This window comes from Xanthomonas sp. NCPPB 2933 (genome assembly GCF_056725225.1).
Map to the genome: position 1 here is coordinate 4,541,006 of NZ_CM161518.1, position 229,212 is coordinate 4,770,217.

Annotated in this window: 204 protein-coding genes, 2 other RNA genes and 3 pseudogenes (1 of these 209 running past the window's edge); 95 read left to right on the forward strand and 114 right to left on the reverse strand. The window is 63.2% G+C overall.

What is annotated here, in order from left to right:
• Positions 1-1,012, reverse strand: partial view of a threonine/serine exporter family protein gene (locus tag AC1PLU_RS19100; RefSeq protein WP_043888908.1) — the 5' portion only. 248 nt of this gene lie to the left of the window's left edge; the window shows 1,012 of its 1,260 coding nt (coding positions 1-1,012); the start codon lies at positions 1,010-1,012; its stop codon lies off the left edge, out of view.
• A gap of 49 nt (positions 1,013-1,061) precedes the next feature.
• On the opposite strand from AC1PLU_RS19100, the gene AC1PLU_RS19105 reads away from it, so the two are divergent.
• The 4 genes from AC1PLU_RS19105 to AC1PLU_RS19120 all read left to right on the forward strand — a co-directional run bounded on the left by AC1PLU_RS19105 (position 1,062) and on the right by AC1PLU_RS19120 (position 4,789).
• Complete coding sequence (locus AC1PLU_RS19105; RefSeq protein ID WP_183086899.1) at positions 1,062-2,291, forward strand: MlaE family ABC transporter permease; 1,230 nt, start codon at positions 1,062-1,064, stop codon at positions 2,289-2,291.
• A gap of 85 nt (positions 2,292-2,376) precedes the next feature.
• On the forward strand, positions 2,377-3,219 hold the full coding sequence (locus tag AC1PLU_RS19110) for an ABC transporter ATP-binding protein (RefSeq protein WP_481093560.1): 843 nt from the start codon (positions 2,377-2,379) through the stop codon (positions 3,217-3,219).
• A gap of 2 nt (positions 3,220-3,221) precedes the next feature.
• Positions 3,222-4,148, forward strand: a complete 927-nt coding sequence (locus tag AC1PLU_RS19115; RefSeq protein ID WP_023902524.1) for an MlaD family protein — start codon at positions 3,222-3,224, stop codon at positions 4,146-4,148.
• Entirely contained in the window at positions 4,145-4,789 is a 645-nt protein-coding gene (locus AC1PLU_RS19120) for an ABC-type transport auxiliary lipoprotein family protein (RefSeq protein ID WP_023902523.1), read from the forward strand. The genes AC1PLU_RS19115 and AC1PLU_RS19120 overlap by 4 nt, the downstream gene beginning before the upstream one ends.
• Before the next feature lie 22 nt (positions 4,790-4,811).
• Here AC1PLU_RS19120 and AC1PLU_RS19125 read toward each other — a convergent pair.
• Both AC1PLU_RS19125 and AC1PLU_RS19130 read right to left on the reverse strand, forming a co-directional pair.
• Positions 4,812-4,878, reverse strand: a non-coding RNA gene (locus AC1PLU_RS19125) — sX9 sRNA.
• Positions 4,879-5,405: 527 nt separating this feature from the next.
• On the reverse strand, positions 5,406-6,005 hold the full coding sequence (locus AC1PLU_RS19130) for an alpha-ketoglutarate-dependent dioxygenase AlkB family protein (protein WP_481093561.1): 600 nt from the start codon (positions 6,003-6,005) through the stop codon (positions 5,406-5,408).
• A 126-nt stretch (positions 6,006-6,131) separates the two neighbouring features.
• Between AC1PLU_RS19130 and AC1PLU_RS19135 the strand changes: the two genes are divergently transcribed.
• A complete protein-coding gene (locus AC1PLU_RS19135) occupies positions 6,132-7,781 on the forward strand; it encodes an electron transfer flavoprotein-ubiquinone oxidoreductase (RefSeq protein ID WP_481093562.1) in 1,650 nt (549 codons plus the stop codon).
• Between the two features lie 109 nt (positions 7,782-7,890).
• Positions 7,891-10,626, forward strand: coding sequence for a rhamnan synthesis F family protein (locus tag AC1PLU_RS19140; protein WP_481108557.1), 2,736 nt, complete (start codon positions 7,891-7,893; stop codon positions 10,624-10,626).
• A 23-nt stretch (positions 10,627-10,649) separates the two neighbouring features.
• On the opposite strand, the gene AC1PLU_RS19145 is transcribed toward AC1PLU_RS19140, so the two are convergent.
• Together AC1PLU_RS19145 and AC1PLU_RS19150 are read right to left on the reverse strand one after the other, a co-directional pair.
• Complete coding sequence (locus AC1PLU_RS19145) at positions 10,650-11,288, reverse strand: CoA transferase subunit B (protein WP_176341599.1); 639 nt, start codon at positions 11,286-11,288, stop codon at positions 10,650-10,652.
• Positions 11,288-12,019 carry a CoA transferase subunit A gene (locus tag AC1PLU_RS19150; RefSeq protein ID WP_481093563.1) on the reverse strand — a complete coding sequence of 244 codons (732 nt, stop codon included), beginning with the start codon at positions 12,017-12,019 and terminating at the stop codon, positions 11,288-11,290. The genes AC1PLU_RS19145 and AC1PLU_RS19150 overlap by 1 nt, the downstream gene beginning before the upstream one ends.
• Positions 12,020-12,153: 134 nt before the next feature.
• On the opposite strand from AC1PLU_RS19150, the gene AC1PLU_RS19155 reads away from it, so the two are divergent.
• Together AC1PLU_RS19155 and AC1PLU_RS19160 are read left to right on the forward strand one after the other, a co-directional pair.
• A complete protein-coding gene (locus AC1PLU_RS19155; protein WP_481093564.1) occupies positions 12,154-13,500 on the forward strand; it encodes a phosphohexomutase domain-containing protein in 1,347 nt (448 codons plus the stop codon).
• 45 nt (positions 13,501-13,545) lie between these two features.
• Entirely contained in the window at positions 13,546-14,949 is a 1,404-nt protein-coding gene (locus AC1PLU_RS19160) for a mannose-1-phosphate guanylyltransferase/mannose-6-phosphate isomerase (protein WP_006449670.1), read from the forward strand.
• Positions 14,950-15,063: 114 nt separating this feature from the next.
• Here AC1PLU_RS19160 and rfbD read toward each other — a convergent pair whose 3' ends face one another.
• The 4 genes from rfbD to rfbB are packed head-to-tail and all read right to left on the reverse strand — an operon-like array spanning position 15,064 to position 18,521.
• Complete coding sequence (gene rfbD, locus AC1PLU_RS19165; protein WP_481093565.1) at positions 15,064-15,972, reverse strand: dTDP-4-dehydrorhamnose reductase; 909 nt, start codon at positions 15,970-15,972, stop codon at positions 15,064-15,066.
• A complete protein-coding gene (gene rfbC, locus AC1PLU_RS19170; protein ID WP_176341604.1) occupies positions 15,969-16,526 on the reverse strand; it encodes a dTDP-4-dehydrorhamnose 3,5-epimerase in 558 nt (185 codons plus the stop codon). The genes rfbD and rfbC overlap by 4 nt, the downstream gene beginning before the upstream one ends.
• Complete coding sequence (gene rfbA / locus AC1PLU_RS19175; protein WP_481093566.1) at positions 16,523-17,410, reverse strand: glucose-1-phosphate thymidylyltransferase RfbA; 888 nt, start codon at positions 17,408-17,410, stop codon at positions 16,523-16,525. The genes rfbC and rfbA overlap by 4 nt, the downstream gene beginning before the upstream one ends.
• A gap of 55 nt (positions 17,411-17,465) precedes the next feature.
• Positions 17,466-18,521 (reverse strand): dTDP-glucose 4,6-dehydratase, encoded by a 1,056-nt coding sequence (gene rfbB / locus AC1PLU_RS19180; RefSeq protein WP_481093567.1) that lies wholly within the window; start codon positions 18,519-18,521, stop codon positions 17,466-17,468.
• A gap of 229 nt (positions 18,522-18,750) precedes the next feature.
• Here rfbB and AC1PLU_RS19185 point away from each other — a divergent pair, with 229 nt between their 5' ends.
• The 7 genes from AC1PLU_RS19185 (at position 18,751) to AC1PLU_RS19215 (ending at position 25,530) form a co-directional block, all read left to right on the forward strand.
• Positions 18,751-19,497, forward strand: a complete 747-nt coding sequence (locus AC1PLU_RS19185; protein ID WP_481106982.1) for an electron transfer flavoprotein subunit beta/FixA family protein — start codon at positions 18,751-18,753, stop codon at positions 19,495-19,497.
• On the forward strand, positions 19,497-20,441 hold the full coding sequence (locus AC1PLU_RS19190; RefSeq protein ID WP_481106983.1) for an electron transfer flavoprotein subunit alpha/FixB family protein: 945 nt from the start codon (positions 19,497-19,499) through the stop codon (positions 20,439-20,441). The genes AC1PLU_RS19185 and AC1PLU_RS19190 overlap by 1 nt, the downstream gene beginning before the upstream one ends.
• A 209-nt stretch (positions 20,442-20,650) precedes the next feature.
• Positions 20,651-21,349 carry an NAD-dependent epimerase/dehydratase family protein gene (locus AC1PLU_RS19195; RefSeq protein ID WP_023902511.1) on the forward strand — a complete coding sequence of 233 codons (699 nt, stop codon included), beginning with the start codon at positions 20,651-20,653 and terminating at the stop codon, positions 21,347-21,349.
• Positions 21,339-22,289, forward strand: a complete 951-nt coding sequence (locus AC1PLU_RS19200) for a glycosyltransferase family 2 protein (RefSeq protein WP_481106984.1) — start codon at positions 21,339-21,341, stop codon at positions 22,287-22,289. The genes AC1PLU_RS19195 and AC1PLU_RS19200 overlap by 11 nt, the downstream gene beginning before the upstream one ends.
• Positions 22,286-22,702 (forward strand): GtrA family protein, encoded by a 417-nt coding sequence (locus AC1PLU_RS19205; protein WP_481106985.1) that lies wholly within the window; start codon positions 22,286-22,288, stop codon positions 22,700-22,702. The genes AC1PLU_RS19200 and AC1PLU_RS19205 overlap by 4 nt, the downstream gene beginning before the upstream one ends.
• A gap of 40 nt (positions 22,703-22,742) precedes the next feature.
• Positions 22,743-24,926 carry a hypothetical protein gene (locus tag AC1PLU_RS19210; protein ID WP_481106986.1) on the forward strand — a complete coding sequence of 728 codons (2,184 nt, stop codon included), beginning with the start codon at positions 22,743-22,745 and terminating at the stop codon, positions 24,924-24,926.
• A gap of 46 nt (positions 24,927-24,972) precedes the next feature.
• Positions 24,973-25,530 carry a hypothetical protein gene (locus AC1PLU_RS19215; protein ID WP_481106987.1) on the forward strand — a complete coding sequence of 186 codons (558 nt, stop codon included), beginning with the start codon at positions 24,973-24,975 and terminating at the stop codon, positions 25,528-25,530.
• A gap of 293 nt (positions 25,531-25,823) precedes the next feature.
• Here the strand turns inward: AC1PLU_RS19215 and AC1PLU_RS19220 are convergent, their stop codons facing one another.
• The 14 genes from AC1PLU_RS19220 to AC1PLU_RS19285 form a co-directional block, all read right to left on the reverse strand.
• On the reverse strand, positions 25,824-26,765 hold the full coding sequence (locus AC1PLU_RS19220; RefSeq protein ID WP_481106988.1) for an NAD-dependent epimerase/dehydratase family protein: 942 nt from the start codon (positions 26,763-26,765) through the stop codon (positions 25,824-25,826).
• The gene (gene gmd / locus AC1PLU_RS19225; RefSeq protein ID WP_002814017.1) at positions 26,749-27,783 is read right to left on the reverse strand and encodes a GDP-mannose 4,6-dehydratase; all 1,035 of its coding nucleotides are present in this window, start codon (positions 27,781-27,783) and stop codon (positions 26,749-26,751) included. Before gmd ends, AC1PLU_RS19220 begins: the two co-directional genes overlap by 17 nt.
• A gap of 75 nt (positions 27,784-27,858) precedes the next feature.
• Positions 27,859-28,503, reverse strand: a complete 645-nt coding sequence (locus AC1PLU_RS19230; RefSeq protein ID WP_023902506.1) for a hypothetical protein — start codon at positions 28,501-28,503, stop codon at positions 27,859-27,861.
• Positions 28,500-30,251, reverse strand: coding sequence for a glycosyltransferase (locus AC1PLU_RS19235; RefSeq protein WP_023902505.1), 1,752 nt, complete (start codon positions 30,249-30,251; stop codon positions 28,500-28,502). The genes AC1PLU_RS19230 and AC1PLU_RS19235 overlap by 4 nt, the downstream gene beginning before the upstream one ends.
• 20 nt (positions 30,252-30,271) lie before the next feature.
• A complete protein-coding gene (locus AC1PLU_RS19240) occupies positions 30,272-31,333 on the reverse strand; it encodes a glycosyltransferase family 4 protein (protein WP_481106989.1) in 1,062 nt (353 codons plus the stop codon).
• Positions 31,334-31,390: 57 nt separating this feature from the next.
• Positions 31,391-33,778 (reverse strand): methyltransferase domain-containing protein, encoded by a 2,388-nt coding sequence (locus tag AC1PLU_RS19245; protein WP_481106990.1) that lies wholly within the window; start codon positions 33,776-33,778, stop codon positions 31,391-31,393.
• Positions 33,779-33,818: 40 nt separating this feature from the next.
• Entirely contained in the window at positions 33,819-35,105 is a 1,287-nt protein-coding gene (locus AC1PLU_RS19250) for an ABC transporter ATP-binding protein (protein WP_023902502.1), read from the reverse strand.
• A complete protein-coding gene (locus AC1PLU_RS19255) occupies positions 35,102-35,887 on the reverse strand; it encodes an ABC transporter permease (protein WP_023902501.1) in 786 nt (261 codons plus the stop codon). The genes AC1PLU_RS19250 and AC1PLU_RS19255 overlap by 4 nt, the downstream gene beginning before the upstream one ends.
• Before the next feature lie 99 nt (positions 35,888-35,986).
• Complete coding sequence (locus AC1PLU_RS19260; RefSeq protein ID WP_481106991.1) at positions 35,987-37,369, reverse strand: glycosyltransferase family 4 protein; 1,383 nt, start codon at positions 37,367-37,369, stop codon at positions 35,987-35,989.
• Positions 37,366-38,565 (reverse strand): cystathionine gamma-synthase, encoded by a 1,200-nt coding sequence (locus AC1PLU_RS19265; RefSeq protein WP_481106992.1) that lies wholly within the window; start codon positions 38,563-38,565, stop codon positions 37,366-37,368. The genes AC1PLU_RS19260 and AC1PLU_RS19265 overlap by 4 nt, the downstream gene beginning before the upstream one ends.
• Before the next feature lie 101 nt (positions 38,566-38,666).
• On the reverse strand, positions 38,667-40,037 hold the full coding sequence (locus AC1PLU_RS19270; RefSeq protein WP_074056614.1) for a pyridoxal-phosphate dependent enzyme: 1,371 nt from the start codon (positions 40,035-40,037) through the stop codon (positions 38,667-38,669).
• A gap of 218 nt (positions 40,038-40,255) precedes the next feature.
• On the reverse strand, positions 40,256-40,474 hold the full coding sequence (locus AC1PLU_RS19275; RefSeq protein WP_002814034.1) for an HP1242/YdcH family protein: 219 nt from the start codon (positions 40,472-40,474) through the stop codon (positions 40,256-40,258).
• A gap of 336 nt (positions 40,475-40,810) precedes the next feature.
• The gene (locus AC1PLU_RS19280; RefSeq protein WP_481106993.1) at positions 40,811-41,701 is read right to left on the reverse strand and encodes an OmpA family protein; all 891 of its coding nucleotides are present in this window, start codon (positions 41,699-41,701) and stop codon (positions 40,811-40,813) included.
• Positions 41,698-42,081: a DUF4398 domain-containing protein gene (locus AC1PLU_RS19285; RefSeq protein WP_006449646.1), complete on the reverse strand. Its 384-nt coding sequence runs from the start codon at positions 42,079-42,081 to the stop codon at positions 41,698-41,700. Before AC1PLU_RS19285 ends, AC1PLU_RS19280 begins: the two co-directional genes overlap by 4 nt.
• A 98-nt stretch (positions 42,082-42,179) precedes the next feature.
• Here AC1PLU_RS19285 and AC1PLU_RS19290 point away from each other — a divergent pair, with 98 nt between their 5' ends.
• Positions 42,180-43,313, forward strand: a complete 1,134-nt coding sequence (locus AC1PLU_RS19290) for a PilT/PilU family type 4a pilus ATPase (protein WP_006449645.1) — start codon at positions 42,180-42,182, stop codon at positions 43,311-43,313.
• A 522-nt stretch (positions 43,314-43,835) separates the two neighbouring features.
• On the opposite strand, the gene maiA is transcribed toward AC1PLU_RS19290, so the two are convergent.
• Complete coding sequence (gene maiA, locus AC1PLU_RS19295; RefSeq protein ID WP_481106994.1) at positions 43,836-44,498, reverse strand: maleylacetoacetate isomerase; 663 nt, start codon at positions 44,496-44,498, stop codon at positions 43,836-43,838.
• Between the two features lie 55 nt (positions 44,499-44,553).
• On the reverse strand, positions 44,554-45,612 hold the full coding sequence (locus AC1PLU_RS19300) for a fumarylacetoacetate hydrolase family protein (RefSeq protein WP_183086956.1): 1,059 nt from the start codon (positions 45,610-45,612) through the stop codon (positions 44,554-44,556).
• Positions 45,613-45,920: 308 nt separating this feature from the next.
• On the opposite strand from AC1PLU_RS19300, the gene AC1PLU_RS19305 reads away from it, so the two are divergent.
• Positions 45,921-47,309, forward strand: coding sequence for a DEAD/DEAH box helicase (locus AC1PLU_RS19305; protein ID WP_006450465.1), 1,389 nt, complete (start codon positions 45,921-45,923; stop codon positions 47,307-47,309).
• 186 nt (positions 47,310-47,495) lie between these two features.
• On the opposite strand, the gene AC1PLU_RS19310 is transcribed toward AC1PLU_RS19305, so the two are convergent.
• Entirely contained in the window at positions 47,496-49,781 is a 2,286-nt protein-coding gene (locus tag AC1PLU_RS19310; protein ID WP_481106995.1) for a transferrin receptor-like dimerization domain-containing protein, read from the reverse strand.
• Between the two features lie 111 nt (positions 49,782-49,892).
• The gene (locus AC1PLU_RS19315; RefSeq protein WP_481106996.1) at positions 49,893-52,526 is read right to left on the reverse strand and encodes a TonB-dependent receptor; all 2,634 of its coding nucleotides are present in this window, start codon (positions 52,524-52,526) and stop codon (positions 49,893-49,895) included.
• Between the two features lie 265 nt (positions 52,527-52,791).
• Here AC1PLU_RS19315 and queD point away from each other — a divergent pair, with 265 nt between their 5' ends.
• Both queD and AC1PLU_RS19325 read left to right on the forward strand, forming a co-directional pair.
• Positions 52,792-53,145, forward strand: coding sequence for a 6-carboxytetrahydropterin synthase QueD (gene queD / locus AC1PLU_RS19320; RefSeq protein ID WP_043888904.1), 354 nt, complete (start codon positions 52,792-52,794; stop codon positions 53,143-53,145).
• A gap of 193 nt (positions 53,146-53,338) precedes the next feature.
• Positions 53,339-53,701, forward strand: coding sequence for a phasin family protein (locus AC1PLU_RS19325; RefSeq protein ID WP_481093579.1), 363 nt, complete (start codon positions 53,339-53,341; stop codon positions 53,699-53,701).
• Between the two features lie 200 nt (positions 53,702-53,901).
• On the opposite strand, the gene AC1PLU_RS19330 is transcribed toward AC1PLU_RS19325, so the two are convergent.
• The 3 genes from AC1PLU_RS19330 to bioD form a co-directional block, all read right to left on the reverse strand.
• Positions 53,902-54,438, reverse strand: coding sequence for a VapC50 family PIN domain-containing toxin (locus tag AC1PLU_RS19330; RefSeq protein WP_481106997.1), 537 nt, complete (start codon positions 54,436-54,438; stop codon positions 53,902-53,904).
• 35 nt (positions 54,439-54,473) lie between these two features.
• Complete coding sequence (locus tag AC1PLU_RS19335) at positions 54,474-54,941, reverse strand: helix-turn-helix domain-containing protein (protein WP_168957174.1); 468 nt, start codon at positions 54,939-54,941, stop codon at positions 54,474-54,476.
• Positions 54,942-55,079: 138 nt separating this feature from the next.
• Positions 55,080-55,754, reverse strand: coding sequence for a dethiobiotin synthase (gene bioD / locus AC1PLU_RS19340; protein WP_481106998.1), 675 nt, complete (start codon positions 55,752-55,754; stop codon positions 55,080-55,082).
• A 117-nt stretch (positions 55,755-55,871) separates the two neighbouring features.
• Between bioD and AC1PLU_RS19345 the strand changes: the two genes are divergently transcribed.
• Positions 55,872-56,354, forward strand: coding sequence for a GAF domain-containing protein (locus AC1PLU_RS19345; RefSeq protein ID WP_024938377.1), 483 nt, complete (start codon positions 55,872-55,874; stop codon positions 56,352-56,354).
• Complete coding sequence (locus tag AC1PLU_RS19350) at positions 56,351-56,743, forward strand: TfoX/Sxy family DNA transformation protein (protein WP_176341622.1); 393 nt, start codon at positions 56,351-56,353, stop codon at positions 56,741-56,743. The genes AC1PLU_RS19345 and AC1PLU_RS19350 overlap by 4 nt, the downstream gene beginning before the upstream one ends.
• Before the next feature lie 117 nt (positions 56,744-56,860).
• Here AC1PLU_RS19350 and AC1PLU_RS19355 read toward each other — a convergent pair whose 3' ends face one another.
• The 4 genes from AC1PLU_RS19355 to dinB all read right to left on the reverse strand — a co-directional run bounded on the left by AC1PLU_RS19355 (position 56,861) and on the right by dinB (position 62,205).
• A complete protein-coding gene (locus AC1PLU_RS19355) occupies positions 56,861-57,769 on the reverse strand; it encodes an alpha/beta hydrolase (protein ID WP_176341666.1) in 909 nt (302 codons plus the stop codon).
• A 96-nt stretch (positions 57,770-57,865) separates the two neighbouring features.
• Positions 57,866-60,082, reverse strand: a complete 2,217-nt coding sequence (locus AC1PLU_RS19360) for a TonB-dependent siderophore receptor (RefSeq protein ID WP_481108558.1) — start codon at positions 60,080-60,082, stop codon at positions 57,866-57,868.
• Positions 60,083-60,314: 232 nt separating this feature from the next.
• On the reverse strand, positions 60,315-60,965 hold the full coding sequence (locus tag AC1PLU_RS19365) for a phosphoglycolate phosphatase (protein ID WP_481106999.1): 651 nt from the start codon (positions 60,963-60,965) through the stop codon (positions 60,315-60,317).
• Between the two features lie 160 nt (positions 60,966-61,125).
• Positions 61,126-62,205 (reverse strand): DNA polymerase IV, encoded by a 1,080-nt coding sequence (gene dinB, locus AC1PLU_RS19370; protein WP_115039703.1) that lies wholly within the window; start codon positions 62,203-62,205, stop codon positions 61,126-61,128.
• Positions 62,206-62,410: 205 nt separating this feature from the next.
• Between dinB and fabA the strand changes: the two genes are divergently transcribed.
• The 3 genes from fabA to AC1PLU_RS19385 all read left to right on the forward strand — a co-directional run bounded on the left by fabA (position 62,411) and on the right by AC1PLU_RS19385 (position 64,867).
• Positions 62,411-62,926, forward strand: coding sequence for a 3-hydroxyacyl-[acyl-carrier-protein] dehydratase FabA (fabA, locus tag AC1PLU_RS19375; RefSeq protein ID WP_006450453.1), 516 nt, complete (start codon positions 62,411-62,413; stop codon positions 62,924-62,926).
• Positions 62,926-64,134: a beta-ketoacyl-ACP synthase I gene (gene fabB / locus AC1PLU_RS19380; protein ID WP_104549312.1), complete on the forward strand. Its 1,209-nt coding sequence runs from the start codon at positions 62,926-62,928 to the stop codon at positions 64,132-64,134. Before fabA ends, fabB begins: the two co-directional genes overlap by 1 nt.
• 277 nt (positions 64,135-64,411) lie before the next feature.
• Entirely contained in the window at positions 64,412-64,867 is a 456-nt protein-coding gene (locus tag AC1PLU_RS19385; RefSeq protein ID WP_481093585.1) for a GIY-YIG nuclease family protein, read from the forward strand.
• Between the two features lie 181 nt (positions 64,868-65,048).
• Here AC1PLU_RS19385 and AC1PLU_RS19390 read toward each other — a convergent pair whose 3' ends face one another.
• Together AC1PLU_RS19390 and AC1PLU_RS19395 are read right to left on the reverse strand one after the other, a co-directional pair.
• Complete coding sequence (locus AC1PLU_RS19390) at positions 65,049-67,073, reverse strand: M3 family metallopeptidase (protein ID WP_481093586.1); 2,025 nt, start codon at positions 67,071-67,073, stop codon at positions 65,049-65,051.
• Positions 67,074-67,188: 115 nt separating this feature from the next.
• Complete coding sequence (locus tag AC1PLU_RS19395) at positions 67,189-68,292, reverse strand: PLP-dependent cysteine synthase family protein (RefSeq protein WP_115039700.1); 1,104 nt, start codon at positions 68,290-68,292, stop codon at positions 67,189-67,191.
• A gap of 133 nt (positions 68,293-68,425) precedes the next feature.
• Here AC1PLU_RS19395 and AC1PLU_RS19400 point away from each other — a divergent pair, with 133 nt between their 5' ends.
• From AC1PLU_RS19400 to AC1PLU_RS19425, 6 genes are all read left to right on the forward strand, one after another.
• On the forward strand, positions 68,426-68,827 hold the full coding sequence (locus tag AC1PLU_RS19400; protein ID WP_268212814.1) for a CopL family metal-binding regulatory protein: 402 nt from the start codon (positions 68,426-68,428) through the stop codon (positions 68,825-68,827).
• Positions 68,828-68,909: 82 nt separating this feature from the next.
• Positions 68,910-70,745, forward strand: a complete 1,836-nt coding sequence (locus AC1PLU_RS19405) for a copper resistance system multicopper oxidase (RefSeq protein WP_481093631.1) — start codon at positions 68,910-68,912, stop codon at positions 70,743-70,745.
• A gap of 218 nt (positions 70,746-70,963) precedes the next feature.
• Positions 70,964-72,043, forward strand: coding sequence for a copper resistance protein B (locus AC1PLU_RS19410; protein WP_481093632.1), 1,080 nt, complete (start codon positions 70,964-70,966; stop codon positions 72,041-72,043).
• 233 nt (positions 72,044-72,276) lie between these two features.
• Positions 72,277-72,801 (forward strand): lactoylglutathione lyase, encoded by a 525-nt coding sequence (gene gloA / locus AC1PLU_RS19415; protein WP_481093587.1) that lies wholly within the window; start codon positions 72,277-72,279, stop codon positions 72,799-72,801.
• A 346-nt stretch (positions 72,802-73,147) separates the two neighbouring features.
• A complete protein-coding gene (locus AC1PLU_RS19420) occupies positions 73,148-73,906 on the forward strand; it encodes a hypothetical protein (protein WP_104550615.1) in 759 nt (252 codons plus the stop codon).
• Between the two features lie 106 nt (positions 73,907-74,012).
• The gene (locus AC1PLU_RS19425; protein WP_481093588.1) at positions 74,013-75,878 is read left to right on the forward strand and encodes an XVIPCD domain-containing protein; all 1,866 of its coding nucleotides are present in this window, start codon (positions 74,013-74,015) and stop codon (positions 75,876-75,878) included.
• Between the two features lie 135 nt (positions 75,879-76,013).
• On the opposite strand, the gene AC1PLU_RS19430 is transcribed toward AC1PLU_RS19425, so the two are convergent.
• The 3 genes from AC1PLU_RS19430 to AC1PLU_RS19440 all read right to left on the reverse strand — a co-directional run bounded on the left by AC1PLU_RS19430 (position 76,014) and on the right by AC1PLU_RS19440 (position 79,418).
• The gene (locus AC1PLU_RS19430) at positions 76,014-77,171 is read right to left on the reverse strand and encodes a hypothetical protein (RefSeq protein ID WP_481107000.1); all 1,158 of its coding nucleotides are present in this window, start codon (positions 77,169-77,171) and stop codon (positions 76,014-76,016) included.
• 229 nt (positions 77,172-77,400) lie between these two features.
• Positions 77,401-77,874: a hypothetical protein gene (locus AC1PLU_RS19435; protein ID WP_481093590.1), complete on the reverse strand. Its 474-nt coding sequence runs from the start codon at positions 77,872-77,874 to the stop codon at positions 77,401-77,403.
• Between the two features lie 1,373 nt (positions 77,875-79,247).
• The gene (locus AC1PLU_RS19440; RefSeq protein ID WP_481107001.1) at positions 79,248-79,418 is read right to left on the reverse strand and encodes a hypothetical protein; all 171 of its coding nucleotides are present in this window, start codon (positions 79,416-79,418) and stop codon (positions 79,248-79,250) included.
• Between the two features lie 19 nt (positions 79,419-79,437).
• On the opposite strand from AC1PLU_RS19440, the gene AC1PLU_RS19445 reads away from it, so the two are divergent.
• On the forward strand, positions 79,438-80,883 hold the full coding sequence (locus tag AC1PLU_RS19445; RefSeq protein ID WP_481107002.1) for a hypothetical protein: 1,446 nt from the start codon (positions 79,438-79,440) through the stop codon (positions 80,881-80,883).
• Positions 80,884-81,255: 372 nt separating this feature from the next.
• On the opposite strand, the gene AC1PLU_RS19450 is transcribed toward AC1PLU_RS19445, so the two are convergent.
• Positions 81,256-81,939, reverse strand: coding sequence for a hypothetical protein (locus AC1PLU_RS19450; RefSeq protein ID WP_481107003.1), 684 nt, complete (start codon positions 81,937-81,939; stop codon positions 81,256-81,258).
• A 90-nt stretch (positions 81,940-82,029) separates the two neighbouring features.
• Here AC1PLU_RS19450 and AC1PLU_RS19455 point away from each other — a divergent pair, with 90 nt between their 5' ends.
• A complete protein-coding gene (locus AC1PLU_RS19455; protein ID WP_481107004.1) occupies positions 82,030-82,665 on the forward strand; it encodes a Crp/Fnr family transcriptional regulator in 636 nt (211 codons plus the stop codon).
• A 275-nt stretch (positions 82,666-82,940) separates the two neighbouring features.
• Here the strand turns inward: AC1PLU_RS19455 and glmS are convergent, their stop codons facing one another.
• Entirely contained in the window at positions 82,941-84,770 is a 1,830-nt protein-coding gene (gene glmS / locus AC1PLU_RS19460; RefSeq protein ID WP_481108559.1) for a glutamine--fructose-6-phosphate transaminase (isomerizing), read from the reverse strand.
• A gap of 204 nt (positions 84,771-84,974) precedes the next feature.
• On the opposite strand from glmS, the gene AC1PLU_RS19465 reads away from it, so the two are divergent.
• From AC1PLU_RS19465 to AC1PLU_RS19490, 6 genes are all read left to right on the forward strand, one after another.
• Positions 84,975-86,246, forward strand: a complete 1,272-nt coding sequence (locus AC1PLU_RS19465; RefSeq protein WP_481107005.1) for an efflux RND transporter periplasmic adaptor subunit — start codon at positions 84,975-84,977, stop codon at positions 86,244-86,246.
• Between the two features lie 80 nt (positions 86,247-86,326).
• Positions 86,327-87,046, forward strand: coding sequence for an ABC transporter ATP-binding protein (locus AC1PLU_RS19470; protein WP_481107006.1), 720 nt, complete (start codon positions 86,327-86,329; stop codon positions 87,044-87,046).
• Between the two features lie 11 nt (positions 87,047-87,057).
• A complete protein-coding gene (locus AC1PLU_RS19475) occupies positions 87,058-88,359 on the forward strand; it encodes an ABC transporter permease (protein ID WP_115039691.1) in 1,302 nt (433 codons plus the stop codon).
• A 65-nt stretch (positions 88,360-88,424) separates the two neighbouring features.
• Positions 88,425-89,633, forward strand: coding sequence for an FtsX-like permease family protein (locus AC1PLU_RS19480; protein WP_115039690.1), 1,209 nt, complete (start codon positions 88,425-88,427; stop codon positions 89,631-89,633).
• Positions 89,634-90,118: 485 nt separating this feature from the next.
• Positions 90,119-91,462, forward strand: coding sequence for a sigma-54-dependent transcriptional regulator (locus tag AC1PLU_RS19485; RefSeq protein WP_115039689.1), 1,344 nt, complete (start codon positions 90,119-90,121; stop codon positions 91,460-91,462).
• 8 nt (positions 91,463-91,470) lie between these two features.
• A complete protein-coding gene (locus AC1PLU_RS19490) occupies positions 91,471-92,823 on the forward strand; it encodes a sensor histidine kinase (protein ID WP_481107007.1) in 1,353 nt (450 codons plus the stop codon).
• Positions 92,824-92,864: 41 nt separating this feature from the next.
• On the opposite strand, the gene AC1PLU_RS19495 is transcribed toward AC1PLU_RS19490, so the two are convergent.
• A complete protein-coding gene (locus tag AC1PLU_RS19495) occupies positions 92,865-93,830 on the reverse strand; it encodes a right-handed parallel beta-helix repeat-containing protein (protein ID WP_481107008.1) in 966 nt (321 codons plus the stop codon).
• A gap of 109 nt (positions 93,831-93,939) precedes the next feature.
• Positions 93,940-95,304 (reverse strand): bifunctional UDP-N-acetylglucosamine diphosphorylase/glucosamine-1-phosphate N-acetyltransferase GlmU, encoded by a 1,365-nt coding sequence (glmU, locus tag AC1PLU_RS19500; RefSeq protein WP_481107009.1) that lies wholly within the window; start codon positions 95,302-95,304, stop codon positions 93,940-93,942.
• A gap of 144 nt (positions 95,305-95,448) precedes the next feature.
• Here glmU and AC1PLU_RS19505 point away from each other — a divergent pair, with 144 nt between their 5' ends.
• Positions 95,449-95,832 (forward strand): GtrA family protein, encoded by a 384-nt coding sequence (locus AC1PLU_RS19505; protein WP_481107010.1) that lies wholly within the window; start codon positions 95,449-95,451, stop codon positions 95,830-95,832.
• A gap of 188 nt (positions 95,833-96,020) precedes the next feature.
• Here the strand turns inward: AC1PLU_RS19505 and AC1PLU_RS19510 are convergent, their stop codons facing one another.
• The 10 genes from AC1PLU_RS19510 to AC1PLU_RS19555 all read right to left on the reverse strand — a co-directional run bounded on the left by AC1PLU_RS19510 (position 96,021) and on the right by AC1PLU_RS19555 (position 104,261).
• Positions 96,021-96,590: a chorismate mutase gene (locus AC1PLU_RS19510; protein WP_481107011.1), complete on the reverse strand. Its 570-nt coding sequence runs from the start codon at positions 96,588-96,590 to the stop codon at positions 96,021-96,023.
• Between the two features lie 233 nt (positions 96,591-96,823).
• The gene (locus AC1PLU_RS19515) at positions 96,824-97,246 is read right to left on the reverse strand and encodes a F0F1 ATP synthase subunit epsilon (RefSeq protein WP_006450428.1); all 423 of its coding nucleotides are present in this window, start codon (positions 97,244-97,246) and stop codon (positions 96,824-96,826) included.
• Between the two features lie 134 nt (positions 97,247-97,380).
• Positions 97,381-98,787 (reverse strand): F0F1 ATP synthase subunit beta, encoded by a 1,407-nt coding sequence (atpD, locus tag AC1PLU_RS19520; protein WP_006450427.1) that lies wholly within the window; start codon positions 98,785-98,787, stop codon positions 97,381-97,383.
• Positions 98,788-98,931: 144 nt separating this feature from the next.
• Entirely contained in the window at positions 98,932-99,795 is an 864-nt protein-coding gene (gene atpG / locus AC1PLU_RS19525) for a F0F1 ATP synthase subunit gamma (RefSeq protein WP_006450426.1), read from the reverse strand.
• A 189-nt stretch (positions 99,796-99,984) separates the two neighbouring features.
• On the reverse strand, positions 99,985-101,532 hold the full coding sequence (atpA, locus tag AC1PLU_RS19530) for a F0F1 ATP synthase subunit alpha (RefSeq protein WP_055824757.1): 1,548 nt from the start codon (positions 101,530-101,532) through the stop codon (positions 99,985-99,987).
• A 47-nt stretch (positions 101,533-101,579) separates the two neighbouring features.
• The gene (locus tag AC1PLU_RS19535) at positions 101,580-102,107 is read right to left on the reverse strand and encodes a F0F1 ATP synthase subunit delta (protein ID WP_006450424.1); all 528 of its coding nucleotides are present in this window, start codon (positions 102,105-102,107) and stop codon (positions 101,580-101,582) included.
• Positions 102,108-102,110: 3 nt separating this feature from the next.
• Positions 102,111-102,581 (reverse strand): F0F1 ATP synthase subunit B, encoded by a 471-nt coding sequence (locus AC1PLU_RS19540; RefSeq protein WP_006450423.1) that lies wholly within the window; start codon positions 102,579-102,581, stop codon positions 102,111-102,113.
• A gap of 113 nt (positions 102,582-102,694) precedes the next feature.
• Positions 102,695-102,997 carry a F0F1 ATP synthase subunit C gene (gene atpE / locus AC1PLU_RS19545; RefSeq protein WP_002814105.1) on the reverse strand — a complete coding sequence of 101 codons (303 nt, stop codon included), beginning with the start codon at positions 102,995-102,997 and terminating at the stop codon, positions 102,695-102,697.
• A 72-nt stretch (positions 102,998-103,069) separates the two neighbouring features.
• Positions 103,070-103,870: a F0F1 ATP synthase subunit A gene (gene atpB, locus AC1PLU_RS19550; RefSeq protein WP_006450422.1), complete on the reverse strand. Its 801-nt coding sequence runs from the start codon at positions 103,868-103,870 to the stop codon at positions 103,070-103,072.
• Positions 103,871-103,895: 25 nt separating this feature from the next.
• Positions 103,896-104,261: a hypothetical protein gene (locus tag AC1PLU_RS19555; RefSeq protein WP_481107012.1), complete on the reverse strand. Its 366-nt coding sequence runs from the start codon at positions 104,259-104,261 to the stop codon at positions 103,896-103,898.
• 529 nt (positions 104,262-104,790) lie between these two features.
• Here AC1PLU_RS19555 and AC1PLU_RS19560 point away from each other — a divergent pair.
• Positions 104,791-105,603 carry a hypothetical protein gene (locus AC1PLU_RS19560; RefSeq protein ID WP_481107013.1) on the forward strand — a complete coding sequence of 271 codons (813 nt, stop codon included), beginning with the start codon at positions 104,791-104,793 and terminating at the stop codon, positions 105,601-105,603.
• A 284-nt stretch (positions 105,604-105,887) separates the two neighbouring features.
• Here AC1PLU_RS19560 and lpdA read toward each other — a convergent pair whose 3' ends face one another.
• The 5 genes from lpdA to AC1PLU_RS19585 all read right to left on the reverse strand — a co-directional run bounded on the left by lpdA (position 105,888) and on the right by AC1PLU_RS19585 (position 111,858).
• The gene (gene lpdA, locus AC1PLU_RS19565; RefSeq protein ID WP_481107014.1) at positions 105,888-107,720 is read right to left on the reverse strand and encodes a dihydrolipoyl dehydrogenase; all 1,833 of its coding nucleotides are present in this window, start codon (positions 107,718-107,720) and stop codon (positions 105,888-105,890) included.
• A gap of 16 nt (positions 107,721-107,736) precedes the next feature.
• Positions 107,737-108,384 carry a hypothetical protein gene (locus AC1PLU_RS19570; RefSeq protein WP_481107015.1) on the reverse strand — a complete coding sequence of 216 codons (648 nt, stop codon included), beginning with the start codon at positions 108,382-108,384 and terminating at the stop codon, positions 107,737-107,739.
• Entirely contained in the window at positions 108,381-110,159 is a 1,779-nt protein-coding gene (locus AC1PLU_RS19575) for a dihydrolipoyllysine-residue acetyltransferase (protein ID WP_481107016.1), read from the reverse strand. Before AC1PLU_RS19575 ends, AC1PLU_RS19570 begins: the two co-directional genes overlap by 4 nt.
• Before the next feature lie 128 nt (positions 110,160-110,287).
• Positions 110,288-111,046 carry a DUF2884 family protein gene (locus AC1PLU_RS19580; protein ID WP_481107017.1) on the reverse strand — a complete coding sequence of 253 codons (759 nt, stop codon included), beginning with the start codon at positions 111,044-111,046 and terminating at the stop codon, positions 110,288-110,290.
• Positions 111,047-111,297: 251 nt separating this feature from the next.
• Positions 111,298-111,858 carry a DNA-deoxyinosine glycosylase gene (locus tag AC1PLU_RS19585; protein ID WP_481107018.1) on the reverse strand — a complete coding sequence of 187 codons (561 nt, stop codon included), beginning with the start codon at positions 111,856-111,858 and terminating at the stop codon, positions 111,298-111,300.
• A 141-nt stretch (positions 111,859-111,999) separates the two neighbouring features.
• Here AC1PLU_RS19585 and AC1PLU_RS19590 point away from each other — a divergent pair, with 141 nt between their 5' ends.
• Complete coding sequence (locus AC1PLU_RS19590; RefSeq protein WP_006450414.1) at positions 112,000-112,671, forward strand: OmpW/AlkL family protein; 672 nt, start codon at positions 112,000-112,002, stop codon at positions 112,669-112,671.
• 237 nt (positions 112,672-112,908) lie between these two features.
• Here the strand turns inward: AC1PLU_RS19590 and AC1PLU_RS19595 are convergent, their stop codons facing one another.
• The 5 genes from AC1PLU_RS19595 to AC1PLU_RS19615 all read right to left on the reverse strand — a co-directional run bounded on the left by AC1PLU_RS19595 (position 112,909) and on the right by AC1PLU_RS19615 (position 117,327).
• The gene (locus AC1PLU_RS19595) at positions 112,909-113,466 is read right to left on the reverse strand and encodes a CcdC protein domain-containing protein (protein ID WP_006450413.1); all 558 of its coding nucleotides are present in this window, start codon (positions 113,464-113,466) and stop codon (positions 112,909-112,911) included.
• A 162-nt stretch (positions 113,467-113,628) separates the two neighbouring features.
• On the reverse strand, positions 113,629-114,432 hold the full coding sequence (locus AC1PLU_RS19600) for a MetQ/NlpA family ABC transporter substrate-binding protein (protein WP_006450412.1): 804 nt from the start codon (positions 114,430-114,432) through the stop codon (positions 113,629-113,631).
• A 136-nt stretch (positions 114,433-114,568) separates the two neighbouring features.
• Positions 114,569-115,264: a methionine ABC transporter permease gene (locus AC1PLU_RS19605; protein ID WP_168957210.1), complete on the reverse strand. Its 696-nt coding sequence runs from the start codon at positions 115,262-115,264 to the stop codon at positions 114,569-114,571.
• A complete protein-coding gene (locus tag AC1PLU_RS19610; protein ID WP_023902439.1) occupies positions 115,261-116,268 on the reverse strand; it encodes a methionine ABC transporter ATP-binding protein in 1,008 nt (335 codons plus the stop codon). Before AC1PLU_RS19610 ends, AC1PLU_RS19605 begins: the two co-directional genes overlap by 4 nt.
• 162 nt (positions 116,269-116,430) lie before the next feature.
• The gene (locus AC1PLU_RS19615; protein WP_481107019.1) at positions 116,431-117,327 is read right to left on the reverse strand and encodes a DMT family transporter; all 897 of its coding nucleotides are present in this window, start codon (positions 117,325-117,327) and stop codon (positions 116,431-116,433) included.
• Between the two features lie 107 nt (positions 117,328-117,434).
• Here AC1PLU_RS19615 and AC1PLU_RS19620 point away from each other — a divergent pair, with 107 nt between their 5' ends.
• The 4 genes from AC1PLU_RS19620 (at position 117,435) to AC1PLU_RS19635 (ending at position 120,392) form a co-directional block, all read left to right on the forward strand.
• Positions 117,435-117,920 carry a YajQ family cyclic di-GMP-binding protein gene (locus AC1PLU_RS19620; RefSeq protein ID WP_481107020.1) on the forward strand — a complete coding sequence of 162 codons (486 nt, stop codon included), beginning with the start codon at positions 117,435-117,437 and terminating at the stop codon, positions 117,918-117,920.
• Between the two features lie 148 nt (positions 117,921-118,068).
• Complete coding sequence (locus AC1PLU_RS19625) at positions 118,069-118,755, forward strand: alpha/beta hydrolase (protein WP_481107021.1); 687 nt, start codon at positions 118,069-118,071, stop codon at positions 118,753-118,755.
• Positions 118,756-118,903: 148 nt separating this feature from the next.
• On the forward strand, positions 118,904-119,464 hold the full coding sequence (locus tag AC1PLU_RS19630) for a DUF1415 domain-containing protein (RefSeq protein ID WP_006450406.1): 561 nt from the start codon (positions 118,904-118,906) through the stop codon (positions 119,462-119,464).
• 121 nt (positions 119,465-119,585) lie between these two features.
• Positions 119,586-120,392: an SDR family oxidoreductase gene (locus AC1PLU_RS19635; RefSeq protein WP_481107022.1), complete on the forward strand. Its 807-nt coding sequence runs from the start codon at positions 119,586-119,588 to the stop codon at positions 120,390-120,392.
• 138 nt (positions 120,393-120,530) lie between these two features.
• On the opposite strand, the gene AC1PLU_RS19640 is transcribed toward AC1PLU_RS19635, so the two are convergent.
• Both AC1PLU_RS19640 and AC1PLU_RS19645 read right to left on the reverse strand, forming a co-directional pair.
• Positions 120,531-121,244 (reverse strand): pseudouridine synthase, encoded by a 714-nt coding sequence (locus AC1PLU_RS19640; RefSeq protein WP_481107023.1) that lies wholly within the window; start codon positions 121,242-121,244, stop codon positions 120,531-120,533.
• Positions 121,241-122,308 (reverse strand): class I SAM-dependent methyltransferase, encoded by a 1,068-nt coding sequence (locus AC1PLU_RS19645; RefSeq protein WP_481107024.1) that lies wholly within the window; start codon positions 122,306-122,308, stop codon positions 121,241-121,243. Before AC1PLU_RS19645 ends, AC1PLU_RS19640 begins: the two co-directional genes overlap by 4 nt.
• Positions 122,309-123,158: 850 nt before the next feature.
• Here AC1PLU_RS19645 and AC1PLU_RS19650 point away from each other — a divergent pair.
• Positions 123,159-123,419, forward strand: a complete 261-nt coding sequence (locus AC1PLU_RS19650; RefSeq protein WP_006452568.1) for a hypothetical protein — start codon at positions 123,159-123,161, stop codon at positions 123,417-123,419.
• Positions 123,420-123,521: 102 nt separating this feature from the next.
• On the opposite strand, the gene AC1PLU_RS19655 is transcribed toward AC1PLU_RS19650, so the two are convergent.
• From AC1PLU_RS19655 to AC1PLU_RS19675, 5 genes are all read right to left on the reverse strand, one after another.
• Complete coding sequence (locus tag AC1PLU_RS19655; protein ID WP_481107025.1) at positions 123,522-124,859, reverse strand: PQQ-dependent sugar dehydrogenase; 1,338 nt, start codon at positions 124,857-124,859, stop codon at positions 123,522-123,524.
• 89 nt (positions 124,860-124,948) lie between these two features.
• A complete protein-coding gene (locus tag AC1PLU_RS19660; protein ID WP_115039670.1) occupies positions 124,949-125,257 on the reverse strand; it encodes a DUF3247 family protein in 309 nt (102 codons plus the stop codon).
• Positions 125,258-125,383: 126 nt separating this feature from the next.
• Complete coding sequence (locus AC1PLU_RS19665; protein ID WP_481107026.1) at positions 125,384-127,417, reverse strand: PAS domain-containing hybrid sensor histidine kinase/response regulator; 2,034 nt, start codon at positions 127,415-127,417, stop codon at positions 125,384-125,386.
• A gap of 107 nt (positions 127,418-127,524) precedes the next feature.
• Positions 127,525-127,815, reverse strand: coding sequence for a hypothetical protein (locus AC1PLU_RS19670; RefSeq protein WP_229009863.1), 291 nt, complete (start codon positions 127,813-127,815; stop codon positions 127,525-127,527).
• Positions 127,802-128,248 (reverse strand): hypothetical protein, encoded by a 447-nt coding sequence (locus tag AC1PLU_RS19675; RefSeq protein ID WP_043888894.1) that lies wholly within the window; start codon positions 128,246-128,248, stop codon positions 127,802-127,804. Before AC1PLU_RS19675 ends, AC1PLU_RS19670 begins: the two co-directional genes overlap by 14 nt.
• Positions 128,249-128,495: 247 nt before the next feature.
• Here AC1PLU_RS19675 and AC1PLU_RS19680 point away from each other — a divergent pair, with 247 nt between their 5' ends.
• Positions 128,496-129,071 (forward strand): DUF3016 domain-containing protein, encoded by a 576-nt coding sequence (locus AC1PLU_RS19680; RefSeq protein ID WP_006452574.1) that lies wholly within the window; start codon positions 128,496-128,498, stop codon positions 129,069-129,071.
• A 228-nt stretch (positions 129,072-129,299) separates the two neighbouring features.
• Here AC1PLU_RS19680 and alr read toward each other — a convergent pair whose 3' ends face one another.
• Complete coding sequence (gene alr, locus AC1PLU_RS19685) at positions 129,300-130,400, reverse strand: alanine racemase (protein WP_481107027.1); 1,101 nt, start codon at positions 130,398-130,400, stop codon at positions 129,300-129,302.
• Positions 130,400-131,689 carry a D-amino acid dehydrogenase gene (locus AC1PLU_RS19690; protein WP_016903445.1) on the reverse strand — a complete coding sequence of 430 codons (1,290 nt, stop codon included), beginning with the start codon at positions 131,687-131,689 and terminating at the stop codon, positions 130,400-130,402. The genes alr and AC1PLU_RS19690 overlap by 1 nt, the downstream gene beginning before the upstream one ends.
• Before the next feature lie 149 nt (positions 131,690-131,838).
• Between AC1PLU_RS19690 and AC1PLU_RS19695 the strand changes: the two genes are divergently transcribed.
• The gene (locus AC1PLU_RS19695) at positions 131,839-132,318 is read left to right on the forward strand and encodes an Lrp/AsnC ligand binding domain-containing protein (RefSeq protein ID WP_115039666.1); all 480 of its coding nucleotides are present in this window, start codon (positions 131,839-131,841) and stop codon (positions 132,316-132,318) included.
• Positions 132,319-132,431: 113 nt separating this feature from the next.
• Here AC1PLU_RS19695 and AC1PLU_RS19700 read toward each other — a convergent pair whose 3' ends face one another.
• Entirely contained in the window at positions 132,432-132,863 is a 432-nt protein-coding gene (locus tag AC1PLU_RS19700; RefSeq protein ID WP_481107028.1) for a hypothetical protein, read from the reverse strand.
• Positions 132,864-133,229: 366 nt separating this feature from the next.
• Here AC1PLU_RS19700 and msrB point away from each other — a divergent pair, with 366 nt between their 5' ends.
• The 6 genes from msrB to AC1PLU_RS19730 all read left to right on the forward strand — a co-directional run bounded on the left by msrB (position 133,230) and on the right by AC1PLU_RS19730 (position 137,681).
• Positions 133,230-133,694 carry a peptide-methionine (R)-S-oxide reductase MsrB gene (gene msrB / locus AC1PLU_RS19705; RefSeq protein ID WP_115039664.1) on the forward strand — a complete coding sequence of 155 codons (465 nt, stop codon included), beginning with the start codon at positions 133,230-133,232 and terminating at the stop codon, positions 133,692-133,694.
• Positions 133,695-133,794: 100 nt separating this feature from the next.
• A non-coding RNA gene (locus tag AC1PLU_RS19710) (sX9 sRNA) lies at positions 133,795-133,866 on the forward strand.
• 428 nt (positions 133,867-134,294) lie between these two features.
• Positions 134,295-135,149 (forward strand): flagellar motor stator protein MotA, encoded by an 855-nt coding sequence (motA, locus tag AC1PLU_RS19715; RefSeq protein ID WP_006452580.1) that lies wholly within the window; start codon positions 134,295-134,297, stop codon positions 135,147-135,149.
• A gap of 10 nt (positions 135,150-135,159) precedes the next feature.
• On the forward strand, positions 135,160-136,380 hold the full coding sequence (motB, locus tag AC1PLU_RS19720) for a flagellar motor protein MotB (protein ID WP_481107029.1): 1,221 nt from the start codon (positions 135,160-135,162) through the stop codon (positions 136,378-136,380).
• 423 nt (positions 136,381-136,803) lie between these two features.
• Positions 136,804-137,388, forward strand: a complete 585-nt coding sequence (locus AC1PLU_RS19725) for a hypothetical protein (protein WP_481107030.1) — start codon at positions 136,804-136,806, stop codon at positions 137,386-137,388.
• 8 nt (positions 137,389-137,396) lie between these two features.
• A complete protein-coding gene (locus AC1PLU_RS19730) occupies positions 137,397-137,681 on the forward strand; it encodes a DUF4031 domain-containing protein (protein WP_481093616.1) in 285 nt (94 codons plus the stop codon).
• A gap of 412 nt (positions 137,682-138,093) precedes the next feature.
• Here AC1PLU_RS19730 and AC1PLU_RS19735 read toward each other — a convergent pair whose 3' ends face one another.
• Complete coding sequence (locus tag AC1PLU_RS19735; protein WP_481107031.1) at positions 138,094-138,645, reverse strand: DUF6630 family protein; 552 nt, start codon at positions 138,643-138,645, stop codon at positions 138,094-138,096.
• A gap of 164 nt (positions 138,646-138,809) precedes the next feature.
• On the opposite strand from AC1PLU_RS19735, the gene AC1PLU_RS19740 reads away from it, so the two are divergent.
• The gene (locus AC1PLU_RS19740; RefSeq protein ID WP_481107032.1) at positions 138,810-139,076 is read left to right on the forward strand and encodes a DUF3297 family protein; all 267 of its coding nucleotides are present in this window, start codon (positions 138,810-138,812) and stop codon (positions 139,074-139,076) included.
• Positions 139,077-139,676: 600 nt separating this feature from the next.
• Here AC1PLU_RS19740 and AC1PLU_RS19745 read toward each other — a convergent pair.
• The 4 genes from AC1PLU_RS19745 to AC1PLU_RS19760 form a co-directional block, all read right to left on the reverse strand.
• The gene (locus AC1PLU_RS19745) at positions 139,677-140,438 is read right to left on the reverse strand and encodes an ABC transporter permease (protein WP_481107033.1); all 762 of its coding nucleotides are present in this window, start codon (positions 140,436-140,438) and stop codon (positions 139,677-139,679) included.
• The gene (locus AC1PLU_RS19750) at positions 140,435-141,379 is read right to left on the reverse strand and encodes an ABC transporter ATP-binding protein (protein ID WP_023905293.1); all 945 of its coding nucleotides are present in this window, start codon (positions 141,377-141,379) and stop codon (positions 140,435-140,437) included. The genes AC1PLU_RS19745 and AC1PLU_RS19750 overlap by 4 nt, the downstream gene beginning before the upstream one ends.
• 302 nt (positions 141,380-141,681) lie before the next feature.
• Positions 141,682-143,319, reverse strand: coding sequence for a Na+/H+ antiporter (locus AC1PLU_RS19755; RefSeq protein ID WP_043889481.1), 1,638 nt, complete (start codon positions 143,317-143,319; stop codon positions 141,682-141,684).
• 311 nt (positions 143,320-143,630) lie between these two features.
• Positions 143,631-144,284 carry a hypothetical protein gene (locus tag AC1PLU_RS19760; protein ID WP_481107034.1) on the reverse strand — a complete coding sequence of 218 codons (654 nt, stop codon included), beginning with the start codon at positions 144,282-144,284 and terminating at the stop codon, positions 143,631-143,633.
• Between the two features lie 398 nt (positions 144,285-144,682).
• On the opposite strand from AC1PLU_RS19760, the gene AC1PLU_RS19765 reads away from it, so the two are divergent.
• Positions 144,683-145,240, forward strand: a complete 558-nt coding sequence (locus AC1PLU_RS19765; protein WP_023905297.1) for a fasciclin domain-containing protein — start codon at positions 144,683-144,685, stop codon at positions 145,238-145,240.
• 328 nt (positions 145,241-145,568) lie between these two features.
• Here the strand turns inward: AC1PLU_RS19765 and AC1PLU_RS19770 are convergent, their stop codons facing one another.
• From AC1PLU_RS19770 to AC1PLU_RS19785, 4 genes are all read right to left on the reverse strand, one after another.
• On the reverse strand, positions 145,569-147,008 hold the full coding sequence (locus AC1PLU_RS19770; protein ID WP_481107035.1) for a UdgX family uracil-DNA binding protein: 1,440 nt from the start codon (positions 147,006-147,008) through the stop codon (positions 145,569-145,571).
• A 510-nt stretch (positions 147,009-147,518) separates the two neighbouring features.
• A complete protein-coding gene (locus AC1PLU_RS19775; protein ID WP_023905300.1) occupies positions 147,519-148,763 on the reverse strand; it encodes a putative DNA modification/repair radical SAM protein in 1,245 nt (414 codons plus the stop codon).
• Positions 148,764-149,077: 314 nt separating this feature from the next.
• Positions 149,078-149,896 (reverse strand): DODA-type extradiol aromatic ring-opening family dioxygenase, encoded by an 819-nt coding sequence (locus AC1PLU_RS19780; protein WP_481095433.1) that lies wholly within the window; start codon positions 149,894-149,896, stop codon positions 149,078-149,080.
• Between the two features lie 32 nt (positions 149,897-149,928).
• Entirely contained in the window at positions 149,929-150,339 is a 411-nt protein-coding gene (locus AC1PLU_RS19785) for a DoxX family protein (RefSeq protein ID WP_481095432.1), read from the reverse strand.
• 106 nt (positions 150,340-150,445) lie between these two features.
• On the opposite strand from AC1PLU_RS19785, the gene AC1PLU_RS19790 reads away from it, so the two are divergent.
• The 5 genes from AC1PLU_RS19790 (at position 150,446) to AC1PLU_RS19810 (ending at position 156,252) form a co-directional block, all read left to right on the forward strand.
• Positions 150,446-151,381 carry a LysR family transcriptional regulator gene (locus AC1PLU_RS19790; RefSeq protein WP_481095431.1) on the forward strand — a complete coding sequence of 312 codons (936 nt, stop codon included), beginning with the start codon at positions 150,446-150,448 and terminating at the stop codon, positions 151,379-151,381.
• A 54-nt stretch (positions 151,382-151,435) separates the two neighbouring features.
• Positions 151,436-152,005, forward strand: coding sequence for a flavodoxin family protein (locus AC1PLU_RS19795; RefSeq protein WP_481095430.1), 570 nt, complete (start codon positions 151,436-151,438; stop codon positions 152,003-152,005).
• 224 nt (positions 152,006-152,229) lie between these two features.
• Positions 152,230-153,225, forward strand: a complete 996-nt coding sequence (locus AC1PLU_RS19800; RefSeq protein WP_481107036.1) for an aldo/keto reductase — start codon at positions 152,230-152,232, stop codon at positions 153,223-153,225.
• 114 nt (positions 153,226-153,339) lie between these two features.
• Positions 153,340-154,035: a glycosyltransferase gene (locus AC1PLU_RS19805; RefSeq protein WP_023905307.1), complete on the forward strand. Its 696-nt coding sequence runs from the start codon at positions 153,340-153,342 to the stop codon at positions 154,033-154,035.
• A gap of 147 nt (positions 154,036-154,182) precedes the next feature.
• Positions 154,183-156,252, forward strand: a complete 2,070-nt coding sequence (locus tag AC1PLU_RS19810) for a M13 family metallopeptidase (RefSeq protein WP_481095439.1) — start codon at positions 154,183-154,185, stop codon at positions 156,250-156,252.
• Between the two features lie 286 nt (positions 156,253-156,538).
• Here the strand turns inward: AC1PLU_RS19810 and AC1PLU_RS19815 are convergent, their stop codons facing one another.
• Positions 156,539-157,468: an oxygenase MpaB family protein gene (locus tag AC1PLU_RS19815; RefSeq protein ID WP_481095429.1), complete on the reverse strand. Its 930-nt coding sequence runs from the start codon at positions 157,466-157,468 to the stop codon at positions 156,539-156,541.
• 312 nt (positions 157,469-157,780) lie between these two features.
• On the opposite strand from AC1PLU_RS19815, the gene AC1PLU_RS19820 reads away from it, so the two are divergent.
• Positions 157,781-158,473, forward strand: coding sequence for a hypothetical protein (locus AC1PLU_RS19820; RefSeq protein ID WP_176340294.1), 693 nt, complete (start codon positions 157,781-157,783; stop codon positions 158,471-158,473).
• 299 nt (positions 158,474-158,772) lie between these two features.
• Here AC1PLU_RS19820 and AC1PLU_RS19825 read toward each other — a convergent pair whose 3' ends face one another.
• The 4 genes from AC1PLU_RS19825 to AC1PLU_RS19840 form a co-directional block, all read right to left on the reverse strand.
• Entirely contained in the window at positions 158,773-160,368 is a 1,596-nt protein-coding gene (locus AC1PLU_RS19825; RefSeq protein ID WP_104552020.1) for an APC family permease, read from the reverse strand.
• Positions 160,369-160,474: 106 nt separating this feature from the next.
• Positions 160,475-160,846 (reverse strand): hypothetical protein, encoded by a 372-nt coding sequence (locus tag AC1PLU_RS19830; RefSeq protein WP_481095428.1) that lies wholly within the window; start codon positions 160,844-160,846, stop codon positions 160,475-160,477.
• A 103-nt stretch (positions 160,847-160,949) separates the two neighbouring features.
• Positions 160,950-161,726 carry a LytR/AlgR family response regulator transcription factor gene (locus AC1PLU_RS19835; RefSeq protein ID WP_481095427.1) on the reverse strand — a complete coding sequence of 259 codons (777 nt, stop codon included), beginning with the start codon at positions 161,724-161,726 and terminating at the stop codon, positions 160,950-160,952.
• Complete coding sequence (locus tag AC1PLU_RS19840; RefSeq protein ID WP_481095426.1) at positions 161,723-163,018, reverse strand: sensor histidine kinase; 1,296 nt, start codon at positions 163,016-163,018, stop codon at positions 161,723-161,725. The genes AC1PLU_RS19835 and AC1PLU_RS19840 overlap by 4 nt, the downstream gene beginning before the upstream one ends.
• A gap of 317 nt (positions 163,019-163,335) precedes the next feature.
• Between AC1PLU_RS19840 and AC1PLU_RS19845 the strand changes: the two genes are divergently transcribed.
• A complete protein-coding gene (locus AC1PLU_RS19845; RefSeq protein WP_481107037.1) occupies positions 163,336-164,550 on the forward strand; it encodes an FAD-dependent oxidoreductase in 1,215 nt (404 codons plus the stop codon).
• Between the two features lie 22 nt (positions 164,551-164,572).
• Here AC1PLU_RS19845 and AC1PLU_RS19850 read toward each other — a convergent pair whose 3' ends face one another.
• A complete protein-coding gene (locus AC1PLU_RS19850) occupies positions 164,573-164,767 on the reverse strand; it encodes a hypothetical protein (RefSeq protein ID WP_481107038.1) in 195 nt (64 codons plus the stop codon).
• A gap of 337 nt (positions 164,768-165,104) precedes the next feature.
• Here AC1PLU_RS19850 and AC1PLU_RS19855 point away from each other — a divergent pair, with 337 nt between their 5' ends.
• Together AC1PLU_RS19855 and AC1PLU_RS19860 are read left to right on the forward strand one after the other, a co-directional pair.
• The gene (locus tag AC1PLU_RS19855; RefSeq protein ID WP_074058568.1) at positions 165,105-165,611 is read left to right on the forward strand and encodes a YciE/YciF ferroxidase family protein; all 507 of its coding nucleotides are present in this window, start codon (positions 165,105-165,107) and stop codon (positions 165,609-165,611) included.
• Positions 165,612-165,747: 136 nt separating this feature from the next.
• Positions 165,748-166,647 (forward strand): manganese catalase family protein, encoded by a 900-nt coding sequence (locus AC1PLU_RS19860; RefSeq protein ID WP_168957244.1) that lies wholly within the window; start codon positions 165,748-165,750, stop codon positions 166,645-166,647.
• Between the two features lie 509 nt (positions 166,648-167,156).
• Here the strand turns inward: AC1PLU_RS19860 and AC1PLU_RS19865 are convergent.
• Positions 167,157-167,729: a hypothetical protein gene (locus tag AC1PLU_RS19865; protein WP_481095424.1), complete on the reverse strand. Its 573-nt coding sequence runs from the start codon at positions 167,727-167,729 to the stop codon at positions 167,157-167,159.
• A 346-nt stretch (positions 167,730-168,075) separates the two neighbouring features.
• Here AC1PLU_RS19865 and AC1PLU_RS19870 point away from each other — a divergent pair, with 346 nt between their 5' ends.
• The gene (locus tag AC1PLU_RS19870; RefSeq protein WP_115039640.1) at positions 168,076-168,459 is read left to right on the forward strand and encodes a response regulator; all 384 of its coding nucleotides are present in this window, start codon (positions 168,076-168,078) and stop codon (positions 168,457-168,459) included.
• A 33-nt stretch (positions 168,460-168,492) separates the two neighbouring features.
• Here the strand turns inward: AC1PLU_RS19870 and AC1PLU_RS19875 are convergent, their stop codons facing one another.
• The 4 genes from AC1PLU_RS19875 to AC1PLU_RS19890 all read right to left on the reverse strand — a co-directional run bounded on the left by AC1PLU_RS19875 (position 168,493) and on the right by AC1PLU_RS19890 (position 171,533).
• Entirely contained in the window at positions 168,493-168,720 is a 228-nt protein-coding gene (locus AC1PLU_RS19875; protein WP_170118522.1) for a hypothetical protein, read from the reverse strand.
• A complete protein-coding gene (locus AC1PLU_RS19880; RefSeq protein WP_115039639.1) occupies positions 168,720-170,000 on the reverse strand; it encodes a sigma-54-dependent transcriptional regulator in 1,281 nt (426 codons plus the stop codon). Before AC1PLU_RS19880 ends, AC1PLU_RS19875 begins: the two co-directional genes overlap by 1 nt.
• Before the next feature lie 564 nt (positions 170,001-170,564).
• A complete protein-coding gene (locus AC1PLU_RS19885; protein ID WP_481107039.1) occupies positions 170,565-170,750 on the reverse strand; it encodes a hypothetical protein in 186 nt (61 codons plus the stop codon).
• A 141-nt stretch (positions 170,751-170,891) separates the two neighbouring features.
• Positions 170,892-171,533: a DUF6766 family protein gene (locus AC1PLU_RS19890; RefSeq protein WP_481107040.1), complete on the reverse strand. Its 642-nt coding sequence runs from the start codon at positions 171,531-171,533 to the stop codon at positions 170,892-170,894.
• 220 nt (positions 171,534-171,753) lie between these two features.
• On the opposite strand from AC1PLU_RS19890, the gene AC1PLU_RS19895 reads away from it, so the two are divergent.
• From AC1PLU_RS19895 to AC1PLU_RS19920, 6 genes are all read left to right on the forward strand, one after another.
• Positions 171,754-172,620, forward strand: coding sequence for an SDR family oxidoreductase (locus AC1PLU_RS19895; RefSeq protein ID WP_481107041.1), 867 nt, complete (start codon positions 171,754-171,756; stop codon positions 172,618-172,620).
• Positions 172,621-173,693: 1,073 nt separating this feature from the next.
• Positions 173,694-174,863 (forward strand): UDP-glucose 4-epimerase GalE, encoded by a 1,170-nt coding sequence (gene galE, locus AC1PLU_RS19900; RefSeq protein WP_481107042.1) that lies wholly within the window; start codon positions 173,694-173,696, stop codon positions 174,861-174,863.
• 39 nt (positions 174,864-174,902) lie between these two features.
• Entirely contained in the window at positions 174,903-176,087 is a 1,185-nt protein-coding gene (locus AC1PLU_RS19905; protein ID WP_481107043.1) for a glycosyltransferase family 1 protein, read from the forward strand.
• Positions 176,084-177,271, forward strand: a complete 1,188-nt coding sequence (gene glf, locus AC1PLU_RS19910) for a UDP-galactopyranose mutase (RefSeq protein WP_481108560.1) — start codon at positions 176,084-176,086, stop codon at positions 177,269-177,271. The genes AC1PLU_RS19905 and glf overlap by 4 nt, the downstream gene beginning before the upstream one ends.
• A 92-nt stretch (positions 177,272-177,363) precedes the next feature.
• Positions 177,364-178,515 carry a glycoside hydrolase family 1 protein gene (locus AC1PLU_RS19915; protein ID WP_481107044.1) on the forward strand — a complete coding sequence of 384 codons (1,152 nt, stop codon included), beginning with the start codon at positions 177,364-177,366 and terminating at the stop codon, positions 178,513-178,515.
• 26 nt (positions 178,516-178,541) lie between these two features.
• Positions 178,542-180,293 carry an ABC transporter ATP-binding protein gene (locus AC1PLU_RS19920; protein WP_481108561.1) on the forward strand — a complete coding sequence of 584 codons (1,752 nt, stop codon included), beginning with the start codon at positions 178,542-178,544 and terminating at the stop codon, positions 180,291-180,293.
• Between the two features lie 825 nt (positions 180,294-181,118).
• Here AC1PLU_RS19920 and AC1PLU_RS19925 read toward each other — a convergent pair.
• A complete protein-coding gene (locus AC1PLU_RS19925) occupies positions 181,119-181,763 on the reverse strand; it encodes a DUF4142 domain-containing protein (protein WP_481108562.1) in 645 nt (214 codons plus the stop codon).
• Between the two features lie 282 nt (positions 181,764-182,045).
• On the opposite strand from AC1PLU_RS19925, the gene AC1PLU_RS19930 reads away from it, so the two are divergent.
• The gene (locus tag AC1PLU_RS19930) at positions 182,046-183,209 is read left to right on the forward strand and encodes a zinc-dependent alcohol dehydrogenase (RefSeq protein WP_180315605.1); all 1,164 of its coding nucleotides are present in this window, start codon (positions 182,046-182,048) and stop codon (positions 183,207-183,209) included.
• Positions 183,210-183,287: 78 nt separating this feature from the next.
• Here the strand turns inward: AC1PLU_RS19930 and AC1PLU_RS19935 are convergent, their stop codons facing one another.
• Positions 183,288-183,455, reverse strand: a complete 168-nt coding sequence (locus tag AC1PLU_RS19935) for a hypothetical protein (RefSeq protein WP_481107045.1) — start codon at positions 183,453-183,455, stop codon at positions 183,288-183,290.
• 323 nt (positions 183,456-183,778) lie between these two features.
• Between AC1PLU_RS19935 and AC1PLU_RS19940 the strand changes: the two genes are divergently transcribed.
• Positions 183,779-184,030 (forward strand): YkgJ family cysteine cluster protein, encoded by a 252-nt coding sequence (locus tag AC1PLU_RS19940; RefSeq protein WP_006449501.1) that lies wholly within the window; start codon positions 183,779-183,781, stop codon positions 184,028-184,030.
• 9 nt (positions 184,031-184,039) lie between these two features.
• On the forward strand, positions 184,040-184,312 hold the full coding sequence (locus tag AC1PLU_RS19945) for a hypothetical protein (protein WP_317062322.1): 273 nt from the start codon (positions 184,040-184,042) through the stop codon (positions 184,310-184,312).
• Between the two features lie 181 nt (positions 184,313-184,493).
• On the opposite strand, the gene AC1PLU_RS19950 is transcribed toward AC1PLU_RS19945, so the two are convergent.
• A complete protein-coding gene (locus tag AC1PLU_RS19950) occupies positions 184,494-184,706 on the reverse strand; it encodes a hypothetical protein (protein WP_023905335.1) in 213 nt (70 codons plus the stop codon).
• Between the two features lie 280 nt (positions 184,707-184,986).
• A complete protein-coding gene (locus AC1PLU_RS19955; RefSeq protein ID WP_115039631.1) occupies positions 184,987-185,898 on the reverse strand; it encodes a LysR family transcriptional regulator in 912 nt (303 codons plus the stop codon).
• A 103-nt stretch (positions 185,899-186,001) separates the two neighbouring features.
• Here AC1PLU_RS19955 and AC1PLU_RS19960 point away from each other — a divergent pair, with 103 nt between their 5' ends.
• From AC1PLU_RS19960 to AC1PLU_RS19980, 5 genes are all read left to right on the forward strand, one after another.
• Entirely contained in the window at positions 186,002-187,201 is a 1,200-nt protein-coding gene (locus tag AC1PLU_RS19960; RefSeq protein WP_481095414.1) for an MFS transporter, read from the forward strand.
• A 284-nt stretch (positions 187,202-187,485) separates the two neighbouring features.
• Positions 187,486-188,223: a DUF3348 domain-containing protein gene (locus tag AC1PLU_RS19965; RefSeq protein WP_481107046.1), complete on the forward strand. Its 738-nt coding sequence runs from the start codon at positions 187,486-187,488 to the stop codon at positions 188,221-188,223.
• Between the two features lie 10 nt (positions 188,224-188,233).
• Complete coding sequence (locus tag AC1PLU_RS19970) at positions 188,234-190,915, forward strand: DUF802 domain-containing protein (RefSeq protein ID WP_481107047.1); 2,682 nt, start codon at positions 188,234-188,236, stop codon at positions 190,913-190,915.
• Positions 190,912-191,586, forward strand: a complete 675-nt coding sequence (locus tag AC1PLU_RS19975) for an OmpA family protein (RefSeq protein ID WP_481107048.1) — start codon at positions 190,912-190,914, stop codon at positions 191,584-191,586. The genes AC1PLU_RS19970 and AC1PLU_RS19975 overlap by 4 nt, the downstream gene beginning before the upstream one ends.
• Positions 191,583-192,233, forward strand: coding sequence for a DUF2894 domain-containing protein (locus tag AC1PLU_RS19980; protein WP_481107049.1), 651 nt, complete (start codon positions 191,583-191,585; stop codon positions 192,231-192,233). The genes AC1PLU_RS19975 and AC1PLU_RS19980 overlap by 4 nt, the downstream gene beginning before the upstream one ends.
• Before the next feature lie 83 nt (positions 192,234-192,316).
• Here AC1PLU_RS19980 and AC1PLU_RS19985 read toward each other — a convergent pair whose 3' ends face one another.
• From AC1PLU_RS19985 to AC1PLU_RS20000, 4 genes are all read right to left on the reverse strand, one after another.
• The gene (locus AC1PLU_RS19985; RefSeq protein WP_481107050.1) at positions 192,317-194,467 is read right to left on the reverse strand and encodes a TonB-dependent siderophore receptor; all 2,151 of its coding nucleotides are present in this window, start codon (positions 194,465-194,467) and stop codon (positions 192,317-192,319) included.
• Between the two features lie 86 nt (positions 194,468-194,553).
• Positions 194,554-195,822 (reverse strand): DUF3526 domain-containing protein, encoded by a 1,269-nt coding sequence (locus tag AC1PLU_RS19990; RefSeq protein ID WP_481107051.1) that lies wholly within the window; start codon positions 195,820-195,822, stop codon positions 194,554-194,556.
• The gene (locus tag AC1PLU_RS19995) at positions 195,822-197,258 is read right to left on the reverse strand and encodes an ABC transporter permease (RefSeq protein ID WP_481107052.1); all 1,437 of its coding nucleotides are present in this window, start codon (positions 197,256-197,258) and stop codon (positions 195,822-195,824) included. Before AC1PLU_RS19995 ends, AC1PLU_RS19990 begins: the two co-directional genes overlap by 1 nt.
• Before the next feature lie 10 nt (positions 197,259-197,268).
• Positions 197,269-198,009, reverse strand: coding sequence for an ABC transporter ATP-binding protein (locus tag AC1PLU_RS20000; RefSeq protein WP_481107053.1), 741 nt, complete (start codon positions 198,007-198,009; stop codon positions 197,269-197,271).
• A gap of 226 nt (positions 198,010-198,235) precedes the next feature.
• Between AC1PLU_RS20000 and AC1PLU_RS20005 the strand changes: the two genes are divergently transcribed.
• A complete protein-coding gene (locus AC1PLU_RS20005; protein WP_481107054.1) occupies positions 198,236-199,972 on the forward strand; it encodes a M14 family metallopeptidase in 1,737 nt (578 codons plus the stop codon).
• 70 nt (positions 199,973-200,042) lie between these two features.
• On the opposite strand, the gene AC1PLU_RS20010 is transcribed toward AC1PLU_RS20005, so the two are convergent.
• The gene (locus AC1PLU_RS20010) at positions 200,043-200,969 is read right to left on the reverse strand and encodes a LysR family transcriptional regulator (protein ID WP_481107055.1); all 927 of its coding nucleotides are present in this window, start codon (positions 200,967-200,969) and stop codon (positions 200,043-200,045) included.
• Positions 200,970-201,096: 127 nt separating this feature from the next.
• Here AC1PLU_RS20010 and AC1PLU_RS20015 point away from each other — a divergent pair.
• From AC1PLU_RS20015 to AC1PLU_RS20035, 5 genes and pseudogenes are all read left to right on the forward strand, one after another.
• Positions 201,097-201,497, forward strand: a pseudogene (locus tag AC1PLU_RS20015) (Rid family hydrolase).
• 523 nt (positions 201,498-202,020) lie between these two features.
• Positions 202,021-203,190 carry a hypothetical protein gene (locus AC1PLU_RS20020; protein WP_176340267.1) on the forward strand — a complete coding sequence of 390 codons (1,170 nt, stop codon included), beginning with the start codon at positions 202,021-202,023 and terminating at the stop codon, positions 203,188-203,190.
• A gap of 10 nt (positions 203,191-203,200) precedes the next feature.
• On the forward strand, positions 203,201-203,629 hold the full coding sequence (locus tag AC1PLU_RS20025; protein WP_481107056.1) for a type 2 periplasmic-binding domain-containing protein: 429 nt from the start codon (positions 203,201-203,203) through the stop codon (positions 203,627-203,629).
• Positions 203,626-205,758 carry a methyl-accepting chemotaxis protein gene (locus tag AC1PLU_RS20030; protein ID WP_481107057.1) on the forward strand — a complete coding sequence of 711 codons (2,133 nt, stop codon included), beginning with the start codon at positions 203,626-203,628 and terminating at the stop codon, positions 205,756-205,758. The genes AC1PLU_RS20025 and AC1PLU_RS20030 overlap by 4 nt, the downstream gene beginning before the upstream one ends.
• Before the next feature lie 589 nt (positions 205,759-206,347).
• Entirely contained in the window at positions 206,348-207,085 is a 738-nt protein-coding gene (locus tag AC1PLU_RS20035; RefSeq protein ID WP_481107058.1) for a DNA/RNA non-specific endonuclease, read from the forward strand.
• A gap of 132 nt (positions 207,086-207,217) precedes the next feature.
• Here the strand turns inward: AC1PLU_RS20035 and AC1PLU_RS20040 are convergent, their stop codons facing one another.
• Complete coding sequence (locus tag AC1PLU_RS20040; RefSeq protein ID WP_268212892.1) at positions 207,218-207,448, reverse strand: DUF1653 domain-containing protein; 231 nt, start codon at positions 207,446-207,448, stop codon at positions 207,218-207,220.
• Positions 207,449-207,576: 128 nt separating this feature from the next.
• Entirely contained in the window at positions 207,577-207,771 is a 195-nt protein-coding gene (locus AC1PLU_RS20045) for a hypothetical protein (protein WP_481107059.1), read from the reverse strand.
• A gap of 192 nt (positions 207,772-207,963) precedes the next feature.
• Between AC1PLU_RS20045 and AC1PLU_RS20050 the strand changes: the two genes are divergently transcribed.
• On the forward strand, positions 207,964-208,209 hold the full coding sequence (locus AC1PLU_RS20050) for a hypothetical protein (protein WP_481107060.1): 246 nt from the start codon (positions 207,964-207,966) through the stop codon (positions 208,207-208,209).
• Here the strand turns inward: AC1PLU_RS20050 and AC1PLU_RS20055 are convergent.
• The gene (locus AC1PLU_RS20055) at positions 208,162-209,640 is read right to left on the reverse strand and encodes a SulP family inorganic anion transporter (RefSeq protein WP_481107061.1); all 1,479 of its coding nucleotides are present in this window, start codon (positions 209,638-209,640) and stop codon (positions 208,162-208,164) included. The genes AC1PLU_RS20050 and AC1PLU_RS20055 overlap by 48 nt on opposite strands.
• A gap of 239 nt (positions 209,641-209,879) precedes the next feature.
• On the opposite strand from AC1PLU_RS20055, the gene AC1PLU_RS20060 reads away from it, so the two are divergent.
• Entirely contained in the window at positions 209,880-210,413 is a 534-nt protein-coding gene (locus AC1PLU_RS20060) for a hypothetical protein (RefSeq protein WP_481107062.1), read from the forward strand.
• 55 nt (positions 210,414-210,468) lie between these two features.
• On the opposite strand, the gene map is transcribed toward AC1PLU_RS20060, so the two are convergent.
• Both map and AC1PLU_RS20070 read right to left on the reverse strand, forming a co-directional pair.
• The gene (gene map / locus AC1PLU_RS20065) at positions 210,469-211,245 is read right to left on the reverse strand and encodes a type I methionyl aminopeptidase (protein ID WP_481107063.1); all 777 of its coding nucleotides are present in this window, start codon (positions 211,243-211,245) and stop codon (positions 210,469-210,471) included.
• Positions 211,242-211,454 (reverse strand): ParD-like family protein, encoded by a 213-nt coding sequence (locus tag AC1PLU_RS20070; protein ID WP_023905360.1) that lies wholly within the window; start codon positions 211,452-211,454, stop codon positions 211,242-211,244. Before AC1PLU_RS20070 ends, map begins: the two co-directional genes overlap by 4 nt.
• Before the next feature lie 272 nt (positions 211,455-211,726).
• Here AC1PLU_RS20070 and AC1PLU_RS20075 point away from each other — a divergent pair, with 272 nt between their 5' ends.
• Positions 211,727-212,797: an acyltransferase family protein gene (locus tag AC1PLU_RS20075; RefSeq protein WP_481107064.1), complete on the forward strand. Its 1,071-nt coding sequence runs from the start codon at positions 211,727-211,729 to the stop codon at positions 212,795-212,797.
• A 95-nt stretch (positions 212,798-212,892) separates the two neighbouring features.
• Here AC1PLU_RS20075 and AC1PLU_RS20080 read toward each other — a convergent pair whose 3' ends face one another.
• The 3 genes from AC1PLU_RS20080 to AC1PLU_RS20090 form a co-directional block, all read right to left on the reverse strand.
• Positions 212,893-213,906, reverse strand: a complete 1,014-nt coding sequence (locus AC1PLU_RS20080) for a GlxA family transcriptional regulator (protein WP_481107065.1) — start codon at positions 213,904-213,906, stop codon at positions 212,893-212,895.
• 15 nt (positions 213,907-213,921) lie between these two features.
• Complete coding sequence (locus tag AC1PLU_RS20085; protein ID WP_481107066.1) at positions 213,922-215,034, reverse strand: DJ-1/PfpI family protein; 1,113 nt, start codon at positions 215,032-215,034, stop codon at positions 213,922-213,924.
• A gap of 148 nt (positions 215,035-215,182) precedes the next feature.
• A complete protein-coding gene (locus AC1PLU_RS20090) occupies positions 215,183-216,319 on the reverse strand; it encodes an MFS transporter (protein WP_430544177.1) in 1,137 nt (378 codons plus the stop codon).
• Positions 216,320-216,615: 296 nt separating this feature from the next.
• Between AC1PLU_RS20090 and AC1PLU_RS20095 the strand changes: the two genes are divergently transcribed.
• Positions 216,616-217,227 (forward strand): TetR/AcrR family transcriptional regulator, encoded by a 612-nt coding sequence (locus tag AC1PLU_RS20095; RefSeq protein WP_481107067.1) that lies wholly within the window; start codon positions 216,616-216,618, stop codon positions 217,225-217,227.
• A gap of 191 nt (positions 217,228-217,418) precedes the next feature.
• Here the strand turns inward: AC1PLU_RS20095 and AC1PLU_RS20100 are convergent, their stop codons facing one another.
• A complete protein-coding gene (locus tag AC1PLU_RS20100; protein ID WP_481107068.1) occupies positions 217,419-218,330 on the reverse strand; it encodes a LysR family transcriptional regulator in 912 nt (303 codons plus the stop codon).
• Between the two features lie 23 nt (positions 218,331-218,353).
• Between AC1PLU_RS20100 and AC1PLU_RS20105 the strand changes: the two are divergent.
• A pseudogene (locus AC1PLU_RS20105) lies at positions 218,354-218,587 on the forward strand (methyl-accepting chemotaxis protein); the annotation flags it as partial.
• A gap of 79 nt (positions 218,588-218,666) precedes the next feature.
• A protein-coding gene (locus AC1PLU_RS20110; protein WP_481107069.1) for an IS3 family transposase occupies positions 218,667-219,790 on the forward strand; the annotation gives its coding sequence in 2 pieces (ribosomal slippage) (positions 218,667-218,928 and positions 218,928-219,790; 1,125 coding nt in all).
• A 457-nt stretch (positions 219,791-220,247) separates the two neighbouring features.
• Here the strand turns inward: AC1PLU_RS20110 and AC1PLU_RS20115 are convergent.
• The 3 genes and pseudogenes from AC1PLU_RS20115 to AC1PLU_RS20125 form a co-directional block, all read right to left on the reverse strand.
• A pseudogene (locus tag AC1PLU_RS20115) lies at positions 220,248-220,595 on the reverse strand (integrase core domain-containing protein); the annotation flags it as partial.
• Between the two features lie 195 nt (positions 220,596-220,790).
• Complete coding sequence (locus tag AC1PLU_RS20120) at positions 220,791-222,326, reverse strand: S41 family peptidase (protein WP_481107070.1); 1,536 nt, start codon at positions 222,324-222,326, stop codon at positions 220,791-220,793.
• Positions 222,327-222,512: 186 nt separating this feature from the next.
• Entirely contained in the window at positions 222,513-223,259 is a 747-nt protein-coding gene (locus AC1PLU_RS20125) for a glucose 1-dehydrogenase (protein WP_039522454.1), read from the reverse strand.
• Between the two features lie 83 nt (positions 223,260-223,342).
• Between AC1PLU_RS20125 and AC1PLU_RS20130 the strand changes: the two genes are divergently transcribed.
• From AC1PLU_RS20130 to AC1PLU_RS20140, 3 genes are all read left to right on the forward strand, one after another.
• Positions 223,343-223,738, forward strand: a complete 396-nt coding sequence (locus AC1PLU_RS20130) for an ArsR/SmtB family transcription factor (RefSeq protein ID WP_481107071.1) — start codon at positions 223,343-223,345, stop codon at positions 223,736-223,738.
• A gap of 733 nt (positions 223,739-224,471) precedes the next feature.
• Positions 224,472-225,866 (forward strand): D-serine/D-alanine/glycine transporter, encoded by a 1,395-nt coding sequence (cycA, locus tag AC1PLU_RS20135; protein WP_039518603.1) that lies wholly within the window; start codon positions 224,472-224,474, stop codon positions 225,864-225,866.
• 485 nt (positions 225,867-226,351) lie between these two features.
• A complete protein-coding gene (locus tag AC1PLU_RS20140) occupies positions 226,352-229,018 on the forward strand; it encodes a M1 family metallopeptidase (protein ID WP_481107072.1) in 2,667 nt (888 codons plus the stop codon).
• Positions 229,019-229,212 lie beyond the last annotated feature (194 nt).

Genomic DNA, 229,212 nt, shown 5'->3' on the forward strand with positions numbered 1-229,212 from the left:
TGGCCGAGGCGAATACGCCGGCCGGGCCGCCCCAGGCATGCCCCGCATAACGCGCAATGACATAACCGGACATGGCTGCGGCCATGATCCAGGGATAATCGCGTCGACTGGCTTTGAACAACACTGCAAACGCATAAGCGGCCACCAGCAGCGAAGCCCATTCCACCCAACTGGCCTGCGGACGCACCGCGGCGAGCTGTGGCTGCAAGCCGACCAGCTGCGTCAGCGTCACGGCGATCACCGCACCGACGGTGAGCTTGAGCACCGTGGTCACCGCGCCGGCCAGGCGCGCGGTTCCTGAGACCCAGTGCTGGCTGGCCAGCTCGTTGAAGGCATTGGTCAGCGACATGCCGGGCAGCAGCACCACCAGCGAGGCGATGATCACCGTATTGAGATTCAACGGGCCAAGCAGCGAGCCGACCACCGTCGCCACCACCCCGGCCAGCAAGCCGGCCAATGCTTCTCCGGCCTCTTTGGTGGCCGGGCGTTTATCGGTGTATTGGGTCAGCAGCCCGATCGACATACCGATCGCGCCAGCGGTGGCGATATCCAGCCAGGGCAATTTCCACAGCCCGGCCACGCCGGCTGCAGCCAGCCCGAAGGCCAGCACCTGCATGGTCTTGCCACGCCGGTCGACCTCGCGGTCCAGCCGGCGCAGCGCTGTGTGCCCCTGCGCGATGCTCATGCGTCCATTGGCCACGCTGTCGGCGATGTAATCGGCCACGCTGAGTTTGTACAGATCGTTCTCGCCCGGGGCCAGCCGGATCACCCGGGTGATGTCGCTGGAGCCGATCGACTTGGTCGGGTCGCTGAAGCTCAAGATAATCCCGGTGGGATTGGACCAGGGCTCGCAGTCCAGCCCCAGCTTCTGCGACAGCCCGACCACCGCGGCCTCCAGCCGCTGCGCGGTGGTGCCGTAGGTATGCAGGCGCCCGGCGATTTCCGAAACGAAGGCGACGCGCTGCGCGTAGGTGGCGCTGGCGGACGGTTGGACAAGGGTGGCGGCGGACATGCGTAGCGGGTCGGATCGGAGAAACGCCGTCTGGCGAGGCCGCCAGTGTATGCCGCAGTGCGCGTGGCCGGCGCCCCGATCGCCCACGCCGGAGCCGCAGGTGCGAAGCGTCCCCAACATTCGCTCACGCCGGGCGCGGTATGCTGGCGCCACGGACAGGCCACCCATGATCAAACCGCAACCTCCACGCATCGAACAAGACTCGCAGGATCACGCACAGGTCCGCCTTGCCGGCAGTTGGGTCCTGGCGACCGCATTGCCGCAGGCAGAACTGCTGCAGGCCGTGCCCGATGGCATTCGTCGCATCGACGCGCGCGGCATCGCGCAACTGGATTCGGCCGGCGTGCTGCAGTTGCTGCGCTTCGCCAGCCGCATGGGCTTGAAGGAAGACGCGATCGATTTCCGCGATGAGCACCAGGCCCTGGTGTGCACCATCGAAGAACTCAACGACGAGCGCCCCAAACCCAAGCGTGATTACGGCTTTGTCGCCGCGCTGGACCGTCTGGGCCGCACCACGCATGGCGTGGGCCAGGGCATTCTGGAGCTGAACAGCTTTCTGGGCGAGAACCTGGTCAAGATCGCGCGGCTGATCCACGAGCCGCGCCGCTTCCGCCTGACCTCCACCGTGCACCACATGGAACAGGTCGGCCTGGATGCGGTGCCGTTGGTGGTGCTGCTGTCGTACCTGGTGGGCGCGGTGATCGCGTTCCTGGGCTCGACCATCCTGCGCGACTTCGGCGCAGAAATTTATGTGGTGGAGCTGGTCTCCATCGCCTTCCTGCGCGAATTCGCGGTGCTGCTGACCGCGATTGTCCTGGCCGGGCGTACCGCCAGCGCCTTTACCGCGCAGATCGGTGCAATGAAATCGCGCGAGGAAGTGGATGCCATCCGCACCCTGGGCCTGGACCCGATCGACCTGCTGGTGATCCCACGCCTGCTGGCGCTGATCTTCACCCTGCCGCTGCTGACCTTCATCGCGATGATCGCCGGCCTGGCCGGTGGTGTGACGGTGGGCGCGTTCGATCTGGATATTCCGCCGCAGATGTACCTGGCGCGCATGCACGACACCATCCAGTTGCGGCATTTCCTGGTCGGGCTGTCGAAGGCGCCGCTGTTTGCGCTGGTGATCGGCCTGATCGGCTGTCTGGAAGGCTTGAAGGTCAGCGGCACCGCGCAGTCGGTTGGCGAGCGCACCACCTCCTCGGTGGTGCAGACGATTTCCTTGGTCATCATCCTCGACGCGATTGCCGCGCTGTGGTTCATGAAGATGGGGTGGTGATGAGACCGGGATTCAACATTCGGGATTCGCGATTCGTGCAAGGCACAAGCGCAGCTGGCGCTTTGACACTCGGGAGAGCCGTGCTGTGACCAATCCCGAATCCCCACTCCCCAATCCCGGCACAGAGACCGACGCCGACGACGACCAGTTGGCGATCTCGGTGCGCGGGCTGACCAATCGCTTCGGCAGCCAGGTCGTGCACGAGGAGCTGGATCTGGACGTGCGTCGCGGCGAGATCCTGGGCGTGGTCGGCGGCTCGGGCACCGGCAAGTCGGTACTGATGCGCAGCATCCTGGGCCTGCGCGAGCCGGACGCCGGCAGCATCCAGGTGCTGGGGGCGGATGCGCGCTCGGGCCGTTTCGCCGACCGCCAGCACATCACCCGCAATACCGGGGTGCTGTTTCAGGACGGCGCGCTGTTCTCGTCGATGACCGTCGGCGAGAACGTGCAGGTGCCGTTGAAAGAGCATCACGGCGAGTTCCCGGAGCGCTGGTATTTCGAACTGGCACTGCTGAAGATCAAGCTCGCTGGCCTGCCGGCCGATGCGTTGGACAAGCTGCCTTCGCAATTGTCCGGCGGCATGCGCAAGCGCGCCGGCCTGGCGCGCGCGTTGGCGCTGGACCCGCCGCTGCTGTTTCTGGACGAGCCCACCGCTGGCCTGGACCCGATCGGTGCGGCCGCCTTCGACCGTTTGATCCGGACCTTGCAGCAGGCGCTGGGCCTGACCGTGTTCCTGATCACCCACGACCTGGATACGCTGTACGCCATCTGCGACCGCATCGCGGTGCTGGCCGATCGCAAGGTGATCGCCAACGCACCGCTGGCCGAAGTCGAACAGCTCGACCACCCCTGGATCCAGGAATACTTCCACGGCCCCCGCGCGCGCGCCGCGCGCGCAGCCAAGACCGACTCCACCGAGACCGCCTGAGCATGGAAACCAAAGCCAATTACGTCCTGATCGGCGCCTTCACCATCGTGGCAGGCCTGGCCTTGCTGCTGTTCGGGCTGTGGGCGGCCAAATATTCCTCCGACCGCACCTGGCAGCAGTACCGGGTGGTGTTTCGCGAGGCAGTGACCGGCCTGACGGTCGGCAGCCCGGTGCAATACAACGGCATCGCGGTCGGCTCCATCACCGAGCTGACGCTGGCGCCGAACGACCCGCGCCAGGTCGTGGCGCACGTGCGGGTGAACTCCACCACGCCGATCAAGAGCGATACGCGCGCCAAGCTGGCCATCACCAGCCTGACCGGCCCGTCGATCATCCAGCTCTCCGGCGGCACGCCCGAAGCACCGTCGCTGACCACCATCGACAAGAGCGACGCGCCGATCATCCAGACCACGCCCTCGGCGCTGCAGAACATCACCGACACCGCCAACCGCATCGTCGAGCGCATGGACCAGATGCTCTCGGACAAGAACGTGGCCAGCATCACCGCCACCTTGCAGAACCTGGAAAAGATCAGCGGCGGCATCGCCGATCGCGACGAAGGCATGCAGGCGCTGATCGTCAGCGCGCGCGATGCCGCACGCAATCTGGACACCACCCTGACCACCACCAACGGCACCATCAAGCGGCTGGACCAGAACCTGGTGCAGCAGCTGCCGGGCATCCTGGCCAAGCTAGACGCCACGCTGGTCAAGCTGGATTCGGCTGCCGGCAACGCCGACAACATCCTTGGCGAGAACCGCGCGGCCATCAATAGTTTCGCCAACGATGGCCTCGGCCAGCTCGGACCGACACTGACCGAATTGCGCGGCCTGATCCGCGACCTGCGCCGGGTCAGCGACAAACTGGACAACAACCCTGCGCGCTACCTGCTCGGCCGCGACGCACCCAAGGAGTTCGAACCGAAATGACTGCCATGCGCCTGTTGCGTCCCTTGTTGTGCGTCTCGTTGCTGGCGCTGGGCGGCTGCTCGCTGCTGACCGGCGGCGACCAGAAACCGGCCACGATCTACGCGCCCACCGTGCGGATCACGCCGAACCCGTCCTGGCCGCAAGTCAGCTGGCAACTCTCGGTTGCCAAGCCCAGCGCCGCGCGTGTGATCGACAGCCCGCGCATCAACGTGCGCCCCACCCCGGGTGAGTTGCAGGTCTATCACGGCGCCGGCTGGGCACAGCCGGCCACCGACATGCTGGAAGACAGCGTGGTGCGCGCGTTCGAAGACTCCGGCAAGATCGCGGCGGTCGCCCGCATCGGCACCGGCATCCGCTCCGACTACAAGCTGGTCATCGACCTGCGCCGCTTCGAGTCGGACTATGCGGGCCAATCGCTGCCCTCGGCCACCATCGAACTCAACGCCAAACTGCTGCACGCCGCCGATCAGCGCGTGGTGGCCTCGCGTACCTTCCTGGTTGCACGCCCGTCCACGGGTACCGACACCGCGACGGTCGCCGCAGCCTTCGAGCAGGCGATGACGCAGGTCACCACCGAGCTGGTGGGCTGGACCTTGATCACCGGTCAACAGGACAGCCAGAACCTGCCGCGTTCGTTGTAAGCGGAAGCGACAGACCTGGAGCGCCTAACAAAACGCAGCGAGCTGTCGTCAGGTGGGCGCGCAGAAACCGGAGTGTATGAGTGGTACATGCCGATTCCGAGCACCGGCCGCGCCCGCCTGGTGGCTGTCGCAGAGCGGCTGATCTGTGGCCTGGCTGCAGGGCCCTTGCCCACCCACCATCGCGGGACACGCTGCAAGTACGTCCTTGTAAGCTCTTACGCGTAAGGTCCCGCGACGGTGGGCGGGCAAGGACCAATCGAGATGGTCGGTGTGCACGGTTGCAAGCAGTGCGTGACGTGCTTCTAATTGACCAGCTATCGTGTTCTGCGAACTATGCCCGCAAGCCAACGCAAGTCGCGAGATGACCGGCTTTCATCCAGCTACCGACAAACTCTCTGGTCCGGCGTCCTCGCCGATTGCGGGACCGTGTGGCGGCATGAATGCCGCCACCGAGCCTACATGGACGTACTTGCGGCGTGTCCCGTAAGCGGTGAGGCACCGCGCCCTCGACCGACCCAGCGTTTGACCTGGCTTCTGACTGCACCCAACAAGATCCAGCCAACGAAACCACTGCGCTCCCCGCCGGCCGAGCGCTCGCTACGTTTGTTAGCCGCTCTTATCGCTGGGACACGCGCATCGCAATCTGCCGAAAGGTCAGATTGATGCGCTCGCCGACTGGCTTTACGGTGCGCGGCAAGGCGTGCTTGTAATGGCGCTGGGTATCGCCGCCCATCAGCAGCAGATCGCCGTGGCCCAGCTCCAGCGTCTGCTTCAACGCCGCATCGTCGCGATGCTTGAACGCAAACCGCCGCGTGCCGCCCAGGCTCACTGAGGCGATCAGCGGCTGCGCCCCCAGCTCCGGTTCGTCGTCGCTGTGCCAGCCCATCGCATCGTTGCCGCTACGGTAGCGGTTGACCAACACGCTGTTGAACGGATGCCCGGTTTCATCCTGCAGGCGCGTGCGCACTGGCTGCAGCGCGTCCAGCCACGGCTGCGGCGCAAATCGGGTGCCCGAATAGCGATAACTCGCCTCCGCATCGCCGATCCAGCTACTCAAGCGTGGCGAATCCACCAGACGCCCGAACATCCGGATGCGGTGCACTTCCCACCGCACATCCTGCAAGAGCGCCTGCATCAGCACATCGGCCTGCGCCGCCTGTAACCAGCCGCGACACCAGGCGATCTCCGCTTGCGGCAGTGCAACCCGAATCTTCATGCGGCAAACGCTAGCACGCGTCCGCTGAGCGGTGCCGCGCGGTACGGATGAATCGATCCGATTTGCCGCCGTCACATCGAATCCCGGAAAATGCGCGTTAGCCATCGAGCCAACGGGAGCGGAGCAATGTCGGAAGCGGGAGTCGGCGCACATGCGTCAGAGACGGTCGAGCGCGACGTGATGGAGTACGACGTCGTCACCGTCGGCGCCGGTCCGGCCGGGCTGGCATTTGCGATCCGGCTCAAGCAGCTCGATCCGAACATCAGCGTGTGCGTGATCGAAAAATCCAGCACCATCGGCGCCCATATCCTCTCCGGTGCGGTGATCGAACCGGGTCCGCTGGATGCCTTGCTGCCCGGCTGGCGCGACAACCCGCCGCCGATTTGCGTGGCCGCCACCGACGACGAATTCTGGTTCCTCGGCAAGGACAGTGCACGCAAGTTCCCGGTGGTGCCGCCGGGCATGCGCAACCACGGCAACTTCATCGTCAGCTTAGGGGCGATGTGCGCCTGGCTGGCGCCGCAGGCCGAAGCGCTGGGCGTGGAAATCTACCCAGGCTTTGCCGCCGCCGAAACCCTGCACGACGCCAACGACCAGGTCATCGGCGTGCGCATTGGCGACATGGGCGTGGCCAAGGATGGATCGCACAAGCCCGGTTACACCGCCGGCATCGACATCCGCGCCAAGGTGACCGTGCTGGCCGAAGGCGCCCGCGGCCATCTGACCAAGCGCCTGCTCAAACGCTTCGACCTCACTGCCGACGCCGACCCACAGGGCTATTCGATCGGCATCAAGGAACTGTGGCAGGTACCGGAAGGACGCGTCAGCCCCGGCAAGATCGTGCACACGCTCGGCTGGCCGGCCGACAACCGCACCTATGGCGGCAGCTTCCTATATCACCTGGACAACAATCAGATCGCACTCGGCTATGTCAGCGGCCTGGACTATAGCGACCCCAAATACCAGCCGTGGGAAGCCTTCCAGCAATGGAAGAACCACGCGCTGATCAAGTCGTTGCTGGAAGGCGGCAGCATTCTTTCGGCCGGCGCACGCGCGATCGTCACCGGCGGCTGGCAATCGCTGCCAAAAGTGGACATGCCGGGCGCATTACTGATCGGCGACACCGCCGGCCTGCTCAACGTGCCCAAGATCAAGGGCACTCATCAGGCGATCCGCAGCGGCATGCTGGCCGCCGAACATCTGGTGCAATCGCAACTGGCCCCGCTAGGCTTCGACGCAAAACTGCGCGCCTCCGATGCGATGGCCGAGTTGAAAGAAGTGCGCAATATCAAGCCTGGTTTCAAGAAAGGCCTATGGTTCGGCCTGCTCAACGCGGCTTGGGAGACCGCGCTTAAGGGCGCGTCGCCCTGGACGCTGAAAAACAAGCCCGACTGGTCGGCACTGCACAAGATTGGCGAGTACGAGCAACCCAAGCGCGACTACGGCACGCGCGAACTCGCACCACGCGATCGTCTGCAGGCGGTCTACTTTGCCGCCACCGAACACGACGAAGACCAGCCCGTGCATCTGAAGGTGCTCGACACCGACATCTGCGCCACCCGCTGCGTGCAGGAGTACGACAACCCCTGCACGCGCTTCTGCCCGGCCAACGTCTACGAAATGGTCGCAGATACCAATAGCCCCTCCGGCAAGCGCCTGCAGATCAACGCCGCCAACTGCGTGCACTGCAAGACCTGCGACATCAAGGACCCCTACGAGATCATCACCTGGGTCACCCCGGAGGGTGGTTCCGGGCCGAACTACCAGAATCTATGAGCAACGACTGGCATGCCGCGTGACTAGCAGTCTCTCCAAACTCGTGGCTGCGGCACGTCGCTCGGTAGAGCTCCATGGCGGCGGTTTCTCCGGCGCAACTGCAGTTGCGATGCGGGCGTTCAAAGTGATCCGCGCCCTCGGAATACGCGGATTTCTTGGGCGAGTGCGATTGGCCGGACGCAAGCAGCCAACGGCTTCACGCCTGTCGGACCAAGCGCCGTTCGTCGCGCCTGTGCCCTTGTCGCAGCTGCAGTTAAAAGTCGGCGTGATGGTGCACGTCTTCTATCCTGATCTGATCGACGAATTCGCACAGTCACTCCAGCACATGCCGGTTGGCTATGACCTGCTGGTCTCTGTGATGGACGAAGCCGCCGCAGATCACTCACGCGCCCGCTTTTCCAAGCTATCGCATGTTGAGAAACTGGATGTGCGCATCGTGTCCAACCGTGGCCGTGATATCGCGCCACTGGTGGTGACGTTCCGCGAGCAGATCCTGGCATTGGATGTTGTCGGCCATCTGCACACAAAAAAGTCCCTGTATACCGGCAGCGAGCAAGGCCAGTGGCGCCGCTACCTGGTCTCGTCCCTGATGGGGAGCCCGGAGCGCATCGCCTGGCAACTGGGAATGTTTCAGGCCGAGCCGCGCCTTGGCATGCTTTACCCCGAAAGTTACGAACGGGTGCCGCTATGGGCACATACCTGGCTGAGTAATTTTGAGGTTTGCCGCGCGCTGGCCCAACGTCTCGGATTCGATATCAGCGCCTCGGAGTACATCGACTTTCCTGCAGGATCGATGTTTTGGGCAAAGGTGGATGCACTACGGCCGTTGTATGCGCTGAACCTTGAGCTGAAGGACTTTCCCGAAGAGCGCGGCCAGATCGATGGCACCTTGCACCACGCAATGGAGCGCATGTTCGTCGCCATCGTGCGGCACCAGCAGTATCGCATCGGCATTTTGCCGCAAGACGGCACGCTGGCGCTCAGCGGCGAAGGTGGGCGCAACTGGCAAGCTGCGTTCGAAACGCCGATCGCCACGCGATTCACACTGTCCTCTCTTCAAGCTCGACTGGTGTCATTGGACATCTTCGACACCTTGGTGGTGAGACCGTTCCTGTTTCCGGCGGGTGCTCGCGCCTATCTTGCCCACTTAGTAGCATGCAAATTCGGGGTCGAGAACTTTCTTGAACTACGCGACCTTGCTGAGTCCAAGGCACGCCATCAACGTGGCGCCGATGTCGATCTATCGAGCATCTACAACACCCTGTCTGGCCTACCTGATGCGGAAGGACTCCCAATCGGCGCCCTCCAGGCATTGGAAGTGGCGCTGGAAGCCAGACTGCTACAACCACGTCGGGCTGTGATCGCAGCAGCTACACAGTTGCAGCAACGCGGCACCCGCCTGGTTGCGCTGTCGGACATGTATCTGGATAGCACATTGCTGCAGCAGATCCTGCCGCCCGAGGCCAGCGCGCTGCCAGCGGCCTGGTATGTCTCCTGCGAGACGGGTTGGCGCAAAGATGCTGACAGTGCCTGGAAGAAGCTGCCAAACATTGAAAAAATCGACACCTCGCAGTGGCTGCATGTCGGCGATAACGAACACGGCGATATCCAGCGTCCACAGATGCACAAATTACTGACTCCAGTGCATGTGCTTCGCCCATCTGCGTTACTGGATGTGGTTCCTGCATTGCGCCCGCTTCGGCCACCGTTGGGTGCGGCAACGCGGTGGCAGGACCAGTTATGGCTTGGCTTGCTGGCTAATCGGTTCGCCGATCTTGCCGACCGGCAGCCGGAAACATTGATGCCGTTGCCGACACTCTCCCCGGCAAGTCTTGGCTACATAGTCATCGGCCCGTTGATCTTCGATTATCTCGCTTGGCTGGTCCGCATGGCGAAGCAAACCAACATCGAAACGATTTTATTTTTGAGCCGAGAAGGCTACCTGCTGGAGCAGGGTTTTCAGCTCGTGAAACAAACGTCCCCGGCGCTTGACCAGCTTCATGGCAAGTATCTGCTCGCATCGCGGCGGGGAACCGGAACACCCTCGCTACACACGCCGGACGATCTTGCATTGCTGCTGGACAGTACCTACACCGGGACGCTGGGCAACATGGTGCAGGCCCGCCTGGGAGATGCCGCGGCACATATTCTGGAGCGCCGGTTAGGCCAGTCGGTCATGCAACGCGATGTCTACCTGCCGGAGATGCACGCCGAACTTCTAGAGCTGATAGCTCCAGCAATAGATGAACTGCTGGCGCTTGCCGAAACTGAAAGGACGGCCTACCTGCATTACTGGAGAGCGACCGCAGGTAACGGTGCAGCCATGGTGGCCGATATAGGTTACTCAGGCACCATCCAGGCCAACCTTGCAAGATTGACTGGGCATCCGCTGGGTGGCGCCTATTTTGCATTGAACGGGCGCGCCACAAAGATCACTGCCCAGAGTTGGGCCGCCGCCCGCTATTTTGATGGCCGTACCGAGGGTGATCCGGAGCAATCCACGATCCTGCGCCACGATCTGCTTCTGGAAACACTTCTCACCGCTCCTTCGCCGCAGTTTTCCTACTTCACAGGCACCACCGAGGTTCCGACTGCGGTCTACGCCAGTCCGGAGCTATCGCCAGCGCAATGGGCGACGATCGCGCAGGTGCATGAAGGTGCGTTAGCATTCATTGCAGACGTTTGTCAGGTTGCGCAGGACGAAAGCTACCTGCTGGACTTCGATCGAGCCTCGGTCCAGATCCCGCTGCAGTGCGTCGGCTCCGGACGCTGGCAGGCACCGTGGCTGGCAGAGCTGCAACTGGACGATCGCTTCACTGGACGCGGATCGGTCCGGGCCGGATGACCTGACGACCATCCGGCCTTGCCTCACGGTTGAGGCGTCAGGATTGCCACACCGGTCTTATGGCGCAACTCCTCCAGATCCACCCCATCTGCCGCCTCCACCAGCACCAGCCCGCCGTCGGTCACATCGAAGACTGCCAGGTCGGTGATGATGCGATCGACCACGCCCACGCCGGTCAACGGCAAGTCGCACTCGGGCAGGATCTTGTGGCTGCCGTCCTTGGCCACGTGTTCCATCAGCACCACCACGCGCTTGACCCCGGCCACCAGGTCCATTGCGCCGCCCATACCCTTAACCATCTTGCCGGGCACCATCCAGTTGGCCAGATCGCCGCGCTCGGTGACCTGCATCGCACCGAGAATCGCCAGATCGATGTGCCCGCCGCGGATCATCGCGAACGAGTCGTGGCTACCGAAATAGCTGGCGCCAGCGCGCGCGGTGACGGTCTGCTTGCCGGCATTGATCAGGTCCGCATCCACGTCGTCTTCGGTGGGAAACGGGCCGATACCGAGCAGGCCGTTCTCCGATTGCAGCCACACGTCCACGCCATCGGGAATGTGATTGGCCACCAGTGTCGGCAGGCCGATGCCCAGATTGACGTAGGCGCCATCGGTCAATTCGCGCGCCGCACGCGCGGCCATCTGATCTCTGGTCCAGGCCATCAGTGCTGTCCTTCGCGCACGGTGCGCTGTTCGATGCGTTTTTCCGGCGTGGCGTTGAGCACCAGGCGGTCGACATAGATGCCGGGCAGATGCACCTGGTCCGGATCGATCGCGCCCAACGCCACGATCTCCTCGACCTCGGCAATGCAGACGCGACCGGCCATTGCGCAGGCGGGATTGAAATTACGCGCGGTCTTGCGAAACACCAGGTTGCCGGCGGTATCCGCACGCCATGCCTTGACCAAGGCCACATCGGCCTGCAGCGCGGTCTCCAGCACGTAATGCTTGCCGTCGAATTCGCGGGTTTCCTTGCCCTCAGCGACGATGGTGCCGTAGCCGGTCGCTGTGTAGAACGCCGGGATTCCCGCACCACCTGCACGCAAACGCTCGGCCAGCGTGCCTTGCGGGTTGAACTCCAGTTCCAGTTCACCGGCCAGATACTGGCGTTCGAATTCCTTGTTCTCGCCCACGTAGGACGAAATCATCTTGCGGATTTGCCGGGTGGCTAATAATTGGCCAAGCCCAAATCCATCGACTCCGGCGTTATTGGAAATCACGGTCAGCCCGCCGACTCCGCTTTCGCGCACTGCCGCGATCAGCGCTTCGGGGATTCCGCACAAGCCAAAGCCGCCCACCGCCAGGGTCTGGCCGTCGGCCAGCACCCCGTCCAGCGCCGCCTTGGCATCAGCATAGCGTTTGCCGCTTGCCTTACCACGTCCACTATTGCGCATCACCGCCCTCGCCTCGCTGATGTGAAGCGACCATTCTAGCCGCTGACTGTTCCCTGTCCCCGTTCGCAATTCCGCCACACCCAAGACACGGCGCAGCCGCTAAACTCGGATGTCCCCCACCCCAGGAATTGCCCATGACGCTACCCGCCTTCAAGGCCTACGATATTCGCGGCCGCGTGCCGGATGAACTCAACGAGGACTTGGCTCGCCGCATCGGCGTGGCGCTGGCGGCGCAGCTGGATCAAGGGCCGGTGGTCCTGGGCCATGACGTGCGCCTGGCCAGCCCCGGCTTGCAGGAAGCGCTCTCGGCCGGCCTGCGCGCCAGCGGCCGCGAGGTGATCGATATCGGCTTGTGCGGCACCGAGGAAGTCTATTTTCAGACCGACTACCTCAAGGCCGCCGGTGGCGTGATGGTCACCGCCAGCCATAACCCGATGGACTACAACGGCATGAAGCTGGTACGCGAGCAGGCGCGACCGATAAGCTCAGATACCGGCCTGTTCGCGATTCGCGACACTGTCGCCGCCGATACCGCCGCACCGGGTGAGCCCACTGCGAGCGAACAGAGCCGTACCGACAAGACCGCCTATCTGGAGCACCTGCTCAGCTACGTGGACCGCAGCACGCTCAAGCCGCTCAAGCTGGTGGTCAACGCCGGCAACGGTGGCGCCGGTCTGATCGTCGATCTGCTCGCACCGCATCTTCCCTTCGAATTCGTGCGCGTCTTCCACGAACCCGATGGCAACTTCCCCAACGGCATTCCCAACCCGTTGCTGCCGGAAAACCGCGCTGCCACCGCCAAGGCGGTGCAGGAACACGGCGCCGATTTCGGTATTGCATGGGATGGCGACTTCGATCGTTGCTTCTTCTTCGACCACAGCGGCCGCTTCATCGAAGGCTATTACCTGGTCGGCCTGCTAGCGCAGGCAATCCTGGCCAAGCAGCCGGGCGGCAAGGTCGTGCACGACCCGCGCCTGACCTGGAACACCGTGGAGATGGTCGAAGACAGCGGCGGCATTCCGGTGCTGTGCAAGAGCGGGCATGCCTTCATCAAGGAAAAGATGCGCAGCGAAAACGCCGTCTACGGCGGCGAAATGAGCGCGCACCATTATTTCCGCGAGTTCGCCTACGCCGACTCCGGCATGATTCCGTGGCTGTTGATTGCCGAGCTGGTGTCGCAGTCCGGTCGTTCGCTGGCAGATCTGGTCGAAGCACGCATGCAGAAGTTCCCTTGCAGCGGCGAGATCAACTTCAAGGTGGAAGATGCCAAGGCCGCAGTTGCGCGCGTGATGGAGCATTACGCGTCGCTGTCACCCGAGCTGGATTACACCGATGGCATCAGCGCGGACTTCGGCCAGTGGCGTTTCAACCTGCGTAGTTCCAACACCGAACCACTGCTGCGTCTGAACGTGGAAACCCGCGGCGATGCCGCACTGCTGGAAACGCGTACGCAGGAGATTTCCGATCTGCTACGCGGCTGATTTACCATCATCCCCCACTTTGACGCACTGGAGTTTCCCCCGCTCATGAGCGACGTCCTTCCGATTATCCTGTCCGGCGGTTCCGGCACGCGCCTTTGGCCGTTGTCGCGCGAATCGTACCCGAAGCAGTTCCTGCCGCTGGTCGGCGAGCACAGCATGCTGCAGGCCACTTGGCTGCGTTCCGCTCCAGTAGCGGCGCATGCACCCATCGTGGTGGCCAATGAAGAACATCGCTTCATGGCCGCCGAGCAGCTGCAGCAGCTGGGTGTGAAGCCGTCTGCCATCCTGCTTGAGCCCAAGGGCCGCAACACTGCGCCGGCAATTGCCGTCGCTGCATTGGAAGCCACCCGTAACGGCGGCGATCCGCTGTTGCTGGTGCTGCCGTCCGATCATGTGATTCGTGACGAGGCTGCCTTCCAGGCTGCCGTGACCGTCGCGGCAGCTGCCGCAGAACAGGGCAAGCTGGTCACCTTCGGCATCAAGCCGACCGCGCCTGAAACCGGCTATGGCTACATCAAGGCCGGTGCCGGTACCGGCGCCACCGCGGTCGAACGCTTCGTCGAAAAGCCCGACCTGGCTACCGCGCAAGGCTATCTGGCCAGCGGCGAGTATTACTGGAACAGCGGCATGTTCCTGTTCCGTGCCTCGCGCTATCTGGAAGAACTGCGCAAATTCCATCCCGCCATCGCCGACGCGTGTCAGAAGGCGTGGGAAGGCGGCAAGCGCGATGCCGACTTCACCCGTCTGGACAAGGATGCGTTCGCCTCCAGCCCGTCGGATTCGATCGACTATGCGGTGATGGAAAAGACTGCCGATGCGGTCGTCGTGCCGCTGGATGCCGGCTGGAATGACGTTGGCTCATGGTCCTCGCTGCTGGACGTCTCCGAGCAGGATGGCCAGGGCAATGCGCATCATGGCGATGTCATCCAACTCGATTGCAAGAACACCTATGCGTATGGCTCGCGCCTGATTGCCATGGTCGGTCTGGAGGACGTGGTTGTGGTGGAGACGCCAGACGCCGTTCTGGTCGGTCACCGCGATCGCATCCAGGAAGTGAAGGATGTGGTCGGCCGGATCAAGGCCGACGGTCGCTCCGAGGCGACCTGGCATCGCAAGGTCTATCGTCCGTGGGGTGCTTACGATTCGATCGACATGGGCCACCGTCACCAGGTCAAGCGCATCACCGTCAAGCCCGGTGCCGTGCTCAGTCTGCAGATGCATCACCACCGCGCCGAGCACTGGATCGTCGTCAGCGGCACCGCAGAAGTCACGCGTGGCGAAGAGGTGCTGCTGCTCACCGAGAACCAGAGTACCTATATTCCGCTTGGCGTGACCCATCGCCTGCGCAATCCAGGCAAATTGCCGCTGGAACTGATCGAAGTGCAGTCCGGCAGCTATCTGGGCGAAGACGACATCGTGCGTTTCGAAGATACCTACGGGCGCACCTAATCGGTCGCTTTCGGGATTCTGCAATACATAAACAAACAGCCGGGATTCCCGGCTGTTTGTGTTTGCGGATTGTGTTGGTCGGCGCGGATGTTGCCACCAACCAGCATCGCGACTTTACTGTTTGGCAGCAGCGATTTCGGCAATCACGCGCTGCAGGCCGACTCGCCAGTCCGGCAACACAAGGTCGAAATCGCGCTGCAGTTTGTCGATCGACAGCCGCGAATAGGCCGGCCGCCTTGCGGGCGTCGGGTAGTCGGCGGTCGTGATCGGCACCACGCGCGGCGCACGCGACAGCAATCCTGCTCCGACAGCTTGTTGGAAGATCGCCTCGGCAAAGCCATGCCAGCTGGTCTGTCCTGCAGCCGTGAGGTGCCATGTGCCCGAGGTGTCGGGTGTGCGTTGGCGCAGCAACTGCGCGGTGACATCGGCGATCAATGCCGCCGGCGTCGGCGTTCCGATCTGATCGGCCACCACGCGCAGCTCATCGCGCTCGGCGCCGACACGCAACATCGTGCGCAGGAAATTGGCGCCATGCGAGGCGTACACCCAGGCCGTGCGTAGGATCAGATGCTGCGCACCGGAGGCGCGGATGGCCTCCTCGCCAGCAAGCTTGGTTTCGCCATACACGCCTAGCGGCGAGGTCTGCGCATCCTCCAGATAGGGGGCGCTGCCCTGGCCGTCGAAGACGTAATCAGTCGAGTAGTGCACCAACGGCACGTTACGGGCAGCACACCATGCCGCAATGACGCCAGGCGATAGCGCATTCGCCCGCATGGCGCTATCGCGATCCTGCTCGGCGCGATCTACTGCCGTGTAGGCTGCAGCATTGACCACCCGCGACGGGGCAATCCGGTCCAGCAAGGCTGGCAAAGCTTCCGGTGCGTCGAAGTCCGCCGTCTCGCACGCGCTGCCATCAGGCAACCGGCCGCTGCGTGTCGTTGCCTGCACCGCGCCATTGGCCGCCAGTGTACGCAGCAGTTCCGTCCCGACCTGCCCGTTTGCACCGAAGACCAACGTGGTCACGGCGTATACACCGGCAAGCGATCGACGGGCACTTCGCTAAGGAACGGTGCGTTGGCATCTTTGGCGGACAGCAATGGATCGCTGATCGGCCAATCGATCCCGATCTCCGCGTCGTTCCAGCGCACGCCAGCATCAGCCTCCTTGACGTACACGTCGGTGCACAGATAGCTGAACAATGCTTTCTCCGAAAGCACCGCGAAGCCATGCGCAAAGCCTTCAGGTATCCAGACTTGACGTCGGTTTTCTGCACTCAGCAAGACTGCGGTCCAGTGCCCGAAGTGAGGAGATCCACTGCGGATGTCCACTGCAACGTCGTAGACCTCGCCTTCAAGCACGCTCACCAATTTGCCCTGCGGGCGAGGCCACTGATAGTGCAGACCGCGTAGTACGCCCCTGGCAGATGTTGAGACGTTACTCTGCACAAAATTTGTCGGTAGGCCGTGCTGTCCGAAACGCTCCGCATTCCATGTTTCGAAGAAATAACCGCGCTCATCGCCAAAGACTGCAGGCTCGATGACGACGCAGCCGGGCAACGTTGTTTCGATCACTTTCAAGGGACAACCCCGCGCTTGGCTAATGCATTCAAATATTTTCCGTAGTCGTTTTTCAGCAGTGGCGCGGCCAGGCGTTCCAGCTGCGCAGCATCGATCCAGCCCTTCCCAAATGCGATTTCCTCCGGGCAGCACACCTGTAGACCCTGACGCATCTGGATGGTCTCGATGAAATTGGCCGCTTCGTGCAAAGACTGATGCGTGCCCGTATCCAGCCACGCGTATCCGCGCCCCAGCGGCTCAAGATGCAAGTCGCCGGCATCGAGATAGCAACGATTGAGATCGGTGATTTCCAATTCGCCGCGCGGCGACGGCTTCAAGGCAGCCGCATAGTCGCTGGCCTTGCCATCATAGAAATACAAGCCGGTGACCGCATAGTTGGAACGCGGCTTTTCCGGCTTTTCGGCAATGTCGATGACCTTGCCCTGCTGATCGAATTCGGCAACACCGTAGCGCTCCGGATCGTTGACCCAATAACCGAACACCGTTGCGCCCTGCTCGCGCACATCGGCGCGGCGCAAGGTCTCGGTCAGACCATGCCCATGGAAAATATTGTCGCCCAGCACCAGGCAACTCGGCTTGCCGTCTACGAAGTCGCGTCCGATCAGATAGGCCTGTGCCAACCCGTCCGGGCTGGGTTGCACGGCGTACTGGATATTGACGCCCCACTGCGAGCCATCGCCCAACAGCGATTGAAACAGCGTCTGCTCATGCGGCGTGTTGATGATCAGAATGTCCCGAATGCCCGCAAGCATCAGCACGCTCAGCGGGTAGTAAATCATCGGCTTGTCGTACACCGGCAACAGCTGCTTGCTGACGCCTTTGGTGATCGGATACAGGCGCGTGCCTGACCCGCCCGCCAAAATGATGCCTTTACGTTGTGTCATGAGGTACTCCTGTTGAGGCCCGCGCGCATGCGCAGGCTCTTGCAAGGGACGCGCGTTATGCCGCGGCGCCGATCCGTTCCAGACGATAACTGCCATCCAGCACGCCCTGCACCCACGCCTGGTTGGTCAGGTACCACTCCACCGTCTGCGCGATGCCCTGCTCGAAGGTGTACGCCGGCTCCCAGCCCAGCTCGTCCTTCAACTTGGACGCATCGATTGCATACCGCCGGTCGTGCCCGGGACGGTCAGTGACATAGGTGATCTGGCTGGCGCGCGGCTTGCCGTCTTCGCGCGGACGATGCTGATCCAGCAGTGCGCAGATCGCCTGCACGACTTCGATGTTCTGGCGCTCGGAATTGCCGCCCACGTTGTAGGTCTCGCCGACCCGGCCCTTGGTCAGCACGGTGCGGATCGCTTCGCAATGATCGCTGACGAACAGCCAGTCGCGCACCTGCTTGCCGTCTCCGTACACCGGTAGCGGCTCGCCGGCTAGCGCCTTGGCAATGACCAATGGAATGAGTTTTTCGGGGAAGTGGTACGGACCGTAGTTGTTCGAGCAGTTGGTGGTCAGCACCGGCAGCCCGTAGGTGTGGTGGAACGCGCGCACCAAGTGATCCGATGCTGCCTTGGAGGCCGAGTACGGCGAGTTCGGGGCGTAGGGCGTGGTTTCGGTGAACTTGCCGGTCTCACCCAGCGTGCCATAGACCTCGTCGGTGGACACATGCAGGAAGCGGACCGCATCACGGCGCGTATCCGGCAACGCTTTCCAATAGTCGCGCACTGCCTCAAGCAGGGCCAAAGTGCCGACCACGTTGGTCTGGATGAAGGCGCCAGGGCCTTCGATCGAACGATCGACATGGCTTTCGGCCGCGAAGTTCAGCACCGCGTCCGGCTGATGTTCCTGCAGTAGGCGAGTCACGAGCGCGCCGTCACCGATGTCGCCCTTGACGAAGACATGGTCGGCATTGCCTTCCAGCGACGCCAGCGTGTTCAGGTTCCCCGCATAGGTGAGCGCGTCGAGGTTGATTACGCGGATCCCGCGCGCGACCGCCTCAAGGACAAAATTTCCGCCGATAAAGCCGGCCCCGCCGGTTACTAGCCAAGTCGCCACTGTCTACCCCTCCTGGTCGCGCGCACCCGCGCTGCATTTTCAAACCACACAGGATATATGGTCCGGGCAAGACCGAGCTTAAGCATCGCCCACATCGCTGTGTCTGACTGCCGCAGCGCAGCATCCATACGCCATCGCATGGTGCGCCCTCCCCGGTTAGAATGGCGGCACTCCCGAGCCTGCCGCCGCGGCCGGGCCTTCCCGCAACAGCTGAAGGATCTCGTACACGATGAAAATCCTCGTCGCCTACAAGCGCGTGGTGGACTACAACGTCCGCATTCAGGTCAAGCCGGATGGCTCCGGCGTGGTCACCGACGGCGTCAAGCTCTCGCCGAACCCGTTTGACGAAATCGCCCTGGAAGAGGCGTTGCGCCTGCGCGATGCCGGCATCGCCACCGAGGTGGTAGTCGCCACCCTGGCACCGGCCGACGCGGCCGCGCATCTGCGCAACGGTCTGGCCATGGGCGCCAACCGGGCCATCCACGTGGTCACCGACGCTGCGATCCAGCCGCTGACCGCAGCGCGCACCTTGCTCAAGCTGGTCGAGAAGGAACAGCCGGACCTGGTCATCCTGGGCAAGCAGGCGATCGACGACGATGCCAATCAGACCGGTCAGATGCTCGCCACGCTGTGGGGCCGTCCGCAGGCGACCTTCGCCGGCAAGCTGGTGGTCGCCGATGGCAAGGCCACCGTGACCCGTGAGGTCGACGCCGGCCTGGAAACGCTGGAAGTGGATCTGCCGGCGGTGATCACCACCGACCTGCGCCTGAACGAGCCGCGCTTCATCAAGTTGCCTGACATCATGAAGGCCAAGAGCAAGCCGCTGGAAACGTTGGCCTTTGCCGACCTCGGCGTCGATGTGCACGACAGCCTCAGCACCACCCACTACGCCGCGCCGTCCAAGCGCAGCCGTGGCGTGATGGTCAAGGACGCCGCCGAACTGGTGGCCGCACTCAAGCAAAAGGGGTTGTTGTAATGGCCAAGATCCTCGTCGTCGCAGAACATCTCAACGGCCAGCTCAATTCGGCCACCGCCAAGACCCTCAGCGCTGCGCTGGCGGTGTCGGCCGAGTCCATCGACATCGTCGTCTTGGCGGCCGATCCGGCTGCGGTTGCCGCCCAGGCCGCGCGGCTGGCAGGCGTCGCACGCGTACTGACGGTGACGAACGCCGCCAACGAACACGCCGTCGCCCAGGTGCTTGGGCCGCAGATCGCACAGCTCGCCTGCCAGGGCTACAGCCATGTGTTCGGCCCCTCCACGACCTTCGGCAAGGATCTGATGCCGGTGGTGGCCGCGCTGCTGGGCGTGAACCAGATCTCCGACCTGATGTCGGTCGAAGATGCCTACACCTTCAAGCGCCCGATCTACGCCGGCAACGCGATCATCACAGTGAAAGCGCCGGCTGACCAGATCGTAGTTGCAACCGTGCGCAGCGCTTCGTGGCCGGAAGCGGCAGCCGGCGGCAGTGCGACGGTCGAGGCAGTCACTGTCGATGCCGCGCTGCCGACCCACACCCGCTTCGTCGGCCTGGCCGCAGGCAGCTCCGATCGCCCCGACCTGCAGAGCGCCAAGCGCGTGGTCTCCGGCGGCCGCGGCGTCGGCTCGGCCGAGAACTTCCAGCACATCTACAGCCTGGCCGACAAACTCGGCGCCGCCGTGGGTGCCTCGCGCGCCGCCGTGGACGCCGGCTACGTGCCGAACGAACTGCAGGTCGGCCAGACTGGCAAGATCATCGCCCCCGAACTGTACGTGGCGATCGGCATCAGCGGCGCGATCCAGCATCTGACCGGCATCAAGGACGCAGGGACGATCGTGGCGATCAACAAGGACCCGGAGTCGCCGATCTTCGAGATTGCAGATATCGGGCTGGTGGGGGATCTCTTTACGTTGTTGCCGGAGCTGGAAAAGGCTTTGGGCTAATGGCAACGCGCAGGGTTACGACGGCCGCCACAGTGGACGGTATACTGCGCCGTCAACGTGGCGGTGGCACTGCTTGCCGCTTTCATGCCTGATGGGCGCGCGCTACGGTCGGAGCGAGTGCTGGCCCGGACGATCGTATAGCGCTGGCGGCCTTGTAGTTGTCCGGCGCTGTGTAAGGACAAAGTCGATAAATGGGAAGTGGTAATTAAGTGATCATCGGTAATGGCCTGCTGGCCAGATCCTTCGCAGCAGATAGGCTCGCTGAGCTCAACGCCACGGTATTCGCCTCCGGGGTGTCCAATTCATCTGAGACCGATCCTGCGGCATTCGAAAGGGAAGCACGTCTGCTGGTCAAGGCCCTGGACGACGCGCGGGGCCGGTTCGTCTACTTCAGCACCTGCAGCGTGACAGACCCCGACCGTGCCGAAACCCATTACGTCCGTCACAAGCTGAAAATGGAACAGCTGATCGCAGAACGGGACGAGTCTCTGATTCTGCGCCTGCCTCAAGTCGTGGGACGCACCGACAACCCTCACACCCTGTCCAACTATCTCGCCAGTGGTATCCGCAACGCAGAACCGTTGCGCATCTGGGTCAAGGCAGTACGCTGCCTGATCGACGTGGAAGATGTCGCCCGATTGACCCTTCATCTGGTTGAGAATCGCCTCGAGAGCAATGCCGTGCTGGATCTGGCTCCGCCAGAAAACGTCACCCTGCTCGAGCTGGTCTCGATGCTGGAGGCCACGCTGGGCAAGAAGGCAACCATCGACTTTGTGGACCGAGGCGGCGGTGCCACACCTGATTCGGCGCCGTTTGTTCGTTATGCAACTGCCACCGGCATTGATTCCTCCCCCGGATACATCGCCAGGCTGATCCGCAAATACTACGGAACGAGCGATGCAACCTGATATTTCCGTCGTCATCCCGGTCTATGGCAGCGCCACCATCCTGCCCACGCTTGCCGAGAAACTCGAGGAGTCGCTGACTGCGCTCACCGAGGAGTTCGAAGTTGTATTGGTGTACGACTGCAGCCCGGATAGTTCCTGGCAGGTCATAACAGCCCTGTGCGCCTCCCGGCCCTGGTTGAAGGGAGTCCGGCTGCGCAAGAACGCGGGGCAGCACAATGCGTTAATGGCCGGATTCGGTGTGGCACGCGGCCGTTACATCGTCACCATGGATGACGATCTGCAGCACTCGCCCTCCGACATCGGGCGCGTAGTGGCAGAGCTGCGCAATGGAGCGGATGTTTGCTACGTGCAGTTCAAAAGCCGGCGACACGCTCTCTGGAAGCGCCTCGGCAGCCAGTTCAACGACCGCATGGCTTCGTGGCTGCTTGCCAAACCTCGCGGGCTCTATCTTTCGCCATTTCGCGGCTTGATCAGCGAAGTACGTGACGAAATATTGCGCTACGGTGGCCCCTTCGTCTATGTCGATGGGCTTATCGTCCAGAGCACCAGCAATATCACCACCATAGAAGCGGAGCACCACGCCCGAAGCGACGGCAAGTCTGGATACAGCCTGCGCAAATCAATCTCGCTGTGGATGCAGATGGCCACGAGCTTCTCGATAACGCCATTACGGGTCGCGTCGCTGACAGGAATCGTCTCTTCCGGCCTCGGCTTCCTGTGCGCCATCGTGCTGATCTTGCAAAAGCTGCTTTGGCCGCACACCGTCATCGGCTGGACCTCATTGATCGTCGCGGTATTGATCATGGGCGGCATCCAGCTACTCGCGCTGGGCGTGGTGGGCGAATATGTGGGGCGCGTGCTGCTGAACGTCAGCAATCGCCCCCAATACATAAAGGGCCAGCAGCTCAACGTAGGCCAAGAGCAAGAGAACGTGCAGTGATACCGCAGCGCCACCGCGCCCTGGCCGCACGCTTTTTGCGCTTTTGCATCGTTGGCGGCGCCAGTACCGTGGCCTTCAGTGCGCTCACCTGGTTGGCTGTATCAAAGCTCGGCATGCAGCCGACCATGGCGACGGCGCTCTGCTACCTGGTGTTGGTGCCAATCAATTTCGTCGTGCACCGCAGCTTCACGTTCGTCTCCTCTGGCCATCTGAGCTCGGAAGGCTTGCGCTTCATTTTGCTGCACAGCTTCAACCTTGCCTTGTCCATCATCGGGATGGGCGTGGCTGTGAACAGTCTGCACTTGCATTACGCGTGGGGCATTGCGTTCTCGGCCGTCGTCGTGCCTGTCGTGGTATTTCTCGTGATGAATTTCTGGGTCTTCAACCGGGACCGACGTCGCGATCACGTCTAAATCCAACCTACGCCGCAACTGCAGCCAAACAAGCCATCGAATGTCCAACCTCCTTAACCGCAACGACGTTTCCCAACGCACCATGCTGTTCATCGCTTGCTCCATAGCGATCGTCATGCTGCTTTGGCTTCCCTTCGGCTTCAACATGATGGGGCATATCGAGGAATGGGATCTTCTGAGCCTGTTCACTCGCCACGGCGTGTTCTACGTTGTTGGCGAGGGCGGGCCGCTTCCCACTCACCGCATGCGGCCTCTCATGCTGTTGCCGAATGCGATCGCGTACCAACTATCGCCCAATTCCTTTTTCGCCATGCATCTACTGCAGATGCTGGCCTTGGTGTTAAAGGGCGTTTGCGGCGGAATCATGGGGTGGTGGCTACTGCGCTCGCGGCTCTATGCCGTGTTATTGGCGCTGCTGGTGGTCATCTATCCCGCCGATACGATGCAGCTGTCGTTCCGCTCCTTCCATATCAACTGGTCTGTCGGGTTGGCCTTGGCCGGCGTGATCGGGATCGTGCATGCATATGAAAGTGAACGGATGGCCAGCAGGACCAAAGCGATCCTGTTGTCGCTGCTGTCCACCGCCATGCTCGTCGTCGCCACGCTGATCTACGAGTTGGCGTTGGCATACGCAATCTTGCCCCTGCTGTTGCTGTGGTGTCGGTTGGGGTTGGTGGAGACGATCCGGGTGCTGTTACGCCGCTGGCACGTTTCGCTGGTCTGGTGCATCGGCGTCCTGGCTTGTGCGGCTTACATCTACTACGTTGCCAAACACGGCTCGACCTACCAGGGTGACGTGTTGAAGGGTCAGGCGGGTGGTATTGCCCTGCTCAAGGAACGCGCCCACGTGATGTTCTACACGGGCATCGGGCGCAGCGTGGTGGGCGGCTGGATCGACGCGGCGCGGATTCTCTTCGTCGAGTACCGTAGCTTCTGGTATCTCTCAGCCATTGCGTTGATGGCAGTGGCTCTGCTCCGCTACGTGCGCGAGCCTGCGTCAACGCCAACGTCGGGAAAGCACATCGGCGTACTCTGGTCGCTGCGGGTGCTCTTCACTGGCGTGGTGTTTGCTGCCGTCGGTTATCTTCCCTTTCTTGCGTCTCCAGCGCATACCAGCATCAGTCAACGCACCTTCCTTTTCGCTACGCCAGGCGGGGCACTAGCAACTGTGGCTCTGGTCATGCTCTTCTCTGGAGGGCGTCGAACCTTGGCGGTGCTGTTGGGAACCGTGCTGATCGTATTGGGCATGGCGGCGCAGATGTTCCAGTTCCATCACTACGAACAGATCTCCGATACAGAGCGCGAGGTCCTCAAGAACGTGGCGGTAAGCCTGCCGGACATTGCCAACGAGCGCGACCTCCTCATTCTCGATGGCTCCCACCGGATCAATAGCGTGTGGATGCTCCGGGAAAACATGATGAACGCGCTGACGTACTTGTACGGGAAGCCGATCAACCGGGTACAGATCTGCAATCAGCCTGAGAACGACTGGCAACGCACGGATGAAAGAGGTCGCACCGGCCAATGTGCCGAGTACCCGGACCACTGGGAGTTCAGCTCAGGCGCAACCGTTGATGGGCCCGGCTATACGTCGCCGCCGCAAAGCGTTATGTATCGCGCAGACAAGAGCACGACGCAGGTCGTACGCATTCCCGAAAACGGCATCGTGCCTCTGGCCAGTGCACGTAAAGACGAGCTTTCCTTGCGCAACGACACCGTTTCGCGACGTTATCGCGCCATGCTCGCTCCGTCCCCCTGGCTTCTGGCTTTCGATCAGTTCCGCCACAGGGACCAAGAGACCAGCTTCAGGTGGGATTTCGGCCGCTGGTGGAACTTGGATGTGCCTGCACCCGGTCGAGGTTGGCAGGATGCCCAGTGGCAATCCGAAGGTTCCGCAGAACGGGCTTCGTTCTCGTGGAACGTGGTGGAGAATCCGTGGCTTCAATTCCGCCTCAAACCTGCTGGCGGGACATATCGGGTTCGCGGAAAGGTCAGGGCCATTGCGCCCGGGATACACCCCGAGCAGCTCGCCGTTTCAGTGAACGACCATGTGATCCCACTACGTTGGATCAATGCCAATGAATTTTATGGGGAATTGCCCTCGTCCTTCCTGAAGAATGGCGACAATCGGGCTACCTTCCTGCTCGCCGTCGATAATCACTCCTACGGAATCGGTATGGCTTTCGATTGGATCAAGGTCGCGCCAATAGAGTCGGCCAACTGAAAGACATGCGCGCTCCTTCCCACACCATTAGCCGCCAGGATTCAAAATGATTACCGCAAACCACGGTGTTAGGGTTGCCGTGCTGGCTGCCGTCTTATACGTGTTACTTCCTGGCTGTACGGCGAGGGAGACCGAGTCTTCCCTGGATGCCGCTTCGATGAAACCCGCCATGCTTTCGGCAGGTAAGACAGTAGGTCCTGCTGGTTTGCGGCCCTTTTTGACAAATGGCTGGTCCAGCGATGAACCATTCGGAGTCTGGTCTATCGGCGAAGATTCGGGGCTTTTGGTGCGAATCGAGAAATCGGCGGCAGCGGGCACCCAGCTTGTCTTGCAGGTTGGCGGCCTATGGGCTCCGCAACGCCAATCCATGGAGGTCAGCATTCGCGTCAATGGCGGAAACTGGCAGAATCAAACGCTGACAGCATCCGCGCCAGAGCCGCAGCAGATCAGCATTGCCTTGCCAACGTTGGCGGCTGGCGATGAGGTCAGGGTCGAACTGCACTACGATCGCCCCGCCTCCCCAGTTGAACTTGGACTGTCTTCGGACACGCGTACTCTGGGCATCTCACTCAGGTCTTTGCAGCTGGCAGCCCGCACGCCCTAGCAGCCGTTGGCCATGGTTGGGCAAGCCACCAAGTGCACTTGCACCTGACTCACTAGATGTAGTTGTTGGGCGCCTCTTAACGTGGCTAACAGCGCGCGCGGTGGAGTCATTCAATTTCCAGGTCAACCACTTGGTCGTATGCCTGCCGACCAATCAACAAGCCTGCGTCACGTCAGACTCAACGTGACGCAGGCCATCTGGCCGCATCAATCATCGTACTTCAAGCTTCTCTGCGTCGGCACCGTACATACGCGCAGATAGATCACCAAGCCCAGCAAGCTGCCGAGCTTCGCTCAGCCCTCTTCCAGCATCCATTCCAGGGTTTTGCGCAGCGGCGGAGACGTCCAACTTCCTGCAAGTTCCTGCAGCAACCGGTTATCGCCGCATAGCATCTTGACTTCATTGCTACGGACGAACTTCGGATTCACCGAGACTTCCAACGAGTGGCCAGTGATCTGCGTGCACAGGTCAATCACTTCCCGAAGGGAATAAGCCGTTCCGGAACACACATTGACCGTACGACCGATGGCATCGGATGACTGCAACAGCTTGCCGTAGGCGGATGCCACCGCCCTGACGTCGCCGAAATCGCGCGACACATCCAGATTTCCCAGCTCGATCCGCGACTCGCGCCTGACAAAGTGCGAGACGATCTTGGGAATCAGGAAGTTTTCCGATTGCCCCCTGCCGGTATAGTTGAACGGCCGGACCACGATGACAGGCAACCGACTCTGCCAAAGCCGAATCACGTACTCCATGCTCAGTTTGCTGATGGCGTAATCGTTTGCCGGCGCGGGGGCTACAGACTCGTCCAGGCGTCCCTCCGAGGAGTTGCCATACACGTTGGCACTGCTGGCGATTAGCAGGCGCCCGGGAGAGATTGCAGCCTCGTCCACTGCCTGCAGCAAGTGCCGCGTACCCACGAGATTTACATTGTAAAAATCATCCGCACTACCATGCCCCACGAATGCAAGCGCGGCCAAGTGAATGATGATGTCCGGAGAAGTCTCTTTCAGCACCTCACGCAAAGCATCCTGATCACGCAGGTCGGCCTGGTAATGACGGTCGACCGGCGCCAAGGCGCTGGCCCAGCGCGGTGCGGGCTGATCAGACCCGCCAAGCCCCAGCACTTCGCAGCCCAGGTTTTTTAGTTCATCGGCCACATAGCGGCCGGTAAAACCGGACGCGCCAGTGACCAATACCCGCTTTCCAGCAATATCAGAAGGAAGCACCACGTTCGTTCCTTTTCAGATCTGCTTCCACCATCATTTGGCAAAGCGACTCCAGGCTCGTCTCAGGACGCCAGCCCAGTACGCGCTCGGCCTTTTCTGGATTGCCGATGAGTAATTCCACCTCGGCAGGACGATGGAACTTCGGATTGATTTTCATCACCGTCTTACCCGTCTGCACATCCACAGCAATCTCGTCCACATCACTGTTGCGGAACTCGACATCGATCCCGGCGCCCTTGAACGCCATGCTGACAAAATCACGCACGGTCTCGGTGCGATTCGTCGCAAGCACAAAGGTGTCCGGCTCGTCTGCCTGAAGCATCCGCCACATTCCTTCGACATACTCGCGTGCAAAACCCCAATCCCGCTTCGCGTCGAGATTACCCAGCTCCATGCAGTCCAGCAGGCCGAGTTTGATCTTCGCGACGGAGTCGGTGATCTTGCGCGTCACGAACTCGCGTCCACGCAGTGGGCTTTCGTGATTGAACAAGATGCCGCTCGAACCGAAGATGTCGTAGCTTTCGCGGTAATTAACGGTCATCCAGTGCGCATAAAGCTTGGCCACGCCATAAGGACTACGCGGATAGAACGGCGTGGTCTCGATCTGCGGAACCGCCTGCACCTTGCCGAACATTTCCGAAGTCGACGCCTGGTAAAAACGAATATCCCGATTAACCTGGCGGATCGCTTCGAGCAGGTGAACCGGACCGATACCGGTAATCTGCGCGGTAGTCGTCGGCTGGTCGAACGACACACCGACGAAACTCTGAGCAGCCAGATTGTAGACCTCTGTGGCGCCAGCGCTTTCAAGCATGCGGATGCTTGAACCCAGATCGGTCAAATCGTATTCGATCAGATGAAGGTTCGGGTGGGCTGCGATTCCCAGCTCCTCGATCCGCCAGAAATTGACGGAACTCGTTCGGCGATAGGTGCCGAACACACGATACCCCTTGTCCAGGAGCAATTGGGCCAGGTAAGCCCCGTCCTGACCAGAGATTCCAGTAATCAACGCAGTCTTCATTAACACAGTCTCTTATTTACGAAATAGTTCCAGTTCCAAGCCTAGCGCAGCAGGCTCGCGTCGATGGCGTCACCGTCACTGCATAGTGAGCGGCTTTCCATCTTTGCCGCAAAGGGTCGGCTTGCCCTGATCTTCGCAGCTATTAAACGGGCCGTAGTCCAACGGCTGGATCTTGTAGTCGCTGTACCATGCGACCGCCTCCTGTACGAGACCGAAGCGCAGCGTGTTGCCTGCCACGGCCTGGGCCGGAACCTCAGCGACGACGTCAGCAGATCCGCCAGCAGGGATACCTTGCGGCGGCAGCGTAGCGCGCACGAACTCCTGTTTTACCATCGCGCCGGCACCATCAACCAGCGAGATCGCGAGGTTGACCGGCATCTTGCCTTTCGAGTTGACCGCGACCTTTCCGGTGTTGGTGACATTGACCACAACTTTCAGGATCTCACCGTTTCTAACCAGCACAGGCTCGGCCGAAACGGCATATTGGGCGCCTACTTGATCCTGCGGGATCGGGGCCGAGATGCCTTCAACTTCCGGAGCCGCCGCCGCAGCAGCAGGCTGCTGTGCGTCAGCTGCCGGCTGGGCGGTGTCGTTCGGGGATTTGGAGCAGCCAGTAACAGCGATCGCCGCAGCCAGCGCGATAGCTGCACCAACGACACGACGGGATTTGTTCATTTTTTTCATGATTGGGGACTTTTTGTGGATAGATAAGATTTTCATGGCGAGGCCGCCTCTACTTGGACGCTGGCCCGCGCAGGCGTGAAGCCCTTGTACTTGAACCAGCAGACAGATTCTTGAACGAGATCAATTTCCAGCTGATACTCCCCGGGAACGTCAGGCGCACGGATAATGATCTCATGGATACCGGATGACGACGGGCGTACTACATCCTCCAGAAAATGACGGGCCTGCTCGACCTGCTCCAGCGAAGGGTCGGACGAATGCCAGAAATAGCCCAGATATATTCCAAAGGGCTTGATAGTGTGGTCGGACGGGCTGAGCCAGGGGAAGTCCCCCTCATTGGTAAGCTGAACGCGCAAGGGAATCACGTTCGAGGCCTCCACGACGCTGATATCAGCATCAACAACAGCCGCGGAACCCTGGAATGCCGTGTCAGGCAGGGGCTCTGTATAAGGATACGGCCCGACCGTCTCGCCGGTGATCCGCGCATGCGAGTCCAGCTTCTGGTCGTCAAGAACTGCCAACGCCGCATCCACCCAGCGATCCCCCTTCAGGCCGGCGCGAACGTCGATCCGCTGCAGCTCACTGCCGAGCGGGGAGTTGGCGTCCACCCTCATGCTCGCTATCGCGTCTGCCACCCTGTCGCGGAAATCGGAGAAGACGCGATGGGTGCGCAATAGCCGCGCATACTGCTCCGCCGCAGCAATGGGGGCCAACGAAGGCCGTCCTGCCGAATCGGCACATTCCTCAGCCCAGCGGGCATACGACTCGGGATACTGCGCTAGATGCAGCAGCAGTTCCGCCAGCGCGATCACACAGTCATTGTCGGGAACGATCTTTTTTACACATCCGGGAAGCTCGGCATACCAGCCATGGTCGGATACGATTGTCGGAAGTCCGGCCTGCATGGCCTTGGAGACCACAGCAGACGCTTCGCCCATGGTGGGCTGCCGCAAGGCGATCATCAGGTCGGCCCGTTCGAAGACCTTCCAGAAATTTTCGTCGTCGACACGGCCATGGTTGATCAATCGAACGTTACGTAGCCCTGTCAACGCCTCAAGCTGGCTCGCCACCGCAGGCTCGACATCTCCTGCGATCTCCAGCGTGAGCGGCTCGTCCAGCGCCTCGTCGATCATGGCCAGTGCCTGCACAACCCAATCAAAGCGGCGGTTTACCTGACCTCCGCCAAGAAGCGCGATGGTATTCAGCCGGCCGCGGACGCGGTGGGGTGCCACTATCGGATAGAGCTGCGGCACCACCGTGATGGGGAGCCAAGGAAAATCCTTTGCGATCCGGTCCGCAGAGTACCGGGAATGCACGACCATTTCGGTCGCATACTGGGTTGCCACCTGATGCAGCGGATAATCAACCACCTGGGCGCGGCTCCATATCGGCGTGCCGATACGAAGAGCCACCGTTGCGGCTCTGACCTGCGATGTTGAATGCCACTTTTCCAGCAAGCCACCGTAACTGGCGCTGTCCAGTCGCCCCGCATCGCTCAATACGCCAGCCGCCATATGGTGAAGCACCAGGTCATGCAAATGCACGATTCCGGGCACGGCTGCCATGAGGGGAAGCATCCAGCCATGGAACGTCGGGTGGTTTCCCATCTGATACACGACGGCGTCTGCCGCGCGCAGACTGGCAACGATCTGCGACGCGCCTTTCTGCTCGACATCCGCAACAGTGACCGTCTCAACCGACAGGCCACAATCACGCAACATGTCGACCAGGCCAGCCGCGTACTCGGCAATGCCGGACCGATCAGGAGGCTGGGGCCCGACCATTGCGACTCGGAACGGAGCACTCAAAGCCTGCTCTCCACGAGGTGACGGATCACGCGGTCCCAGGTGATGGTCTCGCTGAGGCGATGTCCTTCCTCAGCCAGCACGCGAAGCTGGGCGGGTGTCTTGGCATAGCAGTCCAGCAGGCTCTCGGCAATGGCCTCCGGTGTCGGAGCGGTCACCCAGCCGCTGCCGGTGGACCTCACGATACGGCACACTTCGCCGCTGTCATCAACGGTAATCACCGGCTTATGCGCGGCGAAACTTTCGAGAGTCGCGAAACCATAGTCCTCGTCGACTGGCGAATAGAACACCGCACGGCAATTGGCGATCAGCTCGAGCAAGCGGACATCTTCGATAAAGCCGGCCAGCTCGACCCTGTTTTCCAGGCACAGCTCGCGCACCAGCGGGGCCAGTGAGCGGGCGTAGTCGCTTGCACCGGTTCCGGCGATGACCACCTTTGCATGTGGTACGTGCTGGGCTGCCCGGATCAACAGGTCCGGCCGCTTCATCGATTCAAGACGACCGATACACAGTACGAAATCCCCGTATTCGCCCGACTTGATGTGTGGCGCCAGCTTGGACGGCGGATACAGCACTTCCGAAGACAGGCCGCAATACTGCTTCAGCCGGTCAGTAACCGTCTGGGAAATTGTAAACCGCGAATCAATGTCGGACAGCATCTCCTTGTCCGACAAACGCAATGCATCGCGCACCGCAGAATCCCTGCTGCTCAAATGGGGCTGATCGAAGCGCGTATGTGCGAGGTCGTAAAGCACCCTGTGCTGGTGCACAAGCCACAGCGTCTTGTTGGCATGCGACGCAGCGTAGGTCGGAAACTTGGTGCAGATGCACAAGTCAATCTTCTGCCCGTTGGCCTCGCTGAGGTCCAGCAGCCGCCAGGAAAGCATCGCAGAGAGGATCTCGGTTTCCGGATACCACTTATAGGGTAGTTGCACCAGCTCAGCGACGACCTGGCGCTGCTTGCCCCACAGATTGATCTGACGCACCAACTCTTCATTGAGGAGCTCGGCGCCTCCGCGAACAAACGGCACCTGCGCGCCAAGTACGATAATTCTTTTCAAAACTGAGTCCCCTTTCGATATTGCCCTTGCCACTGCGATGACTTCCGTGAATTACTGCTAGGGTTTCCTTACTCGGCGCCCGATTTGGTCGAGCGCGGCCAGCCGCTTCTCCAGCGCAGCATCAGCAGGACTTGGCAGGTCCTCGCCATAAGCGATGGCATTGGTCGGTTCCGTCTTTCTGGTCACCATCTGTGCCAAAGGTTCATCTCGCCTGAGCACCTTGGTGGTCACCCATCTCAGCGGCGCAGTAACGCGCCACGAACGACTGGTATGGAAATCGGCAATGAGCCCCTCTAATCCACCGACAATGTACTCAAGTTCGCGAATCCGAGCACGCGACGTTTCCACGTCCTGATTGCGCTGCGACAGATTGGCCTGCAGCTCATTCAGCCGACGCCGATCGTGTTCGCCGGATGTTTCGGAGCGCTCAATCCGCTGCAGGAGGGAATCCACATTGGATTGAAGCTCCACAACCTTGCCTTCCAGGCGTTCATTGGACAGCTGCTTTTCAGCCACTTCTTCCTGCAACTGGTCTCGTTCTGCCGTCAGTCTGCCTACATCGGCTGCCAACAACTCTGCGAGCTCGCGGGCGCGCTGCCGTTCTTCCAGCTCAACCTCAAGTTCGGTGATGCGACGGGAGAGCTCCAGGTTGTTGGCCTCGAACGTTGCAGCGTGCGCCTGCAGTTCGGCGGCCTGTTCGCGGAACCCGTCCCTGCCCGCCTCGGCCTCAAGGGCTCGACTCTCCATTGCCGCTGCCTGCTCACTCAACTGGCCAATGCTTTTTTCCAGGACTTTCGCACGCTCCTCGAGCTCTTTCGCGTGTTCTTCGAGTTCCTTGGACCACTCGGCCATGCGCAGGCTGTTCCCCTCCAGATCGTGATAACGGTGAGCCGCCATCTCGATCTCGGCCTGAAGCGCGACAAGCTTCTCTTGTGCCTGCTGCGAGTCGTCGAGAACGCGCGCCAGCGAAGACTCGCTTGCCATTAATGCGGCGTGTCCGTGCTCGCTCTGTGTAGACAGTGCACGCACATATCCGCTGTAGGTGCGCAGGGATCGCTGCAGGTACTGATAGATCGACATCCACTCCGGCACTTCATCGGATACCGACTCCGGCAACGCCAGATTGTCCTGTAGCTCCTTGAAGGTCCAGTGCGTCTGTGCTCGCCCGAACAAGCGAATGAATGCATTCCGATACCGGAAAGGCAGCGACATCAGGTCCAGCGCAGGCTCTCGGCTCGGGCTGGTAGGCACGATGTGACGTTCGAGAATCTCCTTCACAGTAATCAGGAAAGCCAGCAGCGGATCGTCCAGCCAGGAACTATCCGTCGCTTCGGAAGAAATGGCACCGTAATCAATCAGGACAGCATCCCCGTCCCGGGTCATGAGCACGTTCCAGCAGCGCACATCGTTGTGATACAGACCCGCGCGCTCAAGCGCCACGAGCTGATCCAACAGTTCCGATACGACCCGGTCGGCATCGTAGAGCGTCTCATCGTCAATCAGCTCCGACAGCAGGCGACCCTTCATCATCTCCCTGGCAAGGAAAAGGTCGGAGCGGTCATCCAGCGCTGCAATCAGCCGGGGAGCACGATAACCGTCGGGTGGGTTTCGAAGAAAATCGACCTCATTATGGAACTCCTTGAGATTGATCTCCGCGCGGTCGCCCATGCCGAGCGTCATCTTCTTCACAAACACGCCGTCGCCGAAGTAATAGCGCCTGCTGTATTGGTGGGTGCCCCTGCCATGGGCATGCGATTCGCCTGACCACGAATTGAATTTCCCAACGACCTCGTCCACATACCACAGCCTGCTGCTCGCAAAATACAGCGGCCGCGCGATCGCCGACAGGTGAGTCGTCTGCCGGGACAACAACCGGGTAAAGGAATAGCCAGCCAGCAGTTCCGCTGGATCGCTAGGCAAAGAGGCGGCCCAATAGAGCGGCTCCTCGCGCAAGGCCATCTCAAAGATGCCCGCTTCGGTGGAATCGGCAAGCTTTTGACACAACCCGCGGACGCGCTCAACGCCCTGGGCATGCACCAGGTGGTGGAACACGCTCAGACCCAGCACCAGGTCGTATTCCCTGTCTTCAAGCCGCTCGATCACTTCCTCGACCGTTGCATGTTCGAAGCTGGCTTCAAGTGCAGGGTTGTCGCTAGCAAGCGCTTGGCACAGCGCAATGTTCCGATCAAGGAAATCCACACCATGCACCCGGTGGCCTTCGGCGGCCAGGCTCAGGGAGAAAAAACCCTGAGCACAGCCGAAGTCGAGCACGCGGAGTGGGCGTCCAAGCGCGTCCTGCATTCGCTTCGCGCATTGGGCAATCAGCACGAGTCTGTCTTCGCACCCCCTTGAGCTTCCCTCCGAAAGTTCCGGGTGCCCGAAGATCGGCTGGTACTTTTCCGGCAGCGCCGTCACCAGCGCGCTGATACTTTCTGATTCGGTCATGACTCTTTGATCTTTGAGTTGATATGAAAACGCCAGAGGCTCATGCAGATGCCTCCACGATCTCGAAATCTGCCTTGAGGTCCATCATTCCCCAGAACAACATGGCTCTGGCGACATCGAGCACGATCGAGTCATAACGTCTGTCCAATGGCACCAATTCGGTCAGCGGGTCGCCACTGGACACGCCCAGCGACACCAGATAATTTGCTTCATTCAGGTCCAGCGGCATGGTGAACTTGCAGACGATTACATCGCCAGCCTTGACGGCCATGCCTACTCTTCCCTCACTGGACAGGAAGGAGTTGGTCCCGTACAGAAATAATCCTTCGAGCGTTTTTACGAGAAAGCCTGGAACAACATTATCGAAATCGCGGTCAAACGCGATCTTCACATAGAACGCCGTCCTTGAGCCGCTCTCCAGCCGCGGCGGAAACTCCTGCCCTTCGCTGACAACCACGTAATCGAGGATTCTTGCGCCACCATGTCCCCAACGGTGCTCATTTGCGTTGTAGTAGGGCCGGGTGTGAAACACATCTTCGCTGCCGCCGGCCATCGCCTGCGGCGCGTCCTTGGTATCGGCCTGGAGTGAGGCGGGCTTCTGACCAAACAGCTCGTCCAGATAAAGATTGGATACATCGCGGGAGGGTCCGTCGGCATAAACCCGGCCTTCCTTGATCAGGATTGCACGATCGCAATGCTTGACGATATCACCCGCCGAATGGCTAACGAGAATGAGGGTCGTGCCTTCGTCCTTAAATGACTGGATGCGTTTGAAACATTTGGCCTGGAAGTACGCATCGCCCACCGACAATGCCTCGTCGACAATCAGGATGTCGGGACGAAAAGCAGTAGCAACGGCGAAGGCAACACGCACCTGCATGCCGCTGGAATAGGTACGCACCGGTTCATCAAAGTACTCTCCGATCTCAGCGAAATCCTGGATCTGTGGCAATACTGCATCGATCTGATCGCGCGCGTATCCCATCAGGCCTGCGGAGTGGCGCGCGTTCTCCCGCCCACTGAGCTCAGGATTGAACCCCATGCCAAGTTCCAGGATCGCGGCAATACGCCCGCGACGCACGATTCGTCCCTCGGTAGGCTGGGAAGTTCCCGTGATCAGCTTGAGCAGCGTGCTTTTGCCGGCACCATTGCGTCCCATGATGCCGATCGACTCGCCGGCAGCAATCGAAAAACCGACGTCTCTCAGAACCCAGTGCTCCTCGCGTGGCTTGACCTGCAGACCGAACCAGCTGGCGGCACGCAGCCATTCGCTGCCCCAGACGCGATAGGATTTCCCCAGTCCTTCAACCGTCAACATTGCGCTCATAGTGCATCCACCATTTCCGCGCTTGCGCGGCGGAAAACTACCAGAGACAAAGCGCCCAGCACCGCTGTCGCCGCCATCAACGGGAGAAGGTCGATCCACTCGGGAGAGCGCCCGTAAAGTAGGACCTGCTGATATGCACTAACGAGCGGAAACAGCGGGTTGAGCTTGAACAATTGCTGCGTCTGCTCTGGAAGGATATCGATGGTGTAGACGATAGGTGTCACCCAGAACATCGCCTGCAGAACGACCGGTACAACCTGCCCAATGTCGCGCACGAAGACATTGAAGACGCCAAGCAGCAGTCCGATCGACATCGCAAAAGCCAGCGTCAGCAGCATCAGCAGCGGCAGCCACGCTGCTTGCGGCCCCAACGTGTGCCCCAAAATAGCGAAAACGATGAAGATCGCCAGGAACAGCAGAAGGTTGTTCACCATAACGGTGCCACCTGCAATGAGCGGAAGACAGATCCGCGGAAAGGCCTGCTTCTTCATGAGATTGCCGTTATCCACAAACAACGAAGCACATTTACCGATGCATTCGGCAAACAGGGTCCAGCAAAGCGTTCCGGCCATCAGGTACAGCGCGTAAGCAAACTTGTTGTTGACACCGGGCAGCTTCGCCGCAAGAACCTCAGAGAGGATCGTCGCAAAGATCAGTACCTGCATGAGCGGATGGATGATCATCCACAATGCGCCCAGCTTGCTCTGCACAAAACGGAGACGCAGATCGTTCCTGATCGACGACAGGATGAAGTAACGGAAGGCCCATACGGACCGGATCATGTCCAACGTTGCTACCTCAGAAATTGTTCAGCACTTTGTTGAAGCAGGTGCACGCAAATCGATGCATGCCTGGTTAAGGCCACAATGTTGCCTGTGCGGTCAGTCCATTACTTCGGTTACTTCCGCGACCCTTGCCAACAGGTGTCGCGCCGCACGCTCTGGTGAAAGTCGCAAGCGGATATCGTCTCTTGCCGCCATGCCCAGCGCGCGCGCGCGCTCTGGATCGTCGGCAAGGCGACGCATGGCATCAGCTGCACTTTCAATTCGCGGCTCGGCCCAGCGCGCGCCGTTCGAATCGGGATACTGCCCGGCAACTGAGACCAAATCGTACTCTACAAGACACGAGTTGCTCTCGGTCATGAATTCCATATTGCCCGACCATCCGGTAGCAATGACGGGCTTACCCAGCGACATGCACTCGGCAAGACCCAGTCCGAAACCTTCAGCACGATGCAACGAAACATAGACGTCGCAGCATCGCTGAAGTGCACGCACATGCATTTTGTCGATCACCTCGTCACGTAACAGAATCCGTGAATCTCCCATCACAAGTGTGAGGAGTTCACGCATCTGATCGAGGTGCATGTGGCCGTTGCTTGACTTCAAAACGAGACGAATATCGTCACGGTCGCGTGGGAATGCCTGTTGAAATGCATGCACAACGGCTTGGGGATTCTTTCTGGTGACAAAAGAATGAAAGTCGAAAGTGAAAAGAAAGACGAACTTGTCGACTTCCAGCCCGAAGTCATGCCTCTGCAGGCCACTATCGCGGCAGTCGGACAACGGCAGAGGCAGCCGCATGATCGGCTTGTCTGTGATGCGTCGGAAGGCGTTCTCGATGAACTGTGAGGCAACCATGATCTCGTCCACTAGCGCGATGGCACCTAGCCAGCTCTGGGGAACCACTTCAAGCTCCCAGAACCAGCAGGCGATCACGTAGTGCCCCTTCATTCTCGCGCGACCGACGTGCTCGAACGCGGCCTCCAGGTAGTCAGGATTCACGAACACGACGGTAACCCGGTGCGGCATGTGCTGATCAATGAAGCCGTCCATGCTCCGGTCCTGGCAGGAGTGTGGCTGCCCTATTTCCAGGTCATACAACGACACTGGAACCCCTGCATTGATGAGCGCGCGCGCATACATCCTGGCACTCTCTGCCAACCCGAACTCGCCGCGGATATAGCCAAGGATATTGATTCCCGCTGACGCATCGAACGTGGGCGGGGCGCTCTCTTTCTCGACCCGCCAAGACGCATCGTTGCCGGTTGGGGCTTGCTCCCAGGCATCCGTGCGCTGGAAGCGCGTCTGGACGATGGAGCGGGCGGACAGAGCTGCCGATACGCGATCGCGCAAACTGCGCGGAAACAACCGATAGATGCCTTGCAGCCAGGACTGCTGACGTACCCATGCCTGCAAGTGAAGTCCTGCCAGCCCTGTTCGCCAGGAAGCAGAGATGCCCTGACGTTGCGGAGACGCCGTCATGGAGAACCGGAAGCCTCGAGCGCCCGCTCCAAATCCACCCGCAAATCCCCCACATCCTCAACGCCCACACTCAGCCGCACCAGCGCATCGCTGATGCCGAGATTCGTGCGGCGTTCTACCGGAATGGAGGCGTGGGTCATCACAGCCGGATGGTTCACCAGGCTTTCCACACCACCAAGGGACTCGGCCAGGGTGAACAGTTCGGTCTTTTCGCAAAACCGCTTGGCTGCGTCGAAGCCGCCCTTGAGCACGATCGAGACGATGCCGCCGAAGCCTGACATCTGGCGTTTGGCGAGCGCGTGCTGCGGGTGCGAGACGAGGCCGGGGTAGATCACTTTCTCGACGGCGGGATGGGTTTCCAGCCACTGGGCCAGCGCCAGCGCGTTCTCGCAATGCGCGCGCATGCGCAGCGGCAGGGTCTTGAGGCCTCGCAGGGCGAGGAAGCTGTCGAACGGACCCTGGACGCCGCCGATGGAGTTTTGCAGGAACGCCAGTTGCTCGGCCAGTTCTGCGTTGTCGCCGACCACTGCGATGCCGCCGACCATGTCCGAGTGGCCGTTGAGGTACTTGGTGGCCGAGTGCACGACGATATCGGCGCCCAGCGCTAGCGGGCGTTGCAGCATCGGCGAAGCGAAGGTGTTGTCGACCACGATCAGCAGGCCGTGCGTGCGCGCGATCGTGGCGATTGCCGCGATATCGACCAGCTTGAGCATCGGGTTGGTCGGGGTTTCGATCCACACCATCTTGGTGTCGGGGCGGATCGTCGCTTCGAAGGCGGCCGGATCGGTCAGGTCGACGAAGCTGAAGTCCAGGCCGGCGGTGCGGCGACGCACGCGCTCGAAGAGGCGGAAGGTGCCGCCATACAGGTCGTCCATCGCCACCACATGGCTGCCGGCATCCAGCAATTCCATCACGGTGGAGGTGGCGGCCATGCCGGAGGCGAACGCGAACGCGCGCGTGCCGCCTTCCAGCGCGGCGACGCAGCGCTCATAGGCGAAACGCGTAGGGTTGTGGGTCCGCGAGTACTCAAAGCCCTGGTGCTCGCCCGGGCTGGACTGCGCATAGGTGGACGTCGCGTAGATCGGCGGCATCACCGCGCCGGTGCTGGGATCCGGCGACTGCCCTCCATGGATCGCCAGCGTGGCAAGCGAGAGTTCGCGCTCGCTATCGTGGCTGGTTGTGGTGCGATTGGACATGGAGGTTCCCGGAAAAAGTGGCGAATTGTAACAAGCAGGTCTGAATGGCCGGTGCCGCGCGTCTCATCCGGGCGCGCGGCGCTACCGATCACTGCATGCGATCACTGCACGCGGCGGCGCAGGTAGTTGAGCAGGTCGATACGGGTGATCAGGCCCAGGAACTGGTTGCCGTCCATGACGATGGCGACCTGGCCGCGGTCGAACACCGGCAGCAGCGCTTCGATCGGGGAGGCGACGTCCAGGCGATCGAGCTTGCTGACCATGGCGGTGGAGATCGGGTCGCGGAAACGCGCCTCGTCGCCATACACATGCAGAAGCACGTCGCTTTCGTCGACGATGCCGACCAGCTCGCCGTCGTCGATCACCGGCAGCTGCGAAACGTCGTACAGCTTCATGCGCTGATAGGCGGTGGTCAGCAAGTCTTTCGGGCCCACCACCACGGTGTCGCGCTTGTTGTAAGGGCGCAGGATCAGGTCGCGCAGATCGCCGTGCTGCGGGCGCTCCAGAAAACCGTTGTCCAGCATCCAGTAGTCGTTGTACATCTTGGACAGGTACTTGTTGCCGGTATCGCAGACGAACACCAGCACGCGCTTGGGCGTGGTCTGCTCGCGGCAATACTTCAGCGCCGCGGCCAGCAAGGTGCCGGTGGACGAGCCGCCGAGGATGCCCTCCTTGGCCAGCAATTCGCGCGCGGTGTGAAAGCTTTCCGCATCGGTGATCGAATAGGCCTTCTTGACCCGCGAGAAATCGGAGATATCCGGCAGGAAGTCCTCGCCGATGCCTTCGACCAGCCAGCTGCCGGATTTCTCGCTGACTGTGCCTTCTTCGATGTACTGGGTCAGGATCGAGCCGACCGGGTCGGCCAGCACCAGCTCGGTGTGCGGCGAGGCGGTAGCGAACGCACGCGACAGGCCGGTCATGGTGCCGGAGCTGCCGCAACCGAACACGATCGCGTCCAGATTGCCGTCCATCTGCGCCAGGATTTCCGGCCCGGTGCCGAATTCATGCGCGGCCGGGTTGTCCGGGTTGCCGAACTGATTGATGAAGTAGGCGCCGGGCGTCTCGGCGGCGATCTTGGCGGCCAGGTCCTGATAGTACTCCGGGTGGCCCTTGGCCACGTCCGAGCGCGTCAGCACCACCTGGGCACCCATGGCCTTGAGGTTGAAGATCTTCTCGCGGCTCATCTTGTCCGGCACCACCAGGATCAGCTTGTAGCCCTTCTGCTGCGCCACCAGCGCCAGGCCCAGGCCGGTGTTGCCGGCCGTGCCTTCGACCAGCGTGGCGCCAGGAGTCAGATCGCCGCGCTGTTCGGCCGCTTCGATCATCGACAGGCCGATACGGTCCTTGATCGATCCACCGGGGTTGGCCGCCTCCAGCTTGAAGAACAGCTCGCAGACGCCGGTGTCCAGGTGCTGTGCCTTGACGATCGGCGTGTTGCCGATCAGTTCGAGTACGGAGGAGTGGATCGCCATCGGGATATCGTCGCTGCGCCGCGTGGGCTAGGCCGCCCATTATCCGACGAACGGCTGGGGAATGCTCATTCAGACTGGAAACGATCGCGCTCGCCTATGAACGAGCGTGCTCAGCCGCCGCTCCGACGGCCGCACACATAAAGACGCGGACGGTGGCGAGCCGACGAGGAGGCTGCCACCGCCCGCGGCGGTGAACTTGTTCTGGATGTGGGGAAGGATCAGTGCGTGAGCTGGTCGTACATCCGGGTGAGTTTTTCTTTGGCCTGCAATTTCTCGCGTTTCATCTGGCCCAAGGTCACGTCGTCGATCGGGAGCACCCCGAGTTCGGCATCCATGCATTTCTTGTTCAAGAGCTTGTGGCGTTGGTACAGCTGCTTGAACTCGGGATCGGACTTGACCAATGCGTCGATTTCGGTCTGCGGTTGCCCTTCGAACATGGCGTTACCTCCTTCACTTAAAACAAGAACGCCCCGGCCACGGATGGCACAGGGCGCAGCTTGGGGATGGAAGACTCGCGGATCACAATGGCAAGCGCACTGGCGGAACCAACAATCTTTCCACCGAATTGCGTTATTGCGTGCCCTTGCGTCACTGGCCCGGCCCTCCGTACTTCCAGGCAGCGGAGTGCTACCCGGGAGTACGACCCTACGCCGGTCGCGGAGGGGGTTCAAGGCCAGAACGGCTGCTTTTGCCGTTCCCTGTGTCAATCAGTGACCGCGGTTCAACCGGGCGTCATGCCAGGGTTAAAAGACCTTAACTTCCAACCACTTGCATTACGGCGAGACGACCACCTCGGCAGCGCGCGTCTTGCTGGCGGCAGCCTTGGTCCCGCTGACCTGCAAGCGTCCACTGGCCACACCCGCGGCGACCAGGGCATCGCGCACCGCTTCGGCCCGCTTCTTGGCCGTGGCTGCATCGCTGTCGAAACCGACAATGCTCACCCGACCCTTCTTGCCGATGTTCAGATATTCGGCCAACGCCTTGGCCTGCCCTGCAGCATCGCCGGACAGCGCGGTCTTGCCGCCGAACGCGCCGCTACCCAACGAAAACACTTCGCCGCGGGGTTCGAACCTGGCGGAGGGCAACTTGGCCCCGGACACAAGTTCGGCTTCTTCGTGCGCCAGTTGCACGGCTTTCTGCTGGGCCGCATTGAGTTTGGCGGTCTGCTTGCCGGCCACGCTGGTCAGCGCCAGCTCGGCGTCTTGGCGGGCCAGGGTTTCCTGCTCGGCCGCCTGTCGCATGCGCTCGGCTTCTTCGGCCTGGATCTGCGCCTGCACGCGCAGACGCTCGGCCTCTTGCCGGGCGCGTGAGGCATCCCGGCGGCTGGCTTCGATCAGCAGATCGTTGCGGGTGCCTTCCAGCCGATCCAGCTCGCGCCGCGCCAGTGCGGTGCGGGCGGTGCGTTCGGCGATTTCGACCCGGCGGTCGGCCAGAAATACCAGTTCGTCGCGGTCGCGCCGCTTGGCTTCGGCCAGCGCCGCCACGCTCTGCTGCGCCTGCAGCCGCTCGAAGCGGGCCAGTTCATTGGTCTGCGGGTCGTTCTGCAGCGCAGCCAAACGCCGGTTGAGCGCGTCGGCCTGCGGGTCGTCCTTGGCGGCCATTGCCAGCGACGGCAGTGTGGCCAGGCTCATGACACCGATATAGACAAGAGGACGCAGTTTCATCGGCCACCCTCCCCGGTGTTGAGGCTGTTCTGCAGCTGCGCCACTTCCTTGCGGCGCTGTTCCAGCTGGGCGGTGACCACCGCTTCTTCGCTGCGTGCCTTGGCCAGATCGGCATCGGCAGCAGCGCGCAAGGCGATCTGCGGCACCTGCTTGCGCTGGCGCTTGTCCAGTTGCGCCTGCTGGGCCTGCATCAATTCCTGTCGGGCCAGATTGACCAGATCGGGGGCGTATTGGTCGGCATCGGCCTGGGTGGCGCGTTGCACGGCCTGTTCGGCGGCGGTGAGCTCCGGTGCCACCTGGGCGGCGGCGGGAGAGGAAAGAACCATGAAACAGGCGATGCCATACAGGGATCGCCGCAAGTATGCGAAGCTAGCCGTCATTAGGGGAGCCGTAGCGAGAAGTCTCGAGCACGGCCATTGTCGGAAGCCTGCGGCGGACTTGCAACGAGACGCTGCTGTTTGTTGGGGAACCATTGCGCATGGATATCGGCTACTTCCTGAAGCTGATGACCGAAAAGAATGCCTCGGACATGTTTTTGACCACCGGCGCGCCGGTGTACATCAAGATCGAAGGCAAGCTCTACCCGCTCGGCAATACGGGGTTGCCGCCGGGGATGGTCAAGAAAATCGCCTACTCGTTGATGGACGAGGGCCAGGTGCCGCAGTTCGAGCGCGACCTGGAACTCAATATGGCCATCTCGCTGCCCGACGCCGGGCGCTTCCGTGTGAACGTGTTCAAGCAGCGCGGCGAAGCAGGCATGGTGATCCGCGCCATCCGCAGCCGGATCCCGAGCATCGAAGAGCTCAACCTGCCGCAGGTGCTCAAGGACGTCATCATGACGCCGCGCGGCCTGGTGCTGCTGGTCGGCTCGACCGGTTCCGGCAAGTCGACCTCGCTGGCGTCGATGATCGACCACCGCAACAGCACCACCACGGGGCACATCCTCACCATCGAGGACCCGATCGAGTACCTGCACAAGCACAAGATGTCGATCGTGAACCAGCGCGAAGTCGGCCTGGACACCCACACCTTCCAGAGCGCGCTGAAGAACGCGATGCGCGAGGCGCCGGACGTGATCCTGATCGGCGAAATCCTGGATGCCGAGACCATGGAGGCGGCGATTGCATTTGCCGAAACCGGTCATCTGTGTCTGGCGACGCTGCATTCCAACAACGCCGACCAGACCATCGAGCGCATTCTCAATTTCTTCCCGGAAAGCGCGCACAAGAACGTGCTGATGAATCTGGCGCTGAATTTGCGTGCGGTGGTGTCGCAACGCCTGGTCAAGGGCCAGGACGGACGCCGCCGCCCCGCCACCGAAGTGTTGCTCAACACCCCAATGATTCGCGACCTACTGCGACGCGGGCAGGTGCACGAGGTCAAGGCGGCGATGGAAGAATCGCTGGAAGAAGGCATGCAGACCTTCGACCAATGCCTGTTCCGCATGGTCAAGTCAGGCGAGATCGAGCAGGAGGAAGCGCTGCGCGCCGCCGACTCGCGTGATGGTCTGGCACTGAAGTTCCGCCTGTCCGAAGGTGGCTCCGGCGAGCACGACCCGTATGCGGATTACGAAACGGCAGCGGCGCCCAAGATCAGCCACGGGTTTGTTTAGAGCGACCAACAAAATGTGGCGTGCGGCCGCCTGGCGGTGAGCGCAGTGGTTTTGTTGGTCGCATCTTGTCTGGATGCAGTCAAAAGTCCAGATCAACAGGCCTAGTCGGGTCGAGGGCGCGGTGCCCTCACCGCTCGCGGGACACGCCGTGAATCCGTCCATGGAGGCTCAGTGGCGGCATCCATGCCGCCACATGGTCCCGCAATCGGCCAGGACACCGCACCAGAAAGTCTGCTGGTTGCTTTGAGAATAGCTACGCGCACCGACCATCTTGACTGGTCCTTGCCCGCCCACCGTCGCGGGACCTTACGCGGCATGGATGCCGCGTAAGAGCCTACACGGACGTACTTGCGGCGTGTCCCGCGATGGTGGGCGGGCAAGGGCCCTGCAGCCAAGCAACAGATCAGCACCCTGCAGTAGACCGGCGTGAGCATCAGCGGCCGCACGCGCGTCGATCGCTCTGCGCGCCCCCGCATTGCGGGAGGCTGCCCGAAGGGCAGAGCAGCCGGCAACTCCCCGCGTCTACACTGCAGCGTCAGGCTGCACTTCCGGCCGCGCCGCATCGAACGCCGGCAGTGCCAGGCAGGCCTGTTCGATGCGTTGCAGGGTTGGATACGGCGTCAGATCGACGGCGAAACGGCGCGCGTTGTAGAGCTGCGGAATCAGCACGCAATCGGCCAGACCAGGCGTGTCGCCGTGGCAGAACGCGCCGGTGTGCAGGTCATTGCCCAACTGCGCTTCCAATGCCGCAAACCCGCGTTGCATCCAGTGCTGCGTCCACTCCTGGCGTTGTGCGGCAGCCAGTTGCCATTCGCGTTCGAAAAACTGGGTGACGCGCAGATTGTTGAGCGGATGCACATCGCAGGCGATGACCTGCGCCAATGCACGCACGCGGGCGCGCTCGGCCGGCGCGGCGGGTAGCAACCGCGCACTGTCCGGGAACGCATCTTCCAGATATTCCAGGATCGCCAGCGACTGCGGAATCACCACCGCGCCATGCCGCAACGTGGGCACCAGTTCCTGCGGATTGAGCTGCGCATACGCCGGCGCGTGTTGCTCGCCGCCATCGCGCACCAGGTGCACCGGATGCGCGATGTAGGCCAGCGCCTTCAACTGCAGGCCGATACGCACGCGATACGCCGCGCTGGAGCGCCAGTACGAAAACAATTCCAGTGGCGCGCTCATGCCCTGCCCCGTGTGCAGTTCTTCGTAGCAAACTTCGCACACGCCTTTGCCGATGTCATGGCAGCGGCTGACGTTCGATGCGCTGTTCGATCGCCCCGAAGATGCTGGTGCCATCGGCATCGAACATTTCGATCCGCACCACGTCGCCGAAGGACATGAACGGCGTGCTCGGCTTGCCGTCGCGCAAGGTTTCCACCACGCGCTGTTCGGCAAAACACGAGGCGCCCAGCGTGGTGTCCTGATTGGCGATGGTGCCGGAGCCAACGATGGTGCCGGCCGACAGCGGCCGCGTTTTAGCAGCGTGGGCGATCAATTGGGCGAAGTCGAACTGCATGTCGTTGCCGGCTTCCGGCGCACCGAACCAGGTGCCGTTGACGTGGGTGACCAGCGGCAGATGCACCTTGTTGTCGCGCCATGCTTCGTCCAATTCGTCCACGGTGACGAACACCGGCGACAGCGCCGAGCGCGGCTTGGATTGCACGAAACCGAAGCCCTTGGCGAGCTCGGCCGGAATCAGGTTGCGCAGCGACACGTCGTTGACCAGGCCAACCAGCTGGATGTGCGCAGAGGCCTGCTCGGGCGATGCGCCCATCGGCACGTCGTCGGTGATCACCACCAGCTCGGCTTCCAGATCGATGCCGTGCTCCTCGCTGATCACCTTGATGGCGTCGCGCGGGCCGTAGAACCCGGCGCTGGTGGCCTGGTACATCAGCGGGTCGGTGTAAAAGCTCTCCGGCACCTCGGCATTGCGCGCACGACGCACCCGCTCCACATGCGGCAGGTAGGCGCTGCCGTCGACGAACTCGTAGGCGCGCGGCAACGGTGCGGCCAGTGCCTGCAGATCCAGATCGAACACGCCATCGGCACTGCCCTCGTTGAGCGAAGCCGACAAGGCATTCAGGCGCGGCGCGACATTGCTCCAGTCCTCCAGCGCGCGCTGCAGCGTGGGCGCGATACCGGTGGCGCGCACCGCCGTGCGCAGATCGCGCGAGACCACGATCAGGCTGCCGTCGCGGCCGCCTTCCTTCAGGGAACCTAGCTTCATGACCATCCTGTGCTGTGGCTGATCGGCCGATTGTACGGCCTGCTGCAACACTGGTTGCAGTTGAAACAACTGACCCGTAGCCCAACCGATGAACTCGCCTTTTGTGCAGCGCGCCAAACGCGCGTACACTTGCCGGGTCTGCATGCGGCCGTCCGTTTCCCTTAGGGACAGCCGGCGAGGCCAGGATCGATCGATCCGCTCGCCCGCCCCACCCGACGCCTTTCGTGGTGCCGACAAACCCATCGCTCTTTGATTGGGTTGTTCCACCATCTCGCAGCGCGGTTCACGGGAACGCTCCGAGCCTCACTTTTTTGCATCTGCAATGCGTCTGCGCTCCGGGCTCTGCCTGGTGGCGACGCTTTACTTGGAGCTTCCTGATGTCTTTTGAATCCCTGGGCCTTGCGCCCTTCCTGCTGCGCGCGTTGGCCGAGCAGGGCTATGAAACCCCCACCGCGATCCAGCAGCAGGCGATCCCGCTGGTACTGGCAGGTCACGACCTGCTGGCCGGCGCACAGACCGGTACCGGCAAGACCGCCGCGTTCGGCCTGCCGCTGCTGCAGCACCTGGGCACCACGCCGCAGCCGGTCAACGGCCCGCGCAAGCCGCGCGCGCTGATCCTGACCCCCACCCGTGAGCTGGCCACCCAGGTGCATGACAGCCTGCGCGGCTACAGCAAGTACCTGCGCATTCCGAGCGCGGTGATCTACGGCGGCGTGGGCATGGGCAACCAGCTCGACACCCTGCGTCGTGGCGTTGATCTGCTGATCGCCTGCCCGGGCCGGCTGATCGACCATATCGAGCGTCGCAGCGTGGACCTGTCCGGCATCGAAGTGCTGATCCTGGACGAAGCCGACCGCATGCTCGACATGGGCTTTTTGCCGTCGATCAAGCGCATCCTGACCAAGCTGCCGCGCCAGGACCGCCAGACCCTGCTGTTCTCGGCCACGTTCGAAGAGAACATCAAGCAGCTGGCGCTGGAATTCATGCGCAACCCGATGCAGATCCAGGTCACCCCGAGCAACACCGTGGCCGAGAGCATCACCCACCGCGTGCACCCGGTCGATGGCGCCCGCAAGCGCGATCTGCTGCTGCACCTGCTGGCGCAGGACAGCCGCGAGCAGACCCTGGTCTTTGCGCGCACCAAGCACGGCAGCGACAAGCTGGCGCTGTTCCTGGAAAAGTCCGGCATCAAGACCGCGGCGATCCACGGCAACAAGAGCCAGGGTCAGCGCATGCGTGCCCTGAGCGACTTCAAGGCCGGCCGTGTGACCGTGCTGGTGGCCACCGATATCGCCGCGCGCGGCATCGACATCAACGAGCTGCCGAAGGTCATCAACTACGACCTGCCGATGGTGGCCGAGGATTACGTGCACCGCATCGGCCGTACCGGCCGTAACGGCTCCACCGGCGAGGCGATCTCGCTGGTGGCGCAGGACGAGGCCAAGCTGCTGCGCCAGATCGTGCGCATGCTGGGCCGCGACGTGGAAATCCGCGACGTGCCGGGCTACGAGCCGCAGACCCCGATCCGTTGGGGCAACAGCGCCCCGGGCCGTGCCGAACAGCCGGGTGGCGATCGCGCGCCGCGCAAGAGCCACGCCCGTCGTCCGCATGGCGATGCACCGCGTCAGGCGCATGCCCATGCCGGCCCGAAGAAGCCGGGTGGCCAGCGCAGCAGCGGGCCGCGTCAGGCCGGTGTTGCCGCCGGTGCCGGCGCAGGCCGTCGCGATGGTGGCCGTGGTGGTCAGCGTCCGAGCGGCACGCGCTGAATCCTGCGCGCCGGTGCGACCGGCGCTTAGGCATGCGGTGAACTGAAAAAAGCCGCCCTTCGGGGCGGCTTTTTTGTGGGCGCAAGCGGGGCAATGTGGGCATGTCGCTAACGGCGCATTCCAAAGATGTGCGACGCAGCTTGCTTCCACACGGATGACACATGCGTGCCCGCGCGCGCGCGCTGCCTAGCCTTCGATCAATGCCGTATTGCGATCGATCGCCTCGCGATACCGATCCAGCACTGCGGCGGTCTGCACGATGTATTTGCTCAGATCGTCCCAACGCCGGTCTTCCAGCGCTTCGCGAATACCCGGCAAGGTCTTGACCTCGTAGCCGGTGGCCAGGCCCGGTGCGTAGATCAGGTTCCGGTACCACGGCCGGCCCGGCAAACCGCCTTCGGCCAACAGCGTCTGGTCGATGCGCTGCAGCGAGGCATTGAGCTTGCCGCGCACGCCTGCATCCAGGCTGCCGCCGCGCGATGCGAGTGCACCGTCGTAGCGCTTGGCACTGGTCTGCAGGCGGGCGATGGCCTGATCCAGCGCGGTGAAATCGATCTGCGGCACTGCGACTTTCGGCTCGGGGGCACGTTGCGGGCGATTGGGATTGTCGACCGCGGCGTAGGCACCGGCCTGCAACAACTCAGCCTGCGTGCGTGCGGCAGTGCGATCGCTGTCGGCCTGCTGCTTGAGTTCCTGCGCGTAACCGGCCACCGCATCGGCAAAGTCGCCGAAACGCTGCGGCAACACCGGTGCATTTGCCACGCGCAACACGGTGCGGCCTACGGTCTGCGACAACAGCGGCAGATAGCTGAAATCCGGATCGATATAGCGCGCGAAATAATCGTAGGAGTCGTACAGCGAGTGATAGACGCCGCTACCGCCGCCCTGCCCGCCGTAGCCCAGATCCAGCGTCGCCAGCCCCAGATGCTGCAGGAACGGGCTGTAGTCGCTGCCCGAGCCCAGCGCCTTGAGCGGCACATCGCCACCGGCCGCGGCCTGCTTGGCGATGTCTTTTTGCGCCGGCTTTGCGGCCGGTGCCAAGGCATCGATGCGGGCACGTGCGCGTTGCCGTTCGAGCACGCTCACGCCGCTGTCGGGGTCGCGCAGATCCGCTGCCACGCCGTTGACCAGGCGTTGCAGCGCATGGCTGCCGCCGGCATTGAGAAAGCCGCGTCCGTTGCCATCGGTGTTGACGTACAGCACCGCCTTGCGGCGCAGTTCGTCGGCGTGCTGTTCGGCCCACTCTGTGGAGCCGAGCAGGCCGGCTTCTTCGCCATCCCAACTGGCATACACGAGCGTGCGCTTGGGGCGCTGGCCTTGCTTGGCCAGCTCGCCAATCGCCTTGGCTTCGGCCAGCAATGCGGTGGTGCCTGAAAGCGGATCGGCCGCACCGAACACCCAGCCGTCGCGGTGATTGCCGCGCACCACCCACTGGTCCGGATACTCGCTGCCGCGCAGGGTGGCGATGACGTTGTAGATGGTCTTGCTGCCCCAGTCCGCGTCGACCTTGAGGTGCACACGCGCGGTGTCGTCTCCGCCGATGCGGTAGGTGATCGGCAAGGCGCCGCGCCAGTCCTCCGGTGCCACCGGCCCGCCCAGGGCGGCCAGCAAGGGCTGCGCGTCGCCCCAGCTGATCGGCAGCGTGGGAATCTTCAAGACGCTGCCGGCCTGGTCGATCTTCAGGCGTTTGGCGCCCTTACTTGCACCGACGCCCGGGGTGAGCGGGTCGCCGGGATAGATCGCGAAGTTGGCGACCGAGCCGCGTTGCACGCTCCACTGATTGCGCGCCGGGCCATCCGGATAGGCCTGATCCTGGAAGTAGCCGTCGTCGCGCGGATCGGAATAGATGATCGCGCCGATCGCACCATGCTCCTGCGCCAGCCGCGGCTTGAGCCCGCGCCAACCTTTGCCGTAGCGCGCAATGACGATCTTGCCGCGTACGTCCACGCCGTTGCGCGCGAGCGCTTCGTAGTCTTCGGCAATGCCGTAATTGACATAGACCAGGTCGCCGGTGACATCGCCATTGCCGCCATAGATCACATACGGCGGCAGCGCGTTGTCGGTCTGAGTAGAGGTACTGTCGCCCGGCAGCGGCGGCTCCTTGAGACGGGCGACATACGGCTTGGCCCCGAGCAATTCCAGCTGCGAGCTCTTGGGCGAGGGCCACAGCACCTCGAAGGTTTCGATGCGCGCATCCCACCCGTAGGCGCGCAGGCGCGTTTGCAGATCGCGGGCGTTTTCAAGGTTATGCGGCGAGCCGACCTGGTTGGGCGCCGACGCCCATTGCTTCAACCAGCCGCGATAATCGGCGTCCTTCAATCCGCTGTCGAAACGTGCTTCCAGCGCGCGTTGCGCCTGTGCGGCATCGGCGTCGTAACCGGGCAGCGCGGCGGGTTGTGCTGCAGGTTGAGCCGCCAGGGTAGGCGCGACGAATGCCAGGGCGAGTAGCCAGGCGTGCTGCGAAGAGGTCATCGTAGTTCCTTGAATAAAGTGTCCGGGGTAAACGGCGATTGGTTTGATACAGGGCGCTGGCGAGCACACAGCCACCATCGCACGGCCGCACACGGGCCGTGCGTGCGCCGATCAGAATCGATAGTCCAGGCCCACGGTGAAATAGCGCCCACGCAGGTCGTACTGGGTGAAGTCGTACGGCGCGCGAATACCCGGGAACGAGGCATCCACCGGCGGCTGCTTGTCGGCCAGATTCTCGACCTTGGCGTAGAGCGTGAGTTTGTCGATGCCGGTGTAAGCCAGATACAGATCGAACTGGTTGTAGTCGCCCACGCGCGACTGCAATGCGCTGGCCGCCGCGCTGGCTTTCTGGTCGTAGCCGCCGGTGTAATACCAGGTCAGTGCGGCGCTGACGGTGCCCAGGTTCCAGTCCAGCGTGGTGGTTGCCTTGTTGCGCGGCAACGAGGGACCGAGGTTGCTGCCGGCGTAATCCTGCAACGGCCCACCGACCACGGTCGGGCGGCGGTAATCGCGCACGTGGGTGTAAGCGGTATTGAGGCCGAAGTTGCCGGCCGCTTCGGTGCGCCAGCGCTGGCGCAATTCGACATCGATACCGGAGGTGGTCAGCTCGCTGAGGTTTTGATAACGGTTGTACACCGCCACCAGCGTGCCGCGCTCGTTGCGGATCACATCGGCCGGGTTGTTGTTCTGCACGATGGTGGCGTTGTTGCCGGTGCCGACCAGATTCTCCAGTTCGATCTTGTACCAGTCCACGCTCAGGCTGGTGTCGGCCCACGGCGACAGCACCACGCCAAGGTTGTAGCTGCGCGTGCGCTCCGGATTGAGCTCGGTGTTGCCGACGGTGAAGAAGGTCGGGTTCTGGCGCGAGCCCGGCACGTCCGGATCGAACGGATCGACCACCGAGCCGTAGGAGATATTCGTACTGGCCGCATTCTCCGACAGCGACGGCGCGCGAAAGCCACGCGAGGCCGCGGCGCGTACCAGCACGGCATCCAGCGGTTGCCAGCGCAGGCTGGCCTTGGGCGAAAACGCATTGCCGAAATCGCTGTAATGATCGCCGCGCCCGGCAAGTTGCAGTTCCAGCGATTGCAGCAGCGGCACATTGACCTCGGCATACAGCGCCGACACCTTGCGCTCGCCGTCCACCGCGGCAATCGCCGGGCGGATCTGCAGGCCTTGATCGATCTGCAGCGGATTGCGCGAGACCAATTCTTCCTGCCGCCACTCGGCACCGGCGGCAAATCCGACGCTGCCGACCGGCAGCTCGAACAGATTCCCGGACACTTTGGCATCGACGCCGCGCAGCGTCGATTGCGCCGGGCGCAGCGTGCTGAGGTTGATGCCGTCGATCACCGATTGCGGCGTGGTGGACGGGTTGAGCAGGTTGTAGCTGCCGTCAGCCAGCGCCTGCGCCAACGTAAAGCGATTGGCGAAGCCACCGGACACGGTTTCGTGCTCGGTGCTGCGCGCGGCGAACGCCGCCGCTTCCCAATCCCAGCGTTCGGTCTTGCCGCGCACGCCGCCGAGAAAGCGGTAGGACTGCGAGCGGTTGGTTTTGACCGTCTGGCCCAGATCGAAGAAGGTGTATTCGATCGGCACCGCGGTGCCGTACGGGTTGTACGGGCTGGAGGCCGGCAGCAGGTTGGACACCGGCTCGGCCAGCCCGCTGCTGGCGTTCAACGCAAAGCGGCCGCCTTCCAGAGTGAAGTACGGGCTGGAGCCGAAGATCGACACGCCCTTGACCTCGCTATAGAGCGCCTCGCCAAACGCTTCGACGTTGTCGCTGAGCCGGAACGTGGCGTTGGTATAGGCCTGATAGCGCTTGGTCGAGGGGATCAGCGTGGTGAACGGGGCCTGGTTGAAGCCGCAGGTGTCGCCGGCCAGGCCGTCGATCGGCGCGCTGGCGGTCAGCACCGTGCCGGTGGGGCAGTTGCCTTGCGCATCCAGCATCGGCACCGAGCGGCCGCCGACCAGATAGCGCGCGCCCTTGGCCGACCAGCCGTTCCAGCGCCCGCCGGGCAGATCGGTATAGATGCCCGAGCGGGTCAGTTCGCGCTGGTCCTGATCCAGCCGGTCGCGGTTGTAGGCGTCGAAACTGAAAAGGATGTTGTAGCCGTCGCTGTCGAGATCGCCGATGCCGCCAATGAACTTGGCGCGCTGGGTGTCCATGCCACCCTGATCGGAGGTACCCCCGCTGATGCCGAGTTCGGCGCCCTGGAAATCCTGCCGGGTGATGATGTTGACCACCCCGGCCACCGCATCGGAGCCGTACACGGCGGAGGCGCCGTCCTTGAGCACTTCGATGCGTTCCACCGCCACCAGCGGCAGCGCGTTGAGGTTGACGAAGGTGTCGCCCAGACCATTGGCAGGAAAGCCGTAGTTGGCCAGGCGGCGTCCGTTGAGCAGCACCAGGGTGTTCTTCTGCGACAGCCCGCGCAGGCCGATGCCGGCCGAGCCGGAGGCCCACCCGTTGTTGGTGGTCTCGTTGGTGGCGTTGCCGGTGTTGGCGGAGATCGAGCGCAGTGCGTCGGCCACGGTGACCTTGCCGGACTGCTCCAGCTGCTGGCGGTCGATCACCTGCACCGGGTTCGGGCCTTCGCTGTCGGTGCGCTTGATATTGGAGCCGGTGACGCTGACGGTGGCCAGGGTCTTGCCCGTGTCGGGTGTCGCGTCGTCGGCATGAGCGAGGGGAATCAGCGCCGAGAGAACGGCAAGGGACAGCAGGTAAGGCGTAGGGCGCTTCACGCACGGCATCCATGAATGGGGGTTTTGCAGTGGGCCATGCGCGATTGATTAACAAAAATTACATAACTGCATAGGGATATGACGCGCTGTGACACACGCTGGCAGCAAGACGCGGTAAGACGCGCGTCGGACGTGGTGCGCTGCGTATGGCGATTGAGCACATCGAGAACAACGCCCTGCTGTTTGCCTTCAAGAGCCCGCAGATGGGCTGTCTCGCTGCGATTGGCACAGCCCGAAAAGCACTGGCGCACTTACAATGGCGCGCATGGATATCTTCAAAGTCTTTACGCTCGAAGCCGCGCATCGGCTTCCCAATGTGCCGCCCGGGCACAAGTGCGCCCGCTTGCACGGGCATTCCTTCCGGATCGAGCTGCATGTCAGCGGCGAGCCGGGTGCCGAGACCGGCTGGATCATGGATTTCGGCGACATCAAGGCCGCCTTCAAGCCGATCTACGACCGCCTGGACCACCACTACCTCAACGACATCGAGGGATTGGAGAACCCGACCAGCGAGCGTCTGGCGATCTGGATCTGGCAGCAGCTCAAGCCGGCGCTGCCGCAGTTGAGCGAGATCGTGGTACATGAAACCTGCACGTCTGGCTGCCGTTATCGCGGCTGATCGCCTGGCGCAATCGTGTGACGCAAAGCCGCCTACTGGGCGGCTTTGCCGTTTCTGCGGCCTGGATAGTGCATTGATTTCAAGAGGTTTTTGAAGCCGTTTTGGAAATTTTCAGCAAACGTGTTGCATCGCAACAATATCCGCGTATGCTGCAATGCAACAAACGGTCACAGCATTCCCCAAGGGGTTCGCAATGTCGGCGCAGTTCGAAAACGGCTTCAGCAGCTTTGCTTCCGCAGCGGCACGCGCCAACCAGTTGGCGATGGAACACGCAGAAAACGCGTTTGGCCTGCAGCTGAAGACCTTGGAGCAAAACGTGAGCGCGACCACCAGCTTCTTCGGTGAGTTTGCCCAGGCACGCGACCTGGGCGCCTACCAGACGCTCTGGCCGAAGGGGCTGCAACTGGCCCGCGACAACCTGGAACGTCTGGCGTCGGTCAATCAGGAAGTGGTCGGCCTGGGCTTGAAGGCCTCCGATGCGCTCGGCCAACTGGCCAAGCAGCAGTTCGAGACCAACAGCGAGCATGCAACGAAAGGCAAGACCCGGCGCACGTAACCGCCACCAAAATTCAGCGTCTTTGCATGGGTCCCTCCCCCCATGCAATCCGGCCCGACAGATCCCTCCCTCTGTCGGGCTTTTTTATTGTCTGATCGCTGGCTTATCCCAAGTCATCGGACCATGCAGTCACCAAGACAGAGTCGCGGCCTCTCGACGGTTTTTCGTGCCGGTGTCGCTTTGCGATGCCCACCAGGCTGTCAGAGAACCGTGCGGTAAATGGTCAACGCTTTAACGGTCTGGACGAGTCCTTGTCGTAGTAGCACCTCCAGATAGCGCTCCACGTCCATCCCTGGATTGCACAGCTGTGCACGCTGGCGTTGAGCGGCAGAGACAACGGCCGCCTTGTCCAGATCGAACAGATTCTCAATGAACTCGTCCGGGTGCTGCGCCTCGATCCCAAAGGGAGCGAGCGTGGCGGACGGGAAATCTTTCAGGTTGAAGGTGACGATCACGCTGGCGCTGCAGCGGATCGCAGCGGCCAGCACGTGGCGATCGTTTGGATCGGGCAGATGCAGCGCCTCAATCAACGGTTCGTAGCCACTTACTAGGCAATCCGGAATGGCTCGGTCCATCAGCGCCGAGGTACGGTCCACCTGCTCTGCTGTGAGGTCGCGCCGGTTGAGCAATAAATTGCGCTTCCATTCCTGGTGAATCTGCACGCTCCAGCGCGCACGGAACCTGCCCGATAGTCCAAGCCACATCAACAAGTCCCGGAGCGGCGCCGGGTAAAGCACGCACGCATCGTAGACTGCAGTGAACGGCGAATGCCTCACTGATATCCCAGCGCCAGCTCCTGGGCCTGCGTGGCCAGTTCCTGCATGGCCTGCTCACTGGCGCGCTCACGTTCGCGCTTGAACTGCATCAGGTCGGCAAAACGCACTCGGCGATGTCTGCCGGTGCGGTGGAACGCCAGCGCGCCCTCTTCCATCAACTTGACCATATGCGGCCGGGAAACGTTCAGCAGATCGGCAGCTTCCTGGGTGGTCAACTCGGCGTGGATGGGCACCACCTGCACCGCATTGCCATCGGCGAGCTCGGCCAGGATATCCATCAGCAGACGCAGTGCGGAGGTGGGCAATTCCACCTGATGGGCCTGGTTTTGGTCGTCGAAGATCTGGATGCGCTGGGTTTCGAAGCTGGTGGCAAGGTAGGCCGCCAAGGCGCGTTGGCCTTGCACTGCAGCGGCGACCTCGCGCTCGACAGGCAGGACCATCTTGGACGGAGCAATGTTCGACATGTGAGCACGCTGGTGCAACGGAAACGGGGTCCAGCATAAACGAAATGCCGGATATCCGAAATAAACGAAACATATTTCTTGTGATGGCGTGCTCTCTCTCGCCATCCTGAGATAGCTACCCGCCTGATTGCCCCCACCTCACTGCGGCAGCTGCAGCCCCTTGGCCTGGGTTGCAGCGTCGGCACCCGGACGCCATGCGATCCGGCCCAAGCACGGCATCGTCAGGCGCTGGCGCAGCATGTCGATGTTCTCTTCGATGCGCTCCATCTGCGGATCGATTTCGTTGGCGATCCAGCCGATGCACTCCAGCCCATCGGCGGCGATGGCGGCGGCAGTCAGGCGCGCGTGATTGATGCAGCCCAGCCGCACGCCGACCACCAGCACGACGGGCAGCTTGAGTGCGCGGACCAGATCGGCCTGGTCCAGATCGGCGCTCAGCGGCGCGGCCCAGCCCCCGACGCCTTCGACCACCACCACCTCGGCCTGCGCGCGCAATTGCGCGAAGGCGCGGGCGATCGGCTCCAGCGACAGGGTGACGCCGACATCGGCCGCAGCCAGCTCCGGCGCCAGCGGGGCCGGCAAGGCATAGGGATTGAGGGTGGCGTAGTCGGGTTGCGGCTCGCTGGCGTCCTGCAGCGCCAGGGCGTCCTCGTTGCGCCAGCCGTGCGCGGTTTGCTCGCAACCGCTGGCAACCGGCTTCATGCCTACTGCGGTGTGCCCGCGCGCGCGCAGTGCGTGCAGCAGCGCGGTGCTGCCCATGGTCTTGCCGATGCCGGTGTCGGTGCCGGTGACATAGAACGCCGAAAGCTGCATGCGTTTGTTCCTGCGGCCGCGCCGCGGTTGCCGTGAGGGCGCGCAGCATAGCGTGCAGATCCAAACGGAACGCTGAGTCGCAACGACCCTGCGGATGGCCGCTGCTAGACTTCGGCCATGTTCGCAACTTCTTCGCTGACCGGCAGCAAGCCGGAACAATACGCCCAGCTCACCGCCCAGGCCCAGGCACTGGTGCATGGCGAGCCGGATCGGATCGCCAATGCCGCCAACCTGGCCGCACTGATCTTCAACGCGTTGCCGTCGCTCAACTGGGCCGGCTTCTACTTTTACGACGGCCGCGAGCTGGTGGTGGGCCCGTTTCAGGGCTTGCCGGCCTGCGTGCGCATTCCGCTGGACAAGGGTGTGTGCGGCGCGGCCGCCAGCACTCGGCAGAGCCAGCGCATTGCCGACGTGGACGCCTTCCCCGGACATATCGCCTGCGATTCGGCGTCGCGCTCGGAGCTGGTGATTCCGCTGGTCAAGGGCGATGCGCTGATCGGCGTGCTGGATCTGGACAGCCCGGAGCTGGATCGCTTCGATGCCGACGACCAGCGCGGCCTGGAAGCCATTGCGCAGATCTTTGTCGGCGCGCTGACGTGACCACAGAACGGCTGCGCAACATCGGCCCGAAAAGTGCAGCGTGGCTGCGTCAGGTTGGCCTGCGCACGCAGGAGGATCTGCAGGCGGTGGGCGCGGTGGGCGCGTTCGTCAAAGTGCGCCGCGCCGGCTTCAAGCCCAGCCTCAATCTGCTGTATTCGCTCGAGGGTGCGTTGACTGACTGCCATTGGCAGGAGGTGCCAGAAGCGCGGCGGCATGCCTTGCTGGCCGAGTACGAAGCGGCCAGCGCGTTGCTGCCGGTGCGTGGGCGCGCGGTGGGTGGGCCGGTGGAGACCGTGCACTACGCGCGCGCCGATAACGACGATACGCATGGCGAGATGCCTGAGGCTGCCGATGACGATGCGGCAACAGGCGAGACGCACGACGATTGAGCGTCTGTGCCGGGTTGCAGCAGCTGTGTGCGCGTGGCGATGGTGATGCGATTGGCAGCAGCGTGATTGTTGGTTTTCTCGAGCGATCGATCTTCGATCGATCGCTCGATGGCATCATCAACGCGTCGCTGCATCCCGTAACGTTGGCGCAAGCGATGCACCCAGCGTCTGACCATGGCTAAGGCCGGGTAGCGGCTGGTACTCGGCGGTGAGGCCGGGTAACGACGACAACAGCGTGACGAGATTCCGTGCAGCGTGTGGATCTGCACGCGGCCGCCCGGGGCGATCCGGTGCTGCATCTTGTCCCGGTGGCCTGCCCTCGCCTGCCGTCAGCGTCAGACGACGCTTCGATGGCTGCATGTCTGCAGAAGCTGCTTGTGCCTGATCCACCACGCGCCGCGCCTGCTGGACGATAAACCCATCGCCCCACCACAGCGATGGATCGACCGCGACGTAGTGTTGAAACAGCTGCGGCTGCGTCAACAACACCTGCAGCACGAACAGCCCGCCATACGAATGGCCCCATAGCGTTTGCCGCTGACGATCGACCGACACGCGCGCTTCCACCTGCGGGCGAATGCGTGTGGCGATCAGTTGCGCGAATGCGGCCGCGCCGCCGGTCCTGCGCTGTGGATTCAGCGGATCGGTTTCCACACGGCCATCGGTAAAACGCGCAGGCGTGTAATCCAGACTGCGCCCCACCGCATCGATGCGCAGCGCACTGTCGTCGGCGATGAACACCAGCACCGGTGCAGCGCCGTGCGTGGACAGGCTGTCGAGCAGGCGCTCATCCAGTTCCATCAATGCCGCATTGCCATCCAGCAGATACACCACCGGATATCCCGCAGCGGGCGGCGCTGCCTTGGGTGAGGCAATCCGCACACGGTAACGGCGTTGGCCATCGACCGAGTCCAAACGCAACGCGCTGAAGACATACGAGGCGCTGGGACGCTCGGCAACGGTGCTGCCGAGCGTGCGGGTCAGATCCGGCTGCGCGAACGCCGGCATAGCGCCGGCGATCCACATCAGCGCAGCGGCACACGCAAGCCGCCAACGATGCTGTCGGGTCATCGCACTCTCCTTGTTGCGGCGCGCACGTTCACGCGCAGCGCCGCGTCGCTGTCAGAAGCCGAAACTCAGGCTCGCCCAGTACGCGCGCCCGGGTTCGTTGTAGGTGGCTGCACCCGCCGCGCCGCCGGTGTTGTTGGTGCCTTCGCGGAACAGACGGGTGTCGAACAGATTGTCCACACCGACGCCCACGCTGACCTTGCGGGTGATCCGGTAACGCGCACTGACGCCCCACAGGTCATAGGGGTCGCGCGTGTCGGGGGCGATGGCACCGCCGCTGGTGCTCGATTGCGTGGCCGACTCCTGCTTGCCGTAGAAGGTCCCGGTGAGCAGCAGCGACAAGGCCTGGGTCGGCTGCCAATCCAGCGTGGTGTTGACGGTGTATTCCGGGATCACCGACAGCGGTTGATCGGTGGCGGTGTTCTTGTTCTCGATCATGTAGGTGACGTTGGTATTCCACTTCAGCTCGCGGCCCTGCTCGCCCAGCAGCGGCAGGGTGAGATTGCCCTCCACGCCCTGCACGATCGCTTCCGATGCGTTGGTCCACTGGAACACCTGCCCACGTCTGTCGACGGTGATATTGACCGGCGTCATACCGGCGACGATCTTGTCGTCGTACGCGTTATGGAAGTACGTCAGCGAGGCGTGGTGACCGCTCTGCGGTGCCCACTCGATGCCGATCTCCTTGTTGATGCTGGTCTCCGGATCGAGGTTGTCGTTGCCCTGGATATAGCAGCCCGAGCCGAGATTGGGGAACAGCACCGGGCAGCCATTGCCGCGCGTGTAATACAGATAATTGGCGTTGGACTGGTACAGGTTTGGCGCCTTGAACGCGCGCGCGATGCCGCCTTTGAGCAGCCAGTCTTCGGTGAGTTTGTATTGCACGTTGAGGCTGGGGCTGAGGTTGTTGCCGAACTGGCTGTGGTGATCCAGCCGCAGGCCCGGCGTGAGCGTCAGCCGCTCGGTGGCGTAGATGTTGTCTTCCAGATACACCGCGCTGAGCGTGGCCTCGCTGCGTGGACTGCGTGCGCCTGCGGCAAGGCCGGGGAAGCCACCGCCGGCGGTGACGGCCTGCGACATCGAATAGGCATCGCTGAGGCGGCTCTGGCGGCGCTCGAAGCCCAGCGTGAGCACCTGTTCGGCCCAGGCCTGCAACGGCATGTTGAATTCGCCATCGATGTTGAGGTTATCGAGCGTGGCGGTGGAGTTGAGCAGGCCGGCGGCGATGGAGCCTTCCGGCCCGCCGGCCAGGCCTTCGTTGAGGCGGGTGTTGTCGGTGCCTTCATAGGCCGCGGTGAGGCGCGAGGTGCCCAGCGCCCAGGTGCCGCGATGGGTCAGCGATGCGGTGCGGCGGATCATGGTATTGGTTTCGCTGCCGAACAAGGCGCTGAGATCCGCGCCGGCCAGGCCGTCGGCACTGACCGCGCGATCGCCCGCGTACAGATTGCCCTGGCGGCTGAAACCGGCATCGAGTTCGAACACCTGGCCGTCCATCGGGTCCCAACGCAGCAGGCCGTTGATGTCCTTGTTGCGCACGCCCTCGCGCCCGGCCGGTGGCACTGCGGCAGCGTTGCTGGCGAAGCGACGATTGAGATCCAGCGAATCCGGATCGGTTTTGTTGAGGTTGCCGTAGAGACGGAACGAGAACGTGTCGGACAGCGGGCCGCTGAGCTGGAAGCCGGCACGCTGGCCACCGCCTTCGGCACTGTGCTGCGGCACAAGACCGAACACCGTCATCGAGCCGGTCAGATCGCCGGTGGGCTTTTTGGTGATGATGTTGACCACGCCACCTGAGGCACCCGAGCCATAGCGTGCCGCAGCCGGGCCGCGCAGCACTTCGATGCGCTCCACCGCTTCGGCCGGCACCCAGTTGGTGTCGCCACGCGTATTGCGCTCGCCGCTGCGGCCCATGCGCACGGCATCGCGCGATCCCACCGGCTTGCCATCGACCAGAATCAGCGTGTTTTCCGGGCCCATACCGCGCAGATCGATTTGGCGGTTATTGCCGTACTGGCCAGAGGCACTGTTGCCGGTGAGATTGACGCCCGGCATGGTGCGTAGCAGCTGCGACAGGTCGTTGACCGGCGGGCGCCGCTCGATGTCTTCGGCGGTGATCACCGATGACCCCAAGGCCTGGCGTGCGATCTGCGCGGCGGTGACGTGCACGGTGTCCAGCGATTGCGGATCGGCTGCGGCGTCTTCGGCAGATGCGCTGCAAATGCAGCCGCCACAACCGAGCGCAATGGCCAGCACCAGCTGACGGTGGGACAACACGGGACGGCGTGCAGGCACAGACATCCATGACCGGCGTGATGCGGACATTCTCAAACCTCTCGACAGGAGATGGACCTCTGGCGACGGCTTGAGGTGACACGGTGGGAGTGATGCGTGCAACGTGCACTGGGTACGTGCAAGGCGCTACAACGCAGTCAAGATTGTCCTCGCATTCTACACAGATGCGATTCATTCTCAAATGGGCGATCTGCGGTGGCGCTGCTGCGCACTACTTCAACGCAAGCAGTTCGCGCATGTCATCGACAATGGCAACCGCGCCGGAGGTCTGTACATCGAACCCACGCAAATAGCCGTAGCGCACCATCGCCAACGGCATTGCAGCCGCATTTGCGGCGGCCGCATCGGTCGCCGAATCGCCCACCATCATGCACTGCTGCGGGGTGTGCCGGAACTGGTTGGCCAGGTGCAGCAGCGGCGCTGGATCTGGCTTGCGCTGCGGCAGCGAATCGCCACCGAGCACCGTGCTGAAATGCGCCGCAATGCCCAGATGCTCCAGCAGCGGCGCGATAAAGCGCGACGGCTTGTTGGTGCACAACGCCAGCGTGACGCCGGCCTCGCGCAAGCCTGCAAGTGCCTCGGCAACGCCGGGATACACCTGCGGGTTGTGCAGCAGGCAGGCTGCGTAGTGCCGCATCATCACCGGCATTTCGGTATCGGCATCGTGCGTGCCGCCGGCTTCGCGCAACGCGGTGGCAAGCAGCACGTGCACGCCTTCGCCGATCCAGCTGCGGATCGTCGCCTCGCTGAACTGCTGCAGCCCAAGCTCCTGCAAGGTGGCATTGAGCGCTTCGGCGATATTCGGTGCGCTGTCCACCAGCGTGCCATCCAGGTCGAAAATCACCAGTGGATACGGATACATGCGGACTGCCTTGTGTGGGGAGAGCGAGGCGCAGTGTACGAAGTGCAGGATTCACAGCGTGTCACCGTGGAGCGATGGGGAGTGTGGATGCATCGTCGATGCAGTTATTGATGCCTACAGCACGCCAACGCCGCAGCAGTGCAGGCACCGCGCATCGCACTCACTGCGCCTGAGGCACCTCGCCGAACAACTCGCCCTGCACCGCGCCCTCTTCCGCATCGCTGAAACCGCTCAAACCCACACCGACCAGGCGATAGCGCGTGTCGGCAGGCAACTCCACGCGCCGGGTCAGCGCCAATGCAATCTCTGCCAGTGCCTCCAGTGAGGCCGGTGGCTGCTCCGGCGTGTACGAGCGGGTCAGAATGCGAAAGTTCGAGGTCTTCAATTTCAGCACCACGGTGCGCCCGATACGCTCGGTGCGCCGCGTGGCGAGCCAGGTTTTTTCGGCCAGGCGCAGGATGTGCGGATCCAGCGCCTCCAGCGCGATATCTTCGCTGAAGGTGTCTTCCGAGGACACCGACTGCACCTCCTGATCCGGCTCGACCGGACGCTCGTCGATGCCACGCGCGCGGCGATACAGGCTCTGCCCGAAGCTGCCGAAATGCGCCTGCAATTCTTCCAGGGGACGCAGCCGCAGATCGCTGACGGTGACGATACCCAACGCCGCCAGCTTGCCATCCATCACCTTGCCCACGCCGGGAATACGATTGACCGGCAGCGGCAGCAGGAACGCATCCACACGACTGGGCGCGATGACGAACTGCCCGTCGGGCTTGCGCCAGTCCGAAGCGATCTTGGCCAGGAATTTGTTCGGCGCGATGCCGGCCGATGCAGTGAGCTGGGTTTCCTCGCGGATCTGGGTGCGGATCAGTTGCGCGATTTCGGTGGCCAGTTGCATGCCGGTCTTGGCTTGCGTGACATCCAGATAGGCTTCGTCCAGCGACAACGGCTCGACCAGATCGGTATGCCGATGGAAGATCTCGCGCACCTGCCGCGACACCGCCTTGTAACGCGCAAAATCCGGCGGCACGAACACCGCATCCGGGCATAGACGCTCGGCACGCATCGCCGGCATGGCCGAACGAATACCGAAGGTACGCGCCTCATACGAGGCTGCGCACACCACCGAGCGCGCACCGCGCCAGGCCACCACCACCGGCTTGCCGCGCAGCGATGGATCGTCACGTTGCTCCACGGACGCGTAGAACGCATCCATGTCCACGTGCACGATCTTGCGCATCAAGCTGGCGTCTCTCCAAAAGCGTCAGCACATGATAAATCAGCCGCGTCTCACGCCTTGATCCGGCCTGCACAGACCGCTTGCCGCACCGCGCAACCGGTTAAACACAGCACGCATGCGTACGGATAAAACGTTTGATTGAACCGCGCGCCCTCATGCACGCTTGCCGGCTTCGCCTTATCGCTTCTTGCAGGAAACGTTCGTCATGACTCGTCAAAGTGCGTACTCGCGTGACCAATTGCTGGCCAGCGCGCGTGGGGAATTGTTCGGACCCGACAGTGCCCGCCTGCCCAACGACCCGATGCTGATGTTCGACCGCATCACCGAGATCAACGACACCGGCGGCGCACACGGCAAGGGCGTGATCCGCGCAGAACTCGATGTCCGCCCGGACCTGTGGTTCTTCGGCTGCCACTTCATCGGCGACCCGGTGATGCCCGGCTGCCTGGGCCTGGATGCGATGTGGCAGCTGACCGGCTTCTTCCTCACCTGGATCGGCGCGCCGGGTCGCGGCCGCGCGCTGGGTTGCGGCGAGGTCAAGTTCACCGGCCAGGTGCTGCCGAGCGCCACCCTGGTGAGCTACGAGATCGATGTCAGCCGCGTGATCAACCGCAAGCTGGTGATGGCGCAGACCGATGCGCGCATGCTGGTGGACGGGCGCGAGATCTACACTGCCAAAGACCTGCGCGTAGGCATGTTCACTTCAACGGAGAATTTCTGATGCGCCGTGTCGTCGTCACCGGAATGGGCATCAATTCGTGTCTGGGCAATGATCTGGACACCGTCTCCACTGCACTGCGCGAGAGCCGCTCGGGCATCACCGCATTGCCCGATCACGCCGAAGCCGGCCTGCGCAGCCAGGTGGGCGGCGCGGTGGCGCTGGACCTGGACAGCCTGATCGACCGCAAGCTCAAGCGCTTCATGGGCGATGCCTCGGCGTATGCCTATCTGGCGATGCGCGATGCGATCGCCGATGCCGGGCTGGATGCCGAACAGGTCAGCGCATTGCGTACCGGCGTGATCGCCGGCTCCGGTGGCGGTTCCAGCCAGTGGCAGGTGGAAACTGCCGATCTGCTGCGCAACCGTGGCGTGCGCAAGGTGGGCCCATACATGGTGCCGCGCACGATGTGTTCCGCAGTGTCTGCATCGTTGGCCACCGCGTTCAAGATTCGCGGCCTGAGCTACTCGCTATCGGCAGCGTGTGCGACCTCGGCGCATTGCATTGGCGCGGCTGCGGATCTGATCCGGCATGGCGCGCAGGATGTGATGTTCGCCGGCGGCGGTGAAGAATTGCACTGGACCATGAGCGTGATGTTCGATGCGATGGGCGCGTTGTCGACCGGCTTCAACGATCGTCCTGCGGTCGCCTCGCGCCCGTACGATGCGCAGCGCGATGGCTTCGTCATCGGTAGCGGCGGCGGCATGCTGGTGCTGGAAGACTACGACCACGCCATCGCGCGCGGCGCACGCATCCATGCCGAACTGCTCGGCTATGGCGTGACCTCCGATGGCGCGGACATGGTCGCGCCCAGCGGCGAAGGCGCGGTGCGCTGCATGCACATGGCCATGCAAGGCCTCAGCCAGCCGATCGATTATCTCAACACCCACGGCACCTCCACCCCACTGGGCGATGTCACCGAACTGGGCGCGGTGCGCGAAGTATTCGGCGACAACGTACCGCCGTTGTCCTCGACCAAGGCGCTGTCCGGCCATTCGTTGGGCGCGGCCAGCGTGCACGAGGCGATCTACAGCCTGCTGATGCTGCGCGATGGCTTCATGGCCGGCTCGGCGCATATCGATGAGCTCGACCCGCGCGCGGAAGGCTTCCCGATCCTGCGTGAAACGCGTGCCGCAACGTTGAACACGGTGATGTCCAACAGCTTCGGCTTCGGCGGTACCAACGGGGCATTGGTGTTCGGCCGGGTGTGACGATTGATGGCGTGACGGAAGCCGAACAGGAGCGAGTGACCTGTTCGGCATCTGCACGGCACGCATCGGCAAGCAGTCGGCGGCATGCCGGGCCGATACTTGCGCCAGTAGGCACACGCACTCTGATCGGCCCAGACACGGCCGCGCTAATGCGCATCCCAATACGTATCGAGCGAGATCGCCGCGTCTTTGCTAGCCTGCAATTGCACTATGCCAACATCGCAATGGTCGCGCTCGGGTTGGCCCATGGTGCATGGCGAAGATGGAGGTAGCGAAGATGGCTGACACGCGCTCTCCGGTGAGATCGGAATTCGCGGCGCTTGAGCATGCCGACTGGGATAGCTTGTTTCATGGCCCATCGGTGGTTTACCTGCTGGCGCATGCGCGGCGGGAGGCGTTTTACATCGACGTGGCAAGTGGTCTGGGCGCAATCAGCGACACGCGCCGGCGTATCATCGTGCAGCAGGAAGCCAGCTTGCCCAGGGAGCGCGTGATGCCGCTGCTGCTGGTGTGGTTCGAGGCCTGCACCGATCTGGCAGCTGCCCAGGCCCGCGCCACGCAACTTCGCGCCTGGCCGCATGCCTGGCGGCGGCAGTTGGTGGAGACGCTCAACCCTGCCTGGATCGAACTGGATGCCTACGCCTTGGGATTTCCTGGCGCACTGGCGCAGGTGGGCGAACGCCATGCCCAGTGCCGCGACTTGCAGAATCCTGAGGATGGAGAAGGCACCTGAGCGAGCGGGTGCCGGGTCCTGCAGCACGATGGGACGCGCTCGAACTCAAGGACACACGATGTCCAGTGCACTGCTTCGATCAGCTTTTTGCGCTCGCCGAAGCGTCGCTTCCGAATGCGTTGCACTGCAGCGGAGACGACGCTTTAGAAAAGCAGGGAGACCTGACTAAAAAAGCCTGCGATCAGCCCGCCATGCCGTTATGCCGCAACAGCGCATCGATGCTCGGCGCACGCCCACGAAAGGCACGGAAATTGTCGGCCGCACTACGACTGCCGCCACGCGACAAGACTTCGTGCCGGAAGCGCGCGCCGGTATCGGCAACCTGATCGGGTGCTTCTTCGAAGGCGGCGTAGGCATCGGCGCTGAGCACTTCGGCCCATTTGTAGCTGTAGTAACCGGCCGCATAACCGCCGGCGAAGATGTGGCTGAACTGATGCGGGAAACGATTCCACGCCGGCGGACGATTGACTGCCACTTCGTCGCGCACACGCTCGATCAGCTGCAATACGCTGTCCTGCAGCGGGTCGAAGCTGCTGTGCAGCTGCATGTCGAACAGCGCAAATTCCAGCTGGCGCACGGTGAACATGCCGCTCTGGAAATTGCGTGCGGCCAGCAGCCTATCGAACAGATTGCGCGGCAACGGCTCGCCGGTGCGCACATGCGCGGTCATCGCCTGCACGCGCTCCCATTCCCAGCAGAAGTTCTCCATGAACTGGCTCGGCAGTTCCACCGCATCCCACTCCACGCCGTTGATGCCGGCCACACCCAGCTCGCCGATGCGCGTGAGCAACTGGTGCAGGCCGTGGCCCATTTCATGGAACAGCGTGGTGACTTCGCCATGCCGTAACGTGGCCGGCGTATCGCCACTGCCGCGGCCGAAGTTGCACACCAGATACACCAGCGGGGTCTGCACGCCGTTGGCGGTGTCGCGGCGATTGCGGCAATCGTCCATCCACGCCCCGCCGCGCTTGCCTTCGCGTGCGTACAGATCCAGATAGAACTGCCCGACCAGCTCGCCCTGTGCATCTTCCAACCGATAGAAACGCACATCCTCATGCCAGACCGGCGCGCTATCGGGCTTGACGGTGAGCCCGTACAGGCTGTGGATGACATCGAACAGGCCGGCCAGCACTTTCGGCTCGGTGAAATACTGCTTCACTTCCTGCTCGGAGAAGCTGTAGCGCGCCTGCTTGAGCTTTTCGCTGACGTAGGCCAGGTCCCAGGCCTGGAGTTCGTCCAGGCCAAGTTCGTCGCGCGCAAAGGCTTCGAGCTCGGCACGGTCGCGTTGCGCATACGGCTTGGCGCGCACTGCCAGATCGCGCAGGAAGCCCATCACTTCGTCCGGGCTTTGCGCCATCTTGGTGGCAACCGAATACTCCGCATAACTGGCAAAACCGAGCAGCTGCGCCAGCTCGGCGCGCAAGGCGAGAATGCGATCGATATTGGCGCTATTGTCCAGCGCAGCATCGCCGAATTCGGAGGCGCGCTCGGCGTTGGCGCGATACAACCGCGCGCGCAGTTCGCGATGGTCCGCATCGGTTTGCACCGGCAGATAGCACGGCATCTGCAAGGTGAGTTTCCAGCCTGGCACGCCGTCTTTTTCGGCAGCAGCGCGCGCGGCGGCGACCACTTCGACCGGCAGGCCGGACAGCTCGCTTTCGTCTTCGCTCACGTACGACCATGCATCGGTGGCATCGAGCACGTTCTGCGAAAACTTGGCGGCCAACGCAGACAACTCTTCCTGCACTTGCGCAAAGCGCGCCTTGGATGCGTCATCCAGCTCGGCACCGCCGAGGCGGAAATCGCGCAGCGCGTTTTCCAGCACCTTGCGACGTGCCGCGTCGTAGTGCGCCGCTTCCGGTGATTCCGCGAGCGCCTTGTATTGCGCGTACAACGCCAGGTTCTGCGCCAGCGCGCTGCCGAAGCGGCTTAACTTGGGCAGATTGCTGTTGTAGGCCTCGCGCAGTTCCGGCGTATTGACCACCGCCTGCAAATGGCCCACCTGCCCCCACGCGCGCCACAGCCGCTCGGTGGCGTCGTCCAGCGGCACCACGAAGCTGTCCCAGCTGACCGGGCTGACCTGCTCGGCCGTTTTCACCGCAGCCTCGGCATCGGCCAGCAGGCGATCGATTGCCGGGCCCACGTGTTCGGGGCGGATCGCATCGAAGGACGGCAGTCCTGACAGGTCGAGCAGCGGGTTGGTCATGGAGCGCTCCGGCGGTGGACTGGATGACGGGTGACTGGATCAAGAATCAACAAGAATGGCTAGCAAAACGTCGCGAGGCGCAGCAGTGTTGATGGCAGCTTCTAGGATATGGCGGTCATTCCAGCGCCGCACAAGGCAACGTGGGCAAGTCACCGCCGCTGACGGCGATGGCAATGGCCGCATCGCTGTCGGTGACGTCGATGGTGTGCGCCACGTACCAGGCCGGGTCGTAATAGCTGTGCGCATAACGCTCGCCGGCATCGCAGAGGATGGTGACGATGGAGCCGGTGCGGCCTGCCTCGCGCATGCGCTGGGCGGCCTGCAGCACACCGACGAAATTGGTGCCGGTGGAACCGCCGACGCGGCGGCCGAGCGTGGCGCTGACGTGGCGCATCGCCGCCAGGCTCAAGGCATCGGGCACCTTGATCATCATGTCCACGCAGCTGGCGATGAAGCTGGACTCCACCCGCGGGCGGCCGATGCCCTCGATGCGCGAGCCGCCGGTGATGGCCAGCTCCTTGGGGCACTGCCCGTCCACCGCGCGACAATAACCGTCGAAGAACACCGACACCTCCGGGTCCACGCACAGGATGCGGGTTGCGTGGCGCCGGTAGCGCACGTAACGGCCCAACGTGGCGCTGGTGCCGCCGGTGCCGGGGCTGCACACGATCCACTCGGGAATCGGGTGCGGTTCGTCGGCCAGCTGCTTGAAGATCGACTCGGCGATGTTGTTGTTGGCGCGCCAGTCGGTGGCGCGCTCGGCGTAGGTGAACTGGTCCATGAAGTGCCCGCCGGTCTCGCGCGCGAGCTGGTGCGAGGCGCTGTCCAGATCGCAGGCGCGCTCCACCAGATGGCAGCGGCCGCCCTGGAATTGAATCGCGGCGATCTTTTCGGGCGAGGTCGAGGCCGGCATCACCGCGATGAAGGGCACACCCAGCAAGCGTGCGAAATACGCTTCGGAAATCGCAGTCGAGCCACTTGAGGCCTCGATCACCGGCCGCCCCGCACGCAGCCAGCCGTTGGTCAGCGCGTACAGAAACAACGAGCGCGCCAGCCGATGCTTGAGGCTGCCGGTTGGGTGGCTGGACTCGTCCTTGAAATACAGGTCGATGCCCGGATAGCCCGGCAGGTCCATCGGAATCAGGTGGGTGTCGGCCGAACGGTTGAAATCGGCTTCGATCTTCTGGATGGCGGCGGCCACCCACTGGCGCTGCGACATGGCAGGACTGTGCGGCGAAGGAAGCCCCAATTCTACCGCTGCCAGGCGCGCAGCCACGGCCGGCGGGTCATCGGGCGGACAGCTGGGAGCCGATGCTATGCTCATCGCACCTGTTCGCCTGCCCTGACCGCCTGTGCTGCGTTGCCTGCTCCGCCTGCTGCTGTGCCTGTGCCTGGTTGCCAATACGGCCACCGGCGCGTGGGCGTCGGTGGGCATGGCGATGCCGGCGATGGCCTCGGGTGCGATGGCACCGGCTGCGTCAGCTGCGCAGGCTTCCATGCCGGCCGCAATGCCTTGCCATGCCGACATGCAGCCGACTGCCGCCGTGCCTACCCACGACAACGCCAAGCACGCGCACGCAGCCGATTGCTGCAAGCTGGGCAGCTGCGACTGCCTGCAGCACTGCAGCCTCGCCTTGCTGACCCTGCCTGCGGTGCCCGCAGGCCTGCTCGGTCACTCGGCGTTGCCGGCCAACCTGGCCGAAGGACGCAGCAGCCCGGTGCCCGAGCAACCGGTTCGACCTCCCATCGCCTGAGCGCTGACGGCCTTGGCCGTCATCGGGCCCGCGTGCTTACTGCGCGGGGTTTCTAAGCGATGCGATGCGCCCACCCTCCTCGGTGGGCCGCAGCGGAGATGTCATGTCTTTCGATCCCAATTCTTTCGATCCACCCTCCAACGGCAGCCTGAGCCGACGCCGCTTCGTGCAGGGCATCGCCCTGGGCGGTGTTGCCGCCACCACCGCCCTGTGGCGCAGCGATGCGCGTGCGTCCAACCCGGTGAACACGCCGGTCCTGCGCGGCAGCAGCCAATCGCTGCAGATCGGCTGCATGCCGGTCAACCTCACCGGGCGCGCGCGCACCGCCATCACCGTCAACCAGAGCCTGCCTGCGCCCACGCTGCGCTGGCGCGAGGGCGACACGGTGAGCGTGCGCGTACGCAACGCGCTGCCCGACCAGCCTACCTCGGTGCATTGGCACGGCCTGTTGCTGCCGGCCAACATGGATGGCGTGCCGGGGATGAGCTTTGACGGCATCGCGCCGGGCCAGGAATATCACTACCGCTTCGCGCTGCGCCAATCCGGCACTTACTGGTACCACAGCCATTCGATGTTTCAGGAGCAAGCCGGCTTGTACGGCGCCATCGTCATCGACCCGCTGACACCGCCGCCGTATCGGCATGATCGCGAGCATGTGGTGCTGCTCTCGGACTGGACCGATCTGGAGCCGGCCGCACTGTTCCGGCGGCTCAAGCAGATGCCCAGCCACGACAATTACGCGCAGCGCACCGTGGGCGATTTCCTGCGCGATGCGCGCGAAGACGGCATGCGCGCAACGCTGGCCGATCGCGGCATGTGGGGGCGCATGCGCATGACCCCCACCGACCTGTCCGACGTCAACGCCAATACCTACACCTACCTGCTCAACGGCGTCGCGCCGGCCGGCAACTGGACAGGGGTGTTCACCCCCGGCGAGAAGGTACTGTTGCGTTTCATCAACGGCTCGTCGATGACCTATTTCGATATCCGCATCCCCGGCCTGCGCATGACCGTGGTGGCCGCCGATGGCCAGTACGTGCACCCGGTGAGCGTGGACGAGCTGCGCATTGCTGCTGCAGAAACCTTCGACGTGATTGTCGAACCCATCGGCCAGGATGCGTTTACGTTGTTCGCGCAGGACATGGGTCGCACCGGATTCGCCTGCGGCACGCTGGCGGTGCGGCATGGCTTGCAGGCGCCGATTCCTGCACTGGATCCGCGCGCAATCCTGACCATGCAGGATATGGGACATGGCGATGGCATGGCGCATGCAGATCACGCCATGCATGGCGGTGATGCGACGCAGGGCGATCCACACGCAGCGCACGCGATGGCAATGCCGATGCCGGCAACGCACATACATGGGCATGCGAACCAGACTGCGCAGAACAAAGTACCTCACCACCCCGCCAGCGAAGACGGCAACCCGCTGATCGACATGCGCAGCAATGCCACCGCACCGCGCCTGGACGACCCTGGCGTTGGCCTGCGCGACAACGGCCGCCGCGTGCTGTGCTACGCCGACCTGCACAGCGTGTTCGACGATCCGGATGGACGCGAGCCCGGGCGCGAGATCGAGCTGCATCTCACCGGGCATATGGAAAAATTCGCCTGGTCGTTCGATGGCGTCGGCTTTGCTTCGGCAGAGCCCTTGCGGCTGCAGTACGGCGAGCGGCTGCGCATCGTGCTGGTCAACGACACCATGATGCAGCATCCCATCCACCTGCACGGCATGTGGAGCGACCTGGAAGACGCCGACGGCAATTTCCAGGTACGCAAGCACACCATCGACATGCCACCCGGCACCCGCCGCACATACCGCGTGCGCGCCGATGCGCTGGGCCGCTGGGCCTACCATTGCCATCTGCTGTACCACATGGAAGCGGGCATGATGCGCGAAGTGCGGGTGGAGGCATGAGCGCGCCTCGTACGCAAGACGTGGTGCTGCTCGCACTGCTGCTGAGCGCATCGGCTACTGCACAGGAGCATGTGCCTGAGGCGATGGATTCATCCGCGCATGCCGATGGCACGCATGCAATGCAGATGACCGACCACGCAACGGCTGCCCAGCCGCAGACGTCCACCGCGACAAAGGCATCGCCGCCATCTGCGCAGGAGACCGCAGATGCCATGCAGATGGATCACGCGCATCTGCAGCACACCAGCGCCGCGTCGCCACCGGCGAACGCTGCCGACAGCACGCCTGCGCAACGCCCGGTGCAAGCCGACGTTTCGGCATCGCCGACATCGATGCATAACGCAGGCATGCAGCACGCCGACGTCAAGCATGCCGCACACCAGGCCTCTACGAATCCACAACCGGGTCACAGCCAGCAGCCCCAGGCAGACATGGACCACGGGGCAATGGACCATGCGTCGATGGAACACGCCCCGATGCAACATGGAACAGCGCAGCATGGGCCGATGGATCACACCAACATGCAGCACGCGCTGCACACCGAAGCGGCGACCCAAACGCCGGCATCGCCCACCACCAGCGCACTGCCGCGCGAGCCTATTCCCGAGCCCACCGCCGAGGAGATTGCTGCGGCATTTGCACCTCTGCAGCACCATGCGATGCACGCGGCAGGCATCAATCACTACGTGTTGCTCGATCGACTGGAAGCGTCCAATACCAACCGCGGCAGTGGTCAGGATTGGGAAGCACGCGCCTGGATCGGCGGCGACATCGACCGGCTCTGGCTGCGCAGCGAAGGCGAGCGGCAGGACGGGCGCACGCAGGACGCATCGTTGGAGGCGTTCTACGGTCACGCCATCTCGCCATGGTGGGATGTACTGGTTGGCGCACGTCAGGACATCGGCGCGGGCGCGCGTCGCAGCTGGGCCGCGTTCGGCGTGCAGGGACTGGCACCCTACAAGTTCGAGACCGAAGCCACGCTCTACATCGGCAGCGGCGGCCGTGCCGCACTGCGACTGGAAGGCGAGTACGAGGTGCTGCTGACCAACCGGCTGATCCTGCAACCACGCGTGGAAGCCAGCATCGCGCTGACCGACGATGACCGGCGCGACATCGACAGCGGATTGGAACAGGCCGAGTTCGGCCTACGGCTGCGCTACGAAATCACCCGCCGCTTCGCGCCGTACATCGGCTGGGTACACAGCCGTAGCTTCGGCGATACCGCCCGAGGCGCCACGATCGAAGACGAACCGGCGCGCGACAGCCGCTTCGTTGCCGGCTTGCGCATCTGGTTCTGAGACGGCAGCTGTGCGTGCATGGACCTGATCGTTCGGGTCCATGCAACACCCTCTAAGAGGGCAAGGAAGTCTGCTTACAGCGATCACCTAAAGAACAGCCGCGATGAGCGAAAGAAGCATAACGGCCAGATCACCGATTTCTCGCATTGCAGACATACCGACAACCATTGCCTCGCTACTATCGGCATCCACCGCAGACAGACCTGCTCCCCCATTCCATCGAGGAGACCGCAATGCCTTTGACCGACCTGCAACACGTTCCCGGCGCCAGCGCCGCACCTGCCGACACCGGCGGCTTCGTGTTCAACCACACCATGCTGCGCATCAAGGATGCCGGGCGTTCGCTGGATTTCTACACCCGCGTGCTCGGCTTCCGCCTGCTGGATGCACGCGATTTCGCCGATGCGAAATTCAGCCTGTACTTTCTCGCCTTGTTGCCGGAAGGCACCGCAATCCCCGAAGAAGATACCGACCGTCGTCTGTGGATGGCCGGCATTCCCGGCGTACTGGAACTCACCCACAACCACGGCACCGAAACCCAGGACGGCCCGGTCTACCACGACGGCAACAGCGAGCCGCGCGGCTTCGGCCACATCTGCATCTCGGTGCCCGACATCCACGCCGCCTGCGCCCGCTTCGACGCCCTCGGCGTGCCGTACCAGAAGCGCCTGGAAGATGGCCGCATGAAGCACCTGGCCTTCATCAAGGACCCGGACGGCTATTGGGTGGAGATTATCTCCAATACGCCGCTGGCCTAAGCACGCGGGCCACCCGGCAACTCTGACGTTTCAGCAGATGGGTAAGGCAACAACGGGGATGCGGACGTGAAAACGCCTCCCGTCCCCTGCCCGGAGGCTCTACGCCCAGCAGGAAGCCGGCACCGCCAGGTGCGGCGTGACGACTGGACACATCGCCGGGCTGGAGTAGACTTTCGCCGCCCTCCGCAATGGATGCACATTGATGCTCGCCAGGAAGATCCCACTGATCCTTGCGTTAGCGCTGCTCGCCGCCTGCAAACCGGAGCCACCGGATGCCGCGGCTTCGAAGACGCCAACCCCCACGGCCAGTACTGCCACTAAACCTTCAGACAAGGACGCTTCTCCCATGCAGGATGCAACCCAGGGTTCAACCCAACAGATCCAGCCGCCCCGTCCGGACAGCGTGCTGTATTTCATCAGCAACGTGGACGGCGACGGCGCGACGTCTTACGAGGTCGCCAATGGCAGCTGGATCAATTACTGGTATGGCTTCCAGTTCGAACTCGGTGGTACGCGTTATTACACCGGCTTTGCCTGGGAAACGCCCGAGCTCTATGGCGCCGAGCGTGAGAATCACTCTGCTGCGCCGGGTACCAAGGTGACCTTGGCCCACGCCACCTTTGTGACCAGCGAACCGGGGAGTAAATCGCCCTGGAAGCTTCTTGGCGCAGAGCCGTACATCGGCGAATTCGGCGGAATGGAACAAGGCAACACCGTCGACACGACGCGCAAGGCAGAGAACGTTGTCACTGACGACGGCCGGCTGGTCCTGGCCGTGCCCACATGGAGCCTGCAGTCGGGCGTACGGATCCTTTCCTACGATGCATTCGTGTTCAACCCGAAGGAAACCGATGACGTCAACGACAAGCATTGGACCTATATCGGCAATATCCCGGCGGGGCAGGACAACAGTGCAAATTGTGGCGAGGATGCGCCCGGGAAGATTGCCTGCGTCAAGAACAGCAGCACGCTTGCGTTCGTTAAGCAGCCCGGCCTGCCCGCGCTGCGGGTGAGCGTTTCTGCAGACCCGCCGACCAGCGGGGGTGACGAAACGCTTGAATACCGCTACGATGCGGCCCAGAAATCGTACTTGCCGACCCCTTAATACAGGACCAAAGGAATTGGTTCGGGCGGCGTACCGCTGCAGCCGCGTGGCTGCAGCACTCAATCAAGGACCTTGAGCGATGCCGACGAATTACTCACGAGCCCAAGTGCTCGACATCATCGAACGTGAAGCGACCGAGCGGAATATTCCGCGTGACGACTTCCTGCGTTTTGCCCACGTAGAGACTGGCGGTGCCTTCGACGAGTTGGCCAGCCGCGGAGCCGGTGGCGCGAAGGGGCTCTTTCAGTTCACTCCCCCGACTGCCGCGCAATACGGCATCGCTGGGCGCGAGTTGGACGCTGTGGTCAACACCGACGCAGCCGCGCGGTTGTATCTGGATAACAGGACGAGTCTGGTTGACCGGCACGAACGCGATGGCCGGCCTTACCTCTCGGGCAAACCTGCGCCGGACGGCCTGGACATGTACTTGGCCCATCAGCAGGGCGCCGGTGGCTACCGCTCTCTTCAGACTGCGATCGCCACGGGATCTTTTGGTCTGGAAAGCACACGCGCCAACATCATCAACAATGTCGGCGAGAAAGAGCTGAAGTCACTGACGGGTGTCGATTCGGCGACGTTCCGCAGTATGTCCGACAAGGATATGGCGCAGACGTTCGTGCAGTACTGGGATACGAAGATGGACCGTATCCGTATCCCTGAAAAAGGCATCGAGCCCATTTCGGCCACGCAGCAGACACCGTCGTCGCAGGCTGCGCCATCGCAGTCCGCGCCTGCCCAGCCGGAGAAGGCTGCAGCGCAGGGCATCGCGCTCCACGCCGCCTATGACCTCACCAACAAATACGACCACGTCAAGTACGGCCTGGGCGCGAAAGATCCGGACAAAGGCAAGGTCGATTGCTCTGGCTGGGTGGTCGAGATGCAGAACGCGACCATGGATGAGATCAACAAGGGCGCCGGCAAGGCTGTCTTCACCAAGGACGAAAAGTTCAGCCCTGGTTTCGACAGTGCATCCGAACTGCTGCGCAAGGCCGAGCAGCGCTCTGGTGTGCTGATCCAAGGCAAAGACGTCACTGCCCAGACCCTCAAAGAGGGCATGATCATTGGTGAGGACAATGGTCCCCAGAGCTGGGACAAGGGGCGCTACAAGGGCATCGACCACATCACCATGGTGGTGCGCGACCCCAAGGATGGCGAACTCAAGATCAGCCAATCGCGTGGTGGCGAGGGTGTCGAACTCAGCTCGTTGGATTCTTACCTTGAGCGCAAGCACGCCAAGGGGGTCAAGCTTTACGCCAGCGACCCGCTGTCTGAGGCGCGCGACCTGCTGCAGGACCGCAGCCAGGACAAGCAGCAGTCCCACGCAGCCACAGAGCACACACCCAGCCAGGCACGCGCCGCCGCTGATGCGCCGGGTGTCCTGCGCGAAAATGCACGTGGCACCGAAGTTCATGCCTTGCAGCAGACGTTGCAACAGCTGGGCTACAAGGACGCTGGCGGCAATGAACTCAAGGCCGACGGCGCATATGGCCAACGGACGAGTGACGCGGTCAAGGCATTCCAGCGTGCACACGGGCTGCAGGACGATGGCGTGGTTGGCCGCGACACGCTCACTGCACTGAAGCAGGCAGAAAAAACGCCGCTGCTTTCGGAGAAAACCAACCCCGACCACCCGCTGTTCAACCAGGCCGTCAGCAAGCTGGAACAGCTGGGTCCGAACGCATTCGCCAACCGGCAGCAGCTGGTGAACGCTGCCGGCCACATGACCTTCGAAGCAAAGGTCAGCGGCCTGCAGCGCATCGACATGGTGGCGCAAAGCAAGGATGGCAACGGGTTGTTTGCCGTACAGGGTCAGCCACATGACCCGGCACACCAGCGGATCTACACGGACAAGGCGGTAGCTGCAGAACGTCCGTTGGAGCAAAGCAGCAATGCTGTGCGACAGGAAGCGCCGCAGCCGCAGGTTCAAGATCAGCACGAGCAGCAACGCAACCAGCCGCGCAGCGTAGTTTGATAGATCTGCAATCCAGAACAGAAGGGGCACTGATCGATAGATCAGTGCCCCTTCTGTTCTTAGTGATGTATTTACCGTGATTTTTTGTCAGATCACATCAGGCGCTGGATATCCGGCGTCGAACGATCTGACAATTCAATTGGATGCCGCAACAGCTTCCCTGTCGGGGAACCACTGCGGCAAACGCTCGGCTAATTTCGCCGCACACTCGTCGCTATAGGCTTGCGCAGCGGCTTTGACCAATGCGTAATCGTTGGCTTCCCATTCCTCGATCGACGCAGTGCGAGGAGTGGGCTGGCAACCCAAGCTATACGGACTGGCTTTGCGCTTCAGGAACCCGCTTGACTCACCACCGATGCTGACTTGGTAGCGTAGTTCGTACGGGGATTTATCGTCGCTCAGGCTCTGGTAGACCAGCCGCCATTCGGACATGAGCACCTGCAATGGAAACGAATCAATCGGCATTGCGCCGGGCTTTGCGGTGAAATAGCGCTTCAACTGCGCGTTGATTGCCTCGCGCTGTATCGCGCACCCAGGGTTGCCGATATTTTCTATCGACTCACCTTTCAACTGGCGTTTGTCAAAGGTGAATCCACCAACCCTGCCGAAGATCGCAGCAGCCATCACATTTCCAACAACCTGCCCAGCGATGACCGCGCCGGTATGACTACGACGGATCACGTGCAACATCTCATCACCGGCCGGCTGACCATTGGAGCTGACGACCATGCGCGCCTGTAATGGCAGCAGCAGGGCCCAGTCCGCAGAAAGCGATAGCGCAGCCGCTGCATCCCCACCGGCGATGGTCGCAGGCAGATCTTCTGCCACCACCACTACCGTCCCTGCCTCAGCAGCAACCGCATAGGCGGTTGCGGTTGAAAAATCCCCGCCCGCAAATGCAGGGACGACCGCGATGGCTTCGGCAACACGCGCAGCCGTACAGAACGCGCTGGAAGCACGCATCTGTACTTCATGAAATTCGATGCCGTTGATCTGATGCACGACCGCATCCTGGCCGTACTGCGCCACCAGTTTGGCAACAATGGCCTCCTGCTCGACCGGCTGCTGGCCGCAGACCTTGGCCGCGGCGATGCGCGACCAAGCGAACTGCAGCGCAGGATCCCACCCCATCGCGTCTTCGCCCACAAACCCGTGGTCGTAGTGGTAGGCGTAGATGGCCGGGTCGATTTCTTGCAAGGTCATCCCGCCCACACCCGCATAACCGGGCGGAACATCGCCAGCCATCGCAACGCCGCTCAGTGCCGAGATCGCCACCGCAATCAATGCTTTCATAGATTCCTTCCACTGGAAATGGCGTCGCATTGCGTGTCCCCCACGCAATGCGACAAGACACTGTCAGACCGCGCGGACAGCGGCCAATAGCACAGTGCTCGGTCCATCAGACAACGATCCGCAGTCGGCTTGAACGCTCAGTTGCGAACATAGTGTGGGCGCATCACGCGCACTTGGCAGTCGGGGCGGTCCCCACATCTGTAGGGACCGCCCCGGAAGTGGCGGTTATCTATGCATGCAACAGTCCGCCAGTACTGCGCTGCCACTCGCGCGGCGGGCGCAGTGCGGCAAGCGTGTGGACCAACTCGCGATAGCTGTGGGCCAATTGCGCGAACAGGCTGGCATCGCTGCAACGCGTGTCGGCCACATCGGAATAGGCGCCGCGCCCCAGGTCGATGAAGTAGTCCACGCTGAGCCGGCGACGTTGCGCCACGCCGGGAAACAGCCCGGCAATCAGCAGACAGCCATCGCCCACATCGCGTAGCAGATCGGCACGCACACTGCCCATCTGTTCCTGCGCATGCAACCACGCCAATGCCTGCGTGCGCGAAAGCAGATGCGCATCGCGCTGGAAGCGCAGCAACACGAACACCAGATAATGCTCGCGCGATTCGTCCAGCGGCCGCGCGATGCGCTGCCCTGCCTCACGTACCAACGCCTGCCACAACTCGGCCGGCGCGCCCTGTTTGAAAGACTCGTGCATACGTCCTCCTGCGTGGTGGGACCCTCGCCAAGACAGAAGCATATTCCGGGCCAAACGGTTGGCAGTGCCGGGTGTCGAGCGCTAATGCAACCCGTGCCGACGAGCGCAGATGGCGGCATGGTGCGTGGCCACATGCCAGCGGCATCGAAGCCGCATGTCCATCGCAACGGCCGGGTGGATCCGAGACACCTCACTGTGTCGATGCCTCGGCATGTCGACGAAAGCGCGCAACAGCACGACTTGTCCGAAAAAGTGACCTGGCTCGCGCAGCGAGACATTGGCATCAAACGAACGCGACTGTGTGATCCATGTTCGCATTCAAACGCGTGCGCCTCTCTAGGATGGCCGCTGCCCGGCGCGCCCGATGCCGCTGGACATCCAGGTTCTGCGGTCGCGGAGGCGCGATGCACATGCATGACGCCCAGCCCTTGCCGTGCTGCATCGGCGGTCGCAGAACTTCCCAGCGGGATCAATGCGCAGTGGTTTGGCGCGCTCCCGCAATTCCCGGAAGTCTTGTGCTTCCGCAACAGGAGTCATCCGAGATGGGTGTAAAAACGTCAGTCGTTTCACTATTCCTGGCATCCACGCTGTGGCTGTCCAGCAGCGATGGCCACGCCTTTGCACGGCCTGGCAGCGCGCCGGAGACGCGCACACCTGCAAGCAACAGCAAAACCACCGCGATCGGTCCTGCGTCCGCGGCGTATCCAGGTCCGACAGAGGTGCCCGCCGGCACGGCGATGACGTTCTGGGCATCGCAACCGGTCGACCGCAACGAGACGGTGGTAGTCAGCGGTGGCAACATCGACCCCAGCGCCACGGTGCGCCTCACGCGGCTCGACGATGGCGCGGTGGGTAGTCCGTTGGAGGCGACAGACAGCACCAATAGCGGCTGGAGCAGCGTGACACCGACGCAGGCCACCGAGCAATCGCTCAAGTTTCAGCTTCCCGATAGTGCGCGCGGCGTCTATGCGTATCAGATCGTCACCGGCAGCGGTGCGGGGGGCAACGACGCTGGTGAATGCGCCGGATATCTGGTTCGTGCAGGGCAATGTCGGCGGCGGTGCATCGCCGCGTGGCAGGCTCAATGTGTTCGGCACCGCCTTGGGCAGGATGTCGGCATCGAGCCAGCCGGTGCGGCTTGCGCTGGTCAAGAATGGCACCGTGCAGCGTATCGTGATCGCCGACGAATCGAATCCCAAAGAAGGCATGTACGCACAGAGCTTCGCCATTCCGGCCGACATGCCCGAAGGCGACTACGAGCTGTATTTGCACAATGGTTCCGGCGGTCCCAGCGCATGGAGCCGCTATCAGAATTTCGGCGTCGGCGCAGATCGCACCGCCCCACGTCGCACCATCACCACCGTCAGCATTGCCTATCCGACCAACTGGCCGAACATCCAGTGCAGGGTGGCCCCGGCGATCGGCAACGGCGCACCGGACGATGCGAGTTTTGCCGCCGCATTCGCCTGCGCGGCCAACGGCGGTGTGGTGTCGATTCCCGCCGGCAGATACACCTTGTCGCAGCAATACGCACAAGGATTCAATCAGACGATTCCTAACCACGTGGTGATCGCGGGCGCGGGCAAGGACGCCACGGTGCTGTCCTTTCCGATTGCCAATAACACCACGTTGTTCAAGGGCAACGGCATCTTTTACACGCCGCCACGTCAACCCAAGTGCGATCAGCAGATCAACTGGGCCACCAACCTGTTTGGCATACGCGACCTGGCCATCGAAGCGCCCGCCATGCGCGAAGGAACCGGCATCGTGTTCGAGCATATGCCGCTGACGGATCTGCGCTCGGTCCCCTTCGTGCGCGATATCCGGCTCACCCTCGGCAGGCAAACCGATCGCACGGCCAACGGGCCGCTGACGACCGGCATCCAGGCAAGCAATATCTCCAACCTGCAGATCAGCGGAAACGACATCACTGCCAGCAAGCCGATCACCATGGATAAACACGTCTACGGCGCCACCGTGCAAAACAACACACTGCGTTGGCATGAGCTGGCACTGACGTTCAATCATGATGTGCAAAACGCGCTCATCACGCACAACCGGCATCTGTCCGCCGGTGCGCCCTACCATCAAACGCCCTCGGAACTGGGTTTCGCTGCGCCCGGTCGTGATGTGTACTACGCAGACAATGCCAGCCAGTATCCACAGGATGCGCAGCAAACCTGGCAGCTGACGCTGGACGAGGGCATCGGCAACTATCTTGGCAAGGTCGCTGCCAGTTCGGGGACGACGCTGACGTTGGCCAACAATGCAAAAGACGTTCCGTATCTGTGCGATCCCGATGGCAACTCGGTGATGATCGTGTCCGGCAAGGGTGCCGGCCAGATGCGTTACCTGATGGGCAATACATCGCCGCTGGGTAACCGCGTGAACCTGGACCGTGCATGGGACATCCCGCCCGATCAGAGCTCCATCGTCACCATCGTGACCACCAACGGGCGGATGTTGTTCGTCAATAACGACCATGGTGGCGCCGGCCCGATCACCAACTTCTTTCCATCCGCCGACGTCATCCATGCATACAACCGGCTGCATCGCTTTGGTGCTGGAATCGTGCAGCCCACCGGGTTTTATACCGATGCCAACTCGCTACTGGCAGGCTGGCATTCGCAGATGCTCAATAATGAAATTACTGCAGATGCGGTTGCCAACCCGTCCTCGATCGGCGGCCAGACGGCAGTATTAAACCTGCAGGGGAGCAATCTCATGATCAGCGAAGGCAAGCGGGAAAATGCCTGGTACACCGATGCCGTCACCAGCACCGGCATCATCCGCAATAACCGCTTTGCCGCAGGCGCAACTGGAAGCGTGGGCCTTTGGGATCGGGTGAAGAACTCGCTGATCGAGAACAACATCACCCCGGAGGTCCGCATTCAAAACGAAAACGTCAAGGACGCATTGATCCGCGGCAACCGCACGGCAAGCGGGCAAACGTCGCCGGTCATCATGAATGAGCCCCGCCCGGGAAATGGAAATCTGATCGTGCCGTAGCTGACGCGGGTACCGGTACGCTGCGCCCATCGTGTCGCAGCGTACTGGCCTATTGCTCAGCCCGCACAACAGGCGCGTTACGCCGAGGACGCGGCTCTGGATAACACCATCTGGTGAACGCTCTTCGGCATGAATCCGCGTCGAAGGCGCCCATCTCGCAGTGAGCGCAGCGCTTTATCAGCCGTTCCTACTCCACCGTCACCGACTTGGCCAAGTTGCGCAGCTTGTCCACATCGGTGCCGCGCGCCAACGCGGTGTAATTACGCCAACAGTTGCACCGGAATGGTGTGGATCACCGGCGACAGCACGCCGGCGTGGCGCGGGGTGCGGATCACGTGCACGCCTTCGGAACTGCCACTGCAGGGCACGTCATCAGGTACGCAAGACCAGTGCCTTTCGCTCTTCACGATTCACGAGCCACGTGAGCAATGCACCGGGCAGCAGGAATCCCATCGTTACAAGCAAGCCGTGGAGCATATGTACCGCCGGCTCGTCTAGCACGGCGATGTGCTTCATCGGAGACAGCCACGGAGAAAGATTGAAGAACGCGATCGTCAAGACGACAAGCGACAAAGTCCAGTTCACCCCACGCTTGCGCGCCGAATTCCAGGCGTAAGCGGCCAGCACAACAACAAAGAGTCCTTCGATCACCCAAGAGGCGGTGCCAAGCCGTCCCCACAGTCCCAGACCAAAGTGGGTTTGGGAATGCGGCAACAGTGCCAGGTCATTGTTGTGCATTGGCCAGTCGGCAAGGAAGTGAGAGAAAGACGCGATGAACGCCAGAACTGCAACGCGCCTGTCTTTGCAGAAGAGGCCAGCCCAGACCAAGGACCAAACGACCGCCGCCAAGAGCGAATGATCCCAGTCGATGAATGTCAGGTCGAAGAACAGATAGGGGCCTGCAGCAAGGTTGGGCGTTACGATGTCCCAGCCAAGCATGATGAAAATACCGTCCAGGATGTCGAGAAAGCCCACGCCCAGCAGTAGCGGAAGCGTCGGGATGCTCGGAAAGCGGGCTTTCAAGGCTAGTCCGATCGCAAAGTGACCCACATACATGGCTGGTGCTCCAAAGATTAGGCCTGCATGGTGCCCCCGTTGAACCCTCCAGACTGTAAAATCAGAGCAGTTCGACCACGGTCCCGTGCTATGCCCGACGATGGCACCCTGAGTCCAGAGATTGCAGAGATTTTTCTCTCCCAGGCTTCGGTTCGAACGTGTGTTGCGGGGCAGCGCATCTTTGAGCTGGGCTCCTCCCCTGCCTGCATGTTCGGCATTCTCAGCGGCTCGGTCCGGGTCTCGCTGGAGCCGATCCAGCTCAGCGAGAGGCTGTCGCTGGTCCTTGGACCAGGCCAGTGGTTCGGGGAAGTTCCGCTGCTGGATGAGCGGGCACGGGCGTTCAGCGCTGTGGCCCACGGACGTAGCAAGATCGCCGTCGTCTCGACTGCCGCCTTCAACCGTGTGATTGCATCCAACCCGGCGGCGCTCCTGGCCATCACCCGCCTGGTGTGCTCACGCTATCGCCAGACCTTGGACTGGATTGAAGCCAACCAGGCACGTTCGCTCGAACGCCGGCTGGCGGCTCAGCTTCTCACTGCCCAACACAACGTCCGCATGCCACAGAGTGCGCTGGCCGACAGGCTGGGCGTCTCCCGTCCTACCGTGAACCGGCTCTTGAAAGCATGGAAAGCCCAAGGCTTGATCGACGTTGGCTACGGGAAAGTCAATGTGCTGAACATGGACGCCCTGGCATCGATCCTCGCAGGGGAGCTAGAGCGCGACTAGCGCCCCTTGGCGCCTGGATGATCAGGCCAAGCGCCCCACAGCGGAACCAGCATGCGCGATCCGATTCTGTGGATGGCAGACCAGCAGGAGTTGCAAGCGTCGCGCTGTAAAAACGCAAAAGGGCGGGAGCAATGACGCCCCCGCCCTTTCGCTCTTTTCGGGTTTGGACGAAGCATTACCCGTCCGCCCGCCACACATCGGCGCTGGTTGGACGAACCATTGTCCAGTCGGACCGAGAGTTCCCTGCGACCGCCCACGATGCTGGGCTTCTGCCGCTACTCCACCGTCACCGACTTGGCCAGATTCCGCGGCTTGTCCACATCGGTGCCGCGTGCCAGGGCGGTGTGATAAGCCAGCAACTGCACCGGGATAGTGTGGATCACCGGCGACAGCACGCCGGCGTGGCGCGGGGTGCGGATCACGTGCACGCCTTCGGAGTCGCTGAAGTGGCTGTCCTGATCGGCGAACACAAACAGCTCGCCACCGCGTGCACGCACTTCCTGCATGTTGGATTTGACCTTCTCCAGCAGGCGATCGTTCGGTGCGATCACCACCACCGGCATCGCCGCATCCACCAGCGCCAATGGGCCATGCTTCAACTCGCCGGCCGGATACGCTTCGGCGTGGATATAGGAGATTTCCTTGAGCTTGAGCGCGCCTTCCAGCGCGATCGGGTAATGCAGGCCACGGCCGAGAAACAGCGCATTTTCCTTGGCCGAGAAGCGCTCGGCCCAGGCCATGATCTGAGGCTCCAGATTCAAGGCATGCTGCACACTGCCCGGCAAAAAGCGCAGCTGCTCCAGATAATCGGCTTCATCTGCCTCGCTGATGCGGCCCTGCAATTTGCCCAGCACCATGGTGAGCTGGAACAGCACCGCCAGCTGCGTGGTGAACGCCTTGGTCGAGGCCACGCCGATCTCGGCGCCTGCGCGTGTGTAGCAGACCAGTTCGCTGGCGCGCGGGATCGCACTTTCGGGCACGTTGCAGATCGATAGCGTGTGCAGATGTCCCAGCGATTTGGCGTATTTCAGCGCCTCCATCGTGTCCAGCGTTTCGCCGGATTGGGAGATCGTGACGATCAGATGTTTGGGGTTGGCGTAGGCAGCGCGGTAACGGTATTCGCTGGCGATTTCCACGCTGCACGGCAGCCCGGCGATGGCTTCGACCCAGTAACGCGCGGTCATGCCGGCGTAGTAGCTGGTGCCGCAGGCCAGGATCTGCACGCCTTCGATGTCGCGCAACACCGCTTCGGCATTCGGGCCAAATAAAGACGCAGGAAATCCCTTGGCATCGATCGCCGCTTCGATGGTATCGGCCAGCGCACGCGGCTGCTCGTGGATTTCCTTCTGCATGAAATGCCGGAACGGGCCGAGCTCCAGCGATGCCAGCGACACATCCGACAGATGCAGCGGGCGTTCGACCGGCGCGTCGTTGCCATCGAAAATCCGCACGCCCTCGCGGCGCAGTTCGGCGGTATCGCCCTCTTCCAGGAAGATCACCTGGCGGGTGGCCTGCACGATCGCCGAGACATCGGAGGCGACGAAGTTCTCGCCCTCGCCCACGCCGATCAATAACGGGCAGCCCATGCGCGCGCACACGAAGCGCTCCGGCTCGGCCTGGCTCATCACCGCCAGCGCGTAGGCACCGGTGAGCTCCTTGACCGTGCGCTGCAGCGCGATCAACAGATCGCCTGCGCTGCCCAGATGGTGATGGATCAGATGCGCGATGACTTCGGTATCGGTCTGCGACTCGAAGGTGTAGCCGAGCGCGCGCAGTTTCTCGCGCTGTTCTTCATGATTTTCGATGATGCCGTTGTGCACCAGCGCCACGCCGGCGCTGATATGCGGGTGCGCGTTGGCCTCGGTGACGCCGCCATGGGTGGCCCAGCGGGTGTGGCCGATGCCCAGCGTCGCGCCGAACTGCTCGGCCTGCGCTGCCTGCGCCATCTCCACCACGCGCCCGGTACGACGCACGCGGCGCAGCTGCGCGCCATCGAGTACCGCAATGCCGGAGGAATCGTAGCCACGGTACTCAAGACGCTTGAGTCCTTCGATCAGGACCGGGACCACATCGCGCCCGGCGATCGCTCCGACAATGCCGCACATAGGACAACCCTTGAAGACGAAGCCGCGCATTTTAGCGTGTCCGATCTTGTCCGCTGCATGACCATGCCCGGACAGCGTGTCCGCGTTGGTGTCCGCGGACACTGCGGACACCTGCCACCTGAGCACAAAGACCTTTACTTTCAGCCACTTGGCAATTGGCACAGGTTCTGCTTTATCGCAGTGACGCCAACGAGCCAGCCGATCATGATTCGCGATACCTCTGCCCAGGACCAGGTTCTCCGTACATCCGCCCAGCGCGCGCCGTGGCGCCGTTGGCTGTGGCCTGGTATCGCTGCGGTCGCAGTGTTGGCCGGTATTGGTTGGGCGGTCACCGCATGGAGCGCCGGCAGCCGCTCGTTCGATGCCAGCCGGGTACGGATCGCCACGGTCAGCCAGGGCGACCTGGTGCGCGACATCGCCGCCGACGGCCGCGTCATCGCCGCCAACAGCCCGGTGCTGTACGCCATCTCGGCCGGCACGGTGACGCTGAGCGTGGTGGCCGGCGACGTGGTCAAGCAGGGCCAGGAGCTGGCGCGCATCGACAGCCCGGAGCTACGCAGCAAGCTGGCGCAGGAGCAGGCCACGCTGGCCGGTCTGGAAGCTGAATCCAGCCGCGCCGGGCTGGATGCCACGCTGGCCCGTGCCAACGCCAGCAAGCTCACCGACCAGGCCAAGATCGACAAGCAGGCCGCCGCACGCGACCTGGAGCGCTATCAGCGCGGCTACGATGGCGGCGCGGTGCCGCAGGTGGAACTGGCCAAGGCACAGGACACCTTGAAGAAGACCGATATCGACCTGCAGCACGCGCAGCGCGATGCCTCGCTGAAGAGCCAGGGCGCGGATCTGGATTCGCGCAACAAGCGCCTGCTCGCCGACCGCCAGCGCGCGGTGGTGGCCGAAGTGCAGCGCCAGGTCGATGCGCTCACGCTGCTGTCGCCGTTCGACGGCCAGGTCGGCCAGGTGCAGGCGGTGCAGCACACCCAGGTCGTGGCGAATGCGCCGATCCTGGGCGTGGTGGATCTGTCCAAATTCGAAGTCGAGATCAAGGTGCCGGAAAGCTTCGCGCGCGATCTGGCGATCGGCATGCCGGCACAGCTCACCAGCGGCAATGGCGAACCATTCCCCGGCGCCATCTCGGCGGTGTCGCCGGAAGTGGTCAACGGCGAAGTCACCGCGCGCATCCGCTTTGCCGACAAGCAGCCGCCGGGCCTGCGCCAGAGCCAGCGCATGAGCGCGCGCGTGGTGATGGACACCCGCCGCAACGTACTCAAGGTCGAGCGCGGCCCGTTCGTCGAACAATCCGGCGGCAGCTACGCCTATGTGATGGATGGCAACACCGCGGTGCGCCGCCCGGTGCGCATGGGTGTCAGCAGCCTGGGAGAGGTGCAGGTGCTCTCCGGGCTGCAGGCGGGCGACCGCGTGGTGGTGTCCGGCGCAGATAACTTCGGCGATGCCCCACGCGTCACCGTTCACTAAAAGCGGCCAGCAAACTTACTGCGGTTTGTTAGCCACTCTAAATCTCTTTCGCACACATCTCCTACGCAAAGGAATCGGCAATGCTCAAGATGCAATCGGTCTCCAAGGTCTTCCGCACCGAACAGGTGGAGACGCACGCGCTGCGCTCGCTGGACCTGCATGTGCGCGAAGGCGAATTCGTCGCGGTCACCGGCCCTTCCGGCTCGGGCAAGACCACCTTCCTCAACCTCGCGGGGCTGCTGGAGACCTTCACCAGCGGGCAGTATCTGCTCGATGGCGAAGACGTCAGCCATCTGTCCGACGATGCGCGTTCGCGCCTGCGCAATCAGAAGATCGGTTTCATTTTCCAGGGCTTCAATCTGATCCCCGACCTCAACCTGTTCGACAACGTCGATGTGCCATTGCGTTATCGCGGCATGGCCGCAGCCGAGCGTAAACAGCGTATCGAAGAAGCCTTGACCAAGGTCGGCCTGGGCTCGCGCCTGAAGCACTACCCCACCGAGTTGTCCGGTGGTCAGCAGCAGCGCGCTGCGATTGCGCGCGCATTGGCCGGCAGCCCACGACTCCTTCTGGCCGACGAACCCACCGGTAACCTCGACTCGCAGATGGCGCGCGGAGTGATGGAACTGCTGGAAGAAATCAACAGCCAGGGCACCACCATCGTGATGGTCACCCACGACCCGGAACTGGCCGCACGCGCGCAGCGCAACGTGCACATCGTCGACGGCCAGGCCACCGATCTGGAACGCAATCCCGCTCTGATGCGCTCGCGCGATAGCGCACCCACCCGGGCCGAGTAAGGGGCACCTCCATGTTCGGCTATTACTTCACTCTCGCGGTGCGCAGCTTCCGCCGCAACAAGATCCTCACCGCGCTGATGGTGCTGGCAATCGCGCTCGGCATCGGCGCCAGCATGACCACGTTGACGGTGTTCTACATCCTATCTGGCGATCCGTTGCCCGGCCGAAGCCAAACAATTTTCATCCCGCAATTGGATGCCCGGTCACGTGATCACCGCAGTACGGAAGCACTTGAGCAACTGACCCGCTTCGATGCCGAGGCCCTGTTGCGCGAGAAACGCGCCGATCGCCAGGCGATGATGAGTGGCGGCAATGTCGCCGTGGAGCCAGACAACGCTTCCCTGCGCCCGTTCTCGCTTGACGCACGCTATACGTCAACCGACTTTTTCCCGATGTTCGACACCCCTTTTCTCTATGGGGGCGCTTGGTCAACGAGCGATGACAGCAACCGTGCGCGCGTGGCGGTTCTGTCCGAAGCGCTGAACAAGAAACTCTTCAACGGCGAAAACAGCGTTGGACGCACAGTGCGTGTGGGCCGCAAAGATTTGCGCGTCGTCGGTGTCCTGCGCGCCTGGCGTCTTACGCCGAAGTTCTACGACCTCAACAACGGCGGCAACTACGGCAAACTCGAACAGATCTTCATCCCGTTCAGCACGGCGATCGAGCAGAAGTTCTCAACCAGCGGCTCGCGTTCCTGTTGGGGAGCAGGAGGTAGCGCAAACGGGGAAGACATCAATGAACCCTGTGCCTGGATCCAGTACTGGGTACAGCTGGACACGCCGCAGAAAGTTGCCGCGTATCGGCAATATCTGGAGAACTATTCGGAGCTGCAACGGCGTGCCGGACGCTTTGAGCGGCCTGCCAATGTGGAGCTGCGCAGTTTGATGGAATGGCTGGACTTCAAGAAAGTGGTACCGAGCGATGTCCGCCTGCAGACTTGGCTGGCATTCGGTTTCTTGCTGGTCTGCCTTGTCAACACGGTCGGCCTGATGCTGGCAAAGTTCCTGCGGCGCAGCGGAGAAATCGGTGTACGCAGGGCACTTGGTGCGACCAAGCGCAGCATCTTCGCGCAGGCATTGGTGGAGGCAGCGGCGGTCGGATTGACCGGCGGCATTCTCGGCCTGTGCCTAGCCGGTCTTGGACTGTGGGGAGTACGGCAACAACCGACCAACTACGCCGATCTCGCTCATCTGGATCCGGCCATGTTGTTCACTACGTTCCTGCTTGCCCTGCTGGCAAGCGTACTGGCGGGATTGCTGCCGGCATGGCGCGCCTGCCAGGTCGCCCCCGCCATCCAACTCAAGTCTCAGTGATGCCCTGACGGCCGGACGACTTTCGCGGCACCGGCCGCAGCCAGTAACCATCAAGGAACCCTTCCATGGAAATTCGCCCCATCCTTTCCACGCTGCGGCGTCACAAGACGGCCGCCGCGTTGATCGTCCTCGAGGTAGCGCTCAGCTGCGCCATCGTTTCCAATGCGCTTTTCCTCATCGGCAACCGACTGGAGCGCATACAACGTCCCAGCGGCCTGGCCGAGAACGAGATCGTCAGCATCAGCATCACCGGCATCGGGCTCGATGAAAACGCCAACGCATTGACCGAAACCGACTTGGCCGCACTGCGCGGGATTCCCGGCGTCAAGTTCGCCTCCTCTGTCAGCCAGGTCCCTTTCGGCAATGGCATATGGATCAGCGGCATCAAGCTGAGCGCTGACCAAAAAATACCAACCATCGACGTCAACGCCTACAACGGCGATCCCCAGACGCTCGATACGCTCGGCTTGAAACTGGTGCAAGGACGGCGTTTCACTGAGGGGGAATTCAGCTGGAATGACGACGAGACGGCCAAGGTTCCCAGCGTCATCCTGACCAAGAGTGCGGCAGAGAAATTGTTCCCCGGGCAATCGGCATTGGGCAAGTCCATCTACACGGGGGACACGCCAAGCAAGATCGTCGGCATCGTCGAGCACTTCGCACGTGTCAACGAATACGGTGGTGCTGCCGTCTACGACGACTCGATGCTGTCCCCCGTCAAGATTTCCTATAAGCAGGGGAATCGGTACCTGCTACGAACCGATCCAGAGCGGCGGCAGGAGGTGCTGCGTCAAGCGGTCGCCGTCCTGGAGAAGAACAGCACAAATCGCATCATCCAGGAACAACAGACGCTGGAAGACATGCGCCGGGACTTCTATAGCCAGGATCGCTCGATGTCCTGGCTACTGGCCACCATGAGCATCGCTTTGCTGGTGGTGACCGCATTGGGCATCGTCGGCCTGGCCAGTTTCTGGGTGCAGCAGCGCACCAAGCAGATCGGCATCCGCCGTGCGTTAGGCGCGACACGTGGTCAGATCCTGCGCTATTTCCAGATCGAGAATTTCCTGCTCGCCTCGATCGGCATCGTGCTCGGCATGTTGATGGCCTATTCGATCAACCTCTGGCTGATGGCGCGCTACGAGCTGCCACGCTTGCCGTTGATCTATCTCCCGATCGGCGCAGTCACCTTGTGGGCACTCGGCCAAATCGCGGTGTTCTGGCCGGCCCGCCGCGCTGCGCTGGTACCGCCGGCGGTGGCCACGCGTAGCGCGTGATGTACCGCTACCCATCATCGAGGCGATGCCGCCGACGATGGGTAGCGGCGGCGGTCAGCCGCTGATGCAGATTGCGCAATTGGCCGCTACGCTGCCTGTCGCTGCCGGCCGCACCATCACCAGCTAAATCCAGCGCAATACAGCGCAATACAGCGTCGATGTCATCGACCTGGACCGCTGAGGCGTAGGCGTCTTCGATTCCTTCGCTGAGGCATACAGCACCGCCACTACTTTGCCACCGACAGGATGCAGCACCTGCACGTGCCCGGACTGCTTGGGTCCGGCAGGTCATCCGTGTGACGACGCCCTGCATAACGGCACCTTTGCCAAACCCGCAACGACCTCTGCGCGCCAATCGCAGTGATGTGCAATCCAACCAAACGCATGCATTCAGACACCTAGGCTGCGATGCGCAACATAGTTCCGCCGCGCGCCGAATCCTGTTCTTATAGCTCTTTCCGCCCGCCCCACTATCGAGCAACGCGATGCCGCAGATTTTGATCATCGACGACAACACCGCCGTGGCCACCGCGCTGGAGGTGCTGTTTTCGTTGCACGACATCGAGGCACGGCACGCGCATTCGCCGCAGGCCGGGTTGGCGCTGCTGGACGAACAAGGGTTCGATCTGGTGATCCAGGACATGAACTTCAGCGCCGACACCACCTCCGGCGAGGAAGGCGAAGCGTTGTTCACGCAGATCCGTCAGCGCCATCCGGATCTACCGGTGATCCTGCTCACCGCCTGGACCCATCTGGGCAGCGCGGTGGGCCTGGTCAAGGCCGGCGCGGCCGACTACATCGCCAAGCCCTGGGACGACACCAAGCTGCTGACCACGGTCAACAACCTGCTGGAACTCTCCGAAGCACGCCGCGAACTCGAACGCCGCCGTGAGCGCGAACGCCGAGGTCGCGAGCAGCTGACCCAACGTTACGATCTGCGCGGCGCGGTGTTCGCCGACCCCGCCAGCGAACGCGCGATCGCGCTCGCCTGCCAGGTCGCACGCTCGGACCTGCCGGTGCTGATCACCGGCCCCAACGGTAGCGGCAAGGAGAAGATCGCCGAGATCATCCAGGCCAACTCGCCGGCCAAACATGGCCCGTTCATTGCGCTCAACTGCGGCGCATTGCCGGGTGAATTGATCGAAGCCGAATTGTTCGGCGCCGAGGCCGGCGCCTATACCGGTGCCAACAAGGCGCGCGAAGGCAAGTTCGAAGCCGCCGATGGCGGCACGCTGTTTCTCGACGAAATCGGCAACCTGCCGTTGGCCGGGCAGATGAAGCTGCTGCGCGTGCTGGAAACCGGCCGCTACGAGCGTCTGGGCTCCAACCGCGAACGGCATGCCAAGGTGCGCGTGATCAGCGCCACCAATGCCGATCTGCAAGCGATGATCCGCGAGGGCAGCTTCCGCGAAGATCTGTACTACCGCCTCAACACGGTGGAAATCGCGCTGCCGGCACTGGCCGAACGCCCCGGCGATATCGGGCCGTTGGCCGAGCATTTTCTGGCCGGCAATAAACCACTGTCCACGCAGGCGCGCGATGCGCTGCAGCGGCACGCATGGCCCGGCAACGTGCGCGAGTTGCGCAACGTGCTGCAACGCGCGTCCCTGCTCGCGCAAGGTGTGCGTATCGAAGCCAGCGATCTGAACTTGCCACGCGCTGCCGCGCCGCGCCCGGTTGCGCCGGCTGCAGGCGAGCCGGATCGTGCCCGCATCGAACAGGCACTGGCGCGCGCACAAGGCGTCATCGCCCAGGCTGCCGCCGAGCTGGGCCTGAGCCGACAGGCGCTGTATCGGCGCATGGACCGCTACGGCATTACTTCGGAATGATCCCCGGCATGTGGCAGCGTTCTTTCACATTTTCCCTGTTTTTGCGGCTGTTGCCGGTGCTGGCGCTAGCGGCCGCGTTGCCGTGGTTCACCGCGTACTGGCTGGACCGTGGCTGGCAAGTCGCGGCGCTCTCGGCGGTGCTCCTGTTGTCGGCGATGTGGTTCAGCCTCAGCCGCGCCACTGCGCCGATGCGCTCGCTGTTCCGCGCACTGGCCGGCACCACCAGCAGCTACCGCGATGGCGAATACAATTTCGGCGTGTACTGGCGCGGCACCGACGAACTGGCGCAACTGGTGCAGGCGCACGCAGAACTTGGCGAGGTACTGCGCGCGCAACGGCGCAATCTGGTGCAGCGCGAATTGATGCTCGACACCATGTTGCAAAACACCCCGGTGGCGATGCTGCTGGTGGTGGCCGGTGGCGATGGCGTGCGCCGTATTGGTTTCTCCAACAACGCTGCGCGCAAGCTGCTGCATGACGGCCGCAAACTCGAAGGCCAGCATCTGGACGACGTGCTCGGCCGCATGCCGAACGAATTGCGTGATGCCTTGGCACGCGGCGGCGATTGTCTGTTCGCAGTACGCGAAGACGGCGATGACGAAGACGACGAGCAGATCTATCACCTCTCCCGCCGCAGTTTTCATCTCAACGGACGCGGCCACGAGCTGTTGTTGATCCGCACCTTGACCAACGAACTGCGCCGCCAGGAAGTGCAGACCTGGAAGAAGGTGATCCGTGTGATCAGCCACGAGTTGAACAACTCGCTTGCACCGATCGCCTCGTTGGCACATTCCGGCGCCGAGTTGCTGCGTCGCGAACGCACCGATCGGCTCGGCATCGTGTTCGAAACCATCGAAGAACGCGCACGCCATCTAGAAGGCTTCATCCGAGGCTACGCACGCTTTGCCAAGTTGCCGCAGCCGCAGCTGCAGACCATCGAATGGGCGCCGTTTCTGGGGCGCTTGCGGCAACAGATTCCGTTTCAGCTGCAAGGCGCGCTGGCGGATGTCTCCAGTCGCATCGATGCGGCGCAGATCGAGCAGGCATTGCTCAACCTGCTCAAAAATGCACACGAGGCCTGCAGCGAGGCGCAGCCACCCAACAGCGACGTCGCTGTGCGCGTGACCCGCGTGCCGCAGTGGCTGCGCATCGAAGTGCTGGACCGCGGCAACGGCATGAACGAGGCCGTGCTGCATAACGCACTGATGCCGTTCTACTCGACCAAGCGCAACGGCACCGGGCTCGGACTTGCGCTCACCCGCGAGATCGCCGAAGCCCACGGCGGACGCATCTCGCTGCACAATCGCGAACACGGCGGGTTATGCGTCACCTTGTTGCTGCCGTCTGCGGTGGCCGGTTAGTTCGCTGCAAGCTGTAGCGAGCAACCGTTTGATAACGGCTTTCAGTCGCCGCGAAGCGTCCCGCGCTCTTCGATTCGCGGTTTCTTCAACGCACCACAGGCATCGTCTGCACCCGTCGTTCGCGTGGCGTCGATCGCGCCGTAATAGCCAGCCCCCACCGTGTTGTCGAAGAACTGCCCGCCTTGCGAGGGACATTCGCCGTCGGGTTTGATCCAGTCCGAAAACGCCGCGTACTTGCCGGCCCGGACGAAACGGTTGGCACTCACGTAGGTGTTGTCCGAAGCATCGCGGGTACGCACCGCATCGCCGTTGACGTCGGTAAACGTATTGCCTTCGATGCGATTGCCGGAGGAGTGACGCGCCAGATACAGCGCATGGATGAAGCCCGAGGTCTTGGTGTCGTTTTCGATGGACACGAAGCGATTGCGTTCGATGCGGTTGTCGCGCGAATTCTGCAAGCGGATCGCCGCGAATGAATACGCCGCTTCGCTGCTGCTGCCATGGATGCCGCCGATCCGCTCGAAGCTCATGTTGCGAATCACGTTGCCGCTGTTGCCGTCCTGGCTGCGTTTGCTGCTGCCCAGATCCATTGCCATCCAGTAATTGCTGACTTTCAAACCGGCAAAGGTCAGCCGCGTGGCGGCATTGGCGCCGCCCTTCAGCGTGAACCAGGTCGCGCCACCGCGTCCATCGAACCACGGTGGCGTGGCGGCATCGGATGCTGCGATGAAGCGAATGGACGCGCCGTTGGTGAATGTCCATTGCACCGACTGCCGCAGATACGTGCCTGCGGCAATCACCACATCTACCGCGCCGGTAGGCCGCCGTTCGAGCAAGCGTTGTTGGGCGGCACTCAAACTACGCAACGCCGTCGAGGCACTGGTGCCCGCAGCGGCGTCGCTGCCATCCGGCGCCAGATACAGCCGAAAGGTCTGTGCGGATACCGCCCCTGGTAGCAGCGCTGCCAAGAACACCATCAACAGCAGTGCATAGCGTCGCGTTTGCATTGGGCACCTCGTAATCGTTGGCGACGTGGGTGGTCTGCCAGTATCGTCACTGCACAGCGCAGGTGCAGCATGCGGTGCAGTACGACGACCAAGCCGCATGCACCCACCGCTATTTCTTGGTCGGACGCTCCCAGCCTTCGATCACGGTCTGACGCGCACGCGCCACGCTGAGCTGGCCGGCAGGCGCATCGCGGGTGATCACCGAGCCCGCGCCAATGTTGGCCATGGCGCCGATGGCGATCGGTGCCACCAACGCGCTGTTGGAGCCGACAAACGCGCCATCGCCGATGGTGGTCTGCGACTTGTTCACCCCGTCGTAGTTGCAGGTGATGGTGCCGGCGCCGATGTTGACCTTGCTGCCGATCACCGCATCGCCCAGATAGGTCAGATGGTTGGCCTTGCTGCCCACGCCCATCGTGACCTTTTTGGTCTCGACGAAATTGCCGATATGCACGCCATCGGCAAGCACGGTGCCGGGACGTAGCCGCGCGAACGGGCCGATCATCGCTGCGCCCTCGGTCACCACGCCTTCCAGATCGCAGTGCGCGCGCACCTGCGTACCGGCACCAAGCGTGACATCGCGTAGCCGTACGAACGGGCCGATCACCACGCCATCGCCCAGCGTCACCTCGCCTTCCAGAATCACATCGATATCCAGTTGCACGTCATTGCCCACTGTCACCGTGCCGCGTTGCTCCACGCGCGCCGGGTCGGCCATGCGCACGCCCCGCAGGCACAGCGCACGTGCCGCACGTGTCTGCCAGGCGCGCTCCAGTAGCGCGAGTTGCCACAGGTCGTTGGCACCTTCCACATCCTGCGGATCACTCACATGCACCATGTCGGCCGGGGTGAAATCGGCCGCAGCGCTGGCAAACACATCGGTGAGGTAGAACTCGCCCTGCGCATTCTGGTTCGACAAACCACTCAGCCAACGACGCAGCGCCGTGGACTCGGCGGTGAGGATGCCGGTGTTGATGGTGCGGATGCGGCGCTGCTCGTCGTTGGCATCCTTCTGCTCGACGATCGCGGCGACCTTGCCTTCGGCATCGCGCAGGATGCGGCCGTAACCGCTGGGATTGGGCACATCGGCCACCAGCACCGCCATGCGCCCGGGTGCGTGCAGCAGTTGCAGCAAGTCGTTGGACTGGATCAGCGGCACATCGCCGTACAACACCAGCACCGTGGCTGCGTCCGGAATCGCATGCATCGCCTGCTGCACCGCATGCCCGGTGCCCAGTTGCTGACGTTGCTCGGCCCAGTGCAGATCGCTTTGCGCAGCGAACGCCGCCTGCACCTGCTCACCACCGTGCCCGTACACCACATGGATCGCGGCTGGCTGCAACTGCCGCGCAGTGGCGATCACGTGCGCCAGCATCGGCTGGCCGGCAAGCGGCTGCAGCACCTTGGGCAGGGACGAGCGCATGCGCTTGCCCTCTCCCGCGGCCAGGATCACGACGTGCAGGGGCAAAGTCATCGAAGCGTTCCAAAACGTGAGATGGACAAATTCTAGTCGCTGTCTCGGCAGCGCGTCGTTACCGCATCGCCGTCTTTTGGTGATTACGATTTTTAAGCGCCGCTGCCGTTAGCATGAGCGCCCTCTCACGATCACCCGGCCCGCATGAGTCTGTTCCGCCAAGGCAGCCAGTTCACCCTGATTGGCGCCCTGCAATTGGCTGTGGATTGCGGCATCTTCATTGCCGCCACTGCGGCGGGCATGCCGACAGTACCTGCCAATCTGCTCGGGCGCATCAGCGGTGCAGTGCTTGGCTTCTGGCTCAACGGCCGCTACACCTTCGCCAAGGAAGGTGGTGCACGTCTGGGCTGGCAGCGCTTCCGCCGCTTTGCGGTGATGTGGCTGGTGCTCACACTGATCAGCACCTGGCTGCTGTCGGCGACGGTGGATCTGCTCGGCCTGCGTCAGGCCTGGCTGGCCAAACCGCTGGTGGAAGGCGGGTTGGCGATCGTGTCGTTTTTTCTTGGCCGGCATGTGGTGTATCGCTGAGCGAGCGCACTGACGCTAACGCAGTGACCGAAGACGCTGCTGCTTTCGGCTGAAGAAATCGCGATCCATGTCGCCGCCAGGTGCAGATCAGCCAATACACGTTTAGCGCATCGCTGATCGCGTGCTCGGTAGAGCGTCCCCCTCCTGAGGGGACGATCGGCACCTGGGTGCTGGTGGCGGTGCGGGGTTCAGTGGCAGAAATCGCCCAGGCTGCGCACCAGTGCGGCGCGATGCAGCGCATCCAGTTGCCATTGCGCCGCGTAATGCGCTGCTGCACGCGCGGTGCTGGCCGGGCACCCGGGCGCTGCGCGCAAGGGTGCAACGTCGGCCAATGCATCGAGCAATTCGCCTTGCAGCCGATCCAGACGCACACGCAACGTCGCCAGATCCGGACGTGCGGTGTCCGGCGCGCGTCCGCGTTCGCGCCAGTGATTCAACAGTGCGTACTGCACTGCCTTGTTGGCCTCGATCTGCGCTGCAAAGAACCGCGCCGCATCCTCGGCATCCAGCCCGTGCGCAGCGGCCTGATCGCGCACGCTCTGCAGCACCGCCGCCTCGCGGGTCTGATCCAGCACCGGCTTGCCGCTGTCCCACTTGCTCAGCGCCACCGCATCGCCGATCGCATTGCGCTGCACGATGCGATCCAGCAACGGATCCAGCGGCGGCTGGCTACGCGCCGGCAGTGCGCAACCCAGCAGTGCGACGGCCAGCAGGCCGGTCAGTGCGTAACTGCGAAAGCCATCGATCGTGCGGGTCATTGGGTGTTCCTCAACGTGCATGGGTGAGAGGCCGCGCCGCCTGCAGCAGGCGGCATCGCGCAAGGCACGCAGTGTGCCTGCTCCCCCGGTACAGGTGGGCTGCGCCACGCAGGCGCATCTCCAAAAACGAAAACGCCGACACGATGGTCGGCGTTTCCAGTGCCACACCTGCGTGTGGCTGTAGATCTGTTGTCACGCTTGCACGCGCCGCGAGGGCGCACGCCATCGTGCGTTTAGTGCTTCAGCGTACGACGCAAGCGCTCCAGCGCCTGCAACTGCACGGTCGCCTCGGCCAACCGACGCTGCGCTTCCGCCACATCCACCGCGTCGCCACGGTTGGCCAGCAGACGTTCGGCCTCTTCCTTGACCTTGCGTACCGCGGCTTCATCGATGTCCTGGGCACGCACCGCGGTGTCGACCAACACGGTCACCACCTGCGGCTGCACTTCCAGGATGCCGCCGGAAATGGCGAAGTCCAACTGCTCGCCGCTGGCGGTGGTGACCACCACCTTGCCCGGCTTCAGGCGCGTGATCAGCGGCGCGTGCTTGGGCGCAATGCCCAGCTCGCCCAACTCGCCGGTGGCCACGACCAGCGTCGCCTCACCGTGGAAGATTTCCTTCTCGGCGCTGACGATGTCGCAACGGATAGTGCTCATGGTGACTTACCTTGTGAGGCGGGGATTGGGGATTGGAGATTCGGGATTGGCAACCGCAGCTTTCACTGTGCCCACTCACCTCGTCTCCGCACCCCGCTCACCGCCGTACCAAATCCCGTGCCAAATCCCGGCTATTACGCCTTGGCGCTCATCTTGTTGGCTTTCTCGACGGCTTCTTCGATGCTGCCGACCATGTAGAACGCCTGCTCCGGCAGGTGGTCGTATTCGCCGTCGCAGATCGCCTTGAAGCCGCGGATGGTGTCCTTCAGCGAGACGTACTTGCCCGGCGAGCCGGTGAACACTTCGGCCACGTGGAAGGGCTGGCTGAAGAAGCGCTCGATCTTGCGTGCGCGCGATACCGACTGCTTGTCTTCTTCGCTCAGCTCGTCCATGCCCAGGATCGCGATGATGTCCTTCAGTTCCTTGTACTTCTGCAAGGTCTGCTGCACGCGCTGGGCGGTGTCGTAATGCTCGTGGCCGATCACCAGCGGGTCCATCTGGCGGCTGGTGGAATCCAGCGGATCCACGGCCGGGTAGATACCCAGCGAGGCGATGTTACGGCTCAGCGTGACGGTCGAATCCAGGTGGGCGAAGGTGGTCGCCGGCGACGGGTCGGTCAGGTCGTCCGCAGGCACGTACACGGCCTGGATCGAGGTGATCGAACCGCTCTTGGTCGAGGTGATGCGCTCCTGCAGCACGCCCATTTCTTCGGCCAGGGTCGGCTGGTAGCCCACTGCCGACGGCATGCGGCCGAGCAGCGCGGACACTTCGGTACCGGCAAGCGTGTAGCGGTAGATGTTGTCCACGAACAGCAGCACGTCCTTGCCCTTGCCGTTCTCGTCCTTCTCGTCGCGGAAGTACTCGGCCATGGTCAGGCCGGTCAGCGCAACGCGCAGACGGTTGCCCGGCGGCTCGTTCATCTGGCCGTACACCATCGCGACCTTGTCCAGCACGTTGGAGTCTTTCATCTCGTGGTAGAAGTCGTTGCCCTCACGGGTACGCTCGCCCACGCCGGCGAACACGGACAGACCCGAGTGCGCCTTGGCGATGTTGTTGATCAGTTCCATCATGTTGACGGTCTTGCCGACGCCGGCACCGCCGAACAGGCCGACCTTGCCGCCCTTGGCGAACGGGCACATCAGGTCGATGACCTTGATGCCGGTCTCCAGCAACTCGGTGCTGGAGGACTGGTCTTCGTACGACGGTGCAGCGCGGTGGATTTCCCAATGGTCCGAGGCCTGCACGTCGCCGGCTTCGTCGATGGGGCGACCCAGCACGTCCATGATGCGGCCCAGCGTGCCGGCGCCGACGGGCACCGAAATCGCACGCTCGGTATTGGTGGCCAGCAGGTTGCGCTTCAGGCCGTCGGTGGAGCCGAGCGCAATCGTGCGCACCACGCCATCGCCGAGCTGCTGCTGCACTTCCAGGGTGATTTCGGTGCCTTCGACCTTCAACGCGTGATAGACCTTCGGCACTTCATGGCGCTGGAATTCGACGTCGACGACCGCGCCGATGATCTGAACGATCTTGCCCTGACTCATTTTGCTGCTCCGGTTAGCTTTGTTCTGTCCGAGTGGCAGATGCCATCTCGTGGAATTTTGTGATCTGGGATTCGTGATTGGGGATTCGCAAGGGCGCCATCCGCTGCGCTCCTACCAATCCCGAATCCCCAATCCCGGCCGTGCCTATACCGCGGCCGCGCCGCTGACGATTTCCGAAATTTCCTGGGTGATCGCCGCCTGACGCGCCTTGTTGTAAACCAGTTGCAAGGTGCCGATCATCTTGTTGGCATTGTCGCTGGCGGCCTTCATCGCCACCATGCGCGCGGCATGTTCGGAGGCCACGTTTTCCAGCACGGCCTGGTACACCAGCGACTCGATGTAACGCGTCATCACGTGCTCCAGCACGCTGGCGGCATCGGGTTCGTACAGGTAATCCCAATCGTGATGGGCCACCTTGTGTTCGGCGGCCGGCAGCGGCAGCAGCTGATCGAAGCTGGCCTTCTGCGTCATCGTGTTCACGAAGCGGTTGTAGACCAGATACACGCGATCGACCTTGCCTTCGGTGAAGGCATCCAGCATCACCTTGATCACACCGATCAACTGCTCGATGTGCGGGCTGTCGCCCAGGTGGGTGACGCTGCCGACCATGTTGACCTTGATGCGGCGGAAGAACGCCGAGGCCTTCTGACCGATGGTCACCACGTCGATCTCGGCGCCCTGCTCCTGCCACGGGCGCACTTCGCCCAGCATCTTGCGGAACAGGTTGTTGTTCAGACCGCCGGCCAGGCCGCGGTCGGAAGAGATCACGATGTAGCCGACCCGCTTGACCTGCGCACGCTCCATCAGGAACGGATGCTGATAGTCGGTACTGGCCTGCGCCAGATGCCCGATCACCTGCTTCATGGCCTGCGCGTAGGGACGCGAGGTCTTCATGCGGTCCTGCGCCTTGCGGATCTTGGAGGCCGAGACCATTTCGAGCGCGCGCGTCACCTTGCGGGTGTTCTGCACGCTCTTGATCTTGGTTTTGATTTCGCGTCCGCCTGCCATTGCTCGCTCGCTTCGCTGGTGGGATTCGGGATGGGTGATTCGGGATTGGCCAAAGCCTCCCGCATCCCGCACCACGACTCCCGAATACCTGAATCTGGAGATTCGCAAGTGGTGCTTCGAGTGGCCTAAGCCCCCGAACCACCGCTCTTACGAATCCCGACTGCCCAATCCCAAATCCCGGCTACTGACTTACCAGCTACCGGTGGTCTTGAACTCTTCGATGCCCTTCTTGAAGCCGGCTTCGATGTCGTTGTCCCAACCGCCGGTGGTGTTGATCTTGGAGATCAGCTCACCCTGGGTGTTGGCGAAGTGGGCGTGCAGGCCTTCTTCGAACGCCAGCAGCTTGTTGACCGGCACTTCATCGAGGTAGCCCTCGTTGACGGCATAGATCGACAGCGCCTGGTTGGCGATGGACATCGGCGCGTACTGCTTCTGCTTCATCAGCTCGGTGACGCGCTGACCGCGCTCGAGTTGCTTGCGGGTGGCTTCGTCCAGATCCGAGGCGAACTGCGCGAACGCAGCCAGCTCACGGTACTGCGCCAGCGAGATACGGATGCCGCCGGACAGCTTCTTGATGATCTTGGTCTGGGCCGCACCACCGACGCGCGACACCGAGATACCGGCGTTCACGGCCGGACGGATACCGGCGTTGAACAGGTCGGTTTCCAGGAAGATCTGGCCGTCGGTGATCGAAATCACGTTGGTCGGCACGAATGCAGAGACGTCGCCAGCCTGCGTTTCGATGATCGGCAGCGCGGTCAGCGAACCGGTCTTGCCGGTCACCGCACCGTTGGTGAACTTTTCCACATATTCCTCGGACACGCGCGCAGCGCGCTCGAGCAGGCGGCTATGCAGATAGAACACGTCGCCCGGATAGGCTTCGCGACCCGGCGGGCGCTTGAGCAGCAGCGAGATCTGGCGGTAGGCCACGGCCTGCTTGGACAGATCGTCGTACACGATCAGCGCGTCTTCGCCGCGGTCCATGAAGTATTCGCCCATGGTGCAGCCGGCGTAGGGGCTGATGTACTGCATCGCGGCCGATTCGGACGCGGTCGCCGCCACCACCACGGTGTGCGCCAGCGCGCCGTTCTCTTCGAGCTTGCGCACGATGTTGGCAACGGTCGAGGCCTTCTGGCCGATCGCCACGTACACGCACTTGATGCCGGTGCCCTTCTGGTTGATCACCGCATCGATCGCCAGCGCGGTCTTGCCGGTCTGGCGGTCGCCGATGACCAGCTCGCGCTGGCCTCGGCCGATCGGGATCATCGCATCGACCGACTTGTAACCGGTCTGCACCGGCTGGTCGACCGACTTGCGCCAGATCACGCCCGGCGCAACACGCTCCACCGGTGCGGTCTGGGTCGCGCCCAGCGGGCCCTTGCCGTCGATCGGCTCGCCCAGTGCGTTGACCACGCGACCGAGCAGCTCCGGACCGACCGGCACTTCCAGGATGCGGCCGGTGGTCTTGGCCACGTCGCCTTCGCGCAGGTTCTCGTAATCGCCCAGCACCACGGCGCCGACCGAATCGCGCTCCAGGTTCAGCGCAAGCGCGAAGGTGTTGTTGGGCAGTTCGATCATTTCGCCCTGCATCACGTCGGCCAGGCCGAAGATGCGCACGATGCCGTCGGACACGCTGGTCACGGAGCCTTCGTTGCGCGACTCCGCGGACAGCTTGACCGTCTCGATGCGGGTCTTGATCAGGTCGCTGATTTCGGAGGGGTTGAGCGTGGTTGCCATCGTTCAGTCCTAGGTGCCGGCCGCGAGGGCCATGCGTTTATGTGAATTCAGTGGGCGAGCGAGCTTTGCAGACGCGCGAGCTTGCCCTTCAGCGAGCCGTCGATGACCACGTCGCCGGTGTCGATCACCGCGCCGCCGATCAACGAAGCATCCACCGCGGTGGTGATGTCCACCTCGCGGCCAAAACGCTTCTTCAGCGCAGCAGCGATCGTGTCCAGCTCGGTCGCGGTCATTTCAGTTGCCGAGGTCACCGTCGCCTTGACGACATGTTCGGCCTCGGCACGCAGCTGTTCGTACAAGCCTGCGATTTCCGGCAGCACCGACAGGCGCTGCGCATCGGCCAGCAGGCCAAGAAAGCGCAGATAGTCTTCGCTCGCCGTTGGCGGCGCCAGCAACGTCACTGCCTGTTCCTGGCGCAAGGCCGGGTTGAGCAGCAATGCAGCCACGCGCGGGTCGCCGGCCACCTGCGCCGAGAACGCCAGCGCATCGGACCAGAGTGCGAAGGTACCGCCCTCACGCGCGATCGCAAACGCGGCACGGCCGTAGGGACGGGCAAGTGTGAGGGCCTGGCTCATCGATTAAATCTCCGCCGCCAGCTCGTCGAGCAGCGCCTTGTGGGCGTTGGCATCGATTTCGCGCTTGAGCAGCTTCTCGGCACCGCTGACCGCCAGCACCGAGATCTGCTTGCGCAGTTCTTCGCGGGCACGGGTGGCAGATGCGTCGATCTCGGTCTGCGCCAGATCCTTCTGACGGTTGGCTTCGGCAATTGCCTCGTGCTTGGCCGCTTCGATGATCTGGTTGGCGCGCGCATGGGCCTGATCGATGATCTCGTTGGCCTTGGTGCGTGCGTCCTTCAGTGCTTCGTTGACCTTTTCCTGCGCCTGCGCCAGATCCTTCTGACTCCGATCGGCCGCAGCCAGACCTTCAGCGATCTTTTGCTGACGCTCTTCGATCGCCTGCAGCAGCGGCGGCCAGATTTTGGTCGCGACGATCCAGATCAGACCGGCGAAGGCCAGCGCCTGGGCAAAGATGGTAAGGGTGATGTCCATGGGTCGCTCAATCGCTCTTTAGGGGTGAAAGCGCCGCCGCATGGCGACGCTTTCCGACCTTCATCCGCGGAGACAACCGCACGCGGCTGCCTCCACATCCTGCTACCGCTGGATCAGCCAGCAGCCTGCGACAGACGCTCGATGAACACCTGGGCCAGCGGGTTGGCGAAGGCGAACAGCAGGCCGACAGCGACGCTGATGATGAACGCGGCGTCGATCAGGCCGGCGGTGATGAACATGCGGACCTGCAGCACCGGGATCAGTTCCGGCTGGCGCGCGGCAGATTCCAGGAACTTGCCAGCCATGATGGCCAGACCGAGGCCGGCACCCAGCGCGGCCAGGCCGATCATGATGCCGACGGCGAGGACGGTGGAGCTCTGGACTTGAGCGAGGTTGGTCAGGACGGCGAGGTACATGGTGATCTCCGAACGAAAGTTTCTAAGGGTGATGGATGAATCGGGATGAAGCAGATGAAGGGTGCAGCAAACTCAGTGACTGTCTTCGGCAAGGCTCAGATACACGATCGACAGCATCATGAAAATGAAGGCCTGCAGCGGAATCACCAACAGGTGGAACAGCATCCAGCCGAGGCCGAATACGCCGCCAGCAACCATGCCGGCGATGCCCGCACCGCCCAGCACCCAGATCAGCAGGAAGACGATCTCGCCGCCGAACATGTTGCCGAACAGTCGCATCGCCAACGAAATCGGCTTGCTCAGCCACTCGACGATGTTCAAAAGCAGGTTGAACGGCATCATCCACTTGCCGAACGGCGCCGTCAGGAATTCCTTGGTCATGCCGCCCACGCCCTTGGAGCGCAGCGAGAAGAAGATCATCAGGAAGAACACGCTGATCGACATGCCCAAGGTGGCATTGACGTCGGCGGTCGGCACCGGCTTCCAGGCGTGGATGCCGGCCCAGCCCAGCGGGATGGCGATGAAGTCGGCCGGGATCATCTTGATGAGATTCATCAACAGGATCCAGAAGAAGATCGTGATCGCGATCGGGGTCACCAGCTTGCTGGTGCCGTGGTAGGTGTCCTTGGCCTGCCGGTCGACGAACTCCAGGCAGATTTCCACGAACGCCTGCCACTTACCCGGCACGCCGGCGGTGGCATTGCGGGTCGCGGTCCAGAAGCCGACGACCATCACCAGGCCCATCAACACGGCCATGACCAGGGTGTCGACGTGAATGGTCCAAAACGTACCGCCACCCTCGCGAACCGGATAGATCAGGTTCTGCAAGTGATGCTGGATATAGGAGGTAGGTGTTGCTGCCTCGCCCGCCATGTGTCCGGAGCCCTTTAAGTTCGAATCAACGCCTGGCCAGAGCCAGAATCTGAAAAATCAGCCCGATGGCGATACCCGCCAACAAAGCCAGAGGAGGCAGCCGCCACAGGCCGAAGCCAAGCGCCAGCGCCACGAAAACCAATACCCACTTCAACACCATCGCCAGGATCAACCGGACCATGGCTATACCTGCCGCCTGGATCCCGCCCCCTAGCGCAGTCCGTGCTGCGACCCAGCCGCCCAGTACTGTCGCAAATCCGGTCAACGCCAGACCGGCAGCGTAACGGGGACCGACCAACAGCAACCCCAGACTGGTTATAGCTACAGCGGCAAGCGGATATACCGCAGCGCGCAGCATCAACCGCCGACCCGCGTCAACGGAGTTCAGCACTACGGTTACCTTACGTGTGAATGAGTGGGAAGCGCAGATGCGCCTCGTCGAGCCGCGAAAGTATAGCAATGGGACAAATTGCGAGACAACCGGCAGAAGTCACTGGCTGCTGCGGCGCACCATACAGGTGCTGCGGCAACGGGTGGGAACTTTGCCACAAACAGGCGGTCATAACCTACGAGGCCTGCACATCCTCGTCGAAAGGTACTGCCGCAGGCTGCGTCTAGGAGCCCTGGGAGACCGGGGCTCCTGCTTTTTACGCATTTTGTCGCACCCTGCGACCTTCCCATCGGCGGTCCAATCGACGCGTTCCTGGCGCGATACCAGCCGCATCGTTTCGTTATTGGCGCCTCGATTGCGCGGCGCATGACGAAAGTCGAACTGCCCGCGGCACCGGACCGTTTTGTCCGATTGCTATTTAGGCCTTCACATCGAATCGACAGCTCGTTCACTTGTGAACGACACCATTTTATCGATAGTGCGCGCCACAGGTCGGTTGCCTGCCTCTCTTAGAACTATGGAGCTCCCCATGAAACACCTTCTCGCACTGGTCATCCCGTGCGTACTGGCTGCCGCTTATGCCGCGCCTGCCCATGCCGAAGACACCGATGATCGCTTCCAGATTCGTCTCGGTGCGATGAACGTCGACAACGACAACACCATCCGTGGCAACACGCTGGTGGCAGGCAACAACGTGTCGGTCAATGAAGATTTCAAGCTCGGCGGCAAGGAATGGGAGCCGCGCATCGATGGCGTGTTCCGCATCAGCACCCGTCAGCGCCTGATCTTCGATTACTTCAAGTACGACAAGGATCGCCGCGAGACCCTGACCCAGGATCTGAGCGGCGGCGGCATCACCGTGCCGACGGGCAGCTTCATCAAGGGTGAGCTGAAGTATCAGGTCGCCACCCTGGTGTATGACTACTCGGTCATCGATTCGCCGGAATTCAGCCTGGGCCTGCAGCTCGGTGCCGAATACGCCAAGGTCGAAGCCAACGCCTATGCCGATCTGGGTAGCGTGTTCAGCGGCGACGTGTTGAACGAGAAGGCCGACGGCGTTGCGCCGGTGGTCGGTATCCGCTTCACCGCGCGTCCGAGCGAGCATTGGCTGTTCAACGTGCAGGGTCAGTACCTCAACACCAGCTGGGGCAACTTCGACGATTACAAGGGCGACCTGAGCCGCGCCAACGCGATTGCCGAATATCGCTTCACCAAGAACTTCGGTCTGTTCGCCGGCTACGACTGGTTCAAGCTCGATGTCGACCAGCGCGGCAGCGATGGCCTGATCGGTTTGAAGCAGGAGTTCAAGGGCCCGGTTGCAGGCGTGACGTTCGCGTTCTGAGTTACACCCACCGTTGAACCCAAAAGGCCCGCTTTTTGCGGGCCTTTTGCATTTTTCCATGTGCCGAATGCGCCGCTATGGCGTTGGGCAGAGGTGCGCGGCGACGCACGCATAATCGGCCAACGGCATCTCACCCACGCTGTCGCGCCGCACGTCTACCTGATCTGGATCCTCGATGGCCTGGGAATCCAACGGGCTTGCTGTGCGATCAACACCACGACGCCCAAACGACGACGCCCCGCGCAAGGCGGGGCGTCGTTGGCACTGCACGCAATGTGCGCGGCTTACTTCTTCTTCGGGATGTACAGGTCGGTGATGGTACCGTCGTAGACTTCGGCGGCCATGCCGACCGATTCGCTCAGGGTCGGATGCGCGTGGATGGTGTGGCCGATGTCTTCGGCCTCCGCGCCCATTTCGATGGCCAGACCAATTTCGGCCAGCAGATCACCGGCATGCACGCCGACGATGGCGCCACCGATCACGCGATGCGTTTCTTCATCGAAGATCAGCTTGGTGAAGCCTTCGGTGCGACCGATGCCGATTGCGCGGCCACTGGCGGCCCACGGGAACTTGGCCACGCCGACCTTCAGGCCCTTGGCCTTGGCTTCGGTTTCGGTGACGCCGACCCAGGCGATTTCCGGGTTGGTATAGGCAACCGACGGAATCACCCGCGCCACCCATTCCTTCTTCTCGCCGGCAGCCACTTCGGCGGCCAGCTTGCCTTCGTGGGTGGCCTTGTGCGCCAGCATCGGGTTACCGACGATGTCGCCGATGGCGAAGATATGCGGCACGTTGGTGCGCATCTGCCGATCGGCCGGGATGAAGCCGCGCTCGGTGACGGTGACGCCGGCCTTGTCGGCGCCGATCTTCTTGCCGTTGGGCGTGCGGCCCACAGCGACCAGCACGCGATCGTAGGCGGTCGCTTGCAGACCCGGCTTTTCGCCTTCGGTCGCGGCTTCGAACGACACCGTGATGCCGCTGGAGTCGGCCTTGACGTCGGTGGCCTTGGTCTTGAGATAGACGTCCACGCCCTGCTTCTTCAGGCGGTCGGCCAGCGGCTTGACCAGGTCCTTGTCGGCGCCCGGCATCAGCTGGTCCATGAACTCGACCACGGTGACCTTGCTGCCCAGCGCGCTGTACACCGTGGCCATTTCCAGGCCGATGATGCCGCCGCCGACCACCAGCAGGGTCTTGGGGATGTCGTGCAGCTCCAGCGCGTCGGTGGAGTCCATCACGCGCTTGTCGTCCCACGGGAAGTTCGGCAACTTCACCGCCTGCGAGCCGGCGGCGATGATGCAGTGCTCGAAGCGCAGCAACTGGGTCTTGCCGTCGTCGCCGACGATCTCCAGCTCGTTGGGCGAGACGAAGCTGGCCACACCGGTGACGGTGCGCACCTTGCGTTGCTTGGCCATGCTGGCCAGGCCGCCGGTGAGCTTCCCGACCACTTTTTCCTTGTACTCGCGCAGCTTGTCCAGGGTGATCTTGGGCTGGCCGAAGTCCACGCCGAAATCGCCGGCATGCGCCACTTCATCGATCACCGCGGCGGCATGCAGCAGCGCCTTGGACGGGATGCAGCCGACGTTGAGGCAGACCCCGCCCAGGCTGGCGTAGCGCTCGATCAGCACGGTGTCCAGGCCGAGGTCGGCGGCGCGGAACGCGGCGGTGTAGCCGCCGGGGCCGGCGCCGAGCACCACCATCTTGCATTCGATATCGGCCGGCTTGCCGCTGGCCAGCGCCGGCTTGGACGGCGCCGGCTCGGCCGGGGCGCGATGCGAGGGCGTCACCGGCGGCTTGCTGCCCGGCGCGGCGGCCGGTGCTGCAGCAGCCGGCGCAGGCTTGGTGTCGGCCTTGGCGGGCGCAGCCGGTGCGGCGGCCTCGCCTTCGGTTTCCAGCAGCAGCACGACCGCCCCTTCGGACAGGTTGTCGCCGACCTTGATCTTGAGTTCCTTGACCACGCCCGCAGCCGAGGACGGCACTTCCAGCGTGGCCTTGTCCGACTCCAGCGTTACCAGGCCCTGATCCTTGACCACGCTGTCGCCGACGGCGACCAGCACTTCGATGACGGGGACATCGCTGTAATCGCCGATGTCTGGAACCTTGATTTCAATGACCGCCATTTGCTTCTCCTGTGGCTCAACCGGCCGTGCCGGCAAGCGTCTGCTGGAGTTCATCCAGCGACGATTCGATTTGGGTCCAGCGCTTGTCACGCTTCTTTTCCTTGCCTTCGCTGGCTTCGATCAGCAACGCGGCCTGCTGCACCAGCAACTCGCCGGCGCCGCAGCCCGGACGCGCGCCGCTGTAACGCACGCCATCGACCTGGAACGACACCACCTCGCCCTCGCTCACCGGCGCGGTGCGTCCGGTCGGTGCGAGCTGGGTCAGTGCGGCGGCCCAGTTGCTGACCAGGCGCTTTGCCAACGCTGCCGGAATCGGAATTTCCACCGTTTCCGGGGTCTGCTCGGTGCGGAACTGCACGCTGCCGCGATCGCTCTGGCTGACCCAGCTGTAGACGCGCTCGTCGGCGCGGCTATGCCGCAGGGTCCAGTCGGCGCCGTCCTTGCCAGGGAGCAGCGAGACGCCGCTTTCCACGCCGCGGGTGGGCAGCGTGAGCAACGACAAGCTTGGCTTGCCGCCAGCATCGAGCAGCGTGGTCACCGCGGTGCCGTAGTTGCCCACCGCCGGCGGCCAGCCGCGCCCGAGCGTGCTCTCGCACTCGCGTGCCGCCGCAGCCGTGCACGGCAACACGCCCAGCAGGGCGAGCGTCAGCAGCGCCGCTCTCACAGCAGGACGCGTCGCATGTCGGCCAGCACCTGGGCGAGATAGGTGGTGAAGCGTGCGGCCAGCGCGCCGTCGATGACGCGGTGGTCGTAGCTCAACGACAACGGCAGCATCAACTTGGGCGCGAACTCCTTGTCGTTCCAGACCGGCTGCATCGCCGACTTGGACACGCCCAGGATCGCCACTTCCGGCGCGTTGATGATCGGCGTGAACGCCGTACCACCGATGCCGCCGAGCGAGCTGATCGAGAAGCAGCCGCCGCTCATGTCGGCCGGGCCGAGCTTGCCGTCACGCGCCTTCTTGGCCAGCTCGCCGCTTTCCTGCGCGATCTGCAGCACGCCCTTCTTGTCGACGTCGCGGATCACCGGCACGACCAGGCCGTTCGGGGTGTCGGCGGCGAAACCGATGTTGATGTACTTCTTCAGCGTGAGGTTTTCGCCGGCTGCATCGAGCGAGGCGTTGAACTCGGGGAATTTCTTCAACCCCGCGGCGCTGGCCTTGACCAGGAAGGCGAGCATGGTCAGCTTGATGCCGGCCTTCTCGTTTTCCTTGTTGAGGGCCACGCGCAAGGCTTCCAGGTCGGTGATGTCGGCCGATTCGAACTGGGTGACGTGCGGAATCATCGCCCAGTTGCGCGCCAGGTTGGCACCGGAAATCTTCTTGATGCGCGACAGCGGCTGGGTTTCAGTCTCGCCGAACTTGCTGAAGTCCACCTTCGGCCAGGCCAGCAGGTTCAACCCATTGCCACCGCCGGCCGGCGCAGCACCGGCCGCGGCAGGCGCGCCGCCACTAAGTGCGGCCTTGACGAAGCGCTGCACGTCTTCGCGGGTGATGCGGCCGCCCTTTTCGCTGCCCTTGAGCTGGTTCAGATCCACGCCCAGCTCGCGTGCGAACACGCGCACCACCGGGCTGGCATAGGCCACCTTGGACGGCAGCACGCTGTCGGCATCGAAGGTCACCGGCGGGCTGCTCGGGTTGCCGGCCGACGGCTGGCCGCCCTGTGCAGGCTGCGACGCTTCGCTGGAGCGCGCGCCCTGTACCTGCGCGATCTCGCGCTGGGCCAGCTTGTCCGGTACCGCGGACACGGCGACCGGCTCGACCTTGCCCGCGGTTTCGGAGGTCTCGGTGGTGGGCTTGGCCGGGGACTGCGCCGCACCGGCGCCGCCATCGCTGGCCGCAATGATCGCGACCACATGGCCTTGCGAGAGCGTGTCGCCGACCTTGACCTTGAGTTCCTTGACCACGCCGGCGGCCGAGGACGGCACTTCCATCGTGGCCTTGTCCGACTCCAGCGTGACCAGGCTCTGGTCCTTGGCGACGGTATCGCCGACGGCGACCAGCACTTCGATCACCGGGATGTCGGTGTAGTCGCCGATGTCGGGCACAAGCGCCTCGATCAGGCCGCCTTCCGAAGATGCGGCAGGCGCAGCCGGCTCGGCCTTGGCGGCAGGCGCCGGGGCAGCCGCGGGCGCGGCCTTGGCCGGAGCAGCGGGCGCAGCCGCCGGAGCGGGGGCAGCCGCGGTTTCGGCACCGGCATCGGCCACTTCGATCAGCGCCACCAGCGCGCCCTGCGACAGCGAATCGCCGACCTTGACCTTGATCTCCTTGACCACGCCGGACACCGACGAGGGCACTTCCATCGTGGCCTTGTCCGATTCCAGCGTGACCAGGCTCTGGTCCTTGCTGACCGTATCGCCGACCGACACCAGCACCTCGATTACCGGGACATCGCTGTAGTCACCGATATCGGGGACAAGTGCTTCCTTGATTTCGGCCATACGGGGAACTCCGGCAACAGAATGGGGAAACCCCTATTGTGGCCGGCTGCGGGCCGCAGCGCCAACCATTGCCGTGGAAAAAGTCGCACGCCGGATGGGATGCAGCGTTTGCGCACGCACGCGCCGGATCATTTCGAGGCGTGTCGATCGACCCGCAACAGTTGCAGTGGCTCGCCTGAGGGCAAACGATACGCCAGCGCATTGTCCAAGCCATCGAGCGCTTCCACCCGCTCGCACAGTTGCTGCGCGCGCGGCCGCAATGCACGTGCCTGCGGCTCAATCAGGCGCTCGATGCGCGCTTCCACGCCATCCAGCGACCGCAGCTGCACATCGTTACCGGTCAATGCCGACTGCACCGCACCGGCGACGACATCGCCGATCAGTTGCGGCAGCAGCTCGGCCACCATGGCGCCGATGTCGTCATCGATGTCGATCGTGGTGAGCTGGCTTTTGCTGAAGCTCTGCTTCAGGCGCGTATCGATCTTCTCGCGCACGTTCGCCATCTGGGTGCGGGTGGCCTCCGGGGTGCGGCTGAAACCGGCTGCCACTTCGCCCAGCGCAGTGACGGCGATATCGGCCGCTTCGCGCCCGACCTCCTGCGCCAGCGGCACCACCTCGCGGGTCTGGCGCTCGAACTGGATCAAGCGGGCGCGATCGTCCGCGCTCAGCGCCACCCAGCGGTCGTCGACGAACAACGCGCCCTGGCGCAGTACCAGGCGCTGCGGCGTGCCCGATTTGCGGATCAGGATCAGGCTGCGCGGGTTGAGCGTGAGGTCGTAGTCGCTGCTGACTTCGCAGTGCAGGTCCTCGGCCGCTGCCGCGTCCACGACACCGAACATGCCTGCCAGCAGCCCTAGCGCCATCATCAATTCGTGCTTGCTCGTCATCGCGCTGCTCCGTTGTGCATTGGGTGCAGCATGCCCGCGCGTGCCGGACGCGTGCCTGTGCCGGACGCTGGCATGACTTCTGGCCGATAGCGGTGCCGCAACCGGTCAAATTGGCGCTGCAGTTGGTATGCGCGTTGGTTCAAGCCGCTAAAACGCGTGCACATCGCTCGACCGGCACCATGCGCCTCGCTCGTGTCCCGATCATGGGCATGTCTTCGATCACGACGTCGATGCATACCTGGCCAATGTCGCTAATCCAAGGCATCGCGCAACGGCTGCCAGGCGTCGCACAAACGTTGCAACGACCACGCTGCGTTGGCCGGGCTGGTGGACGGCAACGCCCAGACCGGCACTGCCTGCAATTGCAGTGGCAACAGCGGTTGCACGTGCCGACGCCACGCCTGCGCCGCAGCGGCACCATTGCAGGCCACCGCGCGCAGCTGCGGCAGCGTCGCCAGGCGCGCCGCCAACGGATTGACCACGATGCTGCTAGCGACGATGGCCGTATCCAGGCTGCCGCGCCGTTCGCATTGGCCGATCACATCCCACACGCCGACGCCGCAGTGCGCCAACGCCTCCAGACACTCGACATATGCAGCGCTTGCATCGATACCCAACAAAACCTGCATCAACGGCCAGAACCGATTGCGTGGGTGCGCGTAGTACATCGCCGCGTCCAGCGAGGCGTTGCCGGGCATCGAACCGAGCACCAAGACACGGCAATCGCCAGGAATGTGCGCTGGCAGGCCTTGCAACACGTCGTTTTTCGTCACGGCGATCGCACCTGGGTGAATGTCTTTTTCAGCTTGCATGTCGCAACCACGGCCTTCTTCGGAAACTTGCTGAACAAACGAAATTTTAGCGAGCTGCGGGTGGGCGTGGATTCAGATTTTCAGGAATAGCTTTGGCGCGGCCCACTCCACGGGCCCAACAAGAACACGAGGAGACCCCCAATGCGTTCCATTTCCATCCTGAGCCTGGCTGCCGTATCCGCACTTGCGTTTGCGCCGTCTGCATTTGCACAAGACACCACCTACACCGGTGACACCTCCTCGGCTTCCACCAGCGCCGATAGCGCCTCTGGCAAGCATTGGGCAGTGGTCGGCGGTGTGGCCCTGATCAAGCCGAAGAACGACCCGGCTCCGGGCCTGGACGTCGATGGCGGCCCGGCGCCGACGCTGAGCGCCAGCTACTACATCAACGACAACTGGGCCGTTGAACTGTGGGGCGCAGCCGACAAGTTCAACCACCGCGTCAACGCCGATGGCGTGGGCAAGGTCGGTACCGTCGAACAGCAGCCGATCGCCATCAGCGGCCAGTACCACTTCGGCCAGGCCGATAACGTGTTCCGTCCGTTCGTGGGCGTGGGCTACTACGAGTCGAACTTCAGCAACGAGAAGATCGACGCGGCGTCGGCCAGCGGCCAGCACGTGGGCCTGGACACCGCCAAGGGTGTCATCGGCACCGTCGGCGTGGACATGAACATCAACTCCACCTGGTTTGCACGTGCCGACGCCCGCTACATGCGTTCGCGTCCGGAACTGCGCGAAGGCGGCCAGGGCACCGGCAGCGAGCTGGAACTGGATCCGTGGACCGTCGGCTTCGGTGTCGGCGCGCGCTTCTAAGCACGTTCGACCAAGCTAAGTGTCAGTTGAAGAAAAACGGGCCGCAAGGCCCGTTTTTTTTATGCGTGGAAAGCGCGGCGCTCTACACATTCCGGAGCACTGAATCGCGCGCGCTCTACGTGCAACTGCCGGGCGAGATGGGCGGTTCCCGCGCCGGTGCCTACTGCGTGCCAGTGTGAGTGCCGCCGGCGCCAGTGCCAGCGAAGCATCGACATGCACTCACGTGCAGGCGCCAGCTCAACGCCAGTAAACGCTGCCGCGCAGGCGCGCACTGCGCCAACGCCACCACAGCAAGGTGGCATACGCGAGCGCATAACCAAGCAATACGCCGGCCGCGCCCAGCAGACTGGCATGACTGAGCCAGCCTTCCGTGGGCCAGGCCACGCCCTGCCAGGCGCTGCGCCAGCCCTGCACCATGCCGGCGATGACGCGTACCACCACCAACGCCGTCACTGCGAGCACCAGCCACAGATTGGGCCGGTAAAACAGGCCCTGCTGGGTGCGCTCGAAGCGGGTCAATCGCAACGCCAGCAGACCCAAGGCCAGCCCGCAGGCCCAGCCGAATGCGGCGTGGCTGATCGCGCCGGGCCAGAACGCCGCAGCAACCAGCGCGAAAATGACGAACAACACATTGGAGAGCGCAGCCGAGGCCAGATTGATCATCAACAACCAGCCACGCGCCTGTCGCCGCGCAGTACCGACACGGAAGCGCTGCACCAGCGACAACGGAAACAGCACCGCGAACACCGCCAGAGCGATGATCACGGCCAGCGGAATAGCGAGGAGAAGTGGCATCAGATGCTCAGTTGCTGCAAACAGTGGTTAGCAAAACGTCGCGGGCGCACGTCAGGCGGACGTGGACGGCGCGCTCAAAACTGCAGTGCACGAGAAATGTGTGCCGCGACGGGTACCGATCGCACCCGCCTGGCCACTGCACAGCCGTGTTGATGACCGCTCTTAAAACGCCGGCAGTACCGCGCCTTTGTACTTCTGCTCGATGAAGGCCTTCACTTCCGGGCTGGTCAAGGCCTTGGCGAGCTTCTGCACGCGCGCATCGTCCTTGTTGTCCGGGCGCGCCACCAGGAAGTTCACGTACGGCGAGTCCTTGCTTTCGATCGCCAGCGCATCGCGGGTCGGATTGAGCCCGGCGTCGAGTGCGTAATTGGTGTTGATCAGCGCCAGATCGACCTGGTCGAGCACACGCGGCAGCATTGCCGAATCGAGCTCGCGGAACTTCAGCTGCTTGGGGTTCTCGACGATGTCGCGCTGGCTGGACAACGCGTTGCTGGGATCCTTGAGTTTGATCACGCCGGCCTTGTCGAGCAGGATCAGCGCGCGGCTGTTGTTGCTCGGGTCGTTGGGGATCACCACGTCCGCGCCGGTGGGCAGTTCGGCCAGCGTCTTGAACCGGCGCGAATACGCACCGAACGGTTCGATATGCACGCCGACCACGGTCACCAGCTGGCTCTTGCGGTCGCGGTTGTAGGCGTCCAGATAGGGCTCGGTCTGGAAATAATTGACGTCGATCTGCTTCTGCACGACCTGGTCGTTGGGCTGCACGTAGTCGTTGAACACGCGCACGTCCAGCTTGACGCCCTGCTTGGCCAGCAGCGGTTCGACCACCTCCAGGATCTCGGCATGCGGCACCGCGGTGGCGGCCACGGTCAGCGTGTCACCGCCGCTGCTGCCACCGTTACCGCCGCAGGAGGCCAGGGCCAGCGTGGCCGCAGCCAGGAGGGAACGAAACGCGAATGTGCTCATGTAGGGATCCGTGGGAGGAGGAATGCGGCACTGCCGCAAGAGGTAAACCTAGCAGACCGCGGGTGCAGCGGCGATTCGCAAGCCCATGTTTCGTGCGTGACCCTCCACGCCACGCGGCACCCGGTCGCAGCCGACCTCAGCGCCGGCTGTAACGCGCCACCAGCCGGTCGCCCAGCATCTGCAGCAGCTGCACCAGCACCAGCAAGGCGATCACGGTGACCAGCGCGACATCCGAATGCGAGCGCAGATAGCCTTCGCGATACGCCACATCGCCCAGACCGCCGGAGCCGATCGCACCGCCCATCGCAGTGAAGCCGATCAGCGCGATGGTGGTCACGGTGGCACCGGCAATCAGCCCGGGGCGCGCCTCGGGCAGCAATACACGCAGCACCAGTTGCCAGGTGGTGGCGCCCATCGCCTGGCTGGCCTCGATGATCCCGCGGTCCACTTCGCGCAGTGCGGTTTCCACCAGCCGCGCGTAGAACGGTGCAGCGCCGACCACCAACGGCAGGATCGCGCCGCGCACGCCCAGCGAGGTGCCCATCAACATCAGCGTGAGCGGAATCATCGCAATCATCAGGATGATGAAAGGCACCGAGCGCAGCAGATTGATCAGCGCCGCGAGTGCGCCGTACAGCACCGGGCGGCGGCGTAGTTGGGGCGCGCCGCACAGGAACAGCGCCACACCCAGCGGCAGGCCGATCAACAACGTCAGCGGCAGCGCGCCGGCCAGCATCAGCAAGGTGTCGAGCGTGGCCTGGCCGATATCGCCCCACTTGCCGGCATCGAGATTGCGGAAGAACCCATCGGCAGCGGCGATCAACAGAGTCATACGCGTAGATCCTCCACTTGCACACCAGCCGCGACGAAGCCGGCACGTGCCGCGTTATGGTCGCCGCCGGTCAAGGCGACGATGAGCTGGCCGTACGGGGTGTCCTTGATGCGGTCCACGCGCCCGGACAGGATGTTGTAGTCCACGCCGGTCTCGCGCGCGATGCGGCCAAGCACCGGTTCGTAGGTGCCATTGCCCAGGAAGGTCAGCCGCACGATGCGCCCGCCCACCGCAGCGAAGTCGCGATGCAGCTCGGCTTCGTCCACGTGCTCGGCTTCGGAGACGAAGCGCCGCGTGGTGGCATGCTGCGGATGCAGAAACACCTCGGTCACCGGCCCGGTTTCGACCAGCTTGCCGGCGTCCAGCACTGCCACGCGGTCGCAGACGCGGCGGATCACGTCCATCTCATGGGTGATCAACACGATGGTCAGGCCCAGCTCGCGGTTGATCTGCGCCAGCAGTTGCAGCACCGAGGCGGTGGTCTGCGGGTCCAGCGCGCTGGTGGCCTCGTCGCACAGCAGGATCTGCGGCCGGGTGGCCAGCGCGCGCGCAATGCCCACGCGCTGCTTCTGCCCGCCGGACAACTGCGCCGGGTACTTGTTGGCGTGCTGTTCCAGCCCCACCCGCGCCAGCAACTCGGCCACACGCGCATCGACCTCGGCGCGCGGGGTGCCGGCCAGTTCCAGCGGAAACGCCACATTGCCGGCCACGGTGCGCGAGGACAGCAGATTGAAGTGCTGGAAGATCATGCCGATACGGCGGCGCAGCGTGCGCAGGCCCTGGCTGTCCAGCGCGGTGACGTCCTCGTCGCCGATCAGCAGGCGCCCGCCGCTGGGTTCTTCCAGCCGGTTGATCAGCCGGATCAACGTGGATTTGCCGGCGCCGGAATGGCCGATGATGCCGAACACTTCGCCGGGGCCGATCCGCAGATCGAGCGGGTGCAGCGCCACGATCTGGCGACCGTCAACGGAATAAGACTTGTGCAGGCGCTGAAACTGGATCACCGCGCGTGGCCGATTGGGGGGCCGTGAAGCCTATCAGTCAATGTTTGCGGACGATATTCCATTGAGTTCTAAGGTGGGGATTTGGGAGTCGGGATTGGGGATTCGTAACAGCCAAAGCGCCTTGCCGTTGCTCTAGCGAATCCCCAATCCCCAATCCCCGCCTCACGGCCTATCCAACGGCGGCGGCCGATCCGCCTTCCGAATCCGCTCCCGCCGCAGCAAATACAGCCCGCTGGCGACGATGATGCCGGCGCCGGTCCAGGTCCAGTTGTCTGGCAGGGTCTGCCACAGCAGCCAATCCCAGCCGATCACCCAGACCAGGCCGGTGTATTCCAGCGGCGCGATCATCGAGGCCTCGCCGCGCAGGAAGGCCTGGGTCAGCGCAATCTGCCCCAGCGCCCCGGCCAGGCCCATGCCGGCGATCAGCCAGGCGTGCCCGCCCCGCAACGGCACCCAGCCGGGGATCGCCAGCAGGCCGGCACCGATCGCCATGAACAGCAAAAACCACACCACCATCGCCTGCGGGGTATCGGTACGCGTCAGCAGGCTCACGGTGATAGCCGCGATGGCGTAGGCAGTGGCCGCCAGCAGCACCATCAGGCCGGGCAGCGAGATCAGCCCGTCCACCCCGGGGCGCAGCACCACGATCACCCCGACCAGGCCAATGCCAATGGCGGTCCAGCGCCGCGGGCCCACATGCTCGCCCAGCAGCGGCACCGATAGCGCCGCCACCAGCAACGGGGCGACGAAATACAGCGTGTAGGCGGTGGACAGCGGCATGCGCTTCAGGCCGTAGACGAAGCACCCAATCATCACCATGCCCAGCACCCCGCGCAGCAGATGCAGCCCCCAGCGCACCGGCACGATTGAACGCGGCCCGGCGGTGGCGAACACCCATACCAGTACGAACGGCAGCGAGGCGGCGCCGCGCAACAAGGTGACCTGCAGCGGTGGGTAATGCGCCGACAGCAGCTTCATGCCCGCATCCATCAGCGAGAAGCAGGCCACGGCGGCCACCATCCAGGCGATGGCGGGAAGCGGAGAACGGGTGGTGGGCATGACGCATTATCGCTGCGCCTGCGCACCGACCGCCAACCCCCGTCTCGACAGTACGCACGACGCGATGCCCTAGAATGGCGGCTGTTTTCAGATAGCAGGAGCTTTGCATGCCTTCCTTCGACGTGATCTCCGAAGTCAACAAGCACGAACTGACCAATGCGGTGGATCAGGCCAATCGCGAGCTGGATACGCGCTTCGATTTCAAGGGCGTGGAGGCCAGGTTCGAGCTGGAAGACGACAAGGTGATCAACCAGTCCGCGCCCAGCGATTTCCAGGTCAAGCAGATGACCGACATCCTGCGCGCACGCCTGCTGGCACGCGGCATCGACGTGCGTTGCCTGGAGTTCGGCGATATGGAAACCAATCTGGCCGGTGCGCGCCAGAAGGTCACCGTCAAGCAGGGCATCGAGCAGAAGCAGGCCAAGCAGCTAGTGGCCAAATTGAAGGAAGCCAAGCTCAAGGTCGAAGCGCAGATCAATGGCGACAAGCTGCGCGTGAGCGGCAAGAAGCGCGACGATCTGCAGGATGCGATGGCGCTGCTGAAGAAGGCCGATTTCGAGCTTCCGCTGCAGTTCGACAACTTCCGCGACTGAGCTAACCATCGACAGCACCGACCTCAAGCCTGGCAACGCCGCACGCTGCCACTGGCAACATGCGGCGCAGGCACGCACGCCGCTGTCGCTGCTGTACCTGCACGGCTTCACCGCCAGCCCGGGCGAAGCCGGCGCACTGCCCGAACAGATGGCCGATGCGTTGGGCGCCAACCTGTACGTGCATCGTTGGCCTGGGCATGGATGCAGCGCGGCCGATGCGATGCAAGGACTCACGCCTGCCACGTTGCAGGCATCGGCACTGGAAGCATTGGCGCAGGCGCAGCGGATGGGCGAGCGCGTGGCGATCGTCGGCTCGTCGATGGGCGGCACTCTGGGGTTATGGCTAGCAGCGCAGCAGCCCGACGCGGTGGCTGCGGTCATCGCATGGTCGCCCGGCATCCGGCCGGCCGACCCTGCACTGCTCGATCAGGTCTGCGCGGCGCAGGCGCCATTGACCGATCCACGCCCACGCAACGCCGCATCCTTGGCGTTCTGGTCGAACATCATCCACCCGGATGGATTCCGCGCGCTGCGCAGTCTGTTCGCCAGCGTGGCCGCCGATCCTCCGTGGTCGCGCGTGCGCTGCCCGGTATTTGTGGGCTACTACCGCGCGGCCAACGGCGAGGAAGATCCAACCGCCTCGGTGCCGGCAATGCTGGACATGTTCGATGCGCTCGGCACCGCGGCAAGCCGCAAACAGGCGATGGCGTTCGACACCGGCGCGCATGCGATCGGCTCGCCGCACAAGACGCCGCATGCCGATGCGGTTGCACAGGCATCAATCGCGTTTGTGCGTGCGCATGTGGCAGCTCCTGCGCAAACCGAAACTCGATAGGCCCGCGGCGCCAAGGCCGAACTGCACGTTGCAGTGACAGGGCGCAACGCCATCGCTCGCGCCTGCTTCACCGGAGCACCGGAACAACCGCGCGCGGCCGCGAAAACACCGATCGCATACACTGGCGCTCCATCACGCCGCCGCCACGATGACGTCCACACCTTCCACGCTTGACCCGTTGACCGCCACCCGCCAGTGGATCGAGCGCGCGGTGATCGGTTTGAACCTGTGCCCATTCGCCAAGGCGGTCTATGTCAAGGAGCAGGTGCGCCTGGTCCTCAGCGACGCCAGCACGCCCGAAGCGCTGCTTGAACAACTGGCCGAAGAACTGGTGTTGCTGCGCGACACGCCGGCCGAGCAGATCGACACCACCTTGATCGTGCACCCGGACGTGCTCACCGATTTCCTGGATTACAACGACTTCCTCGACAACGCCGATGCGGCCGTGGAAGCGCTGGATCTGGATGGCGTGTTGCAGGTGGCCAGCTTCCATCCGGACTATCAGTTCGCAGGCGCGGCCGTGGACGATGTGGCCAACTTCACCAACCGCTCGCCCTTCCCCACCTTGCACCTGCTGCGCGAAGACAGCGTGGAGCGTGCGGTGGCCGCCTTCCCCGACCCGGACGTAATCGTCGAGCGCAATATCGAGACGCTTGAACGCCTGGGCCAGGACGGCTGGGAACGTCTATTGAACGCATCGACGCACTGATCAGCCGAGACACGGCGCGCGCAAGCGCCGCCGATGCAGCGACAGATCGCACGCGCGTCTTGCTGCGACCACCACAACGCACGCGTTACAGTGCCGACGACCTCACTGACGCGATGCTCCGATGCCCTTGATTCCGGCTGTTTCCGCATGGAACCCGTCCCCGCTGCAGGACCGCGTGGTGGTGATCACCGGTGGCGCGCAAGGCATCGGCCGCGGCATCGCGCAGGCAGTGCTGGGTGCGGGCGGCAGCGTGGTGATCGGCGATCTGGATGCGGACGCCGGCAAGGCCTGTCTGCACGAATGGGCACTGCCGCAACGCAGCGCCTTCGTGCGTTGCGACGCTGCGCGCGAACCCCAGGCAACGCGCTTGATCGCCACTGCACTCAAACGCTTCGGTCGCCTCGATGGCCTGGTCAACAACGCAGGCGTGGCCGATCCGCATGTCGCGCCATTGCCGCAACTGGAGTGGGACGAGTGGAATCGCCGGCTGGCGAGCCTGCATGGCGCATTTTTGTGCAGCAAGCAGGCCTTGCCCGCACTGGCGCAAGCCGAGGGCGGCGGTGCGATCGTCAACATCGCCTCCACCCGCGCCTGGCAATCGGAGCCGCATAGCGAAGCCTATGCCGCCGCCAAGGGCGGCCTTGTGGCCTTCACGCATGCATTGGCGCTGAGCGAAGGCCCGCAGGTGCGCGTCAACAGCATCAGCCCGGGCTGGATCAGCACCGATGCCTGGCGTGCACCGGAGCGCAGGCGCACGCCCAAGCTCTCACGCCGCGACCACGCCCAGCATCCGGCAGGCCGGGTGGGCACGCCGGAAGACATCGCGCAGCTGGCGGTGTATCTGCTGTCGCCGCAGCTATCCGGCTTTGTGACCGGTCAGGACTTCGTCGTCGATGGCGGCATGTCGCGCAAGATGCAGTACGTCTAAAGGTCTGCTACTTGTAGCGGGGCGCCAAAATGAAGTGCACCGCCAGGCGAGCACGGCCGTCTTCTTGGTTCCCATCAGCACACGAACACGTTGGCGGGTGCGGTGTTCTCACTGCTTGCGGGACCTGTGGGGCATCGATCATGCCTGCTCGCTGCGGCCGAACAACACCTCGAGATCGGGCGCTTCCAGCGTGCGCCATTGCCCGGACGGCAGACCGTCCAGCGACAGCCCGCCGATACGGCTGCGGTGCAGCGCCACCACATGATTACCGGCAGCGGCGAACATGCGTCGCACCTGGTGGTAGCGGCCCTCGTGCAAGGTCAGGCGCGCTTCGCGTGGGCCGAGCACATCCAGTTCGGCCGGCAGCAATGGTTTGGTTTCGCCTTCCAGCAGCAAGGTGCCGCTGGAAAACAGCGCGGCTTCGTCGCCACGCAAGTCTTCGGCCAGGGTGACGTCATAGACCTTGTCCAATGCGGACTTGGGCGAAATGATCCGGTGCAGCAGCGCGCCGTCGTCGGTCATCAGCAGCATGCCGCTGGTTTCGCGATCCAGCCGCCCCACCGGTGCCAGTACCGGTGCACGCGAACGGAAGCGCAGCGGCAGCAGTTCGTAGATCAGCCGGCCGGTGTCCTTGGTCGAGCAGGTGTAGCCGCTGGGTTTGTGCAGCAACAGGCTGAAACCCGGCGGCGGATCCAGCGGCTCGCCATCGATGCGGATCGCGTCGTGCTCCACCTGGTCGTCGGCATACAGCACCTCGCCCTGGACATCGGTGACCACGCCCTGGCGAAACAGCTGGGTCACCTGCTTGCGGCTGCCATAACCGAGATTGGCGATGTGCTTGACCAGCTTCATGCGCGCGCTCCACGGCCACGGATGGCAGAGATCAGCTTGAAACCGTGGCGTTCGGCGGCCACGCGTACCTGCCCGAAGCTTTCGTTGAGTACGTATTCGTAAGGCAGATGCCGGTTGGCGACCAACAACAACTGCCCGCCCGGGCGCAGCGCCTGCGCGGCCACCGAGATGAAGCGCTGCCCGATATCCGGGCGATCGGCACGCGAGGGCGTGTGGAACGGCGGATTGCTGACGATGAAGTCGTACTGCGCCACCAGGCCGGCGGTGACGTCGTGCCAGTGGTACTGCAGCTGCGCCGGATGCGCGATGCCCTGCAGATTGCGCTGCGCCAGGGTGAGTGCGCGCGCCTCGGCCTCGTACAGATCCAGCGCGGTGACCTTGGGGCAACGCGCCAGCACTTCGGCCGACAGATAGCCAAAGCCCGCACCCAGATCGGCGCCGTGCCCGGCCAGGGTGGGCGGCAGATGCTCAACCAACAGCGCAGAGGCGGGATCGATGCGGTCCCAGGCGAACACGCCCGGGCGGCTGACGAAGCGCCCGTCCAGAATGGTGCGCGGTGCATCCAGCGCGGCCCAGCGCGCCTGCAGCGCCACATCGGTGTCGGCAGGCAGCGGGGCGCTCCAGTAGGTGCGGCAATGGTGCTTGGTCAGGCTGCCGGCCAGACCGGTAAGCTGGCGCAGATCGGCTTCGCCCGAGCGCGCGCCCTCGTTGTTGGACTGGCAGGCCACCACCCGGCCACCCGGCGCGGTCAGCGCCACGGCGCGCGCAAACAACGCACGCGCTTCTTCGCGCTGACGCGGCGGCAGCACCAGCACCAGTGCGTAGCGCGTGCTGTCGGCTTCGATCTCGCTCTCTTCGCGCACGTTCCAGCCGCTACGCTCCAGCGCCTCGACGAACGGCCGAAAGCTCTGCTCGCAGGTCAGCGTATCGGCGGCGGCATACTCACTCAGCGCAAAGCCATCGCGCGCGCGCAGGAACAACACCGGGCCTTTCGGCCACGGCAGCACGCCCTGGGCGAAGGGCAGGAACAGGGTTTGAAGCGGGGCGTCGTGCGGGCCAGCCATCGGATCATCGGGTCGGGAACAGGCGGCCATTGTAAGGGACCGCTGCCGGCTACCCGGCGGCGCCGTCCGCTGGGAGCTCTCAATTGCGCCGATCTTGATTGAGCGAGTCAGAAGCTTAGTCGGTCGAGGGCGCGGTGCCCTCACCGCACCGGAGGGTCGCGTCAGAAGCCTGCTCGGTCGAGCGCGCGGTGCCCTCACCGCTCGCGGGACACGCCGTAAACCCGTCCCTGGGGGCTCGGTGGCGGCATCCATGCCGCCACACGGTCCCGCAATCGGTGAGGACACCGCACCAGAACGTTTGCTGGTTGCTTGAAAACATGCAAACCGACCATCGCGACTGGTTCTTGCCCGCTCACCGTCGCGGGACCTTACGCGGCATGGATGCCGCGTAAGAGCCTACATGGACGTACTTGCGGCGTGTCCTGCGACGGTGGGCGGGCAAGGGCCCTGCAGCAAACCCACAGATCAGCCGCCCCGCAATCGACTCGCCGACTGCTTCGCTTAAACCACACACACCGACCATCTCGACTGGTCCTTGCCCGCCCACCGTCGCGGGACCTTACGCGGCATGGATGCCGCGTAAGAGCTACAAGGACGTACTTGCGGCGTGTCCTGCGACGGTGGGCGGGCAAGAGCCCTGCAGCAAACCCGCAGATCAGCCGCTCTGCAGGGAAGGCCAAATCCTCCGCTTTGTAATCGACCAACGTGAAATAGTTCTGTCAGCCACTCCAAGCCGATTCCAATTGCGTGACCTAGCAACGGCATGCCTTCCAATGTCTATACGGACTATTGATGCCCACGCAACATCCGCACGCCTAGGCTGAAAGTACGCCCACACCGGAGAGACGCGATGCGAGCCTTGTTCGTAGGTGGAGTTGTCGACAACAGCGAAATGGATCTGGACGACACCCCGCCACCGATGCATTACCCCGAAAACACCGGCGCCGGCCGGCCGCGTTATCGCCTGCATCAGGTGGGCGAACGCGACGATGGCAGCTTGGCCTATGCGGTCTATGGCGCACCGGAAATGGCCGACGATGACATCAGCCGGATCACCGAGGAGCGTGGCTACGCGCGTCGCTTCAGTGCGTCTCCGGAGGCGCCGCGCTAATTGCGCTTAAGCGACCTGATTGTGTTTGAGTGAGAACGCGCATGAAAAAACCGGGCCTGAGCCCGGTTTTTTTGTTTGAACGCCTGGATCAGCGCATTGGGATCAGCGTGCCTTCGGAGTCACGCGCCAGATCACATTGCCCACATCGTCGGCTATCAGCAGCGCGCCGCTATTGTCGGGCGCCACACCGACCGGGCGGCCCTGTGCATTGCCTTCGGCATCCAGAAAACCGTCCAGCACCGTGATCGGCGTGCCGTTGGGCTTGCCGTCCACGAACGGCACGAACAGCACCTTATAGCCGCTGGGCGGATCGCGATTCCATGAGCCATGCTGGCCGATGAAAGCGCCCTGGCGGAAGCGCTCGGGGAGCAACGTACCGCTGGCAAAGCTCAGACCGAGCGAGGCGGTATGCGGGCCGAGCGCATAGTCGGGCTTGATCGCCTTGGCCACCAGTTCGGCATTCTGCGGCTTGACCCGCTCGTCCACGTGCTGGCCGTAATAGCTGTAAGGCCAGCCGTAGAAGCCGCCATCGCGCACCGAGGTCAGATAGTCAGGCACCAGATCGCTGCCGATTTCATCGCGCTCGTTCACCACCACCCACAACGATTTGCTCTGCGGCTCCCACGCGGTGCCGACCGGATTGCGCAGCCCGCTGGCGAACACGCGGCTACTGCCGGTGGCCGGGTCGATCTCCAGAATCGCCGCGCGGTTGAGCTCGGCTTCCATGCCGTTTTCGGCCACATTGCTGTTGGAGCCCACGCCTACATACAACTTGCTGCCATCGGCGCTGGCCAGCAGCGACTTGGTCCAATGGTGATTCAGACCACCAGGCAGATTGGCCACGAAGGTCGGCTTGGCGGTGATATGCGTATCGCCGGCCTTGTACGGAAAGCTCACCAGCGCATCGGCATTGGCGACATAGAAACGATCGCCGACCAAGGCCATGCCGAACGGCGAAAACAGGCCACTGACAAATTGCGTACGCACTTCGGCCACACCATCGCCATCGACGTCGCGCAGCAGCGTGATGCGATTGGCGCTGGGCACCACGGCGCCGGCCTTGCTCATCATCGCGCCCTGCACTTTCTTGCGGATCCCGCCACCGCCTTCGGCATCGTCCGGCTTGGGCGGCTCTGCAGTTTCGGCCACCAGCACATCGCCGTTCGGCAGCACATAGACCCAACGTGGGTGGTCGAGATCGCGTGCGAACGCGGCGACCTGCAGATCGTCGGCAGCGATCGGCTTGGCGTTCTCGGCCCAGCGTTTGACCGGCGCCACCTTGACGGTGGGGATCAGGCGTTTGACCGGCTCGGGCAATTGCGGGTTGGGTCCGGTTCCCTGTTCGATGGCAAGCGTGGCGGTATCGCCGCAGGCGGCGAGAACGGCGACAGTCAGCAACGACAGCGGCCAACGAGCGAGCTTCAACGAGGGTGCATTCATTGCGGGGGCAATCCTGAACAGTTGCGACAATCGGCCATCATGCCGTCAACACCACGTTGAGAAGTAAACACATCGTCAATGCAGGCGTGTCAGGGCTTAGATTGCGGAGCGGCGCCCACTGGGAGCGGGTGCACCGCCACGATGCGATCCATCCAGATCCACTGCGGTTCCTGCGCTGCATCCAGGTGATCCAGGCGCAACTGGCCGTTGATGCCTTCGCGCTGCTGAGCGTCGAGATAGGTCTGGATGGTCGGGCGCACGGCAACCGTGCCGCTGATGGTGCTGCCATCGTCCAGTTCGATCTGCACACGCTCCTGACCACCGAGCAGCGACACCCAGTGTTCGAGCGTTGCGATCTGTACCTGTTCCGAATAAACGTGCGGGGCGTATTTGGACATCGCGGCATCTCCGAAGAAAGAAGTTGCCACGCTAGGCCACTGGCTGTGAAAGACGCACAAAACAGCGTCTTGCTCATGCAATCGCCTGGCGACACATGATCGCGCGACGTGGATGCCGCGCGTGGATCACTCCACCGATTCGCGCGCCGCACGCACAGCAGTGACAAGTTGCGCAACGCTGTACGGCTTGGCCAGATGCTCCTGAAAACCGGAGTCCAGCGCGCGCTTGCGATCGTCGTCGCGTGCCAGTGCAGTCACCGCCACTGCCGGCAATGCACTGGCGTCCAGCCCCAGGTTTTCGCGCACGGTACGGATCAGTCCGTAGCCATCCATGCCCGGCATGCCGATGTCGGTGAGCATCAGATCGAAGCGTGCGTAACCGCGATGATCGATCAGCGCCAGTGCATCGGTGGCGCTGCCGGCGGTGACCACTTCGGCCCCCTGCTCTTCCAGCAGGCGGCGCAGGTAATCGAGCATGTCCGGCTGATCTTCCACTGCCAGCAGACGCAGGCCATTGAGCGCACGTGCTTCGATGATCTGCTCGGACATCAGCCGCCGACGCAGCTCGCGCCGCGGCCGTTTGGCCTGATCGGGAATGTGCTCCGGCAGGCGCACGGTAAACGTGGCGCCCTTGCCGCGCCCGCCACTGGTGGCGCCCACCTGGCCGCCATGCATTTCCACCAATTGCTGCACGATCGCCAGGCCCAGGCCCAGACCGCCGTGCTGGCGCGTGGTGGTGCCGTCTGCCTGGCGGAAGCGCCCGAACAGATGCGGCAGGAATTCGGCGGCGATGCCGTCGCCGGAGTCGCGTACCGACACCAGCAGATGGCCGTCGTCGCGCTCGATGGTGACGTCGATGCGGCCGTGTGCCGGCGTGAACTTGATCGCGTTGGAGAGCAGATTCCACAACACCTGCTGCAGCCGCGTGGCATCGCCGAGTACCAGGCACGGGGTGTCCGGCACGTGCACCTCCAGGACTTGGTCCTTGCCTTCGGCAGCCAGTTCCTGGGTAGTCAGCGCTTCGTGCACCTGCTCGGCCAGATCCAGCGATTCGACCTCCAGCTGCACCTTGCCCAGCAGCATGCTGCTGAGATCGAGCATGTCCGAGATCAGCCGCTTTTGCGCGCGTGCGCTGCTGGCGATCACCGACAGACCCTTGTAGGTGGGTTGGCCTTCTTCGACCCGCTGCAGCAGCAGTTCGCTCCAGCCCAGAATCGTGGTCAATGGCGTACGCAATTCGTGCGACAGCGTGGCCAGGAACTCATCCTTGAACCGCGCCATGCTCTCGGCCTCGTTGCGCGCAGTGCGCTCGGACTCGAGCAATTGTTCGCGCGCCAATTCGATTTCGCGCTGCTCGGTGACATCCGGACTGCTGCCGGCAAGACCGATAAAGCGACCATCGGCCGAATACCGCGGCGTGGCGGCCATTTCGATCCAGCGCCACTGGCCATCGTGGCGGCGCGCACGTACCAGCGCATGCAACGCGCGCTGTTCTTCCAAGGAAGCGGCCAGTTCGAACTGGAAGATCGACAGATCGTCCGGATGCAGCAATTCGCTCCACGCCGAGACCGTGCCGCTGGAAATATCGATGCCGAAAAATTCGCCGTAAGCACTGTTGACGAATCGCACCACGCCCTGCGCGTCCAGCACCCAGACCGGCATCGGCAAGCCATCGGCCAGTGCGCTGAAGCGTGCCTCGCTCTCGGCCAGCTCGCGCTCGACGCGCTTGCGTTCGGTGATGTCCATGAACAGCACCGCCACCCGCGCCTGCTCCGGTTGCCCGACCCGGAACGCATCCACCGAATACCAACGCCGCAACGCCTTGGCCTGCATTTCGAAGTGGATACGGTTGCCGGTGCGGGCAACGTGCCCGTAGCGGTCGAACCATTCCTGCTCATGCTCGGCGAGCATGCCGCGCACGGAGACGTTCACCGCATTGGTCAGACCGGTGTAGCGCTCGAACGCGCCATTGGTCGAGCGAATCACGTAATCGACTGCTTTGTCGCCATCGAACACCATGTCGATGACGCAGAACCCCGCGTCCACGTTATGGAAGATCTCGTGGTACATCGCAGGATCCAGGAACGGCTCGGCGATGGCGGCAGGCAGGCCGGCGGCCAATTCAGGGCTGGGACTGGAAGTGCTCAAATCGGGGTCCACGGGTGATGCCGATGCGGATGACGGGCAGATGAAAACACGCCCGATGTCGTCAGCGGGTGCACGGGCAACTGACCGGATTCACGATTCACCCACAATCCCGAGTCGCCTCACCACAGTAAGGCCGCAGACAGCGCGATAGCGGCGGCCAGCAACACGATGCCGGCAATCACGCCGCGCAAGACCCATTGCCCTTCGCGCCGCAACTGCTCATCCATCCAGCGTTGGGCTTCTTCGCGCCAGGCAGTCGAGCGCGCATGGTCGGCATCCAGCAACAACAAGCGCACGCGCGACAGCCCCAGCTCGGCGCATTCGCTGCGACAGCGCAGGCTGAAACCGTCCACGCCGGTGGCGACCTGGGCGTCGAGCGGAAGCTGCAATTCGAATTCAGGCCTGGACATAACGGGGACGCTCCTGATCCAGCTCGTGTTCCAGCGCCATGCGCGCCAGTTGGGTGTAGTTGGCACGCGGGCCCTGGCCGCGACCGGTGAGCATTCCCTGGTAATCCAGGTCCTGCCAGACCCGCCCGGTCCACTCGACGCAATCCTCGGCGATGACCAGCATCAACGAGTAACGGTAGTCGAGCCCATTGGCCGAGGTGTAGGCATAGACCGGCGGGAACTGCACCGCCACATCACCCTGCCGCGCCAACGCAGCCAGATGCTCACGCAGTGCATCCCGTGGGTCGGCACCCGGCTCCAGACGCATCCCGCGGGTTGCCAGATCCAGATCCACATCGCTTTGCAACGCGACGAACGCGGCGGCACCGGTGGCCGGGTTGTGGCCGTGCTGCTTTGCCCAGTCGATGAACTGCAGGCGCACGTCCGACGGCATGTGTGCCGGCGCCGAGGAAGCTGACTTTGTGCGGAAAGAGTGGGTGTCCATGCTGGCGATCATCCGGTCCGCGCCGTGAAGCGCGGGCGCAGGCGCAGTGAACCCGCCGTCATGGCGGCGCGGCCGTGGATTAACCGCGCGCAACACCGATGCATGCCCGGTTGCTACCGCGTTGCGGGCGATCCAGCGCACCCCCACACTGCTGGAACACCCGGTACGCCATGTACCTTCCGCTTGGAGATTTTCCATGAAACGTTCCAGCCTTTACGGCGCCAGCCTGTTGCTGGCAGGACTGCTCGCGGCGACCGGTGTGCAGGCCCGCGTGCGTAATGTCACCGACCCTCAAGCGCCACGCGCGCTGAGCAGCGAAGGAAACGTGGATGTGCGCTGGACCGACCCGGCACAGTTTGCCGAGATGCGCTTCAGCGGCAACCGCTGGGAGGCGCAGCGCGGCGATTGGGTGACCCAACTGGCGACCCATTTCCAGCAAAGTGCCGCCCGCCGGCTTCCCGACGGCCAACACCTGAGCGTGACCATCACCGACATCCGCCGCGCCGGCCAGTACGAGCCCTGGCACGGCCCGCGCATGCAGGACGTGCGCATCGTCAAGGACATCTACCCGCCCCGCCTGAGCTTCAGCTACACGCTGACCGGCGCCAATGGCGAGGTGATCGATCAGGGCGAGCGCAAGCTGGTGGATTCGGCATTTCTGATGAGCGGCCCGCGCCTGACCGACAGCGACCCGTTGCGCTTCGAAAAAGCCATGATCGACGACTGGGTGCGCAAGCAGTTCCGTGGCGATCGGAGTACGGCCGGGGTGTGAGCTCCGCTTGAGCCCCTCTCCTGCGGGGCGAGAAGGCACAGCTTGCGCGCCACTGGCGCGCGTGCCTTGGTGCGCCTGCGCCGCTGGCGCAGGCCGGGGCGCGGAGCGGGGGGTTGGGGTGAGGGTACGGGGGCGAAGCCCTCGTGTTGTTCCGACTGCACGAGGCTTCGCTCGTACCCTCATCCGGCGCTGCGCGCCACCTTCTCCCGATGGGAGAAGGGATGCAACTTACCGGGTCACTTCATCGCCTACTGCCACCTCACCCACATACGTCCGCGGCACGCGTTTGAGTCCACACAGCAGCTGATACGCGCTGACATTGCACTGCGTGGCCAACGGGGCGACGCGCGGTGCATCGCCCCAGAGCTGCACAGTAGCGCCAATCTCCGCCTGCGGATGCTCGGTGAGATCCACGGTGAGCATGTCCATCGAGACGCGACCGATCAGCGGGCAGACCTGCCCATCCACCAGCACCGGCGTGCCATTGGGTGCGAACTGCGGATAGCCGTCGGCATACCCCATCGCCACCACGCCCACGCGTGTGGGCCGTTGCGCAACGAAGCGGGCGCCGTAGCCCACCGGCTCGCCGGCCGGCAGCTCCCGCACGGAGATGATGCGCGAACGCAGCGTCATCACCGGGCGTAGTTGCGCAGTGCTCTCGGTCTCCTGCAGGAACGGGTTTGCGCCGTACAGCATCAGCCCAGGGCGCGACCAATCGTTGCGCAGCGCCGGCCAACCGAGCAGGCCGGGCGAATTGCGCAGACTGGTTTCCGCGCGCATGCCGCCTGCGGTGAGCGCGAAGGCCACCGCCTGTTCGTCGGTGCGGCTGCACTCCAGTTCGTCGGCGCGCGCCAGGTGGGTCATCAGCACCAGCGAGGCAATCTGCGGCAGCCCGCGCAAGCGCAACCACGCGGCGCGAAAATCTTCCGCCGACAGGCCCAGCCGATGCATGCCGCTGTCCAGCTTCAACCACACCCGTAACGGACGCGGGCTCTGGAACTCGGCCAGCGCGCGCACCTGCTGCGTGGTGGCTGCCACCGTCCACAGATCATGCTCGGCGATCAGGCGCAGTTCGTCGTGTTCAAAAAAACCTTCCAGCAGCAAAATCGGCGCGCGGATACCGGCCTGGCGCAGCTCCAGGGCCTCTTCGATACAGGCCACCGCAAAGCCGTCGGCTTCGGACTCCAACGCCTGCGCGCAGCGCACCGCGCCATGCCCGTAAGCATCGGCCTTGACCACCGCGAGGGCCTTGCTGCCGCCCAGGCGCTTGGCCAGGCGGTAGTTGTGACGCAATGCATCCAGATCGATCAACGCTTGCGCAGGACGCACTACGCGGCCTCCTGCTGCGCGCGGGCGCTGCGTGGCGAGAGGTAACGGAACACATCCAGGCCTTCGGTATCGATGTCGGGGCTGCGGCCCTGCATCAGGTCGGCCAGATAGCGGCCCGAGCCGCAGGCCATGGTCCAGCCCAGGGTGCCGTGGCCGGTGTTGAGGAACAGGTTGGAATACGGCGTGGCACCGACCACCGGGGTGCCATCGGGCGTGGCCGGGCGCAAGCCGGTCCAGAACTCAGCCCTGGCCAGATCGCCGCCGCCGGGGAACAGGTCGTTGACCACCATTTCCAAGGTGGCGCGGCGGCGCGGATTCAACGACAGATCGAACCCGGCCACCTCGGCCATGCCGCCGACGCGGATGCGCTCGTCGAAGCGGGTGATGGCGATCTTGTAGCTCTCGTCCAGCACCGTGGAGGTCGGCGCGCGCTGCGCGTCGACAATCGGGATGGTCAGCGAATAGCCCTTGAGCGGATACACCGGCAGATGCATGCCGAGCGAGAGCAGCAGGTCGGCCGAATAGCTGCCCAGCGCCAGCACATAGCGGTCGGCGGTTTCGAGACGGCCATCGATCTGCACGCCGGTGACGGTGCGGCCGTCGTGCTCCAGATGCTCGATCTGCTGCCCGTAGCGGAATTGCACACCGGATTGCGCGGCCAGCGCGGCCAGGCGCTGGGTGAACAGCCGGCAGTCGCCGGTCTGGTCTTCGGGCAGGCGCAAGGCGCCGGCCATCTGCGCACCGCCGCCGGCCAGCCCGGGTTCGAACTGGGCGATCTGCGCCGGGGTCAGCAATTCGTACGGCACGCCGTACTGGGCCAGCACTTCGATGTCCTGCGCGGCGGCGTCCAGCTGTTGCTGGGTGCGGAACAACTGGGTGGTGCCGAGCTGGCGGCCTTCGAATTCCAGCCCGGTGCTGGCGCGTAATTCGTTGAGGCAATCGCGGCTGTAGTCGGACATGCGCACCATGCGCGCCTTGTTCACCGCATAGCGCTCGGCGGTGCAGTTGCGCAGCATCTGGGTCAGCCAGGCCAGCTGGCGCAGATCGCGGGTGGGCCGGATCGACAACGGCGCGTGCTGGGCGAACAACCACTTCATCGCCTTGCCCGGCACGCCGGGGGCGGCCCAGGGCGAGGTGTAGCCGAACGACAGCTGGCCCGCGTTGCCGTAGCTGGTTTCCAGCGCCGAGGCAGGCTGGCGGTCCACCACGGTGACCTCGCAGCCGGACTGCGCCAGATACCAGGCGGTGGTGGTGCCGATGACGCCGCTACCGAGAATGAGCACCCGCATGTCGTTCTCCTGGAAAGGGTATTCCCCCACAACCAAGCGCCGAGGGAGACAGTTAGACGCAGTATATTGCGAGCCAGGCAGTGCCGTTTCTGGAATCGACGCTACTTCGCAGTGAAATTTCCTGCCAAATCTGTAGGGAGACAGACCTCATGGCCACCCGTGTGCGCGAGCTGGACAAGATCGACCGCAAGATTCTGCGCATCCTGCAGCAGGAGGGGCGGATTTCCTTTACCGACCTGGGCGAACGGGTGGGCTTGTCCACCACGCCCTGCACCGAGCGCGTACGCCGGCTGGAGCGCGATGGCGCCATCACCGGCTACTACGCGCGGCTGGACCCGCACCTGCTCAAGGCCAGCCTGCTGGTGTTCGTGGAGATCAGCCTGGCCTACAAGTCCGGCGACATCTTCGAAGAATTCCGCCGCGCCGCGCTCAAGCTGCCCAACGTGCTGGAATGCCATCTGGTCTCGGGCGATTTCGATTATCTGCTCAAGGCGCGCATCAGCGAGATGGCGTCCTATCGCAAGCTGCTCGGCAGCACCTTGTTGACCTTGCCGCATGTACGCGAGTCCAAGAGCTACATCGTGATGGAAGAGGTCAAGGAGACCCTGGCGTTGCCGATTGCCGATTGAGGCGGGGATTGGGGATTGGGGATTCGTGGTCGGCGACGCAGCGAAGCTTGGGACGGCGCTTGGATGTAGACCGATCTGATTGCTGCGGATCAGACATCGACTGATGCCGGATCTCAGCGCACCACGCGCATGCCGTCGCCGGCCGGAACCGCGTCGTAATAACGACCGGTCTTGGTGTCCAGCACCCGGTTGGCGCCGGCCGGCTGCATGCCTTGCAGCAAGCGGCCATTGCGGTCGTAGACCATCGGCGCGCTGGCAGGCAACACCTGGCTACCGGCCGGAGCCACCGGTGTCTGTGCCGGGCCACGGGTGGGGATGGTCGGCGCGGACGGGCGCTGACCGAGCTGAGACGGCACCGGACTGGTGCCTGGCGCTGGTTGCACTGCGCGCGGCGCGGTCAGCGTGGGCTGCGCGGGCGTCGGCGTGGTGATCGGCTGCAAGGTGTTGGACGAGCGAGTGGTAGTGGCCGATTGCGCCAGCGCCGCGCCGGCAATCGCCAGCAGGCCGCACAGCAGCAGGCCGCGCGTTGAAGAATGGATCGCCATGACGGGCACCGTGATTGATTGGGCAGTATTGACTGGGTGGGGGCGCCGGTGTGCTGCAGCAATGCACGGGATCGGCTGTGGGATGAACGCTTTCGCGAGATGAGTGCAGCGCGAAGAGTCCCTTCTCCCATCGGGAGAAGGTGGCGCGCAGCGCCGGATGAGGGTGCGAGCGAAGCCTCGTGTTCTCACCTATCCGATGTGGCTTCGCCCCGTACCCTCACCCCAACCCCTCTCCCGCAGGGAGAGGGGCTTGATTCTCTACGGACGGAAGAAGGCTTCGAGCACTTAGGTTGAACGCAGGCTTCCGCGCCCACATCACTGAGGGCAGACGCGGCACACCGCCAGCGCGCGCATGCGAGAGCCCCCATGAGCCAGTTCGATCTGACACCGCCCTCCCCCGCCCAACGTGATGCCCTGATCGCCGGGCTCAGCGACGAGGAACAGCGCGTGCTGCTGCAGCACGGCACCGAGGCGCCGTTCTGCGGGGTGTTTCTGGACAACAAGCTGGAGGGCGTCTACACCTGCCGCCTGTGCGGGCTGCCGCTGTTCCGTTCCAGCGCCAAGTTCGAATCCGGCACCGGCTGGCCGAGCTTCTTTGCCCCGTACGACGCCGCCCATGTGCGCGAGATCCGCGACATCAGCTACGGCATGATCCGCACCGAGATCGTCTGCGCGCGCTGCGACAGCCACCTCGGCCACGTGTTCCCCGACGGCCCGCCGCCGACCGGCGAACGGCATTGCCTCAACTCGGTCTCGCTGGGCTTCACCGAAGATGGCCACGCACTGCCGAACCCGCTGCAACGCGACGGCGCCGAGGCGCAACCGGCCTGACCTCGCGAGGCCGCCCAGAAAGCAGTGGCGACCCACTCAGAGCGACTCACAGAACTACAGCGCAATCGTCAGGCGGGCGCGGCCGGCGCTCGGAATCGGCATGCACGGTTCATTTCGGTTCCTGTGCGCCGTCCGCACCCACCTGACGGCCGCTCGCTACGTTCTGTTATCCGCTCTTACTGCCCACACCATTGCTCGCTGTAGTGCTAGAAACTGCCACGACAATGCGCTCGACGCTCGGCGGCGGGTCATCCGGGACATGGTGCAGACGCTGAAATTTGCTGCCGAGCGCAACCTGCGCATCAAGTCCGCCGATGCTGGTGCCACCGCCAATGCAGAGGCCGCTTGCTGCAATGCGCTGTCTCGACGCACACAGCAGTCGATGCAAATCGCAAGCTCAACCAGGCAGAGATTTTCATCACAAGCCCCATTGCGGTGAACGCCTTGCCGCAGTAAGCGCGATGCCGCTGATCGCCCTATGTGAAGCCGTCATCGCACCACCCGATCGTTCAGTTACAGCGCACACCTTCACGCCGTGCACTTCAAGAATCCGCCGCGCGCGCCGAAACAACAGCAACCCTGTTTGCTTTTGGCTGCGCCATGCTCATCATCATCGGCTTCATCGTCGTCATCGTCAGTGTCCTCGGCGGCTATGTGCTGTCGCACGGAAAGCTGGGCGCGTTGTGGCAGCCGTACGAGCTGTTGATCATCGGCGGCGCGGCGTTGGGCGCGTTCCTGGTGAGCACGCCGGGCAAGATCGTCAAGGAAACCTTCAGTAGCGTGCTGGGCGTGTTCAAGGGCCCGCAGTACAAGTCCGAGGACTACAAGGACACCCTGAGCCTGGTCTACGAACTGTTGAACAAGGCCCGCCGCGACGGCTTCATGGCCCTGGAAGATCACGTCGAAAAACCGCAGGACAGCACCATCTTCGGCAACTATCCCAAGGTGGTGGCCGACCATCACCTGCTGGACTTCATCACCGACTGCCTGCGCCTGATGATCGGCAGCAACATCGAGCCGCACGAGCTGGAGCCGCTGCTCGAACTGGAACTGGAAAAGCATCACCACGAGGCGATGGCGCCCTCGCATGCCTTGAGCAAGGTCTCCGACGGCCTGCCCGGCTTCGGCATCGTGGCCGCCGTGCTCGGCATCGTGATCACCATGGGCTCGATCGGTGGCCCGATCGAGGAGATCGGTCACCACGTCGGTGCCGCACTGGTCGGCACCTTCCTCGGCATCCTGCTGGCATACGGCTTCGTGGCGCCGTTGTCGGCAGCGATGGAAGCGCGTGCCGATCAGGACGGGCGCATCTACGAGGCGGTCAAGACCGCGCTGCTGGCCTGCCTGCGCGGCTACAACCCGAAGATTGCGCTGGAATTCGCGCGCAAGACGCTGCCCTCCAACGTGCGTCCGAGCTTTGCGGATTTCGAAACGCACCTGAAGACGATCAAGTAGGACCGCGGTCATGGCCGAGGGCAAATCCACCGTCGTCATCCGACGGGTCAAGAAGGTACAGGGCGGCGGCCATCATGGCGGCGCCTGGAAAGTGGCGTTTGCCGACTTCGTGACCGCGATGATGGCCTTCTTCCTGGTGCTGTGGCTGATGGCCGCCACCACCAAGGAGCAGCGCGCGGCGATCTCGGAATACTTCCGCAATCCCAGCCCGTTGTCGGGCAAGTCGCCGGCGCCTTCTCCCGGCATGAACGGGCCGGGCGGCGCCAGCACCTCGATGATCAAGCTCGGCGGCACCGCCGACATGGCCAAGGGGCAAAAGGACGAAATGGGCCGCAAGCGCGACAACGCCGCCGACACCACCGAAGACAGCCGCGCCAAGGACAAGAAGCGCCTGGAAGCGCTGATGCAGGACCTGAAGGAGGCCATCGACAAGAGCCAGGCGCTGGAGCCGTTCAAGGACCAGTTGCTGCTGGACCTCACGCCCGATGGCCTGCGCATCCAGATCGTGGACAAGCAGAACCGCCCGATGTTCGACATCGGCCGCGATCAGCTCAAGCCGTACACGGTGGACATCCTGCGCGAGCTGTCCAGCTTCATCAATCAGGTGCCCAACCACATCAGCATCACCGGCCACACCGACACCACCGCCTACAGCAGCGATGCCGGTTACACCAACTGGGAACTCAGTGCCGACCGCGCCAATGCCGCGCGCCGTGCGCTGGTGGGCGGCGGCATGGCCGATGCCAAGGTCACCCGTGTGGTGGGCTTGTCCTCGTCGGTGCTGTTCGACAAGACCAACCCGCAGAATCCGATCAACCGCCGCATCAGCATCGTGGTGATGACCCAGGACGCCGAGCAGACCGCCTTGGCCGGCGCCGGCCAGGGCGTGGCGCTGGGTAAATCCACCCACGATGCCGACACGCATGTGCCGGATCTGAGTGCGGCGGCGGCGACCGGGACTGCTTCTGTGGGCACGCCGGCTGCGGTGCCTGCTACAGGACCTGCTGCGGGTGCACTGGCGGGTGCGGGTGCGGCGGCAGCTGCGTCCACCGCAACCAACAAGCCGGCCGCGGCAGCGACCACGGCCACTGCCACTGCCGCAGCGCAGGCTGCACCGCGCATTTCCACACGTACCCAGGTCGCCTCGGCTGCCGCGCTGGCCAAGGCTGCCGAGGCCGCTGTGGCTGGGGCGCCGCGCACTGCGGTCAGCACGGCGCCCGAGCAGCGCTGACCGCAGTGCGACACCTGGCAGCAGGTGTCAGGTGGCTCAGGTGTCAGGTGGCTGAAGACGGCACGCTGTCTTGCATGCAGCTGCTGACCAGGATCCGCGCCGCGCATCGCTGCAAGCGAGACGCCCCGGGGGTGCTGAGAGCGGCTGAAAACACCTCCCCAGCAGTTGTGAGATGGCTGCGGGCGGCGCGTCGTCTTACATACCGATCCTGACAAGCCTCCGCGCTGCCTGACGGTGCGCGCACTCGCTGTGTCAGCCACTTCAGGCTGTCCCAGACCCAGGCATTGGCTGCCTTCATCACGCGCCGGGATCGATCGATGCATCGGCCCGGAAGGCCGCCATTGACGGGCCTGGCGGCGTCGAGCGAGCTGGGTCGCGCACAAGCGCCTAGAATGGCCGGCCATTCCCAGCGTCGAGAACACCGTGTCCCGCAATTCAAAGGCCAAGCGCGACAAGCGCAAGAAGCAGCTCCCCAAGCGTCCGATCGTCCGTCTGGGCCAGGCGCCCCAGGTCACCAACCACGCCGTGCTGCAGGATGCCGATGGTCGCGTGGTCGCTGCGATCGGTCTGCAGGGTGGCAGCGAGTGGATGCTGTCGATCGGCGGCCAGACCATGGGCAGCGCCGACAACCCGGTCCCGATGCTGGCCATGCTCAAGCACCTGGCCAACCTGCAGGAGGCCGAAGGCAAGACCATCTCGCTGGAATACTCCAGCCAGTTGCAGCAGATGATCGACGACCTGGCCGCCGAAGACGGCAAGACCGCCGAGGAATACCTGACCACGCTGGTGGCCGAATTCCAAAACGCCGATGCCGATGAAGACGGCGATGACGCTGCAGAAGACGCAGCCGCCGACGCCGGCACCGACGCCGTTGCGGAAGATTCGGCTGGCGACGACGCTGCCAGCGACGACGACAGCGCGGCAGACGCAGACGCCAGCGATGCCGCAACCGACGACGCCGACGGCGAGACGGCCGGCAAGAAGCCGAAGAAATCCAAGAAGGCCTGACCCGGCCGATGGCCGTCTACGTCGACGATGCGGTGCATCTGTGGCGCGATCAGCGCTGGGCGCACCTGCTCGGCGATACGCTGGACGAGCTGCATGCCATGGCGGCGCGGCTGGGCATTCCCCGCCGCGCCTTCCAGAACAAACTCAGCGGCGCGCACTACGACGTGCCGGCACCGTTACGCATCGAGGCGATCGCGCTCGGTGCCATCGCCATCTCCCGTCACACCGATCGCGTACTGCTCAAAGCCTTGATCGCCAACGCGCGTGCGCAGGCGCGTGGCGAGGTGCCGTGAGGCGGGGATTGGGGAATCGGGAGTGGAGATTCGCAACGGCAGTGGCTGCGGCCTGATCGGCGGCGTGCTTGAGTAAGCCTGCCTGCATGCGGTGACAAACCTATTCGAATGATGACTGTCGCGCGCAGGCACGCTCCTACGTGACAGATGTTCTGACCTGGAGGCCTTCTTCCATTTACAAACGGCATGCCTCTGTAGGAGCGCGCTTGCGCGCGAGAGGCTGTCCCGTTAACGCCCCATCGCGCGCCAGCGCGCTCCTACGTGGCAGTCGATGGGCCGTTGAATGCCTGCGCTAGACCCCGAGCTTCGCGTCCTGCCGCGCCAGCGCGCACAACTCATGGCTCAACCCGACCCGACACACCCCGGGACCGCTTTTGCGAATCCCCAATCCCGACTACCGAATCCCCAATCCTCAGAACGCCTCATTCCCCAGCCGCACTTCCACGTCCAGCAGCGAGGTCAGTGCCATCATCGCTTCATCGTCGCGGCTGAGGGCGATCCAACCGGCGTAGGCGTCGCCGCCGGTGTTCCAATTCCATAGCGAATAGCCGTGCTCGCGCAGGCGATCGAAGGCCACTGCCATCAGATCGGGCACGCTGAGGCCGTTGGCGAAGTCCTCGTCGTCCAGATCGCCGCCCCACGCAATACGCAGGTTCCAGCGCGCGCTGAGTTCGTCGATGGCGGCCACGAACGAGTCGGTGTCTTTCCAGTCGACGTAGAAGCCCGAGCGCCAGTCGATCGCGTCCTTCAACGCCCACAGCCAGGCATCGTCGCCCTCGTCTTCGTCCAGGTCGACCTGCGCCTCGCGCCAGGCATCGAACTGGGCAAGCGCAGTTTCTTCGTCGCCGGGATTGATCAGCAGCAGCAAATTCCAGACCCGCCCCGGATGATCGTCGACATCGTCTTCGTCGCCTTCGGGCTGCAGGCCTTCGTCGTCTTCGTAATCGGCACTGTTGTCGGGCATGGCGGTCTCGTTCAAGGATTGCAGGCGTGAAGTGTGAGGCCTGGCGCCGCGCAAGCAAACCGACCGGCGCGTGTGGATTCATCGGAAGGGGCTGGTCTTCGCGGCGCAGGCCCGTATCCTGTGCGGCCGAAGACGGCCATCCCGGCCGCCATGACGCCTTTCCCATGAGCGATATCCCTCCCGATCATCTGGCCATCGATGCGCGCAGCCCGTTCCACGATGCCGATGCACTCAACCGCGGCATCGGCGTGCGTTTCAATGGTGTCGAACGCGACAACGTGGAGGAGTATTCGGTCAGCGAAGGCTGGATCAAGGTGCAGGTCGGAAAGGCGCGCGACCGTCGCGGCAACCCGATGACGATGAAGATCAAGGGTGAGGTGGTGGCCTACTTCCTGGACACCAAGAGCGACGCCAAGCCTGCTGCCGAGTAAGAGCGGCTGACAAAACTACTTCAGGCCGACTGATCTGCGACTTGGCTGCAGGGTCCTTGCCCGTCCACCATCGCGGGACACGCCGCAAGTACGTTCGTGTAGCGGCGATGATTGCCGCATTAGCAGCTGATCTGTGCCCTGGCTGCAGGGCCCTTGCCCGCCCACCCTCGCGGGACACGCCGCAAGTACGTCCATGTAGGCTCTTACGCGGCATCCATGCCGCGTAAGGTCCCGCGACGGTGGGCGGGCAAGGACCAGTCGAGATGGTCGCTGCGCATGGTGCAAGCCATGCATGACGTGCGTCGTTTGGGTAACAGCGCGTCCGATCAGCTTCCCAAGGCAAGCCGAGTGACAGAAAGGCTTTCAGTAAAGCAGCCAGCAAACTGTCTGGTGCGGTGTCCTCACCGATTGCGGGACCGTGTGGCGGCATGGATGCCGCCACCGAGCCTACAGGGACGTACTTGCGGCGTGTCCCGCGAGCGGTGAGGGCACCGCGCCCTCGACCCCACTCAGCGTTTGATCTGGACTTCCGACGCGTTTGACCTGAACTTCCGACGGCATCCACCAGGATGCTGCCGACAACACCACTGCACTCACCACTCACGCCTTGAGCCGATAACCGCTGCGGAAGATCGCCGCCACCACGCCCAGGCACACGATCAGGAACAGGAAGGTCATGCCGGTGCTTACCACGATGTGCACGTCGGCCTTGCCGTAGAAACTCCAGCGGAAGCCGCTGATCAGATAGACCACCGGATTGAACAAGGTGACCTTCTGCCACAGCGGCGGCAGCATGTTGATCGAGTAGAAACTGCCGCCCAGGAAGGTCAGCGGCGTGACCACCATCAGCGGAATCACCTGCAGTTTTTCGAAGCCGTCGGCCCAGATGCCGATGATGAAACCGAACAGGCTGAAGGTCAGCGCGGTGAGCACCAGAAAGCCCAGCATCCACACTGGGTGGGCAATCTCATACGGCACGAACAGCCGCGCGGTGAGCAAGATCAGCAAGCCAAGCAGCACCGACTTGGTCGCCGCCGCGCCCACATAGCCGATCACAATCTCCCACCACGCCACCGGCGCCGACAACACCTCGTAGATGGTGCCGGCCCAGCGCGGCATGTAGATGCCGAACGAGGCGTTGGAAATGCTCTCGTTGAGCAGCGACAGCATCACCAGCCCGGGAATGATGAAGGCGCCGTAGCTGATGCCGTCGATATCGCCCATGCGCGAGCCGATCGCCGCACCGAACACCACAAAATACAGTGAGGTCGACAACACCGGCGAGGCGATCGACTGGGTCAGCGTGCGGAACGCGCGCGCCATTTCGAAGCGGTAGATCGCAGCGATTGCATACCGATTCATGCGCGTATCTCCTGCTGGCGTGCACCGTGCACCAGATTGACGAAGATCTCCTCCAGCGAACTCTCGCTGGAATGCAGGTCCTTGAAATCGATGCCCTGCTCGTTGAGCCGGCGCAGCAGCCCGCCGATGCCGGTCTGCTCGGCCTGGGTGTCGAAGGTGTAGATCAGGCTGTTGCCATCGGCCGACAGTTCCAATGGCAGATCGCTCAGCGCGACCGGGATGGCCTGCAGCGGCGCCTGCAGGCTGAGCGTGAGCTGCTTCTTGCCGAGCTTGCGCATCAGCGTGTGCTTGTCTTCCACCAGCACCAGCTCGCCGCGATTGATCACCCCGACCCGGTCGGCCATGTCTTCGGCTTCTTCGATGTAATGGGTGGTCAGGATTACCGTGGTGCCCTGCTCGCGCAGCCGCCGCACCATCTGCCACATGTCGTGGCGCAGCTCCACGTCCACACCGGCGGTGGGCTCGTCCAAAAAGAGAATGCGCGGCTCGTGCGCCAGCGCCTTGGCGATCAGCACGCGCCGCTTCATGCCGCCGGACAGCGTGGAAATCTTGTTGTTGCGCTTGTCCCACAACGAGAGCTCGCGCAACACCGTTTCCAGATACTGCGGATTGGCCGGCTTGCCGAACAGCCCGCGGCTGAAACGCACGGTGGCCCACACGCTTTCGAACGCATCGGTGGCCAGTTCCTGCGGCACCAGGCCGATGCTGGCACGCGCGGCGCGGTAATCGCGCACGATGTCGTGGCCATCGGCCAGCACGGTGCCGGTGCTCGGATTGATCAACCCGCAGATGATGCTGATCAAGGTGGTCTTGCCGGCACCGTTGGGACCGAGCAGCGCGAAGATTTCGCCGCGCTGGATTTCGAGGTCCACGTGCTTGAGCGCCTGAAAACCGCCAGCGTAGGTCTTGCTCAATCCCTGGATGGAAACGATTGGAGTCATGTGTTCTGCACTGGAACGATCAGCCGCACAGGGTAGGCCGTGCGCCATGAAGATGGGAGCAGTGTGGATGGGATGGTGTCTCCCGACGTGCGACGAGGAGCGTCAGCGAACTGGAGCGCGCACGCCTGCTGCGTCTGTCTGTTGGCGCACCTCCATGTAGGAGCGCGCTTGCGCGCGATGAGGCTTTCCTGCCAACGCCCCATCGCGCGCAAGCGCGCTCCTACACGACCCGGGCGTCACCACCGCTGCGGCTCCTGCGATTCCCCAATCCCGATTCTCCATTCCCGCGCGCATCAGCGCGCTCAAGCCCGCTTGCGCGACTCGATCAGATCCAGATTGCGCACCAGCCGGCGCGACAGGTCGTCGGAAATCTCGCGGCGGCGCGCGAGCTTGAACAACTCGTTGCGCTCGGCCACCAATGCTGCATGACGGAACTGGCGCAGCGCCTGTTCGTAGGCACCGGCCTCTTCCGGGTCGGTCTCGGCCATGTCCACCGCGCCGAGCTTGCGTTGATAGCGCTGGCTGACCTGATTGGCCGCCGCGTTGTAGCGCTCGGCATGCTTGCTGCCATCCACCAGCCGCTGGCGCAGTTTTTCCACCGCTTCCAGCGCGGCCTGCGAGGCGGCCTTCACCGCCAGGTCTTCCTTGAGCTGTTCGTCTTCTTCTTCGGGCAGCTCCAGCCCGCGCAGCAGCGGCGGCAACGCCACGCTGGCGACCAGCAACGAGACCAGGATCACCGAGGCGGCCAGGAAAATCGCCAACTGGCGGGCCGGGAACGGTGAGCCGTCTTCCAGCATCAACGGCAACGTGAGCACGCCGGCCAGGGTGATCGCACCACGCACGCCGGCCAGCGAGACCGCCACCACGATGCGCCACGGCGGGCTGACATGCTGTTCGCCACGCCACTGCGCCTTGAAGATGTTCCAGCGCAGCGACAGGAACACCCATACGAAGCGCAACGCCATCAGGCTGGCGCTGATGGTGGCCACGTACACCGCCAGCCACCACGGATTGAGGTGGCCGGCTTCCTGCACGCTGCGCACCGCCCCGTCCAGGATGCCCGGCAACTGCTCGCCCAGCAGCACGAAGATGATGCCGTTGAAAGTGAACTGCACCGTGTCCCACACCGCCGAGCGCTGCAGCCGCATATTGCCCGGCGCATTACCGGCCATTTCCACGTAGCTCATGGTGACGCCGGCGGCCACGGCAGCCAGGATGCCCGAAGCATGGAAGGCTTCGGCCAGCAGATAGGCCGCGAACGGGGTGAGCAGGTTGACCAGGATCGCCGAACCCGGCTCCTCGCCGAAGTGGCGCCAGATCCAGGCCTGGATGCGGCTCAGGCCGAAGGTGGTCGCCACGCCCAATGCCAGCCCGGCCAGCGCCACCCACAGGAAGGTCAACGAGGCGGTGGCGATCGAGAAGCTGCCGGTCAGCACCGCCGCCACCGCAAACTGGAAGCACACCAGACCCGAAGCATCGTTGAGCAACGACTCGCCTTCCAGGATGTGCATCAGCCGCTTGGGAATCGGCACCTTGGAGGCGATCGAGGACACCGCCACCGGGTCGGTCGGCGAGATGATCGCGGCCAGCGCGAAGGCCACCGCCAGCGGCATCGCCGGGATCAACCAATGGATCAGCAGGCCCGCGCCGACCACGGTGAACACCACCAGGCCCAGCGCCAGTTCCAGGATGGCCGCCTTGTCGCGGAACAGGCCTTGTTTGGGAATGCGCCAGCCGTCCAGGAACAACAGCGGCGGCAGGAACAACAGGAAGAACAACTCCGGTTCCAGCTCGTGCCCGGCATCGAACACACCGGAGACCACCGCGCCGAGCGCGATCTGGACCAACGGCAAGGGCAACGAGAACGGCAGGATGCGGATCAGATAACCGCTGGCCGCGACCGCCAGCAACATGGCGAGGACGACATCGATCGAATGCATGAAAAACTCGGAAGAAGAAACGGTGCGCGTAGGGCATCGCATCGTGCAACGCACAACTAACGCGCCGAAGGGAACATACCGGTTTGCAGGCGGCGATGAAACCACCACGCCGCCTGGGCCTGGGCGCGGCCCTCCACGGTGACCGCCACGAGGGTGTGCTGCTGCAGCTCTGTGCGGGTGTCTGTCGATCAGACACGGTGGATACGCTGGCGGATGGACAGGCCGAGACGAGGATGAAAGCAACCGGCAACGTGATCGCTCGCCACGTCACGCATGCCGGCTGCTTGCCTATGCAGGTTGGCTGGACGGGATCAGCTGTGGTGAACGTGCTTGTTCGCGTGCGGCTTCGATGGCCCAGTGCCCTCGACCGGGACCAGGAAGGTCGCTTCATGCAGTTTCAGCCTGGAATCGTAGTGACTCACCGTCACCTTGACCGCCTTGACCTTCTTCTTGAAGGCGTACGGCCACTGCGCGCCGACCATCTGCTGCCCGGGCTTCTGACCGTCAGCGTCTCCGACGAGCTTGATGCGCACGGGGTAATTGCCTGCGCCGCCGTTGTCCGCATCGTTGGCGTCGGACACGTCGATATGCGCTTTCGAAAACGCCAGCGTCGACGGGCCGACGTCCTTGACGTCCTTATAGTTGGCGCTGTCGTCGAATCCGATATTTTTATAGCTATAGGTCAGCAGGATCACTTGCGTAGGAACCCAGGAGCCACCGCCGTAATTGGGAATTTTCACCTTGGCCACGCGTGCGGAATCCACCGTGAATTCCCACTCGCCCGGGACGATCCATTTCTGACCTGGCCGATAGATGTCACTCGCAGGGACAGCAGCGGTCGCTGACGGCGCATGTGTTGGCGTTGGCGTGACGGCTGCTGCCTGTGCAGTGCCGGATAACACCAGCGCGCCTGCCGCCAACCATGCCGGCACCAATCGATTGAACTCACTCTTTTTGGATTTCATGTTCTACAGCCTCTGAGCACTGATCATCACGCAAGGGCATGAATGGTAATTGCACTGTCCGGCGCCGCTTCTGCCATTCGCGAACATTCGTGCAGCATTAGGGTGGTCGTGCGACGGCTACGACCCCGATGGGCTTGATAACGGACTGATCGCGCGGCCCTTGCATCACAGGTTCGCCATAGAGTGTTTAAACCGTTAGTCGGCATGTGTGGCCATCGCGACTCGAACAGACTCAACCGCAGGCCACCGATCTGCAGTCGCTACGACGGATGTGCGATGACATTGCAGCACAGCATCTCCATGTAAAAAACGCGTGATGCATCCGCGCCGCATCCGGCCGCGTATCCAGCTATACGATTGCCATCCAGGTGATCGCCTACCCAAAGGATCGATGCCTCATGAAGACCTCATTCCAGTCGCTTGCCATTGCCACCGCCATTGCCCTGACGAGCGCGATGGCTCCCGCCTACGCGGCGTCCAACCCAATGGTGGGTGGTGCGCCGATGCTGGTGACCAAGGACATCGTCGACAACGCGGTCAACTCCAAGGATCACACCACCCTGGTCGCGGCAGTCAAGGCCGCTGGCCTAGTCGAGACGTTGAAGGGCCCGGGCCCGTTCACCGTGTTTGCCCCGACCAACGCCGCATTTGCCGCATTGCCGGCCGGCACTGTCGACACCTTGTTGAAGCCCGAATCCAAGCCCACCTTGACCAAGGTGCTGACCTATCACGTGGTGCCGGGCAAGGTTGACGCCGCTTCGCTGATCGCCAAGATCAAGGCCGGCGGCGGCAGCGCCACGCTGACCACCGTGCAGGGTGAGCCGCTGACCGCAAAGCTCAATGGCAAGAAGGTCACCATCACCGACGTCAAGGGCAACACCGCCAACGTCACCATTGCCGATGTGGTGCAGAGCAATGGCGTGATCCACGTGGTCGACAAGGTGTTGATGCCGTAATTGCATCTGGCTGCAAGGCACGTCGTTGTCATTGCATGCGCAGGTAGTCCATCGGCGGAATGCAGGGGGATTCCGCCGATGGGGCGCAACCGTCATGTGCGCTGGCGTTATCGAGACATTTTGAACGCGCGCCGCCTCGGTGCATCCATGCATATGTCGACGTGGACAAACGCTTTTTGTAGGCCGATCCGCGTGTACCTGAAACCACGTTTCAGGTACACGCCACCCAACCGCGAAGCGGCGGTGATGGAGTCACTGGTTCCTCAGTGGCCCCACTTGGTGTCTTGGTTCTCCGACACCGTACGCGTGCCATTGCACGCGTATTTTTTTATGGCGCGGCCGAGCTGCCAGCCGACATCGGTACGTCCAGCAGCTGGCGCAGATCTTCCACAAACCCGCGATAGCCTTCTTCGCGTGCGGCTGTCGTTGGCTGACGCAACACCCATGACGGATGCACGGTAGTCAGCACCGGCGTGCCATCGTCCAGGCGCTGCCATTGGCCGCGTTCGCGCATCAAGCGAAAGCCGCTTCCTAACACCGCCTGTGCCGCGGTCGCGCCCAGGCACACGATCTGCGCCGGACGCAGTTGTGCGCGCTCTGCATGCAACCAGCCACTGCAGGCCTGCACATGCGCCCGTTCCGGGTTGCGATGCAGCCGCCGTTTACCGCGCTGCTCGAAGCGGAAATGCTTGACCGCATTGGTCACATAGACCGTGGCGCGATCGATGCCGATCTCGCCCAGCGCCATATTGAACAAACGCCCGGCCGGCCCGACGAACGGACGCCCGCTCAGATCCTCTTCGTCGCCCGGCTGCTCGCCGATCACCATCACCGATGCATCGTTCGGCCCTTCGCCAAACACCGTCTGCGTTGCCGGTTGCCACAACGCGCAACGCCGGCAATCGCGCGCGGCCACGCGCAACTGCGCCAGGCTTTGCGTGGCCACTTCCGGGACCGGCGCTGGCGCGACCGGCACTCGCCGCCGCACCGGCTCTGGCGCACGCTCGGCCATCTCGCGCACGCGCACACCCGCCTCGCGGATCAGCTCCGGCAACAAGCTCGCCTCGGGCAGATTCTTCCAGTATTTCTGTGGCATTTCCTGCCGCATCATGGTGGGATTGAGCCGCGCCGGATTGAAGATGTGCGCGTAATAGGTGCGCCACAGCGTCTCCTGCGCATCGTCGGCCGGCACTTGGGTGCGCACGGCGCCTTCGCCGAACGTCAACGCCTCGCCATCCCAGCGCACACTGCGATACGGAGTCAGAATCGCCCAGCGCATTCCGGCGAAACGGCGCGCGAAAAACGGCGCCACCCGATCCACGATCCAGTGTCCGGGCTCGAACCACGCCACAAAGTCTTCTTCTTCGCCGGGCAAGCGCCGGAAGCGCACGAATGCCTTCATCTTGTGCGTATCGCGTTGCACCGCCTTCTGCCACTGTGCCACACGGTGCACATCGACATCGGTCGCCCGCTCCAGCAACGCCCGCTCGCCGGACGCCACCCGCCACAACAACCGATACAACACCGCATAGCGCTGCGGATCGCGATGACACAATACCGAGCCCGCCATCTGCAAAAACTCTGCCGACACACGCGGGGGGGCAACCACCGCCGGCAGGTCCAGCAGCCCCTGCCCCATCAACAAGCCACCCTGCACGCCACCATTCCACGCAATGGAGTCAGGCTCCACCTGCGCGCACCACCCCGCCCGCGCCAGCGCACGCCATGCATCAAGACTCCAACCTGGCTCAACTTCAGCGCTGAACATCGCTTACACCTGACCTCAAGATTTTCGATCTCGCCATCGCTCTACTGGCGGCACTATCGTTGCGTTGTTGCGATTTTCTCGCGGGCTTTTGCGGCTTTTGCTGCTACTGATGCTGGTCGCTTGTCGCTTGTCGCTTGTCGCTTGTCGCTTGTCGCCGTTGATTTTGCTGCACCAAGTCGCCTTAGAGCGAGCCGAGCACCGCAGCCATGCGTGGCCGAAGAGGCGCCCTGTCTGAGCGCAGCGAGTTTGGGCGCCGTGCCGCGCATGGCGAGGAGCACAGGGCACCGGTGCGGCTGTATCGCACCGGATCGCGTCAGGCGACAGCGGTTTTGGTTACTTTTGCCAAGACAAAAGTAACCCGCGCCGCAAGGCGTGGAAGCTCTTGGCGCAGGAATTCGGTGGTGGAAATTGGGGATTCGTAGAAGCAATCAAGAACTTCCAAGTCATGCGTGCGGCCGTACCCTCATCCGCCCTTCGGGCACCTTCTCCCGACGGGAGAAGGGACAGGCGTCAATCGAACAAACTTGCCTGTCGCGGTGCCGGCGCCAACTGCGCGCGTAACCGCACCGGATCGTCCAAGCGCTGGCGCGGATGATGATCCAGCACACTCACAAACGGCAGCAGCTTCTTCATCGGCACCCGCAACCGCGCCAGATCTCCCACCCGCAAGCGCGCATGCCTGCGCGACAACAGCAAGCGCTCCACATTGCGCGTGCCCAGGCCCGGTACCCGTAGCAGCATCTCGCGCGGCGCCGCGTTCAAATCCACCGGAAAGCGCTCCGGATTGCGCAACGCCCACGCCAGCTTCGGGTCCACATCCAGATCGAGCATGCCGCTGGATTGCGCCGGCGCAATCTCTTCCACGCTGAAGTCGTAGAAGCGCAACAACCAGTCGGCCTGATACAGCCGATGCTCGCGCTGCAACGGCGGCGCCTGCAGCGGCAACTTGGAGGAGGCATCCGGGATCGGGCTGAACGCCGAGTAATACACCCGGCGCATCCGGTAATTGCCGTAGAGATTGTGGCTGGTGTCCAGAATGCTGCGGTCGTTGGCGTCGTCGGCACCGACGATCATCTGCGTGCTTTGCCCGGCCGGGGCGAAGCGCGGCGGCTTGGCGCGGCGCACTTTTTCGGCCTTGCGCTCGAGCTGATTCTCTTCGATGCGCCAACGCAGTTCACCCATCGCCGCGCGAATGCCGCCGACGCTTTTTTCCGGCGCCAGCAAGGTCAGGCCCTGCTCGGTCGGCAACTCCACGTTGATGCTCAGGCGGTCGGCGTAGCGACCGGCCGCGGCCAGCAATTCCGGCGTGGCATCGGGGATGGTCTTGAGATGGATGTAACCGGCGAAGTGATGCACCTCGCGCAGCTGCCGCGCCACTTCCACCAGCTGCTCCATGGTGTAGTCGGAGTTGCGGATGATGCCGCTGGACAGGAACAGGCCTTCGATGTAATTGCGCTTGTAGAAATCCAGCGTCAGCGTGACCACTTCTTCCGGCGTGAAGCGCGCGCGGCGCACGTTGCTGGACACCCGATTGACGCAGTACGCGCAATCGAAGATGCAGAAGTTGGTCAGCAAAATCTTCAGCAGCGAGACGCAGCGGCCATCGGGCGTGTATGAGTGGCAGATGCCCATGCCCTCGGTGCTGCCGATGCCGCCGGTGCCGAGCGAATTGCGCTTGTTGGCGCCACTGGAGGCGCAGGAGGCGTCGTATTTGGCGGCGTCGGCGAGGACGGCGAGCTTGTCGAGGATTTTCACCCAAGCAGCATGCAGCGATGGCGTCTCAGTCTGTGAGACTGCCCCGCACGCATCGTGAATGCTTCAGAGCGCTGTGGTGCGGGCGCCATGCCTTGGCGTTGTGCGGCTGGCTGGCTCCAATCGCCATACGTGATGGCGGTGGTGCCCAGTCCGCCGCCATACGTCATTGCTGCGGCGCGGCGCGCCGTCTGAGCCATGCGTGATGCCTATGGTGCCAGCGTGTCACCGGCACATGCCTGATGGCAACGGTATCGGCATGCTGCCGGCACTTTACGTGTCGGCCACAATGCCTGCGTGCTGCAAGCACGGTGGACTCATGCGGCAACCGGATCCGCAAGCGCGCGATCCCCATCGAACCGGTAGATATCCATGGCCAGAAGGCCGGCATCGATACCCGCATCGATGCGCTGCGCGCCAAGCCGGTCGTCGCCCGCCGCGCCCATCGCCACATACAGCGGCAACAGGTGCTCGTCAGTGGGATGCGCGCGCGCGGCCTGCGGTGCCTGGCGGCGATAGTCCAATAGCGCGGCGATGTCGTTTTCGACCAACTTGCGTTCGGTCCATTCGATGAAGGGCCGCACGTACGGCGCCTCGCGCTCGGCACTGTAGCCCTGGCGCGCGTCGTGCAGGTTGTGGGTGATGCTGCCCGAGCCGATCACCAGCACACCTTCATCGCGCAACGGTGCCAGCGCGCGGCCCACCGCGAACTGGTGGGCCGGGCCGAGCTCTGGCTGGATCGACACCGACACCACCGGAATCTCGGCAGCCGGATACAGCAGGCGCAGCGGCACCCACACGCCATGATCGAAGCCGCGCTGCGGGTCCAGGTGCGGATGCAGGCCGGCCTGCTCCAGCCGACGCAGGATCTGTTGCGCCAACGCCGGCTCGCCAGGCGCGGGATACTCCAGCTCGTACAGCGGCGCAGGAAACCCGCCGAAGTCGTGGATGGTGGCCGGCCGCGCCGCGCCACTGACCAGCGGGCGACGGCCAAGCCAATGCGCGGACGCAACCACAATCGCGCGTGGCCGCGGCAAGGTCTGCGCAAGCTCGGCCAGGCGCTCGCCGACCTGCCCCGGCTGCAGCGCAGTCATTGGCGATCCATGCGAGATGTACAGGGAAGGCAAGCGGGTCATGGACAACTCCTCGTAAAGAAAAACAAACCGCCTCAGCGCGCCGGCTTCAAGGCCAGGGCGCCATCGCCAAGCAGCGATTGCACGATCAGCAACACCGCCCATAGCGCCGGATATTCCCAGCCACCACCCGGATTGGAGAAGCCGAAGCCATTGGCGCCATGCACGCTGACGATGGTGCCCAGCAGCAGCGGCACGCCCAACAGCGCCACCCAGCGCGCGTAGATGCCCAACAGCAAGGACAGGCCCAGGCCGAGTTCCAGCGCGATGGTGAGGTAACCCAGCACGCCGGGCAGGCCGAGCGACTGGAAATAGGCCGCCGTACCGGCCGGGGTGAACACCAGCAGCTTGGTCAGGCCGTGCACCAGGAACAGCGCGCCCAGACTGATGCGCAACAAGGCCGTGCCGTAAGCGACGGTACGCGGGGATGCAAGGGAAGTGGACATTTGACAGACTCCGGTGAGGACCTGCACAGCCTATTGCTTACAAATTTCTGATAAATAGTTTTGATTCGGATAATTTATTGCGATCAAAGCAATAATCGGATCCAGCATGGATACCCTCGACGCAATGCGCGTGTTCACCGCAGTGGCCGAACGCAGCGGCTTCAGCGCTGCAGCCGATGCGCTGGACCGCTCCACCGCCAGCGTCACCCGCCAGGTCGCCGCGCTCGAGCAGCGGCTGGGCACCCGCCTGCTCAACCGCACCACCCGGCGGGTCAGCCTGACCAGCGCCGGCACCGCGTATTACCAGCGCTGCCTGCAGCTGCTGGCCGATCTGGACGACCTGGAGGCCACCGTGGGCGCTCAGGCGCTGGAGCCGGCCGGGGTGCTGCGCGTCAACGCGCCGGTGAGCTACGGCATCGAGCGGCTGGCGGCGTTGCTGCCGGGCTTTCGCGCGCGCTACCCGCAGGTGGAGCTCGACCTGTCGCTGTCCGACCGCCTGGTCGACATGGTGGAAGAAGGCTTCGATGTCGCCATCCGCATCACCCGCCAGCCGGCGCCGACGCTGATCGCCCGCCAGCTGGGCAAGGTGCGGCTGCTCACGTGTGCGGCGCCGGCCTATCTGGCACGCGCGGGCACGCCCAGGCATCCATCCGATCTGGCCGGCCACGAATGCCTGCTCTATCACTACTCGCCCAATGGCGACGAGGTGCGCTTCCATGGCCCCGATGGGGATACCACTGTGCGCATCCACGGCGGGCTGCGCGCCAACAACGGGCATGTGTTGAGCGCGGCGGCGGTGGCCGGCCAGGGCATTGCGATGCAGCCGGATTTTCTGGCCGACGACCACCTCGCCGCCGGGCGCCTGGTACGCATTCTTCCCGAGTACGAGCTGGCCGATATCGGCATCTTCGCGGTCTACACCAGCCGCAGCCATCTGGCGCCGAAGGTGCGCAGCTTCATCGATTACCTGGTCGAGACGATGGGCGAGTGCGCGCCTGGTCTGGCGGCCCCGGCAACAGTTCGTCCCGGCAGTGGTCATTAACCTGTCGGCCCACGTGTGCGCACAATCCCGATCCCCTCGGTTCAAGGACTGCCCATGAGCAAGATCGCCATCGTGTATTTCAGCGGCTACGGCCACACCGTCAAACTGGCCGAAGCCGTGCAGGCCGGCGCCGCCAGCGTCGGCGAGGCCACGCTGTATCGCATCGACCAGGACGGCAACCTGCCCGACGACGCCTGGGAGGCGATCGGTGCGGCCGATGCCATCATCTACGGCAGCCCCACCTACATGGGCGGGCCGGCCTGGCAGTTCAAGAAGTTTGCCGACACCAGTTCCAAGCCGTGGTTTGCGCAGGCGTGGAAGGACAAGATTGCGGCCGGCTTCACCAACTCGGCCTCGGTCAATGGCGACAAGTACGCCACCATCCAGTACTTCTGGACGCTATCGCAGCAGCACGGCCAGGTCTGGGTCGGCACCGGGTTGATGCCGGCCAACACCAAGGCCAACGGCCCGCAGGACATCAACTGGACCGCCGGCTGGGCGGGCGCGCTGGCGATCTCGCCGTCCGATGCCTCGCCGGAAGAAGCGCCGCGCAGCGGCGATCTGGAAACCGCCAGGCTGCTCGGCAAGCGCATTGCCGAATTCGCCGGCAAGCTCAAGGGCTGAAGCGACAGGTAGTTGCGTCCGCGTAAAAGGCCCGTGCATGGCGGCAGGCTTCGGTCTGCCGGGATGCGCGGGCTTTTGCGTCGTGGCGCAATCGGTGCGGTTGCCATGCCGCAACGGCCTGCAACGGCCGCAACCGCGACGCCTCACCGATCGAGCCACATCGCCCTAACGCCACCCGCGCCATGCTTGGCCCCGCCCTTTTGACCGCACGGAGTTCCCCCACCATGCAAACCCGCACGCTTGGCCGTTCCGGCCCCACCGTCTCTGCACTCGGCCTCGGCTGCATGGGGATGAGCGCGTTCTACGGCAATCGCAGCGACGAGGCCGGCTCGATCAAGGTGATCCATCGCGCGCTCGATCACGGCATCAGCCTGCTCGACACCGCCGACATGTACGGCCCGCACACCAACGAGATCCTGGTCGGCAAGGCGATCGCATCGCGTCGGCATGAAGTGTTCCTGGCCACCAAGTTCGGCATCAAGCTCGATGCCAACGACCCGTCGGTGCGCGGTATCGATGGCAGCCCGGCGTACGTGCAGTCGGCCTGCGAAGCCAGCCTGCGCCGCCTGGGTGTGGAGCATATCGACCTGTATTACCAGCACCGCGTGGATCCCAACGTGCCGATCGAAGACACCGTGGGTGCGATGGCGCGTCTGGTCGAACAGGGCAAGGTGCGTTTTCTTGGGCTCTCCGAAGCGGCTGCGGACACCATTGCGCGTGCGCATGCGGTGCATCCGATCACTGCCGTACAGACCGAATACTCGCTGTGGTCGCGCGAGCCGGAAGACAACGGCGTGTTCGCTGCGGTGCGCGAGCTCGGGATCGGCTTCGTGCCGTATTCGCCGCTGGGGCGCGGTTTTCTTACCGGCGCGTTCTCCTCGCCGGACGACTTCGACGCCGACGATTACCGGCGCCATTCGCCGCGTTTCCAGGGCGACAACTTCACTCGCAACCTGCAGCTGGCGGAACAGGTCAAGGCGATCGCTGCCGACAAGGGCATCACACCCGGACAGCTGGCACTGGCCTGGGTACTGGCGCAAGGCCAGGATCTGGTGCCGATCCCGGGCACCAAACGTCTGGCCTATCTGGAAGAAAACATCGGCGCGCTCGATGTAGCGCTGATGCCGGACGAGCTGGCACGCATCGATGCGATTTTCCCGGCACAGGCCGCGGCCGGCACGCGCTACCCGGAAGCAATGATGGCCACCGTCAACCGCTGAGCCGGCCTTCGCGTCCTGCCTGCGGCCGCACCGCTGTGGCGACCGCAGGCGCTCACGCCATTGCATCGGCGTGGCTCGCACACTTGGTGCACCCTCACCTGAGCCGTGCGCCAGATGCTGTCTTTCGTAATCCCCGCCCACGACGAAGCCGCGCTGATCGGCGACACGCTGCAGTGCCTGCATGCCTGCGCGCAGACCATGCAGCTGGACTACGAGGTCATCGTGGTGGCCGATGCCTGCGAGGACGACACCGCCGCCATCGCGCGTGCGCATGCTGCGCAGGTGCTGGAGGTGCAACTGCGGCATATCGCCGCCACCCGCAATGCCGGCGCGCAATTGGCATGTGGCGAGCAGTTGTTGTTTCTGGATGCGGACACGCTGATCAACCCGCAGGTGGTGGGCGCGGCATTGGCGGCGCTGGAGGCCGGTGCCGTGGGCGGTGGCGCGCAGGTGCACCTGCAGGGCAGGCGCGTGTGGTCCGAGCGCACCGCACAGGCGATCTTCGGCTGGTTGTTTCGTGTCAGCGGCATCGCGCCCGGCTGCTTTCTGTTCTGCACGCGCGCTGCGTTCGTCAGCGCGGGTGGCTTCGATACGCGTTACTACGCCGGTGAGGATGTGGCGTTGAGCCGCGCGCTGGCACGCTGCGGGCGGTTCGTGATCCTGCGCCAGACCGTGCATACCTCCGACCGCAAGCTGCGCAGCTTTTCCAAGCGCGAACACCTCGGCTTGCTGCTGCGTTTCCTCTGGCGCGGGCGGCGCATGCTGCAGACCCGCGATGCGCTCGGCTTCTGGTACCAGCGCCGGCGCTGAACCGGGCGTGTCCACCCATGCGGGCATATGTCCGTCGTCGTCCGCAAGCCGGGACGTGGCGCTGGCAGCCACTTACACTGCGCCGTCTGTTCTGGTTTCGAGCTGTGCCGCATGGCCCCTTTGCACCGCCCTGTCCTGATCGCTGCGCTGTCTGCGGTGCTGCTGATCACTGCCGCGTGTCACCGCGATGGCAGCACGCCCACGTCCTCTGCCACCACCAAGCCGGCACCCAGCACGCCGAAGTTGGGCGACTTCGGCTTCGATGTGGCGGGCATGGATCGCGGCGTGGCGCCGGGCAACGACTTCTTCGGGTATGCCAGCGGCAACTGGGTCAAGACCACGCAGATCCCCGACGACCGCTCCAGTTACAACAGCTTTGTCGGCATTGCCATCGAGACCGAGCGGCACAGCCGCGACATCATCGAAGGCGCAGCCGCCAACGACCGCGTCACTGGCGAAGACAAGCAGATCGGCGATTACTACGCGGCCTATATGGACGAAGCCGGCATCGAGGCCAAGGGCGTGCGCCCGGTGCAACCGGCACTGGAGGCGATCGCGCAACTGGACGACAAGCAGGCGCTGGCACGCACGTTGGGCGGCCAATTGCGCGCCGATGTGGACCTGCTCAATTCCACCAATTTCTACACCGACCGGCTGTTCGGGCTGTGGATCACCCAGGACCTGCATCACCCCGGGCGTTATGTGCCGTATCTGGTGCAGGGCGGCCTGGGCATGCCCGACCGCAGCTTCTATCTGGATGGCGGGCGCATGCCGCAACTGCGCGACGCCTACCGCGCGTACATCGTCAAGCTGTTGCATCTGGCCGGCATCAGCGATGCACCGGCCCGCGCAGAGCGCATCCTGGCGCTGGAAACCGCGATGGCGCATGTGCATGCCACCGCCGAACAGACCAACAACGTGCCGGCCGGCGCCAATGCGTGGAAACAGGCCGATTTCGCACGTCACGCACCGGGTCTGGATTGGACGCTGTTCTTCGAGGCGGCGGGCTTGAAATCGCAGCAGGACTTCATCGTCTGGCAGCCGCAGGCGGTGGCCGGGTTGTCGGCGCTGGTGCAGTCGCAGCCGCTGCAGACCTGGAAGGACTATCTGAGTTTTCGTGAGCTGGATCGCGCCTCGCCGTATCTGTCCAAGGCCTTCGCGGATGCACGCTTCGCGTTCTACGGCACTACGCTGGAGGGCACCCCGCAACAACGCCAGCGCTGGAAGCGCGCCATCGATGCGACCAATGCGGCGTTGGGCGAGGCGGTCGGCAAACGCTACGTACAGAAGTACGTGAGCGCGCAGACCAAGGCGCGCACCGAAGAGATGGTCAGGAACATCGTCACCGCCTTCGGCCAGCGCATCGATGCGTTGGCGTGGATGAGCCCGGAGACCAAGCAGCACGCCAAGGCCAAGATCGCCGGGTTGACGGTGGCGGTGGGATATCCGGATACCTGGCGCGACTACAGCGGCCTGGACGTGCGCCGCGACGATGCATTGGGCAATGCGGAGCGCGCCAAACTATTCGAGTACCGCCGCAACCTGGCCAAGCTGGGCAAGGCCGTGGATCACCGCGAGTGGTACATGCTGCCGCAGGAAGTCAACGCACTGAATGTGCCGCTGGAAAACCGCCTGCTGTTTCCGGCTGCGCTCCTGCAGCCGCCGTTCTTCGACCCGGCCGCCGATGATGCGGTGAACTACGGCGCGATTGGCGCGGTGATCGGCCATGAGATCAGCCACAGTTTCGACAACATGGGCGCGCTGTTCGACGAACATGGCGAGCTGCACAACTGGTGGACGCCACAGGATCTGAAAAAATTTGCGACCGCCAGCGATGCGCTTGCCGCGCAGTTCAGCGCCTACCGGCCATTCGACGACCTGGCGGTCAACGGCAAGCTGACGCTGGGCGAGAACATCGCCGATGTTGCCGGTCTGGCCACTGCATACGATGCGTATCAACTGTCGTTGCAGGGCAAGCAGCCGCACACCATCGATGGCTTCAGCCCGGATCAGCGCTTTTTCCTGGGCTTTGCGCAGGCCTGGCGCAGCAAGTACCGCGACGCAGCGCTACGCAACGCGGTGCTCACCGACGTACACGCGCCTGGACGCTTCCGCGCGCAGACGGTGCGCAATCTCGATGCATGGTATCCGGCGTTCGATGTGAAGCAGGGCGAGCAGTTGTATCTGGCGCCCGAGCAGCGGGTGCGGATTTGGTAGGTGGTGGACAGGGACGACTGCTGCTGCGTAAGGCGTAGAGCGGTTTTTTTTAGGAGGTCTGGAGCATCTGCCTCTCAACGTACCCTCACCCCAACCCCTCTCCCGGAGGGAGAGGGGCCAAGTCCGCTGCGCGCGTTGGCACCGTGGTGAATTTAGGGCTTCGAGCCCCTCTCCCGCCGGGAGAGGGGTTGGGGTGAGGGTGCGGCTGCCTAGCGCCCTATCCACTCTGGCAACACGCCATGCGCCAGGAGCGGCCAGTACGGCGAAGCAAACCACCATCCGCCGCTCACCCCTCCCCCGGCCACTGCAACAACATCGCCGACGGCAACTGCATCCGCCGACACGCACGCGCAGACAACCCATCACGGCGTAACGCAGTGCGAAACAACGGCGACAGGCTGCGCAACAGACGCGCCGAGGCACGCGCCTGCATGCGTTGCATCGTGGTGCGGCCAAGCATGTCGCTGGCCCAGCCCGGCAGCAAGGCAGTGCCGGCGCCGAGAAATACCCCGCGCGACAAACCTGCCGCAGGCACCGGCAGCTGGATACTGGTGAGAATGTCGAGTACCTCACGCGAGCGTGCGTCCATGCGCAGCTGACCGCGCACGCCGGCGAAATACGCATCTACCTGCGCCTCGCTGGCTGGCACGTCGGTGGCGCCCAGCGCCTCGGCCACACGTCGCGCTTCGTCGTAATAGCGGTCGGCGATGGCAACCGGCACGTCGCGGCAATAGCGCCGGCAGCCCTGCAAAAAGCCGTAGGCCTCGGTGACATGCACCCAGGTCAGCAGCTGTGGATCGTTGGCCTCGTACGCCACGCCGTCGGCGGTATGGCCGCGGATATGCGCATGAATCTTGCGCACGCGGGCGATCAATTGCTCGGCTTCCGCACGCGGTGCGTAGGTGGTGCCGGCAACGAAATTGGTGGTTCTGCGCAGCCGCCCGATCAGGTCGGCACGGAAGTTGGAATGGTCGTAGACCCCGGCCAGCGCGCGCGGGTGCAACAGTTGCAGCATCAACGCGCACAGCCCGCCGGACAGCATGCCGGGGAACTCCGAATGCACGCGCCAGGTGACGCTGTCGGGCCCGAAGATGCCGGGATCGCCCAACGGCTGGTCGTATTCGATACTGCTCTGGCCACGTGGAAACGCGCCCAGCACCCAGCGGCGGATCTGTTCGGCGGCGGGGGCGGTAAGGGTACGCAGGACGGCAGACATGCGGCGATGATACGCAGCCGTCTGCAACGCCATGTCGTGGTTGCGCTGCGTTCCCGCTCACGGCAGCACTGCGGCGGGCTGGTCCGTGCGGGCTGGCCGGCTACTGCAGCATGCGTCTCCACGCGCGCGCAGGTGTGCAGTGCAGCAAGAAACGCGCCGCAGCGTGGCCGCCCTGCGGATCAGAACGCGGCAAACCGCCTGAATACTGCGATTTGTGCGCGAGTGCGCAGGAATGCAGGGCGATTGGTTCGCATCGGGCATTGCCATGCACAGCGAAAGTGCTAGAACTAAGGCCGTCTGACAAAACGCCGCATGGTCCTGTGGTGTTGGGTCGGTCGCTCCAGCGCATCTGGCAACCGCCAGTGCAGCAAGTCGTTCGTACCAGCCATCCGTCGGGAGCTTGTCATGATCGCTTTGTTCCAGGGTTTAGGCCTGCTATTGCAGGACAACGCACTCCATCGCCTCTCCTTCGACGAGCAGGTCGCCAAGTGGCGCGAAAAGACCGACCAGCAGCTCGACGAGGAGCTCGCCCTGCTCACCGTCGCAAAGAAACAGTGGGTAATCGCCTCGATCATCGGCTGGCAGGCCATTTCGCTGGTGCTGCTGGGGGTGATCACGCACCAGTTGTGGCAGAACGACTACCACCTGACCTTCAGCCGCGTGGTGATCATCTTCACTTCGTGGGCGTCGATCCTGTTCGTCATGTGGTACATCGCCGATCTGTTCGATCACAGCGCCGGTTTCGAACGCTGGTTGCGCGCCTTCAATAGCCGCGCGCGGCTGACACCGGATGCCGATTCGGTCGAATGCGTCGCCGATGCGCTGGACATGACCCGCAGCTACCCGGAAGTGCTGCGCTACAAGCAGGAAGTCACCTCCAGGCGCGAGCTGCGCCACGAGGACATCGTCAACATGCGCGAGATGGGCCGGCTGCGCCGCTACACCGAATTGCTGCGCGATCTGGACCGCTTCGACGGTGCGCCGCGGCTGGTGGCCAACGCGTAGAAACCTGCCGAGACTAGCCGCGTGGCGTAATCAGTTTTTCCAGTCATTGAATCACCGCACGACAATGGCGTGCGCCATGAAGCAAAACAAAAACGGCCGGTGCAGCTGCACCGGCCGTTTCTATTTAGATGACGTCTGCTTCAAATGCTGGTCAACATCTGCAGCGACCAACACTACGTAGCCGAGAGTTGCCTACCTGGTGCAAACGTCGCGGAACAACTACAGCACACCAGCAATGCAAGCCTTACCAAGCACCGGCCGCACCTACCGAGGGTGAGCGCAGCCGTTTGATGCCGTTCTTACGCTTCCGCAACCGCCCGTTCCACCGACGGCGTGCGCCAACCGCTGCGCACACCCCAGATGTAGAACACCACGCCGACCGCCGCGACCACCGCCAGATCGGTGCCGTAGCTCAGATAGCCGTGGCCGCCGAAGTCGCTGCTGCCGGCCCAGGACAGCAGCGCGATCATCGGCAGGTAGCAGATCATCCAGGCGGCGCCCTTGAGGTTGCGGCCTAGATCCGGCCAGCCCTGCTTGGCCTGGTAATAGCAGTACACCGGCAGCGCCACGACCATCAGCAGGATGATCTCACCGGTCAGAGGCCAACGCGCCCAGTACAGCAACTCGGTGGCCATCACGAACGCGACGCCGGCCAGCACCGGCAGCGCGGCGATGCGCAGCGGGCGATGCAACTCGGGCGCATGACGGCGCAATGCCATCGCGCTGATCGGGCCGGTGAGGTAGGAAATGATGGTCGCCACAGAGATCACTGCCGCCAGCGTGCCCCAACCGCGGAAGAAGAACAGGAACACGAACGACACCGCCAGGTTGAAGAACATCGCCATGCGCGGCACGCCCCAGACCGGGTGCAGCTTGCCCAGCACCGACGGCATGGTGCCGTTCTTTTCCATGCCGTAGACCATGCGCGCGGTGGTGGCGGTGTAGGTGATGCCGGTGCCGCTGGGGCTCACGAAGGCATCGATGTACAGCAGCATCGCCAGCCAATGCAGGTTGACGATGATGGCCAGCTCGGCGAACGGCGAGCGGAAGTCGATGCCGTGCCAGCCGGCCTTGGCCAGCAACTCCGGCGGTACAGCGCCGATGTAGGCCACCTGCAGGATCACGTAGACCACCGTGGCCAGCGCGATCGAACCCAGCACCGCAAACGGAATGCTGCGGCCCGGGTTGCGCGCCTCGCCGGCCAGGTTCACCGGGCTCTGGAAGCCGTTGAAGCTGAAGACGATGCCGGCGGTGGCCACGGCGGTGAGCACCGCCGCCAGGTCGATCACGTGTTCGTCGCCGTGGATGCCGACGCTGAAGTTTTCGCTATGGAAGCCACTGGCGATCAAGGCCACGCCGGTCGCTGCCGGCACCACCAGCTTGAACACGGTGATCAAGGTATTGGAGCGCGCGAACAGCTTGACGCTCCAGAAATTCAGGAAGAAATACACCAGCACCAGCACCGCCGAGATCAGCAGGCCGGGCACCGACAACTCCCCTGCTCCACCGGGCGCCTGCACGTATAAGCCTTGCGCCCACGCCCACGGCCAGGAGGCCATGTATTGCACCGAGGCCTCGGCCTCGACCGGAATCACCGAGACGATCGCGATCCAGTTGGCCCAGCCGGCGATGAAGCCCACCAGCGAGCCGTGCGAGTAATGGCTGTAGCGCACCATGCCGCCGGACTCGGGGAACATGGCGCCTAGTTCGGCGTAGGAGAGTGCGATGGTGGTGATGATCGCCGCGCCTAGGATCCAGGCCCAGATCGCGCCGGGGCCGGCCAGGCCGGCGGCGCGCCAGGCGCCGAACAACCAGCCGGAGCCGATGATCGAGCCCAGGCCGGTAAGCATGAGGGCGAAGGGGCCAACGTCGCGGCGTAGCGATTGTTCGGACATGAAGAGCCTGGCTGTGAGGACGCCGTGAACCGGCAACAAGCCTGTAATGATCGCAGAAGCGGCCGCTCATCGTCAGTGCGTATTCAGGCTTGTATCCGACAACTGCCTAGCCGTGGCAATCGGCGCTGGGTGCCTTGGCATCCACGCAGGTATGCGCCTCACGCGGGACGCCGCGCAGTGCGCGTACCTGCCCTGCGGCCAACGCAAAGCTGTCCAGGGTCTTGCGTGCGCAGACGGGAGCGGCTGAGCCAGCGTCGGCCGTGCGCGCGGCGCAGTGTTCTTCATAGACCAGGTAGTGGCAGTGCCCGCTACTGCTGGCAAGGCAATGCACGTTGGTTTCGGTGGCGGTGGCCAGGGTCTTGCTGAAGATCACGTCCTGGCCATCGCGGGTGGCGCGGGTGATGGAGGTGGTGCCGTTACGGTCGTGGCAGCCGGCCAGAGCGAGCAGGCAGTAAACCAGTGAGGCGATCAGGCGCATGTCGGCAATCCTTTCAGTCGATGCGATGGGGGGAACTGGAGCGGCCAAAAAAACTGCTGTGCTCACCGTCGGGCGGGCGCTCGCCACGTGTTGCCAGCCGCTGTTACATGCCGCGGAACAGGGTCATGAATGGCTGGCTGACGGTGAGCGTTTCGCTGCGCCCGCGCAGGGCCAGCCGCCCCTTGCCGGTGTCGTCGCGTACCACCGAGGCGACCGCCTTCATGTTGACGATGGTGGAACGGTGGATCTGCTTGAACACCTGCGGGTCCAGCACGTCGAGCAACTCGCGCAGCGGCGTGCGCAGGATCGCTTCGCCGGCGGCGGTCATCACCGTGGTGTATTTCTGATCGGCCTGGAAATACGCCACTTCTTCCAGCGCGATCAAGCGCGTCTCGCGGCCGCTGCTGGCGGTGAGCCAGGCCAGCGGCGGTTGCGCGCTGGGCGCAGCCGGGCGTGCGGACAGGCGCTGCAATAGGGCCTCCAGCACGCTGCCATCCGGCTGGCCGGCGGCGGCACGCTGTTGCACGCGCTGCCAGGTGGCCTGCAGGCGCTCGCGGGCGATCGGCTTGAGCAGGTAATCCACCGCGCCGTGTTCAAACGCATCGATGGCGTACTGATCGTAGGCGGTGACGAAGACCACCTGGGTGTGCGGGCTGCTCTCGCGCATCGCACGCGCCACTTCGATGCCGGTGAGCCCGGGCATGCGGATATCCAGAAACACCACATCGGGTTGTTGCGCGGCGATGGTTTCCAGCGCGCTGGCGCCGTCCTCGCATTCGCCCACGATCTGCAGTTGCGGGCACACCTGCGCCAGCAACTGCAGCAACGATTGCCGCAGCAATGCCTCGTCTTCGGCGATCACCGCACGTAACGCACTCATGCCTGCACCTGCGTGGTGTGTGTCTGCGGGTTGGGCAATGGCGGCGGCATGCTCACCGCTGCGATATGCGCGGGCAGCGGCAAGGTGATCGTGGCGGCCACCCCGCTGGGGAAGTTGGAGACGATGGCAAAGCTGGCCTTGCCGGCGTAGATCAGCTGCAGCCGCTCGCGCAGGTTCTTCAAACCGATGCCGGTGCCCTGACTGTGGGTGTTGAAGCCCTGGCCATCGTCGGCCACGGTGAGCGTGGCATGGTCGTCGATGCGACGCGCCAGGATCCACACCGTGCCGCCGCCGGGCTTGGGTTCCAGGCCGTGCTTGATCGCGTTTTCCACCAGCGTCTGCAACATCATCGAGGGCAGCTGCAGCGCGCGCAGCTCGTACGGCACTTCCACCTGCAAGGCCAGCCGCGTGCCCATGCGGATGCGCAGGATTTCCAGATAGGCCTGGGTACGTTCGAGTTCTTCGCCCAGGCTGGAGATGGCACCGTCGGCACTGGGCAACGAGCTGCGCAGGTACTGGATCAGATGCCCGATCATGATCTCGGCGCGCGGCGGGTCGGTGCGGGCCAGCACCTGCGCGCTGGCCAGCGTGTTGTAGAGAAAGTGCGGCTCGACCTGGGCGTGCAGCAGATTCAGCCGTGCCACGGCCAGTTCCTTCTCCATCACCGATTGCTCGGCCGCGGCCTGCTCGTCGCGACGCTGCTCGCCAACCCGGCGTACCACCGCACGATTGATCGCCTCGGCGTTCTCGAAATTGCTGCCCTCGTCCACTGCGAACAAATCCACCCAGGCACCGGCATCGGGCTCGCACAACACGGTGACGCTGCTGGTGCCCTGCCCCGGCGTGATCGTCACCAGCACCTGATTGCGCTTGATCGCAAAGCGCGCGAACAGGTTCCAGCGCGAGGGCTGACGTCCTTCATAGGGATCGATACGGCGCACCTTGGCGCGGATCAGCAGGCTGCCCGGTGCGCATTCGATGTCCTGCACGCGCGGCAGTGCGCGCACCGCTTCTTCGACGACGGCGAAGCTGGCCTGCACGTCCAGTGGCACTTCGATCTGGCGCCGTTGGCGGGTGGACAAGGTGTCGTGATCCAGACGACCGGCGATCAGCCGCACCCGCCGCACATGCGTGACCGCACTCATCAAGGCCAGCGTCAGTAGCACCACGCAGATCAGCCCGAAGAACGCGCCGGTGGAACCGAACAGCTGCGCCCACATGATCCCGGCCACCACCAACGCGGCAGCCCAGGCGAACACGATACGCACGATCAGAAAGACGCTGGCAGACACGGGGGCGACTCGTTGGGTTGGGACGCGGCGAGCATAGCCGGCAAGCGCGCAGTCGAAAGCCCAAAGCGACGAATGGCCGCCAGCGGCGCCTCAATTGCCTGGATCGCGGCACGAAACCCGGCCTTCCCGGCAGTGGCAGGCATGCAGGTGCGCGGTATGCTCGGCGTCTGCGGCGTTGCGCCCTGAGTATTGAAGATGCCGGCTGCCGTGCATGAAAGAGGCCTGGCGTGTGCAGATGCCGCGCCGGGCATGTTGCTCCATGCGCAAGCCGCGTTGCCCTCTATCGCCTTGCCATCCACCACACACTTGGGAGTCGCATGCACCGTCGTCATTTTTTGCAGAGCGCCGGCCTTACGCTTGCGGCCGCTTCCACCACTAGCTGGGCCGCGACCGGCCCTGCCAGTGCAGCACCTTCTTCGCCGCTGCCGGCTGCGGCGCCTGGCGCGCTGCCGAGCCAGTTCGCCGCATCGCCGCCGCTGGCGCCGATCCACGCTTCGGTCGATCGCATCATTGCCATCAACGGTTGCACGCGGCCGTTCCGTGCGCAGGGGCCGCGGATCGAGGCCGAGCGCATCGGTCGCAAGACGGTGGTGCACAACTACGGGCATGGCGGCAGCGGGTGGTCGTTGTCGTGGGGTGCGGCCGAACACGCGCTGCGGCTGGTGCGTGCGGCCGATGCCAATGCGCGTGAGCTGGCGGTAATCGGCTGCGGCGCGATCGGGCTGACCACCGCGCTGGTGGCACAACGCGCCGGCTTGCGCGTGCGCATCTATGCACGCGAGCGCCTGCCGGATGTGCGTTCGTTCTACGCAACGGGCGTGTGGTCGCCGGACTCGCGCGTGTGCACCAGCGAGCACGCCACGGCCGACTTCAAGACACGTTGGGAAGAGATGGCGCGCATCTCGTTTCGCCGCTACCAGACCTTGCTCGGCTTGCCGGGCGAGCCGATCGAATGGCGCGATGGTTACGCGTTATCGGATGTGCCGTTCGACCAACCGCTTCCATCGGCCGAAGCGCACGAGCCGGACTATCCGCCGCTGGAGCGCGAATTGATCCATGACCTCGGCCCGCGCTCGCAACCGGTCGCTCCCGGCAGTCATCCGTTCCCGGTGCCGTTCGTGCGCCGCTATAGCCAGCTGACCTTCAACCTCAGCGCCTATGCGCGATTATTGATGGACGACTTTCTGCAGGCCGGCGGCGAGCTGTATACCCGCAGCTTCGAACACCCGCGCCAGTTCGGCGATCTGCGCGAGAAGATCCTGGTCAATGCCACCGGCTACGGTGCGCGTGCGTTGCTTGGCGACGACAGCGTCATCCCGGTGCGTGGGCAGACCGCGCGCCTGATTCCGCAACCGGACGTCACCTACGGGCTGGTCTGGCGTGGTCACAATCTCAATGTCGTGCCACGCCGCGACGGGCTGCTGGTGCAAGCGCAAGGCGCGAACGATTTCAACAATGCCGATGCCACACCGGATCACGCAGCCTCTGCAGCGGCGGTGCGCGAATTGGCGCGTCTGTTCCACTCGGCGTGAGCTGTTGCGCGAGCGCCAGAACTCACGCGTCGCTGAGTGAGGCCTGCAATGCGCGGGCCAGTGCGGCATCCCCGCTGACCAGTTCATCCCAACGCAACACCACGCCTTTGCGCTTTCCCTTTTCGACCAGCTTCAAACCCTGCGGGTCGATGATCAAGGTGTAGGTCAGCGCGCCGATGTGCAGTTCTCGGCGTAGCGGTTTATCCAATGGCGTCATGCCAACGGCTCGCGCAGTGATGGACCACCGTTGTAACGCATCGCGATCCCTGCACGGCGCTGTTTTTGCAGCCTCCCTGCACGGGCCACGGCACAGGCCGCCATCGCATCGGGATCACCGCATCCACCGATCCCGCTAACACGTCGGTGACTAGCTTAGCGACCCATGCGAGACAGCTTGAAATCCGGTCACCGCGACCTTGCAGCACTGGCGTGCGTCACGCCCGTGCAATGCGATGCCGACGTGACGGAGCCGCTGGCTCGCAGGCAGTTGAAGGCATGACGCGCACACGGTGCACCGCACTGTTGACCCACCTATCCACTCGAAGGAGCCGCCCATGGCGATCAAGACAATTGAAGAGCTTTTCATCCACGAACTGTCGGACATCTACAGCGCAGAAAAACAGCTGACCAAATCGCTGCCGCGCCTGGCACGTGCGGCGACCGAGCCCAAGCTGGTTGAGGCATTCAAGGTGCATCTGGAAGAAACCCAGGGCCAGATCGAGCGGATCGACCAGATCGTCGAACTGCTCGGCATCAAGCTCAAGCGCATCAAGTGTGCAGCGATGGAAGGCCTGGTCGAAGAAGGCCGTGAGGTGATCGAAGAGATCGAAGCCGGCCCGGTGCGCGATGCGGCACTGATCGGTGGCGCGCAGAAGGTGGAGCATTACGAGATCGCCTCGTACGGCACCATCGCGGCCATCGCCAAGCAGCTCGGTTACTCCGATGCGATCACGTTGCTGCTTGCAACCCTGGAAGAAGAAAAAGCCACCGATGAAAAGCTGACCCTGCTTGCAGAGCAAGGTGGCAACCAAAAAGCATCCAAGACCAGTAAAGCGGCCTGATGCATCGCGCAGTGCGGCACTGCCGCACTGCGTCTGCCCGCGTCTGCGGGCATCACCCCCGAAAGCCAGAGCCCCGCGTCTTCTGTCCGCTTACCGAGTGGCAGTCATCCCGGGTGCCAGCCATGGAGCACGACACATGTTTATGCATAACAAGCGGTTGATGTATACCGTCCGCGTTGCCGAACCGAATCCGGATCTGGCCACGTTGATGCTCGAGCAGTTTGGCGGACCGCAGGGCGAACTCGCCGCTGCGATGCAGTACTTCACCCAGGCATTGGGCGAAGACGATCCGGGCCGCAAGGATTTGCTGTTCGATATCGCCACCGAAGAACTAAGCCACCTGGAGATCATCGGCTCGATCATCGCCATGCTCAACAAGGGACCGAAGGCGGTGTTGTCCGAAGGCATGGAAGAGGCCATGGAGATGCGCTCCATGACCCAGAACAGCACCAGCCACACCCAGCAGATCTTGTACGGTGGTGGCCCGGCGCTGGTCAATTCCAGCGGTGTGCCGTGGACGTCGGCGTATGTGGACTCGATCGGTTGCCCGACCTCCGACCTGCGTTCCAACATCGCCGCCGAGGCACGCGCCAAGCTGGTGTACGAGCGTCTGATCACCGTCACCGACGATCCTGGCATCGTGGATGCGCTGCGCTTTTTGATGACACGCGAGGTGGCGCATCAGAAGTCGTTCGAGAAAGCGCTGTACTCGATCGAGCCGAACTTCCCGCCGGGCAAGCTGCCGGGCGACCCGCGCTTCACCGACACCTACTACAACATGTCGCAGGGCGAAGGCGACATGGTGGGTCCGTGGAATGCCGGCGAGCAATGGGACGTGGTTGCAGACCGCGAACTGCAGACTGCAGTGGATGGCGGTGACGGCTCGGCCACGGTTGCGTTGGACGCGACCCAGACCGACGCACTGGACGCGATGTCGTTGCGTCTGCTCTCCAATCCGGAGCTCGATCGCGTGACCGGTGCCGACCTGGGCGCAGGCCCGGGTGCCGGCTCCACCACCGGCGACATCCAGCGCTGAACCTGCTGAGTGCCAGCGCACCCAGCATTAGCCCGGGGCGTTCGCGACCCGGGCTTTTTAGTGCGACGACAGATCATTGCAACGACGGCATAAGCTGCACCAAGCCAGACAGTTCGGAGGCTGCTTGAAAACATCCACACCGACCATCTCGACTGGTCCTTGCCCGCCCACCGTCGCGGGACCTTACGCGGCATGGATGCCGCGTAAGAGCTTACAAGGACGTACTTGCAGCGTGTCCCGCGATGGTGGGCGGGCAAGGGCCCTGCAGCAAACCCGCAGATCAACCGCTCTGCCCCCGACGCATCCACACCGTTCAATCACCTCTCAAGGCCACCAAGACCGGTTCCAAGCCGAACCGGTCGAAGGCTTGATGCCCTAGCCGCGTGCGATGCATGCGAAATGCATGACGCATGACCATGCTGCCTTCTGCAGCTGACACAACATCGCACGACCAGAACGACGAGGGGCCCCCAGGGGCCCCTTTATATTTGCTGCCTGACATTCCCCACCTAAACGCGCGCGATCTGCGCCGAGTGTTCCTCGCTGGTCCAGTCCGGCCGTACGCCGGCTGCAGTCGTATAGCGACCCAACTGCCAAGGCGTGAGATGCAGCATGGCCACTTTGCCGCCGACATGCAGCCATTGTTTGACATCGCCATCGATGCAGAGCGGACGATGCGTGGGCATGCTGGCCGACGCGGCCACCAGCAAGGAGAACCCCATTTGCAGGCGGCCGCCGATATCCATCACGTTGCGCAGGCCCGCTGCATACACCGCGCCACTGTCCTGACTCAACCAGGTGGCGGCCGTACTGCCATCTGCAGAGGCCGTGCAGACGAATCCGCATAACGGAATCGCACAGCGCTGGGTTTCCCAGATCGCCAGATCCACGCCGCCCAGCCAGCTCGGCTCCTGCGTGTGGATCGAGCGCTGCTGTCCGGGAGCGCGTCGACCAAAGGTGGCACGTTCTTCGCGTTTGCCGCCCCGATCGGCGATCAGAATGTCCGCATCGGCGCCCACCCCGACCTCGACCCATGCGTTGCTCGCCACGCGGGCGGACAACTGAAGAATGCGCGTAATCATGACGACTCCACCGTGTACGTCCCAAGGACTCGGGGTCGGTACGCACAATGCGCGCCAAGTCTTCGACTGACGCGGACACCGGTGTTGCAAGGATTTCCGTGACTTCGGCTACATCTTCTTTTTAGCGACGATCGAACAGGTCGCAAGATGTGCGCTGTTGCGCAATATTTTCCGTGACCGGTGCATGTGCATGCAGATCTACATGTAGACATCCACGCACGCGTACTTACTTCCTGAAGTTGAAGAGATCGCTCTTTGAAGCGCCTGCTTACGCGCGTTATTAACGCCGGGTGCGCGCACGATGCCGGCGTGCGGCGTCAGACCGCACTTTAGTTCCGGAGTTTTTATGTCCAACACAACGCTACACGGCCGCCGCATCCTTGTGGTCGAGGACGATTATCTACTCGCCGAATCGCTCAACGACTTGCTGATCGAAGCAGGTGTCCACGTGCTCGGACCGATGGGCAATGTGCCCGACGCGCTATCGCTGGTGACATCGGGCGAGGAGATCGATGGTGCGTTGCTCGACGTCAATGTGAGGGGGCAGCCGGTGTTTCCGGTGGCCGACGCATTGCTGGAGCGCGGGGTCCCGTTCTCGTTCTGTTCCGGCTATGACCGCTACACGCTGCCAGCGCGCTTTGCGCATCTGTCGTACTGCATGAAGCCGTATAACCCGCGCGCGATCACCACGCTGCTGAGCGACCAGGCCCAACCGGCCGAGCATTATTGATCGATCCGCTGATCGGATCTCACCCACAACCCGTCACCGATCGGAAGTATCGGCCTGGGTGTCCTTCATCTGCTGCCGGGCGCGCTCTTCTTCGCCGAGCTGATTGAGCAGCTCCACCGCTGACTGGTGCGCGCTGCGCAAGGTCTCCAGTGGCTTGGAGACATCGTTGCGCAACGCATACAGCGCAAATCCCATCACGTTGAGGCGGTTGCGCAATTGGTGCAGCAACTCACGCCGCTGTCCATCGGATGCATCGGCCACTACGCGTCCTTGTCGCTGAGCCGGTTGTGCAAGGTACGCACACTGATGCCCAACTCGCGTGCGGCGGCCTTCTTGTTGAAGCGGGTGCGTGCCAATGCTGCTTCGATCATCGCGTCTTCGGCCTGCCGCATGGTCCAGCCTGCGGGAATCAACAATCCGTCCTCGTCGGCCTGCGGCACGGTCTGCTCCACATCCGGCGCACTCAACAGGTCGCCATCGGAGCGCAGATACAGATAGCGGATAAACGAGCGCAGCTCGCGCACGTTGCCCGGCCAGGTGTGGTACGCCAGATAGCGCAGCAATGACTTGGTCGGCAACTTGCGGGTGCCGTATTTGACGTTGAGTTCGTCGATCACACGCAAGCCCAACAACCGCGCATCGCCACGCCGTTCGCGCAGCGGCGGCACCTGGATCGGATATTCGTTGAGCCGGTAGAACAGATCCTCGCGCAGCACCGCATGCTCGCGCTGCACATGCTGGTGGGTGGCAGCAACCACGCGCGCATCGAGCGGAATCTCTTCGTTGCCGCCCACGCGCATGAAGCTGCGCGATTCGATCGCCCGCAGCAGATACACCTGCAGACGCTTGGGCATTTCGCCGATTTCATCGAGAAACAGCGTGCCGTCGGCAGCCTGCTCCAGAAATCCGGCATGGCGACGATCGGCGCCGGTGAAGCTGCCGCGCTCGTGACCGAACAGCTGGCTTGCCAGCAGCTCTTCCGGGATTGCGCCGCAGTTGACTGGCACAAAGCGGCCGCGACGACCGGAGACACGATGGATGGCACGCGCCACCAAGTCCTTGCCGGTACCGGTCTCGCCGGTCACCAGCACGTTCAAGTCGGTTGGCGCCACGCGCACGATGTCCTTGCGCAACAGCACGATGCTGTCGCTGTTGCCGACGATGCCCAGGTTGCCCTGCTGCGCTTCACGCAGACCGCCGAGCACACGCTCCAGGCGTTCCGGCGCGAATGGCTTGGTCAGGAACTCGCTGACCCCGAACTGCTGTGCGCGGCCCTGGGTCTCATAGGCGTAATCGCCCGACACCACCACGATCTGTGGCGTGTGATCCGGGTCGAGCCGTTCGATGAGATCGAAACCGCTGCCGTCGGGCAGGCCAACGTCCACGACCAACAGGTCGGGGAAATTGCTGTCCAGCCAACGGCTGGCTTCGCCAAGGGTGTGCATGCCCTTGGCCCGGAAGCCGCTATCGGTGGCTAACTCCACCACCTGATCGCAGAACTCCACGTCGTCGTCGATGATGGCGCAGGAAAGACGGTCCATGGGCGCTTCTGTCCGCAAAGTGCTGATACATGTTCAGTTGAGAATTGTGACGACGGCGCGAAAAAGCGCCGCTCACCACATCGAGTGGCACACCGGTGTCATCACCATCAGGGATGAGCGTAGCTCTTTCCCCAAAGTCGAGCCCGCCGTGCCGATTTTGACCGAAGTACGCATGGCAAATCCTGGTTACGCCAGTGCCAAGCGTCACGGTTGGGCTCGGTCGCCGCAGCGCGAGTGCCAAAACGCCACGAAGTGCAAGGTTTTGCGACGGCTGCCACGCCAGTCCGAGGCGGATGCCATCATTGATGAGCCACTGGATCAGCTCGTTTGCGCTGTTACATCGCGATCTAGGCGTCAGCTGGTGCTGACCTGGGCCAGCGCCATGCGAGGCGTTGGGCGAACCGCTCCAGCGGAGCCGGTCGGGTTCGATGTGCTATCCACAGCCTACGCACTCATCGTGGAGAGCGTGTGTACAGATCGCTCAACCCCGCGTCCTGTGCGGCTGTTGAAACTAAAAGCGCCCGCAACTGCGGGCGCCTTCATCGGTATCGCATCGCGGAGGACTCAGCGTTTTTCCGACCCATCCGGGCGTTCGTAGTCCTGCTCCGGATCCGCTTTGTTGACGTCGCGGTCTTCGTCGGGCATGTCGTGCACTTTTCGTTCGGCACTCTCGTTGCGCTGCTCTTGCGGCGTGAACGGCTTGCTCTGATCATCGTCCGGACCCCACGGCTTCTTCGGTTCGCTAGCCATCGCGGTTCTCCTGCTTGGTTATCGTGCCACCACGCTAGGCAGGCGGGCATTGCAAGGTGGTGAACAAACCTGCGTCACCGTGTGAAGTGATTGCGCAGATGGCCCCGCCAAGTACACCAAGTACGCATGATCCGAACATGCTCAGCCACCGGTTTGCGAATGCGGTGCCGCCACCGGTTTGGACTGCGGCGAATCCTTCTGCCGTAGCCAGATGGTCAACACCACCAGCGCGAACACCGCCAGGAATTCGCTCTGCCAGTTCTGCATCGATTCGAACCAGAACCCGGCGTCGGTGAAATGGTCGAGGATGCTGATCGGCGGCAACCCTTTTTGTGTGCGCTCCAGCAACGCAAGCCGCCAGCTGCCAAGCAGATGCAGGACAAAACTCATCAGGAACAGCGCGCCAAATGCCAGCGCCAACGAGTGCTCATACACGCGCAGCCACAGCCCACCGGCACGCACCGGCCACGGCGTCTGGCCCGGCTTGATCTCGGCGTCTTCTTCAGCAGGATCGAGCGGACGCGACTCGGCCGAACCCACCTGGCGCAGCTTGACGGTCAGCAGCACATACATGCCCATCTGCAGGAACTCGCTTTCCCAATTCTCGAACAGGGCCGAGACGAAATGCGGGCTGTGCAGATACGCGGCCAGCAGCAGCGTTGGCTGGCCCTGCTCCGTCAACTCCGCGTTGTAGGCATGCAGGCCGGCGTAGATCTGGCAACCGATGAAGAGCAGCGTCAGCGCAAGCAGACACAACGACAACCCATTGCGACGAAAGAACATGCGTAACTCCTGACGATGCGCGCAGTATCGAGCGTGATCGGCAAAAGCGCATGAAGTCTGCGCGCACTGCCCGCCGTGAGGTCGGCTGGCGTGCTTGCTGACAACGTGAACGCGCCGCGCGCAGCACACATGCCGGCGACATCGTCTAGCCCGGACGTTTACGTCTGCATGACCACACTGACACTCACTTCGTAGTGATCCACACCGTCAGGAGACCCCCATGCCCGTTCCCAATTACCCACGCCCGCCGTTCAAGCCGCAGCAGCAGGGCTTCCCCGGCCGGACCGAGAAGATGGATCCACGCCCGGACCATGGCGAAGACAGCTACGTCGGTCATGGGCAGCTGACAGGCAAGCGCGCGCTGATCACCGGTGGCGACAGTGGCATTGGCGCTGCCGTGGCGATTGCCTACGCACGCGAAGGCGCCGACGTGGCCATCGCGTATCTGCCCGATGAGCAGGGAGACGCGGCTAGGATCGGTGCGCTGATCGAAAAGGCCGGCGTCAAAGCGCTACTGGTCGGTTGCGATATCAGCGACCCGCACCAGGCCGCAGCATTGATTGAACAGGTCAACAGCGCCTTCGGCGGACTGGACATTCTGGTCAACAACGCCGGCTACCAGAAATATTTCCAGAATTTCGAAGACATTACGCTGGACGAATGGCGCAAGACCTTCGACACCAATGTGCATGCGGTGTTTCATCTGGTGCAGCTGTCGGTGCCGTTGATGAAGGACGGTGGCTCCATCATCAATACTGCCTCGGTGCAGTCCAAGAAACCGACGCCGAATATTCTTCCCTATGCCGCCACCAAGGGCGCGTTGGCCAACCTCACAATTGGTCTGGCCGGCGTGCTGGCTGACAAGCACATCCGCGTCAATGCGGTGCTGCCCGGCCCGATCTGGACACCGTTCATTCCGGCAGGCATGGACGAAGACTCGGTGGAAAACTTCGGCAGCCAAACCCCGATGGGACGGCCCGGCCAGCCGGTCGAGCTGGCCTCGGCCTACGTGATGCTCGCGGCCGACACTGCCAGCTACACGTCAGGCACGTTGCTGACCATTGCCGGTGGGGCTGTCACTCTGTAACCCGCTCCACGTTGTCGCTAAACCCGCGTTGCTCTCGCAGCAACGCGGGTTTTTTTGTGTGCAGCAGCGTGCGCATGTGCATTTTAGATTCGATCAAAGGCTTGGTTGGCCGATCGCGCGGTGCCCTTGCCGCTCACGGGACACGCCGTGAATCCGTCCGTGGAGGCTCAGTGGCGGCATCCATACCGCCACATGGTCCCGCAAGCGGCAAGGACACCGCACCAGGAAGTTTGCAGGCTGCTTTGTTGAGAGCTGTCTGTTGACAGCCTTGCGTCGCGAGGCTGATCGAATGCGCCTCCCTTATCCGAACAACGCACGTAATGCACTGCTTGCAACTATGCACACCGACCATCTTCGATGGTCCTTGTCCGCCCACCATCGCGGGACCTTACGCGGCATGGATGCCGCGTAAGAGCCTACACGGACGTACTTGCGGCGTGTCCCGCGATGGTAGGCGGGCAAGGACCCTGCAGCAAACTCACAGCATCAAGAGCGCAGCGAAGACATCGCACCAGACAGGTCGCTGGCTGCTTTGTTAAAAAACATGCGTACCGATCAACTCGACTGGCCCTTGCCCGCCTACCGTCGCGGGACCTTACGCGGCACGGATGCCGCGTAAGAGCCTACACGGACGTACTTGCGGCGTGTCCCGCGATGGTAGGCGGGCAAGGACCCTGCAGCCAAACCGCAGATCAGCCGCTCTTCACTGAAGACCCAACTCCCAAGCTCAGCAATAAATCGCCGGGAAATAGTTTTGCCAGCCACTCCTGGCACTCAGTGTGCGCGACTAAAAAACACACAGCGCCGGTGAGTAAATAGTCAACGCCTCACTCGCGTGGCACACACCTATCCCTGCGCCTGTTCTCACGTTCTGCCACCTACCGTAGATCGTGTTGGACAGTGATGCATTTAGTCCTCTGCTCGCCCAGACCTGGCTGCCGCCCAATGCGTGGCTGCTCATCAGCACGCTGCCGGCGCGATGACATCACCCAACACGCAGCCAAATGTGCGCGGTGGTGATCCGCGTCCTGGGTAAGCCGGCGCCTCAGCGCCCTCCACAAGGCAGGCAATCAATGAGAATTTTGGTCACCGGCGGCACCGGTTATATCGGCTCACATACCTGTGTGGAACTGGCACGACGTGGGCACGAAGTCTGCATTGTCGATAATTTGAGCAATTCATCCGAGCGCGTGCTCGACCATCTGCAGTATCTGATGGGAGCTCGACCGGAGTTTCACCGCATGGATGTGCGCGCACCAGAGCTCGCTGAGTTGCTGAGCAGCAAGCGTATCGATGCCGTGCTGCATTTTGCCGCACTCAAGGCCGTTGGCGAATCGGTACGCGAGCCGCTGCTGTATTTCAACAACAACGTGACCGGCACGCTCGCGCTGTTACGTGCGATGCGCACCGCCGAGGTATCCAACCTGGTGTTCAGCTCCTCGGCCACCGTGTATGGCGATGAAAACATCAGCCCAATCAAGGAAAGCGCGCCGTTGAAGGCGATCAATCCCTACGGCCGCACCAAGCTGATGATGGAAGAAATGATCGGTGATTTGAGCATCGCGTGGCCCGAATTCAATGCTGCGCTGCTGCGTTACTTCAACCCGGTGGGTGCGCATCCCAGCGGGTATCTGGGCGAAGATCCGCGCGGCGTGCCGAACAATCTGATGCCCTATATCGCGCAGGTGGCCGTCGGCCGCCGCGCTGCATTGCAGGTGTTCGGCGATGACTACCCCACTGCCGACGGCACCGGCGTGCGCGACTATCTGCACGTGATGGATCTGGCGCGCGCGCATGTGGATGCCATCGACTACCTGCAGCGCGAGCGCAAAGGACTGGTGGTGAACCTGGGCAGCGGACGCGGCCACAGTGTGCGCGAGGTGGCTGCCGCATTCGAGCGTGCCAGTGGCTGCCGCATCCCGTTGAGCATCGCACCGCGCCGCGATGGCGATGTGGCGGTGTATTACGCAAACGCCACGCTGGCCAATCGGCTATTGGGCTGGAAGGCCGAATACGACCTGGACCGCATGTGTCGCGATACCTGGCGTTGGCAGCAACTGCATCCGGACGGCTATGCGACCTCGCGCCTGACCAGACCGCGCACCCCGACCGCCGTGCCCGAGCGCGAGCTTGCGCGCGAGCTGGTCACACCGGCACGTCGCTTGTTGCCAACGGCAGAGGGACGCCGCCGCAACGAGGTGGCTCGCACCCTGCTGCCTGCAGACCGTCTCTCGCGCGCGTGATGCGCGCTGGTTCCTTTCCTTTTTGATTGAGGGCATTCCATGAGCTGGGCTGGTCAGTTTCACTACGACATCGGCAACACCCGCCGCGCTGTCACATCCGACAACACCCCGCAGTTCGACCCATCGCGACCCACGCTGTTGTGCTTGTCGCATCTGCGCTGGAGCTTTGTGTACCAGCGCCCACAGCATCTGATGTCGCGCTTTGCGCGTGATTTCAATCTGCTGTTCTGGGAGGAGCCCATCGCCTGCGACGAACCCGAGCCGTGGCTGCAGGTGCGTGGCGAAGCGGGCGGCCTGCATGTGCTGGTGCCCCGCCTGCCGGCCGGTTGCAAAGGCGAGGCGGCCGTGCAGATCCAACGCCAGTTGCTGGATGGCTATCTGGCCGAACTCGGTGTAGACGATCTGGTGCTGTGGTACTACACGCCGATGAGCCAGAGCTTCAGCGCGCATCTGCACCCGCGCGTGATCGTGTACGACTGCATGGACGAGCTGTCGGCATTTCGCGGTGCGCCGCCCGAACTGGTACAGCGCGAACGCGAACTATTGCAGCGCGCCGATGTGGTGTTCACCGGGGGCTACAGCATCTGGGAAGCCAAGCGCACGCTACACGCCAATGCACATGCATTCCCAAGTAGCGTGGATGTGGCACATTTTGCCGCAGCGCGTGCGCCACAGCAGGAGCCTGCCGATCAAGCCGGCATCGCGCATCCGCGCCTGGGGTTTTATGGCGTGATCGACGAACGCTTCGACGAGGAGTTATTGCGCAGCATTGCCGCGCAACGCCCGCACTGGCAGTTCGTGATGATCGGGCCGGTGGTCAAGATCGACCTGGCCGATCTGCCGCAAGCCGATAACATCCACTACCTGGGCGGAAAGAGCTACGACGAACTGCCGGCCTATCTGTCTGGTTGGGATGTGGCATTGATGCCGTTCGCGATGAACGCCTCCACCCGTTTCATCAGCCCGACCAAGACCCCCGAATACCTGGCGGGCGGCTGCCCGGTGGTGTCTACACCCATCCACGATGTGGTGCGCACCTATGGCGACACCGGCGTGGTGCGCATTGCCGACACTGCCGCGGCCTTTGTCGCCGCCTGCGAGGCCGCGCTGCGCGACGGCGCCGATCGCGAGCAGCTGCTGGAAACCGCCGACCAGGTGCTGGGCGATATGTCCTGGGACCACACCTATGACTTGATGAAGGAGAAACTCACGTGGAAGCAATGACACCGTCGGGCACCGTCCCGCTGGCGAGCACGCGCACCCTTGGCGGTACCCGGCGCGGATTCGATTACCTGATCATCGGTGCGGGCTTTGCCGGCAGCGTGCTGGCCGAGCGCCTGGCCGCAGGCCTGGGCAAACGCGTGCTGGTGGTGGATCGTCGCCCGCATATCGGCGGTAATGCCTATGACTTTCATGACGACGCCGGTGTGCTGATCCATCGCTATGGCCCGCACATCTTCCACACCAATGCGCAGCGCATCGTGGATTATCTGTCCAACTTCACCCAGTGGCGGCCTTACGCGCATCGTGTGCTGGCGCAGGTAGGCGAGCAGCAGGTGCCGATCCCGATCAACATGACCACCTTGAACCGGCTCTACGATTTGCAGCTCGCAACCGAACACGACGCCGCTGCATTTCTGGCCAGCCGCGCCGAACCGGTGGCCGATATCCAGACCAGCGAAGACGTGGTGATCAACCAGGTGGGCCGCGAATTGTACGAGACCTTCTTCCGCGGCTACACGCGCAAGCAATGGGGTCTGGATCCGTCGCAGCTGGACAAGTCGGTGACCTCGCGCGTGCCCACTCGCACCAATGACGACGACCGTTACTTCACCGACACCTTCCAGCAGATGCCGCTGCACGGCTACACCCGCATGTTCGAACGCATGCTCGATCACCCCAACATCAAGGTGATGCTCAATACCGACTACCGCGAGATCCGCGACGAGCTGGACTACGACCAACTGGTCTACAGCGGGCCGGTGGATGAATACTTCGACTATTGCTACGGCAAGCTGCCGTATCGCTCGCTCAAGTTCGAACACAGCACCGTGGATCAGGAACACTTTCAGGCGGTGGCCACGGTCAACTACCCGGCCGAAGATGTGGCCTACACGCGCATCACCGAGTACAAGCATCTGACCGGCCAGCAACATCCCAAGACCAGCCTCACCCACGAGTACCCATCGGCCGACGGCGACCCGTATTATCCGATTCCACGTGCGGAGAATGCCGCGCTCTACCGGCGTTACGAGCGCCTGGCGGCCGAGACGCCCAATGTCACCTTTCTCGGGCGGCTGGGCACCTACAAGTACTACAACATGGATCAAGTGGTCGGCCAGGCGTTGGCCTTGTTCAAGCGCATCGAAGAGGCAGAACACCAGCGTCACGCCGAACCGGCTGTCTGATCGGCAATACCCCGCCCCACCGCGCCCGCGCTGCGGGGCAGTCATCGATGGTCGGTTGCCAGCGTGCAACCGATCGTGCAGCAGGATGTCAGATGCATACCCCCACAGTGTTCGACAGTTTCTTTATGGCGGGGTTCGAGTGTTCGACCCATCGCCGCCGCGATGGCCGCCGGCTGGATCTGATCGCCGGCACCAAGCACGACCGCTGGGCCGCCAACGATTACCGTGCCGTCTCGGCGCACGGCTTGCGTACTGTGCGCGACGGCATGCGCTGGCACCTGATCGAACAACGCCCAGGCCATTACGATTGGTCTAGCTTTCTGCCGATGCTGCACGCGGCCAATGCCGCCGGCACCCAGGTGATCTGGGATCTGTGCCATTACGGCTGGCCGGACGATGTGGATATCTGGTCGCCGCACTTTGTCGATCGCTTTGCACGCTTTGCCGCTGCGGCCGCGCAATGCGTCAAGAACGAAACCGACGCGGTGCCGTTCTATGCCCCGGTCAACGAGATCTCGTTCTGGGCCTGGAACGGCGGCGACCACTCAGGCATGTATCCAAAGGCACGCGGACGCGGCTTCGAGCTCAAGCATCAGCTGGTACGCGCCACCATCGCCGCGATCGATGCGGTACGCCAGGTGGAACCGCGCGCGCGCTTCGTGCAGGTGGACCCGGCCATCCATGTGATCCCCTCCAACGACCGCCCCGGCCCGCGCCGCGAAGCCGAGCGCCTGCGGCTGGCCCAGTTCGAAGCCTGGGACATGATCTGCGGCAAGCAATGGCCCGGATTGGGCGGTACACCGCAGCACCTGGACATCATCGGCCTCAACTACTACGCAGACAATCAGTGGTATCTGGGCGGCACACCGATCCTGCGCAGCTCACCGGATTACCGCCCGTTTTCGGCCATCATCGACGAGTTCTGGCAGCGTTATCGGCGCCCGATGTTCGTCTCCGAAACCGGCGCCGAAGCCGACAAACGCGGCCCCTGGCTGGACCATGTCGGCAGCGAAGTGGCATTGGCGATGCAGCAAGGCGTGCCGATGGAAGGCATCTGCCTCTACCCGGTGCTGGACTATCCGGGCTGGGACAACTACCGCCATTGCCCCACCGGCCTGTTCGGTTATGCAGATGAGCAGGGCGAACGCCCGTTGCATGCCGGGCTGGCCAGACAACTGCGTCGCGAACACGAACGCTTTGGCCTGCAAGTGCCGCAGCTTGCACTGGCCGACATCGATACGTGACAACGCCCACTGCCCAGCCGGAATTATTGCCGGACACGCCGGCACGCTTTCTGTGGCATTACGTGCGCCAGCGGCCCTGGCATTTCAGTGGGTTGTTGTTGTTGATCATCGGCGCTGCCGGCTGCGCGGTGTCGGTGCAGTACGGCATGAAGGTGCTGGTCGATGCGATGGCCACCGATCAACGTAGCCAGGCCAATGTGTGGTTGCCGCTGGGCGTTTTCATCGGCCTGATTGCGGTGGAAAACCTGCTGTGGCGCCTGGGCGGCTGGTTGGGCTGCAGCACTGTTATTGCCAGCGTGGTGGATATCCGGGTGGATCTGTTCCGCCATCTCACCGGGCACCCCATGCGCTATTTCAGCGAGCATTTCGCCGGTGCGCTGGGTAATCGCATCACCGCGCTCGGCAGCGCGGCCGGGCAGATCTACGGCGGGCTGGCGTGGAAGATCGTGCCGCCGATCGTGGATTTCATCGGCGCCATCGTGTTGCTGCTGACCGTGGATTGGCGCATGGCGGCCACGCTGGTCGGCTTCATCGGGATTGTGGCGGCCATCATCACCAGCTTCGGCATCCGCGGCCGCGCCAAGCATCAGCGCTTTGCCGCGCAGGCCGCACGCGTGGGCGGTGAGTTGGTGGATGCGGTCTCGAATGTATGGACGATCAAGGCATTTGCCGCGCGCGATCGCGAAAGCGCACGGCTGGCCGAACAGATCGGCTATGAGGCGGTCGCGCACCGGCGCAGCTGGATGTATGTGGAAAAGGCCCGGGTCATCCATGACATCTGCCTGTCGCTGATGGCCGGCGGCATGTTGATCTGGGCAATCGGCATGTGGCGTGCCGGCGCGGTGAGCGCAGGCGATGTGGTGCTGGTCAGCGCGCTGACGTTTCGCATCCTGCATGGCTCGCGCGATCTGGCGCTGACGCTGGTGGATACCACCCAGCAGCTGGGCGCGATCGCCGATACCTTGCAGATCATCCTGCAGCCGCATGCGTTGGTGGATGCAGATGCGCCATTGGCGCTGGCCGAAGGCGATGTGCGTTTCGAACATGTGCGCTTTGCCTATCCCGATCGCCCTGCGGTGCTGCACGACTTGAATCTGCATATTCCCTCAGGCCAGAAGGTAGGCATAGTCGGGCCGTCCGGTGCCGGCAAATCGACCTTGATTGCGCTGATCCAGCGCCTGGACGATGTGGAATCCGGGCGCGTGCTGATCGACGGCCAGGACATCCGCAGTGTCAGCCAGGACAGCCTGCGCGAAAAGATCGCAGTGGTGCCGCAGGAAACCGCGCTGTTCAACCGCAGCATTGCCGACAACATCCGCTACGGCCGGCCGGACGCCAGCGATGCAGATGTGCAGGAGGCCGCGCGGCACGCCTTCTGCGATGGATTCATCCGGCAACTGCCGCAAGGCTACGACACCCAGGTTGGCGAGCGCGGGGTGATGTTGTCCGGTGGTCAGCGGCAGCGGCTTGGCATCGCACGCGCGTTTCTCAAGGACGCGCCGATCCTGATCCTGGACGAAGCCACCTCGGCACTGGACAGCGAATCGGAGGCGGAAATTCAGGCCGCGCTGGATCATCTGATGCGCGACCGCACCGTGCTGGCGGTAGCCCATCGTCTGTCCACGGTGATCGGCTTCGATCGCATCGTGGTGCTGCAGGAAGGCCGCGTGGTCGAAGACGGCAATCCTGCACAGCTGCGCGGGCATGGCGGCGTCTTCGATGGGTTGTGGCAGCGGCAGGCGGCTGGATTCGAGCAGGCAGCGCCTGACGAGACGTAAGCATGATGCGGCCTGCGCGCGGCGCCGCATCCGGTGTCGGGACACGCCGTGAATCCGTCCGTGGAGGCTCAGTGGCGGCATCCATGCCGCCACATGGTCCCGCCCCCGGATACGACACCGCGCTTCCACCTTTCGCGACTGCGGATCGGCAGGCAATACCGTCGCTCTTTCTGCAGCACCGACAACATCCGAAGGTGCTTGCACGCGTACCGGCGTGGGACCTTATGCGGCATGGATGCCGCAGAAGAGCCTACACGGACGTACTTGCGGCGTGTCCCACGCCGGTACGCGTGCAAGCGCCCGCAGCAAACCGAAGTGTCCGCGCAAACCGGCAAGCATCGTGCGCGGCGATAGTCAATTAGCGGGGTGCCATCCACCCTTTAAGGCTACTGAGAGGCAAGCAACATCTTCGCTTTTCCGCAGCCACCGACAAAACCTGAAAGGTGCTTGCACGCGTGCCGGCGTGGGACCTTACGCGGCATGGATGCCGCGTAAGGTCCTACATGGACGTACTTGCGGCGTGTCCCACGCCGGTACGCGTGCAAGCGCTCGCAGCAAACCGAAGCCTTCGCACAAAACCGGCAGGCGTTGTGCAATGCGATAGTCGATGCGTAGTGCCACATCCAGTGTCGGAACACGCCATGCATCCAGCCAAGACTGCTACGTACCGGCACTTATGACACTGCAGAGCCAATCAAGCGATGAGGACCTCGCACTTCCAACCTGCTCATCTGCGAACCGGAAACAAAAAAGACAACTGCGCCCACCTGACGGTGAGCGCAGTGGTTTTGTTGGCCGCCACAAGAGCGACCACCAATCAATCGATCAGTGCGGCTGGGTCGACTTGGTGCGCAGCGCCTTGGCATGTTCAAGGTGCTGGGCAATGGTTTCGCGGGCACGCTGCAGTTCCTTGCCCAAGTCGCTCGACCCCGGCTCGCTGCTCAATTGCGTGTCCAGCAGTGCCAGCGCCTGCTCATGGCTGGTCACGCTGGTCTGCAGGTACTGCGTTTCAAATTCCTTGCCGTTCAACCCGTCCAGACGCTTGCGGGTGCCGTCCGCACGCGCGGATGCAGCTTGCGCCAGAGTGCCATTGCGGTCCGGCGCAAAACGGCTGAGGTCGGTGAGCGCGGCGCTGTGGGCTTCATCCATTTTGCGTGCGAACTGCAGCGATTCGCCGCCGATGCCTTTCACTACAGCCAGTTGCGCCAGCGTGCGCTCCTGCTCGTTGAAGATGACCAGTGCACCCAATGCCTGCTTGCGATCGGTGGAGATGTTGGCGTCGGTGCGCAGTGGGTCGCCATGCGGTGGTGTCGCACTCTTGGCGGCAGGTCCGGTCAACGTCGTCTGTTGAATGTCGCGGTCGCTGCTGGTGTCGCTGGCCGCATCGGTCGATTGGCCCTGACGACGCTGCCATGCCTTGTATGCCACATAGCCCACGGCGCCGGCGGTTACCATCTTGAAAAGTCCCATTACTGCCTCCTGAGTGATCGTTGCTTGGCGATCATTGAATCGTTGCTTGGCGATCATTGATTGTCGGGTTCGCATCGCGATGTGTGGAATGACTGCAAGCGATTTGACGAGTGACGTCAGGGTGCAAGTGCGAGGGTTATCCAAACGTGACTTGCGCATCAACGCGGCGTCGCCAATCGGACGCGTCCACACCATGCGCACGCTGTGTGCTGATGGGCTTAACGATGCTGCACGAACACTGCATGGGTTGCCGCGCATCGACGGCCTTTTCGGGAGATCTCAATGCTTGCCCTCAACTATCACGGATCACGCGATGTACGGGTTGAAACCGTGCCGGATCCGGTTCTTGTCGAACGCGACGATCTGATCCTGCGCGTCACCGCAACGGCCATCTGCGGCTCGGATCTGCATCTGTATCGCGGCAAGATTCCCGATCTGCGCCATGGCGACATTCTCGGCCATGAATTCATGGGCATCGTCGAAGACGTTGGCCCCGATGTCACTGCAGTTAAACCCGGCGACCGTGTGGTGATTCCGTTCGTGGTCGCCTGCGGGCGCTGTTTCCATTGCGCGCTGCAGGAATTTTCCGCGTGCGAAACCACCAACACCGGCAAGGGCGCGGCATTGAATCACAAGGACATGCGCCCACCGGCGGCCTTGTTCGGCTTCAGCCATCTCTACGGTGGTCTGTCGGGCGGGCAGGCCGAATACGTGCGCGTGCCCAAGGCCAATGTCGGGCCGCTGGTGGTGCCCGATGTCCTGCATGACGAGCAGGTGTTGTTCCTGTCCGACATCTTGCCCACCGGTTATCAAGCCGTGGTCGATGCCGGCGTCAAACAAGGCTCCACCGTGGCCATCTTCGGCGCCGGCCCGGTCGGTCTGATGGCCGCAGCGTGCTGCCGCATGCTGGGCGCCGAACGTATCTTCATGGTCGACCACCACGCGTATCGGCTCGACTTCGCCTCCAAGGCATATGGCGTCATTCCGATCAACTTCGACGAGATCGACGACCCGGCCGATGTGATCGTCTCGCAGACCGATGGCCGCGGCGTGGATGCCAGTATCGAAGCGGTGGGCTTCGAGGCCGAAGGCAGCGCGGTGGAAACTGCACTGACCACCTTGAAGCTGGAAGGCAGCAGCGGTGTGGCGATCCGTCAATGCATCGCGGCGACGCGTCGTTGTGGCGTGGTCAGTGTGCCGGGCGTGTATGCCGGCTTTATCCACGCCTTCCTGTTCGGCGATGCGTTCGACAAGGGGCTCACCTTCAAGATGGGCCAGACCCATGTGCAAAAACATATGCCGCAGTTGCTGGAACATATCGGCAACGGCGACCTCAAGCCGAGCGCGATCATTTCGCACCGCATGCCGTTGGCCGATGCAGCGCGCGGCTACGAGTTGTTCGACAAGAAGCAGGACGATTGCCGCAAGGTCGTGCTGACGCCGTAACCATTGGCGAACAGGCAAACACAAGCGGCGCACTCGATGAATGCGCCGCTTGTCTACCTTACTCGTTTGAGATGCAGATCAATCCAGCGGCTTGGCCGGTACGAACGGCGACACCGGATCGCTGGCCGGAAAGGTCTCTTCCAGCGCATCGTCCTGCAGCGCATCCTGCTTTTCTTTCTCGCTGCGCTGGTCGTCGTGATCGCTGTTGTGATCGGGAGTGGACAAAGTTTGATTCGAGGTGCTCATCGAGAGTTTCCTGGCTAGGTGGATGCAGACTGCGCCACGCTACGGCGACGCAGCGATGACGCGGGTGAAAGCGGTCTTCGCATCGAGGCGACAAAGGCAACGCATTCCGCAAGCCCGCTGCGCGGCGCACCTGCATCGCATGCGCTGCGGCGTAACCGCCAAGCCATGCAAAGCGAATCCGTGGGCACGGTTCACACCCTGGCTCGCCCAGGGTGTATGGTGCAGAGGCGGCCGGAGCCCGGTGTCGCCTTCACTACTATCTGGCCTTCTCCATCAAGAATCTCTGCGAACGCTGCGACGCCGTCTGTTGCCGGCTCACCGTCATGGTCGACTCAACCGACCGCATTCCAAACCATCTGACCACCGTGACGCCGCAAGGCTGGCACGTGATGGCGCGTGACGAGGAAGGCTGGTGCGTGGCCATCGATGCTGCGCGCATGTGTTGCTCGATCTACGACACACGGCCGGCCATCTGCCGCCGTTTCGTCATGTCCGGCCCGTATTGCCGCGACGTGCGTGCCACCTACGACGATCAGCGCCGCCGGGGCATTCCCTTGACGCTCTACAACGCATGAGGATTTGCGATGAATAATTCCCGCCGCCAGTCGATGACCGTGAGCAATCAGCCAGGCAAGCCGCGCTTGTCCGAACAGCGCCTGGCTGCTGATCTGGAAGCGTTTCAGCAGTCCGGTGGCGCGATCGAGCGTCTGGGCGATACGCCTCTGCGTCGTGACAAGAAGCGTGGCGAATCCGACGCTGCACCGGCTGCTGCCGTCGCCGCAAAGCCGGCTGTCAAGAAAAACGACGCAGCTGAAGCGACAGAGACAGCGACAACCGAAGCAAGCGACGCCGAATAAGCGGCGCATCGCAGTGGCAACGCACCTGCGGTGTGGCTGTCGCTGCTGAGTTGGGCGATGGAGAGCGCGCTGCGTGCACACACCGCAGCCGCTGGAAGAACAGCGCCAGCCATCGTCATCTCGACAATGGCCGGTGCCCGGCAGGCAGACCGGCGCCGCCGGCCCGCAGCGCAATTGGCAATTACAGCAACTGCGCGTGCTTGATCACGCCAAGCCCCTGCGCCAGGGACGCCATTTCGTTGGCCAGCGCGATCACGTCGCCGCCGGCTTGCGCGGCACTGGTCATGATGCGCTGATACGCGTCCCAGAAGTCCGGTCCATTGCCATAGGCATCGTGGAACCCTTGCAACTCCAGGACCATGAGATCGGACACTTGCATGTCGGAGCGATCCATTGCGGTCACCTCGTTGGGGAGTCGTCCCCGGCCCGCAGCCTACACGCGTTCACCTTACAAAACAGGGTCGACCGTAAGACGGCGGATTTGAAGCTGAATTGGTTAGAGAGCACGCGCACACCGGCGTGAGTGGTTCGATCTGGCGTGCTGCAACGTGCTGCTGCGTGTAATGACGCGCGTACCAACGCGCACCTTGAATTGCATTGCAACCAACGCTAGTGGATGCATAGGGTGCACAACCCGAGGCAGCGCACGCCTCAGGCTTCGCTACGCACGGCCATCACGCCGCATCCTGCAATCCCTGCTGCAGACATTCCAGCAAGCGGCTCAGCTTGGGCAACAACTGGCGCGCGCGCATCCACACCAGATGCAGCGGCAGGCCTTCGGTATCGCACTGCGGCAGCACTGCGACCAGGCTGCCGCGCTGCAGATGGTGATCGATCAACCAGGTCGGCAGTTGCGCGATGCCCAGCCCGGCCGCCACCGCATCCACCTGCGCTTCTGCATTGCCGAACACCACCCGCGCGTCCATCGCGCGTTGTTCCACCGGTCCTGCGCCATGCCGCAGCAACCACGGGCTACTGCTCCCATCGGCCTTGCCGTACAGCACCGCGTCGTGCGCCAGCAATGCAGCGATGCTGTCGGGGGTGCCACGGTGCGCCAGATACTGCGGCGCGGCGCAGAACACGCGTTTTTCATGGCCCAGGTAACGGTGCCCCAGACTGCTGTGCCACTGATCCGGCCCACCGATGCGCACTGCGATATCGATGCCTTCTTCGGCCATGTCGACGAAGCGATCGGTGAACGAAATGCTTGGCTGCAGGCCGGGATAGCGCTGAAAGAACGGCAGCAACACCGGCAACACCTTGCGCCGGCCGAAGCTTACCGGCAGGTCCAGCCGCAGCCGGCCGGTGGGCGCCTGGCCTTCGGCGCGCAGGACGTGCTCGGCCTCTTCCAGCTCGTCGAGCACCTTGACGCAGACCCGGTAGAACGCCGCGCCGGCATCGGTCAGCGCCAGACGCCGGGTGGTGCGCGCGAACAGGCGCACGCCCAGGCGTGCTTCCAGGCGGGCGATGGCCTTGCCCACTGCCGAGCTGGTCAGGCTGAGCCGCTCGGCGGCGGCGGTGAAGCTGCCGGCATCGGCGGCGCTGACGAAGATGTCGATGCCTTTGACGCGTTCGGAGGGATGCATGACGGCACATTGAAGAACTGAAGTCCGCAATGTACGGAAAATACTCCCGATATACGACTTGGATTCTTTCTTATCATGGCCAGCCCACACTGCGGCGCATGCCATGTCTGCTGTCCGTTCCACCACGTCCACCGCCTCTGCCACCAATGCGCCGGCCACCGCGCGCAGCGGGCTGGCGATCTTCATCCTGGCGTTTGCCGCGTTCGTGATCGTCACCACCGAGTACCTGATCGTCGGGCTGCTGCCCGGCCTTGCGCGCGATATGGAAATTTCCATTTCCGCCGCCGGCCAGCTGGTGACGCTGTTCGCCTTTACCGTGATGCTGTTCGGCCCGCCGCTGACCGCGTGGCTGTCGCATGTGGATCGCAAGCGCCTGTTTATCGCGATCCTGCTGGTGTTTGCGGTCTCAAACGCGGTGGCCGCGCTGGCGCCCAACATCTGGGTGCTGGCCTTGGCGCGTTTTATCCCGGCGCTGGCATTGCCGGTGTTCTGGGGCACCGCCAGCGAGACCGCCGGGCAACTGGCCGGGCCGCGGCACGCCGGGCGCGCGGTATCGCGGGTGTATCTGGGCATTTCGGCGGCGTTGTTGTTTGGTATTCCGCTGGGCACGGTGGCGGCCAACAGCATCGGCTGGCGCGGCGCGTTCTGGATTCTGGCCGCCTTGTCGCTGGCGATGGCCACCGCGCTGGCGGTGTGGATGCCGACGGTGGCCCGCAGCGCACGGGTGAATCTGCGCCAGCAGGCCGGCATCTTCACTGAGCGCTTTTTTCTGGCCAATGTGGCGCTGTCGGTCGTGGTCTTCACCGCCATGTTCACCGCCTACACCTATCTGGCCGACCTGCTGGAACGCAGCGTGGGCGTGCCGGCGGCGAATGTGGGCTGGTGGCTGATGGGCTTTGGCGCGATCGGTCTGATCGGCAATTGGCTCGGCGGCCGGGTGGTGGATCGCTCGCCGCTGCGCGCCACGGCGGTATTCCTGCTGCTGCTCGCACTTGGCATGGCGTTGTGCGTACCGGTGGCCAAGACCGGGGTGCTGCTCTCTCTGACCCTGGCGGTCTGGGGCATTGCCTATACCGCGCTGTTTCCGATCAGCCAGGTGCGGGTGATGAACTCGGTGACCCATTCGCAGGCGCTGGCCGGCACCACCAATGTGTCGGCGGCCAATGCAGGCATCGGCATCGGCGCGATCATCGGCGGGCTGGTGATTCCGGCCTGGGGCCTGGGCAGCATCGGCTATGTGGCCGCTGCGGCGGCGCTGCTGGGCGTGGTGCTGATTCCGTTGGTGCATCGCGCCCGGCGTTGAGGGAGGGTGTTGCGGGCCAGGCGCATCTGGCCCGCAGCTGTGGTTTCGCTCGATGCGCGTGGCCACGAAAGCGTGCCGAGCCGGATACCGCCGCAGACGGCCCTGTCGTTGGGTGCTGCGCGCTCGGTCTGACGCAACAGTGCGCGCCGAAGTCCCTTGCGCTCCCTCACACCAGGCCGGCTGAATGCCGCCAGGGTCGGCCCTGCCGGCAGGCCCGCAACTGCCGCGCAAAGCGCCGAATGGCGCACATTCCCGTGTAAAATGCGCGGTCTTTGACCGGAAGAATGGCGAAAGTTTCTCCACGGGCGCCCCTCTCAGGCCCGGCGTTCATTCGCCTGCTTGCTCGCCTCAGCGACGTCCACGTTGCCCAGTCCAACCACGCGCTTGCCGATCGGCTGAGCCAGTGGATCGACTGGACGCGCGCGGTGGCGGTGTCAAAGGCGCTGGATGGCAAGCTGCCCGATACCGACGATCTCCCCGAGCCGCGTGCTGCCGATGCCCAGGCCTGTGCCCGCGTGCGCGCCGGGTTGGCGACCAGCAGCGTGGCCGATCTGGATGCGCTGGTCGTGCGTTTGCGTAGCGATGCGCGCAACGCCACCGATCTCCAGGCGCCGGCCCCAATGCCCGACTACGCCCCCTTCCGGCAGCATTACCTCGCCATGCAACGCGCGATGCGCACCGCCACCGGCGATCTGCGTGGCCGTCTGCGCGACATGCTGGCGCTGACATCCGGCGAGATGGCACGGCTGGCCGAAGTGGATGCGGCAATGGAACTCACCCTGAGCCCGCGCGAGCAGAGCTTGTTGAACACCGTGCCGAGCCTGCTCGGTGCGCATTTCGAACGTCTGCGCGATGCCGCGCAAACCCAACATTCGCCAGCCGATAGCGATGCCACACCACGCGCCGTCTCCGATGGCTGGCTGGATGTGTTTCGCAAAGACATGCAGAGCGTGTTGCTCGCCGAGCTGGATGTTCGTTTTCACCCGATCGAAGGCCTGCTTGCAGCGCTTCGTACCCGCTAACTGGGACCTCATGTTCAGAACTATCGTCCACCTGTGTGTGTTTCTCGTCGGCCTGTTGGCGGTTTGCTGGGTCGGCATCGGCTATCTCGGCTCCAATCCGCTGGGCGCCTGCATCGCAGCGGTGATCGGCGCCTGTTATGTGGCCGGCGCGCTGGAGCTGTACCGCTATCGCCAGGCCAGCGCCACGCTGGACGAAGCGGTCACCGCATTGACCACCGCACCGTCGGCATTGAGCGAATGGCTGGAGCGCCTGCACCCAAGCCTGCGCAACGCGGTGCGCCTGCGCATCAAGGGCGAGCGCGTCGCCTTGTCCGCACCGGTGCTGACGCCGTATCTGGTCGGCCTGCTGGTGTTGCTGGGCATGCTCGGCACCCTGCTCGGCATGATGGCCACGCTCAAGGGCACCGGCTTCGCATTGCAGAGCGCCACCGACCTGCAGGCCATTCGCGGCTCACTGGCGGCACCGGTGGAAGGCCTGGCGTTCGCGTTCGGCACCTCTATTGCCGGCGTTGCGACCTCGGCGATGCTGGGGCTGTTGTCGGCATTGTGCCGGCGCGAGCGGCTGCAGGTTGTGCAGCGGCTGGATCTGAAGATCGCATCCGAACTGCACCCGCATTCGGACGCGCATCAGCGTGGCGAAGTGTTCAAGCTGCAGCAGCAACAAAGCGCCTTGATGCCGACGCTGATCGATCGCCTGCAAACGCTGATGAGCAGCATCGAACAGCAAAGCATCGCCGCCGATGAACGCCTGGCCGCACAGCAGGCCGAGTTCCACGCCAGAAGCGAAGCGGCGTATGCGCGCCTGGCCACGGCGATGGAGCAATCGCTGCAGGCTGGCGTGGCAGAGAGCGCACGCGCGGTCGGCGCGGCCTTGCAGCCGGCGATGGAAGCCACCATGGCCAGCATCGCGCGCGACACCGCCGCGCTGCAGGAGCGCGTCACGCACGCCGTGCAGCAGCAGCTGGACGGCATCACCAGCGGCTTCCAGCACAGCGCCAGCACAGCGGCCGAGCACTGGACCACCGCCCTGGCCGCACAGGAACGCGCGCAGCACGCGCTCAATGCGCAGCTGCAGACCACGCTGGAGCAGATCGCACAGCAGACCACCGCATTGCAGGAGGGCGTGGGCACGGCCATGCAGCAGCAATTGCACGGCATCAACGCAGGCTTCCAGGCCGGTGCGCAGAGCGCAGCCGAGCAGTGGCAAACCGCATTGGCCGCACAGGAGCGTGCGCAGCAAGCGCTCACCGAGCAGTTGCAGCACACGCTGGAACAGATCGATCAGCGCAGCATCGCTGTGCAGGACGGCGTGACGCAGGCGGTGCAGCAGCAGTTGAGCGCACTCAATGACGGGTTTGAACGCAGCAACGCCGCCACTGCAGACAACTGGGCGGCAGTGCTGGCCGAGCAGCAACGCGCAAGCGCAGCGTTGAGCACGCAATTGCACGCCACGCTTGAGCAACTTGCGCAGCAGACCACGGCGCTGCAGGACGGCGTGCAGCAGGCCGTGCAGCAACAACTCGATGGCCTGAGCAGCGGCCTGGAAACCAGCACCGCCGCTGCAGCCGCCACGTGGACCGCGGCAGTGGCCGAACAGCAACGTTCGAATCACGCGCTCACGCAGGAATTGCAGACCACGCTCACGCAGTTCGCCAGCACCTTCGATGCGCGTTCCAGCGCCTTGGTCGATGCGGTATCCAAGCGCATGGATCAGTCCAGCAGCGACACCGCCAGCGCATGGACCGACGCACTGGCGCAACAACAAGACGCCAGCGCGGCATTGGCAAGCCAACACCAGAACGCACTCGCTGCCGCCACCGCCAGCTTCGATGCGCATGCCGCTGCCCTGGTCAGCACCTTGCAGCAATCGCATACCGACCTGCAGGCCGCACTGGAAGCCCGCGACACCCAGCGCCTGGCGCTGTGGAGCGAGCGTTTTACCGCGATGAGCGCGGACCTGAGCACGCAGTGGGAACGCACCGGCGAGCGCGTAACCCAGCAACAACAGGCGATCTGCGACACCCTGGCCAGCACCGCCAGCGAGCTGTCCACGCAGGCGCAGGCGCAGGCCAGCGCCACCATTGCCGAAGTGTCGCGGCTGATGCAGATCGCCTCCGAAGCACCCAAGGCCGCCGCCGACGTGGTGGCCGAGCTGCGCCAGAACCTGTCCGAGAGCATGGTGCGCGACACCGCCATGCTGGAAGAACGCAGCAAGCTGCTCGCCACGCTGGACACCTTGCTCAACGCGGTCAATCACGCCTCCACCGAACAACGCGAAGCGGTGGATGCGCTGGTCACCACCTCGGCCGATCTGCTGCAACGCGTGGGCACCCAGCTCACCGAACAGATCGGCAGCGAGACCGGCAAGCTCGGCGCAGTGGCCGCGCATGTCAGCGGCAGCGCTGTGGAAGTGGCCAGCCTGGGCGAAGCCTTCGGCATAGCGGTGCAGCTGTTCAGCGGCTCCACCAGTGCGCTCAACGAGCGCCTGCAACACGTGGCCAGCGCACTGGATGCCTCGCTCGCCCGCAGCGACGATCAATTGGCGTATTACGTGGCACAGGCGCGCGAGGTGGTCGACCTCAGCATGCTCTCGCAAAAGCAGATCATCGAAGAACTGCGTCAGCTCGATCGCGGTCGCAGCGACGCCGGCGATACAGGCGATGCCGATAGCAGCCAGGCCACCACGGCATGAGCGATGAGATCGACATCGACGGCGAATCGGGCACACCGATCTGGGCCGCCTTCGGCGACCTGATGTCGGTGCTGCTGGGCGCGTTCGTGCTGATCCTGGTCGGGGTGATCGGTGTGCAATTGCAGCTCTCCAGCCGCCTGGACGAAGAGGTCAAGCAACGTCAGGTCGAAGCGCAGCGTCGCAAGACGCTGGAGCAGGCCCTGGCCGCACCGCTGGCGGCCGGCCGCGTAACCCTGGTCGATGGGCGTATCGGCATCCGCGGCAATGTGTTGTTCGCCTTCAATTCCGATCAGTTGCAGCCGGAAGGCCGCGAGGTGCTGAAGACGCTGGCCGCACCATTGACGGAGTACCTGGCGGCGCGCGAAGAGATCCTGATGGTCAGCGGCTTTACCGACGACCGCCCCGTGCTGGGTGGCAATCGCCGCTACGCCGACAACTGGGAACTGTCCGCGCAACGCGCGCTCACCGTGACCCGTGCCCTGATCGCCGAAGGCGTGCCGGCTTCGTCAGTGTTCGCTGCGGCCTTCGGCTCGCAACAGCCGGTGGATTCCAATGCCGATGAAACGCGCCGCGCCATGAACCGGCGTGTGGAGATCGCACCGATTGCGCGTCCTTCCACCTCGCGCGCTTCCGCCACGTCACAGCCAACACCGGCCGCAACCACGCGATGAGCACGCAGGCGACCTCCGCACACGCGCGTCTGCAGCATTGGCGCAGCCAGGGTGCCGACCGGCTGGATCCGGTACGTTTCCATCTGATGGAAACACTGGCCGCACGTGCCGGCACGCAGGCGGATGCGGTGCGCGAAGTGCTGGAAGAAAAGCTGCGCAACTTGATCGATGCGTATGCGGCGGCAGTCAAGACAGCAGCGCGCCGTCGTGCAACTACCGATACCGCGCAGCCGTTGCAACGCAGCGCGCTGGGCGCGTTGGCCGACCAGATGGCAGGCCATGCGGCGTTGATGGAGGTGGACAGCAGAAAGACCGCGACACCCGATGCCACGCTGTTTCCCGAGCTGCCGGCGCTGGAGGATTTCCGCCGCACCTGGACCACCGTACGCACCGCCAGCCAGGTGCGGCAATCGCTGCAGGACGCACCCAAGGATGCCGGCCCGCTCAATTCCAGCGTGCTGGTGCATCGCTGCATCAGCCTGATGCGCGAATGCTCCCCCGGTTATCTGCAGCACTTCCTCGGCTATGTCGATGCGCTGTCGTGGCTGGAGCAACTGCACAGCGGCGGCGCGTTGGCCAGCGATGACGCCGCACCCGCCGCGCCTGGCAAGAAGCGCAGCAAGCGTCCGCCCACGCGTCGCAGCTAAGAGCGACTAACAAGACGACTGACGACCGCTCGCTACGTTTTGTTAGCCGCTCTAAGAGCAACCGATCGAACCCACGGTCCGTCTCAGAACCGCAACCGCACACCCACCGTCCAGCTGCGCGGCGCGCCGGGATACACCCATTGTTCGCTGTACGAGAACGCGGCGTAGCGGCGGTCGGTCAGGTTTTCGACCTTGGCATACAGGCGCAGCCGCTCGCTCAGATCGTAGTGACCGACCAAGCGCCACACGGTGTAGGCCGGCAGCACGAAGTCGGTATTGCTATCCACCGACCCCAGCCGCTCGCCGGTGTGCGAGACACCCACGCCCACCGCCGCACTGCGCTTGCCGGCCAACGGCTGCTCGTAGTTGACGAAGGCATTGCCACTGAAACGCGGCACATTCGGAAAACGTCGTCCCTCGGCCAGGCCGGTACCGGCGGCGGCCTCGCTGCTGCGCGTCACCTGCGAATCGGTGTAAGCCAGGCCCACCGACGCGGCCAGGCGCGGGGTCAGCCGCCCGAGCAGATCCAGCTCCACACCCTGGCTGCGCATCTCGCCCACCGGCAGCGAAAAACTGGTGTCGGCCGGATCCAGGCTCAGCACGTTCTTCTTGTCGATACGGAATGCCGCCAGCGTCGCTTCCAGGCCATCGCCGGGCTGCACGTATTTCAAACCGGTTTCCAGCGAACGGCTTTTCTCCGGCGCAAAACTCTGCCCGTCCGCACCCACCCCACTGTTGGGGCGAAAGCCCGCCGCCGCGCTCGCATACAGCGACAGCGCATCGTCGACATGGAAGATCACGCCCGCACGCGGGCTGACCACCCCATCGGAGGCGCGCTGCGTGGTGCCGCGCAATTGGTTGTCGAGATCCTGCTGATAGTGGTCGTAGCGCAGGCCGAGCAAGGCCTTCCAGCGCGCGCCAAGATCGATCTGATCCTGTGCATACACGCCCCACACCTGTTGCCGCTCTTCGGTGTCGGTGATCGTGGCCAGCCGCCCCGGCTGAGCCACACCGTACTGCGGTGCGAGCACATCAATGCTGTACGGTGTGGCGGCCGAGCGTGCACGCTGCTGAAAGCGGCTGTCGTCGAAGCGATTGCCGTCGACACCGAACAACACGTTGTGGGTGACGCTGCCCGCCTGCAAGGTGCCGAGCAATTCGGCACGCCCGGCGATATCGCGGCCCTGGTAATCGCGGTAGCGACGCTCGCGGCGCAGCGTGCGATCGTCGGCCTGCAGCGTCCATGGCTCGGTGGAAAAACCGCGCATGCCGCTGTCGCGATACGTCGCCCCGCCCTGCAGCGACCAGGTCTGATTCAAGCCGTGCACCACAAACACCTGATGCCCGGTGGAGTGCAGATCGATGTCGCCATCGCGCGGTTCGCCCAGAAAGCGCGACGCCGGCAGGCGATTGGCATCGCCATCGATGGCGGTGACGCCACGATCGAACGGCGCATGGATGCGCACGAATTCCAGCTCATACGACACCGTGGTATCGGGCGTGGGCATCCATAACAACGAGGGCGCCAGCAAGGTGTTATCGCTATCGACGGTGTCGCGGAAGCTGTGCTGATCCTTGTACATCGCATTCAAGCGATAGGCCAGGTTCTCGCCCAGCGGGCCGGTGCTGTCGACCGCAGCGCGATAACTGTCGAAGCGCCCTGCGGACAGATCCACACTGTGCTGCGGCTGGAACAAGGGCTTTTTGGTGACGATATTGACCGCCCCACCCGGCTCGCCGCGCCCGTACAACGCCGAGGCCGGGCCCTTGATCACTTCGATACTTTGCGTGTTGGCCGCATCGCGCAGGCCGTTGTAACCGCGGCTGGCATTGAAGCCGTTGACCATGTAATCCGAGCTGAAATTCGGGTCGCCGGTGAAGCCGCGCATCGAGTAGCTGTCCCACAGACCGCCCAGGTTATTGGCCTTGGTGATGCCGCTGGCCATCTCCAGCGCGCCGGCCAGATCGTTGACGCCGGCATCCTCCAGCAAGGTCTGATCGAGTACGCGCGCACTGATCGGCAGATCGCGCAGCGGCGCATCGGTCTTGGTGGCGCCGGTCACGCTCAATGCGCGGTACGGCGTGTACTGGCTGCGCACCTGCACCGCATCCAGATCGCGCGCCTGCGGCTCGGCGGCGGCGGCGTCGACGCAGGCAATGACGCATGCGCAGGCCAGCATGCTCAGCAACGGCACGGTGTGTGGCATGCGTTGGCGCGACGAGAACACGGACATCGGGCAGGACTCCTGAAGGACCCAGGCACGCAATGCCCGGGGCGCAAGTGAAAGAACCAAAGGTGATGGGTGAAACGCAACGGCCGCTATGACGCGGGATCGGCCCTTGCATCGAAACGCAGCGCACGCCCGAAGTTCTCGCGCGTAAATGGCCGATCGCGAAACAGATAGCCGTAGTAGAACGTCCGCAACGCCCGATGATAGGCGCGAATGCGATCTTGATAGGCCAACTGCGCGCGTAGATCGGTACCTGCCAGGCGCGTCAACGCCGCCTGCAACGCAACCGGTGGCAGCGCGCTGGCCACGCGCTGCGCCAGCGCTTCGCGTCGTTGCAAACCTTGCCGATACGCCGCGACCTGCGGCGCCACCTGCTGATCGCCGTTTTCGTGGAAGGCGAAATACCACTTGTAATGGAACGCGCTGGTCAGCGGCGCAGAATCTGCCCACTGCGGGTTCTGCGCATAGAAGGCCCGCATGGTGTCCTGGCGCGGAATATCCCAGGCGTGGTTGACCGCCTCGCGCTGCAGCCGCGCGATCTCGCTACCCTGGTTGACCGGCACCGCCTGATTGATCGCCACATGCGCCAGCGCCGGTGCGACCAGTGCCAGCACCACCCAGCAGCTGGCCAAGGCGGTGGCGTGCGCTGCGGGGCGCCAGTGGATGCGCCCGACCAGCACCGCCAGCAACACCCAGAACAGCAGATAGACGCAGCTCAGTGCCAGCACCGCGAGTTGTTGCAGCAGCGGCACCGCATTGAGGGTCGCGGCAATGGCAAACGGCACGCTCAGGCACACCAGCACCGCAGCGGCACGCACCACCACGCGCCGCACCAGCAACGCGGCTCCGGCACCCGGCAGCGCGGCCAGCATGCGTGCGCGCCCGGCCTCGCGTTCGCCCGAGCGCAGATCGAACAGCAACGCGATCACGAACAACGGCAGCAAAAACACCAGCACAAAGGCGTAGTCGAAGCGCCCGGCCAATGCCAACTCCGGGTTGTAGCTGTCGCCATCGTGGATCTGCGCCTCCAGCCCCAGCGCGCGGACACGCAGGATGTACGGCGAGACATCACGCATGCCCACCGCGGCGAAGGCCAATGGCGAGGGCACATCCCAGGTCGGGTGGAAGCTGTAGTAAGCCGCGCTGCCAGCGTCGTTGGTGCGCGCCACATAGTCCTCCACCGCTGCGATGTCTTCCTGCTGCAGCGCTGCGATGCCTGCGATGTTGTCGCGCTGCGCAGCGATGACGTGCTGGCCGGAGATCAGGCTGCACACCGTCAACAGGGCAAGCAACAGCAATCCGGCCACCGCGGCACGTGCACGCAGCAACAGCAGAAGTTCGTACTTCCACAGCACCATCAGCGCGCCACTCCCACACGCCGGCTCGCTGCGATCAGCATGCACAGCGCAGCCAGCAGCCAGGCGCCGACCAGGCCGAGCGCAGCGCCTGCAGCCCTCAGCACCTCTGTGGTGGCCGGCGGCTGGAAGGCGAACACCGGAATCTCATGCCAATGCGCGGAGGAGATGCGCTTGCGTTGGTCGGCGCCGGCATCCTGGGCGGTGTCGTCGGCCATGCTCACGGCGTCGGCCTGCAGTTGATTGAGCTGCTGCACCAGCCTGTAACGGTAACGCTCGGCCTGGGCAAGAAAGCGCTCATGTGCGCGCAGATCGGTTTCCGCCAACGTCATCGAGAGGTCGCGCAGGGCAACCGTCGGGCTCAACAGGGCGAACGTGCGCACCAGCAGATTCTGTTCCTGCTGGATGGCCGAATCGCGTGCGGCATACCGTTCGAACAGGCTGGAGGTGAGCCGCTCGCCTTCCAGCGCCAGCAGGCCCTTGTAGTTCACCGGCAGGTCTTCCACGCGCTGTACGCCGTAGCGTGTCAGGGTCTGCTGCTTGAACTGCGCAAAGTGCGGGTCGTCGGGATTGTGGCTGTCGCCGAGCGTGCGCAGATCGCGCTGGATCGCCACGTCTGTTTCGAGGCGCGTTGGCAATCGGTACGCGGCACTGGCCACATCCGGTGCCACGCGCGGCACCAGCAACGCCAGCCACACCCACACCGCCAGCGATACCAGCAACGCATCGCGGCCGCGCCGGCACAGCATCGACACCGACAGCACCAGCGCGCACCACACCAGCAGATAGACCGCATACGCCAGCACCAGCAGTGCGACCCGCAGCGCCTGGCCCGGCAACAACGCGATGGGCACCAGCCCGACCAAGGCCGGCAACAGGCACGCAGCGGCCACCGCGGCGAGCGCGAGATATTTGCCGCCGAACAATTGTCGGCGCGTCGCGCCCTGCAACAACAACGCAAGCAGCGTGCCGGTTTCCTGCTCGCGCGCCACTGCGCCATAGCCCAGAAACACCAGCATCAGCGGCGCCAAGACCTGCAGCACAAAGGCAGGCGTCAATTGACCGAAACGCACCAGCAGCGAGCTCTGACGCACGTCACCGAAATTGGCGGTGTTCTGGCGATGGCCCTCCAGAAACATGCTGTTGCCGGTAAACGCATCCACGCCCGCATCGAACGCGGCCAAAGCCGGCAGCGGGCGATAGATGAAGTGACCGTAATGCACCACCCGATGCGGATGGCGGTCCGGCTGCGCTTCGAAGGCCTGCTGCGCGGCCAGTTGCTGGCGCGCGCGGAACTCGGCGACCTCGCGCTGATGATGCGCAGCGGTCAACGCCGCCACCAGCGTGAGCAGCATCAACAACACCACACCGATGGCGGCGGAACGGTTGCGCGCCATGAAGCGCAGCTCTTCGCGCGCGACCAACAGCACAGGACTCATGCGGTAACGCTCATGCAGCCTGATCCTGCTCACGCGCAAAGCGTGCATGCAAGGTACGCACATCGAAGCCGCTGTCGCCGGCGCCGATTTCTTCGGCAATACGTCCGTTTTCCAAAAAGCCGATCCGGTCGGCCACATCCACCGCGCCGAGCAGGTCGTGGGTGACCATCAGCACCGCACCGCCGCGCTCGCGCACGCTGCTGACCAGGCGGTTGAAATCGGCGATGGCGCGCGGGTCCAGGCCGGAGGTGGGCTCGTCCAGCAGCAGCACCGGCACCTGGCGCAAGGTGGCGACCGCGATCGCCACTTTCTGGCGCATGCCTTTGGAGAATCCCGCCAGCCGCTGGCTCCAGGCTTCGCCTTGCAAACCGGCAGCGGCGAACGCCTGACCGATCTCGGCCTGGCTGCGGCGTTGGCCGGCCAGCGCAAGCAGATAGTCGGCATTTTCGATTGCGCTCAGATGCTCGTAGAGCGCGACGTTTTCCGGCAGATAGGCTAGCCGCGCACGCGCAGCGCCGGGGTTGGCGACCGGGTCGATGCCATCCACCAGCAAGCTGCCGGAGCTGGGTTTGACGAAACCGAGCAGGGTGGAAAGCGTGGAGGATTTACCGGCGCCGTTGCCGCCCAATAAGGCATAGACACTGCCCGGCGCGACCTGCAGATTCAACCCCTGCAACACCGCGCGGCCGCGGTAGGCCACGTGGAGGTTACTGACGGAAATCGCGGGGGTCGATGTAGCGCTGAAGGGCATGATAAGGAAGCTCGCTTACTGAAATGATATGTTATCACATTAGATGCAGGCGCCTACGCAGCGCCAGCACGTTTCCCCTTCGATCGAGACCCCTACGCCGCACATGACCTCCGATACGCGTCCCTCCTGCCTGCACGGCTCACCTGCCCCTCCACGCAATCAATACGCGCCCGCCAACGCTGCAACCGCTCACGCAGCCCGTACTTACCGGCACGCCTGCGCCAGCTTGCTCGCAGCAACGTTGTTCGCCGCCGCACACGCCAACGCGCAGACCATCGATACCAGCGCACCACTGCCGCCGGTGCGCGCCTGGCATGGCGCGAGCGAGGGGTTGATCGTCAAGCCGGACGATCCGTGGAGCACGCCGGTGGAGCGCAACGATTTCACCAGTACGCCGAATTACGACGAAACGCGCGCATGGCTGGAACGCCTGGTCGCCGCCTCGCCGCTGCTGTCGCTGGAGGTATTCGGCAAGAGCAGTGAGGGCCGCGATCTGTTGCTGGTACGCGCGCACAAGGGCGCGCCCGGCAAGCCGGTGGTGCTGGCGCAGGCGGCCATCCATGCCGGCGAAATCGACGGTAAGGACGCAGGCTTGATGTTGCTGCGCGATATCGCCCAACGCGGCAAGGACCATCTGCTCGATCAGGTGGATTTCGTGTTCGTGCCGATCTTCAATGCCGATGGTCACGAGCAACGCGGCCCGTTGATCGGCGCCGCCCTGCGCGGCCCGCAACAGATGGGCTGGAACACCACCACACGCGGCATCAATCTCAACCGCGATTACCTCAACCTGGAAGCGCCGGAAACGCGCGCGATGGTCGCCTTGTTGCACACGCTGGATCCGGCGCTTTACATCGACCTGCATGTCAGCGGCGGGCTGGATCATCAGTACGACATCACCTTTACCTTCGCCGGTTGGGGCACCTATGCACGCTCGCGCGCCACTGCCGACTGGCTGCAGCAGCGCTTCACGCCGGCAATGAACACCGCGCTGCGAGGCCAGGGTCACGAGCCGGCCATCTACCCGAGCCTGATCGACGAAGACGAACCGCGCTCGGGCCTACGTTACGCACCGGAAGGCGCGCGTTATTCCACCGGGTATGGCGATTTTGCCGGCATCCCCACCGTGCTGGTGGAGAACCATCGTTTGAAGTCGTACCGGCAGCGCGTGCTCGGCGACTACGTGTTGCTGGAAGAAGCGCTGCGCGTGGTCGGCCGCGATGCCAAAAAAATCGATGCAGCCAAGCGCGCCGATCGTGCCGCACGCCCGCAGGAATTGATGGTTGCCTGGGAACGCCTGCAACAGCCGATCGCCCAGGTGCCTTTCAAGGGGGTGAGCTATACCCGCGCGCTCTCACCGGTGTCCGGCCGGCAGGAGCTGCGTTGGGAAGGCCGCGACGAAACCTGGACCATGCCGGTGATCGGCTATCGCCAGGCCCAGGCGGTGCGCTACCCGCTCGCTTGGTGGATTCCGCCCGGCAACGACGATGTGGTCGAACTGCTCAAGGCACACGGCATTACATTCGAACGCTTGCAGCAACCGCGCAAGATCAACGTGCAGCAAATCCGCGTGGTGAAGGAAGCTGGCACCCAGACACCGCACGCCGACCACATGCACGAAACCTTCGTCGCCGGCAGCATCCGCGTGCCTGCCGATCAACCGATGCGCATGTTGGCGGCCGCGTTGCTGGAGCCGCAGAGCAGCGATTCGCTGCTGGCCAGCGGACGTTTTCGCAATGCCGGCAGCCCCGACAGCGGCTTGTACGGCACCGAGCTGGTGGACTTCACCGAGCGCATGTTGCGCAGCGATGCGGCCCTGCGCGCCGCGTTCGAACGCAAGCTCGCCGACGATGCGGCATTCCGCGCCGATGGCAATGCGCGCTTGCAATGGATCTATGCACGCTCGCCGTATGCAGCGATCAACGGCTGGCGTTATCCGGTGCGGCGTCAGCTGGCAGAATGATTCATCGGCATTGCCGATTCCACCATGGGGGATCGGCAATGCAGTGCGCAGTTCTATCGCATCATCCCGGTCACCGCAGTGCAGGCGCCACCACCGGTGCATGCTCGGCCATCAACGCAATCACCCAATCGATAAACACCCGCAGCTTGGCGCTGACATGCCGGTTGGGCGGGAACGCGATCGACAGCGGCATCGGCTCCAGTGACCAGTCGTCGAACAGTTGCACCAGCTCGCCACTGGCGACATGCGCCCTGGCCATGTACACCGGCAACCACAGCACGCCCATGCCGGCCAGGCCTGCGGCCAGATAGGCGTTGCCATCGTCGGACGCCACCACGTAACGCCCCTGCAGATTCACCGCTTCATTGCCGCGCTGCATGACATAGGGCACGGTCTTGTTGTTGCTCCAACGCATGAAACCGACACAGCGATGCTGGGTGTTTTCCAACTCCTGCGGGTGCGCCGGCATGCCCAGCCGCTGCAGATACGAAGGCGCTGCATACACACCCGCCTGCAGGTCGCCCACACGGCGCGCAATCAACGATTGATCGGTGATGATGCCGCCGCGCACCACGCAATCCACGTTCTCGCCAATCAGATCCACGCGGCGGTCGCTCACGCCCATATCCAGCTGGATATCCGGATAGCGCGCATGAAATGTCGGCAGCGCCGGCATCAGGATCAGGCGCGCCAACGGACTGGGTACATCCACGCGCAAGCGCCCGCGCGGCAGCGCCGATGCATCGGACAGGCTGGTCTCCGCATCGTCCATGTCTGCCAGCAGCCGCAGCACGCGCTCGTAGTACGCCGCGCCATCGGCGGTCACATGCACCCGGCGCGTGGTGCGGTTGAGCAAGGTCACGCGCAGGCGTGCCTCCAGCTGCTGCACCAACTGGGTCACGCTGGCCCGGCTCATGTGCAAGGTCTCGGCTGCCTTGGTAAAGCTGCCGGTCTCAACCACACGCGCAAACGCCTGCATCGCGTCGAACCGATCCATCGCCGCCCCCAACCCAAAGATTGTTTGGATTCTACAAATAGTGTTGGCCGGGGTTGCCGATTTATCGCAGGCGCGCAAGCGCCTACCGTGGCTGTCTGTTCCGACTAGATGCTTGATGGAGATCCTCATGGCAACCCGTGACGTTGTTTTTCCGCAAGGGCGCCACGCCCTGTATGAGCGCCATCGCTATTCCCCGGCGGTGCGCGCCGACGGCTTGCTGTTTGTCGCCGCCAGGTCGGCAGCCGCGAAGACGGCTCGCCGGAACCGGAGCTGCCCGCAGAGATCGCCCGCGCTTTCGACAATCTCGATGCCATCCTCGCAGCGGCCGGTTGCACCTCGCAGGACGTCGTCGACGTCACCTTGTTCATGGTCAACCCGGAGGTGGTCTTCGAGGCCATGTGGGAGAAGTGGGTGAGCTACTGGGGCCCGGCGCCCTACCCCACCGTCACCGCAGTGGGCGTGACCTGGCTGGCTGGTTTTCGGTTCGAGATCAAGGTGGTGGTCAAACTGCCGGCACAGCAGCAGTAACCGGTTTCAGTAACTCGTCGGTGGTTACTTCGTCGCTCCTGCGTACTACTGAAAAGTCCTTGATGGCGAAATTCCCACTAGCGATAAATCACTAGCACGGTCGATCGAAGTAACTCAAAAAAATCGCCACGCCTGGCTTGCCAGTGCGTGGCGATTTTGTTATCGCGCGCGCTCAAGGCAACAGCAGCACTGTCCAATTCGACTGCATAAAAAGACGGCCTTGGCGTTCTCACGCCATCACTTATCGCGCCGGCAACAGACAGGCCACAACTGCGGACGATTATGTCCGTAGATACTGACGCAAGCTGTTTCAAACCCGTGAATCAGGCGTCTCGATAGAGCATCACTATCGTCAATTTCTACAGCCCTTCGAAATCTTAACCAGTCAATTTGAATTGTAAAAATCTCGCTAAAGCAACGATGCAGACGGCCGCTACCGCAATCCAGGGTGTTGCGACGCCCATCACCGTTCTGCCCACGCGTCGCCATGGCGCTGCGTCCATCACACACAGCCGAGATTTCAATGAAATTGACCGTCAAGCTTCTCAGTGGCGCCATTGCCCTGGTTTCGTCGACCTGCGCCTATGCGCAGCAGGACGCGATGTTTTCCTTTAGCGGCTTCGGCACGCTGGGCGTGGTGCATTCGACCGAGGACCAGGCCGACTTCACGCCCGACATCCAGACCGAAGAAGGCGCAGGCGCCAGTCACTCCACCTCGGCCCGTCCGGACTCGCGCATCGCCGGCCAGGTCAATGCCAACTTCACCGAGAAGTTCACCGGCGTATTGCAGGTGACCAGCGAGTACGCCGAGCGTGGCGATTACGATCCCAAGGTCACGCTGGCGCATGTGAAGTATCAGTTCGGCCCGCAGTTCGCCGCCCGCCTGGGCCGCATCACTGCGCCGCTGTACATGCTCTCGGAGTACCAGCGCGTCGGCTACGCCACCCCGTGGGTGCGTCCGCCATACGAGGTCTACAACTACCTGCTGCCGATGGACGGCGTCGAAGGCGTGTACACCATCAATGCGGGCGAAAGCGTGGTCAGCGTGCAGGGCTTTTACGGCCGCATCAATTCGAAGAAGGCCGATGTGTACGCCATGCGCGGCCTGGCGCTGGGCCTGGAATCGGGTGCGTCGACGTTCCGCGCCGCCTACATCGTGGGCACCACCGATTTCGACACCCCGCAGCTGGACCGCCTGTTCTCGGCCTATCAGCGCATCAATCCTGCGCTGGCCGATCGCCTGACCACCTACGGCGTGGACGGCAGCTTTGCCAGCGTTGGCTACGCCTACGATCCGGGCAGCTGGTTCCTGCGCAGCGAAGTGATTCGCGCCGATTACTCGCCTTCGCTCAACGGCAAGACCACCTCCGGCTATCTCAGTGTGGGCGGACGTTTCGGCACGCTGACGCCGTCGATCACCTATGCCAATGTCGATCGCAAGGGTCCGACCATCGCCCCCGGCCAGGATCCGGTCGGTGTGATGACACGCGCCCTGGCGCAGGCCGAAAGCGGTCGTCACAGCTTCACCGCTGCGCTGCGTTGGGACGCGCGTGAGAGCGTCGCGTTCAAGTTGCAGGCCAGCCACATCAACAACAACGCGGGCTCGTTCGGGTCGTTGAACAACATCCAGCCGGGCTTCCGTCCGGGCGGCAGCTACAACCTGCTGTCGGCATCTGTCGACTTCGTGTTCTAAGAGAGCCCCCATGACCATTTCCAAGTGTTTTGCAGTCTCCCTGCTTGCCGCGTTGTCGCTGACCGCGTTCTGTGCCAATGCCGATGTGGTGGTGGTGATGTCGGCCAAGGATGGCCCGGACAGCCTGAGCGCTGCGCAGGTGTCGCAGATCTTCCTGGCCAAGTCCAACAGCCTGCCCGGCGGCGGCGCGGCCGTGCCGATCGACCAGGAAGAAGGCGTCGCCACCCGCGATGAGTTCTACAAGAAAGTGGCCTCGCGCGATTCGGCGCAGCTGAAGTCGTATTGGTCGCAGCTGATGTTCACCGGCAAGGCGCAGCGTCCCAAGCGTGTCAGCGGCGATGACGCGGTCAAGAAGGCGGTTGCGGCTACACCGGGCGCCATCGGTTACATCAGTGCCAGTGCAGTGGACGCCAGCGTCAAGGTCGTCCTGAAGCCGTGACCCGCCACCTGCTCGAGACTCAAGTCATGAGACGTATTCTGTCGCTACCGTTGTTCTGGAAAATCCTGATGCCGGCAGCGGTGGCGATCCTTTGCCTATCGAGCTATGTGGCCTTCAGTACGCTGGTGTTTCACCGCAACAACGACCGCCTGGAAGCGGTGCGCGACGTGCATTTCCCCATGCTCGATGCGATGACGCGTAACGTGGCGGCGCTGGACAAGCTCATCAACGGGCTCAATGGCGCCGCCGCTGCGGGCGATGCCGATATGTTGGCGGCCACCAAGCCGGTGGCCGACGAGATCCACAGCTCGTACGTAAAATTGCAAAAGGCCGACCCGGCCAATGCAAAAGAGCTGGCACGCCTGGGCAAGGAGTTCGATCAGTACTACAGCCTGGCACATGGCGTGGCTGCGGCGTTCGTGGAGCAGCGCGAACCCGATGCGCAGCAGATGAGCGCGATGGCGCCGGCGCTGGAGACCTATCGCACCACCCTGACCGCTATGCAGAAACGTGCCGATGCACGCTTCCGCGGCACCGTGCAGGAAGCGCTGGACAGTTCGGTCACCGCAAGCATGGGCGGCCTGATCCTGGGCCTGGTCGGCGCGGTGGTGTGCATTGGTTTTGGCTGGATCGTGGCGCGTGCCATCACCCAGCCGCTCAATCGTGCCATCGGCATTGCACATGCGGTGTCGTCGGGCAAGTTGGAAAACACCATCTCGATCGACCGCAACGACGAAGTCGGCCAACTGCTGCAGGCGATGGACAGCATGCAGCGTCAGCTGCGGCGCGTGATCCAGGCGCAGACGGAGATGGGCGACAAGCACGAGGCCGGCATGGTCAGTCACCGTATTGCCGAGCAGGAATTTCCTGGCGAATTCGGCAGCATGGTGCGCGCCAGCAACACGCTGGTGTCCAGCCATCTCGCCGTGACCATGCAGATCGTCGCGCTGACCGAACGCTATGCCGCAGGCGATCTGTCGCAGCAGCTGGCGCCGTTGCCTGGCGAAAAAGCGGTGATCAGCCAATCGATCAACGATGTGCGGGCCAGCCTGTTGTCCATCAACGGCGAGATCAAGCGCTTGGCCGCGGCCGCGGCGGCGGGCGACTTCAGCGCACGTGGCGACGAGACCGCGTTCGAACATGATTTCCGCCAGATCGTGGTGGATCTCAATCACTTGATGAGCACCTCGGACAAGAGTCTTGGCGAGGTGTCGCAGGTGTTGCAGGCCATTGCCAGCGGCGATCTGACCACACGCATGCACGGCACCTCTTCCGGCGTCTTTGCGCGCATGCGCGACGATGCCAACACCACGGTGGATCGCCTGACCGATATCGTCGCGCGCATCCAGCATTCGTCCTCGGAGATCGATACCGCTGCCGGCGAAATTGCCGCAGGCAATCAGGATCTGTCGCGGCGTACCGAGTTGCAGGCCGCCAACCTGGAAGAAACCGCTGCCTCGATGGAGGAACTCACCGCCACCGTCAAGCAAAACGCCGAACACGCCCGTCAAGCCAACGCGCTTGCACGCAGCGCTGCCGGGGTGGCCTCGCAGGGTGGCGAGGTGGTCAGCCTGGTGGTCGGCACCATGTCGGGCATCGAAACCTCGTCCAAGAAGATCGCCGAGATCATCAGCGTCATCGACGGCATCGCGTTCCAGACCAATATCCTTGCCTTGAACGCGGCGGTGGAAGCCGCACGTGCCGGCGAACAGGGCCGCGGTTTTGCCGTGGTGGCAAGCGAGGTGCGCACCTTGGCACAGCGCTCGTCCGGGGCGGCCAAGGAGATCAAGGGGCTCATCGATGCATCGGTGGGCAAGGTGGCCGAAGGCTCGGCACTGGTGCGCAAGGCCGGCACCACCATGACCGAGATCGTTGCCAGCGTGAATCGCGTCACCGACATCATGGGCGAGATCACCGCAGCTTCCAGCGAGCAATCGGCCGGCATCGAACAGGTCAACCAGACCGTCATCCAGATGGACGAGACCACGCAGCAGAATGCGGCATTGGTGGAAGAAGCCATGGCTGCGGCACGGGCGATGGAGAAGCAATCCAGCACGCTCACGCAACTGGTCTCGCAGTTCCAACTGGCGCCTGCCACCGAACAACAGCTGGTACGACACGTCGCATAGCGGGTCGCTCGATCGCTCGATCGATCGACCCGAACGCCTCGCCACACCCTCGACGCCCCTCTCTGCACGCACTGCAGACGAGGGGTTTTTCGTTTTGGGATCATGCGAATGCAAAGCTGAGGCGATGCGGTGATCCGGCAGTGTTGCCCGGCGAGCCGCCCCCCTTTCCCATCGAGGAGTGCCCTGCGTTGCCGACAGGGCCAGCCGAAACTGGCGTACTTCCTGACCTTCACGTCAGTGGTCCTCCGACATTACCAACAGCGCATTGCTGATTGCGCGCCGCTGCAAAACGCGTGGTTCGGACGCGCATCTGCCCGGTCCGGGCATAACCAATCGCTTATCGCCTGCGCGCCGTATGCACGAAAAATCCTGATAAACATCACACTTTTATCGAAAAAAGTGGTGCGACTGCACATTCCTCACGCCTACGTCACCAACAAGAAACATTTGCGTGAGATAGCTGTTGCGCTCGCTAACCACCGAGCCAACCTGTCCCCCTTCCAGCGCGCGTTCCGCTGAACGTCGATCTGCTTACCTGCAGCCGGCGGTGGCTTCGTGCGTCCGAATGATTCCAAGGAGATTCACTCCCATGCGCTTCAGGACCTTCTTCGCCGTTCTGCTTCTCACCGCTTTCAGTGCCACCGCAAATGCACAGGTCGTCACCCTCAACAAGGGCGGTTACACCCTGAGCTACGACTGCACCAACCACACCGCGCTGCGCTACGAATACGTCCTGCAGGCCGATACCGGCTCGGCGGCGCGTCCGTCCAGCTTCAATCTGGATACCGAACTGCCCAGCGGCTGCGCCGGCCAGACCTCCACTGCCTCCTACGCCAGCGTGCGCACCGGCTACGATCGCGGCCACCTGGTGACCTCCAACCACATGGACTACAACGCGACCTACATCCGTCGCGCCAACCTGATGTCCAACATCGTGCCGCAGGTGGCCAGCTTCAATCAGGGCATCTGGGTGCGTGCCGAAAACGTGGCCGAGTGTTACCGCGACATCGCCAGCGTGCAGGTCTACGGCGGGGTGATCTACAGCGACACCACCAACGATTACTTCCTGAGCAGCCACGGCATCCGCACCCCGGATTTCTTCTGGAAGACGATCATCACCGCCAACCCGGGCGGCGGCACGCGCGCGATCAGCTGGCTGATTCCCAACAGCGCCACGCTCGGTTCGCTGGACAGCTACATCGTCAGCATCGACGAACTGGAAGACCTCTACGGCGCCAGCGCCATCGGCATCACCGCTCCGGCCGCCGTCAAGGCCATGCTGCCTGCCGCCACCTGGCCGCAGCCGAGCAATTGCGACCTGAGCTGATCACCGGTCAAGGACGCGATGTAGAAAAGCCCGGGCATGCCCGGGCTTTTTGATTGGCTTCACACCAACGCCATGCACGACGAAAGATCAGTTAAAAGATCGGCTCGTAGCGTAGTGAGTTGCAGGCAACCGCTACTCCACAAACTCAAACCGCGGGCGTTCAATCCCCTTCACTTCAACCTGCTCGACAAATATCGCATAGGGCCGCACCCACATGCCGATGTCGCTGTCCAACGGGCGGTAGAGCACCAGCGGCTCAAGCGTTTCGCTGCTGCGCACGACACCCAGCACCTCGTAACGGCCACCCTTGAAGTGGCGGTACTGCCCGAGCGCAATGGAAGGCAGTGGCGGCAAATGATCCATGGACGTCAACGTGATCGAGGGCCATCCAGTTTAAGCAGCCAGCGCGACCACAACCAGAAGATGCCGCAAGGCGCGCGGCATCTTCGTGACCTCAGCAGCGCACCGGTGCTCATGTTTATTCAGAGCGGCTACTGCTCATCCTCTTCGTCTTTGTCGTCATCGTCCAGATCCACCTCGGCATCCACTTCGTCTTCGATGGCATCGTCGTCGATCTCGCTGTCCTGCGCCGGCCCGTCCTGGATCGCTGCATGATCCTTGCCGGGTGCCTTGACGCCGTTAGGCGGTGTGGTCGGGTCGTCTACGCCGTTTTCGTAACTGCTCATGATCAGCTCCAGCGGCGAAAGACCGCAAAGCCACCCTCCTCCCGGCCATGTGACGCGCACGTGTGTCCTGCGCACCGGCCGGACCGCTCGTCGCAGCCACGTCATCCGGTGACGCATGAGGCCGTCTCGCCGGCACTGCATCCGGCCCGCGCTTCCGTCCGTAGCTACCATCACGCCTACAAAGGAAACACCATGCCGAGCCTGATCCACGATCTGCACGACCTGCTCGCATCCTGGAAGGCCGAGGCGCAAACGTTCGACGCCTGCGACATGCCGGCCTCTGCGCTTGCCTTCCGGGAGTGCCACCGCCGCCTCAGCGCGCTGCTCGGCGAGCATGCGTCTGCTACAACTGCGCCGGGCGCCGCCATCGCCGCGCACGAGCGACAGACCTCAGTGACCCACCCGCAAGCGCGCGCCAGCGTGCCGGTGGGTTCCTAAACGCTCGATCAGCGTGTCGCTGGCCTGATTCAAGCCGACGACCTCGACGGCCGCGCCGTGCGCGCGCAGCTTGAGCACCACCCGATCCAGCGCTGCCACCGCGCTGATATCCCAGAAGTGCGCGTGGGTGAGGTCGATCAGCACCCTGGGCGGCGTGCGCAATATATCGAAGCTGGCGGCGAACTGTGCGGCCGAGGCAAAGAACACCTGCCCGCGCACGGCATAGACCCGCACACCGTCGTCGCGATCGATCTCCTGCACCTGCAACATGCGCCCGACCTTGCGCGCGAAGAACAGCGCCGACAGCAACACCCCCGCAAACACGCCTTTGGCCAGGTCGTGCGTCCAGACCGTGACCACGACGGTGCCGAGCATCACCACCGACGAACTTTTGGGGTGCGTGCGCAGATCGCTTAGCGATTCCCAGCTGAAGGTGCCGATGCTGACCATGATCATCACCGCCACCAGCGCCGCCATCGGAATCTGCCGCACCCAGTTGGCGCCGTAGACCACCAGCAGCAACAGCACCACGCCGGCCACCATGCACGACAGGCGCCCACGCCCACCGGAGCGCACGTTGATCACCGATTGCCCGATCATCGCGCAACCGGCCATGCCGCCGAAGCAGCCGGCAAGCATGTTCGCCAGCCCCTGGCCGGCACATTCGCGGTTGCGTTGCGAGGGCGTATCGGTCATGTCTTCGACGATCTGCGCGGTCATCAACGACTCCAGCAATCCCACCACCGCCAGCGTCGTCGACACCGGCAGCAGGATGCGCAAGGTCTCCCAGCTCAGCGGCACATCCGGCAACAGAAACACCGGCAAACTGTCTGGCAGACGGCCCATATCGCCCACGCTGCGGATATCGATCTGCCAGTACGCACATGCCACGGTGAGCACCACGATGGCAACCAGCGGCGAGGGAATCGCCGTGGTGAGGCGCGGAAGCAGATAGATGATGGCCAAGCCCGCTGCACACACCGCATAGACCGGCCATGGCATGCCGATCAGCTCCGGCAACTGCGCAAGAAAGATCAGGATTGCCAACGCATTGACGAAGCCGGTGATCACCGATCGCGACACAAAGCGCATCAATGCGCCAAGCCGAAACGCCGCCGCGATCAGCTGCAGCGCACCCGCCAGGACGGTAGCCGCCAACAGATACTGCACCCCGTGATCCTTGACCAACTCCACCATCAACAGCGCCATCGCACCGGTCGCTGCGGAAATCATGCCAGGGCGGCCACCGGCGATGGAGGTCACCACCGCAATACAGAACGCAGCGTAGAGCCCCACCTTGGGGTCGACACCGGCAATGATCGAAAACGCGATCGCCTCGGGGATCAGGGCAAGTGCAACCACGATGCCGGCGAGCACATCGCCACGCACATTGCCGAACCATTGCTGGCGCAACGAGAAAAATCTGGACATTGAAACGACTCCGCGCACCGGCAAACACACGGCGCGAATACATGAACGTCGAACACCTGGACCTTCGCAGAGACTGCGAGCGCGTGATGCGTCAGATCAGGGTGGCGTCATGGTGTCGGAGGAGATCGCTGTAGACGAATGTCGATGCTAACGCGTTGAAGCACTGCAGAACAAGACGGGCCGCGCAGCCCGCATGCCGAGTTGCTACAGTCGATTCAACACTCGACAATGGATGCCCGATGTTCAAGCTGTTGCTCGTGCTGTTAGTGATCGAAGGCGTTCTGCAGATCGCCTGGAACCGGCTGTATTTCAGATGGGGACTGCCCGTGTTCAAACGGCGGATTCCGGTGACCAGCGCCCAGCTGGCCTGTTTTTCATTAGCGCAAGTCGAAAACGCGGTTGAGCAAACGCGCTGGCCAGACCTCAGGTTCCATCCGCTGTCCGAGCATGCCTACGCATTTCGTGAAACGTTTCTGGTGTTCGTCGGTCCTGTGTACCCGCTGGTGATGCGAGGGCACATCGCGATCGACCGCAGGCGACGTGAAATCGTCATTACCGGCTTCTGCAACTGGGCCGTGCTGTACATGATCGCCGTTATTCTTGTTCCAGCGCTGGCGATCAAACCGGGCGCTGCATTGATGTTCCTTGGACTTCTCGCACTCGTCTATCTTTTACAACGCAGCCGATTCGGCAATGTGGAAGCGGCGGTACAGAGGCTATTGAGCACCAACACGACTCCACTCATTCCGCGAAAACGCAAATCGCTCACCTAACGCTTCGCAAAAGACACAGACCCGCCTGCTGCCCCTGCAGTCGCCAAGCCAGACATCAATCGATCACACACAACGGTTTTTCCCCAGGCCGCAGCGTCAGCACACGCACGCCGGTACGCGTCACCGCCACGGTGTGCTCGAACTGCGCCGACAACTTGCCGTCGCGCGTATGCACCGGCCATTGATCCGGCTCGGCGCGAATCGCCGCCCTGCCCTGATTGATCATCGGCTCGATGGTGAACACCATGCCTTCCTGCAGCTCCATCCCGGTGCCGGCGTGGCCGTAATGCAGAATCTGCGGGTCTTCATGCATCTCACGCCCGATGCCGTGCCCGCAATATTCCTTCACCACGCTATAGCCGTGCTCGCGCGCATGCCGCGCAATTGCATGGCCGATGTCGCCTAATCGCGCACCAGGGCGCACCGCCGCGATCCCTTTCCACATCGCCTGATACGTCGTTTGCACCAACCGACGCGCCGGGTACGCCACCTCGCCAACAAGGTACGTGGTGCTGGAATCGGCAATGAACCCGTTTTTCTCCAGCGTGATATCCAGGTTGACGATCTGTCCATTGCGCAGCACATCATCGGCCGATGGCACACCGTGGCAGACCACATCGTCGATCGAGGCGTTGAGCACGAATGGAAAATCGTACTGGCCCTTGCTGGCCGGTCGCGCATCCAACTCATCGACAATCATCCGCTCGACAAAGTCGTTGAGTTCCAGCGTGCTGCGGCCTTCGAGCGGCAGCTGATCCAGCGCATGAAACACCTGCGCCAGCAGCTGACCGGAGGCAGCCATCAAGGCAACTTCGTCCGGCGACTTGATCATGCCCGTGCTGGCTTCAAGGCCTGCGGCCGCACCCCCGCCGCACGCAGCTCCTGCGCCACGATCTGCTGAAACGACGCCTCCGGATTCATCTCGCACAACATGCCGACCTTGATCCAGAAATTGGCCTGCGCATTGATCGAGCGGCTGGTCACCGTGCACGCGCGGCGCAACTGATCGTGAAGCTCGTCGTCGATGTTGACGATGCCCATGACTACTCCGAAAGTAACGATATACGAATCATATACGAAACATATATTGCCGCACAATTTCAGTTCTCTCGAAGATGAAATGCGCGACCGATCGCCCCACCGACTTTTCTTTCACGCAACTGAATCGGCATTCATAACGCCAACAGTTGGATGCAACCAATTTGTCACATAGGCGCACTCACACGGGAAGGTTCCCCGGCCGCCAAAGACAAACCATCCATGCCCCACGCAAACCCCTGTTTTCCGCAACTCCCGATCAGCAGGAAAGATTGATGAGCTCCGCACAGCGCATTGATGCGCTCACCGGAATTCGCGGACTGGCCGCCCTGCTGGTGGTCTATTCGCATCTTGCGGAAGACGGATTCTTCTCGCGTAGCCATCTGTATCCGGGCGAAGTGGGCGTCATGGTGTTCTTCACCCTGAGCGGATTCCTGATGGCCTTTCTCTACGGCCACAAGCAATTCGACTACTCTTCCGTGGTGCGCTACGGCATCTCGCGTTTTTCGCGGATCGCTCCGGCCTATCTGTTTGTCGTGATCGGCTCCTATCTGATCTACAACCTGATCGATCCATCGTTCGTCTACGCGATCACCCATCAGAACCTGCTGCGTCACCTGCTGTTCTCCGGCAACGTGTCCGCGCTGTGGAGCATTCCGCCAGAGGTGCAGTTCTACGCGGTCTTCGTGGGCCTGTGGTTCGCACTGTGGAAATTCAGAAACCAAGGCAACGCCTCCGTGCTTGCAATCGTGCTGACCGCGATTTTTCTGCTGATCTCCTACCGCGACCAACTACCCGGCACCTTTGTCGGCTCCAAGATGCAGTACTTCTTCTCGGGCGTGCTGTTCGGGTTGTTCCGCAATCAAGCCTGGTCCGACAAGGGCATGCGCACGCTTGCGTTGCTGCAAGGCCTGACGCTGATCGTTATCGGCCTGGTCATCGCACGCATCCTGCCGGTGGAATTCGGCAGCAAGCGCGAGTTCTACAACTATCTGGAAGGTGCGTTGTTTTCGGGCATCTTCGTTTTCATGTTCTCCTTCGATACACCGCTGAGCAAGCTGCTGTTCGGCCACCGGCCCATCATGATGTGTGGCGAATTCAGCTTTTCGATGTATCTGCTGAACATTCCGGTGATCTATGTCGCCATGAAATTACTGGGCGACCACGCGCATACCCCGGCCATGGCCGCGCTGATCACCTTGGTGGTTTTCTTGCTGGCATGGCTGATGTATCGCGTCATCGAGCTGCCCGGTAACACGCTGTTGCGACGCATTGGAACCAGGCTTTTCGAATCGCGTCCGTTTGTGGCTCCTGCGCGTACCGAAGCGACCGATACCATCAAATAACCTACCGCTTTGTTTGAAGTAGCCGTGCGTTGGGAGCGTCGTGGCCGAGGCTCTTCCCGACGTTCTCGCATCGCGTACTCGCAACGATGAATGCATCAGGCGATGGCGAAACGCTCGTCCGCTGCGGTGCCCTGGAAGCGATCCCGGTAGTCGCCCGGGGCTACGCCCAAGACACGCAGGAAGGTGCGACGCAGTGTCTGTTCGTCCGATAAACCGGTCAGCGCCGCAATGCGCTTGATCGGCGCGTTTCCGGATTCCAGCAGGCGGCGCGCCGCTTCCACGCGTAGCGTTTCCACCGCCTTGGCTGGGGTGACACCGCATGTGCTGCGGTAGACGCGTGCGAACGTGCGCGGCGACATCTTCATGCGGCCGGCAAGCGTTTCCACCCGCAGATCCTCATGCAGGTTGGCGGCCATCCACCCGTGCAGTTCCGCAAAATCGCCGCCCGCGCTGGTCTGCGCCGACAACGGTGCGCTGAACTGCGACTGCCCACCCGAGCGCTTGACGAACACCACCAGCTGACGTGCCACATCGATCGCAAGCCGGTGGCCATGATCGTCCTCGATCAGCGCAAGCGTCAGGTCGATGCCTGCCGTGACGCCGGCCGATGACCACACATGTCCATCGCGCACGAAGATCTTGTCGGCATCCACACGTATGTCGGGGTGCAGGTTGGAGAGCCGGTCCGCCCAACCCCAATGGGTCGCTGCGCGTCGACCATCCAGGTGCCCTGCGGCGGCAAGCAAAAACGCACCGGTGCAGATCGAGCAAAGCCTGCGAACGCTGGCGCCGCGCGCGGCCACCCACTCAACCAATCCAGGCGAGACGGCGTAAACCGCGCCGCGGCATCCACCTGGCGCCATCAGCGTATCGATGGCGAAATCGTCCAGCGAGGCAATCGCCACCGACATCACCTGCAGACCGGAGCTGGTCGTCACCAGGCCACCGCTCTCGGACGCGACGGTGATCTGGTAGCGCGAACTGCCCCCAGCCAGGGGCGCGCATTGATTTGCGGTGTGCAGTGCCTGCACTGGCCCGGTGAGGTCAAGGACATTCATGTCTTCGTGCGCAAGCAGCACAACGTGACGCGAAGGAGATGAGTCGGACATGGAGGCCTTGCGCGTTCAGCGCGGATAGTCGGGATATTCAAATGCCAGCGCAACGCCCTTGGCAGTTGCTCGACCATAGCGTTGCATGATGCCATCGAGCGCACCATTCAAAGCTGGCACCGGCATCGGGTCGGCCGGGGCGACGAGTGGGACTGTGCTGCCCCGCTCGCGCTGTCGGTCGGGCACGATGACAAGTCCATGCCGCGTGACAAAGGATGCGCCAGTGGTAGAGATGACGGACGCGCGGCTTCTCCCAGTGGTGGAGTACGCATCCACGGTCAGCGCAAGTGTCGCCTCATCCATCCCGGGTGCGCCCAGCACATCGATCTGCTCGCCACTGTGCAGCCATCGGTTGGTATACAGCACCTGTGCCAGCGGCCACGCGGTTGTGCCAAGGCGGGGACGGAATGCATCAGTGTCGTGCTGCGGCGACCAATCCTTCGCACCGAGTGTCGATGCCAGTTCCTGCGCCTTCGCCTGCCCGCTGATGGCCTCAACCAACGCGATCGATGCCGGAATCGCGGCGCTCACGCCCGCGGTAGAGATCCACGTTCCGTCCGCGACATAACGCCGATTCGGCGTCCAGCGGATGGCGGGAAACGTCTCGGCGCGGCTGGCGCTGGTCGACCAATGCGCCGTGGCGCGGCGACCATCGAACACGCCCATCTGTGCGGCGATGAGTGCCCCGTTGCAGATGGTGACGATGGTCGCGCCGTGCGCAGATTGCTGTTTCAACCATGCAAGCAGTCGCGGTTCGGAAGCCTGAGCGGCCACGATGACGTAGTCGGCGCCTTCGGGCTGCGCGGCATCGAACTGGGCCACGGTTGTGTCTGTCGCGATCTTGAAGCCGGGGCTGCCAAGGTCGGTGAAAGTTGCCAGTGGCCCCTCATCGAGGGTGACAGCGACGACGTCCATGGTGCCGGCACGCGAGAGAATCGCGAAGGGCACCAGAAAGTCACTGACTTCCACACCGGCATTGTTTGCCACCACCGCAATCACCGGGCGGGCACGTGCCGTGCGAGCACGGTAGGGCGGCAACGTCGCCTGTGCCGTTGCAGCGATATCCGGGGCGCCGCGCGCAGGCAGTGCAGACCGCGCCGCCGGCTCGGCACACCCGGCAAGGATCATGCACGCAGCCCAGGCAGCGCGACGGATAACGCGTTGAAACATCAGGGGGGCCATGGCGATGCCGCAGAGGAGATATCCGCTGATTCTTCGGCCACAACCTGCTGTCGGCAATGTCGCTGACCCGTCATTTACTGCCACGGCTAACAGGCTAATGGCCGACGACTGGCGCGCGTGTGCCCGCAGCAAACCCGTGACTTCGAGCGCGCCATGCAATGCAAAATCCAACCGCCAGCAACAAGGCCATGGCCGCCGGAAAGGTCTGCGCGCCCCATTGGTCCAGCAGCACGCCGCCGACCACACCACCACCGGCGATGACACTGTTCCAGGCAACGACATTGAGCGACAGCGCAACATCGGCCCCTTCTCCTGCGCTATCGGCAAGTGCAGTCTGCAGCAGCGTCGCCGCTCCACCGAATGTCAGACCCCACACCGCCACACACCCGTAAACGACGGGCTGCATGTCCTGCAGTAGCGCCAGCACCACAGAGAGTGCGAAGAACGTCGCCAGCGAGATCAATACGGTGCGACGCAAATGATGCTCCACCAGCTTTGCTGCCACGCCGATACCAACTAGTGCGGCTGCGCCGAAGACCAACAGCAGCACGTCCACACGATGGCCCAGCCCCGCGTGTGCGGCAAATGGCGCCACATAGGTGTAGAGGATGTTATGGGCCAACATCCACGCCATCACGGTGGCGAGCACGGGACGCACGCCAGGAGTGCCAAGCACCTTGCGCAGCGGCACACGCTGCGCTGCCGATTGGCCGGGATAATCGGGCACCTTTACCAGCACCCAGACGATCAGCACGACCGTCAGCACCGACATCGCGGCAAATGCGCTCCGCCAGCCCAGCATGCCGCCCATCCAGGTGCCCAGCGGCACGCCCAGGGAGAGCGCAATCGGTGTGCCCACCATCGCAATCGCCATGGCCCTGCCCTGCTGTTCCGGCTGCACCATGCGCCGGGCGTAACCGGCCAGCAGGCTCCAAGCCAGGCCTGCGGCTGCGCCAGCAAACAAACGCGCCACCAAGGTCAGGCTGTAGTTGGTTGAGAGTGCAGTGATGGAGTTGAACACCAGGAAGCCGACAATGGTGAGCAGCAGCACGTTACGTCGCCTCCACTGCTGGGTCGCGATAGTCAGCGGGATTGCAGCCACCACCGAACCCAACGCATAAGCGGTCACCGTCTGCCCAGCCAGGGCGGGAGTAATGCCAAGGCCTGCGGACATATGCGGCAACAATCCTGCAGGAAGGGTTTCGGTCACGATGCAGATGAAACCGGTCATCGCCAGCGCCAACAGGGCGGCGATGGGTAACGGCGCGGGGATCGCACTGGCCGTTGATGTGTTTGGGGAGATCACATGCTGTCCTTGGTTGAGATAAGTTTCGGGTCAGATCCCGCCGATCCGTATCGATCGGTACATATATAAGTCAAAAAGAAACAGGCCATCTACCGAACAGCCTGTCCGTGCCTGCTATCGAAAGCAAAATATATGTATCGTTCGGTATGTATATTACGAAGCGGCCATGTTGTCAACGATATATGTATCGACTAGTCTGTATGTAGGTATCGGAGAGTGCAATGGCACAGATGGGAAGGCCACGCAGCTTCGACCGCGACACCGCGGTTGAGCAGGCGCTTCACCTGTTCTGGGAACAGGGCTACGAATCCACCTCGTTGAGCCAACTCAAGGCGGCGATTGGCGGCGGCATCACCGCGCCCAGCTTCTACGCAGCGTTCGGCTCCAAGGAGGCACTCTTCAAGGAATGCATGGAACGCTACCTGGCGAGCTACGCGAAGGTGACCCACTGCTTGTGGGACACCTCGCTCGGTCCAAAGCAGGCGGTGGAGCTTGCACTGCGCCGCTCAGCCAAGATGCAATGCGAGCGCGGCCACCCAAAGGGCTGCATGGTCACGTTGGGAGTGATGAGTGCACCATCACCGGAACTCTCTGCGCTCTGCACCCCCCTGACGCGCTCGCGTGCCCGCACACGCGCCGGCATCCGCGCCTGCGTGGAACGCGCCATCGTCAACGGAGAACTCGGGCCGGATGCCGACCCCGCTGCACTCACATGCGTGTTCGACAGCTTCCTGCTTGGGCTATCCACACTCGCCAGGGACGGCATGAGCTTCAAGGCGATGGATGCTGCCATTACGCAGCTCATGGGGTTCTGGGACGCCCAGACCCACTAGGCAGCACTTCAACCCGTGCGCCGCATAACGCCGGGATGGCGTTCGCGCGGGATGACAGAGCTAGATTCATTTGAGAGCCCGCTTGCCTCGCTGCGCCTGGCTCTCAAGGTCAACTTTCGCAGTGAATGACTCAAGCCGCCGGACCTGGTTACAGGTATCGATGGTAGCGGCAGCGCGCATTGCGTGACTTTTTAGTCGAAAGTGCCGATAGCGGAAAGCCGCACCAACTCGTCCACCACGTAGCGCACCTTCGGGCGCAAGTGGCGCGTGCGCGGCCAGAGCGCGAAGATTTCGATGCAATGGGCCGTGCACTCTTCCAGGACGAGCTGCAGCCTGCCCGACTGGACGTGCGGGCGCACCAGCGAGATCGGCATTTGGCAGATGCCCAGACCTGCGAGCGCAGCATCGATGACAGCGTCCCCGTCATTCAACTGGTGCGTTCCCTGGGGCACAAAAAAATCGCCGGCGGTCACCTCATCGCCAAACCTCCAGCCGACAGGCTGGCCGTTGCGGAAGCCGACGATGCTGCGATGCGCCTGCAGCTCCTTGATCGTGCGAGGCGTTCCGTGTGCAGCGAGATACGCGGGTGATGCACATAACACCAGCCGCTGGCGTCCCAGTTTGCGCGCAACCAGGCCACCCGAACTCTCAAGTCCGCCAAACCGAATCGTCAGGTCGATGCCTTCCTGGGCCGGGTCGATCAGATGGTCGTTGAAGGAGAGCGTGTAGTGGAGATCGGGGTGCGCTGCGCCGATGCGAAGCAGGATCGGCAACATGACGTGGCGGCCGAAGGACGACGGCATGTCCACACGCAGCCGGCCGGTGGGTAGTGACGACTGAGAGGCCAGGCTGGCTTCTGCGCCGGCGATCTCTTCCAACGCAGCAGCGCATGTCGCGAAATAGGATTCACCATCAGCAGTGAGCGCGATGCGTCGCGTGGTGCGGTGGAACAGGCGCACGCGCAGCCGTGCCTCCAGGCGGGCGATCGCTTTGCCTACCGCCGAGCGCGAGATCCCCAGGGACTCGGCCGCCTCGGTGAACGTCCTGGAACGTGCCGCGGTGACGAAGGTGACCAGCCCGTTGAGTGTCTCGACAGGAAGCATCGGAAGTCCTTTGGAAAATTGGTGTCCCCAATGGCTCCGCCCTCGTGCATACGGCGGGCACAACGATGGCCGAGATCGTCTCCAGCGTGCAGCGCGTCACTGACATCATGGGTGAGATCTCCGCAGCCTCGCAGGAACAGTCGGCCGGCATCGAGCAGGTCAACATCACCGTGACGCAGATGGATGAAACCACCCAGCAGAACGCGGCCCTCGTGGAAGAAGCCACTGCCGCCGCACGCTCGATGGAAGAGCAGGCCGTCTGACCTCCTCCCTATAACTTAGACCAGCTAGACCTAGAAAATTCGGCGACACTCAGGCCCAAGGAGGCCCGTCGCCATGAAGAAGTCGAAGTTCACCGAAGAGCAGATCGCGTTCGCCCTGAAGCAGTCCGAGACCGGCACGACGGTCGAGGAGATCTGCCGCAAGATGGGCATCAGCCAGGCCACGTTCTATGCGTGGCGCAAGAAGTTTGGCGGGCTCGGTGTGGCCGAACTGCGCCGGCTACGCCAGCTTGAGGATGAGAACCGCAAGCTCAAGCAGCTAGTGGCCGATCTGAGCCTGGACAAGGTGATGTTGCAGGACGTGCTGTCAAAAAAGTTCTGAGGCCCACGCAGCGCAAGACGCTCGTGGGCCGTCTGGTCGACCGGTATCGCGTCGGGGTTCGCCGCGCTTGCGGGGTCGTCAAGCAGAGCCGTTCGGCGTGGTATTACCAACCTCGGGACAATGATGATGCACCACTACTTCGACGGATCGAAGAGATCGCTGCGGTGCGGGTTCGCTATGGTTTCTGGCGGATCTTCGTGTTGCTGCGCCGGGAAGGCTGGAAGGCCAACCACAAGCGTGTGTATCGACTGTACTGCCAAGCTGGCCTCAACCTGCGGCGCAAACGACCTCGCCGCCGCAAGGCGGCGGCCCACCGCCTGGAGCGCACGGTGCTGACGGGTCCTAATCAAGTGTGGAGCATGGATTTCGTGGCTGATGCGTTATTCGACGGACGTCGCTTCCGGGCCTTGACCGTTGTGGACAACTTCACCAAGGAAAGTCTGGCCATCGAAGTGGGTCAGCAACTCAAGGGCGAAGACGTGGTGGCCGTGATGGAACGACTGCGACACGAACGCAAGCTACCGCAGCGCCTCCAGACCGACAATGGCAGCGAGTTCGTCTCGATGGTGATGGATCGCTGGGCCTACGACAACGCGGTGACCATGGATTATTCCCGGCCCGGCAAACCGACCGACAACCCCTTTATCGAGTCGTTCAATGGCAGCTTCCGGGATGAGTGCCTCAACACGCACTGGTTCCTGTCGCTCGACGACGCCCGTGAGAAGATCGAAAACTGGAGGGTCGATTACAATCATTTCCGGACGCACTCATCGATCGGCGATGTCCCGCCGGCCGAGTTCGCCGCCCGATTCACTTCCCCACTCAAAGCCGAATTTTCCAGTTCTGCGAGGGCCTAACGCGGGGAGGAGGTCACGTCCAGCTCACGGAGGCCGTTGCGGTGTTCAAGATCGATGGAGCAAGCACACGCAACATGCGCCCCTCCGCGGTGACCGCACCGAAGCCGAGCGTTATCCACGCCAAGGCACCTACACAATTCAAGGCACCAACTCGCCTAGCTGCGGCACCAAAGCCGCTGGCAGCTGTTGCATCCATGGATGGTGCTAACTGGCAGGAGTTCTAAGCCACGTTATCAAGAGGGCCCGGGTAACCGGGCCTCTCGTTGATGCCTGCTGGCCTAAAGCACGACATGTTACTTGCCACCTCTGTCGTAACGATGGGCTCGCGATGACAAGATGGGAGCCTTGAACGAGCGAGAGCAGTGCATGGGATTGCATCTGCTGCTGCATGTTTGAGGGGGGAACGACCGTCCTAGCGTTCGCTGCAGGCATGGTCAACGTGTCGACTCCTCGTAATTCAATGCCAGCTAAAACTAGAGGTCTGCGGTTGATGTTGATCACGGAGCTCGGCGGGCGTTAGCCCGCCCAGGCTGTCGTGCGGTATCTGTTGGTTGTAGTCGGCCAGTCAGTGTTTGGTCTGTTCGTGGACCTCGCTCAGCGTGCGCAAGAAATGCATGTCCAGCACGCCGCGCCTGTAGCTGCCGTTGAAGCGTTCGATGAAATCGTTTTGCATCGGCCGTCCCGGCTCAATGAAATCTAATGCGATGCCTTTGCGCTCGGCCCACTCGGCCAAAGCTAATGCGACAAACTCCGGGCCATTGTCCAAGCGAAGTTTGACGGGATAGCCGCGCCAGGCTGCGATTTTAGATTAGCGATCAATAGTTAAACCGACTAATTTCCTCATCCGCTTGGCTTCGACCTGTTGTAGCGGCTGGGTCTATGGGGAAATTAATCCAAGCGTGCGCTCCCCGATAGAACAGCGTATTTGGGTGGGTGTATTAGCTTACATCGATGCCAGCGGCGTTGCTCGCTAGCCGCTGCATTCTCCCCAGTACGGACTTCATTGCTCGCGAGCTATCTTTTCGATCCAAGCCTTTACAGACGCGGTGTCAGCGATATTTCCTTTGTACTCGATCTCAGGCTGCTGAGGCACGTTGTCGTTGCGCTGTCGGCCGTCACGTGTCACATAGGGGACCGCAATAACGCCGTTACTGCTGGGTAGGTCAGCTTCGACTGGAGAACCTGTCCGCGTATCAACAAACGTTTCAAGGCCAACCTGTTTGACCCCAGGGAAGTTCTTCAGCTCATCTACAAACGCAATACACGCACTTCCGCAGTCGTAGTCAGTCAGGACGAAGACCTTTGCCCTGACAGGGTTGGCGGGTATGCGTCTGGGCTTCGGAACCTTGTTAGCGTTCACCGGCTCTTTGATTACTGTCTCTCCCCGTGCCACTGCGGCGGCGTATAGGCTGTTGTCGGCGTCATAGGGTGTGCCGTCTTTCGGCCCCTCTGCCGGGGCGCTGGGGTCGGCTTGTCCCTGTGGTGCTGCTGCGTCGCGCTGATGCTCCTTGCTGACTCGGAGGACAGCAGAAATCTTCAATCGTTCACGGGCATAGTAATTTGCAGACTCTCTGCCATAGAGCGCACGCAATACACCCATAAACCATTCGTAAGGCCCGCCAGTGTTTCCGCGGACATCAAGCACAATGATTGACTTATCACGCAGTGACGGGGCCACCTTGTAGAGCGCCTCAAACTGATCTGACTCCTTCCGGTCTCGTGGAGAGAAATTTCCGAGCCGCACCCATGCGCCGTCGTTACCGAACGGTTCGACAGTGACGCTTCTTCCCAGCTGAGGGACCAACTGTGACCGGATTTTCGCGAGCTCGGTGGTGGGGATGATATGCCACTGCAAATCAACGCTGCGGCCGTCGACGATGCAGCTGCGGGGCCTGGCTATGAAGGGACTCGCTGAATCCCGAAAGAGGTTCAGTGCCACACGTGCATGCGTGGACTCCAGGCCTGGAATCATGTTTTGGTAGGGCGCCACGCGCTTTGACCATTCGGCCATAGGCAGTCCGTCGCATTCCGTGATCTCAGCTCCGTTGGCTATTGCACCTTCCGATCCAGCAACAAGGAAACGGCGTCCCTGATAGACCGCGAGAAAGCCCGGCCATTGGTAGAACACAGGTGTCAGCTCAATAGAGACGTAAGCATGCGCATCGTTGAACGTTGAAAAAAGGTGAGCCATCGTTTGTCGATAGCCCTCAAAATTCTTGACCTGCTGTAGGTCCGCATCGGCTTGTTTGCGGGCTTTCGACAGAGTGGCCTCAAACCCTGAAGGATCTGGGTACACGGCCATGATGGATTGGTCCCGAAACCACTGCAGCGAGAAGTCGACATCTTTGTCCGCCATGGCAGCCCATCCCTGATAAGTAGTGCTCGACTGTGGGGCCTGTTGCGCGCTAGCAGGGGAAAGCATCTCGGACCAGAGCACCAACGCGGCGCAGAAGGCAGGGAGTACGCGGCTCGAAGACGGGCGGTGCTTTGGAACGGATGCCATTAGATGAGAGCCTTGATAGATCAGGTAGGTCAAGCAGGATCCATGCCAAGCTCTTCCGCGACAGATGTTATCCCTACTGACTGCACGGTGTCCGCGGACGTCCGAGGGGTGTCCGCCTGTCCGCAAGTAGACACGCCACAAGATTTCCGCATGCTTATTGAGGAAAGTCTCGCGCCTTTTGCAGCCGGCCGGGTCAGGCCAGCTGCATGAAGGCATTAGTCAGCGTAATCCTCCGGTGACCAGGATCTCTTCACCGGTCACGAATCGGGCATCGTCAGATGCAAGGAACGTCACCACGCTTGCGATGTCTTCCGGCTGGCCTGCACGTCCAAGGGGCGTCTGCGCCACGATGCCACTTGCCATTTCCGAACCGACGATGCCGGCAGTTGTCGTTCCTTCGGTGATTACAAATCCTGGGCTGACGACGTTGACGCGGATCTTGCGGGGGGCAAGTTCCTTGGCTAATACGCCAGAAATTGCGTTAACGGCTGCCTTGCTAGCGGTGTACAGCGATGTACCTGGCGATCGCAAGGTGGTGATCGAAGAGGAGATGTTGACGATGCTACCTTCGTTTCGAAGATGCTTGATGGCCGCCTGTGTGGTCATGATCATGCCCAAAACATTGACATCGAACAGGCGACGGTACTGATCCTCTGTGACGTGCTCTACCGCTCCCACATCCCAGACCCCGGTGTTGTTTACCAGGATGTCGAGACGCCCGAACTGCGTCACCGCAGATTCAATAAGTGCCTGTGCTTCGACGGCGATGGAGATGTCCGCCCGGACTGCAAGCGCCTTGCCGCCTGCTGCGGAGATAGCGTCAACCACGGCATCTGCTCCCGCCTTGCTCGACGCGTAGTTGACCACTACTGATGCGCCTTCTGCCGCCAACGCCTTTGCGATGCCTGCGCCGATCCCCTTTGAGGACCCCGTCACCACTGCCACCCTACCTGCCAGCTTCTTCATGTTGCTATCCTCGATTGCTACTTTTGACATCGACATTGACCAGAGCTGCAGAACGCGCACCCTAGTCCCATAGTTCGGATATTATGAACTATGGTCACCGAGGTCAAGCGTTGCAGAAAATCACCATGAGACCGTTACTTCATCCTTCTATCGAAGACGTCCGACCCGCCGCGATTCTCCATGCGCTGTCGGACCCCAACCGTGCGGCGATCCTTGCCAAGATCCTCACTGCCGGCCATGTCGAGGCGTGTGCTTCTGTCGCCGAGCTGGGCGATCGCGTGATTCCGAAATCATCGCTGTCGAATCATTTCAAGATCTTGCGCGAGGCTGGACTGATCCGCAGCGAGCGTCACGGTGTTGAGATGCGGAACCATTCGAGATTTCCAGAAATCAACGCCCGCTTCCCAGGGCTGGTAGCAGCGATCATCAACGCCTATGCATCGGACAACGCAGATGGCGCGCCTAACTTGAAATCGTAGGTCAAGATCCTGCGATGGGTGAACCAGCCGCCGGTCAGCGACCGCAAGCGGCGGCTTGTACGCATCCTGGAGCGGAGCGATATCAGCCTAGCCAGTTCATGCATTCACTATCAGTCTCACTCCTACACGCGGCCTCACCAGCCCCGGAGAAGCTAGCGATCTGCAGCGCTTCAGTGAGCAGCTGCAACTGATATCAAGCATTGAACAACAACACGGCGGGCGCAGTCTTTTAAACGCTCCCTAACCCCGATAAACATAGATGTGTCCACTTCAAGTGCGAGCGTTCGTCGCGCTCGTTGCGGACAAGATTGGCATGCATCGCGCCATCGCTCCGGACGCAGGTCTGTGACTGCGGCTCGGCCCACTCTGCCACGCAGGACAGCACCGGCATAAGAAGGTTATTCAGTGTGCCGAACGAAATTCATCTCAAACGTGGGCTTCCTGGTCGGCACGTTCTAGCCGAGGCCATTATTTCAACGCCAGGCGATAACTGCTTAAGACGAATCGAGCTCGCTAGTAAAAGTCGCATGCCAAATCATTAGTCAATCATTATCCCATATGCATTCACGTACTTTTTTACGAAGCTCTCGTGTAGCAGTGACGATTCTAAATTTTATTGCGCTTCCAAAAATCTTCAAACATTCGCTTCGCGGTCTCAATTTGCGTTACTAGGCAACAATATGATCAACGAAGATGTACGTTAGCCAGCTCATTAGTCGCCGGTCCGCTCCCCATGTCTGACCCATCCGCGCCCGATCATCTACAGCGCAGTCTTTCCAACCGCCACTTGCAGCTAATCGCCATTGGCGGGGCAATCGGCACCGGCTTGTTTATGGGTTCGGGCAAGACGATCAGCTTGGCTGGCCCTTCAATCCTGTTCGTCTACCTGATCATCGGCGCGATGCTGTTCTTCGTTATGCGTGCCATGGGCGAGCTACTGTTGTCCAACCTCGAATATAAGTCGTTCATCGACTTTTCCACAGATTTGCTTGGCCCATGGGCGGGCTTCTTCTGTGGATGGACCTATTGGTTCTGCTGGATCATCACCGCCATTGCGGATGTCATCGCGATCGCTGCCTACGCACAGTTCTGGTTTCCGGGCCTAGCGCCGTGGATTCCAGCGGTGATGTGTGTATTACTCTTGCTTGCGTTGAACCTGGTGACAGTGAAGCTCTTCGGCGAGCTAGAGTTCTGGTTCGCACTAATCAAGATTATCGCCATCTGCGTATTGATCATTACTGGCGCGGGGCTGGTGATGTGGGGGTTCCGTTCGCCTTCCGGCAACCTGGCATCGCTGTCCAATCTGTGGAATGACGGCGGCATGTTCCCAATGGGAATTGGCGGGTTCTTCGCTGGATTCCAGATCGCAGTGTTCGCCTTTGTCGGCATCGAGCTGGTCGGCACCACTGCTGCAGAAACCGCCGACCCGCATCGCAACCTGCCTAAAGCGATCAATTCAATTCCTGTGCGCATCCTGATTTTCTATGTGCTTGCCCTGATCGCCATCATGGCCGTGACGCCATGGCGGCAGGTAGTGGCCGGCAAAAGTCCGTTCGTGGAGCTGTTCGTACTTGCCGGAATACCAGCGGCGGCAAGTCTGATTAATTTCGTAGTGCTCACCTCGGCCACCTCGTCGGCTAACAGCGGTCTCTTTTCGACCAGTCGCATGCTTTACGGCCTTGCCGAAGAGCAAAATGCACCAAAGGGATTTGCGAAGCTCTCTCGTGCAGCAGTGCCAGCACGCGGCTTGCTGTTCTCCTGCGTTTGCTTGTTGTTGGGCGCGATGCTGGTGTACCTAATCCCCAACCTAGTCACCGCCTTTACTCTGGTCACGACATTGTCGGCGGTGCTCTTCATGTTCGTGTGGTCGTTGATTCTGTGCGCTTACATCGCCTATAGGCGCAAGCGCCCGGAGCTGCACGCAGGGTCAGCTTTCAAGATGCCCGGCGGTGTGCTGATGTGCTACGTATGCCTCGCGTTCTTCGCCTTTGTCATTGTCTTGCTGACCTTACAGACCGACACACGCCAGGCGCTGTTGGCCAGCCCGATGTGGTTCCTGATACTGGCCGTCAGTTATCTAGCCAAGTCGCGCAGCGCAAGCGAAAAGAAATTATCGATCCATCAATAAACGCAAGTATTCATGCCAAGGAGAGAGCACGCCTGCCGATTACCAGAAATTGCACTCATTGGGTTTGCAGAAGCCGCATTTGCATAAAATGCCTTTAGTGGCTCCGCGCTTAACAAGCGCGGAGCTTTTATTTTCTCGTTAAATTCCCAATGTATGTCTTGAATGCTATGGCATTCGGCGACCTAGTGACTCCCTCAGCGTCATAAGGAAAATTAATTTTCCGGCACTTTCCCCACACAAAGGAACAATGGCTTTCGATTTATTGCAAGCACAGCCATGTCAAATAGGACTAATCAGACTTATTGAGGATGAATCATTAAGTCCTGCGGATCGATGGCGTCCAGCCATTCAGCAGTTCGGGCGTCTTGCGGGCCTGAACTACGCTTCCGTGTAGAGTATTTCGCACCCTGCAATAATTTACTAATGTTTTTTTATAACTTTAGGTATAAGCCGAACATCGCGTCTACCTCTCCGAGGCAATCACTGTGCGACACATCCTGCAAGCTGCCATCACGTTGACTTTGATCAGTACTTCCCTGCCTTCCTCGGCTCAAGGGGATGCTGCTGCCCAACGCAGATCAAGCTCGCCGGTGAGCACAGTTACGACCCAGTTACCCCGCACCGCTAAGCCCACGCATTACGCGGTAGAGATAACGCCGCATGCCGATGCACTCACCTTTGATGGCAAGGTGACCATTGACGTCGTCGTGCTGCAACCCACTGACAGCATCACGCTACATGCGGCCAAGCTCACCTTTGTCAACGCCACGCTCACCCAGCGCAAGCGTGACACGCCGCAGCCAGCCAAGGTCACCGCCGATGAGGAGGAACAGACTGCCAGCTTCACCTTTAGAAAGCCGCTGGCGCCGGGTAAATACGTCCTATCCATCGCCTATCGCGGGGTGATCAACACGCAATCCAACGGACTATTTGCTGCTGATTACACGACGCCGCAGGGCCCACGGCGCGCGTTGCTCACCCAGTTCGAGGCAGCCAATGCGCGCAACTTCGTTCCCTCCTGGGACGAGCCCAACTTCAAGGCTACATTTGATCTGGCGGTTAATGTACCGGCTACTCAGATGGCGGTCAGTAACCTGCCGGTGGCTACCTCTACCGCGATGCCCGACGGGTTGAAGCGCGTGGTGTTCCAGCGCACACCCGCCATGTCCACGTATCTGCTGTTCCTGGGTGTTGGCGACTTCGAGCGCGCCACAGTGACGGCTGAGAATGGCACCGAGATCAGCGTGGTGGCTCAGGCCGGCAAGCTGGATCAGGCAAAGTTTGCGCTGGAGTCGTCGCGCAACATTCTGCATGAATACAATGCCTATTTCGGCGAACCTTACCCGTTGCCAAAGCTGGACAACATTGCCGCACCGGCACGCTACAACGCAGCTATGGAGAACTGGGGCGCCATTCTCAGTGCCGAAGCTTATCTGCTGCTGGATCCGGCAGTGGCTGGCATTGACGACAAGCAACGTGCCTTCGGCGTGGCCGCGCATGAAATCGCGCATCAGTGGTTTGGCAACCTAGTCACCATGGCATGGTGGGATGACCTGTGGCTCAACGAGGGCTTTGCCAACTGGATGGGAGCGCGTACGACGCAGAAGCTGCACCCGGAGTGGGACAGCAACAACATGCTTCCAGCTCTGCGCAGCCGCAGTGCTATGCAGGGCGACGCATCTGCCACCACTCACCCGGTGGTGCAGCACGTGACCACGGTGGAGCAAGCCGATCAGGCGTTCGACCAGATCACCTACAACAAGGGTGAAGCGATCATTGCGATGCTTGAAGATTACCTTGGTGCCGAGCAATGGCGCGATGGTGTCCGGCGCTACATCCGCCAGCATCGCTACGGCAACACCACCACCGATGACCTCTGGCAGCAATTCGATGCCGTAGCGCCAGGCAAGCAATTCACTCAGGTGGCGCACGACTTCACCCTGCAACCGGGCGTGCCCTTGATCAAGGTGCGCACCACCTGCACTGTGGGCAGCACCACGGTTGATCTGGAGCAGGGCGAGTACACGCTGGATCGCCCGAACAAGACGCCGCTGCGCTGGCGCGTACCGGTGGCTGTACGCGGTGCCAGTGGCACGCTCACGCGGGTGCTGGTGGACGGCACCGCGCAACTACAATTGCCTGGGTGCGGTGGGCCTGTTGTGGTCAATGCCGGGCAAAACGGCTACTTCCGCGCGCTTTATGCGCCCGCTGATTTCAAGGTGCTGCGCACAGGTTTCTCCACATTGCCGGTCGTGGACCAGATGGGCGCACTGATGGACACCAATGCGCTGGCCACCAACGCCCTGCAACCGGAGGCCGACCTGCTCGATCTCACCACCAGCGTGGCAGCCACGGCACCGCCAGACGTGTGGCAGGTGGTGGCCGAGCTGTTCGACGGAATCGACACGGTATTCGATGGCGCGCCCAAAGAGCAGGCCGCATGGCGTAGCTATGCGGCGTCGCGGTTGACGCCAGCTTTTGGCAACCTGGGCTGGGACAGCCGCGTCAACGAGCGCAGCCAGGTGAAGGTCGCGCGCGCGCAATTGCTCAGCGCGCTGGGCGCCATGGGCGAGCCTGCCATCGTCGCAGAAGCGCGGCGCCGCTTTGTCGCGTTTGAATCCGATCCCGATGCATTGCCGCCTGATCTGCGTAAGAGCGTGCTGGACATCGTGTCCCGCCATGCCGACGCCGCCACATGGGATCGTCTACACGTTCTGGCCAAGGCGCAGACCAGCAACACGCTGCGTACGCAGTACTACGTACTGCTTGCGAATACGCAAGATGCTGCGCTGGCACAACGTGCACTTGACCTAGGCATGACCAGCGAGCCTGGCGGCAACATCGGCATGCGCATGATTTCGCAGGTGGCACGCCAGCACCCGGACCTGGCGTTTGACTTCGCGGTCGCGCATCGCGAACAAGTAGACACACTGATCGGTGCCACCTCCCGCAGCGGCTTCTACCCGCGCCTGGTTGCCACCTCGGCCAACCGGCAGACCGCCGACAAGGTCAAGGTGTACGCAGACCACTATCTTGAGCCAGACGCACGCAGCAATGCAGAAAAAGCCATCGCCGCCATTCAAACGCGCGCCACGCTGCGAGAGCGACGGGTCCCGGAAATTGAAGCTTGGTTGAGAGGGCGTAAGGAGTGAGTGCATTTACAGACGCATCTTTCTGTTGCTACGCGTCCCCATGTCCTCAGTCCACGTCGAGTGGGGCTGAGGCTGGTTGATGGACGAAAGAGCGATCCAGCGCTTCACCCTATTTGTTTACTTAAGGATAGCCAGGCAATCAGTGTGCTACGGGTGTGTTGAAGAGCTACTAGAGCGATCGGCTATGTGGTGAG

Bases quoted from the DNA above. Each gene is read 5' to 3' on its own strand.
- AC1PLU_RS19150 (WP_481093563.1), bottom strand. From the start codon at position 12,019: ATGCGCAATAGTGGACGTGGTAAGGCAAGCGGCAAACGCTATGCTGAT.
- AC1PLU_RS19560 (WP_481107013.1), top strand. From the start codon at position 104,791: ATGAAACACCTTCTCGCACTGGTCATCCCGTGCGTACTGGCTGCCGCT.
- AC1PLU_RS19200 (WP_481106984.1), top strand. From the start codon at position 21,339: ATGCAACCTGATATTTCCGTCGTCATCCCGGTCTATGGCAGCGCCACC.
- AC1PLU_RS19120 (WP_023902523.1), top strand. From the start codon at position 4,145: ATGACTGCCATGCGCCTGTTGCGTCCCTTGTTGTGCGTCTCGTTGCTG.
- AC1PLU_RS20130 (WP_481107071.1), top strand. From the start codon at position 223,343: ATGAACTATGGTCACCGAGGTCAAGCGTTGCAGAAAATCACCATGAGA.
- AC1PLU_RS19855 (WP_074058568.1), top strand. From the start codon at position 165,105: ATGGCGATCAAGACAATTGAAGAGCTTTTCATCCACGAACTGTCGGAC.
- AC1PLU_RS19955 (WP_115039631.1), bottom strand. From the start codon at position 185,898: ATGCATCCCTCCGAACGCGTCAAAGGCATCGACATCTTCGTCAGCGCC.
- AC1PLU_RS19430 (WP_481107000.1), bottom strand. From the start codon at position 77,171: ATGAAAGCATTGATTGCGGTGGCGATCTCGGCACTGAGCGGCGTTGCG.
- AC1PLU_RS20045 (WP_481107059.1), bottom strand. From the start codon at position 207,771: ATGAGCAGTTACGAAAACGGCGTAGACGACCCGACCACACCGCCTAAC.
- AC1PLU_RS19650 (WP_006452568.1), top strand. From the start codon at position 123,159: ATGCGAGCCTTGTTCGTAGGTGGAGTTGTCGACAACAGCGAAATGGAT.
- AC1PLU_RS19605 (WP_168957210.1), bottom strand. From the start codon at position 115,264: ATGACTCTGTTGATCGCCGCTGCCGATGGGTTCTTCCGCAATCTCGAT.
- AC1PLU_RS19950 (WP_023905335.1), bottom strand. From the start codon at position 184,706: ATGGATCGCTCCGACATGCAAGTGTCCGATCTCATGGTCCTGGAGTTG.
- AC1PLU_RS19765 (WP_023905297.1), top strand. From the start codon at position 144,683: ATGAAGACCTCATTCCAGTCGCTTGCCATTGCCACCGCCATTGCCCTG.
- AC1PLU_RS19275 (WP_002814034.1), bottom strand. From the start codon at position 40,474: ATGTTCGAAGGGCAACCGCAGACCGAAATCGACGCATTGGTCAAGTCC.
- AC1PLU_RS19885 (WP_481107039.1), bottom strand. From the start codon at position 170,750: ATGGCTAGCGAACCGAAGAAGCCGTGGGGTCCGGACGATGATCAGAGC.
- AC1PLU_RS19625 (WP_481107021.1), top strand. From the start codon at position 118,069: ATGGCCGATGCGTTGGGCGCCAACCTGTACGTGCATCGTTGGCCTGGG.
- AC1PLU_RS19945 (WP_317062322.1), top strand. From the start codon at position 184,040: ATGAATAATTCCCGCCGCCAGTCGATGACCGTGAGCAATCAGCCAGGC.
- AC1PLU_RS19250 (WP_023902502.1), bottom strand. From the start codon at position 35,105: ATGAGCGCAATGTTGACGGTTGAAGGACTGGGGAAATCCTATCGCGTC.
- gmd (WP_002814017.1), bottom strand. From the start codon at position 27,783: ATGAAGACTGCGTTGATTACTGGAATCTCTGGTCAGGACGGGGCTTAC.
- AC1PLU_RS19215 (WP_481106987.1), top strand. From the start codon at position 24,973: ATGATTACCGCAAACCACGGTGTTAGGGTTGCCGTGCTGGCTGCCGTC.
- atpB (WP_006450422.1), bottom strand. From the start codon at position 103,870: ATGGCGGGCGAGGCAGCAACACCTACCTCCTATATCCAGCATCACTTG.
- AC1PLU_RS19860 (WP_168957244.1), top strand. From the start codon at position 165,748: ATGTTTATGCATAACAAGCGGTTGATGTATACCGTCCGCGTTGCCGAA.
- AC1PLU_RS19135 (WP_481093562.1), top strand. From the start codon at position 6,132: ATGTCGGAAGCGGGAGTCGGCGCACATGCGTCAGAGACGGTCGAGCGC.
- AC1PLU_RS19305 (WP_006450465.1), top strand. From the start codon at position 45,921: ATGTCTTTTGAATCCCTGGGCCTTGCGCCCTTCCTGCTGCGCGCGTTG.
- AC1PLU_RS19585 (WP_481107018.1), bottom strand. From the start codon at position 111,858: ATGCAAGCTGAAAAAGACATTCACCCAGGTGCGATCGCCGTGACGAAA.
- AC1PLU_RS19680 (WP_006452574.1), top strand. From the start codon at position 128,496: ATGAAACGTTCCAGCCTTTACGGCGCCAGCCTGTTGCTGGCAGGACTG.
- AC1PLU_RS19940 (WP_006449501.1), top strand. From the start codon at position 183,779: ATGGTCGACTCAACCGACCGCATTCCAAACCATCTGACCACCGTGACG.
- AC1PLU_RS19365 (WP_481106999.1), bottom strand. From the start codon at position 60,965: ATGTATCCGTATCCACTGGTGATTTTCGACCTGGATGGCACGCTGGTG.
- AC1PLU_RS19990 (WP_481107051.1), bottom strand. From the start codon at position 195,822: ATGGTGCTGTGGAAGTACGAACTTCTGCTGTTGCTGCGTGCACGTGCC.
- AC1PLU_RS19905 (WP_481107043.1), top strand. From the start codon at position 174,903: ATGAGCTGGGCTGGTCAGTTTCACTACGACATCGGCAACACCCGCCGC.
- AC1PLU_RS19850 (WP_481107038.1), bottom strand. From the start codon at position 164,767: ATGACGCCATTGGATAAACCGCTACGCCGAGAACTGCACATCGGCGCG.
- AC1PLU_RS19655 (WP_481107025.1), bottom strand. From the start codon at position 124,859: ATGAATGCACCCTCGTTGAAGCTCGCTCGTTGGCCGCTGTCGTTGCTG.
- AC1PLU_RS19790 (WP_481095431.1), top strand. From the start codon at position 150,446: ATGGATACCCTCGACGCAATGCGCGTGTTCACCGCAGTGGCCGAACGC.
- AC1PLU_RS19590 (WP_006450414.1), top strand. From the start codon at position 112,000: ATGCGTTCCATTTCCATCCTGAGCCTGGCTGCCGTATCCGCACTTGCG.
- AC1PLU_RS19800 (WP_481107036.1), top strand. From the start codon at position 152,230: ATGCAAACCCGCACGCTTGGCCGTTCCGGCCCCACCGTCTCTGCACTC.
- AC1PLU_RS19470 (WP_481107006.1), top strand. From the start codon at position 86,327: ATGCTCAAGATGCAATCGGTCTCCAAGGTCTTCCGCACCGAACAGGTG.
- AC1PLU_RS19925 (WP_481108562.1), bottom strand. From the start codon at position 181,763: ATGGGACTTTTCAAGATGGTAACCGCCGGCGCCGTGGGCTATGTGGCA.
- AC1PLU_RS20125 (WP_039522454.1), bottom strand. From the start codon at position 223,259: ATGAAGAAGCTGGCAGGTAGGGTGGCAGTGGTGACGGGGTCCTCAAAG.
- AC1PLU_RS19235 (WP_023902505.1), bottom strand. From the start codon at position 30,251: ATGGTCGGGCCCCAGCCTCCTGATCGGTCCGGCATTGCCGAGTACGCG.
- AC1PLU_RS19965 (WP_481107046.1), top strand. From the start codon at position 187,486: ATGGCGAAAGTTTCTCCACGGGCGCCCCTCTCAGGCCCGGCGTTCATT.
- AC1PLU_RS19895 (WP_481107041.1), top strand. From the start codon at position 171,754: ATGCCCGTTCCCAATTACCCACGCCCGCCGTTCAAGCCGCAGCAGCAG.
- AC1PLU_RS19450 (WP_481107003.1), bottom strand. From the start codon at position 81,939: ATGTATGTGGGTCACTTTGCGATCGGACTAGCCTTGAAAGCCCGCTTT.
- AC1PLU_RS19630 (WP_006450406.1), top strand. From the start codon at position 118,904: ATGACGTCCACACCTTCCACGCTTGACCCGTTGACCGCCACCCGCCAG.
- AC1PLU_RS20050 (WP_481107060.1), top strand. From the start codon at position 207,964: ATGCCGAGCCTGATCCACGATCTGCACGACCTGCTCGCATCCTGGAAG.
- AC1PLU_RS20040 (WP_268212892.1), bottom strand. From the start codon at position 207,448: ATGGATCATTTGCCGCCACTGCCTTCCATTGCGCTCGGGCAGTACCGC.
- AC1PLU_RS19930 (WP_180315605.1), top strand. From the start codon at position 182,046: ATGCTTGCCCTCAACTATCACGGATCACGCGATGTACGGGTTGAAACC.
- cycA (WP_039518603.1), top strand. From the start codon at position 224,472: ATGTCTGACCCATCCGCGCCCGATCATCTACAGCGCAGTCTTTCCAAC.
- glmU (WP_481107009.1), bottom strand. From the start codon at position 95,304: ATGACTTTGCCCCTGCACGTCGTGATCCTGGCCGCGGGAGAGGGCAAG.
- AC1PLU_RS19510 (WP_481107011.1), bottom strand. From the start codon at position 96,590: ATGACCCGCACGATCGATGGCTTTCGCAGTTACGCACTGACCGGCCTG.
- AC1PLU_RS19575 (WP_481107016.1), bottom strand. From the start codon at position 110,159: ATGGCCGAAATCAAGGAAGCACTTGTCCCCGATATCGGTGACTACAGC.
- AC1PLU_RS19270 (WP_074056614.1), bottom strand. From the start codon at position 40,037: ATGGCGATCCACTCCTCCGTACTCGAACTGATCGGCAACACGCCGATC.
- AC1PLU_RS20035 (WP_481107058.1), top strand. From the start codon at position 206,348: ATGCGCTTCAGGACCTTCTTCGCCGTTCTGCTTCTCACCGCTTTCAGT.
- AC1PLU_RS19410 (WP_481093632.1), top strand. From the start codon at position 70,964: ATGGATCACGCGCATCTGCAGCACACCAGCGCCGCGTCGCCACCGGCG.
- AC1PLU_RS19675 (WP_043888894.1), bottom strand. From the start codon at position 128,248: ATGCCGTCGGACGTGCGCCTGCAGTTCATCGACTGGGCAAAGCAGCAC.
- AC1PLU_RS19615 (WP_481107019.1), bottom strand. From the start codon at position 117,327: ATGCCCACCACCCGTTCTCCGCTTCCCGCCATCGCCTGGATGGTGGCC.
- AC1PLU_RS19670 (WP_229009863.1), bottom strand. From the start codon at position 127,815: ATGTCCAGGCCTGAATTCGAATTGCAGCTTCCGCTCGACGCCCAGGTC.
- AC1PLU_RS19155 (WP_481093564.1), top strand. From the start codon at position 12,154: ATGACGCTACCCGCCTTCAAGGCCTACGATATTCGCGGCCGCGTGCCG.
- motB (WP_481107029.1), top strand. From the start codon at position 135,160: ATGGCCGAGGGCAAATCCACCGTCGTCATCCGACGGGTCAAGAAGGTA.
- AC1PLU_RS19805 (WP_023905307.1), top strand. From the start codon at position 153,340: ATGCTGTCTTTCGTAATCCCCGCCCACGACGAAGCCGCGCTGATCGGC.
- AC1PLU_RS19600 (WP_006450412.1), bottom strand. From the start codon at position 114,432: ATGAGCACATTCGCGTTTCGTTCCCTCCTGGCTGCGGCCACGCTGGCC.
- maiA (WP_481106994.1), bottom strand. From the start codon at position 44,498: ATGAGCGCGCCACTGGAATTGTTTTCGTACTGGCGCTCCAGCGCGGCG.
- AC1PLU_RS19190 (WP_481106983.1), top strand. From the start codon at position 19,497: ATGGCCAAGATCCTCGTCGTCGCAGAACATCTCAACGGCCAGCTCAAT.
- dinB (WP_115039703.1), bottom strand. From the start codon at position 62,205: ATGCGCAAGATCGTGCACGTGGACATGGATGCGTTCTACGCGTCCGTG.
- AC1PLU_RS19355 (WP_176341666.1), bottom strand. From the start codon at position 57,769: ATGTGGATCGCCGGCGCTATGCCGGCGTTCGCGCAGCCGGATCTGACC.
- AC1PLU_RS19870 (WP_115039640.1), top strand. From the start codon at position 168,076: ATGTCCAACACAACGCTACACGGCCGCCGCATCCTTGTGGTCGAGGAC.
- AC1PLU_RS19395 (WP_115039700.1), bottom strand. From the start codon at position 68,292: ATGTCGCAGCGCCAGTGGGTGGCCGCCGCCATCCAGAAGATCGAAGCC.
- AC1PLU_RS19455 (WP_481107004.1), top strand. From the start codon at position 82,030: ATGCCCGACGATGGCACCCTGAGTCCAGAGATTGCAGAGATTTTTCTC.
- AC1PLU_RS19345 (WP_024938377.1), top strand. From the start codon at position 55,872: ATGTTCGCAACTTCTTCGCTGACCGGCAGCAAGCCGGAACAATACGCC.
- AC1PLU_RS19490 (WP_481107007.1), top strand. From the start codon at position 91,471: ATGTGGCAGCGTTCTTTCACATTTTCCCTGTTTTTGCGGCTGTTGCCG.
- AC1PLU_RS19975 (WP_481107048.1), top strand. From the start codon at position 190,912: ATGAGCGATGAGATCGACATCGACGGCGAATCGGGCACACCGATCTGG.
- AC1PLU_RS19645 (WP_481107024.1), bottom strand. From the start codon at position 122,308: ATGGCTGGCCCGCACGACGCCCCGCTTCAAACCCTGTTCCTGCCCTTC.
- map (WP_481107063.1), bottom strand. From the start codon at position 211,245: ATGATCAAGTCGCCGGACGAAGTTGCCTTGATGGCTGCCTCCGGTCAG.
- AC1PLU_RS20055 (WP_481107061.1), bottom strand. From the start codon at position 209,640: ATGTCCAGATTTTTCTCGTTGCGCCAGCAATGGTTCGGCAATGTGCGT.
- AC1PLU_RS20010 (WP_481107055.1), bottom strand. From the start codon at position 200,969: ATGGATCGGTTCGACGCGATGCAGGCGTTTGCGCGTGTGGTTGAGACC.
- AC1PLU_RS19690 (WP_016903445.1), bottom strand. From the start codon at position 131,689: ATGCGGGTGCTCATTCTCGGTAGCGGCGTCATCGGCACCACCACCGCC.
- AC1PLU_RS19635 (WP_481107022.1), top strand. From the start codon at position 119,586: ATGCCCTTGATTCCGGCTGTTTCCGCATGGAACCCGTCCCCGCTGCAG.
- AC1PLU_RS19880 (WP_115039639.1), bottom strand. From the start codon at position 170,000: ATGGACCGTCTTTCCTGCGCCATCATCGACGACGACGTGGAGTTCTGC.
- rfbA (WP_481093566.1), bottom strand. From the start codon at position 17,410: ATGACACAACGTAAAGGCATCATTTTGGCGGGCGGGTCAGGCACGCGC.
- motA (WP_006452580.1), top strand. From the start codon at position 134,295: ATGCTCATCATCATCGGCTTCATCGTCGTCATCGTCAGTGTCCTCGGC.
- AC1PLU_RS19245 (WP_481106990.1), bottom strand. From the start codon at position 33,778: ATGACCGAATCAGAAAGTATCAGCGCGCTGGTGACGGCGCTGCCGGAA.
- AC1PLU_RS19980 (WP_481107049.1), top strand. From the start codon at position 191,583: ATGAGCACGCAGGCGACCTCCGCACACGCGCGTCTGCAGCATTGGCGC.
- AC1PLU_RS19995 (WP_481107052.1), bottom strand. From the start codon at position 197,258: ATGAGTCCTGTGCTGTTGGTCGCGCGCGAAGAGCTGCGCTTCATGGCG.
- AC1PLU_RS19230 (WP_023902506.1), bottom strand. From the start codon at position 28,503: ATGAAAATCTTATCTATCCACAAAAAGTCCCCAATCATGAAAAAAATG.
- AC1PLU_RS19115 (WP_023902524.1), top strand. From the start codon at position 3,222: ATGGAAACCAAAGCCAATTACGTCCTGATCGGCGCCTTCACCATCGTG.
- AC1PLU_RS19735 (WP_481107031.1), bottom strand. From the start codon at position 138,645: ATGCCCGACAACAGTGCCGATTACGAAGACGACGAAGGCCTGCAGCCC.
- AC1PLU_RS19640 (WP_481107023.1), bottom strand. From the start codon at position 121,244: ATGAAGCTGGTCAAGCACATCGCCAATCTCGGTTATGGCAGCCGCAAG.
- atpE (WP_002814105.1), bottom strand. From the start codon at position 102,997: ATGTACCTCGCCGTCCTGACCAACCTCGCTCAAGTCCAGAGCTCCACC.
- AC1PLU_RS19130 (WP_481093561.1), bottom strand. From the start codon at position 6,005: ATGAAGATTCGGGTTGCACTGCCGCAAGCGGAGATCGCCTGGTGTCGC.
- AC1PLU_RS19770 (WP_481107035.1), bottom strand. From the start codon at position 147,008: ATGTTCAGCGCTGAAGTTGAGCCAGGTTGGAGTCTTGATGCATGGCGT.
- AC1PLU_RS19660 (WP_115039670.1), bottom strand. From the start codon at position 125,257: ATGTCCAAATACGCCCCGCACGTTTATTCGGAACAGGTACAGATCGCA.
- AC1PLU_RS19105 (WP_183086899.1), top strand. From the start codon at position 1,062: ATGCCGCAGTGCGCGTGGCCGGCGCCCCGATCGCCCACGCCGGAGCCG.
- AC1PLU_RS19785 (WP_481095432.1), bottom strand. From the start codon at position 150,339: ATGTCCACTTCCCTTGCATCCCCGCGTACCGTCGCTTACGGCACGGCC.
- msrB (WP_115039664.1), top strand. From the start codon at position 133,230: ATGAGCCAGTTCGATCTGACACCGCCCTCCCCCGCCCAACGTGATGCC.
- AC1PLU_RS19750 (WP_023905293.1), bottom strand. From the start codon at position 141,379: ATGACTCCAATCGTTTCCATCCAGGGATTGAGCAAGACCTACGCTGGC.
- AC1PLU_RS19535 (WP_006450424.1), bottom strand. From the start codon at position 102,107: ATGAGCCAGGCCCTCACACTTGCCCGTCCCTACGGCCGTGCCGCGTTT.
- gloA (WP_481093587.1), top strand. From the start codon at position 72,277: ATGCCTTTGACCGACCTGCAACACGTTCCCGGCGCCAGCGCCGCACCT.
- AC1PLU_RS19505 (WP_481107010.1), top strand. From the start codon at position 95,449: ATGAGTCTGTTCCGCCAAGGCAGCCAGTTCACCCTGATTGGCGCCCTG.
- glf (WP_481108560.1), top strand. From the start codon at position 176,084: ATGACACCGTCGGGCACCGTCCCGCTGGCGAGCACGCGCACCCTTGGC.
- AC1PLU_RS20000 (WP_481107053.1), bottom strand. From the start codon at position 198,009: ATGCCCTTCAGCGCTACATCGACCCCCGCGATTTCCGTCAGTAACCTC.
- AC1PLU_RS20075 (WP_481107064.1), top strand. From the start codon at position 211,727: ATGAGCTCCGCACAGCGCATTGATGCGCTCACCGGAATTCGCGGACTG.
- AC1PLU_RS19825 (WP_104552020.1), bottom strand. From the start codon at position 160,368: ATGTCCGAACAATCGCTACGCCGCGACGTTGGCCCCTTCGCCCTCATG.
- lpdA (WP_481107014.1), bottom strand. From the start codon at position 107,720: ATGGCGGTCATTGAAATCAAGGTTCCAGACATCGGCGATTACAGCGAT.
- fabB (WP_104549312.1), top strand. From the start codon at position 62,926: ATGCGCCGTGTCGTCGTCACCGGAATGGGCATCAATTCGTGTCTGGGC.
- AC1PLU_RS19595 (WP_006450413.1), bottom strand. From the start codon at position 113,466: ATGCCACTTCTCCTCGCTATTCCGCTGGCCGTGATCATCGCTCTGGCG.
- AC1PLU_RS19160 (WP_006449670.1), top strand. From the start codon at position 13,546: ATGAGCGACGTCCTTCCGATTATCCTGTCCGGCGGTTCCGGCACGCGC.
- AC1PLU_RS19935 (WP_481107045.1), bottom strand. From the start codon at position 183,455: ATGAGCACCTCGAATCAAACTTTGTCCACTCCCGATCACAACAGCGAT.
- AC1PLU_RS19970 (WP_481107047.1), top strand. From the start codon at position 188,234: ATGTTCAGAACTATCGTCCACCTGTGTGTGTTTCTCGTCGGCCTGTTG.
- AC1PLU_RS19540 (WP_006450423.1), bottom strand. From the start codon at position 102,581: ATGGACATCACCCTTACCATCTTTGCCCAGGCGCTGGCCTTCGCCGGT.
- AC1PLU_RS19385 (WP_481093585.1), top strand. From the start codon at position 64,412: ATGGCTGACACGCGCTCTCCGGTGAGATCGGAATTCGCGGCGCTTGAG.
- AC1PLU_RS19915 (WP_481107044.1), top strand. From the start codon at position 177,364: ATGCATACCCCCACAGTGTTCGACAGTTTCTTTATGGCGGGGTTCGAG.
- AC1PLU_RS19835 (WP_481095427.1), bottom strand. From the start codon at position 161,726: ATGAGTGCGTTACGTGCGGTGATCGCCGAAGACGAGGCATTGCTGCGG.
- AC1PLU_RS19865 (WP_481095424.1), bottom strand. From the start codon at position 167,729: ATGATTACGCGCATTCTTCAGTTGTCCGCCCGCGTGGCGAGCAACGCA.
- AC1PLU_RS19260 (WP_481106991.1), bottom strand. From the start codon at position 37,369: ATGACGGCGTCTCCGCAACGTCAGGGCATCTCTGCTTCCTGGCGAACA.
- AC1PLU_RS19185 (WP_481106982.1), top strand. From the start codon at position 18,751: ATGAAAATCCTCGTCGCCTACAAGCGCGTGGTGGACTACAACGTCCGC.
- queD (WP_043888904.1), top strand. From the start codon at position 52,792: ATGGATATCTTCAAAGTCTTTACGCTCGAAGCCGCGCATCGGCTTCCC.
- atpA (WP_055824757.1), bottom strand. From the start codon at position 101,532: ATGGCAACCACGCTCAACCCCTCCGAAATCAGCGACCTGATCAAGACC.
- AC1PLU_RS19420 (WP_104550615.1), top strand. From the start codon at position 73,148: ATGCAGGATGCAACCCAGGGTTCAACCCAACAGATCCAGCCGCCCCGT.
- AC1PLU_RS19310 (WP_481106995.1), bottom strand. From the start codon at position 49,781: ATGACCTCTTCGCAGCACGCCTGGCTACTCGCCCTGGCATTCGTCGCG.
- AC1PLU_RS19480 (WP_115039690.1), top strand. From the start codon at position 88,425: ATGGAAATTCGCCCCATCCTTTCCACGCTGCGGCGTCACAAGACGGCC.
- AC1PLU_RS19795 (WP_481095430.1), top strand. From the start codon at position 151,436: ATGAGCAAGATCGCCATCGTGTATTTCAGCGGCTACGGCCACACCGTC.
- atpD (WP_006450427.1), bottom strand. From the start codon at position 98,787: ATGAGTCAGGGCAAGATCGTTCAGATCATCGGCGCGGTCGTCGACGTC.
- AC1PLU_RS19620 (WP_481107020.1), top strand. From the start codon at position 117,435: ATGCCTTCCTTCGACGTGATCTCCGAAGTCAACAAGCACGAACTGACC.
- AC1PLU_RS19335 (WP_168957174.1), bottom strand. From the start codon at position 54,941: ATGTCGAACATTGCTCCGTCCAAGATGGTCCTGCCTGTCGAGCGCGAG.
- fabA (WP_006450453.1), top strand. From the start codon at position 62,411: ATGACTCGTCAAAGTGCGTACTCGCGTGACCAATTGCTGGCCAGCGCG.
- AC1PLU_RS19515 (WP_006450428.1), bottom strand. From the start codon at position 97,246: ATGAGCACTATCCGTTGCGACATCGTCAGCGCCGAGAAGGAAATCTTC.
- AC1PLU_RS19265 (WP_481106992.1), bottom strand. From the start codon at position 38,565: ATGTCCAATCGCACCACAACCAGCCACGATAGCGAGCGCGAACTCTCG.
- AC1PLU_RS20095 (WP_481107067.1), top strand. From the start codon at position 216,616: ATGGCACAGATGGGAAGGCCACGCAGCTTCGACCGCGACACCGCGGTT.
- AC1PLU_RS19985 (WP_481107050.1), bottom strand. From the start codon at position 194,467: ATGTCCGTGTTCTCGTCGCGCCAACGCATGCCACACACCGTGCCGTTG.
- AC1PLU_RS19210 (WP_481106986.1), top strand. From the start codon at position 22,743: ATGTCCAACCTCCTTAACCGCAACGACGTTTCCCAACGCACCATGCTG.
- AC1PLU_RS19815 (WP_481095429.1), bottom strand. From the start codon at position 157,468: ATGTCTGCCGTCCTGCGTACCCTTACCGCCCCCGCCGCCGAACAGATC.
- AC1PLU_RS19830 (WP_481095428.1), bottom strand. From the start codon at position 160,846: ATGCGCCTGATCGCCTCACTGGTTTACTGCCTGCTCGCTCTGGCCGGC.
- AC1PLU_RS19730 (WP_481093616.1), top strand. From the start codon at position 137,397: ATGGCCGTCTACGTCGACGATGCGGTGCATCTGTGGCGCGATCAGCGC.
- atpG (WP_006450426.1), bottom strand. From the start codon at position 99,795: ATGGCAGGCGGACGCGAAATCAAAACCAAGATCAAGAGCGTGCAGAAC.
- glmS (WP_481108559.1), bottom strand. From the start codon at position 84,770: ATGTGCGGCATTGTCGGAGCGATCGCCGGGCGCGATGTGGTCCCGGTC.
- AC1PLU_RS19390 (WP_481093586.1), bottom strand. From the start codon at position 67,073: ATGACCAACCCGCTGCTCGACCTGTCAGGACTGCCGTCCTTCGATGCG.
- AC1PLU_RS19960 (WP_481095414.1), top strand. From the start codon at position 186,002: ATGTCTGCTGTCCGTTCCACCACGTCCACCGCCTCTGCCACCAATGCG.
- AC1PLU_RS20070 (WP_023905360.1), bottom strand. From the start codon at position 211,454: ATGGGCATCGTCAACATCGACGACGAGCTTCACGATCAGTTGCGCCGC.
- AC1PLU_RS19475 (WP_115039691.1), top strand. From the start codon at position 87,058: ATGTTCGGCTATTACTTCACTCTCGCGGTGCGCAGCTTCCGCCGCAAC.
- AC1PLU_RS19280 (WP_481106993.1), bottom strand. From the start codon at position 41,701: ATGAAACTGCGTCCTCTTGTCTATATCGGTGTCATGAGCCTGGCCACA.
- AC1PLU_RS19255 (WP_023902501.1), bottom strand. From the start codon at position 35,887: ATGATCCGGTCCGTATGGGCCTTCCGTTACTTCATCCTGTCGTCGATC.
- bioD (WP_481106998.1), bottom strand. From the start codon at position 55,754: ATGCAGCTTTCGGCGTTCTATGTCACCGGCACCGACACCGGCATCGGC.
- AC1PLU_RS20085 (WP_481107066.1), bottom strand. From the start codon at position 215,034: ATGATCCTTGCCGGGTGTGCCGAGCCGGCGGCGCGGTCTGCACTGCCT.
- AC1PLU_RS19285 (WP_006449646.1), bottom strand. From the start codon at position 42,081: ATGACGGCTAGCTTCGCATACTTGCGGCGATCCCTGTATGGCATCGCC.
- AC1PLU_RS19820 (WP_176340294.1), top strand. From the start codon at position 157,781: ATGGTCCTGTGGTGTTGGGTCGGTCGCTCCAGCGCATCTGGCAACCGC.
- AC1PLU_RS19140 (WP_481108557.1), top strand. From the start codon at position 7,891: ATGCGGGCGTTCAAAGTGATCCGCGCCCTCGGAATACGCGGATTTCTT.
- AC1PLU_RS20020 (WP_176340267.1), top strand. From the start codon at position 202,021: ATGAAATTGACCGTCAAGCTTCTCAGTGGCGCCATTGCCCTGGTTTCG.
- AC1PLU_RS19435 (WP_481093590.1), bottom strand. From the start codon at position 77,874: ATGCACGAGTCTTTCAAACAGGGCGCGCCGGCCGAGTTGTGGCAGGCG.
- AC1PLU_RS20080 (WP_481107065.1), bottom strand. From the start codon at position 213,906: ATGTCCGACTCATCTCCTTCGCGTCACGTTGTGCTGCTTGCGCACGAA.
- AC1PLU_RS19695 (WP_115039666.1), top strand. From the start codon at position 131,839: ATGGCCACCCGTGTGCGCGAGCTGGACAAGATCGACCGCAAGATTCTG.
- AC1PLU_RS19755 (WP_043889481.1), bottom strand. From the start codon at position 143,319: ATGCATTCGATCGATGTCGTCCTCGCCATGTTGCTGGCGGTCGCGGCC.
- AC1PLU_RS19465 (WP_481107005.1), top strand. From the start codon at position 84,975: ATGATTCGCGATACCTCTGCCCAGGACCAGGTTCTCCGTACATCCGCC.
- AC1PLU_RS19485 (WP_115039689.1), top strand. From the start codon at position 90,119: ATGCCGCAGATTTTGATCATCGACGACAACACCGCCGTGGCCACCGCG.
- AC1PLU_RS19745 (WP_481107033.1), bottom strand. From the start codon at position 140,438: ATGAATCGGTATGCAATCGCTGCGATCTACCGCTTCGAAATGGCGCGC.
- AC1PLU_RS20025 (WP_481107056.1), top strand. From the start codon at position 203,201: ATGACCATTTCCAAGTGTTTTGCAGTCTCCCTGCTTGCCGCGTTGTCG.
- AC1PLU_RS19845 (WP_481107037.1), top strand. From the start codon at position 163,336: ATGCACCGTCGTCATTTTTTGCAGAGCGCCGGCCTTACGCTTGCGGCC.
- AC1PLU_RS19780 (WP_481095433.1), bottom strand. From the start codon at position 149,896: ATGACCCGCTTGCCTTCCCTGTACATCTCGCATGGATCGCCAATGACT.
- AC1PLU_RS19325 (WP_481093579.1), top strand. From the start codon at position 53,339: ATGTCGGCGCAGTTCGAAAACGGCTTCAGCAGCTTTGCTTCCGCAGCG.
- AC1PLU_RS19740 (WP_481107032.1), top strand. From the start codon at position 138,810: ATGAGCGATATCCCTCCCGATCATCTGGCCATCGATGCGCGCAGCCCG.
- AC1PLU_RS19760 (WP_481107034.1), bottom strand. From the start codon at position 144,284: ATGAAATCCAAAAAGAGTGAGTTCAATCGATTGGTGCCGGCATGGTTG.
- AC1PLU_RS19495 (WP_481107008.1), bottom strand. From the start codon at position 93,830: ATGCAAACGCGACGCTATGCACTGCTGTTGATGGTGTTCTTGGCAGCG.
- AC1PLU_RS19580 (WP_481107017.1), bottom strand. From the start codon at position 111,046: ATGACGAGCAAGCACGAATTGATGATGGCGCTAGGGCTGCTGGCAGGC.
- AC1PLU_RS20060 (WP_481107062.1), top strand. From the start codon at position 209,880: ATGTTCAAGCTGTTGCTCGTGCTGTTAGTGATCGAAGGCGTTCTGCAG.
- AC1PLU_RS19145 (WP_176341599.1), bottom strand. From the start codon at position 11,288: ATGGCCTGGACCAGAGATCAGATGGCCGCGCGTGCGGCGCGCGAATTG.
- AC1PLU_RS19700 (WP_481107028.1), bottom strand. From the start codon at position 132,863: ATGGCGATCCATTCTTCAACGCGCGGCCTGCTGCTGTGCGGCCTGCTG.
- AC1PLU_RS19290 (WP_006449645.1), top strand. From the start codon at position 42,180: ATGGATATCGGCTACTTCCTGAAGCTGATGACCGAAAAGAATGCCTCG.
- galE (WP_481107042.1), top strand. From the start codon at position 173,694: ATGAGAATTTTGGTCACCGGCGGCACCGGTTATATCGGCTCACATACC.
- AC1PLU_RS20100 (WP_481107068.1), bottom strand. From the start codon at position 218,330: ATGCTTCCTGTCGAGACACTCAACGGGCTGGTCACCTTCGTCACCGCG.
- AC1PLU_RS19890 (WP_481107040.1), bottom strand. From the start codon at position 171,533: ATGTTCTTTCGTCGCAATGGGTTGTCGTTGTGTCTGCTTGCGCTGACG.
- AC1PLU_RS20090 (WP_430544177.1), bottom strand. From the start codon at position 216,319: ATGACCGGTTTCATCTGCATCGTGACCGAAACCCTTCCTGCAGGATTG.